Source organism: uncultured Winogradskyella sp. (assembly GCF_947495255.1).
In the GTDB taxonomy this organism is placed as follows: domain Bacteria; phylum Bacteroidota; class Bacteroidia; order Flavobacteriales; family Flavobacteriaceae; genus Winogradskyella.
This window is the reverse complement of the sequence record NZ_CANLYI010000007.1, coordinates 1-230,686: the sequence shown is the minus strand read 5'-3', so window position 1 is coordinate 230,686 and position 230,686 is coordinate 1. Positions and strand designations below refer to the sequence as shown.

Here is a 230,686-nt window from a genome sequence, read left to right as displayed (position 1 = left end):
TTTAAAACTTCCGCTTTAAAATCATCGAATGTAATTTCTGTTTTTGTGTTAGGTTTTGTCTTCATGTAGGCTTAGATTATATCTAACAAAAGTACAAAATTTAAAGGTGCTATGCAATAGCTTAATCTGTTATAATGATGCGTAATTATTTGTAAAAACGTATTTTTCTTAGGGATTATGTAATTATGAGCAATATTTTAACATTTCAATAAGAATTTGTTAATACCACTTCCTTCTAAAAAGACCCAGAAGTACTTGTGGATCTACCGTAAACATAAAGCGAATGCTTTGATCGTAATTAGGTTGTGCTATTTCCCATCCTAAATTTGAATAAATAGGTAGATATATTTCAAAATAGTCTTCTACAAGATTCAATCTAATACCAGAGTCATAAACAAATTTAGCATTACTAAACTTATTTTTTACTAACCCTAAATCACCATAGGCTTGTATGTAACGCCAAATTGATGTACTGAAATTAGCAGTGGTCATCCATTGATTGGCAAATGCGGGTTCTAATTGCGATTTAAAACCACCTTCTGCAATTATAAGTTGTTGACTAAATAGACCTGCGGCTTCCGAGCGTCCTAAATAATTAAGGTCAAACAAATAATCTGTAGGTCTGTCTAATGCAAAGCTAAAATAATCGTCAGTTGGATCAGAGTGGTTATCTATGAAAAAACCAGCGTAAAACCTGAAGTTTATATTTCTGTTGCTTTTGGTTAGTTTTCTAAATTCGTAATTAACTGCCAGTTTACTGAATTTATCAGCGATTTGAAAATCCGTATTAAATTTAGAGAAATTTATAATGCCTGGATTAGAGTGGGTGTATCTCAAATTAAAAACACCATAATCTGGTTCATCAACAATAACCGTTGCATTTTCACCAAGTTCTCTTTTTATACTTACATATCTTGCAGTAATATTATCTACAGTATTTGATCTAAAATCATTGTCATTTCTAAAACTAAAGGATACTAAAGGTCGTATTCTAGTAAAAAAAGCATCTTGCGCAAAAGATTGGTAACCTGCTGTAATGCCATAACTAATATCATATAGGTTTTTGTTCTCAATATTGTGCGTATAAAAAATAGAGGTAGAGCCTGTTATTGCTTTTGATTTTGTAGCATATTGCGGAGAGAAACGATAATTTAAACGTTTTCTCAGTATTGTTTTATTATAAACCTTAGTACCTAATGTTAAACCATCATATATATTGTTAAACTCAACCAATGGCATAAAAAAGATCTGGTTGTAATTAGGGTCTTCGATATCTTTAAATAATCTTACTTGTAATGGTTTATTGTTTAAGAAGGAACCATTGGCAGCTTTGTAATTATCACGTTGGTTATATTCTGGTATAACGTTATCATAATCTAAAGCAAATTTTTCAGTACTGTCTTTTGGGATGGTTATTGTTTTTTTGCCCTGTATGTTTTCAATCCATAATTGATCTATAACCGAATCGTTTTTCAATTTAAAAAGAGAAATAGGCATGGAGTTTTTACGCTTATTCTTTATGGTCAGTCTTAGGGAGTCTTTTGTGGATTCAATTGAAGAGATTTTAAAATCAATTTTCTTTCGCGTCTTAATGTAATCTGTAAAAAACCAATCGATATTCTTATCTGTTTTTGATTTTATAAAGTCTTCAAAATCATCAATTTTAACTGACTTTAATTGATAGGCTTTTAAAAATTCGGTAATGTTTTTAGCTAAACTAATATCGTCTGTAAAATGATCCAAATAATTAAGACCAACACCTGCTTTGTATTTTCCTGCAATGTTAGCATTGAATTTTGTCAATGAATCTTTTGAGGTCGAAATAGGTTGATCTCTATTCTTTCTAGCGATTTCCATAGAATAAAGAAAATACTGAAAGTTGAAATCTAAATCTGAAGCATGAAAAGCTCTTATGCCCCAAACATCTGCTAAAGTTCCTAGTAGTTTTTTATCAGGATAGTTTTCTTCAACATATTTAATTAAATAATAGATTTGAAGCCCTTCACTTAACCAATGCTCTTTTCTTGGGTTGAGCAGCAGAACATTATCTGTATACTTTGTTAAGGCCGTTTTAAGGAGTTTTAATTCGTATTGAAAATCGTTAGGAAAAGGTCTAAAAAAATCGGGTAATTGATTTAATCCATAAAGCGGATCCTTTTGGTAATCAATTCGAGACACTAACAAGAGCTGATGTGGATACTCGCCTAAGTTTTCAGTTAAGAACCTTGTAATTTTATCTGTTATTATAGCCTTTTCTGGAGCAGGAATGTCTCGTTCATAGATGTTAGAGACAAGCGTAAAATTATCTGTACGCACATAGCCAAAGGATGGAAATTTTTCTATAGCGACATAAGTGTCTATTCGGTCTTTGCCAAATAGCGTAATGGTTTGTGTTAGGTTTTTAAGATCAGACTCTAAGTTATTAAAATCTAACTCAGACGTGACTTTGTAATTTCTTGGATAAGTGATTCTAAGTGTAATGTCCGACTTCGGAATAAATAAATCATCCAAGTTTTTGTTGCTGTAATAATGCCATTTACCATCAAACACAACTGGTGTGATGTACCAGTATTTTAATTGAAAATCTTGATTTTTTGTAACGCCATAATCTGTAAAAGTTGCATCTGGTATTAAGAGACTGTAGTTTAAGTTAATATGATATGAGGCACCTGCTTTTAATGGCTTAGATAAAGTAACTTTAATAACATCTGGATGTTCTTTTAACCTAGTGTGTTCTAAAGATGTACTGTCCTCATCTTTTATAGATGTAACAAGTGTATAACCACGTTGTTCACTTTTTGCTAAGTGAAACTTGGTGCTAAATTCTTCTTCAAATCGTTTGGCTAAAGGTGTGGTTTTAGTTGAGTAACTATTGTTCCAGTCGCTTAAATAGATTTCTTTAAGCTCTAAATTAGTTTCGTTTTTGTAAACTATAGTCTGATCAACACTAATGGTTTTAGTATCCACATCTACATTTGCCGAAATGTCCAGAGCGTTTTGAGCAACACTAGTGAAGCTAAAAACAAAGATTAAGATGAGTATAGTTAGTGAAGTCTTCAATTAGAAATTATGAATTTTATAGGATTTAAATGGCTATTAGAAAGCGTTAAGTAATAAAGGCCATCTTGTAAATCAGAAACATCAAAATACTGCTTAGCATCTATATTGGTTTGAAACGTTTTAACTTTTTGACCTAAATTATTGTAAATGTATAACGATACATTGCCATAATTAAGATGATAATTTATGGCTAGTGTTTCTCGTATGATGTTGCTGTCTAAACTGAAATTAGCAATAGTTTCATATTGGTTGATACTTAAAAAATTAGCATCAGTTTCTAATGATAAGGTCACAGGAAGGTGATCGCTAAAATTATGAAGATGATTTCTTAAGGTATACGAAAATTGTGAACCTGTGGTTTCGCATTCGGAAGAATTTATAGCTTTATTCCAACAAGATACTAATCCGTTATTACCATAGACTTGATAAGAGTCTGGTACATACGTCACATTCGCGGTATTTAACATATTCTCAGAGGTTAGGATAAAATCGAAACGATCATCAAAACCACCTGTGGTGCCTCCAAAGCCTGTTTGTGTGCGTGTAGATTGCGAAAATACATCGACATAACTTGAGTTGTTATGCCAACTACCAACACGGTTAGGTGGATCTACAAACGTTATGTTATTAGTGTCACTTAATAAAGTCTGAAAAGCAGCTTCACTCGATGTATATAGATTTAAATCGCCTCCTAATAATACATTAGTATCGCTAGGTAAAGTCTCTAAGTAAATTTCTAAATTTTCTACCATTTCAAATCGTTTTTGAGCGTTTAAAGTTCCGCTAGAAGCTTTTAAATGGCAAACAATAACATATAATTCTATAGGGTCTGTATCTTGATTTTCAGTATTTAATCTTAGCCGATAAACATTAAAATCTCTTAATATAGTTTGTACAATAATTTCTTCTATTAAGCTGAATTTAGTACTGTCAAATAGAAGCAGGTTTTGTAAATCATTTTGATCGCCATAATAATCATCTGATGTATTGGAGACGTAAGTAGCCATTTCAAAATCGTTACTAATCGCTGATTTTGCAGTATTTAAAACGTCAACAGCTCCAGAGATATTATTAAGCTCGCAAACTAAAAACAAATCGGGTTGGTAATCATTGAGAATATATGCCAAATCATTGATTCTATTTGGCACAGCATCCTCTAATGGGTAATTTAATAAATTATAAAACATCACCTTAAAGCTTTCTTGTGCAGAGACACTAGAAAGTGAGATGAGCAATAGCGTTAAAACACTTAGAATTTTCTTTTTCATAGCATTGAAATGAAATTAGTGTTTATTTAGTTGGTCTTAGCTAATTTCATATTAGAAATTAGGACTAAGACCAGATTCTTTATAAAAGTTGTTTAGGATTTCTATAACTTCATCGCCTGAATCCACAAGGTGAATAAGGTCTAAATCTTTTTCGCTAATGTTACCAGCGTCAAGCAATGTAGATTTTACCCAATCCATGAGTCCACCCCAAAATTCTTTCCCAACTAAAATAATAGGGAAGGTTTCAATTTTGTGCGTTTGTATTAATGTAATCGCTTCAAATAATTCATCTAATGTTCCAAAACCGCCTGGCATAACAACAAAACCTTGAGAGTATTTTACAAACATTACTTTTCTAACAAAGAAGTAATCAAAATCTAAGCTCTTGTCATTATCAATATAAGGATTGTCATGTTGCTCAAAAGGAAGTTCTATATTTAAACCTACAGAAGTTCCGCCTGCAATATGTGCCCCTTTATTTCCGGCTTCCATAATACCTGGTCCACCACCTGTAATCACACCATAACCTTGGTCTACAATTTTTCTTGCAACTTCTTCGGCTAATTTATAATATTTATGATCTGGTTTGGTTCTTGCTGATCCAAAAATAGAAACACAAGGACCAATTTTACTAAGCTTTTCATAACCATTTACAAATTCGCCCATGATTTTAAAAATCGCCCATGAGTCGTTTGTTTTTATTTCGTTCCAGCCTTTATTTTTTATTTCGTTTATCATTTGTTATATACTTATTATTCGTAATCTTAAATTGTGTAAGGTTTAATTATTTTTTTGCAACTCGCTAAAGTAATTATAAATTAATAACTTCTTTATACTGAAATTGTCAATATATTGTTAATTCAACTCTTTCTTCAAAAATTTAGCTGTATAACTCTTTTTATCCTTTATAATTTGTTCTGGTGTGCCTTTGGCAACTACATTTCCACCACCTTTTCCGCCTTCGTATCCAATATCAATAATATAGTCAACGGTCTTAATAACATCTAAATTATGTTCAATAATTAAAACGGTATTGCCTTTGTCTGCTAACTTATTAAGGACTTTCATCAAGACTCTAATGTCTTCAAAATGTAAACCTGTGGTTGGTTCATCTAAGATGTAAAATGTATTACCAGTATCGCGTTTGCTTAATTCTGAAGCTAACTTAATACGTTGTGCTTCACCACCAGAAAGCGTGGTACTTTGCTGGCCTAGAGTTATGTAGCCTAAGCCAACATCTTTAATCGTTTTTAATTTTCTATGAATTTTAGGAATATTCTCAAAGAAACTAACAGCTTCTTCAATCGTCATATTCAACACATCACTAATGGATTTGCCTTTGTATCTAATTTCTAAAGTTTCTCTATTAAAACGTTTGCCTTGGCACGTTTCACATTCCACATAAACATCCGGAAGGAAATTCATCTCTATAACACGTAATCCTCCTCCTTGGCATGTTTCACATCGGCCTCCTTTTACATTAAAACTAAAACGACCTGGTTTGTAACCTCGTATCATCGCTTCAGGAATCTTAGAAAATAAGCTTCTTATTTCGTCAAAAGTTTTGGTGTATGTTGCCGGATTACTTCTTGGTGTTCTCCCAATTGGTGATTGATTAATGTCAATAACCTTATCTAAATGTTCTAATCCTTTGATGCTTTTGTAAGGCATTGGTTTTTTTACACCATTAAAATAGTGCGCATTTAAAATAGGGTAGAGGGTTTCGTTAATTAAGGTCGATTTCCCGCTTCCTGAAACACCTGTAATACCAATCATTTTTCCTAAAGGAAATTCAACATCTACATTTTTTAAATTATTACCTGTACAGCCTTTTAAAACCAATTTTTTACCATTGCCTTTTCGTCGTGTTTTAGGGATCTCAATAGCCCTTTCACCATTAAGATAAGCTGCAGTTAGAGTATGTTGTTTTAAAAGTTCTTCAGGTGTGCCTTCACTTATAATTTCGCCACCATGTTTGCCTGCAAAAGGACCAATGTCTATAACATGGTCTGCACGTTCTATCATATCCTTGTCGTGCTCTACAACAATCACTGAATTCCCAACATCTCTCAACGATATTAAGGAATTAATAAGTTTTTCATTATCACGTTGGTGTAAACCAATACTGGGTTCATCTAAAATATAAAGTACACCAACCAATTGCGAACCAATTTGGGTCGCTAAACGAATACGTTGGGCTTCGCCTCCAGATAGTGATTTAGAACTGCGGTTAAGCGATAAATAGGTAAGACCTACATCTAAAAGAAACTGCACTCTATTTCTAATTTCCTTAATGATTTCTGCTGAAATTTGTTGTTGTTTATTGCTAAGACGTTCGGTTAGGTTTTCTAACCAAAGTCCTAATTCTACAACATCCATGTTTACCAAATCGGCAATACTTTTGCCATCAACTTTAAAATAAAGGGATTCTTTACGTAAACGCGACCCTTTACAAACCGGACATTCAATTTTATCCATATATTCCTTAGCCCAGCGCACTAAAGATGTGGAGTTAGAGTTGTATTGACTGTCTATAAAATTAGCAACACCTTCAAAATCTATTTTGTAATCTCTGGTAACACCAAGTAATTTGCTTTCTACCGTAAATCTATCTTTTCCACCATGTAAAATAACTTGTTTAGCTTCTTCTGGGATGTCTTTCCAGGCATCGTTTAATGAGAAGTCAAAACGCTGTGCTATGGTTTCAAACTGTTTAAAAATCCAGCTTTTCTTTTGTGGTCCATGTGGTGCAAGGGCGCCGTTTTTTATAGATAGTGAATCGTCTGGAACTAATTTTTGGTCGTTAACCACATACAATTCGCCAATACCATTACAATTAGAACAAGCCCCTTTTGGTGAATTAAAAGAGAAGTTATTCGGTTCTGGATTTGGATAAGAGATACCAGAGGAAGGACACATTAAATTACGGCTAAAAAAACGAGGTTCATTAGTGTCTTGGTCAATCACCATTAATACATCATCACCATGATACATGGCTGTATTTATGGATTCCATTAAACGTTTCTCGTTGTCTTTGTTATCGTCAATTTTTAAGCGGTCAATAACAATTTCAATATCGTGGGTTTTGTAACGATCTAGTTTCATCCCTTTTTCAAGGTCTACAATAGCACCATCGGTTCTCACTTTTACAAAACCTTGTTTAGCAATTTGCTCAAATAATTCACGATAATGCCCTTTACGAGAACGAATAACAGGCGATAAAATGTTAATGCGTTTGCCTTTATACGATTCTAAAATCAAGTCTTTTATTTGCGCATCGTTATAACTCACCATCTGCTCACCAGTTTCATAACTGTAAGCATCTGCTGCTCTGGCATAGAGTAAACGCAGAAAGTCATAAATCTCAGTAATGGTACCAACAGTAGAACGCGGCGATTTACTGGTTGTTTTTTGCTCAATAGCAATAACAGGCGAAAGCCCATCAATTTTATCAACATCTGGTCGTTCTAAACTCCCTAAAAATTGACGTGCATAAGCCGAGAATGTTTCAATATAACGACGTTGGCCTTCAGCATAAATAGTATCGAAAGCCAATGAAGATTTTCCACTACCAGATAAACCAGTAATAACCACTAGTTTCTCTCTCGGTATGGTAACGTCTATGTTTTTAAGGTTGTGAACGCGTGCTCCTTTTACTTCAATGGAATCGTTGAATTGGCTCATATATGTTGTAAGTCCTTCTATTGTTTTTGGAAAGATGCAAAGGTACAATTTTAGTTGTTAAATTGTTGTGAAGGTTTCTTTACAGTTTTCAGTCTGAGTCTCAGTATGAAGCTTGGGCAACAGTAACTTGATTTTATTTATATGCGTTACACTTGGCAATTCCCCAAAATCATTATTAATAAAATTGTTATCTAATGAAAAATACTATTTAAAACCCTAAGCTACTATCGTACTTGAAATTCCGACACAGTCGGAACCAACGATTTTCAGAAGTAATGAGCTACAAATCTTATTAATTTCTATATCAAGGATTGGAATATTTTATAAATTAAAAACCAAACTCATTAATATATCAGCGAATGGTGCTTTAGCAACTTCCTAACAAATCGTTTTGATTTTTTGGTTCGTTTTGCATCAAGGCAAAATGAATAAAGAAGTTTTAATCATATTTGTTCTAAAGTAAACAATAGTATTCGGTAAATTATTAGCGGGTTTGACTTATGAACTAGTTTTTGATAAGTTTATGAATCACTTTATCACCTTCAGCATTTTGTATAGAGATCAAATAAAATCCTGAGGGAAACGATTCAAGATTCAATACCGTAGATTTTGAATCGATAGACCTCGTCATTAAAATGGTTCCAAAAGTATTTAAAACCTGTATCGTATAGGTGTTAGAGGTTTTTAAATCTATATGCACTACGCCCTTTGAAGGATTGGGATACATGGTGCTTTCAGCAAGTGTAAATGGTACGGTACTTAAATTGGTATTGATTGAAAAGTCAGCTACAACAGGAAAGTGGTCAGAGGCACTCCCAGTGTCAAAGGCATTAAGATTGTATAAACTTAGACGTTCATCTGGCATTACTTCGGTTTGTAAAACAAAAGATTTTTGAGCCGTTAATGTGTAGTCCGAAAAAATAATGAAATCTAGTTTACCAGGAGGGAAACCTTCATTGTCGGATCTCCAAGTATAGGCCATACGCAATTCGGTTTGTAAACAATTTTCTTCCTTAAGAGCCGTATCATCCCAGTCTAATAGAGCACCAGTACCATAAGTAGCGGTGTTTTGTATGTCTCCAGTTTTTAATGTGGTTAATTGTTGCGAATAGCCAACTAAGTTTAAGTCTCCTGAATACATAAACGGTGTGTTTTCTGCTAAGGTGATAATACCGCCTGGAGATTTAGCATCTAGAATAAAAGCGGCATATTGATCGCCTTGGTCTTGTCTTAAGTCATCAGCATCACAACAATTTAAATGGGCATTGGTAAATAATAAATCGGTAGGGTAAGTGCTTGGTAAATCTATTAAAACCGGAAATTGCCTTGTAAGACTGGTCCATTGTTGTATAATTTCCCATCGCGACACCGTAATGAGTCCGCCAAGCTTTTCAGCATACCAGCCATGTGCTGTGCTTAACGGAAACCATGTGTCAAAAAGTGACTTTACATGGGCAGCAGAGGTATCCCAACATTCCGTTAATCCTACCACATCTGGTGAAATAGCTTTAATGATGTGTTCAAAATTATCCACTCTGTCCGTATCATCTAAGCCATTAAATAACGTATTGTAAGCGAGCAATCTAATATCAGAAGCATTAGATTTAATAATGTCAATAGGTGTGTAAGGCGTAACAGGTGTGTCGTCAAAAGTATAAGAAAAGGTTAGCCCTTCATTAGGGATTTTATCAGAGTTCTCGTCGTTTTTCAATAAGATTTTTAGAGTGGGTGATGTAAATAATGGATTAATACCATCTGGTATTTGGTGTCGTCCTATGGCAATTTCAAATTCGTTAGAGGTGACGGTTGGTGCAGCTCTTAATTTTAAGCTTGAAAAGTCTATTTCAGAATATGGACTCACATTATAATGGGCAAATAATTCTTTAAAAATAATACCAACTTCAGAGCCATAACCCGTTTGTATGCTATAGCCTGTATTTGCATTATTGTCGGTGTCTAAAAAGAGGCGTACTTGCTGAGCAATTAAATTGTCTGTTAAATCAAATTCTATATTGGCTTTGATTTTTATAAACAGAAACTCGTCATCATTGGTGACTTGTAGCTCTATAAAATCAATACCACTTATAGCTGTATTGGTGTCTGTGTAAGTGGTTAAGCTCGCATCCCAATCATCAAAAAGACCATCAATAGTAATCGCAGAAGATTGCGACTGTAAGGTCAGTGTAAAAAGAAGGAGTAGCGGTAAATAAAATATTTTGGTTTTTAAATTCATTGTATATAATTTCTTCACCTCTAAGTTGTTGGTAATGAATGATTTGTAAACGGCATAAAATAAATATGTTATGGACTAAAAATAAGTTTTAAAAAGATAAACAGATTATTTCTTTAACGAATCTGACTTTATACTTTTAATATCTTTCTGTATTTTATCAATCTCATGCGTTGATTTCTCAGTTCTAATAGCGTCTTTCTGATGAGATAAACGCTCTAGCTCTTCTTGTGTAGCAGTCGCTTCATTGGTCGTTTCTGTTTCTAGGTCTTTGGATTTTTTTCCGAGTTTTACATCAAAGTTTTCACTGTTACCTGATATCACAACCGGAATACCTAGAAGCCCTAAAGGCGGCAACCCAATGCGCATTTTTAAACTCAATTCGCCATCTAAGGTGGTTTGCCCTTCTACACGTAGTTTAAACGGACGTACTTTAAACTTAAAGCGTTCTAATTCTAATACATTATTACTGACCGTAGAGTTAATCGTAATCTCGGAAATCTTAGGGTCATTTAAGGCTTCAAAGCCTGATTTTTCAGAGACTTTACCCAAAAGTTTGTAACCGTCAAATTTTACATCATGCACTTTTAAGGTGCCTTTACCAGCAAGGGTTGGGAGTATAGGTAGCATATGAGCGTCTAGCGTGCCAGATAATTTATAATCTACAGATACAATACCAGAGGCTTGCGCAGCAGCTGGTGCCAATTCTTTAAATAAAGCGATACTGTTGTACCCTTTTTCTATATTGAGTTTCTGGGCGTTAATAGCCATAGAGAATAGGGCAGAAGTCATACTTTTAGGTTGGTAAAAGCCGTCTAATTTAGCGGTGCCATCAACCATGTTTAAGGTACTATTTTTTAAGAATAAGCCTTGGTTTTTTATACCTAAGTGACCTTTAAGCGCAGAGATTGTTAAACTATTGTACAGTAAAGAATCAATAGCAATGTTTAACACTAAATCTAAATCTTTTGGGACTTGCATAACACCACTAACCACATTAGCAATTTCTGATGTATTGTTAATACTGTCTGTTTGTTGCGTTAATTGATCTTCTTTTGGGAAAAACTCGGTAATATCAATTTTAGGAGACTTCAGTTTTAAATCACCTCGTAATACGCCTGTGTCATATAGCGCATAATTAAGATAATTCTGAAAATAGCCATCTAATTCAACGGCAGAAGTTTGGTGTCTTACGGCTAAGTTAGAAAATGCCATTTTATCATTTAAGAAAGTAAACGTGCCTTGTTTAATAAATACAGGCTGTTGTAATAGGTTGGTTTCAATTTCAATACCATTAAGCGCTAACGTACCACTATTAGTGTTTTGGGTTTGTGGTTGATTAATATTTCCTTTTAAATTAACATCTGCACGCAGTTGTCCGCTTTTAATTAAAAATGGCAATTCTACCACTTGGTTTAGTGTTGTAAAGTCAATATCACCTTTGCCAATAATACTATAATCTAAATTGTCGAAATTCTTAAAATAACCAGAACTCGTAAATGGATTATCAAGAAAACTAAAGTTAAAAGCGTTAATGACTAAAGAAGAGGTTTCATAGGTGTCACCAGGGTTTTCAGCAACCGCGTCTAAAGTTATGTTCTTTATGGGTTCTGGATGTCCGGAGGTTTGTAAACTACCGTCGGTTAATTTAAAAAAGCCTTGGGTCTTTGGTAATTTTGAATCGTGTGGTTGGTAAATACCATCTACATTTACATTTGTGGTCAATACGCCATTAAAATTAAGGTCTGGTAATTGTAAGGTTTCGTTTAAAATATCGAGATTAATTTTAGACACAATAGTCGACTTTACATACAACGAATCTATAAATCCTTCAGCATGCAGTTGTCCTGTTGTTTTTTCGTTATTTAGTGAAAAGTTAAGGTCATCTAATTGCAAATCTATCCAGTCGTTTTTTAAACGTCCTTTAAATTTTAAATTAAGGGCTTCAATAGCTTGTGCAGCATCTTTATGTTTTATTGTTCCATCACTAACAGCAACATCTAAATCCGTTTGATTAATACGTGATGCTTCTGGCACAGTGCCTGAAAAACCTGCGAGGTGCAATTGCGCATCCAAATCACCATTAAGGCTCACACTTTTAGACCATTCTGCATATTTTGGTGGTAACGCACTCACTAAAGCTTCCATAGTACCGTTTTCTGTATTAAAGAGGATGTCATAAGCCACACCATCATCAAATACATCGAGTTTACCTTCAAAATTAACATCAAGGTCGTTAAGCGAAATGGTGTTTTTATCGAGTTCTATAGATAGGTTTTCGGTATCATATATGGTGAATGATCGCGCTTTAAGTTGCTTTCCGCTGAGGTAATCAATATGGTCAAAAACCACATCGACATTATCAATATTTAATTTAGAACCTAGTTTTAATTTCCCATTATCTAATCCGCCTTTACCATTATAATTTAAGCCTTCTGAAACGATGGTAATACCTAAATCATCATCTTGGTAGTGTACAGAAGCATTTTCAATTTTAAGACGTCTTAGTTTTAAATGAAGTCCAGAAGCACTTGTGTCTTGGGCAACGGTTGTGGTGTCTGCATTTTTGTAAACATCGTAATTGTAACGTCCAAACTTATCTTTTATAAGCGTAATGTTACAATCAGAGATGTAGGTTTCTTTGATTTCTACTTTGTCCGAAAAAATGAGCTTAAACACATTAATACCAAAACCGATTTCTCCAGCTTTAATTAATGAGGTACTTTTAAAAGGTTCGGAACTTGCCAAATTAACATCTTGAAACGAAAACGTTAAGGACGGAAAATGATTAAAGAATGAGATTTCAGAATCCTTAAATTCTAGTTCTGTATCTAAATTAGCATTAATACCTTTCTTTATTTCATTCGAAATAAAATCGTTAAATAACGAAGGTATAGCAAACATACTTGCCAATAAAAATACGAGAATTGCTAAAATCCACTTCAAGATTTTGCCTATTAGAGTTTTCTTTTTAGAGTCTTTTTCCATAAAAGCTAGGGTCACTTTTCAGCGTTAACGGTCAAAAGTACTCTATTTTTCAACACAAAAAACAGTCGGACTAGCCTATATACTTATAAAACTGTTAAAGTATTGTGAAGTTTTAACGCTTACCACGTAGAAAAAGAAACGCCTAAACCAATAGTGTTTTGGTAATGGTTATAATCAATTAAGGTTTCGCCATAACCTGTAAAGAATTGGGCGTGTAAATTAAGATTATCGTTAATGGGATAGAGGTAGTTAAATTGAAGGCTTCCGCGATTATCTTTAAACGAAAAAGAATTGGTAGCAATAGCATAAAACGTATGCTTTCTCAATTTATAAATAGCCGTAACACTACCATTACCTACATAACTTGTTATTAATGGGTTTTCGTCTTCAGCGTCTGGTAGCCTAATCCATGGTTTTACAAATACGGTGAGGTTTTTTCGTTCCATAGCAATATTAAACATCACACGGTTCCAACTGCGCGATCGTGGTAAATCTCTACCGTTAGACTGGTGATTAAAACTCACACTAGCCATTTTAATCGTAAACCCTGCAAAGCTGAGGTTTAAGGGATAGGTTAATATTAATTCGGGTTCATAGTTAAGCTCTCTAAACGCACGCGAAATATCCGTATTATAAATCTGCCAGTGTGCTATTTGGGTGTAACCAACCCATAAATCACCTTCGCCAAATAAAATAGATTCCGCAAGTTTGGTTTTAAAGCTTAGCTGAAATTTCATCTCAAAACTGTTGTAGTCAATTTCATCTGTTACGGTATAATCAGCATTTTCACTGTACGGAAGTCGGTTAGGACTATCAGACCATCTTGAAGCCGCAAAATATATAGGTTTATAGGCTGTAATTTTAAACGTCCCCTGTTTGTTGGCCTTATCTAAATCCCAAACCGTGGTTATGGATTTTAAGGGGGCGTGTTTCTTAATAAGTTCTTGTGCATTTAGTTTAAAACATAATAACAATAGAATGATTGCGCTTAGTATCGTTTTTATCATGTTTTGTGTTTTTTTATTGAACGCACAAAGCTATTTATATATTTTAATTATTTTGCTGTAAGCGTGTTTTTTATCCTCTAAAATAATGAGATTGTGGTTTTCCGTCTCATCTGCATTCGTTATCTTTACGGTCTTTAAAACTAAACAATTATAACAGATGAAAATTATAGGAATTGGTAAAAACTACATTAACGATATATCAGAACTTAGTGCAGCAAAAACCGGAAGTCAAACAATATTTACTAAGCCAGAGTCTAGTTTAGTAACCGATAATAAAGATGTGGTATTTCCTAACGTAACCGATCAACTAGCTTACGAAGTGGAGTTAGTTGCTAAAATCGGAAAACAAGGTAAAGATATAACACTAGAAGATGCCAACTCGTATATCTCAGCAATTGCCGTGGGTATTGATTATACAGCAACAGATGTATTAGCAGCAAGCAGAGAAAATAAAGGACCTTGGGCTTTAGCTAAAGGGTTTGATGGTGCGTCACCAATGTCTAACTTTAAACCGGTTTCAGACTTTCAAGATTTAGCAGCAATTAATTTCGATTTAAAAATTAATGGTGAACAAAAACAAGTCGGTCATACTAGTCTTATGATCTATAGTTTTGCTGAAATCATTGCTTACGTATCGTCATTTATGACATTAGAGGAAGGCGACCTTATTTTTACAGGGACACCTGCAACTGGTAAAGGTTTAAATGTAAAAGGTGATCATTTACAAGCGTCTATTGAAGGCGAGTTGTTATTAGATTTTAAATTGGTGTAAGACCAATCTTATTTATAATTAAAGAGCTCTTGTTTATGCAAGGGCTTTTTTTTTGTTATTAACGCACCTAAGATTTTATTCAGGCCAATTCTTTTAATCTAATAATTCTTTATGAAGTGTTAATGCTTTAAATAACTTAAAACAAGCACTTTGTAGTGTAAAATGGTGGTTTCGTCTAATTTATAATTAATGTTTCATAATATTTTGTAATTTTTTCGTAATCCTCTTTGTACTAAATCCTTAACAGTACAGAACTAACATAATTCGTTGTTAATACACAATTGTGAAATTTACCCAATTACGGGGCGAATTTTCATTTGAGCTTGTTCTTAATTTAAATTATTAACAAATAAACCAACCTAATTATGAAGAGTATAATTAAGTATTATTTATTACTTGCGATAACACTATTATTTTTGAACCGAATTTACTCTCAAGATATAGTAAAGCCTAATCAAACTGAAGAAATTATATACGACTATAGCACTAAGAAGATTGATGGAAACCTTCCTTTCGATTTACAATTAAATTTTATTGTTAAGAATCTTTCAGTTGATAAGATTATAACCGGACAAATTTATGAGGTTGGATATAAAAAAGGGAAGAGGTTTATTAAATACACTATAAAGGATACTTTAGGTGCAAAAACAGCTAAAACTAAAGAGTTGAGTTTTTATCCTTCTCCATCATTAAAAAACTCGAGTACAACAGCGGTTAATCCTCTAGGTCCAGGAAGACTCTATGAAATTATTTTATTTGTAAAAAATTCTAGAGAAAACAATTTGGTTTACAATGAATTTTTAAATCTATATAGTATTGATTCAAAAAATAAAGATGTCTTAAAAACTTTTTACATCAATAAAATATTGAAGCTTCGTGGAAATGTTGCTCAAAGAAAACATGAAATTGTTTCCTTTCCATCTGATTACTCTAAGTTTTTAGAGAGAATTAGTAATGTACTAGGTTTTGTAGATAATAATTCGGTTCCAAAAGCTCAAATTTTCAATAGAGATTCCACTCTGGTTACAAATAATATTATCAGAAATATTGGAAATAAGATGATTAAAAACAAACTCAATTTTAAATTGTATTCTAAAGTATTAGATAAATTTTTAAACAATGAAGATGACGAAATAGCAGCATTTTCTAGTGGTAAAACATATGATACCAAAGCTTTTGATTATTCTAAACAAATATTGAATATTAAACAGAGCATTAAGGATATTGAGGATTTATTTAATGAAATAGCAATACTTCGAACTTCTCAAAATCATAGTGACTTAGATAAATTTAGAACTCATTTTCTAATGGAGGCAAAAAAGGTGTTAAGTAATAATATAGTTGCCTTAAAGACATATAATATGAATCTTATTAAGGGGTTAAACGATAGTTTACCAGAATTGGTTGTTATTAGTGCTGGTACTGAGCATGATAATTTAAAAACAGCTAATGCAAGTTCTATTATTATAGATTTAGGACTAATGAATGCTTTTGCAAATACTAATGAGGGAGATATTAAATTTATTGCTAGACCATATATAGGACTCAATTTTCATTTTTCAGGAATAAATCGAAAACAGAAATTAAACCAAATTATTGATAAAAAATTTAGACACAGGTTTTCATTGGCATTAGGGATTACAGTTGGCGAGATAGATACTGACGATTTTGAAGATTTATATAACAAAATCAGCCCAACTTTAGGATTAAACTTTAGAGTTGATAGGCAAATTCGCTTAGGTGTGGGATCTTTATTTCTTCGAAAGAAAAATCCCAATCCCATTCTAAACAGTACAAAATTAACTTTAGCACCATATGCTTCTATTTCTTTTGACTTAGGAATTTTTGGTGATAGTAATGCGGGAAGTTTCATTAAAAAAATAGGATTTTAGTTATGAAAAAATTAAGTATAATTATTGTAGCAATATTGTGCACAAATGCCTGTACAAAAAATGAAGTAAGTTTTAACGATTTAGTTGAAATTAGAGAGAGTAGAGATTTCATAATAGCAAATGCTCAAGATACAATTACATATGTTTTGAAATTTAACAATGAAGCTACTATTAGTTTAATAAAAGCAAAGGCTGAAGTGACTAATGGAATATTTATAGATAACGATGAAAACGAATTAGTTATAGAGCCTATTCGTAACGTAGAAGACGAAATTGAGGTTATAGTTCAAGTTAGAAGTACAACTAGAGCTAGCCCAATGGAAGTAGAATTTAATATAAATGAATATAAAACACGTTATATTGTTACTTCCCAAAAATCCATTCCTAGTAATATCAATATTGAGGCATCGGCTTTTAGTGTAGGTAATAGTTATGAAAGCGAGGTTACTTTAACTGGTTCTTTGTCTAGTGAAATAGGAAGAAAAGTTTCTGATGGATATCAAGTTGTTATTAAAGATACTTTCGAGGATGGCACTCCTGTTAATGGTGTCTATAGAGCTTCTGCGCTAATTACAAATAATGGATTAATATCGGTTGTATATAGTCCAGGTAACATTTCACCTAATCAATTTATAACAATAGAAGCTATTGTAATAGATGAGAATGGTCTAGAAACAGATATTGTAAATCAATTACAATTATATATAACTGCAACAGATTAAATTATGGAACAAGAAACAGAACAAATCAATCAGGCAATTCAAGCTTTTTTAGAATCAATTGGAGAAACGAATATGGAAGCTACAGAAATTATTTTTAAAGAAAGGAAAGAAATACAAAAATCCAAACCAAATCCTATACATTGTGAATGGGTTTGGGATCCAGTGAGGAGAAGATTAGTTTGGACATGCTATTAATTTCTTTAGATATTTACTTGACTCAAGAATTAAACTCGTGTAAGACATATCTTATTTTAATTTAAAAAGCCCTTGTTTATGCAAGGGCTTTTTTTATCTTTAAGCTCCCTTAGTTTTATTCTTAATTATCCCAATTGTTTTGTTGTTTACACAAAACTACAAGGGTGTTATTAGCTAATAATTAAACAAATCTTAACTAAAAAAACCTACAAAATGGCAGAATGTATTAATTGCGGCGATTACACCAAATTTAATGGTGGTCTCTGTTTTAAATGTTACAAAAAAGAAAATAACGGTAAAGAAGTTGCTGTTGCAGAAAAACCAAAAGCTAAAACCAAAACTAAAACGAGTACATCGAAGGTTGATAAAACAAAAGATATTGCAGCCGAAAAAACTAAAGAGGTTGTCTCAAATAATTTCAATTATAATCTTACAAAAGGTAGAATTGCTGAAACTTTAATAGAGCGATTATTTGTAGACTTAGGTTTTCAGGTATTTCAATATGGTATGGAAAATACCATTCCAGGTATTAAAGATCTATTAAGAGGTGTGAAAGATGAAGTTGCAATGAACATCAGAAGAATGCCAGATTTGGTTGTTTTTAAAGATAACCAAGCACATTTTATTGAAGTTAAATTTAGAGCAAGTGGCTGTTTTAAATTAAGTGATATTGATAAAAATGGCGATTATCCTTATCAAAATGCATTAATTGTTTTAATGTCAAAAAAGCATATAAAATGTATATCTTTCGAAGAACTCCAAGATGGTAAAGAAATAACGGAATCTAGTCGAAACTATTTAGGAAACAGAAAGGAATTTGATACGGACAAAGAAAAAATTATAGAATACTGCCAATACGCAGTAAAATTCTTTGAACACGTTTAAATTATTTAACGTTAAATAGTTTTTGTAGAGATATATAAACTTTTAAAGGTTATAAAAAGACAATTAGAGATAATTGTCTTTTTAAGTTTAATGCAAGTACGGTTTTCCGTAATTAAGTTATAAGAAAATACTGTAATTTTCCTTTTGATACAAGTAGTGTTTTTCTATCTTTATAATCCCTTAGAATTAACGTTTTGTTGACTGATAGTTTTGCTTTTAAGCAAGGCCAAACAACTAATGCCTATATATGACAACACAGACTTTAAAATCTAATTTCAGTTTTCTAACAGATAACTATATTGAGTTACTGCAATTAGCGCTGTTTGCAGAGCGAAACGCTTATATAGATCCAAGTACCACCTTATCTAAATTACGTATTCTAGCTGAGAAATTATCGAGTTACTTAATCGATTTTGAACAACTTGAAGAACCTTATGATAAGAGACAGGTCACTCGATTAAGTGTATTAGGAAACAGTGCTAATATTCCTCCAGAAATGATTTCTATTCTACATACGATTAGAAAATCGGGAAACAAAGCATCGCATTCTGGTGAAGGCACGCAAGCCGAAGCAAGATATATGCTTAGACAAGCGTTTTATTTAACTAAGTGGTTTGTTGAAGTTTATGAAAATGAAGAGGTATGCGTAGATTATGAAACACCACAAGAATCTTGGTTTGTAAAGGAGGATTCTAAGACCGCAGAACTGGAGCAAGAATTGGAACTCTTAAAAAAAGAAGTTGCCAACTATAAAGAAAAAGTAAAAGAGCATACCCAAATATCAGCGGAAGCCAAACAGCAACGAAAAGAACGTGCTTATGCAAAGGCTAGGAAAACAGAAGAATCTGAAATAGAAACAAGAGACCGTATTGATAAGCAGTTAAGAGATGCGGGTTGGGAATGTGACACACCAAGTTTAAATTATAAATCGAAGAAAACGCTTCCGCAAAAAGGAAGACAAATGGCTATTGCCGAATGGAGATGCGGAACGAAATGGGCAGATTATGCCTTATTTAATGGTTTAGAACTTATTGGAATTGTCGAAGCTAAGAAGCACATTAAAAATGTAATGAGCGATTTAGGACAAGCTAAAACCTATAGCGAACTGGTAACTAATGACCACAATATTACGTTCCCTATTCATCCCAATAGTACAACTTATAAAGTGCCATTTATGTTTTCTACTAATGGAAGGCCCTATTTAGAGCAGTTTAAAACCGCTTCTGGTATTTGGTTTTGGGATGGAAGAGATCAGAAGAATTTAGCCAGACCGTTACCTGATTGGTTTTCACCAAGAGATTTGGTCGAAAAGTTAAACTACGACGAAAACGAAGGGGTAGAAAAACTTAAAAAAACAGATTACGATTTACTATCTGACCCAAGTGGTTTAGGTTTAAGAGCATATCAAGTTGACGCGATTAAAGCGGTAGAACAAAAAATACTTAATAATGTAGAAGACAGACGTGCTTTACTAGCCATGGCTACAGGTACAGGTAAAACCCGAACTATGATTGGGATGTGTTACCGATTAATTAAGTCTGGTCGCTTTAGACGTATTTTATTCTTGGTGGATAGACGTATGTTGGGGAAACAAGCGTCTGATGCTTTTAAGGAAGTGCATATTGAAGGTTTACAAACCTTTGCGCAAATATATGATCTACAAGATTTAGAAGATAAAGCATCAGAATTAGACACAAAAATACATTTTGCAACCGTACAAGGTATGGTGCAGCGTATAGCGTATTCAGACGATTCGCCTAGTGTTGGAGATTATGATTGTATAGTTGTAGACGAAGCGCATAGAGGTTATACTTTAGATAAAGAAATGGACGAAGAAGAGTTTATCCTTCGTGACCAAATCGATTTTCAGAGTAAATATCGTATGGTATTAGATTACTTTGATGCCTACCGTATTGGTTTAACCGCAACACCAGCATTACATACCAAAGATATTTTTGGAGATCCTGTATTTATGTATTCGTATCGTCAAGCCGTTATAGAAGGGTATCTTATAGATTTTGAACCACCATATGTATTTCAAACCACGTTATCTAAAGGTGGTATTGTTTGGGAGAAAGGTGATGAAGTCAAAGTGTACGATCCAGAGGAGAATGAAATTAAAGACTTAGGCGTTACAGACGATGAAATTAAAGTAGAAATCACAGGCTTTAATCGTAAAGTGATTACCGAAAACTTCAATCGTGTTATTTTAAACGAATTGATTTCTACATACGGTATTTTACCAGACAATAAAGGAAAGACTTTAATCTTTGCAGCAACCAATGCCCATGCAGATACTATAGTAAGATTACTTTATGAAGAATTCACGGAGCTTGGAGAAGATGCAGATGCTGGAGCCATAGTTAAAATAACAGGCGAGGTGTATGATCGCGAAGATTTACTACGTAAATTTAAAAATGACCAATATCCAAGCATTGTGGTTACTGTAGATTTATTAACTACAGGTATCGATGTGCCAAGTATTTCTAATTTGGTGTTTTTACGTCGTGTGAACTCACGTATTTTATATGATCAAATGATTGGTCGCGCCACAAGACGTTGTGATGAGATTGGTAAAGACGTTTTTAAGATATACGATTGTGTAGGTGTTACTGAAATTATGTCTAAAGAACAGGTGATGAAACCTGTAGCACCTTTGGTTACCAAAAGCTTTGCTAATTTAGTAGAAGAATTGGCTATTATTGAAGATGACTATGCAAAGGAAGTGAAGCTAGACCGTATCATTGCAAAAATTCAACGTAAAGTTTCTAGTTTTAGTGAGCAACAGAAAGCGCAATTCGAAATTCTTTCTGGAGAACCAACGGTTAGAGATTTTGCTAAAAAGTTAAAGGCTATAGATATTGACCATGTAAACCAATCTATTGAAGATTATGGGCATTTATGGGAATTTTTAGATAGCGAAAAAGGGAGAACTTTAGGTTATGGCACCTTATATAGTGACCATGAAGATCAAGTAGAAGAGGTGTCACGTGCTTACGAGAAAAACCTAAAGCCTAAAGATTATCTTGAATCTTTTGCTGAATTTATAAATAATAATAGAAACGAAATTGCGGCTTTAAAGATTGTGTGCACAAAGCCAAGTAGTTTAACACGTACCGAATTAAAAGAATTACGATTAATACTAGATACTCAGGGTTTTAATAAAAACAATCTGAATACAGCGTATAAAGAAGTGACTAATACTAATATAGTAGCAGATATTATTGCACACATTCGTACGTCTGCTTTAGGAGAGAATTTAGTAAGTCATCAAGAGCGCATTGCAAATGCAGTAGCCAAATTAAAAACAAGTCACGATTGGAACCAAATCCAAATAAAGTGGTTAGATAAAATTGAAGCACAATTGCAAAAAGAATCCATTATTACTTTAGAAGATTTAAATAAACCACCGTTTAGTGTCGATGGAGGATTAAAGCGTTTAGACAAAGTGTTTAAAAATGAAACAGCTCAAATTATTAAGGAGTTAAACGAGTATTTGTACGCTTAATAATAAACAATTTAAAATTATTTAATGGCAGAGGCTATAATTGAAAATATAGAACAAATTGAGGTTTTAAAACATACATTAAAACCTAAAGTCAAGACTGTAAAAGAAATTTTATATAATCAAGATTTAAAAATACCAGAATACCAAAGACCTTACAAATGGCAACCAAAAAATGTAAAACAATTATTGGAAGATATTGTTTTACATCAAAAAAAATCAGCTTACAGAATTGGTACAGCTGTTATGCATAAAGACAAGAAGGAGTTAAATATTGTAGATGGACAACAACGTATAATTACTCTTACTTTAATCGCGCATGCTTTACATAGTAATGAATCAACAAAATATTTTGCTGAAAAATATGGAGGAGAAAGTAAGTTAAAACTACTTTCAGAATCTATGGATAATGATATATCAAAAGCAAATGTTATTATTAACTATAAAGAAATAGAAAGAGAGATAAAAAATTTTACTGAAGATGAAGTTCGTTTCTTTTTTGCAAAATGTGAATTGGTATGCATCACATTGTCTAGTATTTCTGAAGCCTTTCAGTTTTTCGATTCTCAAAACGCAAGAGGTAAAGATTTAGATCCTCACGATTTATTAAAAGCTTTTCATTTGCGTGAAATGTCCGGTTTTTCAGAAAAAGAAAGACAGCAATGTATCGAAGAATGGGAAAGTAAAAATGACGATGAATTGCACGATGTTTTTTCACAATATTTATTTAGGATTCGTAGATGGTCTAAACGTAAAAATGGACGCTATCTAAACAAAACCAATGCTAATACATTTAAAGGGGTTAGTTTAGATACAACACAAGATTTTCCGTACATCTATCCTTTAAAAATAAAGAATGTTTTTACAGATGAGTTTAATCAACATCTACATAGAAAGGTCGATAATAATATAAAACTATATCCTTTTCAAATTGATCAAGTAGTTCTTAATGGACAGCGTTTTTTCGAAATGATTAGTTTTTATCAAGATAAAATACAGCAGTTAAAGGGAACTCACAGCGCAAAATACTTTAATAAAGAAGAAAAAAAATGGGTGTATGATGAAGATTATTTTCTTGGTAAGCTTCAATTTTTATCCATTAATTCAAAAGACAGTATATCTTTTAAGGTATTTAAAACCTTAGCTTTTTATGAAGGACGCAATAGATCTGGGGATCAATATGTAAGAACACTTTTTGATTGTGCACTACTTTATTATACAGATAAGTTTGGCAATAAAGATTTAGATAGAGTAATTACAAAACTATTTATTTGGGCTTATAGTTTGCGTTTAAAATTGCAAGCAGTCCAATTAGCTTCTGTAGATAATCATGCTAGAGAATGGAATAGTGTGTTTTCTATTATTAGAGAGGCAACACAACCAAAAGAGGTGTATCAAATGTATTTAGAAAGCATCGATGCTATAAAATCGAAGAAAACTAAAGATATATTAGACATGTTTAAATCTTTAAACTATTGCAATGAAAAATAATTTAGTAGAATTAAACATAGAGGAAGTGTTTTCAAACAACACCTATGCAATTCCAATATATCAACGAAATTATGCTTGGAAAGAAGCACAAATAAAACAACTTATCCAAGATATTTACGATTATGCTAAAAACGATACAGCGACTACACAACAGTATTATATTGGTAGCTTAGTGGTTTTTGAACGTAAAACGGAGGGAGGAATTGTTTATGAAACTATTGATGGACAACAACGCTTAACAACTTTGAACATTTTGTTTTCGGTTTTAAAAAATGAATTTGACATTCATATTAATAACTATAAAACAAATCTTCATTTTGATAGTAGACCAATGTCTTCTTATACTTTAGAGCATATTTATAATAAGACTAAAAAAGAAGATGTAAATAAGTCTGAAAAAAAGTTAAATGTTAGAATTACAGATGCGTATACCATCGCTAAAAATGAATTAAATAAAATTAAAAAGGCCAATCATTTAGAACAGTTTGTTAATTATTTAAAGGCAAATGTTATTATTCTAAGAGTTCCTGTGCCTAAGGATACTGATTTAAATCATTATTTCGAGATAATGAATAATCGTGGCGAGCAGCTAGAAAAACATGAAGTATTAAAAGCTAAAATGCTAAAGGTCTTTAGCAAAGAAAAAAAGGCAAGCCACGTTTTTAATACCATTTGGGAAGCTTCAGCTAATATGGAGAAATATGTACAACATGGTTTTAATACAGAGGTTCGTACTGCTCTTTTTGGAAAACATTGGAATCATTTTGAAGCAGAAATTTTTGAAGATGTTATTACTGGTTTTAATTCTAAAGTTGAAGTAGATAGTACTGCATTAACTATTGAGGCTTTATTAAAGGATAAACAACAAATAGAAATAAAAAAGGAAGAGGACGATGATTCTCCAGAACGCTTTAATTCTGTAATTAACTTTTCTAATTTCTTATTGCATATTTTAAGAGTATTGGTTAATAATAATCCTAATTATGAATCGCTTTCTAATGATGAGAAAAACATTCCTTTAGATGATAAAAGACTAATTGAAACCTTTGATTTTTTCTTAAATGTAGAAGATAAAACCAGGAAAAAAACATTTGTTGAAGACTTTGCTTTTCTGTTATTAAAAGGAAAACACTTTTACGATAAGTATATCATTAAACGTAATTTAAAAGACGAAAAATGGAGTTTAAAATATCTTAAAGTTGAGTATTATAATAAAAAAGCATCACATCAATATATAAACAGTTTAGACACTAATAATAAATCAATTTTAATGTTATTGTCAATGTTTCATGTGTCTGCACCTACATTAATTTATAAACATTGGTTAAATGCTGCATTAAATTATTTGCTGGATGATAGTAAAGAAGAAATTGATGGAGAAGATTACATCCATTATTTAGAAGACTTAAGTGATACATATTTATATGATCGTTTTCTAGCTAAAGAAGAAAAAGATTACTTTAATATTATTTATAAAAATGACGCTTATCCTAGTACTAATAAAAATGACTTAGATACATCTAAACTTAACGAAGGTACAAGCGTAGAGAATTTTATATTTAACAGATTAGACTATTTATTATGGAAACAAGATCAAGAAAAAGACAATAAACAATTTTCAGATTTTAGTTTTTCTTTCCGTACTTCTGTAGAGCATTACTATCCGCAAAATCCGATGGAAGGACAAGACCGATTAGATACCAGTATTTTAGATAATTTTGGAAATCTATGCCTAATAAGTAGAAATAAAAACTCTAAATTAAGCAACTACATGCCAACCGCCAAAAAGGAGCATTATGCAAAAAGAGGTAGTATAGAAAGCATAAAACAGCAAATTATGATGCAAGAAAAGCATTGGCAGGAGAATGAAATTAAGGAGCACGCAGAAAAAATGGTAAAAACACTTTTAACAACAAACATATAAATGGCATTAACAACCCAAGAAATAGTAAACAAACTCTGGAACCTTTGTAACGTATTACGCGACGATGGTATCACATATCACCAATACCTAAACGAGCTCACCTTTATTCTGTTCTTAAAAATGGCAGAAGAAACCGACTATAACGATAAATTACCAGAAGGCTACCGTTGGGAAGACTTAAAACATAAAGAGGGTATAGAACTATCTACATTTTACAGAGAGTTGTTATTGCATTTAGGCACCAAAACAACAGGTAAAATCCAGAAAATATACAACAACGCACAAACCAGTATTCAAGAACCAGCCAACCTACGTAAAATTATAAAACATATCGACGAGCTCGATTGGTTTGAAGCCAAAGACGAAGGTTTAGGAGAAATGTACGAAGGCTTGTTAGAAAAAAATGCGAGCGAGAAAAAATCTGGAGCAGGACAATACTTTACACCAAGACCATTAATTAATGTGATGGTGCGTTTAATGGATCCTAAAGTGGGCGAACGCCTTAACGATCCTGCATGTGGAACCTATGGATTTATGATTGCTGCACACCATTATATTTTAAAGCACAACGATCTTTATAATCTTACAGAAGCACAAAACAACCATTTGCAAAACGAGCAATATTCGGGTTGTGAGTTGGTAGGCGATACACACCGTTTGGCCATGATGAATTCCTTTTTACATGGCATGGGAGGAAACATTGCACTAGGCGATTCTTTAAGTAGCTATGGCGAAAGCATAAAAAATAAAGACCTCGTTTTAGCTAACCCACCATTTGGAACTAAAAAAGGAGGAGACAGACCAACCCGAACAGATTTAGTCTATCCAACCTCTAACAAACAATTAAACTTTTTACAAGGTATTTACCGCAGTTTACATACAAGAGGTGGCGCAAGAGCAGCCGTAGTATTACCAGATAATGTGTTGTTTGAAGATGGTGACGGACAAAACGTACGTAAAGACCTGATGGAAAAATGCAACTTACATACCATTTTACGTTTGCCAACAGGTATTTTTTACGCCGCAGGTGTAAAAACCAATGTACTATTTTTTGAGCGTGGTACCACAGATAAAGCAAATACCAAAGACGTATGGTTTTACGATATGCGTACCAATATGCCCAACTTTGGGAAACGCACACCGTTTACCGAAAGCTACTTTGTAGATTTTGAGAAAGCCTACACAGCCAAAGACCGAAACAAAATTAAAGACGAACGCTTTAGCTGTATTACCAGAGAAGTTATTGCTAAAAAGAACGATTCTTTAGATTTAGGACTAATTGCAGACGACAGCATTACCAAAGCCGAAGATATTGGCGAACCTATAGATATTGCCAAAGAAGCGTTAACTGAGTTAACTAGCATTACCACAGCGTTGAATGCCATAATTAAAGCATTAAACTAGATGGACAAGAAATTACCTAAAAATTGGGAAAGGGTTGGTTTTACTGAAATATTTGGTATTAATGGAGGAACTCAGCCACCAAAAAGTCAATTTATTCATGAGCCAAAAGAAGGATACATAAGATTATTGCAAATAAGAGATTTCGGGAAAAAGCCTGTTCCAACATATATTCCAAATACTGGAAAATTAAGAACTTGTGAAAAGGATGATATTTTAATTGCTAGATATGGAGCTTCTATTGGAAGAATAGTAACAGGAGAAGAAGGTGCTTATAATGTAGCTTTAGCTAAAGTTAATATTCCTGAAGTTATGAATAAGAACTTTGTTAAGTGGCTTTTAAAATCTCATATATTTCAAAATAAAATAGTTTCTTTTCAAAGAACAGCTCAAAGTGGATTTAATAAAGATGATTTGTCAGGTATCAAAGTACCACTTCCACCACTAGCAGAACAACAACGTATTGTTGCCAAGTTAGACGAATTATTTGGTCATCTAGACACGCTTAAAACCCGTTTAAACAACATACCACAAATCCTTAAAAATTTTAGACAAGCGGTGTTAACCCAAGCGGTAACAGGTAAGCTTACTGAGGAATGGCGTGTTGGGAAGGAGTTGGAGGAGTGGGAAGAAACTAATTTAGAACATCTAGTTTTATTTGCAGGGAATGGACTTTCTAAAAGAAGTGGAGAAGGAGAAGACTTAACCGTTTTAAGATTAGCCGATTTTAAAAATGGGATACGAGTTTTTGGTAATGAAAGAAAGATTCAGCTAACAGAAAAAGAACAAATTAAATATACATTAAACAATAATGACTTATTAATTATTAGGGTAAATGGTAGTGTAGATTTAGCAGGTCTTTTTATTCTATATAATAATGAGGGAAATAAGGAAGCTTTCTGTGACCATTTCATAAGGTTAACTGTTGATTCAGAAAGGATAATCCCTTTATATCTTACTTATATTTCAAATAATGGAGATGGTAGATTATACCTTAAGAACTCATTGTCAACTAGTGCTGGACAAAATACTATAAATCAAAAATCGGTTAAAGGGTTGTCTATAAATTTACCTTCTGTGGAAGAGCAAACCGAAATCGTAAAACGTGTAGAACATTTATTTGCCAAAGCAGATGCAATAGAAGCCCAATACCAAATTCTTAAAACAAAAATAGATAGTTTACCGCAAGCTATTTTAGCTAAAGCTTTTAAAGGTGACTTGGTGGAGCAGTTGGATACGGACGGTAGTGCTGAGGTTTTGTTGGAGGAGATACAGAAGTTAAAAGAAGCGTCATTGCGAGGTGCGAAGCAATCTGTTAAAAATATGTCAAAAAATAACACTAAGGAGGTTTTGGGAAGAGTTGCTGAGGGAACTACTAAATATAGCAAAAGATGATAGCAGCCATTTATGTTTATCCTAATAGTTTGCCACATCTTTTTGGTGAAGATCACGAGGCTATAACCTTAAATCTTGGAGGTAAGTACTTTTATAGAGTTGGAGAGGTCAGAGGGCATTCAAGAATCTTAGATAAAGAACGTAACAGTTTATATGTTGATAGGTTTTGGCCAGAAGGAGTTTCATTAATATCTGCTATTGTTGGCGCAAATGGAACGGGTAAATCAACAATTTTGCAGGCGATTAAATTAAGTTGCCAGTTGGTACTTGAAGAGGATGATGCGGCTGTTGTGATTTGGGCGAAAGATGCTGGTCAATTGTTTTATTATACACCTTATCTCACAGAAAACAGATCAGACGAGGATGGGTCTAATGTGCATAATCTTTCAAAACTTAGTCAAATGTCTAATGATTCTAAATATGAAAATTTAGATTTTAGTGGACATTGGGAATATCATAAATCAGAAAGACTTAAAAGAATTATTTTATTAGTAGAAAATGAGAAGTATAAAAAATCACTGCAAGAATTAGAAATTACAACATTTGAACGAGTTCAAATTAAGTTTTTAAAAATCACAAAGGATCATTGGAATGTATCAAGAAATTTTGTGCCGTTTTTTGAGTCATTCGAGAAGCTAAAAGAAAAAGAATGGACTAAAAATGAAGAAGATTTAATTGATAAACTAGGCTTGAAAAGTGCTGCCGATATTAAAGAAAGTAGAGAATATCAGGTAAATAGCAGGAAATCGAGACTTAGACTAACTATCCTAGAGAGTATCATTAAAAAGGTTCATTCCATTTTAGAGAATACAGGGAATAAATTTTTAGAAGAAGGTTATATAAATGATGATTTAGGAACTTCAAGTCAGAAATTTAAAGAAATCACATCTACTAAAGAGGCGTTTTTTTGGTTCATCGAAAATGCTTACTTCGAAATTAGAAAGCAAAAATATTATTTACCAATCGATGAAATTAGAAAATTCACAAATCTACTTTTAGAATTTGTAGAATTCAATAATCAAATTGATAATTGGACGATATTAACCGTGAATTTTGCTGAAACTAAAACTATAATTGATGCTTATCAAAGTTTTCTTTTATCTTTTAAAGAGGTCTTTACTTATGATGAGAAGATTTTTATGACATTTTCACCAGATAAAACTTTAAGCACGGGTGAGATGTCTTTTTATGAGTTATTCTCAGCTTTAAATTATAGTAACTATAGAATTGAAAAGAAGTTAGATTTAACAGCTTATCAAGAACAGGAACTTGTAAATTATGAAGATTTTATAGTCCTTTTAGATGAAGCTGATTTGGGGTTTCATCCCTTTTGGAAAAGAAAGTATATACAATTTTTGTCGCTTATGCTTCCAGATATATTTGTTGATAAAAAAATACAATTGATTATAAGTACTCATGATCCATTGACGCTTTCAGATATTCCAAATAATAATATCATATACCTTAAAAAAGAAAATTCTATTGTTCGGGAGTTAGGAATATATGATTCAGAACGTCCACAGAAATCTTTTGCAGCAAATATTACAGATTTATTAGCGGATTCATTTTTTGTAGATGATGGCCTAATAGGAGATTTTGCAAAAGATAAAATTAAAGAGGTAATAAATAATTTAAATTTCTTGATTTTAGAAGGTGAAATAAGAGATTTAAGAAAACAAAATGAATCTAATTATAAGGATTTATTAAGAGACAAAGAGGAACAATATAGAGATTTAGAAGGGAAGTTTTCTCGTAGAGAAAAACAGTATTTAAAATCTGTAATCGAAATTATAGATGAGCCTATTTTAAAACATAAGATGGATGAAATGTATTATCAAGCTTTCCCTAGTGAAATAGATAAGGATGAGGCCATAAAAAGAGCAAAGCGAATTCTTGGTAATGCAGGTTTAAATATTAAAGATTTAAAATAATATAGCTAATGATTTATTTAGGTGATCAAACAGATGGTTTAAATGCTTATAGTAAGGAGGCTGTATGCTGGTTAGGTGTTAAGCTTAAAGGAAGGAGAGGTTTTAATTGCGGAGATTCTACTTGTTACCCTTGTAATCATAGTAATATTAGAAGTAACATCGATCAAGAGTTTAGAGACCTATTTGATGACGCTTTAATTAAAGAAATAATAGAAGCAAAACCCAGACGTTTATTAGAATTAAATGGAGAATTATTAACTGCCTTTACAATACAACATGGTAAAACAACTGATGACTTTAGGAGGAACGCAAAAAATCTATTTTTAAATTCTGGCTACAAGGTTTGGTTTTTGACAGACGAAAATTCTGGTGAAAAGTGGAATTATCGTTTAGCTAGATTATTAGATAAACATACTTGTACATATTGCAATAGAGAGTACACTTTTGTTTTAAGAAACCCATCTGGTATTGGTAAAGGCATGGTGCCACAGATTGATCACTGGTTTGCAAAAACAGATTATCCACTTTTGGCTATTTCATTTTACAATCTAATTCCTTCATGTGGCACTTGCAATACCATTAAATCCTCAACGAATTTAAATTTAATAGATCATTTACATCCATACGTAGATTCTAATATTTCTAGCACCTATGAATTTAGCTATTTGCCTATTACAAACATAGACAATAGAATAATACTTAAAAACAGCTCTTTGTTTAATAGTAAAGGATTAGATACAGTGAATGCGCTCAATTTACCTTTAATATATAAAGGGCATTCAGGCAAAGAGTTACAAGATTTAATTGATTTGAGGTATAAATATTCTGATAATTATCTCAATATACTTTTGGAAGATACTTTTGGAGATTTACATATATCAAAAGAAGAACGTTATAGGCTAATTTTTGGAATTGAGTTAGATGAAGAAAATCATCACAAACGCATATTTAGCAAGTTTAAAGGAGATATTATTAGTGAACTTTTATCAATAAAATAGAATACTATATGTCTTATGAATATTAGAAGAAAACAATTATGCCTTAACTATCTAAAAGCAAGACAGGAATTTTTAGAGGTTGCTAATAATGATGAGGTCTTACACGGAAACGACAATATCATAGGTCGAATAGGTGAGGCTATTGCACACTCTTTTTTAGAGCAAATGGAGAGACGACCCAAAGTAGTAAAACACCAATCTAATGAAGGTTATGATATTATCTGCGAAAACAATGATTCTAGAGTATCAGTTAAAATGATTACTTCAGAAAATAAAAGAGGTAGTACATCTAAAATTAACCATAAATGGGATGAGTTAATTGGTATAGAGTTAGGCGAAGATTTAAAAGTGAAAAATTTTGGACTAATAACCAAAGAAGCTTTTCTAGAAGAACAAAAAAGAAAAAACCAAAGTTTAGAACCCAACTTTAGTAGAAACATGTTTAAAGAAAATGGAGTGTTTGCTTTAGCTGGGATACTGTTCTCAATAGAGCAAATAGAAGAGTATAATTTATTATAGTTTATTGGTTGATAAAGAATAGGTATTGTAAGCTATTGCCTTAAAATAGGTTTATATGGATATATAAAAAACATTTGAATGATAGAATCTATAAAATATGCAACGATTTCAAGCATATACGTTAAAAATTTAATCTTTTATGAGGAAGGAAAAGAGAAAAGCTTGATTAAGTTTTGCCAAAAAAATGGGATATCTCATTTACCAGATGCTGACAGAAAAACTATTTATAAACTAAAGCAAGATAAATTTGTTGAGGTTCCTCTAACAGCAGATCTTATATGCCATCCGTTTGATAGGCTATTTGATCAAAATACTTTAAATAAATTTGAAAATGGTGACCATGATGAAGTCATGTTTGTGGTTGAAGATGATATTATTAAAGGTGTTGTTCATATTGTTGATTATAATAATGATTTTTTAAATATAGAATTTTATAAAGCTAGTTATAATCTAGAGCGTATGTTACGTGACTATTTAGTAGCATGTGGTGAAACTAATGTATCTATAATCGATTGGATGCAAGACAAAGCAAGTACTAATAAATTTTGGGAAAATAGATTTTATCAATGTATGCCAATTAATACAGAGAAACGTAATCGACTAATTAAAAAACGAAGAGATTTAAAAGAATTTCAAACCTTTTATCTAAATGACTTACTTCTTTTTGCTGCATCAAAAAAGTTGGTATCGGACAAATTTAAAAAAAACATAGAATCGGTAAAGCAAGTAAGAAATTGGGTAGCACACAATAAAGACTTGGCGTATCGTACAGGAGACATAGATAAGCCCTTATATAACATAAAAGAACTTAAAGAATTTGTAGCAAATGCGAATCATTTTTTTGAATGTTATGAAGAATTAGAATTTAAAAACCTTAATAACTAGTTTGTTAGGTGGTCGTGAAGTGAATTAAAATGAAATAACAGATCAATATTAAATAACAATCAAATTATATTATTAACCTATTATGAGTCATCGTCCACAAACCATACAAATATTCCTCCCAGACGGTTCACCAACCAGTATTAGAGAAGCAGAACTTACCAATAGATTAGTAAAGGCGATTCTGTTTCCAAGAAATAAACTACAACAAGTAGCCAAACGCGACATGGTACATTTTACTGGTGTTTATTTTTTGTTTGGTAATACAGAAGATGGCGCAAAACCCATAGTGTATATTGGAGAAGGTGAGGATTGTTTTACACGGATACAATCTCATAACCGTAAAAAAGACTTTTGGACACATTGTGTCATCATCACAACTAAAACCGACGAGTACACCAAAACTGATGGAAAGTATTTAGAGCATTATTGTTTAGCTAAAGCCAAAGAAATTGGTAGATATGCTACAGATAACGATACGGGTTCTAAAAAGCCATCTATTAGCGAAAGTAGAGAGTATGATTTATTAGATAATTTTGATACCGCTAAAATACTGTTAGCAACTTTGGGTTATCCCATTTTTGAAGAGAAACGAAAAGCAAAAAGCCCTAAAGAATTGTTTTACTGTCAAGGAAAAGAAGCATCTGCTGTAGGTGAATTAACAGATGATGGTTTTCTTATTTATAAAGATGGTAAAGCTAATATAGAAACGACCCAAGGCATGAATAAATGGATTGGTGTTTTGCGTAAGCGATTATTAGAAGAAGACATCTTAAAGAAAGAGAATAATGTTTACGTGTTTCAGCAAGATTATATATTTAATTCTCCAAGTGCTGCTGCCGCAACTGTTTTAGGGCGTTCTGCAAATGGTTGGACCTCTTGGAAAGATAAAAATGGTAAAACATTAGATGAGTTGAAGCGGAAATAATATAATTTATTAAGATAAGTATAGAAATTTATAAACTGTAATTGGAAACTAAAACTATACCACATATAGAATTATTTACAGATGGAGGAGCAGAACCAAATCCTGGTAAAGGCGGTTGTGGTGCGATATTAAAATATATTTACATTAAAAAAGAGTTTTAATAGCTAGGGGAGTTTTCCGCCAATAAGAAATGCTTCGTATAGACCTACGGTTTGTATACTTTTACTAAATTAGTGTAAATCAGAGCGTCTAAAATAGATACATAAACACGGTATATTATGCAAATAGACCATTATTAAACCAATAACAAAAATATAAGTAATTAATATGTTATGGAACCTAATTATCTTTTCTGTTGTAACAATTAGTTCTTTAGTCGTTTTCCGAAAAGTAATAGAAAAGAAAAAATATAAGAATACAACTTACCTTGCTAATTTAGAAGTTATTAATTCTTTTTTAGATACCATTGAAACATTAGACGACTATGTAACTTGGGTACATCGCAACAACATAAAAACGGAGTATGCTGCGCTTGGCAAATACTTTAAGGGAAAATCTAACTATTATAAAAAAGAAGAAAAGGTTAAAACATTTAATGTTGTTTTTCAAAATTTTGATACCTATATAGTTAACTACAATAAAAACTACGTTAATACTCAAAAAGAAAAACTCAGTCAGTATTTTAATGATGTTGAGGGTAAAAAATTAGACGACCAACAGCGCACAGCTGTGATTACTGACGACTATTCAAACTTAATTATTGCAGGTGCAGGGTCAGGAAAAACCTTAACCATCCTCGGTAAAGTGAAATATTTAATAGAACAAAAAAATGTACAACCTGAAAATATATTACTCTTATCTTTTACCAGAAAAACGGTTGAGGAATTAAATGTTCGTCTAAAAAACTTAAGTCTTGGCGCAAGAGCTACAACGTTTCATAAACTTGGGTACAACACCATAAAAAAATACCTAACAACTATTCCTGCTATAACCAATGAAAATACATTGTATAATGTTATCAAAGACTATTTAAAGACAGATATCTTTAATAATGCAGAAGCATTAGAGGCGTATATCATCTATGTGGCCTGTTACATGAATATTCCAGAAGCACATGATAGCTATGATTCATTGGGAGAAAAATTAGATACCGAAAAAGGAATTGATTTTCAAACTTTAAAATCTAAATGCGAACCTGAACCACTAAATAAAGTGGCAATAGCATCACTAGACACTATTCAAGGTGAAAAAGTAAAAAGCGTTGAAGAGTTGACTATCGCTAACTTTTTGTACTTAAATGGCATTGAGTACGACTATGAAAAACCGTACCCATTTGGTGATGTAATGTATCAACCAGATTTTTATTTATCAGAATACGACATTTATTTAGAGCATTTTGGAGTTGACGAAAACAATAGAGCTAAACACCTTACACCTTTCAATGAGCAGAAATATGTGGAAGAAATGGAGCTAAAAAGAGATAAACACCAATTATATGGCACTAAACTTCTAGAAACCTATTCATATTACAACCGAAATCGTGTTTTACTTGAAAAACTAGAAGAGATGTTGAGAAACGAAAATGTAGTTTTTAAGCCACGTGATACACAAATTATTTATTCAAAAGTCAGTGAAAAGGACAAAAACTTTGGTAAAGAAATAACAAATCTATTAGGGACATTTATCAATCTTTGTAAATCAAGACAATTAGATAACAACGCAATAGAATCTTTGTTTTTAGATAGGCGCAGGGTATCAAACAAGTATATGCGCGAAAGACAACAAATATTCTTAAAATTTGCCCTTCCAATTCTAATCAAGTACGATGATACATTAAAAGAGAAAAGTGAAATTGATTTTAATGACATGATAAATCAAGCCACTGATCTTTTTAAAGCAAATAAGCCTAAATGCAAATATCAGTATATTATCATTGACGAATATCAAGACATATCATACTCACGTTTCAATCTTATTAAGGAAATTAGAGAATTATCTGGTGCAAGACTTATTTGTGTTGGCGATGATTGGCAATCAATATATCGTTTTGCAGGTAGCGACATTTCTTTGTTTAGCAATTTCGGAAAATATGTGGGTAAATATGAACAGTTATTTATTGAGCAGACCTATCGTAACTCACAAGAAATCGTTGATATAACTTCAAAGTATATTCTAAAGAATAAGAAACAAATAAAAAAGAAGCCTCAATCTAAAAAAGAATCTTGTAAAGACCCCATTCAGTTTGTGTATTATTCTCAAGATAATGCAGATGCTGTTTTTATAAATGAAATTCAGGCAATTATAGACAAATATGGAAACAAACCAATTTTGGTTTTAGGTCGTCATAGCTTTGATATTAATGAGTTTATAAAACTTACACCAAACAGTAAAATAAAATATTACGAACGCAGTAATAAATTAGAGATAAAAGGTTTTGAAGCTATAGATATTAAATACATAACGGTTCACAAATCAAAAGGATTAGAAGCAGATAATGTTATCGTATTAAACTTAAAAAATCACTTACTTGGTTTCCCAAATAAAATGACTGACGACCCTATGGTGTCGTTATTACTTAGTGATGATGAAGCCTTTCGTTTTGCAGAAGAACGTAGGTTGTTTTACGTAGCGCTAACAAGAACTAAAAACGAAGTGGTATTACTTATTCCAACAGATGTATCTTTATTTGCTGAGGAATTAATGACAGACAACAACGACATTTTATTTACTTCAAACAACAAAATACTAAGCAAAACAAATTGTCCATATTGTCAAACAGGGCATCTTGTAATTAGGCAGAATTCATTTAAAAACAATAAATTTTTAGGCTGTTCGCATTATCCAAGTTGCAACCAAACATTTAATAACATAGAAATTTTAGAGAATACATTATTATGTTCAAGTTGTAAAAGCGGTTTTATGACCAAAAGAAGCGGGAAGTATGGAAACTTTTTAGGGTGTACAAATTATCCGAAATGTAAAAACACAATAAAACTACAATGATAAAGCAATCGCATCAAAAGTAACTTTTTCCCAAAGAAGATTGTGAAATTTACGGTCTTGTAATATTATTGCTTTATTAAAACATAGTAAATAAAAATCCCGTACAGCAAAGCCATACGGGATATTTTTAGCTAACAGCTAACAGCTAACAGCTAACAGCTAACCATTAACCAGCAACAGCAATTTTCATGCTATGCCCTTGCGCCAGTTCATACAACTCGCCATTCACCATTTGGTAAAACACAATCGCAGTACAACCAAACAAAGCAGTCGTAGCAGGAATAGGTGCATATGCCGTTAAATCTACAGTTAAATCCGTAGCAGCACCAACCATACCACCTATAGCAACAGCATTACTATAAGTAACACTACCTACACCATTAGGCTCATCCTCAACAGGCTCATAAGATTTTAGAGCAGGCACCCACTCATAGTTACTAGTATACCCAGCAGCCAAAGCCAATTTAAAATGCGTAGCACCTTCTGGCGCAAGCACAAAGGTATCTGTACTAAAATCTGGTAAAGACCACGTCACGGTATCTCTACCTGCATTAATCGTTGGGCCAACAGATGGTGCATTAAACTGACTGTCAAAAGGTTTGCTGACATTAAAGTTAAGGCCTAAAAACGGCTCTAAATTATCAACCAAATTAATAGTACGTTGCCCTCTTAAGCCTACACCATTAGGAATAATGCTGCGCATCTTTCCTGTAAGTCTAGAGCTTAAATAACTGTCACCAACCAAGCGCGCTATGGAAGCAAAACTTTCTCTAAAAGCTTTACTACAACGCGCAGCAGCACCAAATTCTTGCATGTTTTCTCGGGTACGTTTGTACGCAGGATCATTTAAAATACGGTTACGACTGACACGGCTTTTTGTTTTTACAAAATTCTCACCGTTTTTTCTAAAGAAGGTCAACCCATCTAGAGTGCCTTCTAATCTAATAAATGAATTATTCTTTGCCATAATAAATAAGATTTAAGACGTGCTTAGCAATTGGCATTATATAGCTAATGCACATCTGGTTAAGAGATGCCCAAACTCGTTCTGGGCAAATAGGTATTTGGGGATAAGCTATTCGTTCTTATAATTCCGGTTATTATAAACAGCGAAAAATTAAATTCGCTAAATAGCTGTGGGTCAAACATATAAAAAATAAATTAATATGTAAGTTGTTTAAAATGAGTGATTTATAATAAAACCATAATTTTTATAATAATCTTCTAAAAACCATAAAGAAATAAACGGTGTTTTTGAAGAATTATAAGCCACACCCGAGAGGCGATTGAAGATATCATAAAAATGACTACTTAGTGAAATTTATTTTGTAATATACTGAACTATAAGGTTTTACAAGGGTCTGTAAAAAGGGTTTTTAACAACTGAATTCCGTTAGAATCGATATAGAGCTCCTTCGGGTATGTGTCGGGTATGCGTCGGGTGTGCGTCGGGTATGCTTCGGGTAGGGTAAATTAGATAAGTGAATGAAATAAAGTCAATTTAAAAGTGAATTCCAACGAAGTCAACTAATCCTCGCGACCTATCTTATTATAAGCACGGATTACCAAAACAGCCCATAAAATCACACAGGCAGATACAAAAACCGAAAATGTGATGATGATATCATTGACTTCCATTCAAAATCTGTTTTATAAAGATGACAAGACCGAGTAGTGTTGGTGCCCAAAGCCCAATAAAAATAGCATGTAGTTGGTCACCTCTTAAAAATAGATATTCAGAAACACCTATAATTAAAGCGCAAATCACTAACATAAAGAGGTTTAAAGGCCCTAGTTTTTTTATGAAATTCATTATAGTTTCAAAATTTATTCCTCTAAGTTACTAAAAAAATACGTTCGATTCATTTTTAAGAAACAGCAATGCGCTTTATCTTTGTTAAAAGCCTACTCTCTATGTCTAAAGCTAAAAAGCCCGATCAAATTGTATTTAACGAAGAAACGCAACGTTACGATGCGTCGTTAAAACCTTATGCTACTAATGTTGGTGCACCTGCCATACAAGTCACAGATAATTCGACCTGGAAAACCAGAAATATCAATAAAGCTAACAAGCAAATCAAAGCCAAATATTTAGAGCTTAAAGCCGAATATGATAAGATGATGCAAGAGCTAGAGTATAATACCTTGGTTTACAATTCGCGTTATACGTTCGAACCTTTAATTGGTGAGACGTATCATTTGTATCGCGATAAAAAGAGTGAACCGTTTTTATCTATCATAGATCCTGCAAGTTGCAATTTTGATTATATCGGTAGCTTTATGCTAAATAGTGAGCTTATTTGGAAAAAGGTAGACGACTAAATTGCACTTATAAAACTTAGAGACTTCGGTATTTATAAAGAGAAGGGTATGCTATAAAAAGCACCATAGCGGCTTAATGAGTAGTTTAAAAATGTAAATAGCTGAAAACAAAAGTAATAAATGCGCAGTCTTATTCTCCTTTTTACTACATTTAGAACGTAATTATACGGAGAAATTTTAAAACTGAAGCGCTATGGCAAAATCAAAAGATGCAAAGAAAAACGTAAAAAAAGAAGCAGCATTATCACCAAAAGAAAAAAAGGCTGCAAAATTGGCTAAAAAAGCAACACGCACATAATTGTTTAAATAACACCTCATAAAACCACTCTAATAAGCGTGGTTTTTTGCTATAAAGCCATTACCTTTAACAGTGTAAAAACAAGACATTAAAAACTTATGGATATTAAACTAGCAGTACTTATAGATGGTGATAATATACCATCAGCTTATGTAAAAGAAATGATGGAGGAGATTGCTAAATACGGCAACCCAACCATTAAGCGTATTTATGGCGATTGGACCAAACCCAATTTAAATAAATGGAAAAGTTTGTTATTAGAAAATGCTATAACACCAATACAACAGTATGGCTATACTACAGGTAAAAACGCCACAGATTCTGCCATGATTATTGATGCTATGGATATTTTATATTCAGAGAAGGTTGACGGCTTTTGTTTAGTGTCTAGCGATAGTGACTTTACAAGGTTAGCCACCCGATTGCGAGAAGCAGGTATGGCAGTCTATGGTATTGGAGAAAAGAAAACACCAAACCCCTTTATTGTGGCTTGCGATAAGTTTATATACATTGAGATTTTAAAACACCAAGCCTCTGAAAACGAATCGGAATCTGAAACTACGGCTACCAGTACTAAAAACGATTACGATAAAATAACACAAAAAGAAATCCGCTTTATAGCAGCAACCATAGATGATGTTGCTGATGATGATGGTTGGGCTTTTTTAGGTGATGTTGGGAGTTTACTGCAAAAGAAACAACCTAATTTTGATTCGCGTAATTATGGTTTTCAGAAATTGACCCCTTTAATTAAGTCGATCTCTAACTTTGAGATTGAAAGACGTGAGGATTCTAGAGGCCATAAGAAACTTATTTATGTAAAGATTAAAGAAGGGAAACCTAAGAGTAAAAAACGATAGGTTTTCTATACCTATTATCGGTTTCGTTTTTATAGCGATACCTATTTTAAACAAAAAAAGGATGCTGTGTATATAGCATCCTTTTTTTTGTTGCGGACATCGCGTTATTATTTAATGATTTTAATTTCTTCAGCTTCAAGTGCTTTTGTGTAATTCGCTTTTACATGAGATAAATAACCAAAGAATTTTGTACCATCTTTTTTCGCCAATACCACAAAATGGTCACCATTATCTTTAGTCATAACTTCTTTTATTACCACCAGGTTTTTAGAAACACTTTTATAACCTGTTACCGTTCCTCGTTTTATTAGAATGTTGGGTTTTGGGAATTTAATATGATGATAAGTTTGGGCAATAGGCTCATTTATAACAAGCTCATCGCCAACCTTTGGTTGATTGTTAGCGTTAGATAAAAAGCAGATTCCCGAAAATAACAGCGTAAATAATAGTTTTTTCATAATTATGTTGTTTTATATTGAGATTGTATCAAAAATAAATAGATTTTAAAGATTGAAAAACACTTTAAATAATTCTTAACAATTGTAAGGTGATTCTATTATTAAGTTTTAATTTTTCTTTATTTTAGTTCTATTAAAATACGGCTTCTCGATACTGTTTTTTCTCATTTTAATTGAAAAAATCACTCGAAGTGACGTAGGGTATAAACACGTATAACAGATTTAAAGACTATAAAAACAGATGAAATTATTAGGTATAGGATCAAGAATTAATCACGCCGAATTTGGAAAAGGTGTTGTCACTAATGTCACCTCAAAACACTATTGGGTCACCTTTATAGAAAACGGCTTAGAAACCATTGCTATAGACTCAGAATTTGAAGTGATTGAAGCGGCAGAAGACGAGGTAGACAGTATTAGTTTTTTTGAGGTAGAACAAAGTTTAAAGTCCATATTAAAAAAATGGTCTGATGTTTCTGAAGTCATTACCATTGCAGACAAATGGAAAGGCGGAAAATTGATTATGGAACCAGGTGATACTAATCTACAAGGTAAGGAATTGCCTATTGATACCTTTTTTCATAAAATAACAATGGTTAGAGATCGCTTGCGTGTTATGGAACAAAAAATTAATTCTAGCAATTTAGAAGCACAAGAGAAGATAGATTTGCAACAGTATATAACCAGAAGCTACGGCAGTTTAACGAGCTTTAATGTATTGTTTAAGTTGAAGAGTCAGCAGTTTATAGGACAGCGAAAGTAAATAGACGTGTTCTAGTCCTTTTTTTGAATTAAGGTATTTATTGTTTTGATGAATTCATGTTTTTGATCGACATGGAAGGCTATGGTTTTATATGTTTTTTTAAATCCATAAAGTCCTAGTAATGTCTGTTCTTCTTTTAGTTTTATAACGATGTTATGACTGTCTAAATTTCCTAAAAAAGAGAGTTTACGAGTTTCGTTATTTAACTCAATATCTGAAGTCGATAACACTATAGATTCAATTTGTTTAGTATCTATGATAGATTCATTCATAATGCCAAACCTTAGGTATAGTAGGTCTCCTTCAATAATTATGGGTCTTTTTAATATTGATTTAGAAAAGCCAATAATTTGGATTGCTGTATAGATACTTAAACCTGTAATTATCCAAGCTATAACACTATTCCATTTTGCTAAAAGAAAATGAATGGCAATTGTTTCTACAACAATTAATAACATGATGCCAATTAACAAACCTATGGTACCACTTTCTTTATGATATGAAAACTCGTTGGTGTTTAGCTGTCGTTTTTTCCAACTCATAAAACCATAATAGAAAACAGCGATTTCGGTTACAAAAGGAACAACGGCTGCTTTGGGTAAAATATCGTAGCACGTTACTTTTAAAATGCTAAAAAAGTCTGAAGAGGATTGGGTTTTATTTACTTTATATAAACGGAAGGCTTTAATAACATTATATGTAATATAGGTGAGAACCGATATTTCAATAAGCGGAAGTAGCCATATTTTAAATAGGTTTAAATATAATTGGTTTTCCGATGGAATAATAAATGAACCCACCACTAATCCTAGAATAATAAAAGGGACTATGGTTGTTTTTGGAATTGTGGTTTTTCTAATGAGTAAAAAATAAATAAAAGGACCTGTTATTAGCAAGTCGAAAGTTATGGCTAATGCCAATTTGTTAGGAGCAACAGTAAAAATTGACGAGCTAGAAACGATGACCATTGCAATAATAATGAGCAATGGAACACTAACAATTAAAAGATGTTTTTGGATTCTAGTGGTTTTTATCATAGCAAGGTGTATTACACTTCTAGCTTCTTTAATTCGTTATAATTACGAGTAAGTCGTTTAATTAAGATACCATAGATGAGTTTGTAGAATAACCAGATTAATAATAAAAATACAGCTGTAATTCCTATAGATATTAAAGACATTACTATAAGCTGAGACGAAGTTGCATTAGTTAATTTTTCTGAGATTTCAGGATGTTCGTTTATTGTAAAATAAAGACTCACCGGAATACTAATTAATGCTATAAATAAATTATAAAGTACATAGTATTTAATTATTTTACGTGTTTTAAGAATACTTTTCATAAGTTTTCTCGCATTATCAGTCACTGAAATGGCATTGTGAGCTTTCCAAAGAAGATATACAAAGGCGACAATAACGGCATAACTCAGTATATTTAGCCCTATATATATCCAGCTATGACTAATCTCTTCCAGTTGGGCCTTCATTCGGTCTGAAAGTACAAACGGCAGAAAATTTATCAATACCCAAAACACCAACTCAGCCATGCTGATGTAAAATAGTGTTTTAACTATGGTTGATGATTTTTTATGGCTCATCTTATATATGTCGCTATCCGAAAATGATTCAAATTGATTTTCGTTTTGCTTCCAGTCTTTCTTTAATAATTCTAATTCATCCATAATTTTACGGATTTAGTATGGTTCTTAATTTCTTTTTAACACGATTCATTTTTACTCGTGCATTGACTTCAGTAATACCTAAGGTTTCACTGATTTCTCTATAGTCTTTATCCTCTAAGTACAATAGAACCAAAGCTTTTTCAATATCATTTAATTGATGTACCGCTTGGTATAAGAGTTTTAATTGCTGCTCTTCAGTATCATCATATTCTTCTGCTTTTATCCTAAATTGTACTGTGTCAAAAGCCTGAGTATTTATACTCCTTTTCGATTTTCTGTATAAGGTAATTGCCGTATTTAATCCCACTCTATACATCCAAGTACTAAATTTAGCATCACCTCTAAATTTAGGGTAGGCACGCCATAGCTGTATAGTGATTTCTTGAAACAAATCGTTATGAGCATCAGCATTGTTAGTGTATAAACGACACACCTTATGTACAATGTTTTGATGTTTTTGCAATTGTTCTACAAAACTCTTTTCTAGTTCTTTATTCAATTGATGAAATTGGTTGGTTACTTAATTAGTAGTAAGTGTTTCTGTTTTGTTACAAATTTATTTAACTAAAGTTAAAAACAGATAATTTTGACGCGTTAATTCGTAAATTTACGGCTACAAATCCGACTGTTATTTTATGAATATTCCAGATACCAATTTACCAAGAGTCGTTATCATAGGAGGTGGCTTCGCTGGTGTAAATTTAGTTAAAGCATTAGCCAATAAAAATGTTCAGGTTGTACTTATTGATAAGCATAATTACCATACGTTTCAGCCTTTATTATATCAAGTTTCTAGTTCTGGTTTAGAACCAGATTCTATAGCATATCCACTTCGTAAAATAATAAAAAAACACAAAAGCACATTCTTTCGTTTAGCTGAGGTTGAACAAATTATTCCAGAATCTAACGAGCTTATCACCACTATAGGTAACTTGTCCTTTGATTATTTGGTTATTGCTACAGGTACTAAAACCAATTATTTTGGAAACAAAGCTATTGAGACTAATAGTATGCCAATGAAATCTGTGCCACAAGCATTAGATATTAGAAGTCTTATTTTAGAGAATTTTGAAAATGCTGCTATTGCAGATACAGAAGAAGAACGTGAAGCTTATCTTAATTTTGTGATTGTTGGAGCCGGACCAACAGGCGTGGAGCTTGCAGGTGCCATTGCAGAACTTAAGAATAATATATTACCGAGAGATTATCACGACTTAAATCCTGATGATATGCACATTCATTTATTAGAAGGTGCCAATCGGGTTTTACCACCAATGAGTGAGCATGCTTCTGAAAAGGCATTAACTTTTTTAAATCGATTGGGCGTTAAGGTTAGTTGTAATACCATTGTGAAACATTACGACGGTAAAACGGTAACGACCAATTCTGGTGACACCATGGAATCTGAAACCCTAATTTGGGCAGCAGGTGTTACAGGTGCTCCCATTCAAGGTTTAAAACCTGAAGCCATAATGGAAAGAGCGAACCGTTATAACGTTAACCACTTTAATCAAGTTGAAGATTATCCAAATATTTTTGCCGTAGGCGATATTGCTTTAATGGCTACGGAAGCGTATCCTAAAGGTCATCCTCAAGTTGCACAGCCAGCTATTCAGCAAGGACATTTATTAGGAAAGAATCTATTACGTTTAATAGATAAGAAGCCTTTAAAACCATTTGTTTATAAGGATAAAGGTTCAATGGCAACTATAGGACGAAATAAAGCCGTTGTAGATTTAAAACATTACAAATTTGGTGGCTTTTTTGCTTGGTTTGTCTGGATGTTTGTGCACCTAATGTCTTTAGTAGGTTTTAGAAATCGTGTGATTGTGCTTTTCAACTGGACCTATAATTATATCAATTTTGATAAAGCGGCACGGTTAATTATTCGCCCTTTTAAGAAGTAGTTTTTTTTAGATGTTGGCTTTTAACTGTTCGCTTTGAGCTCTTGTTTTTCTTTTTTATTATTCAGAATATTCAATTCGTCATTGAAAAATTACAGTTGGGTAACTTAGAATTCTTTTCGCATGTAAAATTGTAGAAGTTTGTCCTATCAATTAAAGAACGAACTTTTAATCAATCAAAACATGAACAAGCTCATCACTATTCTCATTTTATTTATCTTCGCTATCAGCAATGCACAAACCACCATTTCTGGTAAAGTTATAGACCACAGAAGCGAACCCATAAATGGCGCTAATGTGTATTTAGAGGGCACTTATGATGGTGCAACTACAGATGAAGAAGGTAACTTCACCTTTACAACAGAAGAAAAGGAAACCCAAACGTTAGTCATCTCATTCTTATCTTTTGAATCGAAATCCATAGTTAAGAATGTTTCAGAAATGCACCAACTCATCATTAAATTAAGAGAAGATGTAGAATCTTTAGATGCTGTTATTTTAAACGCAGGTACGTTTGAAGCGAATGATAACAGTAAAGTATCTGCATTAAAACCTTTAGATGTGGTAACCACGGCAAGTGCGTTAGGTGATTTTGTTGGAGCATTACAAACCTTACCAGGTACGTCTAATGTGGCTGAAGATGGACGTTTATTTGTAAGAGGTGGTAATGCCGATGAAACGCAAATATTTATTGATGGTATCCGCGTATTTACGCCTTACACACCGTCACCAAACAATTCTCCAACTAGAGGTCGTTATTCGCCATTTTTGTTTGATGGTATTACGTTCTCTACAGGAGGATATTCGTCTGAGTTTGGACAAGCCTTATCTAGTGTGTTGCTTTTAAATACTATAGATGAGCCAACGCAAGAAAAAACAGATATTGGTATTATGAGTGTTGGTGCTACGTTAGGGAATACTCAGAAATGGGAAAAATCTTCTCTAAGTTTTAATGTGTCTTATATTAATTTAGGACCCTATTTAGAAGTGTTTAAAGATAGAAATGAATGGAAAACGCCCTACAGTAGTGCGCAAGGCGAAACCGTATTTAGACAAAAATTAGATAATGGCATGTTAAAATTCTATGCTGCTTTTGACACCTCTAAATTTGAACTCAACCAAGACGATATTAATTATGATGATGGTATAGATTTTAAGTTGAATAATAGCAACTTCTATCTCAACACCTCTTACAAAGGCGTTTTAGGTGCTAACTGGACGATGACCACAGGCGTAAGTTATACCTATGCCAAGAATAAATTAGGAATTGAAACCAGTAACATTGATGGTACGGAGAATTCAGCACATGTAAAGTTGAAATTGAAAAAACGATTTAATAGCAGATTCAAACTTAGTTTTGGTACTGAGCAATTTATCACTGATTATAAGGAGAATTTTAAAGATGATTCATTAGATGAAACCTATGGTTACGACAATAATATAACTGCAGGTTTTGCAGAAGCAGATTTTATTTTCTCTAAAGATTTAGCATTAAAAGTAGGTGTACGTGCAGACTATAGCTCGGTATTTAAATCTACAGAAGTTGCACCTAGAGCAGCATTAGCTTATAAAAGCTCTAAAAACGGACAGTTTTCATTAGCATACGGTAACTTCTTTCAAAACCCAAATAGTAATGTTTTAAAGTTTGAACAAAATTTAAAGGCCTTAAAAACGTCACATTATATTCTGAATTATCAATACGTTAATAACGGAAAAATCTTCAGGGCAGAAGCCTATCGAAAAGATTATGATAACTTAATTAAGTATGATACCGACTTTGCACAGTTTGATAGTGCTTATAATACCTCTGGCGATGGCTATGCACAAGGTTTAGATTTCTTCTGGAGAGATAACACAAGTATTAAAAATGTAGATTATTGGGTGAGCTATTCTTATTTAGATACGGAACGTAACTATCAAAATTTTGAAACAGCTGCACAACCTAATTATGCCACCAATCATAACTTATCTGTTGTTGGTAAATATTGGATTGATAGCTGGAAAAGTCAGGTTGGTTTATCTTATGGTTTTTCATCAGGTCGTCCATACACAAATCCAAATACCAACCAACTGTTAGACGAACGCACAAAACCTTATCATAGTTTAAGTTTAAATTGGGCTTATTTACTAGATCAACAGAAAATTCTGTATTTCTCAGTTAATAATGTTTTAGGATTTAGAAACATTAATGGCTATCAATATGCTAATACGCCAGATGTTAATGGTCAATTTAATAGAAGAGCAATAACACCTGCAGCAGATCAGTTCTTTTTTGTTGGATTCTTTTGGACAATTAGTGAAGATAAAAACGACAATCAATTAGATAACTTATAATTTATTAGAATGTCTATTTCAAATTCTAAACATGACGAATATCATTAATTATTATGATTAACGTAAGTAACTTTATACCATAAAATTAAACGTCATGGAACTCAAAAAAAACCCAAAAGCCAATGTAGGTCGAAACAGCAGTTTATACTTTGCTGTTGGCTTAAACGTAATGTTACTCCTTACATATATAGGACTAGAACATAAGACTTACAATACAGATACTATTAAGGCAGATGTCTTAATGTTAGATGATCAATTTGACGAGGATATTCCAATTACAACCATAAATATTCCACCACCACCGCCTCCTGCACAAAAGCCAATTATTACAGAAATGATTACCATTGTAGAAGATGTTGATGATGTTGAAGAAACTGTGGTAAAAAGTACTGAAATAGGACAAGATGATATTATTGACGATAGAGAAGTAGGTGTAGAAGATGTTGAAGTTGTTGAGGTCGAAGAAGATATTGAAGTACCATTCTCTGTTATTGAGAAAGTACCAACATTCCCAGGCTGTAAAGGATCAAATGCGGAGTTAAGAACTTGTTTTGAAAAGAAAATGCAAGCTCACTTATTGAAAAACTTTAAATATCCTGAAGCAGCAGCAGAGCTTAATATTCATGGTAAAGTATTTGTCTTCTTTGTCATAGACAGAACAGGGAAAATCACTAAAATAAAAAGTAGAGGACCAAACCATTTATTAGAAGCTGAAGCAGAACGTATAATGGGTCTGTTACCAAAAATGGAACCAGGAAGACAGAGAGACAGAAATGTGAGTGTACCTTATAGTATTCCTATTAACTTTAAATTACAAATATAAATAAACTGATTAATTAAGCTGACACAGTCAAAATCATTGAAGCTAAAACATTCATTGTATTTTGACTGTGTTTTTTTATGCTCATTCTCTGCAGTATTTCTATTTTACAAATCCGGATTTTGTAAAAGGTACCAGTTACATAACGTATCTTCATAGGTAAATGTACCAGAATGTTGTAAACCTATCTTTTTTAGAATTGTGTTAGATGCTATATGATTAATGTCAGCTGCGGCACCAATTTCTTTTAGTTTTAAATCTTTAAATCCATATTCTAAAGAAGCAAAAGCAGCTTCTGTAGCAAAACCCTTTCCCCAAAACTGTTCTTTAAGTCGGTAACCTAAATCGTAATAATTGAATTCTTTTCTTAAAGTTTCTTCGTATTTAAGTCCTGCCCAACCTATAAATTTATTTGTTGATTTTTCAATTATGGCCAATCTTCCTAAACCATTGGTTTTATATTGTTCTAAAATATTAGCAATCATAGCTTCAGACTCTTCAATTGTTTTTACAGGTTTGTTACCTAAAAACAAATGCACTTTAGGGTTAGAATCTAACTCAAAAAAATCTTGAGCATCGTCTTCTGTGATACGCCTAAGGAAGAGGCGTTTTGTTTCTATTATATTGAAATTCATACCCAGTTTTTTAAGATGTTATTAATTGTTTAGACTTTGTTTGCTATAAACTTATTCAATTAAATTTAAGTCCGTATCTTTTATCTTTAAAAAGTAAATTTTAGATATCTAAATAGGCTAACATGAAACAAATTATAACATTCGGAGAGGTTTTAATGCGTATTTCACCACGAGGAAATAAAAAATTTATGCAATCTAATATTGTAGAATTTTATTTTGGTGGCACCGAATTAAATGTTGGTATTTCTATTGCCAATTTTGGAGGTAATGTAAAACATATTAGTGCTGTTTCGGAAGATTTTATTGGAGACACAGCGATTTCATATATTAGAAAGTTTGGCGTGAGTACATCTTCCGTTGTGCGCTCTAAACGACCCTTAGGTGTTTATTTTTTAGAGGTTGGTGCTGTTATGCGTCCTAGTCAGATTTCTTACAACAGATCACACTCGTCATTTTCAGAGATTGTACCTTCAATGGTTGATTGGGAAAAAGCTCTAAAAAAAGGTAATTGGATGCACTGGACAGGTATTACGCCTGCTTTAACACAAGGTGCTTACGATACCTTAAAAGAAGGTTTAAAATTAGCGAATGAAAAAGGGATTACGGTTTCTGCTGATCCAACCTATAGAAGTGGTTTATGGAAATACGGACAAGACCCAAAAGAAGCGCTAACAGAATTATTAGATTATTCTAATGTATTTATTGGTGGCATCAATGAAATCAATGAGGTGTTAGGTACGGATTATAGTTATTCTAATGAAGACTTCCAGAAAGCAAGTCAGCAATTGATGGAAACGTTTCCTTCTATTAACAAAGTCTTTGATAAAATCAGAACGGCTTTAAATGCGTCTTGGCATAAGATTAGAGCCCGAATGTGGAATGGTAAAGAGTTTAGAGAAACCGAAGATTTAGATATTACCCACATTGTAGACCGTATTGGTACAGGAGATGCTTTTGCAGCTGGTTTAATTTACGGATTGCAACATTACGATGATTATAAAGCCATGTTATTTGCGTGCGCAGCTTGTGCCTTAAAACACACTTATGAAGGTGATGTAAATTACAGCAACGTTGATGATGTTGTAAAAATTATAGAAGGTAATATTTCTGGTCGTTTTGTGCGTTAAGATTAATCTTCATTAACTTAGAAGGTGGTGCTTTTGTTTACTTTAGGTGCAAATTGCTCCATTCCATTATTTTAGTCAAATTTTCTTTCAAAGATTTTCCTTTTTCTGTTAATCTGTATTCAACCTTAGGCGGAATTACTGGATAAGATTTTCTGTTTATTATTTTTAACTTTTCTAAATCCTTTAATTGCTGAGATAACATCTTTTGACTAATACCATCAATGGCTTTATCTAATTCATTAAAACGCATTACTTCATTAATAAGCAAAAGCCAAATTATAACAGGTTTCCATTTTCCTCCAATTTGTTCCATAAATAGAGTAATAGGGCATTCTTTTGCTTTATGATATTTTTTTTCGATTTTTTTTTCTTCAGGTTTCATACGAAAACAGACTTTTAAAACTTTAAAGTTAGTTACTTACCTAAAAGTAAGTACTTGTCAAATGTATAGTTATTTCTCAAATTTGTAAAAAGAAATTAAAGATGAATAATAAAACAGTCGTAATTACAGGAGGGACAACAGGTATTGGATTTGCCTGTGCAGCCTATCTTTTAGATTTAAATTATAAGGTCATAATAACAGGACGAACAAAAGAAAACTTAGAAAAAGCAGTTTCTAAATTAGGAGAAAATTCAACAGGTTTTTTGTCTGATACATCTTCATTAAGCGCTATTGATGACTTAGTGTTTAAAATTAAAAATGAATTTGGAAAGATTGATGGTTTATTTGTAAACGCAGGTATTTTTAAAGCCTCTAATTTTGAAGGAACCACTGAAGATCTATTTGATGATACCATGAATGTAAATTTTAAAGGTGCTTTTTTTACTGTTCAAAAATTTATTCCAATTCTAAAAAATCCTTCAAGTATAGTTTTAAACACTTCAATTGTTGTCTTTAAAGCTTTCACTAATACAAGTGTCTATACGGCGAGCAAAGCAGCCTTAGAGAGCTTATCAAAAGTGTTAAATATTGAACTTGCTGATAAAGGAATTAGAACTAATATTGTTAGTCCAGGAGTTACGGAAAGTCCAATTCAAAAAAAATCAGGAATGACTGATACAGCAATTAATGAGTTGCTAAATCATTTTTCGTCAACGTCTCCAATTGGTCGCATTGTTCAACCTACAGACATTGCTCCAATAGTTGAGTTTTTACTTTCGGATAAATCGTTAGTATTAAGAAATGAAAAAATTATAGTCGATGGTGGAACAACACTTTAGTTTGGCTGTTTTGATTCGGTTTTTAATCTGGCACATAATAACAGATTAACCCTTTTTTGTTTTTTACAGCAACTAAACCTACTCCTTTTTGATAATACCTTTTATCCGTTGCACCATTTGAATAGGTCATTTCTATTACAAGTAAGTCGGTTAGTTTGCCTTTGGGTGTTTTTAGTTTAGCGTCTATTTTTTTAATTGTTCCGATGCCAATAGTTTCACCAACCTTTGGGTTAACGCCAAAAAAGACTTGATGCTTTTTCTTCACCTCATTCCAATGATACACCGTATCGTTACTTATTCTTATTTGTAATGCTATAGTATTATTTTTAAATTTTTGAACATAAGAATAGTATGTTTCACCACCTAATTCAGTAGAATCCGTAAAAGACTCTATATAAGAATCGTTATACCAAGTGAGTTTTTTTTCTTTGCCGATTTCAACAGGAAAATAGCTTTCTGAATTTTGAGAAATTAAGATAAGTGGTAATATTACCATTGTAAGGCATAATATATGTTTCATATTTATTGTATTAGAAGAGGTGTTTTTTTATATTAAAAATGTCTATTCTTGAGGCACAGGAAACCCACGATCTCGCATTAAAGCTTCAATCTTAGCATCACGTCCTCTAAACTTTCTGTAGGCTTCTGCCGGATCCATAGCGTTACGAGGAGCAAAAAGATACTTCACTAATTTATCTGCGACTTCTTTATCATAAAAACCACCTTCGGCCTCTTTAAAAGCTTCAGAAGCATCACTAGTTAAAACATCTGCCCACATATAACCATAGTAAGCTGTTGCGTAGCCTTCACCAGAAAATACATGTCCAAATTGTGGTGTTCTGTGACGCATTGGTAATTCTTTAGGCATGCCTAATTCGTCTAACGTTTCACGTTCAAATTTATCAATGTCAATATCTGTAGGGTCTGCTAAATGTAATTTCATATCCATTAAAGCAGAAGCTAAATATTCTGTAGTACCAAAACCTTGATTAAAGGTTGAAGCTTTCTTAATTTTCTCAACTAAACTCGCCGGAATCGGTTCGCCTGTTTTATAATGCACTAAATATTTATTAATCACATTATCTGTAGATAACCAACGCTCTAATAATTGCGACTGAAACTCTGTATAATCTCTAACACCACCATTTAATGTTGGGTATTTTACATCAGCAGAAAAGAAGTGAAGCGCATGCCCAAACTCATGAAAAAACGTGGTTGCATCATCCCAAGAGATTAAAACGGCTTCTCCAGGTGCTGGTTTTACAAAGTTAGAATTGTTAGAGGCTAAAACATTCATGTCACCTTCAAAAGACGCAGAACTTCTATAGGTCGTTGCCCAAGCACCAGAACGTTTTCCTTCACGAGCATAAGGATCTAAATACCACAAGCCAATGTTTTTGCCAGAATCTTTATCGGTAACTTCCCAAACCTTCACATCTTCATGAAAAACAGGGACTGAACCTTCTTTAACTGGTGTAAAATTATAGTTAAACAATTCACCAGCAACATAAAACATAGCCTCAGTCAGTTTATCTAATTGTAGATATTGTTTTACTTCATCGCTATCTAAATCGTATTTCTTTTTACGTACTTTTTCGGCATAATATCTGTAATCCCAAGGTTCAATTGTAATTTTATCGCCAAGCTCATTCGCTACGGTTTGCATGTCTGCAACTTCTTCTTTTACTCTTGCCGTTGCTGCTGGCCAAACTTTAAGCATTAAGTCCATGGCATTTTCTGGTGTTTTTGCCATTCGGTCTTGTAAACGCCATTCCGCATAATTTTTATAACCCATCAAACCAACGCGCTCTTTACGTAGTTTTAAAATTTCAGCTATAATTTTATTGTTATCATAGTCATCACCATTATCACCTCTAGAGTAGTAATTCTCCCAAACGAGTTTACGTAACTCACGTTCGGTAGAGTAGGTCAAAAAAGGATCCATTGAAGAACGTGTATTTGTAATGGCATATTTCCCTTCTTGCCCTTTATCTGTTGCGATTTTTGCCGCAGATTTTTTATAACCATCAGCCAAACCACCTAATTGGTTTTCATTTAAATAGGTAATATAGTTTTCTTCATCATGCAATACGTTATTTGCAAAATCGGTGTATAACGATGATAATTCTTTGTTGATGGCAGCATAACGCTTTTTCTTTTCGGCATCAAGGTTAGCACCATTCATTTCAAACTGTTTATAGGTTAAATCTACAACACGTTGTTCTTGAGATTCCAAAGGCGTTTTTTGAGACGCATCATAAACAGTTTTTATTCGTTGGAATAGTTTTTCGTTTTGAGAAATCTGAGATCTAAAATCTGAAAGTTTTGGTGCTAATTCTGCCTGTAGTTCTCTAAACTCTGGTGATGACACATTGCTTCCCATTATCCCATAATAAGCAAACACACGACTTAAAGGTTTACCAGCGCTTTCCATAGCAGTTATTGTATTTTCAAAAGTTGCTGGTTCTGTGTTATTGGCTATGGCATCAATTTCTTCAAGATTTAATTTCATGGCTTCTTCCATTGCTGGCTTTATAGCTTCTACAGAAATTTTATCGAAAGCCGGAACACCTTCAAAAGGCCCTGTCCATTCTTGTATTAATACATTATCACTCATTGCTGTTTCTGGAGTTTTGGTAGTTTCTTCTTTACAGCTCGCAAATAAAACGATGCTGCAAATTATAGTAGTTTTAATGGACTTAGAAATCATATATGTTGGTTTTTAATGGTAGAAAAAATATTGAAATTCAATAAGCAAACAAGATACTGAAATTAGAGTAGACGTCTACTTAAAAATTTTATAATTCTTGTTGAAAAATTAATTGTATTTTTATTTGAAACTGTAAAGTTTTGAAGCTCTGTAACTTTGAAGCTCCACTTCTTTTCAGGATTTAATCAATGAGTTCTATTTTTCTTATATAAACGTTATGTAAAGGCCAATCACCTTCATCCGTTTTTACACTATTTATTTTATCTACCACATCCATACCTGAGGTTACTTCTCCAAATACGGTATAATCGCCATCTAAATATTTGGCTCCTCCAGGACGTTGAATAATAAAAAACTGAAAAGGCGATGCCAGTTTATATGCATTGTCTATTTCACTGCTTGGCATAGAAATAGCACCTCTTTTGTGTGTGTAACCTCGTTTTGTGTCTGGAGGCAATAAATATCTGCCTATTTTTTGTCGTCTTTTAGCAATGTTATAATCATCACTACTTCCGCCTTGTATTACAAAATTTTTAACCACTCTGTAAAACTGTGTACCGTCAAAATAGTTGCGTTTGGTGAGATAGACAAAGTTGGCTCTATGGAATTTAGTCTTATCATATAATTTAATTTCTATGATTCCAAAATCAGTCGTTATTCGTGCTTTATTTTCTTTATGTTCTTTTTCGTATTTTAAAAAGAACTCCATAGCATTAGCATCCGTAAGTTTTGGGTAAATAGAATCAGTTTGTTTTTTAGGGATTATTATCGTTTCGGAAACAACTGAATCTTTTACAACTGAAGCATTATTTTTTTTTGAAGTTTGTTTATCTTCACAATTCAGAAGTAATAATCCAATTCCGATGATCATCGGAAACACAAATCGAAATCTCATAAATGCTATTTAGTACGTTTTTAGAATCTGTAGTAAAAATAAAACATCTTGCGCTCTTGGGCGAGGACTCACATGCAAAAATGTCACCACCTTATCGTTTAGATTTAGCTGAGAAAATGAATAAGAAGTCTAAAACAGCAAGAAAGGCTGGTGTTATGGCATTGTTTTACCCAAAGCCAGATAACGAAACTTATCTCGTTCTAATATTGCGTAAAACGTACAAAGGAGTACATTCTGCACAGGTTGGTTTTCCTGGAGGAAAGTATGAAGATGCAGATGAAAACGATTTGCAAGAAACAGCTATTAGAGAAACTGAAGAAGAAATTGGCGTGTCTAGAACACAATTTGAAGTATTAAAAACGATGTCACCTATATATATTCCGCCTAGTAATTTTATAGTGCATCCTTATATTGGGATTTCGGAAGAAAATTTAATTTTTTCAAAACAAGATGAAGAAGTGGAGGCCATAATAGAAGTGAAGCTTACTGATTTTTTAAGTGATGCTAATTCCGTAACTGCAACAGTGCCAACCTCTTTTAATGTTGAAGTTGACGTGCCTGCTTTTAAATTAAACGATCATATTGTTTGGGGAGCAACAGCAATGATGCTTGGTGAAGTAAAAGACTTGTTAAAACAAGTTTTATAACTTAACTTAATGTTTACATTTGTAATAGACTTAAAATTTGAAAATTAACTATGGGATTATTCAAAAGAAATCCTTTCGGACATATACTTTGGGTTAAAAAATGGCTTATTAGAATCTTAGGTGTGGCTACACACAGACGTTTTAGAGGTTTTAATGACTTACAGATTGAAGGTTCTGAAATAATTAAGAATCTTCCAGATACCAATGTTTTATTTATTTCTAACCACCAGACTTATTTTGCAGATGTTATTGCCATGTTTCATGTCTTTAATGCAAGTTTAAGTGGACGATTAGATAATATAAAGAATGTTGGTTATTTATGGAATCCGAAATTAAACATGTATTACGTTGCAGCAAAGGAAACTATGAAGTCTGGTTTGTTGCCTAAAATATTTGCTTATACAGGTTCTATTAGTATTGAGCGAACTTGGCGTTCACAAGGAAAAGATATTAATAGACAAGTGAAAATGAGTGATATAACTATGATTAAAACCGCTTTAGATGACGGTTGGGTAGTAACATTTCCGCAAGGCACAACAACGCCTTTTAAACCTATTAGAAAAGGAACAGCACACATAATAAAGAAATATCAACCAATTGTTGTACCTATTGTAATTGACGGCTTTAGACGTTCGTTTGATAAAAAAGGATTACGAATTAAAAAGAAGAATATTTTTCAATCTTTTGAAATTAAAGAGCCTTTAAAAATTGATTACGAAAACGAATCTATTGCAGAGATTGTTGAAAAAATTGAATATGCTATTGAGCAACATCCTTCATTCTTAAAAGTGATTCCACAAAAAGAACTTGAGGAAAATGAACGTATGAATAGAGAATTACGTGATATGTAAACTTAGAATTTAATTTCTATTCTTAATCTACATTATATACTTAACCCTTTGACATCAGTCATTTCAATACCTAATATAAGAAGTTTGTGAAAGGAAGGTAATTGTGCGCCACTTTCTGTAATTGTCCAGTTTTCCCAAGTCGCTTCTAAACCTTCAATTGGTAAAATATCTACCCACATCTGAAAACTTTTAGGTTTTCCGTCAGCATCAAGATGCCATAGATAGGAATCTCCAGGTGTTGTTCCTCCAGATTTATATGTGACTAAAAGGGCTTCCTTATTATCTTCAGTTTTTACGAGTCGTCTTTCAACACCAGTATCAAATACTTTATAAGGCGCAACTAACCAAAAGGAATCGTTATTAAAATAATTTTCGGCTTTTTTTATATAATCTTGTTTTTCAATACCATTATAGTCTTGTTCTAAAACAAATACTTTTGATTTGTTTGGATTTTCAAAATCTAAAATTACACTGAAATCATCCCAATAAACTTCACATATTTTATCAGTTTTGTACCATTTATAATGGTGCATGCCTTTAAAAGTCCACTCTAAGTAATCCGTGTTTAAATAAGCTTCTTCATCTAAAACTTTCAACATTTTTGTAGCAAGTTGGTCAGCTTCAGTTCCTAATTTGCCTTTTGGTAAGTCTTCGTTGTATTTTAAATACATAAAACCAAAGAGCAGGAGTGTAGGTAACGTGAAGAATACTATAATTCCTCCAATTATTTTTAATATTCTTTTTGCTGTGATTGGTTTTGCCATGACTTCAAGTTAATTTAGAAGCCAAAGTTAAGAAGGAATTTGTTATTGAATGGAAATGTTTAGAAATTAAATTCGGCCTCAATTTCTACACGCTTTTTAACGCTAAATGTCATTAATTCTTCAAAAAACGATGTAAAATCAGTTTCAAAGGCATCATAATATTCTCTAAGTTCTTTTGTAGCTTCGTCCATTTTAGAACGTCCTTCGGTTCTGTGGTTCATTCCATTTAAAACCGTTTGAATACCTTCAATTGTAGCGTAGCTTAATAACCAATTCCCTTCAATCATTGCTGGTGTAATTCTTTTGAAACGAGGTGGAAGTATTTCAATATTCTTGCTTAGACTTTTATAAAAATCATCAATATATTCAGCTAAAGGAACATCGGAATAGGTTGCCCAGTTCTTGGCTAAAAAATGGTCGAAAAATATATCTACAATAACACCACTATAATGTCCATAACCTTTATGTAAGCGCTTAGTACATTGCCTAAAAATAGGATGCGCATCTGTAAATGTATCTATATGGCGATGTAGTTGAATGCCAATCTGAATTTCGGTAGGATATAATTTGTATTTATTACCTCTAACACCATCACCAACTAAGTTGCCAATAGTAATAAGTTCGTTGTCTCCAGATAAATATATGTGTGCAAGAAAATTCATGTTTCGAAATTACAAATTCAGATTGAACTCAACTTGGTTTTTAAACATTACTTTAATTTTTAGACTGCTATAATTAACCTTTATAGTTTAATAATTAATTATGAGTATCTAAAATTGATATGATTTTGACTGAAATCTCGTTTTTTTCGGTTAAAAGGCAAAAGTCAAGTTGAGTTAAAGTCCTAAGTAAGATTAAGATATTATATTTGCTAAAAATAGAAAAACACATGACTTTAATAAAATCAATTTCAGGAATACGCGGAACTATTGGAGGAGCAGTAGACGAAAACTTAACACCTATAGATGCTGTTAAATTTGCAGCAGCTTACGGTACATGGTTAAAAACTCAACGTCAAAAAGATAACTATATAGTTGTCGTTGGACGTGATGCACGTATTTCTGGAGAAATGATTCAGAACTTAGTAATGAATACTTTAGTTGGTTTAGGAATCCATGTTATTGATTTGGGTTTATCTACAACACCAACCGTTGAAATCGCTGTGCCATTAGAACATGCAGATGGTGGTATTATTTTAACAGCGAGTCATAATCCAAAACAGTGGAATGCTTTAAAATTATTAAACGCTAAAGGTGAATTTTTAAACGGAGCTGAAGGTCAAAAGATATTAGAGATTGCAGATTCTAATGATATGTTTTTTGCTGAGGTAGATGACTTAGGAAAAATCACAGTTAATGATGCTTACATTGATATTCATATCGATGAGGTTTTAGACTTAGAATTAGTTAATGTAAAGGCTATAAAAGATGCTAAATTTAAAGTAGTCGTTGATGGTGTAAATTCTACAGGAGGAATCGCGATTCCTTTATTATTAGAACGTTTAGGTGTAGAACCTGTAAAATTATACTGCGACCCAACAGGTCATTTTCCTCATAATCCAGAACCACTTAAAGAACATTTAGGTGATTTAGCAAAAGAAGTTGTAAAAGAGCATGCTGATTTTGGAATCGTAGTAGATCCAGACGTCGATCGTTTGGCTTTTATGGACGAAAAAGGTGAAATGTTTGGAGAAGAATACACTTTAGTTGCTTGTGCAGATTACGTATTAAGTAAAACACCAGGAAATACTGTAAGTAACATGAGTTCTACAAGGGCTTTACGCGATGTAACAGAAAAACATGGCGGAACTTACGAAGCAAGTGCAGTAGGTGAAGTAAACGTTGTAACTTTAATGAAGAAAAACAATGTTGTGATAGGTGGTGAAGGTAATGGAGGAATTATTTATCCGGAGTCTCATTATGGACGTGATGCTTTAGTTGGTGTTGCTTTATTTCTAAGTCTATTAGCAGAAAAGCAAATAAAAGTTAGTGAATTGAGAGCCTCTTACCCAAATTACTTTATGAGTAAGAAGAAAATTCAATTGACACCAGGATTAGACGTTGATGGTATTTTATCTACTATAGAAGCTAATTATAGTCACGAAAAATTAACAACAATAGATGGTGTAAAAATAGATTTTGCAGATAGTTGGGTACATTTACGTAAGAGTAATACAGAGCCAATTATTAGAATTTATACAGAAGCGCCTTCGCAAGACGCTGCAGATACTTTAGCAGATCGTTTTATTTCTGAAATAAAAGCTATTGCTAATATTTAGTATTTTTATAAAATAATATACTTATTAATTATGCCCATGATGTCTGATAACATTACAATTGAAACTTCCGAATTAGAATCTTATTTTAATCAATTCAGACATCATATTATTGGGTATGACCAAACTTTTGTGTCGCCTTATGGTAGGCAAAAAATCATCTATACAGATTGGACCGCTTCAGGACGCTTATACAGACCAATAGAGGAAAAAATCTGTAATGATTTTGGTCCCTTTGTTGCTAATACACATACAGAAACTACGGTTTCTGGGACTGCAATGACTAAGGCTTATCATAAAGCCAGACATATTATAAAAGACCATGTTAACGCCAATGAAGACGATATCCTTATCGTTTCTGGTAATGGAATGACTGGCGTTGTCAATAAATTTCAACGGATTTTAGGTTTAAAAATTCCTGAGAATTTAAAAGAGTTTACTAAGGTTCCGGATGAGATGAGACCTGTTGTTTTTGTTTCGCACATGGAACACCATTCTAACCAAACAACATGGTTAGAAACTATGGCTAAAGTTGAAGTGGTACCACCAAATGAAGATGGCTTATTTTGTCTTGAAAATTTAGAAAAATTACTAGTTCTATATAAAGATTGTACCATTAAAATAGCTTCAATAGTCGGTGGTTCTAATGTTACAGGTATTCAAACTCCACATCATGATGTTGCTAAATTAATGCACAAACATGGAGGCGTTTGCTTTGTAGATTTTGCGTGTTCTGCACCTTATGTAGAAATGGATATGCATCCAGCAGATAAGGATGCGCAACTCGATGCTATTTTCTTTTCACCTCATAAATTTTTAGGCGGACCAGGTACTTCTGGTGTATTGGTCTTTAATAAGAAATTGTATAAAAACATGGTGCCAGATTGTCCAGGAGGCGGAACTGTAAGTTGGACGAATCCTTGGGGAGAACATAAATACATTGATAATATTGAAGATAGAGAAGACGGTGGCACACCAGGATTTCTTCAAACTATAAAAACAGCACTTTCTATTCGTTTAAAAGAAAAAATGGGAGTGCAAAACATGCTTAAACGCGAGCATGAATTGGTGGCAATTATATTTGATAAATTAGGAGTGGTTTCTAATGTAAATATTCTTGCTGGTCAACATCAAGATAGATTAGGTGTTATTTCATTTTATATTGATGATTTGCATTTTAATTTAGCCGTAAAATTATTGAATGATAAATTTGGAATTCAGACCAGAGGTGGTTGTAGTTGCGCAGGTACATATGGTCATTTTTTATTACATGTAGATCAGAAAATGTCGCACGAGTTAACTCACGAAATTTCAATAGGAGATTTAGTACGTAAACCAGGTTGGATACGTATGTCTATTCACCCAACAACCACAAATGCAGAAATTGAATTTGTTTGTGATAGTATAATTGACTTAGCAAAAAATCATAAAACTTGTGCTAAAGACTATGAGTATTCAAAAAGTAACAATGAATTTATACATAAGTCATTGGTAGGGAAAAAAGCTTCAGGACCAGATGTTGAGGCTTGGTTTGAGATGTAGAACGTTAGTGTAGAAGTAAAATCCTTTAAATTAATATTTTTAAGATTTCTTTTTTTTAAGGAATTCAGCAGGAACCTTATCTCTATGTTTCCAACGTTTGTGCGTCCATAGATAATATTGAGGTGCTTCCTTAATTTGTTCTTCAACAAGTTTAAAAAATAAATCCGTAATCTCGTAATCTTTGTAGTCTTTTGGGTGTTCTGTAATGGTTGTAAAGGTTGTTTCGTAATAACCACGTTTAATACGTTTTACGCTAAAGAACACAACAGCCATATCCAACCTTTTTGCTAACATTTCTGCACCTGTATACATGGGTACTTTTATGCCCATAAATTCATTCCAATGAAATGCTTTGTGAGCTTTAGGTGATTGGTCTGAGACAAAACCGTTAATCGTTAGTTCACCTTTGTTCTTACTATTTAATAGAACTCCAAAGGTTTCTTTAGTTGTAATGAGGTGCGAATTGTATTTAGCTCTTATTCGTTTAACCAATTTATCAAAATGTTTGTTAGCTAAGCGCTTATAAACAGCATAACCTTTATGTTTTACATGTTTTTGTAAAACAAAAATCCATTCCCAACTTCCGTAATGCGCACACATTAAAATAATACTGCGTTGCTTCTGTTCTAAGTCATTTATTAAATCAACGTTAGTAAACTTAAAGCGTTTATTCATTTGCGCTTCTGTAATGGTCAAAGATTTTATGGCCTCAACCATCATATCACAAAAATGATGATAAAACTGGCTTGTGATTTTAGAGATTTCTTTGTCTGATTTTTCAGGAAAAACCAATCGTAAATTCTCTTTTACTGTAGATTTTCTATAGCCGAAAATACGATATATAAAAAGGTAAATCACGTCAGAAAACGCGTAAAGTAACCTAAACGGTAACATTGAAATTAACCAAAGAATAGGATAAACTAAGATGTAAGCAATAAGTTGCATTAAAGTATGATTGCAATTAAACACAAATATATATATTTGATTAATAAGAATAGAGTTTATGAACAATTTAGGTATTAGTATAGTTACCATAGTTATAATTGCAGCTAACGTCATTATGTCGCTTAAAGGTTTTGATGATCGTGGCTTTTTTGAAAAATTTAAGTTTAACGTTGGTAGTATAAAACGAGGCGAACAAATAAGAATGTTGAGTTCTGGGTTTTTACATGCAGATATGTCTCATTTGTTTTTTAATATGTTTACACTTTATTTCTTTGCAGATTTTGTTGTAGAGAAACTAGGTTCAGTACACTTTTTAATTATTTATTTTGGGAGTTTAATATTTGGTAATCTGTTGTCTTTATATTTCCATAAAGATGAGTATTGGTATAGCGCTATTGGAGCAAGTGGCGCAGTAACAGGTATTTTGTATGCTGCTATATTATTAGAACCAGGTATGAGTTTGTATATGTATTTTATTCCAATTCCAATTCCTGGTTATGTTTTCGGTATCGGTTATTTGATGTATTCTATTTATGGTATGAAAAAAAGCATAGGTAATATCGGTCACGATGCGCATTTTGGTGGAGCTATTGGTGGTTATGTGATAACTTTAATCTTGTATCCAAGTTTGTTTCAAACCAATTTAGGGTATATAGGTTTGTTAGCAATACCAATTATTATTCTTTTTGTATTACACAAAACAGGAAAGTTGAAATAACTTTAACTTCATCAGATAATCTATTATAAGCGAATAGATTATGACATTTGTCATCTTTTTATGGATTTTCCGAAGTCATCTTTGTGGCTTATTTAATCCTAAAAAAAAAACAAAAGATGGCTACATCTAAAACACTACATAATTTTCATATTCCTGTAATGGGATTAGCATACACTATAGACAGTCCAATAAGAGTTGCTCAGTATGGTATGTCTTCTGTAATCTCTATTATAGATGATGAGTTAGTTGAAAAAATGAATGCTTTTTATAGCGAAAAATTCAACAAACCATATAAAGAAATAACAAAGAAAGCGCATGATTATCGTGCAGAACGTATTACATCATATCTCAATTTAGTAGATGATGTTGTAAAAGAGAAATTTTCAAAATTTAAAACTGAATTATCAGAAAGTAAGGTCGCTTTAGAAAATTTTATGGCTACGTTACCTAAAACTTCAGATTTTAAAGAAGGGCTTTCTCATTTACTGCATGAAGGAGTTGCGTTTAAAGACAACGTAAAAAATTATTTAGAAACACATTTAAAAGCTGGTGATATTGATGTTAATATTATGACTAAAGTGGATAAAGATAATTTTGAAAAATCAGAACAACTACCAACGGAGTTTAACGATGCACATGCGTCGCTAAGAGGTTTTGCGAATAGTAATTTGAGTTCTTCTGTGGTACTTTCTGCAGGTATGAATCCTAGATTATATAGTTATTTTGAAAAATTTAAAGACTTCTTTCCCGATGAAAACGGTCAGTTAAAAAAGAAAATTATTTTAAAAGTAAGTGATTATCGTTCTGCAATTATTCAAGGGAAGTTTTTAGCTAAAAAAGGACTTTGGGTTTCAGAATATAGAATAGAATCTGGTTTAAATTGTGGTGGACACGCCTTTGCTACGGAAGGCTTTTTGTTAGGTCCAATTTTAGAAGAATTTAAAACTAAGAAAAACGAATTAATAGAAGATACACACGCTGTTTTTGTAAAAGGTTTAAATCTTAAAGAAATTGCAATTCCTGTTGAACCTTTAGAATTAAAAATTACGGTTCAAGGTGGTGTTGGGACTTCAAATGAACAAGCTTTTTTATTAGATAATTACAAAGTAGATTCAGTAGGTTGGGGAACACCGTTTTTATTGGTGCCAGAAGCAACTTCAGTCGATAAAGAAACCAGAGATTTGTTAGCCAATGCAAAAGAAAAGGATTTATATCTCAGCGGAATTTCGCCTTTAGGCGTTCCATTTAATACCATAAAGGGAACCACTAATGAGTTTCATAAACAACAGCGAATAAATAATGATAAAGCAGGTAGCTCTTGTCCTAAAAAGTTATTAGCGTTAAGTAAAGAATTTGGTGCAGAAGGCATTTGTACAGCATCAAAGAAGTATCAAGATGTAAAATTGCAAGAGTTAGAAGCCAAAAAAGAATCTTTGGCAACAACGATTTATAACAATGCAAAAGCTAAAATAACCGAAAAAGCTTGTCTTTGTGTTGGTTTGGCAAATGCCTCTTATTTAGAAAATGATATCGACATCAAAGGTCAGGAGCAAGGTGTTGTTATTTGTCCTGGACCAAATTTAGCTTATTTTGATAAGGAAGTTTCACTTTTTGAAATGATGAAACACATTAACGGAAATGCTTCGGTGTTGTCTTATCCTAATCGTCCTAATATGTTTGTAAAAGAGCTAAAAATGTATGTGAATTATTTAAAAAATGAAATCAATTCAATGTCAGAAGACCTAACAGCAAAGCAAGTTAAAAAGTGGAATGCCTTTAAAAGTAATCTGTTTAATGGGATTTCTTATTATCAAGATTTATTTGTGTCGTTGACTTCGGAAGAGTATAAAAATATTCAAGCTGAATTTCAGTTTTACAAAATAGAATTGGAAGGTGTTGCTATTCCGGAATTAGTAAAAGTTTAATTTTTGTTTTTCAATGCTTCCTGTTTTAATAAGCTCGTAAAATCTTAAAATAGGAAGCATTTACCACTTGGCAATCATATATTTTACAATACTTTTGCAACAAAGAATTGTAAAATGCATAACGATACTATTGTAGCTTTAGCAACACCATCTGGCAGTGGTGCTATTGCTGTTATACGCTTGTCAGGTAAAGAGGCTATCACTATTGCTTCAAAATGTTTTAAGTCTGTTTCAAACAAGGACTTAAACAAGCAAGCTACGCATACCATTCATTTAGGTCATATTGTTGATGCTAAACGAACTGTAGATGAGGTTTTGTTATCTATTTTTAAAGATCCAAATTCTTATACAGGCGAAAATGTTGTGGAAATATCTTGCCATGGGTCATCTTATATACAACAAGAAATCATTCAACTCTTTTTAAGAAACGGTTGCAGAATGGCAACTGCTGGTGAATTTACGTTACGTGCATTTTTAAATGGGAAATTAGATTTAAGTCAGGCAGAAGCTGTGGCCGATTTAATTTCTAGTGATAATGAAGCATCACACCAAATAGCGATGCAACAAATGCGTGGTGGATTCTCTTCTGAGATAGCTAAGCTTCGTGAAGAACTTTTAAATTTTGCTTCGTTAATTGAGCTCGAATTAGACTTCGCAGAAGAAGACGTAGAGTTTGCAGATAGATCTCAGTTTAAAGCTCTTGTAGAGCGTATCACTTTTGTCTTAAAACGTTTAATTGATTCTTTTGCTGTTGGTAATGTGATAAAAAACGGAATTCCTGTAGCTATTGTAGGAGAACCAAATGTTGGGAAATCTACATTGCTTAATGCTTTATTAAATGAAGATCGTGCAATTGTATCTGAAATTGCAGGAACGACAAGAGATACCATTGAAGACGAAATTTCAATAGGAGGTATTGGTTTTAGATTTATTGATACAGCTGGAATTAGGGAAACTGAAGATATTGTAGAAAGCATAGGCATTAAAAAGACCTTTGAAAAAATAGAGCAAGCACAAGTGGTGATTTTTCTATTTGATGCTTTACAATTTAAAATTCATAGTGAAGACTTTAAAGTTGAAATTGAAAAAATAAAGAATAAATATCCCCAAAAACCGTTACTAGTTATAGCTAATAAAATAGATAAATTAGAGGATACTGAATTGGCTAAAATGCAAACTGAAATTCCTGAGATTAAATTATTATCGGCAAAAACGGGTTTTGGTGTAGAGCAATTAACCAATTCACTTCTTAATTTAATAAATACAGGGGCATTGAGAAATAACGAAACTATAGTGACTAATTCTCGTCATTATGATGCGTTATTAAAAGCTTTTGAAGAAATACAGAAAGTGCAACATGGTTTAGAAACAGAGCTTTCAGGAGATTTGTTAGCAATAGATATTAGACAAGCCTTGTATCATTTTGGAGAAATAACAGGTGAAATTACCAATGATGATTTGTTAGGTAATATATTTGCTAACTTTTGTATCGGGAAGTAACTTACTTTCTTTTATTTGTTAATCCCTTGTTATTATTGACTTTATAGTAATTTATCTTCTTTTATTTGTTGCTTATTTACTCTTTTTTGATTAAATTTGTTGTGTATCTGTTGCCTAAAATACGGATTTGTTGCCCAAATCTGTTGGCGAAGATACTGGCGAAATGATGCACCATAACGCACCACGTTGCACCATTACGCTACATAAAGCACCATTTATGAGCAGTAATTTATTCATTCCTAAAACTTGTAAGCATTGCGGTAATGCTTTTACAGCACGTACAACAGTTACTAAATACTGTGGTGATACTTGTGCAAAAAGAGCCTATAAAGCACGCAAGCGCAAAGAAAAAATTCAAGCTACTCTTACTGAAGATATACAACAACAAAAAGAAATTGTTGAGGTTCACAATTCTAATGCTGTAAATAACAAAGATTTTTTAAGTGTTACAGAAGCCTCACAACTTATTGGCGTGAGTAGATGGACCATTCAAAGAATGATACAACAAGGACGTTTAAAAGCAGTTCCTTTTGGTAGAAAGCGTATTGTGGCCAGATGGCAAATAGAAAACCTCTTTAATTAATTCCATTATGAAAGTAACATTAAGACAACGCAAAAAGAATAATAAGATTAGCCTGTATTTAGATTACTATCATAAAGGCAAACGTAAAACTGAATACTTGCGTTTATACCTTACACCAAATCCTAAAACCAAAACGGAAAGAGAGGTCAACAAGAAAACCAAGCAATTGGCTGAAACTATTTGTGCTCAAAGACAGATTGAAATTCAAAACGGTATTTATGGCTTTCAAGATATTGAAAAGCTAAAAGGCAGTTTTATTACTTACATCACAGCTTTAGCAGAAAAGAAGAATACAAGCTCTGGCAATTATGGGAATTGGAATAGTATGCTAAAACATTTAAAAAAGTTTTGTCCAACAGATGTTAGTTTTCAAGATATAGACAAATCGTTTGTTGAACGTTTCAAAGAGTATTTAGATAAAGATGCAATAGGTAGAGCAGGTAAGCAACTGTCTCAAAATTCTAAATATTCGTATTACGGTAAATTTTCAGCTGCATTAAAACAAGCGGTCAAGGATGGCATATTAAAAGTAAATCCTGCAAATGGTGTAGAGTATTTTAAACAAGGTGAACCTCAACGAGAATTTTTAACGCTTGATGAATTACAAAAGGCAGTTAATACAGAATGTGAACTGCCTATTTTAAAGAATGCTTTTATTTTTTCAGCTTTAACCGGATTACGTTGGTCAGATATTGAAAAACTAATATGGTCAGAAATCCAGCACTCAAAAGAAATGGGATATTATATCCGATTTAGGCAAAAGAAAACTAAAGGAGTTGAAACCTTACCAATATCAGACCAAGCAAGAAATCTATTAGGAGAAAAAGGTAATCCAGACGATAAAGTATTTGATGGCTTACATTATAGTGCCTGGTCTAATTTAAAATTACAACAATGGATGATGAAGGCAGGTATTACTAAAACTATTACGTTTCATTGTGCGCGTCATACCTACGCTACCTTACAATTAACTTTGGGTACAGACATATATACTGTATCAAAATTATTAGGTCATAAAGAGTTACGCACTACACAGATATATGCCAAAGTAATTGACGATAAAAAGAAAGAAGCTGCTAACCGTATTCAACTGGATTTATAATGAAAGGAAGTATATTTTCAAGTTTGGTTTCTATAACCAATGGCTTACATAGAGATAATAGACAGGAAAAGGATTTTAAATACCTACTGTCTGATTTTAAATTGAATCCAAAAGCCAATAATGCAGTTTTTAAAGTAAACTTTAAAAAGCCTTTAAATGCGAAAAAAGAATACTATCAAAAGCTAATATTTAATGAAACAGAAAATACAGTAGCATCATTTGCGAAGGAATTTCCTAAAAATGCAACTACACCAGAAAATAAATACACCTATACCATTCTACTTAATAAATTTGATAAGTACTTAAATGACATTTCAACTTATATCAATAAAAGAGGAATAACAGCAGATTTCAACAATGATGACAATTATATCATAAACTACTTAAAAGTATCTGTAATAAGGTTGTATGCTGAACTACAAGAGCAATACGGTCAGTTTTCCGTAAACACAAAATTCTCAATTGCTGAAATTGGAGAAAAATACTTTAATGATGAAACTTTTGATATTAGCCTAATAGAAAAGAGCACTACTAAAAAAGTTGCTACCAAAAAAACATCAATATCTAAAGCAAAACCAAAGACCTCTTTTGGATATAAAAGCAACGACACTTCAACTTTGCTAACTGTGCTCAAACAAATAAATCTAAAAATAGATTTGTTAGATAACCGTACAACTGTTGAACAGTTGCACGAACTCTTATTAGCAAAAGATTTTACCAATACAGAATCGCAAATTTATCTTCAATGCGAGACCACACAATTTAGTTACCTTGTAACGAAACTAAAGCCATTTTTTAATGGTTTTAATCCTACATCAATAGAACGTTCTGAAAAATTTGTTACTAAAACAGATACACCACTAAAGGCGAATAATCTTCACAAAAACAAAGTTCATAATCCTAAAGAAAAGGAAGAAATAGATAAAATCATCCAACAACTGCAATAAAAAACAGTAAGAATAGTAAGAAATCTTACTGTTGTCTTACCCTTGTTTTACACTCTTACTAAAATCGGGAAGCCAATTTTCAACCTTTGTCCTGTTCTTGAAAACCAAGAATGACATTTGGCCAGATGTCCTCATTTATTTAAAACAAAATAAACGATGGACACAAATATCATCGAAAAGTTAGACCGCATTGAAAAACTCTTATTAGAGCAACAAACAATGCAAAAGCAAGTATTAAACTTTAATGAAACTTGCAAGTATTTAGAATTATCACAATCTCACTTGTATAAACTTACAAGTACGGGAACCATTCCACATTATAAACCGAATGGTAAAAAGATTTATTTCCAACGAGAAGAGTTAGACCATTGGTTACTGCGTAACCGTATGGACTCAAGAGACGAAATCGAACAGCAAGCTGCCGATTACCTAATTAAGAAAGGAGCGGTGAAGTTATGACTGAAATAATCGATTTACTCTTAACGCTCTCGCAAGAAATAAAGGACATTAAAGCACGTATCGAATTGTTACGACAATCGAGAGCAGAAGTATTAAAAGATACGTGGATAGACAATCAAGATGTATTACAGACCTTACATATAAGTAAGCGAACACTACAAACTTTAAGAACCAATGGCACTTTGCCTTACAGCAAAGTAAAAGGTAAATTTTACTATAGAGTTGCTGACATTGAGCAGTTGCTTCAAGACAACTACTACAACCATAATTTCAAGCGAGATGGAAATAAGTAGAGAAGCAATTTTAGACAAAACACATTATGGTTTAAAAATCTATGCCTATGTGTTGAGACAGTATTATCCTAATCAAACAGTCCTTTCTGTAAAAGGAAGGGACTGTGGGATAACTCGCAATCCATTTAATGGTGGTAAAGAAACCTTACGGATTCATATTGATGGTGTAATAGCAACACATCGAGATACAGAATTAGAAGCCTTTAAAGGTGATGTATTTGATTTTGCACAATACCATTTTAGAATAACCGATGAAGAAGATTTGTACCGGAAGATAAATCAAGAGTTACATCTAAATTTAGAAGTCAAGGAAAAAGACGAATTGGAATGGTTGAATGAACCAGACGATACCTGGTATGCCAACTGTAGCTTTTTTAAAGCGCCTGTTCGCAATGTGTTTCCCTCGGAAACCTTGCGATTGCATCAAGTGTTTGCATTAATCACAAGTGATAAATACAAAAGCATTACTGAAGAATTAAGAGCAATTACCAATGTAAAAGAAGCACGTAAATTCAAAGCGAATCGCTTTGATTACGTAACACTTTCAGGAACATTTGAAAAACGAAGCGATAACAACTTGATAAAGCATTCTAATTTATTAACCATTGATTTTGACCATTTAGAGAATCTACAAGAGTTAAGAACACAGCTCTTAAATGATGAATATTTTGAAACCGAAATGCTATTCATATCACCATCTGGTGATGGTTTAAAATGGATTATTAGAATAGATATTTCAGAAGTAACACATTCAGAATATTTCACAGCAGTTGCAAATTACATTAAACACAATTATAACATTGAGGTTGACCAGTCAGGTAAAGACGTTTCCAGAGCGTGTTTTTTACCATACGACCCAACAGCCTTTCTACATAAAAGACATCAAGCATTATGACTAAAATATTTAACCCAAAAGATTGGTTGGAAGTTCCTAAAGAGCAACCTCAACCAAAAAGCAACACCGCAACAACTAATGTTGTTGCAGTTGCTGATAACGACATTGAATCCTACATTTCAGCAATCGAGCAATCAGGTACAGACATAACAGGAAGTTATGCCACTTGGCGAGATTTAGGCTTTGCTTTAGCCGAAGAATATGGAGAAATAGGTAGAGATTATTTCCACCGTATGAGTAAAAATTATGCAGGTTACGATGCTAAAGAGTGTGATGCACAATTCGATAAATGCTCAAACGCAAAAGGACACGGAATTACAATTGCTACCTTTTATCACTATGCACATCAGTCAGGTATCAAACCGACTAAACAACAGTATAACAACGAAGTTGCAACAAACGTTGCAACTGTTGTCGATACAGCCAACCAATCAATGCCTACAATACCAGAAACGGTATATGAGAATTTGCCACAGTTTTTACAACAAGTTGTAAATCCTGCTAATGGACAAGAAGAAAAGGACATTTTATTGTTAGGTGCATTAACAGCATTTAGTGCGTGTTTTCCTAAACTCTTTGGTATCTATGACCAACGTAGAGTATTCAGCAACTTATATTTATTTGTAACCGCACCTGCATCTGCAGGTAAAGGAAGACTTAACCAAATTAAAAATTTGGTAGAGCCTGTTCATAAATTAAAACGAGAACAAGCCAAAGTATTAAAGCAGCAATTTCAAACAGAAACTGCTACTTATAATATGAATAAAGGCAAAGATGAAAACTTGGAAAAACCGAGTAAACCGCCAGAGCGAATGCTGTTCATTCCTGCTAACAATAGTGTAACAGGCGTATATCAATTAATTTCTGATAATAAAGGCAGAGGTTTAATTTTTGAAACCGAAGGCGATACATTAGCACAAGCCTTTAAAAGTGATTATGGCAATTATTCCGATGGATTTCGTAAAGCATTTCATCACGAAACCATAAGCTATTATCGTAGAACAGATAGAGAATATGTAGATATTGAGAAACCGTGCTTGTCAACAGTATTATCAGGTACACCTAAACAAGTGGCAACCTTAATACCCAATGCAGAAAATGGGCTATTTAGTCGCTTTATGTTTTACTATATGAATATAAAACCAACTTGGAAAAATGTATTTCAAAATAGTAATAAGTTAGGTTTAGATGATTACTATAACCAATTAGGTAGTGAGTTTTTAGAATTGTACAAAACGCTAAAAAACAACCCAGAGATTGAAATACGATTAACCACAACCCAACAACAGCAATTCAATACGTTCTTTGAATCCTTACAGACCAAATACATCAACCTACAACCCGAAGAGTACATCGCAACAATAAGGCGATTAGGCTTAATTGCGTTTAGGATAATGATGCTATTCACAGCATTCCGAATTATGGAGGATGGTGATGTAAACGCAACTAAAGAATGTGAGGATATAGATTTTGAAAATGCACTAACCATAATTTCAATTTTAGTAAAACACAGTAGTAAAGTATTTAATGATTTACCAATAGAGCAAAAAGCAACAAAACGCTTAAATAGAAAAGAACGCTTTTTAGAAAGTTTGCCAAAGCAATTTAGCAGACAAGAGTATTTAGATTTAGCCACAAAACAAAGCATCCCACACAAAACCGCAGAAGGCTATATTACCAAATTTGTTGATGCAGGTTTAATATACAGAGAAGCACACAACAACTATTCAAATCCTGCAAAGACATAGTTAAGGATTTTAAGGATTTAAGGATATGATTAAATTGACTTCCTCAAATCCTTAATATCCTCATTACCTGTTAATAACTGTTTATATCTTTTTACTTTCCTTTGGTTTCCTTTTGTTAAATTAGACAAAATTTGACAAGTCTAAATAATTCTATTATGGAGTTTGGAGAGTACATACGTTCATTGCGTGAAAAACGCAATTTGCTATTAAGGGAAATGGCTGCAAACCTAAATATGGATGTTGCCTATTTAAGTAAAATAGAACGAGGAAATCGGATGGCAAGACGCGAACAAGTAGTTGCTTTTGCCAAAACATTAAAAGAAGACGAAAACGAATTAATTAAGCTATGGATGTCCGAACAAATTGTATTAATGCTCAAAAATGAAAAAGAGCGTACGGAAATCCTCAAAATAGCTGAAGAAAAAATTAGTAAGATTGTAAAAAAGGGTTAGGATTTAAAGTAATTTATGTTTAAAGAGAATAAATATTATGGCGAGGTATGGTTTAAATCTGCAGAGGATAATAAGTGCTTTTGTGTATTAGAGTTAATTAATGATGAAGTACACATAACGACCAATTTGTCAGAAAGATTACCTGCCTATCAAATAGAGTTAATTTATGGGGTTTTTACAGGTTTAGGCTATTTAACTTTTGTAAACTGCAAGATTAAAAACAGTAGCAATGGAATAGTAGAGACTAAAACTTATAAGCCTAAATATACGTTTGCTTGTGCATATCATTTAATTGAACCTATAGGTTTGAAAATTAATGAATTTCAAATTGACAATTTAGCAATAGTGAGTTGGGTTAGAAAAATGCATAGGTATAATTCTTTAGAAGACAAACTTGAAAAAGAGGATGACGTAGTCCACAATACGAATATTACTGAAGACTTATCTATTAAAATCACAAAATCAACATCATATACTTCTAACCACAACTTTTTTAGAATGGACAATGTTGGATATGTCGATTTTAAATCAGAAAAAAAATTGAGTATTCTTGAGAGTATAGATTTATATAATTCATTTCAAAAATTATTTCATTTTTTATACGGTAAGTCTGTACAATTTAAAGCTTTTAATTTTAAATGTTTAAGCTGTGGTAATTGGGCTTCGTTATATTACAAGGATGATTTCAACAAAGAAAACATATCTGGTTTTATAGCGCTTGACTATGATACTATTAAAGATGATTTGTCCAATATAATTAAGCATTGGTATAACAATGAAGGCATAGGTTATTGTGCTGATATTATTATCGAAAATTTACTCTCGGTTAAAACGAGTCATAGTAGGCGATTTACAAATTCCTATACAGCTTTCGAAGCTTATAGTTTGAAATTTGGTAATAAGATTAAGAACTCATCTTTTGCCAAAGATTTATTAGAACAAAAGCAATTATTAGTCGATATAACTAATATTCCAGAAGATGATATTAAAACATATGTATCAAAGATTGTTCGTCATCGAGATTATTTAATACATCGCACTAAAACAAAAAACAATATTTTTTCACAGTTTGAACTATTGTATATATCCTTTTTATTAGATTATTTGGTTGGTTTAGGCTTGGTGAAACAAATGGAAGTTTCTGATAAAATTATTGAAAAAATAATAGAGCGTGCTAAATCTACATACCAAGATATGCAGTCTGTAAATAGACTACTAAACAAAGATTTATTAGTTGATAACAATAATAAAGTTCAACCTTCTATGTAAAATTACAATATAATTTCATTTATGCAAGAACACCTCAAAACCAACATACTAAACTTTAAATGGCCTAATAGTGCGCCTACTATTTATTTAACTTTAGAGGATATTGAAGGTAGTCATCCAATCCATAAATCTAAATTTTCAAGGCAGATAAAAGAGGTGTTTCCAGATGCAGACTTATCTAACAAAGACCAAATATTTACAACATTTACAACAGAAATACCAGATGCACCAAGCATTAAGCTAAATTTAGTAGATGGTAGAGAATTAAGAATTTATAAGCAATTCCTTAAACATAAATTAAGAAGCTATTTTAAATCGAAAGACTATATAGTAGTAAAAAACTTCGTTGGTGATGTAAAAGTGTGGATGCCTTCAAAAAAAGGGAATACAGCAGACTATAACCTCTACTATAAATTTTCATTTAAGATACAGTTTGCAAAACTCACAGACTTACCAGAGTTAATTGTATCATACGATGGTACTTCAAAAGTCCTTACAACATCGGTTAAGGATATAGAGGATTCAGAGTTAATAAAACGTTGTGTATATGGTCAAAAAACGTTCAATTACCAAATGGACCTCGATACAGAGGAAAAAGAAGAATTTTACAATGCTATTCAGTTTGAGCAAGCATACCCAATTTTTAATTTGTCATTAGCACGAGCATTAGATATACCTATTGAGGAACCTATAAGACCAATTAATAAATATCAAAAGTACGTAGCACTTATTAATAATTTTGCAACCAACTATCTGTTTGCAGAAGATTTTAAAGCCATATTTCCATTTAAGACTGATGCCTTTATAGATGTGCCACTTAATCGTATTAATCACATCGACCCACAAGTAGGATTATTGGAATTTGGTAAAGACCAATACGGTAATAAAAAAACACATTTAGTGCCTAAATTGGCAATGAATAACCTCGACCCTTACAAAAGACCCAACAACCAAAACATTAAGTTTTTCTTTGTGTACCATACGTCACATAAAGAAGCAATTAAAACCTTTTACAACAACCTTAAAACTGGTGTTACTGCGGATAAAAAGTATTTTAAAGGGATTGAGGCTTATGTAAATATTAAGGCTTCAACGTCTAAAGAACATTTTATTGAGTTTGCCAACGAAAACAACCCAATACCAGAAATCACAGAGCAGTTGGAGAACCTTTCGTTCGACCAAGAAAATGTAAGTTATGCAGCTTTTTATTTAAGCCCATTCGATAAGTTTACACCAAATCCCGAAGACCGAGACATCTATATTCAAATAAAAGAACTCTTTTTAAACGAAGGTATTGTTACACAGGTTGTAGATTATGAGAAAATGGTAGTCAATATCGAGAACCAATATAACTTCCAATTCTCATTACAGAATATGGCATTAGCAATTCACGCCAAATTAGGTGGCGCACCTTGGAAACTTGCAGTAACCGATAAAAAAGAATTAGTAATAGGTGTTGGTGCATTTACCAATCAAGGCGAAAACAGACGTTATATAGCAAGTGCCTTTAGTTTTCAAAACAATGGCTTATTTAGAAAGTTCGAATATTTTGACCAAAGCGAAACAGACCTATTGGCAGGAAGTATATGTAAAGCCATTAGAGATTTTACATCGGTTGCAGAAGCAGATAAAGTAGTCATTCACTTCTATAAGGAAATGAGTTACGAGGAACTAAAACCAATTATTAGAGGAATGCATACATTAGGGTTAAAAATTCCGCTCTACATTCTAAATATCAATAAAACAGAAGCAGAAGATATTATTGCTTACGACCTTAATTGGAACAAAAAGTTAATGCCTGTAAGTGGTACATACATACGTATTAGCGAAAATCAATTTTTGTTGTTTAATAATGCACGTTACCCTAATTCACAGCGGTATTCAGATACAGATGGTTATCCGTTCCCAATAAAAATTAAGGTAAGCAGTCCAGATGAAGATGCTTTTGAAGATGCAGATGTAGTGTTAGAATTATTAACACAAGTGTATCAGTTTAGCAGATTATATTGGAAATCGCTTCGACAACAAAATGTACCAATCACAATAAAATATCCAGAAATGGTAGCACAAATAGCACCACGTTTTAATAATGGCGTTCCAGACGATGCTAAAGATGCTCTATGGTTTTTGTAATTTACCAATCAATTTATTTGCAACACCATTGCATTCAATAATTTGTATATTTGTATAAATTATATGAAAATATTTGTTTCCATATCGATGTCTATTTTATTCTTTTTTCAAGGGATAAGCATAGATATGGACTTTTGTGGTCCAATTAAAGAAATTTCAAATGTAATTACCCATTATCAAGACCATAAAGTTTATGGAGACTCTTTCTTTGAATATGTAGTTGAAGATTACATTGACAGCGATGCTAAAAATGAAGAGCAACATCATAACCCTGACAAGGAGAATACACCAGTCCATTCCCATAATCAATGTTGTCACCCTTTAGTGTTAATTATTGCGAAAAATAATTTGGCATTAAACAATCGACTAAAGTTTGAAGAGAAAAAACAATATAATTTACATAAAGCAAACTTCACTTCCAGATATTTGGAATCACTTTTTCAACCACCTAAAGTATAATTCAGTTTTTAATGGATAATTATATCCAATTTTGAGCCTAAAGGGTTCTTTTCATTTCGTGTAATTCTATTTCTTATATCAGAATTATTTCGAATAGTTTAACTGAATTAATACATTTTCTATGATTAATAAAATCATTGATTTTTCAATCAATAACAAATTCATTATTGGTTTGCTTACGCTTACCATAATCGGAACAGGTATTTGGAGTATGACCAAAGTGCCAATAGATGCTGTTCCAGATATTACCAATAACCAAGTACAGGTTATAACACAATCCCCCAATTTAGGTACTGAAGATATTGAGCAAATTGTTACTTATCCAATTGAAGTGGCAATGAGCAATCTTCCTGATGTTCAGGAAATAAGGTCAATTTCTCGTTTTGGCTTATCTGTGGTTACTATTGTATTTGATGATGATATGGGAACATATCTACCTCGCCAATTAGTAGCCGAAAAACTAAACAAAGTCAAAGAGCAAATACCTGCTGGATTTGGCGAACCTACAATGGGGCCTATTTCAACAGGTTTAGGAGAGATTTACCAATACACACTAAAAGTTGCACCAGAGTTTAAAGACAAATACAACATTGCAGATTTACGCTCAATGCAAGACTGGATTGTACAGCGTCAAATGGCAATGGTTCCTGGTGTGGTAGAAGTAAACGCTATTGGTGGAAAAATAAAACAATACGAAGTAGCGGTTGACCCAAACGATTTAAATGCTATTGGCCTTACCATTACAGATGTGTTTAATGCACTTGAAGCCAATAATCAAAATACAGGAGGTGCATATATTGAAAAGAACCATCAAGCCAATTTTATTCGTGGTGAAGGCTTGGTGAGAAGTTTAGAGGACATTAAAAAAATCACTGTCAAGAATATTAATAATATACCTGTCACTATTGGCGATATTGCTACGGTACAATTTGGCTCTGCAATTCGTTACGGTGCATTAACCCAAGATGGTGAAGGAGAAGTTGTAGGTGGATTGGTAATGATGCTAAAAGGAGCTAATTCCAATGATGTTATTGCCAATGTAAAAGAGCGAATGACTCAAATTGAAAAGTCGTTACCAGAAGGCGTAATTATTGAACCATTATTAGACCGAAGTAAATTAATTGGCGAAACAACTTCTACAGTAACAACTAATCTTATTGAAGGTGCATTAATCGTCATTTTTGTGTTGGTCTTTTTATTAGGTAATTGGCGAGGAGGTTTAATAGTTGCCTCTACTATTCCATTATCCTTATTATTTGCTTTTATTTTAATGAATGTTTTTGATGTTTGGGTAAACCTAATGAGTTTAGGAGCAATTGATTTCGGAATCATTGTAGATGGTGCTGTAATTATTGTTGAAAGCACTGTTTTTCTTATAGCATCACAAGTTTTGAAAAAGAAACAACTTACATCTAAAGAAAGAGATAAAGTTGCTTCTAATGCTTCAAAAAAGATGATGAATGCTGCCTTCTTCGGTCAGTTGATTATCCTTATCGTTTTTCTACCCATTTTAGCCTTACAAGGTATTGAAGGAAAGATGTTTAAACCAATGGCTTTGACCTTTATTTTTGCTATGATTGGTGCAATGGTACTTTGTTTAACCTATGTGCCAATGATGTCAGCTTTAATATTAAGAGCACCTAAAAACGATAAAAAATCTTATGGAGATAGATTTGTGCATTGGGTTGAAGATAAATACCAACCTTTATTGGTTAGAGCCTTGCGAAAAGGGAAATGGGTAATTGGTATTGCAGTTGTGTTGTTCGGAATAACCGTTTTTATGTTTTCAAGAATGGGTGGCGAGTTCATTCCGCAACTCGATGAAGGTGATATTGCATTTCACGCTATTTTAAAACCAGGTAGTTCACTTACAGAAACTATTGAAACTACTACCAAAATAGAACAAATAGTAAAAGCAAAATTTCCAGAAGTTGATAAAATTGTGAGTCGTATTGGTGTTGCCGAAATTCCAACCGACCCGATGCCTATGGATATTGCCGATGTTTTTGTAATTCTGAAACCTAAAAGTGAATGGACTACTATAGAATCAAAAGATGAATTGATTGAAGCAATGAAAGAAGCAGTTGAAATGGTTCCTGGTGTTAATTATGAGTTTACACAACCTATTGAAATGCGTTTTAACGAGTTATTAGAAGGTGTTCGTGAAGATATTGCTATAAAACTTTATGGTGAAGACATTGATATTCTATCTCAAAAAGCCGAAGAAATATCTAAAATTATTGCAGGTACTGAAGGCATTGGTGATATGAAAGCCGAAGCAACAACAGGTTTGCCACAAATGACCATTAATTACAACAGAAACAAATTAGCACAATACGGACTTCAAATAAATACCCTAAATCAAACCGTACAATCTGCATTTGCAGGTGGTACAGCAGGTGTAATTTTTGAAGGTGAAAAACGCTTCGATTTAGTAGTACGATTAAGCGATCAAAACCGTAAGGATATTTCAGATGTTCAAAACCTGTATATCAATTTACCTTCGGGTGCTCAAATTCCTTTACGTGAAATTGCAGATGTAAGCTATAAAGCAGGACCAATGCAAATCAGTAGAGATAACACCAATAGAAGAACCTATGTAGGTGTTAATGTTAGAGGACGTGATGTAAAATCGTTAGTAACTGAAATTAAATCAAAATTAGATGCACAATTAGAATTACCATCAGGTTATTTTATTCGTTATGGTGGTGCATTTGAAAATTTAGAACGTGCCAGCAACCGATTACAAACCGTTGTGCCTATTGCATTGTTACTCATATTTATACTAATATATTTTGCATTAAAATCTTTACCACAGACCTTAATGATTTACATAGCTATTCCAATGGCAACTATTGGTGGTGTTGTGGCGTTGTGGTTACGTGATATGCCATTTAGTATTTCGGCAGGTGTTGGTTTTATTGTGCTGTTTGGTGTTGCAGTTTTAAATGGTTTGGTAATGATAAGCGGACTCAACGAATTAAAAGAAGAAGGTGTAACCAATCTAAAGGATAGAATAGTTGAAGGTACTAAACGAAGAATCAGACCTATTATGCTAACTGCTTTTACAGATGTATTAGGCTTTCTACCAATGGCTATTTCATCATCAGCTGGTGCAGAAGTACAACGTCCATTGGCAACGGTTGTTATTGGTGGATTATTAACTTCAACTTTGCTTACCTTATTTGTTTTACCAATTTTATATCATTGGGTAGAAAACAAATCTTTTACGTTTAAGCCAAATAAAAAGTTAGTAACAGCAACAGCAGTTGTATTATTACTATTTGGCTTTTCACCACAAAGTAATGCACAAGAGTTGAATGATACAATTCCCGAAATTTCATTACAGGAAGCTGTTAAACTCGCAAAAAGTAATTATCCATTATTGAAGCAAAAGCAGTTGGAAATTACAAAACAAGAACAATTAAAATCGACTGCCTATGATTTCGGAACGACTCAAATTTTTACAGGTGGAGAAGAAATTGATAATGGAAATGGCATCTATACAACCATTGGTATTGGTCAATCAAATATCGATGTATTTGGCATTGGTTCTAAAAAGAAGCTACAAGAACAACGCATTCAATTGGAACAAAAAGCCTTTCAACTTTCCGAGTTGGAATTAGAATTGGAAGTTAAAAAAGCTTGGTCTAATTGCTATCAAATGAAACAAAACTATGATTTGTATAAGGAATTGGATTCCATTTATTCCAAATTCGAGCAAGCAGTAGCTTTAAATTATGAAGTCGAAGCTATTTCTAAATTAGAATATTCGGCAGCAAAAAATCAAGCGTTTCAAATTCAGAATAAAAAAGCGCAAGCCTATAGTAATTATCTTATTGCCTTACAGCAATTCAATTTGTGGTTGGTATCAGAAGAAATTTTTACAGTTTCAGATGAATTTGAGGTAGCGATAGATAGTGATATGGAAACATTCAGTATTGAAAGTCATCCATTGTACAGTATGTCGCAGAGCATTGTAGATGAAGCGGAAGCTAAATATAAAGCTGCAAAAGCAGATAATTTGCCAAAGTTCAATCTTCAAGGTGGTTTACAAAAAGTAAATGGCAATTCAGGATTTTACACCTATCAAGCAGGAATTTCAATTCCGTTTTTATCAGGTTCTAGCAAAGCACAAGTTAGAAGTGCCAGAATTGATAAAGAAATAGCGGAAACCAATGTAGCGTTCAAAAAACAGGAAGTACAATCAAGGTTTGTTCAGGCTAAAGAAAATTATATGAAATGGAAAACATCTTGGGAGTTTTACAAAGACCAAGTTTTACCATTAACAAAAGAGCAAAAAACAGGTGCATTACTGGCATATAGAGAAGGCGAAATTGATTATACTGCATTTACGCAGTTGATAAAAGAAGCAATTCAATCGGAACTGGAAGCACAGACTGCATTAGTAAACTATTTAGAAAGCACATTTCAATTACAATATTTTAATAAATAAGACAATGAAAAACAAAATATATAAAATCCTTACCGTAATGGTGTTAGCCATATTTGTTTCAGCTTGCGGAAATAAAGAAAATCATAACGAGAATGATGGTCATTCCCACGATGAGGAAGAAAAAACAGAAGTTAACGAAGAGCATCACGATGAAGACGAAGTAATGCTTTCACAACAGCAATTCGATGCATTGAAAATGAAAATAGATACGTTAGCATTACGTAATATGAGCGGCTATGTAGAAGCAAACGGAACGTTAGAAGTACCACCACAAAACGAAGCAGCTATTACTACTGTTGTTGGTGCAAATGTCGTTTCAATTGAAGTGATTGAAGGTGATAAGGTTAATAAAGGTCAAGTTGTGGCTTATCTATCGCACCCAAATATCATACAAGCGCAAACGGATTATTTAAACGCTTATAGCAATAGCGAGCTTGCAAAGAAAAATTATGAACGTCAACAAAAATTATACGATGCTGGTGTTGGTTCTGGTGCTAATTTCCAGAAAGCAGAAGCAGAATATCAAGCATCAAAAGCAATGGTTAATGGTTTAGAAGCGCAATTAAGAATACTCAACGTTAACACTACATCAGTTCGCAATGGAACAATTGCACAGCGCATAGCATTGCGAAGTCCAATAGAAGGCTTTGTGCAAAAAGTTGAAGTAAAAACAGGTCAATATGTAGAGCCACAAACCGAATTATTTGAAATTGTAAATACGCATCACGTTCACGCCGATTTAATGGTTTTTGAAAAAGATGTTTATAAAGTACAGAAAGGTCAGAAAGTTAACTTTACGGTACAATCCATACCAGATGCAGAGCTTATCGCAGAAATCTATTCCGTAAGCAAAACCTTTGAGGACAACCCAAAAGCAGTCCACGTTCACGCAGAAATAGAAAACAAAAAAGGTAACTTAATTCCTGGTATGTATATTCAAGGTAAAATTCAAGTAGATAATACCCAAACAAAAGCTTTACCAGAAAGTGCAATTATAAAAGAAGGCGAAAGATATTATGTGTTTTCAGTAGAAAAAGAAAATGACGATTGGAGCTTTAAACCTATCGAAGTTGTGTTAGGCACTAAAGATGGTGATTGGGTATCGGTTCAATTTACTGAAAACATAGAAAGTAATACAAAATTTGCTTATAACAATGCTTATTATCTTAACGCAGAAATGAAAAAAGGAGAAGCAGAACACGCACATTAATTATGGAAACAATAGAACAAGTATTAGAGTCAAAAAATATTCGTGTTACAGCAATGCGTTTGCTTATATATAAGTTTCTTGCAGAAAAAGAGGTCGCTGTTACTTTAAGTGATATTGAAAATGCTTTCTCAAAAGCAGACAGAACCACTTTATACAGAACTATTAAAACCTTTGAAGAAAAGGCTATTGTGCATCAAATAGACGATGGTACAGGGATTACAAAATATGCATTATGTGAAAAGGGATGTAATTGTGAAATTGAAACCGATTTGCACTTACATTTCCATTGTAATAATTGCAATGAAACCATTTGCTTAACAGAACATAAAATACCTCAAATAAAAGTGCCAGATGGTTTTGTGTCAGAGAATGTAAATTTGGTGGTAAAAGGTATTTGCGATAAGTGTAGTGTCTAATTATTGCACTTCCATTGCACTTACTATTAAAGTACATTTATCCAAAATTAGAGGATATGAAGTTTAATACTAAAATACCTAAACATCTAAAACAGGCGTATAACCAAGAATTAAAACAATACAGTTTCTGTTTAGAAAATAAGCAGTTTGGTAATGCTTGGTATCATTTAGAACGTAGTCATATAATAGGACAATCTTATCCTATAGAACATACCTATTCACATTGGCTTATGCTAAAGTTTGGATTTAGACAAAAAGATACTAAAGAAGTATTCGGTCAAATTATTAGATTGCTTGTTGGTGGCTGGAAATCATTTATAAATCACGTTCCTCTTGGTAACACAGGTGGCGCAAACGTACCACCATTAAAACGTATGCCTATTCCAAATGACATTGAAAAATTATTATATATAGAATGAAAAATAAATTAGCGGTTACAAGTATCCTAACAGCAATCACAGCTTCATTGTGTTGCATCACACCTGTTTTGGCATTAATTGCAGGTACAAGTGGTGTAGCTTCAACTTTTTCTTGGATAGAACCATTTAGACCTTACTTAATAGGGCTAACTATATTAGTTCTTCTCTTTGCTTGGTATCAAAAATTAAAACCAGAAAAAGAAATCGACTGTGAATGTGAAACGGATAAAAAACCAAAATTTATTCAGTCAAAAACCTTTTTAGGAGTTGTAACAGTATTCGCAATAGTGATGTTGGCATTACCATACTACTCAAGTATGTTTTATCCAAATTCAGAGAAACAAATTGTTATCGTTGATAAATCAAATATCAAAACAACAGTGTATAAAATAAGTGGAATGACTTGTGCCAGTTGTGAAGCTCACGTAAACCACGAAGTAAATAAACTTAACGGAATTGTAAACTCAAAAACATCATACAAGAATGGTAACGCAATCATTGAGTATGACCAAACTAAAACTAATGAATTAGAAATTGAGAAAGCAATTAATTCTACGGGTTATAAAGTAACTGATAAAAATTAAAATTGATGCAAACTATATTAAAATCGGAAATCACTTGCCCAACCTGTGGTCATAAAAAGAAAGAAGATATGCCAACTAACGCTTGTCAATTCTTTTACGAGTGTGAGCATTGTAAAACGGTTTTGAAACCAATCGAAGGAGATTGTTGTGTGTATTGTTCTTATGGTACAGTTCCTTGTCCACCAATTCAACAAAACAAAAGTTGTTGCTAAAACAAAACTAAATGAAAAAAAAGAAAGTCAATTTAAGAGATTTAAAACCAAATTCAGAAGAGCAACATTCTCACGATGATGGTCACGACCACGGAGATGGAAGTGCATTCAAGACATACATTCCTGCTATTATAAGTTTTGTTATGTTAATGGTAGGTATCGCTGTAGATTATTTTGATGCGATTCCTCAATTTGAAGGATTGATTCGAGTAGTTTGGTACACTTTAGCATATATTCCAGTTGGATTTCCTGTAATTAAAGAAGGATGGAAAAGTCTTATAAAAGGCGATGTTTTTACCGAGTTCTTTTTAATGTCTATTGCCACCATTGGTGCGTTTATCATTGGTGAATATCCTGAAGGTGTGGCAGTAATGCTATTTTATGCAGTAGGAGAATTATTTCAAAACGCAGCAGTTAATAGAGCAAAAGGAAATATTAAAGCCTTATTAGATGTTCGACCAAAAGAAGCCAATGTATTTCGTGATGGTGATTATGTTAGTGTGTCGCCAGAAGCTGTAAATATTGGTGAAAAAATACAAATTCGAGTAGGTGAGAAAATACCGTTAGATGGGATTTTATTATCCGAAAAAGCATCTCTAAACACCGCAGCATTAACAGGCGAAAGCAAACCAGATTCTATTCAGAAAGATGCAAAGGTTTACGCAGGTAGTATCAATTTAGAAAGTGTTGTTGAAGTTGAGGTAACCAACACCTTTGAAGATAGTTCTATTGCGAGAATATTAGACTTGGTTCAAAATGCTACAGCTCGTAAGTCTAAAACAGAATTATTCATTAGACAGTTTGCTCGTATCTACACACCAATTGTTGTGTTTTTAGCTATTGGTGTTACTTTTATACCTTACTTTTTTGTAGATGATTATGTGTTTAGAGATTGGTTATACAGAGCATTAATTTTCTTGGTAATATCTTGTCCTTGTGCCTTAGTGATTTCAATTCCATTAGGATATTTCGGTGGATTGGGAGCAGCTTCAAAAAATGGAATATTATTTAAAGGTGCTTCATTTTTAGATGCTATGACCAAAATAAATACTTTGGTAATGGACAAAACAGGAACCGTTACCAAAGGTGTTTTTAAAATCAAAGAAGTAAAAGCAATTGGTTGGAATGAAACCGAATTTATGCAATACTTAATGGCGTTGGAAGAACAATCCACGCATCCAATTGCTAAAGCCATTTTAGAGTACAAAGCTGAAGGAGAAGATTTTGAAGCACAAGACGTTTCTGAAATTGCAGGTAAAGGTTTAAAAGGCGTTGTTAATGGTAAAACAGTTTTAGTAGGAAATAAAGCCTTAATGACTGCGAATAATATAAATGTTCCATCTGAAACGGAATCTATTGTAGAATCGATAGTATTAGTTGCAATCGATAATCAATTTGCAGGTTATGTAGTCATAGCAGATGAATTAAAGGAAGATGCAAAAGAAACTATTACAGCATTACATAAAGTAGGTATCAAAAATATTATGATGCTTTCCGGTGATAAAGATTCGATTACCCAACAAGTTGCAAAAGAATTAAATATTGAAAATGCTAAAGGTGGCTTATTACCAGAAGATAAATTAAACGAAGTTGAAATTTTAAAGAAAAATCCTGAAAATAAAGTAGCTTTTATAGGTGATGGTATTAACGATGCACCTGTTTTAGCAGCAAGTAATGTTGGTATTGCAATGGGTGGTTTAGGTAGTGATGTTGCTATTGAAACAGCAGATGTTATCATTCAAACAGACCAACCTTCAAAAGTAGTGAGAGCCATTAAAATAAGTCATTCCACACGTAAAATTGTTTGGCAGAATATCATTTTAGCATTTGGTATTAAAGTTATTGTCTTGATTTTAGGAGCAGGTGGTTTAGCCACAATGTGGGAAGCAGTTTTTGCAGATGTAGGAGTAGCATTATTAGCAATTTTAAATGCAGTTAGATTGCAGAAAATGAAATGGGATTAAGCAGATTAATCAATTAAACTTCTGTTAAACAAAATCAATAGTTGTTAAAATTTCGTAACTTCGCAATCAATATGAAGCAGATTTTCCATAAAATAATGTCTTTAGCAATGGCTTTTGTAGTGTTATTCTCTACAATGTCATTTACTGTGAATATGCATTATTGCGGAGATACGTTAGTAGAAACTGCCATATTTCATAAGGCCAAAGGGTGCGGAATGGAAATGGAAAAGCCTTCAACCGAAGGATGTTCTATTACCAAGAAAAATTGTTGTGATGATAAACAATTAGCAATTGAAGGTCAAGACGAACTACAACTGCAAATTGACAAAATCTCATTTGAGCAACAACTATTTATAGCTTCATTTGTTTACACTTACATTAACCTTTTTGAAGGTTTAGAAAATAACGTTTCTACTTACGAAGAATATAAACCGCCACTCGTCATAAGGCAACTCTACAAGATTGACGAAACATACTTAATTTGATTTTTAAACAATAGACTTTTTTATCCTATGACTGCAATGTCGTAAGGATAATTTACTGTATTCGGTGTTTTTACAACACTATTGTCTAATTGTTTAAAATCAATCATATGCTAAATAAAAGCATCAAATTTTTAATAGAAAACAAACTCGTTGCAGTTCTGCTACTCGTCCTTTTTATTGGATGGGGAACTGTTAATGCACCTTTTAATTGGGATACAGGATTTTTGCCAAGTAACCCTGTAGCAGTAGATGCTATTCCCGATATAGGTGAAAATCAACAAATCGTATTTACCAAGTGGGATGGTCGTTCCCCACAAGATATAGAAGACCAAATAACCTATCCATTAACCACATCATTATTGGGTATTCCTGGAGTGAAAACCATTCGTAGTTCCTCTATGTTTGGGTTTTCAAGCATCTATATCATTTTTGAAGAGGATATAGAATTTTACTGGAGCAGAAGTCGTATTCTCGAAAAACTTAATTCCTTACCAAGTGGTTTATTACCCGAAGGTGTTAATCCTGCTTTGGGTCCAGATGCTACAGGATTAGGACAAATATTTTGGTACACGCTTGAAGGTCGTGACGAAAACGGAAATGTAACTGGTGGTTGGGATTTGCAAGAGTTACGCAGTATTCAGGATTACTATGTAAAGTATGCGTTGTCCTCTGCAAGTGGTGTTTCAGAAGTAGCTTCAATTGGTGGTTATGTTCAAGAATACCAAGTGGATGTTAATCCAGAACTGATGCGTCAATATAATATTGGATTGCAACACGTTGTAAAAGCGGTTAAAGAAAGCAACAAAGATATTGGTGCACAAACTTTGGAAATTAACCAAGCCGAATATTTAGTGCGTGGTTTGGGGTATGTAAAATCCATTTCAGACATCGAAAATGCAGTAGTCACTTCAGAAGATTATACTTCAATTAGGATAAAGGATATTGGTAAAGTTTCATTAGGTCCTGCAACAAGACGTGGTTTATTAGATAAAGAAGGTGCAGAGGTTGTTGGTGCTGTTGTGGTGGCTCGTTATGGCGCAAACCCAATGGAAGTTATCAATAATGTGAAAGAGAAGATTAATGAATTAAGTGCAGGATTACCTTCAAAAGTATTGGCGGATGGTAGAACTTCCCAAGTAACAATAGTCCCATTTTATGACAGAACAGAACTGATACAAGAAACTTTAGGTACACTCAATGAAGCATTGACTTTAGAAATCTTAATTACCATCCTGGTAATTATCATTATGGTATTTAATCTTCGAGCTTCCATACTAATTTCTGGACTTTTACCAGTAGCGGTTTTAATGGTGTTTATTGCGATGAAACTCTTTGGTGTTGATGCTAATATTGTGGCATTATCAGGTATTGCTATTGCTATTGGTACAATGGTCGACGTAGGTGTCATACTATCAGAAAACATTATAAGGCATTTGGATGAAAACGAAAATGTCATTCCGACAGAGCAAGGAACGAGCGACGAGGAATCTCATAAAAAGTTACCCATAAACACAGTAGTCTATAACGCAACAGCTGAAGTGTCTGGTGCAATCGTAACCGCAGTTATGACAACTATTATCAGTTTCATTCCTGTATTTACAATGATTGGAGCGGAAGGAAAACTATTCAGACCATTAGCCTTCACAAAGACTTTTGCATTAACAGCTTCTATAATAGTAGCGTTGTTTTTAATTCCACCGTTTGCTGCATTTTTATTCAGAAAGAAAAACATCAAAAACTCTTTTAAATATGTTTTAAATGGTGTTTTAATAGCATTGGGAATCGTAGCCATAGTCTATGGATATTGGTTAGGATTAATTTTAATTGCGTTTGGGATTACAGCATTTCTCAATCTTCAAAGTAAGATAACAGACAAGCAAGCTAATCTTATCAATATCATTATTTCGGTATCAGCTATTGTATTCTTGTTAGCCGAATATTGGAGACCATTAGGCGTTGATAAAAGCATTTTTTGGAATCTCATTTTTGTGAGTGTTATTTGCTTTGGTTTATTAGGTGTTTTCTCATTATTTATAAAATACTACACACGTATTTTAAGGTGGTGTTTAGATAATAAGTTATTGTTTTTATCTGTACCAACGGCTATTGTAATTGCAGGTTTTTTCATTATGAAAAATACAGGCAAAGAGTTTATGCCCTCATTAAATGAAGGCTCATTTCTACTAATGCCAACCTCGATGCCTCATTCTGGCGTGGAAGAAAATAAACGTGTTTTACAGCAATTGGATATGGCAGTAGCCAGTATTCCAGAGATTGAAACCGTAGTTGGTAAAGCAGGTAGAACAGAATCAGCGTTAGACCCAGCACCTTTGTCGATGTATGAAAATATCATTCAGTATAAACCAGAATATATGCTGAATGAAAACGGAGTACGCCAACGCTATAAAGTCAATGATGATGGTGAATATGTGTTAAAAAACGGAATGTCATTGCGAGCGGAACAGCGTGAAGCGTGGCAATCTCTTAAAGCAAAAGAACAACTCATTCCAGACGATGATGGCGAGTTCTACCGTAATTGGCGACCAGAAATACAGTCACCGGACGATATTTGGAATGAAATTGTAAAAGTTACCAAATTGCCAGGCGTAACCTCTGCACCAAAGCTACAACCTATTGAAACCCGATTGGTAATGCTTCAAACAGGAATGAGAGCACCTATGGGAATTAAAGTAAAAGGTCAAGACTTAAAGCAGATTGAAGCGTTTGGTGTGCAATTAGAAAACATCATCAAGGAAGCTGAAGGTGTTAAAAAAGAAGCTGTTTTTGCAGACCGTATTGTTGGTAAACCCTATTTGTTAATTGATATTGATAGAGAGAAAATTGCACGTTATGGCATTTCGATACAAGATGTTCAAGATGTATTAAAAGTAGCAGTTGGTGGTATGGTCTTAACCCAAACGGTAGAAGGTCGAGAGCGATATGGTGTACGAGTACGATACCCAAGAGAATTACGAGCAAACCCAACAGACTTACAACAGATTTATGTGCCAGTTGAAAAAGGAAGTCCTGTGCCTTTAAGCGAATTGGCAACTATAAGTTACGAACAAGGTCCACAGGTCATTAAAAGTGAAGATACCTTTTTAGTTGGCTATGTATTGTTCGATAAACTAGATGGTTTTGCCGAAGTCAATGTAGTTGAAAGCGCACAAGCTCTAATTCAGCAAAAGATAGATAGTGGCGAATTAGTAGTTCCAAAAGGTATTAACTACCAATTTACAGGAACATACGAAAATCAGTTGCGAGCCGAAAAAACCTTGTCGGTTGTTGTGCCTTTAGCATTAGCAATTATTTTCTTAATTCTGTATTTCCAATTCCGTTCTGTAGGTACGTCATTAATGGTATTTACAGGTATTGCAGTAGCATTTGCAGGTGGTTTTATTATGATTTGGTTGTATGGTCAAGGATGGTTTTTAAACTTTAATTTCTTTGGTGAAAACCTACGCGATTTATTCCAGATGCACCCAATCAATTTAAGTGTAGCAGTTTGGGTTGGATTTATTGCGCTCTTCGGTATTGCAACAGATGATGGTGTAGTAATGGCAACTTATTTAACCCAAACATTCGATAGAAATACACCAGATAATAAAAAGGAAATTAGAGCATCCGTTGTTGAAGCAGGTGAAAAACGAATCAGACCGTGTTTAATGACTACAGCTACGACCATTTTAGCATTATTACCAGTATTAACCTCTACAGGTCGAGGAAGCGATATAATGATACCTATGGCAATACCAAGTTTTGGTGGAATGCTTATAGCCTTAATCACTTTGTTTGTTGTACCAGTATTGTATAGCTGGAAAGCAGAAGTTCAACTTAAAAGAACATCAAAATGAAATATAAATCAATACAAATAAAAATCGTCTTGGCTCTTGGCTCTTGTTTCTTGAGTCTTTTTGCGAACGCTCAACAATTAGAAATACTTATCGATGAAGCCTTAACAAACAATCCAGAAATTCAAAAGTTTGAGTTACAATACAAAAGAGCTTCCGAAAAGGTAAACGAGGTCAACACCATTCCTAATACCGAATTTGGTGTTGGTTATTTTGTGAGTGAGCCAGAAACACGAACAGGTGCACAACGCTTTAAAGTATCTGCTAAACAAATGTTACCGTGGTTTGGGACTATTACTTCGAGAGAAAATTACGTGAGTTCATTGGCAGATGCTAAATACGAAGACATTGTCATCGCAAAGCGAAAACTAATGGCTTCGGTATCACAATCCTATTATAATCTATACGCTAACAAAGCAAAGCAAGAGGTTTTAACTGAAAACATCAAACTATTAGAAACTTATGAAACGTTGGCATTAACTTCTGTAGAGGTTGGTAAAGCATCCGCAGTAGATGTGTTGCGATTGCAAATGCGTCAGAACGAAATACAACAATTAAAAGATGTATTGCAACAACAGTTTTTAGCAGAACAAACTAACTTCAATAATCTATTGAATAGAGATAATGATGTTACCGTGAATGTGGTAGATAGTTTAATGATACCTTCAGAAGACTTTGATATTACTTTTGAAAAATTAGTATTACATCCTGAATTACTGAAATTTGATAAACTCTATCAATCCATAGAGCAATCAGAATTATTGAATCAAAAAGAAAGCAGTCCAATGATTGGTTTTGGATTAGATTATATCAATGTTGCTGAAAGACCAAATATGGATTTCAGCGATAACGGTAAGGATATTGTAATGCCAATGGTTTCGGTATCTATCCCAATTTTCAATAAGAAATATAAATCCCAAACCAAACAAAATGAGTTGCAACAGCAGGAAATTACTGCTCAAAAACAGGAACGTTTAAATTCTTTGGAAACACTTTTAGACAAAGCGATTAACGAACGCATTTCTGCAAGAATAAGTTATGCAACCCAAACGAAAAACTTAAAGCAAGCTAAAGATGCAGAAGACATTTTAATCAAAAACTATGAAACAGGAACGATTGATTTTAATGATGTTTTGGATATTCAAGAGTTGCAGCTAAAGTTTCAAATGAACCAAATAGAATCTGTGAAGACCTATTATGTGCAAAGTACAATCATTAATTATTTAATTCAGTAAAACAATGACACACACATATCACATACACGGAATGACCTGCAACGGTTGTCGCAGTCACGTTGAGGAAACGCTCTCTAAAGTAGGAGGTGTTTCAAAAGCAACAGTCGATTTAGATAAGGCAGAAGCTAACATAGAAATGGAATCACATATTCCCATAGAAACATTTCAAGAAGCCTTAAAAAAGGATGGTGGTACATATAGCATTTATAAACAAGGTGAACACCATCAGCATTCAGAAGCTAAAAAGGAAAAGCAACCTAAAGGTACAGGCACATTTTATTGTCCTATGCATTGCGAAGGCGATAAAATCTATAACAAACCAGGTGATTGTCCTGTTTGCGGAATGGATTTGGTGGAAGAACAAAATCTATCAGCAACTTCAAAGGAACAATGGACGTGTCCGATGCATCCAGAAATTGTAAAAGAAGAAGCAGGTTCGTGTCCTATTTGTGGGATGGATTTAGTGCCAATGGAAGCAGATAGTTCAGCAGAAGAAAAAACGTATAAAAAGCTATTAAAGAAATTTTGGATTGCCACAGCATTTACCTTGCCCATTTTCTTAATGGCTATGAGCGAAATGCTCAATAACAATCCGTTGTACGATATAATGGAACAGAAATATTGGAACTGGATACAGTTTGCATTATCTATTCCAGTTGTATTTTATGCGACTTGGATGTTTTTTGAACGTGCTTATAGAAGTTTAAAAACGTGGAATCTCAATATGTTTACACTCATTGGAATCGGTGCAGGTGTAGCTTGGTTATTTAGCGTTTTTGGTATGTTATTTCCAGATGTGTTTCCGGCACAGTTTAAAACTGAATCAGGTGCAGTCCACGTCTATTTTGAGGCAGCAACGGTTATTCTAACCTTGGTGCTTTTAGGGCAGTTGTTAGAAGCGCGTGCACATAGTAAAACTAATTCGGCAGTAAAAGAATTATTAAAGTTAGCACCTAATAAAGCCATTAAAATAGTAGATGGAGAAGAAGTTGAAGTCAGTATAGATAAGATAGAATTAAATGATATTCTAAAAGTAAAACCAGGTGACAAAATTCCTGTAGATGGAATGATAACTGAAGGTGAAACAACCATTGACGAATCTATGATTACAGGAGAACCTATTCCTGTAAACAAATCTCAAGAAGATAAAGTAAGTAGCGGAACAATTAATGGGAATCAAGCCTTTTTAATGAAAGCTGAAAAAGTCGGAAGCGACACGCTTTTATCACAAATCATTCATATGGTTAATGATGCCAGTAGAAGTCGTGCACCTATTCAAAATTTAGCAGATAAAGTTTCAGGCTATTTTGTGCCAGTTGTAGTTCTTATTTCTATTATCACATTTATTGTATGGTCTATTTGGGGACCAGAACCAGTTTATGTGTATGCGTTTGTCAATGCAATTGCAGTACTAATCATTGCTTGTCCTTGTGCTTTAGGTTTAGCAACACCAATGTCTGTAATGGTTGGTGTGGGTAAAGGTGCTCAAAATGGTGTATTGATTAAAAATGCTGAAGCTCTTGAAAAAATGGATAAGGTAAATACGCTTATCGTTGACAAGACAGGAACAATTACCGAAGGAAAACCAACAGTTGAAACCGTTGGTGCTTTTAATGATGCTTTAAGCGAAAAAGAAGTGTTACAGTACATCGTGTCATTAAATACCAATAGCGAACATCCTTTAGCAGAAGCGACAGTTAAATATGGCAAAGAACACAACGCAGAAATTTTAAAGTCCGAAGATTTTAGTGCTGTTACAGGAAAAGGTGTTGAAGCTAAAATTGATGGAAAAAATGTAGCATTAGGTAATCCTAAAATGATGGAATATGCCAAAGCAGATATTACCTCTAAAATGAAAGACGAAGCTAAATCTTACCAAAAACAAGGCAAAACAGTTTCTTATTTGTCAATAGATGAAACCGTAGTTGGATATGTAGTTATAGGCGATAAGATAAAAGAAACAAGTGCTAAAGCCATTAAATCACTTCAAGATAAAGGGATAGATGTAATAATGCTAACAGGTGATAATCACGATACAGCACAAGCAGTAGCATCAGAACTAAATCTTGCAGATTTTAAAGCCAGTATGCTACCAGAAGACAAACTCAAAGAAGTAGAGAAACTACAAAAAAATGGAAAAGTAGTTGCTATGGCAGGTGATGGAATTAATGATGCACCAGCATTGGCAAAAAGTGATGTAGGTATTGCAATGGGAACAGGAACAGATGTAGCGATAGAAAGTGCTATGATAACTTTAGTAAAAGGCGATTTACACGGTATTGTAAAAGCAAAAAATTTGAGTAATGCTGTAATGAAGAACATTAAGCAAAACCTATTTTTTGCACTTATCTACAACACTTTAGGTGTACCTATTGCAGCAGGTGTGTTGTTTCCATTCTTCGGAATACTACTCTCGCCAATGATAGCAGCTTTAGCAATGAGTTTTAGCTCTGTTTCGGTAATAGGTAACGCATTACGATTAAGAACAAAAAACATTTAATTATATGCAGAAAACAGTTTTCAAAATATCAAAAATGGATTGTCCTTCTGAAGAAAATCTAATCAAAATGAAACTTTCTGATATAGATGGTATCAAACAACTTGATTTTAATTTAGAAGAAAGAATCTTAACACTATATCATAATTCAAATGTAAATGAAATTGGTAATGCCTTAAAAGAATTAAAATTAAATGAAAGTTTAATCAGTTCAGAAGATACCGACACAATTATTACTGAATCTACAAGGAGTCAATCCAAACTGTTGTGGACAGTTCTAATCATCAATTTTGCATTTTTTATTATTGAAATGAGTACAGGACTTATTTCAAAATCAATGGGATTAGTTGCTGATAGTTTAGATATGTTGGCAGATTCATTTGTTTATGGATTGAGTTTAATAGCGGTTGGTGGTACAGTTTTAAAAAAGAAACGTATTGCAAAATATGCAGGCTATTTTCAGATAACACTTGCAATTATCGGAATCGTTGAGGTAATACGTCGGTTTTTAGGCTATGAATCGCTACCTGTATTTTCAACAATGATTATCGTTTCAGTATTTGCTTTGATTGCAAATGGCATTTGCTTGTACCTCTTACAAAAATCTAAAAGTCAAGAAGCACATATGCGTGCCAGTATGATTTTTACCTCTAATGATATTATAATAAATCTTGGCGTAATTACAGCAGGCGTTTTAGTCAATTGGCTGCATTCTGGTATTCCAGATTTAATTATAGGAATCATTGTATTTGGATTGGTGATACAAGGTGCATTCAGGATATTAAAATTAAGTAAGTAAAAAGTTTAACTATAAAATCAAAAAATATGGAAAATTCAAAAGAACACTCAAACAAAGGAAATTACAAAACCTTCTTTATAATGTTGGCTTGCTCATTTGTAGCAATGTACATCACAATGTACTTAAACACCTATTCCATAGACCACGTATGGTTTAGTTTAACACGATTCTATATGACGTGTTTAGGAATTTCAACAATGGCAGTAATAATGTGGTTTTTTATGCGAAAAATGTATAATGATAAAAAGAAGAATATCGCCATACTTGCAGGTAGTTTTATTCTGTTTGTAGGTGCATTAGGGTTGGTAAGAACACAAGCACCAATTATTGGTGATGTCCTTTGGATGAAAGCAATGATACCGCATCATTCTATCGCTATTTTAACAAGTGAAAGAGCAGATATTCAAGACCCAGAAGTTAAGAAATTAGCAGAAGACATTATAAAAGCACAACGTAAAGAAATAGAAGAAATGAAAGCAATGATAAAACGATTAGAGAATGAAAAATAATAAAATAGTCATATATATTGGCATACTCGTAGTAGGTGTGTTATTGGGTTGGTTGCTTTTTGGTGGCTCATCAAATGAAGAAATAGACCATAATCACGATGCGGTTGCAGCAACCAATCAAATGTGGACGTGTTCTATGCATCCACAGATTATGCAACCAGAGCCAGGCGACTGCCCCATTTGTGGTATGGATTTAATTCCTGCGGAAAGCGGAAGTGATGGCTTAATGGCAGACCAATTTAAACTAACAGAAAATGCGATGGCATTAGCCAATATTCAAACAACTGTTGTAGGCAAGGGAAATGTTGAAGGCAACACCATAAAGTTATCTGGTAAAATTGCTGAAAACGAAGAAGCCAATGCAGTACAGGTAAGTTATTTCGCTGGAAGAATTGAACGTTTGAATGTGAGTTTTACAGGTGAAGAAGTTCGTAAAGGTCAATTATTGGCAACCATTTATTCGCCAGAACTCTATGCAGCACAACAAGAATTAATTACAGCAGCATCTTTAAAAGAATCACAACCTGCTTTATACAAAGCAGTCCGTAATAAATTGAAATTATGGAAGCTCTCTGAAAATCAAATCAATCAGATTGAAGAAACAGGAAAAGTGAAAGAAAACTTTCCTGTTTATGCAACCTTTTCGGGTACTGTTACTGAAAAATTAGTAGAGCAAGGCGATTACATTAAACAAGGTCAACCCTTATTAAAAATTGCCAATCTCAACACAGTTTGGGGAAATTTTGATGTGTATGAAAATCAGATTGACCGCTTTAAAAAAGGACAGGAAGTGATGATAACAACCAATGCTTATCCTAATAAAGAGTTTAAAGGTAAAGTAGATTTCATTGACCCAGTTTTAAACACGAAAACAAGAACTGTAACCTTACGTGTTGTTTTAAGCAATAAGGACGATGTATTTAAACCAGGAATGTTTGTAACCGCAAATATTGAAGGCAGTACAGCTAAAAATGATGAAGTATTATCAATTCCTGCATCTTCTGTATTATGGACAGGTGAACGTTCTGTGGTGTACCTTAAAACAAATCCAGACCAACCTATTTTTGAAATGCGTGAAATTAAATTAGGCAATCAAATTGGTAATGAATATGAAGTTGTAGAAGGTTTATTTGTTGGAAATGAAATAGTGACTAACGGAACATTTACGGTTGATGCAGCAGCACAATTACAAGGCAAAAAGTCTATGATGAATAAAGATGGTGGTAAAGTAATGACTGGACACGAAGGTCATTTAGGTATGGATAACAATGCATCTAACAAAGAAAGTGACCACACTAATATGAATGAGCGTTTGGAAGTATCAGAGAAATTTCAACAACAGTTAAATAGTGTTTACAATGCGTATATCAATTTAAAAGATGCTTTAGTAAAAGAAGATTCAATAAGTACTTCAGCAAACGCAACAACTTTATTAAATAAATTGAACAAAGTAGATATGAAATTGTTGTCAGATAATAAGGCGCATAACCATTGGATGTCATTAGAAGGCGAAATAAAATCTTCTGCAACTTCAATTTCTGAAACGTCCGATATAAAATCACAAAGAGACCATTTTAAACATTTATCATCACATCTAATCAATGCTGTACAACTATTTGGTATCAATGAAAAGGTCTATGTAGAATTTTGTCCAATGGCAGATAACAATAATGGTGCTTATTGGTTAAGCAAAGAAGAAAAAGTAATCAATCCATACTTTGGCGAAGCAATGCTAACCTGTGGTGAAGTAAAACAAGTAATAGAATAATAAATCAAGTAATAACAATTAAATTTTAAACAATGAATTTTTCAAAGAAAAATCACGAACACAAAAACAAAAATGTAATCGACGTGAGTAAAAAAGTAATTTTAAGTGTAGCTGTAATAGCAGCATTAGGTTTAACAAGTTGTAAAAACGAAACCAAAAAAGAAACAGAAACCACAACTACTGAAATGTCTAAAGATATGGCAATGACAGACCTGTCTTTTGGTGTAAGAGGAAATTGCGGTATGTGTAAAAACACTATCGAAAAAGCAGCTAACGGTGTTGAAGGTGTAGCAAGTGCTAATTGGGATGTCGATAAGAAGAAGATTGATGTGTCTTTTGATGATACAAAAACCGATGCAATGGCAATCCATAAAGCAATCGCAGCTTCAGGATATGATACCGAAAAAGTAGCAGGTGATGAAGAAGCATATGATGGTTTACCAGGTTGTTGTAAATACGACCACGAAATGATGATGAATCAATCTGGTGAAGAAAAAAGTGATGACCATTCAAATCACGACCATTAAACAAAAATGAAAGAGTCTTTTTCGGAAGGCTCTTTTTTATTCCCCACAACCCAAAACCCAGTTTTTTCGTACCTCAAAATCCTCTGTCTTTTGTGTTGTTCCGCGCGCCAATGCATAATTGGTTTTATGTCATAATACTTGTAGCCAACCCTATAATAGCACATTGCTTGTTTTATTTAAACGTCGTTATTTTATAAAATTGGTACAATAAAAAAGCAAAGAGCCATTGCCAACGCTCAAAACAACTATTACGCCACAAAACCAATCCCAAGCTATGTTACATAATAGAAGTTATAGGAGCAAAAATCCTTTCAGAGGTTGCCTACGGCGTGTTATTATATTTTCGTCGCTATAACTGCTATTATGTAAAATATCCGCTATTCCAACGCTCACATCCGAACTTCTAACTACATTTTGAACAAACATTAAACAGTCGAACATTCAAAGGGTAACGTTAATTTATTATAATATTCGTTATCTCATTCAACTGCACAAAACCATCGTTAAGTCCAAGTATTCCTTACCTCAAGTCTTTGTTTGTTTCATTTCACTAACAAATATTAAAGTCCACTTTTCCCCACCACCCAAGAAATAGGATATAAAAAAATAGGTTTACAATATTTTGTAGTACGCCATAGCACATTACTTTTTATCGTGCCTCAAAAAAGCAATAAGCTATTGTCTAAAAGTCCTGTATAAGTAGCTTGTTTAAATGCTGTTTTATCAAACAACTATTTAAAACGCTACATATACAAACGCTTCATCCAACGCTCAAATACGAACTGAAACCTATTTTTTTAAGTGTTAATTCCCCAGAAAAGTTAAAAGTAAATTGAATCAAGTTTAAACCGATTTGAAATATTAAAATAAAAAAAGATGGCAAATATATGTGGCTACCTCTGCCAACCGCACAAGGCTATAAAGGTCAAGCCCTACGGGTTTTGAATAAAACTTTTTTCAATACCCTTTTTCTTTTGATTTAGACATTCAACTCAAAAAACTTTTATCCAAAAACCTTGACAGCCTTACCCACGCCACAACAACTATAGCTATCTTTTTTCTTTTCAAAAAAAATAATGGCGCGAAGCGTAGCGAAGCAATTTTAAATTGGATAGCTATGTCAACTTTTGAACTAAAAACACACCAAATCGGAAGAACCTACTCGAACCCTCATTTTTTCATTCTAAATAAAGGTCTAAACAGCGGAAAACCACTCTTAAAATCCTGTGCTAACTGTTTCGTTGTCACTACTACAACAGAAGAGGTAAAACACACACTTTTTCACTTATCTATGATGTTGCAAATAGGCGGTTTTTACGCTTACTATTTAAAAGGAAGTGTTATTCCGTTTATTTCAATAGATGATTGCAGAAATACTCTAAAAAATAGTTTTATATCATTAATAAATAATGAATTTCAATTGCAAAAGCATATTAATATAGTGTCAGCAATTTGTGAAAAAGAAGCCGAACTTCAAAAAGTCATTTCGAAAATGGCAGATTTGAAAGTATCATATATCCAAAGTTTATTTTCTAAAATGCAAAAAGAAGCAATCTAAAGCAACAAAATCCATATCAAAAGAATAGCATAAAACTTGCCATATATTTCAGCGGAAGGTACAACTTCGTGTTAAGTCCGTACCAAGTCCGAAGAAAATTATGTTTCATTTAAATTATTTATGTTATGGGTAAAATTGCTCAAGGTATTTTAGGAGGTCTTTCAGGTAAGGTTGGTAACGTTATCGGTGGAAGCTGGAAAGGAATTGATTACATTAGAATTAAACCTTCAAGTGTAGCCAATCCAAGAACTGTTGGTCAAGTAAACCAAAGAACCAAGTTTACTGCCACTTTAGAATTTTTACAGGCTGTAAAGCCTTTTATTAAGTTAGGATATAAAGGGTTAGCTGTTAAGAAAACAGAATTTAATGCTGCAATGTCGTATGTATTGAATAATGCTATTACAGGTACTGAACCTAACTTTGTTGTTGACTATCCAAACGCTTTAGTAAGTCGAGGAGGTTTATCTGGTGTGCTAAACCCAACGACTGATTTAGCAACTGCTGGAGAAGTAACTTTTGGGTGGGATGATAACTCTGCTGAAGGTAACGCAAATGCTACTGACAAGGCGATGTTATTGGTTTACAATCCATCAAAAAAGGAATCTATTTCTTTACTTGATGGAGCAGACAGAACAGTAGGTTCTCAAATTATTCCAATCCCAACAACTTATGCAGGAGATACAGTAGAGCTATTTATGGCTTTTATTACTGCTGATGGTAGTCAAGTATCAAACAGTATTTATTTAGGCTCTGGTACAGCTAATTAATGCTTGGTGTTTTTATTTGGAAACCGCTCTAATCGAGCGGTTTTTTTTATACTATATTTGTTGCTCTATTTATTAATAGTTGTTGTCAATCTTCTCTTATTATCCATTTTTTGTATGCTATTTGTTGCCCAAATACAATAGCACTAATGAATACAAGGGTAGTTAAATATTGTATCGGTAAATAAATTTAATTTTCTTGTTTCAATATAGATTCAGAATAAGAAAATAATATAAATAGAATCTTTTAATGCGTATTCGTTTCTCTTTATTTAATGGGAGTTGAGACATCGTTTTTTAATTATAACATCAACTCATATTAGATATTTAAATACATGGATATTACAAACCCCTTAGTTTATGGAGTGCCTTGCTTTTTAGGTTTTATAGCTCTTGAACTTTCTTACAGTAAAACTTTTGATAATAAAAAGTTATATAAACGAAAAGATTTAATTTCTAGTTTATCACTTGGTGTAGGTTCTGCTATTTTAGGAGCATTGTTAAAAACAGTATCTGTGATGCTTATTTTTAATTTTGCTTACGACCTTTTTAATCCACTAGTAGATGGTGTGCGCACAAATATTATGGGATGGGAATCTTTTGGATACGCTTGGTATATTTGGGTTATTTGCATGCTGTTAGATGATTTCTCCTATTATTGGTTTCATAGACAAAACCATATGGTAAGGATTTTTTGGGCGGCACATATTGTGCATCATTCTTCAGATAATTTTAATTTAGGAACTGCAGTTAGAAACGGTTGGTTTACCTTGTTTTATAAACCATTTTTTTATGTTTGGGTTGTGATAATCGGTTTTCCGCCAGAAATGCTTGTTGTATGTTTAGGTATTGAATCTTTGTGGCAGTTTCAATTACATACGCAGTATGTAAAAAAGCTTGGGTTTATTGATAAAATTCTAAATACTCATACAATGCACCAGGTGCATCATGCTCAAAATATTGAGTATATGGATAAAAATCATGGTGGAATTCTTAATGTTTTTGATAGAATTTTTGGTACTTGGAAAGAATTAGATGAGTCTATTTCTATAAAATACGGCGTTTCTACACCGCCTAATTCATATAATATTTTTGTAATTCTTACTCACGAATACAAGAATATTTGGGATGATATGAAAAAATCTAAAAAGTGGAGTGATAAATTTATGTATGTATTTGGTCCTCCAGGTTGGAGTCATGATAATAGTACAAAGACCATAAAACAAATACGATTAGAACTTATAGAAGCGTCAGAAAAGAAGGCCTAAACATTTTAGTTTCTATTTTCATTGTTAAACAATAAGACTTCAAAATTATAAACCCTAGAAATTAGTTTTTTTTATTTTTTTATTAGTAAGTTATTATTGTTCAGTGTATTGAGTTGTCTTGTTTTTTCTCTTAGCTCTGTCCTATATTAACTATTTCTTTTGTTCTCTTTTCTTAATTCGTTTACTCTGAGCAAAGTCTCTTAGTCTGTATGATATTTGTTTATTAATTAAAAGTAATTAGTTATTCCATTTTAAAAAAAATGGATCAATAGCTTTCAACTTATTATTTGTTATTCACATTTAATGTGATAGTCAGAATATTTATGTAAATTATGCCTAATAGTTTTTTATGCGAATAAGCCCTTAACTTCTTTTGCTCCAATAACTAAACCGCTTTATGACTATTTATATTTCTATTTTTTTAGGATTTCTTTTGATGTCCTTTAGTTTCCTTTTCCTTTATAAGCTCAGGTCTAAAATTGGCTTGGCTCCACTTTTTATTCTTTTGGGTGCAGTACAGTATTTTCAGTCCAATCTAGGACAAATATTTAGTGTCAAAATTTTAGATGATACTATACTTTACCCAGTATCAACAATTCTGTTTAGTGGATTGTTATTTGCCATTTTATTAATTTACATAAAAGAGGGGCTCGCCAATGCAAGAGGCGTTATTATTGGTGTTGTAGTATCTAATGTTGTAATGTCCTTAATGTTGCAGATTGCTAATGCATATCAATTTACTGGTAATCAATTGGGTGATGTTATTACTTCTAATGGCTTAATTAGTACCAGTATTAAACATTTGTTAATAAGCACAGCATTACTAATCATTGAGCTTTTAATGTTGGTAGTTATTTATCAATTTTTAATTAAAAAAATTAAAAAGGTTCCGTTTTTATTTTCAGTGTTTATAGCACTTACCATTGTTTTAGTTTTTGATGCCGTGATTTATAATTTAATTTCTTTCGATAATTCTGCAGTATTAGAGTCATCATTAATGATTGAAATTGTAAGTAAATCTATAATTGCATTAGTATACACATCGATACTTTATTTTTATTTAAAATATTTTGATGACGAGAAATCACACTTGAAGGATAGTACCAACCTAAAAAGAGGCATATTTTCTAGAATAGAAAATAATAAAACAAAGGGCGCAGCTCATATTAATGAAAAAGGTGTAAAACAAAATTTAACATTTGATGTTGAATCTACTTTAAATAATGTTACTGATGGTTTAATTTCTTTAGACTCTGATTGGTATTATACTTATATAAATAAAAAAGCAGCTGATCTATTAGGTAAAACACCTGAAGAATTAATAGGTAAACATATTTGGACAGTTTTTCCGGAAGGAAAGGGGCTTTCCTTTTATCAAATTTACCATAAAGCCGTTGAAACCCAAGAAACAATATATTTCGAAGATTATTATAAGCCTTTAGATCAATGGTTTGAAAACAGAGTTTATCCATCAAAAGATGGTCTTACAATATATTTTAGAGATATCACCGAAAAGAAACAAATAGACAGCTCTAATCAAATGTTAGGTTCTTTAATAAATACGAGTGATGAATTTATTGGCCTAGCCTCCTTAGAAGGGAAACCATTTTATCTAAATTCTAATGGTAGAGCATTAGTAGGATTAGACGATGACGAAAACTTACCAGATTCTATAACAAACTTCTTTCCCGATTATTATAAAAAAGTAATTCAGGACGAGCAAGTGCCTAGTATTCTATCTGACGAAAAATGGAGTGGTGAAGCACATTTACAAAATTTTAAAACCAATAAGTTAATCCCAATAGAAATGTCTGGTTTTTTAATTAGAGATGAAGTTTCAAACAATCCAATTGCTTTAGGGATAGTAGCAACTAATATTTCAAAACGTAAAGAAGCCGAAAACGAAATATTAGATGCGCAGCAGAAAATGCGAGCTGCCATCAGAATTGGTAAAATTGGCCATTGGTCTTGGGATATAACTACGGATGAAATTTATTGGTCAGATTTTATGTATGAAATTTACGATGTAAATAGAGATACAAAAATTGAGATTAATACCGTATTAAATAAAGTGCATCCTGATGATAAAAGTTCTTACAATGAATTTAGTACGCACAGAATAAATAATAAAAGTAGCAAGCCTTTTGAATATAGAATTTTAGGTAAAGACAAAACCTTAAAATATGTAAGAGTACAGATGGAGGTTATAGAGAATGCATCTGGTGTACCCATAAAATTTCATGGTACTGTAAGAGATATTACAGAACAAAAACAAGCGGAAGAGGATTTAATAAATAATGAATTACTGTTTAGAGAGTTAACGTCTACAGTGCCTGCCGGAATATTTAAAATGGCTCTAGACGGAACTTGTAACTATGTAAACAAGCAATGGATAGAATACGCAGCAATGTCATTTGAAGACGCTATGGGTTTTGGTTGGACCAATGCTATACATCCTGAAGATAGAGATAGAGTACTAAAAGAATGGATGCAAGTGGTGCCAACTGGTGATGAGTTTAATGAGAATTTTAGGTTCCGTAATGCCGATGGAAAGGTTCTGTTTATTTCTGTTAAGGCTGTAGGAAATTACAATTCAAATAATGAATTATATGGTTATATAGGAATTTGCTTAGATGTTACACAAGCCAAAGAGGATAAAGAAAAATTAATAAATAGCGAGAGACTCTTTAAACGAATGACATCTGAAGCACCATCTGGTATATTTCAAACTGAGATAGATGGTTCTTGTAGTTATGTAAATGAGAAGTGGATGCAATATGCAGGTTTAACTTATGAGGAGTCAATGGGGTATGGTTGGGCAGAAGCAATACATCCAGATGATAGAGAAAGAATTTCAGTAGAATGGCAAGACTATATAGCTTCTGGAAGACTTGAATTAGAAACAGAATTTAGATTCTTACATAAAAACCAAAAAGTCGTTAGTGTATCTGTAAAAACCGTTGGTATTTTTGATGCTGACTATAACTTAAATGGTTATACTGGTATGGCTATAGACATTACAGAAAGAAAGAAAGCCGAAGAAGAATTAATTAATAGTGAGTTGCTTTTTAGAGGTGTAACAGCTAATGCTCCTGTAGGTATTTTTAAAACAGATAAAGAAGGTGCGTGTAATTTTGTTAATGAAGAATGGCTAAAATATTCCGGACTAACGTTTAAGGAGTCAATGGGTTTTGGTTGGGCAAAAGCTATACATGATGATGATTATGATAGGGTTTTAATAGAATGGGAGAAATTCGTGATGTCTAAAACCAAGTTTAATGTAGATTTTAGATTTGTAACTAAAGAAAATGTGGTAACATGGATGTCTGTTAGAGCTGTGGGATTGTATGATGCCAGCAAGGAATTGTATGGTTACATTGGTATGAATTTAGACATCACTGAAAGAAAAAAAGCAGAAGATCAACTTATAGAAAGCGAAAAGTATCTAGAAAATATTTTAAATAATATTGGTGATCCTGTCTTTGTAAAAGATGATCAAAGCAGAATGATACTAGTTAACGATGCACTTTGTTCAATTTTTAATACAACCAAGGAAAATATTATAGGAAAAACATTAGCAGAAAATGTGCCTTCAGAGGAACGTGATCGCTTTTTAAGTAATGATAGACATGTATTAAATACAGGTATAGAAAATGTAAATGAGGAAACTGTAAATTTAAACAGTATTGAAACGAGGTCAATTTCTACGAAAAAAACAAGATTTATTGATGCTAATGGCAACAAATTTATAATAGGCGTTATAAGAGATGTGACAGAACGCAAAAAAGAAGAGCAAAAAATTGCAGAAATGCAAAGAAAAATTGAATCTGCTATAAGAATTGGTAAAATTGGGTATTGGAGTTGGGATATGGTAACTGATAAAATATTTTGGTCTGATTTAATGTATGAATTATACGATGTTGATAGAGATACAGAATTGAAATATAATACTGTTGCAGATGCCATACATCCAGAAGATCGCGATTTTCATAAAACTATAACCGAAGATAAAATTAAAAGTAAAAGTTCAGAGCCTTATGAGTATCGTATTCTTTTGAAAAATGGTAATATTAGATATGTAATGGTGCAAACAGAAGTTGTAGATGATGACTTAGGGAATTCAATTAAATATCAAGGTACGGTAATCGATATTACAGAAAGGAAAAAAGTAGAAATAAAACTTATAAATAACGAGAAACTATTTAAACGTTTAATTTCTAAAGCACCTGTAGCTATTTTTCAGGCAGATAAAAATGGCTCATGCAATTATGTTAATCAAGAATGGATGAATTATACAGGTCAATCCTTTGATGATGCTATGGGTTTTGGTTGGTCAAATGCCATACATCCAGAGGATAAAGAAATGTCAATTAGAGAATGGGAAAAGTCAGTTTCAACAGGAAAAGGATTTAATTTAGTATTTAGACATCTTCATGAAGATGGAAGTGTTTCTTGGTTGTCTAATAAAGCCATTAGAACTTATGATGAAAATAATAACTTTAATGGTTATATCGGTATAACATTAGACATTACAGACAGTAAAAATGCAGAAGAATTAGTTGTTAAAAATAAGCAATACCTTAATAATATAATTAATAATATAGGTGACCCTATTTTTGTAAAAGACGATCTAAGTAGGTTAATACTTGTAAATGATGCATTTTGCTCAATCTTTGGAATGCCTAGAGAAGCCATTTTAGGTAAAACTCTAACTGATAAAATTTCATCTATAGAGTCTAAAACCGTTCTAGATATGGATAGAAAAGTTATTGAAACAGGAGAGGAAATTGTTACCGAAGAATCGGTTAGCATAAATAATAAAGAAGCTCGTACTTTTTCTATTAAAAAAACAAGGTTTGTTAATTACAATGATAATAGACAAATAATTGGTGTTCTTAGAGATATTACCGAGAGCAAAAAAGTAGATGAACAAATTAGAAGATCACACCAACGTCTCACAACTCATATAAATAACTCACCTTTAGCCATTATAGAATGGGATAAAGATTTTAAAATTACTAATTGGTCTATACAAGCTTACAACATATTTGGTTGGGAAGAAGCTGATGTAATAGGTAAACACTTTGAGGAATTAGGGTTAGTTTATGAACAAGATAAAGGTATAACAAGCATTATTTATAAAGAACTAATTAGTGGAGATGTAAAAATTAACAGATGTATTAATCGTAACAATACTAAAGAAAATAACACAATTTATTGCGAATGGTATAATTCCGTTTTATTCTCACCAGATGGTGAGGTAGAATCGTTTTTGTCTATGGTTCAAGATGTAACAGAGCGTATAGAAATTGAAAAAAGTATTACGGAAAGTGAAGAAAAATTCTCTAAGGTATTTCATTCAAGTTTAATAGGATACTCTATTGTAAATACAGATCAGGTTAGAGTTGATGTTAATAAAACAATGGCAAAAATGTTAGAGTCTACACGAGAGCATTTAATTGGTAAAACAATGGAAGAGGCCAAAGTAGATGTATTAGATGATTTTTATTTTGATCAAAAAAATAGACTATTTGAAAAATTAATGAAAAATGGCTTTTTACATAATGAACAAATAGATAGGACATTAGTTAGTGGTAAAAGAATAAGTTTATTATGTTCTGTTGAAGCCATAGAAATAGCAGGAGAAACACATGCGCTTTTTGCTGTTATAAACAATACAGAAAATAAAATAACAGAGTTAGAATTAGAAAGCTATAGAAATAACTTAGAAGAATTGGTAGAATTAAGAACTGAAGAGGTGCATTCTAAAAACTTAGAATTAGAACGCATGAATAAACTTTTTGTTGGAAGGGAATTAAGAATGAGGGAGTTAAAAAATATGATAAAAGAACTAAATAATAAAAATGAATAATTGGACTAATATTAATATATGGGAATCAGCTAAATTAGTCTAGAGATGAAACGTAGTGCTTTTTTTCAATATTTAAAAAAACCTTTAGTAGCTGGTTTATTAACTTTTGCTTTACTTCTATTCATTACTCAATATATTGCGTATCAGAAATATTTGATAAGCAAAAATGAGCAAAGACGAGAGTTAAATAGCGAAATAAGTTTTATTAAAGACAAATTGCAGGCCTTAATTATGTACAATTATTCTGCAACAAAATCACTTGCTTACATCGTAGAACGAAATGGAATTCCCGAAGATTTTGAGGATATAGCTAAGAATCTATTAGAGCATCAAGATTATTTCGATGCTGTAGAGTTAGTTGATAGTACTGGTGTTATAACTCATGTTTATCCTTTAAAAGATAATGAAGTCATTGGTTTTAATATTTTAACGAGTAAAGCGGCTAGCACAGGCGCTCTTGCTACTATAAAAAGCAAAGATTTTTATATAGCAGGCCCTGTTAATTTAAAGCAAGGTGGTGTTGGTATTGTAAGTAGACAGCCAATTTTTATAAATGATAAATTTTTGGGATTTTCTGCCGTTGTTACAAGGCTTTCTACTTTTTTTGAAGATTTAAAAATAGACCATATCAATGATAATAATTTTGATTATCAATTATCTAGGGTCAATAGATCAACAGGAGAAGAAGATTTTTTTTTAGAAAATGATTTGTCGTCTATTGAGGAGTTTGCTGTGCCTATAGAGTTATCTTTTGGAGAATGGAAACTATATGTAGTACCAAGGCATAATAAAACAAACACGATGATTTGGTTTGTGATTATTGGTTTAATTATTTCACTAATAGGAGGTTGGGTTGCATGGTATTTAAACGGACAGTCAGAACGATTTAAAAGGTTGGTTACCAAAAAGCTAGAAAAACAAGAGTTACAGTTAAAATATATTCATGAAACTACAGAAAATCAAATAAAAAAGAGTGAATCAAATTTAAATAGAGCACAACAGATTGCAAAACTTGGCAGTTGGGAGCTTAATTTAAAAACAAATGATTTAACCTGGTCAGAAGAAGTTTATAGAATAATAGAAAAAGACTCTAAAAATTTTAAGGTAACTCTTAATGGGTTTTATGATATCATTCATCCAGAAGATAGAGATTCTGTAATTAAAACGATTAAGGAGTCAATACAGAATAGAAAACCATATCATTTAACATATCGCTTGTTATTTGGTAATAATCGAATAAAACATATTGATGAACAATGCGAAATTCTTTATGATGAAAATCAAAATCCAGTAAAAACCTTTGGTACGTTACAAGATATTACAGAACGAGTAATCAGCAAAAACGAACTTTTAAATTTTAAAAATAATCTAGAAAAGTTAGTTAATCAGCGTACAGAAGAACTTAATGATAGTAAAGAAGCCTTATTAAATCTTTTAGAAGATATAAATTCTCAATCTATTGAGTTAGAAAAAGAAAAAGAAAAAGCACAATCAGCCGATTTAATGAAGTCTGCATTCTTAGCAACTATGTCGCATGAGTTAAGAACACCAATGAATTCTATCATTGGTTTTACTGGTATTCTGTTAAAAGAGTTAGCGGGTCCATTAAATGACGAGCAAAAGAAACAACTCGCAATGGTTAAGGGTAGTGGGCAAAATTTATTGGGCTTAATAAATGATGTTTTAGATATTTCTAAAATAGAAGCTGGTAAATTAAATGTGTCATTTTCGCCTTTTAATTATCTCGCTTCATTACAAAAAACTATTGAGTTTTTAGAGCCACAAGTTGCCAAAAAAGGTCTTAAGTTAATGACGGAAATCTCTAATTTAGATATTACTTTAGTCAGTGATGAAAGGCGAATAGAACAAGTACTTTTAAACTTAATTTCTAATGCGATTAAATTTTCTGATCAAGGGACTATTTTAATAAAAGTAGGTGTGGAAGGTGAATTTGCTGTGACGCAGGTAATAGATGAAGGTTTAGGAATTGCTAAAGAAGATATCGTTAAGTTATTTCAGCCATTTGTTCAGTTAGAAGGAGGTTTAAATAGAAAACATGAAGGAACAGGTTTAGGCTTAACAATTAGTAAGAGCTTAATAGAAAAATTAGGAGGTACAATTATGGTGGAGAGCGAAACGGGTAGAGGAAGCAATTTTACATTTACGATACCTTTAAAGTTTTAAATTAATTAAATTTAAAAAGTGCTGTATTTTTTGTAACTTACTGTTAATGAAATTTTTAATTAGGAAGCAATGAGTTTATCTATTTTAATAATAGAAGATAACGAGCAAAATATGTATATGTTATCGTATTTACTAACCAACAATAATTATAAAGTGATTAAAGCTTTTAATGGAAGAGATGGACTAAATTTAGCTCATAATAATCATCCTGAAATAATTTTACTAGATATTCAGTTACCAGACATGGACGGTTATGAGATTTGTCTAAAATTAAGGCATAATGGCTTGCCAAAAAATACAACAATAATAGCAGTTACATCTTATGCCATGGGAGGAGATAGGGAAAAAGCAATTGAGGCAGGTGCAGATGGTTATTTAGAAAAACCAATTAATCCAGATACTTTTGTGTCGGAAATGGAAAAAATTTATAATGCAAAACAATAGTTATAGTGGTATGAATACTATTTTAATAGTAGACGATATTTTTGAAAATCTGTATTTGCTTAGAGTCATATTTGAGAAGTCAGGATTTAAAGTTCTCGAAGCAGGTGACGGAAAAGAAGGATTAGAAGTATTATCTAAAAATGAGGTAGACCTTATTGTTTCAGATATTTTAATGCCAGTTATGGATGGTTATATGTTTTGTCAAGCTTGTAAAAAACAAGAAGCCTATAAAGACATTCCATTTGTATTTTACACCTCTACTTACACCGAAAAATTAGACGAGGACCTAGCGTTAAAGTTAGGTGCTGCAAGATTTTTAAGAAAGCCAACGGACTATGATAGTATGGTGTCAATAGTTGAGGATATTCTAAAAGAAAAAGCGGTAAAATCAAAAGCGTTTATTCAAGATGATTTCACTGAAAAAGAAGTTTTAAAGTTTTATAGCAAACGACTCATTAGTAAACTAGAGCAGAAAAATTTAGACCTAGAAAAAGAAATTATAGAGCGTGAAAAAATAGAACAATTATTAATTCATGAAAACGAAATATTAGACTTATTAGCCGTAAACACGCCTTTAAATGAAGTTTTTAATAGAATGTTACTCAATTTCGAATCTATTCATCCAGAAAGTTTAAGCTCTATTAGCCTTCTTGACGCTGATGGTATACATCTTCATACTGAAGCTGCGCCATCTTTACCTAAAAAGTATATTGAAGCTTTAAAAACAATAGTAATTGGTGAAAATGTAGGTTCTTGTGGTACAGCGGCTTATAGAAAGGAACCTGTAATTGTATCTAATATAAGTGAAGATAGATTATGGAAAGATTATAAAGATATTGCATTAAGTTATAATTTAAAGTCGTGCTGGTCGCTCCCTATATTATCTAAAAGTGATGAGGTTTTAGGTACTTTTGCTATTTACAGCAATACTATATCAGCGCCTTCATTAGAGGATATTAATGAGTTTAACTCCGTGTTAAATTTAGCGAAAATAGCAATTGAAAAGTCGAGGATTGTCAATGAAATAAAAAAGAAAGACGAGTCTTATAAATCGTTAATTAATCAGGCTATTGATGCCATTATTACGTATGATTTTGATGGTACTATTTTCGATTTTAATAAAGCTTCGTACTTAACGTTAGGATATACTAGAGAAGAATTTCTAAAATTAAGACTTCAAGATTTTTTAGTAGATGACATCATAAGAGATAAAAATATTTATCAAAATATTTTAGACGGTAAAGCTGTCGTTTTTCAAAGACAATTAATTTGCAAAAACGGAACTATTATTGAAGGCGAAATTTCTGCAAAAAGAGATATAGATGGTAAGGTTGTAAGTATTGTTAGAGATATTACAGAGCGCCAGAAAATACTAAAAGCTATTAAAAAAGAAAAAGAATTTTCTTCTGGACTTTTAGAGTCAATGCAAGAAGGTTTATATACTATTAACCTAGAGTCAGAAATCATAAGTGTCAACCCTTCTTTTTGTAAAATGACAGGTTTTTCAGAAAAAGAATTATTAGGAGTTAAACGACCTTATCCATTTTCAGCTCCAGAATTGGCAGAAAGCAATAATGAGCACTACCGGTTGTTAACAGAGAATAAAAATTTAACAAGTTACGAAAACATCTATGTACGTAAAAATGGAGAGCGATTTCCTGTACAAATTATTGTCTCTAGAATTAACGATGAAAATGGGAATAAAATAGCAAATTTTGCAACCATACAAGATATTACAGAACGTAGAAAAGCAGAGGTAGAATTAAGGTTGTCTATAGAATTTAACGAAAAGTTAATTATGTCTATGCAAGAAGGTTTGCTAATTGCAGGTCTAGACACAAAACTTATATTGGTCAATGATTCTTTATGTAAAATAACAGGATATTCTAAAGGAGAATTACTAAGTCATGCACATCCTTATCCATTTTGGCAAAAAGAAGACTATGATAAGGTATTAAATAGTTATACAGATGTTGCACAAGGAAAATCTAAAGAGATTTATTTTGATATAATTAAAAAAAGTGGAGAAAAAATTAAGGCTTCATTTTTTACTGGTACCATTAAAAACAAAAAAGAAGAAGTTATAGCTGTATATGCTACAATCAAAGATATTTCAGAAGAAGAGAAATCTAAGCAACTTTTAATTAATAAAGAAAAAAAATCTACCCAAAAGAAAAAGGTGATATTAGAGTTGGCTAAATTAGTAGGTCAAGATTTAAGTATATCATTAAAAAGAATAACAAAATTAGCGTCACAAACTTTAAATGTAGAGCGCGTAAGTATATGGAGTTTCAATGAAGATAAAAGTGCAATAGTTTGTGAAAATCAATATACGTTAGATAAGGAATACTCTGAAGACAATTATGGCTTGAATTATTCTGATAATCCAAGTTATTTTAATGCATTACAAAGCAATCAATCTATACTTATTAAAGATGCCATTAATGATGAGCTTACTAAACCATTCGCGGAATCTTATTTATTACCTAATAACATTAGTTCTTTAATGGATGTACTAATTAATAGTGCAAATGGAAGTTATGGTATAATATGTTTTGCGCATGAAGGAGATGATTTAAGAGATTGGACAGCAGAAGAGCAAGAGTTTGCGACTTCTATAGCAAGTATAGTTTCGTTAATGGTAGAAAGTAATGAACGCAAATTAGCAGAAAAGAATCTTGTATTAGCAAATTCAGAACTGTCTGAGGCAAATAGTGAGTTAAATGTTTTACGTGAGAAGTTAGAGCAAGAAAACGTTTACCTTAGAAATGAGTTAGACCTTGTTTTTAATTATGAAGAAATGGTTTATGGAAGTGCAGCATTTGGTAATGTATTATCCGAAATAGAAAAGGTGGCACCAACTGATGCAACCGTTCTTTTACTTGGTGAATCTGGCACTGGTAAAGAATTATTAGCAAGAGCAACACATAATATTAGTCACCGAAATAATCATCCTTTAATTAAGGTTAATTGTTCCGCAATACCAAGAGAACTCTTTGAGAGTGAGTTATTTGGGCATAAAAAAGGGTCATTTACTGGTGCTTTTAATGATAAAATAGGGAAATTTGAATTAGCAGATAATGGCACATTGTTTTTAGATGAAATAGGTGAGTTGCCATTAGATATGCAGCCAAAAATATTAAGATTTTTGCAAGAAGGAGAAATTGAAGTTGTTGGTGGTGCTGGTGTTAAAAAATTAAATGTTAGGGTTATTGCAGCAACTAATCGTAATCTTAAAGAGGAGATAGAAAAAAAATTATTTAGAGAAGATTTATATTTTAGACTTAATGTGTTTCCTATAGATATTCCACCATTAAAAATGCGAAAAGATGATATCCCTTTATTAGTAGAGCATTTTGTAGATAAATTTAATAAGGCTTACGGTAAAAACATAAAGTATATTACTGATGAAGCTATGGATAAACTTAAAAGTTATAATTGGCCTGGTAATATTAGAGAATTAGAGAATCTAATAGAGCGTGCATCGATATTATCTTCAGATGAAACATTGTTAATACCAGGATTTGAATCGTCTAATCAAAAGGCAAAATCAATTAATACTAAAGATCTATCATTAGATACTGCTCAGCGTAATCACATTCTTCATGTATTAGAGCAGTGCAATTGGAAAATAACAGGTGCACAAGGCGCTGCTGAATTGTTAAAATTAAAGCCAAGTACGTTACGAGATAGAATGTCTAAATTAGACGTAAAAAAGCCGATAGAATAATCACGGTATTCCGTTAGTTCCTATAAATTTAAAAAACAAAGTCACGGTATTCCGTGATTTTTGTTTTTTGTACTTTCCTTACTTTTTATTTTAAGTTTCTGATTAACAATACTTTATAATTTTATTTTGCATTAAAAATAAATTTTGGCACACCAATTGGTATTTAGTTTTCCAAATGAAACAATTATGAGAAGCGTAATTCAATTTGATGGAATTAAATTTTGGGTAGACCAAGATATAATTCATTGTAATCTTGATTCTGTTTTCTTTAGTAAATATGAGAAGGCTAATATTGAAGAGATCTTTTATAATGCAATTCCTATTTTATCTAAAGGAACATATATGCCTTTTTTGATTAATATAGAAAATTTAGAAAGACCATGTGCTTTAAAAATATTCAATATTATATCTAAGAGTGCTCAAATAAAAAGATTAGTTCTTTCTAGAATATTTTTAGTTAACTCTATAGAATTAAAGGTAATACTCTCTCTGAATAATATAATTGTTAAACAGGTTGTACCAAACAAAATTTTTCGAGGCTATGATGCTGCGGTTAATTTTTGTAAAAATGACTATATGATTTTTAATGAAGTAAGCGAACACAGATTCTCATGAGCAAAGTAATAGGATTTAACAACGCCATTTTTTGGACAGACGATACAGAAATTCTTTATTGTGAATTTAGTAATACTGACCCAAATATTAAATTAGACGAAAAAAGTGTAGAGTCATATATTAAGGCAATTATTACATTATGTGATGGTAAACCAATGCCGTTTCTTATAGATTTAAGAGATACTTGCGGCACTTTTACTATTGCATCGGCAAAATTACTAGCTAAAAACCCAGAGCTAGTAGAGTTAAGAATTTCAGAGTCTTATCTTATTAATACCATGGGAATAAAATTATTAATTGGTTTATATAAAAGATTGTATGATCGTGTTACACCATTTGGAATATTTAAAGATTTAAATTTATCTATAGACTTTTGTCTAGACGCAAAATATAACTATGCTGCTAATAGCAACATGTTGAGACTTGCAGAATAAACGCCTTAATTTTAATTAAGGATACGTTCAGAATAAAATAGCAAACACTTAATTCATTGAGGCCCTATTAACAACCCTCTCGATGAAAGTGTTTATTAAAAGTTAAGTAAATTCTTATCCCCTAACTGAGAATTTTAACTGATACTTTTAAATAAATACTACAAGTGTCTTATAATGATGTTATTTCATTTAAGGCGTTTAAGCAAGTTCCACTTTTACACTAAAAGACCACTAAAACGATAGTTTTAGTGGTCTTTTTATTTAATAACTATTAACTACATTAAAAACCCCTTTCGTTAAATGAGTGATTAATTTAGTATTAGTTTGATACTTTTGTAGTGACTAGTAATTTTAAAGATATTATTACGTCTAAATAATTTAAAAAAAGAGCTATGTTAACTTGGAAAGATATTATCAATTTTTCGGTAAATGGAAACCCTAAACCAGATAGAAGAATTGAAAAAACGGAAGATGAATGGAGAGCTATTTTAACTCCTGAACAATTTAGAATAACACGTAAAGCTGGCACAGAAGCGCCAAACTCAGGAAGTTTATGTACAAGTTATGATGCTGGTAAATATAATTGCATTTGTTGTAATACACCCTTATTCGACTCTACTATTAAATTTAACTCAGGTACAGGTTGGCCAAGTTTTTCTCAACCAATAAAAGAAAATGCTATAAAATATATTAGAGATACAGCCTTTGGTATGGTTAGAGTAGAAGTACAATGCAATACTTGCGATGCGCATCAAGGACATGTTTTTCCTGATGGACCAGAACCAAGTGGATTGCGTTATTGTATCAATTCAGAATCAATGGTGCTTCAAACTGAAGGAGAAACTACAGAATAATTATACCAATTAATTATGGCTATAAATTTTAAGATAAACGATAGGTTTAATAAGAGTCTTCCTGCTGATAAAATTGAAGAGAACTCAAGAAGGCAGGTTAAAGAAGCATGCTTTTCTTATGTCACTCCTAAAATACCAGGAAATCCTTCATTAATTCATGTATCACCAGAAATGCTTGATAATTTAGGATTATCTGAAGCGGATGCTAAAACAGAGTCATTTTTAAACGTAGTAACAGGTGCTGAGGTAATACGAAATACAAAGCCCTATGCTATGTGTTATGCAGGTCATCAATTTGGTAATTGGGCAGGTCAATTAGGTGATGGTCGTGCTATTAATTTAACAGAAATAGAACATAATAATAAGCGTTGGGCATTACAATTAAAAGGTGCAGGTGAAACACCATATTCGCGTTCTGCAGATGGATTGGCGGTTTTACGTTCTTCTATTAGAGAATACCTTTGTAGCGAAGCTATGTATCATTTAGGTGTGCCAACAACAAGAGCATTATCCTTGAGTTTGTCTGGTGATCAGGTCTTAAGAGATGTTATGTATAATGGCAATGCAGATTATGAAAAAGGCGCCATTGTTAGTAGGGTGGCAGAATCATTTTTGAGGTTTGGGAGTTATGAGGTTTTTGCATCAAAAGGCGATGATAAAACGCTTAAAACTCTAGTAGATTATACCATTAAAAATCATTATTCAGATTTAGGCGAGCCTTCAAAATCTGTTTATATTGCTTTTATGAAAGAAGTGACCAAACGCACTATGGATATGGTAATTCATTGGCAACGTGTTGGTTTTGTTCATGGTGTAATGAATACAGATAATATGTCTATACTTGGTTTAACTATAGATTATGGACCTTACGGTTGGTTAGAAGATTATGATCAAGGTTGGACGCCGAATACAACAGATAGCACACACAAAAGGTATCGTTTTGGAACACAACCTCATATTGTACTCTGGAATTTAATTCAATTAGCAAACGCAATTTATCCCTTAGTAGGTGAGGCAGAACCATTAGAAGAAATTCTGAATAATTACCAAATAGAGGTACAATTAGAACTTCAAAACATGATGCGTTCTAAATTAGGTTTAAAACTAGAAGATAGAAATGATATTCAGCTCATTGAAGAATTAGAAAATGTTTTACAATTATCTGAAACAGACATGACCATTTTCTTTAGAAACCTCGCCAATTTAGAGAAGGATAATACACACGAATGGCAATCTGTAATAGAAAAAGCATTTTACAAACCAGAAGAAATATCAAAGACCATAAAAGAGTGTTGGTCAGCTTGGTTTAAAACGTATGAAGAACGATTAAAACTTGAATCATTATCAGATTCTGAAAGAAAATCGGAAATGAATAAAGGAAACCCTAAGTATGTGCTTCGTAATTACATGGCGCAATTAGCTATTGATGATGCAGATAAGGGCGATTATAAATTAATAGACGAATTGTTTAACCTATTAAAAAAACCTTACGATGAACAACCCAATTCTGAAAAATGGTTTGCAAAACGACCAGAATGGGCAAGACATAAAGTAGGTTGCTCTATGTTGTCTTGTAGTTCATAATAGAATAAAAATTTTATTAATTTCAGTGTAATTTATTTTAAAAAAATAGACTAATCACAAACATTACATTTAACTATAATTATATTAAAAAATGACTAATTATAAAAAAGCATATATAGCAGGAGGCTGTTTTTGGGGAATGGAAGATTTATTTAGATCACGCCCAGGAATTATAGATACCGAAGTTGGTTACCAAGGTGGTGAAAATGACAATCCTAGTTATAAATATCATCCTGGTCACGCTGAAGGTATTGAATTAACTTATGATCCAAATGTAACCTCTTTTAGAGAGATTTTAGATTACTTTTTTAGAATGCATAATCCTACAACGGTAGACCAACAAGGTAACGATAAAGGTTCTAGTTACCGTTCAGCTATTTTTTATCAGAATGAAGAGGAGAAAGAAATTGCTCAAGACATGATTAATATAGTTAATGCTTCTGGTAAATGGGATAGTAAAGTGGTGACTACTTTAGAGCCTTTTGCACCGTTTTGGCAAGCAGAAGAAAATCATCAAGACTATTTGGTGAAAAATCCAAATGGTTACACATGCCATTACTTAAGATTTGAAGAAAGTTATATTTAAAGAAAACCATCAGTCATAGAGGTATTGGAAGATTCATTAAAAGCTAAAAATATAGGACTAGGAACAGCTGCAATAGGCAGACCCGTTTATATAAATATTAAGCAAAATGCAGATAAGAAACCATTTAACTTGTCTGCATTTAAGGCAAAAGGGTTAAGGGTTCTTGAGGATGCTTATAATAAAGGTGTTAGATATTTTGATACGTCTCCAGGTTACGGATTGGCAGAACAATTATTGGTAGAATGGTTAGATAAAAAGAACGACCCAAGTATTAAGGTTTCAACAAAATGGGGTTATACTTATGTCGCAAATTTTAAGCCTGATGCCAAAGAGCACGAAATAAAAGAACATTCCTTAATTAAGCTAAATGAGCAATGGGAATATTCAAAATTATTACTACCGCATCTTAAACTCTATCAAATTCATTCGGCGACTTTAGATACAGGCGTTTTAGATAATCTTGAAGTTTTAAAACGTCTACACGAGTTAAAAAAAGAAAATAATATAACAATTGGCTTAACTACAACTGGTAATAACCAAACTGAAGTATTAGAAAAAGCGTTATCTATTGAGGTTGAAAACGAAGTGCTATTTCAATCGTATCAAAGTACGTTCAATATTCTAGATCAAAGTTTAGTAAAATATAAAGACATATTACAAAATTTATCGGGACCTTTTATTATAAAAGAAGCGTTGGCAAATGGACGGTTAATTCCAAATTCAAATTATTTTGAATATAAGAATCTCTATAATTTTATGGATCAATTAGCTAATAAATATAACGTAGGAGCAGATGCCATTGCATTAGGTTATTGTATGGCTGTTTTTCCTGAAGCATTAGTTTTAAGTGGTGCCAATAATGAAATTCATTTAGACGCAAATTTAAAAGCCATTGAGATTTCATTAACAAATTCTGAAATAGAACAATTAAGTGCTTTCGGAATTTCTAGTACTAAATATTGGCAAGAAAGAAAGCAACTTCAGTGGCAGTAATATAGAAATACGTTTTATTTTTAAGTTGAATTTAATTTCCTTTAATTCGTTCCCATAAACTACGCATCAATTGTTTGCCATCAGTTTGGGTTTTCTCTTGTTCAATAAAATTTACATTACTTGAAGCTTCTACATCTATTAAGTATTTAAATACAAAATCTTGAGAATTGGGTTCTAAACTCATTAAACCAAAACGTAAGTCATTATAATATAATTTGTCTTCAACTTGGTTAATAGTATACCAGCCTTCAGAAATGGCAATCATGCGTTTTACTTTTTCATTATTTATGAGTTTCCCTAATAATTGATGATTTTTAGGATAGGTTTCAAATGAGATATTTTTAGTATCAAAAAAGGAATAAGTACCTAATAAATAGCTGTCTTTAGTTTCTACATTAGCATTCCATAATATGGTGTTAAGAGGCGAAGGTCTGGTATCTAATTGTTGGTAGGTAATACTTTCAAATTGTAACGCATTTTCAAATTTAGAAAAGGCTATACTTTTTAGAAGAAAGGTTAAAGCTAAATAAGTGGTGCTTACTGTAAGACCTATGTTATTATAAAGTCGTCTTTTTTTAGATGTTCTTTTCTGAAACATTACTAAAATCACACATATTAAAAAAGGCAGTGTGTAAAGTGGATCTAAAACAAATATGGTTTTAAAGGCTAATCTAATATCTAAAGGCCAAAATAATTGAGTTCCCCAAGTTGTGTGTGCATCTAAAATAGGATGAGTAATCATTGCCCAGAAAAATAGCCAAGACCAACCTTTAAAGTCTTTGTATTTTTCATAGCGAGAAACAAACCAACCAAAAATAGGAGCAAAGAGTACCGAAAATATAATAGAGTGCGTAAAGCCACGATGCATGGCTAAAGCAGAAACAGTATCTGTAAAATAAGAGGCAAAAACGTCTAAGTCTGGTATTGTACCAGCAATTGCACCATATAAAATAGCTTTATTACCAACTTTTTTTCCTAAAACAGCTTCGCCTACTGCTGCACCTAAAACAATTTGAGTGAGTGAATCCATATAAGTTGTAAAAATACGTTTTCTAGAGAAGAAATGAGTTTTCAAAATTTAGGACTTCAAGCAGTTCATTGTAACAAAAGTTACGCTCAGCAATTTTATTTGTTAGTATCTTTATTTAAATACATTTAAGAATGAAAAATTTTATAGGATTACTTATGTTAGTTGCATTTTTAGTGAGTTGTAATTCAGGTAAAAAGGATAAAGACCCATACAGTAATGCAATAGATAAGACGGCTTCTGCTAAACATCCTGGTAAAAAGCTTATGGAAACCAATTGTTATATCTGTCATAGTCCAACAGCTACACAATCTAACAGAATTGGTCCTCCTATGATTGCTATTAAAAAGCATTATATGGATAGTGAAACGACTAAAGAGGAATTTGTTTCCGCTATGCAAACATGGATAAAAAATCCAAATAAAGAAGATGCTAAAATGTTTGGTGCAGTGAAACGATTTGGAGTGATGCCAAAACAAGCTTTCCCAGAGAAAACTATAGAGCAGATTGCAGATTATATGTATGATTTTGAGATTGAACAACCAGAATGGTTTGAAGACCATTTTAATGAAGAAAGAGAAAATGGTAATGGAAGAGGAATGGGTAAAGGGAATGGTAATGGCATGCGCAATGGACAAAATAAACAACAAGCTCAAACTAATTTTGAAGATTTACCATATGGTGAGCGTGGCTTAAAATATGCTTTAACGACTAAAGCGGTATTAGGCAAAAACTTAATGGGAACTATTCAGCAAAAAGGTGTTTTAGAAGCTTTAGCGTTTTGTAACGAGCAAGCATATCCTTTAACAGATAGTATGTCTGTTGTGCACCATGCAAAAATAAAACGTGTTTCTGATAAACCTAGAAACCCAAAAAATATTGCAAATTTAGAGGAGTTAAAATATATTGAAGACTTTAAAAAAACAATTGCAAATAATGAAGAACCAAAACCTCTTGTAAAAGAGTTTAATAATAATGTAAAGGTATATTACCCAATTACGACTAACACAATGTGTTTACAGTGTCACGGAAAACCAAGTGAAACACTTAACGAATTAACATTAACTAAAATTAGAAGTTTATATCCAATGGACCAAGCTATTGGTTATGATGTAAATGAAGTTAGAGGTATATGGAGTATAACTTTTGATAAATAAATATAAGTCAGGTATGAGCAAATTTTCAGAAATAATAAATCAAGAACAACCCGTTTTAGTAGACTTTTTTGCGGATTGGTGTGGACCATGTAAAATGCTGGGTCCAATTTTAAAACAAGTAAAGGATCAACTAGGCGATGATGTTGCTATTATTAAAATAGATGTTGATAAAAATCAACCGTTAGCGGCAAAATATCAAGTAAGAGGAGTCCCAACAATGTTATTATTTAAAAACGGCAAGCAAGTTTGGAGACAGTCTGGCGTTTTACAAAAAGATGACATAATTAATGTTATAAAGAATTCTTAGTCATCAGTTTTATAAAGATTAAGAAAACTAATTGTATTATGTTTTTTTTGAAATAATGATAAATATCATATTTCATTATAAGTTAAGTTGTTAATTTTACACCAAGAAATAATAAAATATAATATGATTAAATCTTCAATAGCTTTATATAGCTGGACTGGTGGAGTTGTAATGATTGCAATCTTCGCGCTAGTTTGTATTACCTTAGTTGGTATATTAATTAACTTTTTGGCTAAAGGAAAGCCTAAAGAAATGTCTGATAATATAAATGAAGAAGATAATAAAGAGAACTAAATAAGCTAATTATATATTAAGAGAGGGTGGTTCATAATTAACTACCCTCTTTTTTTTGTTGTATTATTTACTCTTTAATGTTTAATTGATTTTTAATGTTTGCAACATCAAGATTTTCTAGTAAACTAATAAGGTTTGGATATCTTTTTTCGTGATATCCAAATTCATCAATTTTAAATTCTTTTATAGCCTCTTCTTTTGTCCAATTCTCAACAATTATTCTGTAGGCTGCAATCATTACGCCTGTTCTGTCAGAGCCATGCCAACAATGAATTAAAAGTGGTTTTTCTACACTTTGTATAAGCTGTAAAATCTCAATAATATCATCTTCTATGATATACTTGGTTGCCAGAGGAATATGCTCTAATTGCAATTCTGTGTCTTCTGCTTTTTTTATATCATTACGCAACCGTCTTAGGTTAATAATTGTTTTTATTCCTGAAGTTTCTAATTCTTTAAAGCCAGATTTACTCGGCTGCTCAGAACGGTAAATAGAGTCATTAATACTATACAAGTTGCTGAAGTATTTAGATTCAATTTCAACATAACTATTTTCTTGTTCAGTATTGTTTTTATTCTGGCCATAGCCAAATGAGACAAAAAACATACTTATTAATACTAGTCTGATCATCATTTTATAATTAGGTGGTATAGCTTAAAAACTATACCACCAAGTTTTTAATTTTAAAAAGCATATTGTAAAAAAGCAGAAAAATTTCTACCTGGTTCCGTAATTGGAGTTCTTCCAAACTCTGATTGATTGGTAAACGAAAAGTTTAAATGATTATTATAACTCTTATCAAAGGCATTAATAACAGCCACACCTAAAGTTAGATTATGTATCGGTTTTAATCCTAATCTCACATCCATAGTTTGATAGCCATCGGTTTTTGTCTCTCCAAAGCTTTGTGAGATTCTATTTTGCTTGGCTACAATATTGTACTGAATGTTCGCCCAAAATTTAGTTTTTTCAAATCCCAAAACAAATCGTGTTGTAAAAGGAGGTGTTAATGGTAACGATTCGTTTAAATCTTGATTTCTAGAATAGACATAAGAAAATTCTGATTTCAGAAAATAATCATCCATAAAATCTAATTGTCCCATAACTTCAACGCCAGTTTTATAAGCATCATTAAGATTTCTAAATACTTTTGGGTTTGTTGGGTCTAAGGAAGGATTGAATTTTCGAGTTAAGTTTTCATCTACAATCCCAACAATATAATTTTCTAGGAATGAATAATATAAGGAAGTTTCATATTTAAAATAATTGAAACCATTATTCAATTTTGTATTCCCTTTAAATCCTATTTCAAATTGATTGTTAACTTCAGCTTTTAAATCCGGATTCCCTATATATTCATAAGGGTCTTGGCCTACAGTAAAGTGATTTATAAAACGTTCTATCATATTAGCAGAACGTACACCACGGCCATAAGCTGCTTCTAAAGTAAAATTATCTGAAACTCTATGTTTTACAGAAACTGTTCCGCTAACGTTGTGTTCTGTTCGTTTTTCTAAATTATACATTTCAGCAAAATCTTCTTCCGGATCTTGTATGTCTGCAGTAACATTATCATAACGCATACCGGCAGTTAGTATCGTTTTAGGATTAATATTATATTTTAGTTCTGTAAACACACCAATATCTGTAATATAAGAATCTTGCCAAACCTTATCATTGAACTCTATTGGGCTAGATAAAGGATTACCATTCATTATTTTTACTAATCGTGTTCTGTCACCATCTCTTGCAATATGCATGGCATCTAATCCCGAAAAGATATTTAGTTTTTCAAAAGGTTTCCAATTGAGTTCTATTTTTCCTCCAGTTGTCACAGCATCAACGGCAGAAGCAGCTTCCATCATCATAAAAGAAGTTCTTTTGTCATTGGTCATTAAATGGTCTACGTAACTGTAATACGCTTTTGCTGTTAATGATTTTAAGGTTTTACTGATATGGTCTAATGAATAATCTAGCGAAATAATACTGCTGTTATCATATTCGGTATCCATTGGTAATGCGGCATGCAAGACATCGCGACCAAAAGATTGTCGCCAATGCGCTTGCAAGCGTTGATCTTTAGAAAAATTATAACCTATTTTAAGTCCGTAATCAGTGCTTCTAAATGACGAAGGGATTTCAGTACCATCACCATCTTCATAATTACCAAAGTCTCTGTATCCAGCATTTGCAACAATATCGTATTTGTCCTTTATATATTGAAGTTGTACTAAATTAACCAAAGAGTTACCATTGCTTTCATAGCCACCAGAAACTTTACCATGTAAACCATAATCCTCAAAATCTGGCTTTTGAGTAACGAGATTTACAATACCTCCAAAAGTAGCACCATATCTTACTGTGTATGGTCCTTTAATGATTTCAATTTTAGAAATTTCTTCAGGAATTATATGTGTGGTAATGGGATCCATTCGGTTAGGACAAGCATGCATGGCTTTTGTGCCACCATCGTATTGAATATTAAGTTGTTCGTATTGTGCACCTCTAAAAGAAGGATCTATGGCATAATTTCCTCTTTTAATTACCGAAAACCCGTTGATGTTATTAAATAAATCGGCAACGTTTTTAGGTTGTACAATTTTCTCTTCATATTTATTAGCAACAACAGTTAGTACTGGATCCGTTTTTAAATTACCAGTAACTATAACTGAATTGAGTTTTGTTATTTTTTGTTTGGTGGTATCTTTTTTTGTCTCTTTTTTTTCTTGACCATAAGATACAGTCGTAATTAGGGCACATAGAAGTGCTCTATAAATTGTTTTCATATTATAAGTGTAATTTATTTATCTTAAAAGAATTTGGTAGTGATGACTACTTTATAATTAAGAATAAATCACTTTTGGAGGATGAAAACAGCTATTAATGTTTTTAAATGAATAGTGATTAATATAAAAAGAAACGTCATTTTTTTTGAGCTTAACTGTCTTAATACATACAAAGTTGATTATAGGATTTGGATAGTAAATGAGTTCTTTAAAATCAATAATGCTTTCTGGAGTATTTTGATCACTATTTTGAGATTCAGCAACTTTCATTAATTGGCATTTTCCATTACAATGCATTTCGGGTTTGTCTTTGTTCTCACATAGATTTTCTACAAATCCTATTGGATCTAATTCGTAATATGCATAAGTCAATGAAGCTTTTGTACTATTGAAAATAATCAATAATAAAAAGAATAGTACAAAAACGTGTTGACAAATCTTCATATATAAATATAGAATAGCCCTTTAATTTACAGACTGACCTTAGTCATTGACTTTAATTTGAATAAAAACTAATTTTAGTGTCAAATATCAAAGTTCACTATAAAAAAGTCTTGAGAAGGTAACTTTAGTTACATAGTTAAAAACTATTGAAATGTATATTTGTTATAAATTAATTAAATACTTTTAAAATTATGAATACAACAGAATCAATAAAAGAAGATCAATCATTTTCAATGCCAAGAATTGGAGATAAAGCACCAGAATTTGCAGCGGTAACAACGCAAGGAAATATTAATTACCCTTCTGACTATAAAGGGAAATGGTCAATATTGTTTAGTCATCCAGCAGATTTTACACCAGTTTGTACATCTGAGTTTATGACATTTGCACATTTGGAAGAAAAATTTGAAAAGGCCAATTGTAGCCTTATTGGTTTATCTATTGATGGTCTTTACAGTCATATTGCATGGTTAAGAACTATTAAGGACAAGATTGAGTTTAATGGTATGAAAAACATAGAAGTTAAGTTTCCTTTAATTGAGGATATTTCTATGGAAGTTGCCAAAAAGTATGGTATGATTCAACCAGGAGAAAGCAAAACACAAGCCGTAAGAGCTGTCTTTTTTGTTGATCCGAATGAAGTAGTTAGAGCTATTATTTATTACCCATTAAGTTTAGGACGTAATTTCGATGAGCTATACAGAGCATTAATTGCAATGCAGACTTCAGATAAATTTAATGTAGCTACACCTGCAGATTGGAATCCTGGAGATGATGTTATTGTATCGCCTGCAGGTTCTTGTGGTGTAGCAGAGGAACGCATGAGTTCTACTGAAGGTTTAGATTGTAAAGATTGGTTTTTCTGTACTAAAAAGTTAGATAAAAATTTAGTTTTAAACGAAATCCTTGAAAAGTAAAATACAGATTAGGTTAAGGAAAAAGCCTCAATTTGAGGCTTTTTCTAAATCAAAGCATTTAGGATTTTTAGATACTTTAAGTTATATTTATATGAAACTATATTTTATAGAAATAGAACAATCATAATTAAAGAAAACGATTTAAAGTTGAAATTCTAAAGCATAAAAAAATAGAATTATTATGAAAGTTATACAATTTGAAGATAAACCATTAGCACATTATTCATACGCTATTATTAGTGGTAAAGAAATGGCTTTGGTAGATCCAGCCAGAGACCCTAAACCTTATTATCAATTAGCAGAAAAGCATGATGTAAAAATTATAGCGGTTTTTGAGACGCATCCGCATGCCGATTTTGTGAGCAGTCATTTACAGATACATAAAGAAACTGGTGCAAAAATTTATGTGAGTAAATTAGTAGGCGCCAACTATCCTCACCAAGCCTTTGATGACGGTAATTCCATTACTATAGGAAAGTCTAAGTTTTCTGCTATTAATTCACCTGGTCACTCACCAGATAGTATAACCATAATTGCAGTAGATGAAAATAATCATCATGCTATGTTTTCTGGAGACACCTTATTTATTGGTGATGTAGGACGACCAGATTTAAGAGAAAAAGCGGGCAACATGAAAGCTAAAAGAGAGGAATTAGCAGAAAGTATGTACCATACAATGCAACATAAATTTAATCATTTACCAGACGCAACAATAGTTTATCCAGCGCATGGAGCAGGTTCATTGTGTGGTAAAAATATGAGTACAGATTCTCAAAGTACTTTAGGTAGAGAAAGAAAAGAAAATTGGGCATTTAAAAAGCTATCAGAAGCACAATTTATTAGTCATATTTTAAAAGACCAACCATTTATTCCATCGTATTTTGGTTTTAATGTAGATATAAATAAAAATGGTGCCGAAAACGTTCAAATGAGTATTGCGAAACCAACATTTCAATTTAAAGTAGATAGCTCTGATTTTGGAAATACTGTGGTTGTTGATGTAAGAAATAAAGACGATTTTAATAACAATCATTTGCCTAATAGTATCAATATAATTGCAGAAACGGACGATGATAAATTTGAAACTTGGTTAGGTTCCATAGTAAAGCCAGAAGAATCTTTTTACTTGGTAATACAATCTATAGATAATCGCGAAACAACGTTAAATCGTGTTGCTAAAATAGGTTACGAAAAGCAACTAAAAGGTGTAATAACGTTAGATGCACTTAATTTTGAAAAATCGAAAGAACTTAATATAGGTGAATTCAAAAACCATTTAGATAAATATACCATAGTTGATATTAGAAATAGAAGTGAAGTAGAAGCAGGTCAGGTTTTTGATTCCGCGATTTCTATTCCTTTAAATGAATTACGAGATAGTAAAAATGAAATCCCAACAGATAAACCAATAGTAGTACATTGTGCAGGTGGTTACAGAAGTGCAGCAGGCCGAAGTATAATTTCTAATCTTATAGAAAAAGTACCTGTTTATGATTTAGGCGATGATGTCGCAAGATTTAAAAAACAATAAGAAGAACTTATAATTTGAATATATCAGGAAAACCAACTATAAAGGACTATACATTTGTAAGTATTCAGCTTGTACTATTTTTAGTATATGTTTTACCAGTTGAATTGCTCGCTTTAAATGTTGCCGAATGGTTGAGGTATTCTGGTTTAGTGGTGGCAATTTCAGGTCTCGTTATAGGGATTATTGCGTTGTTGCAAATAAACACTAAGATTTCACCATTCCCAACACCAGTATTAAAAAGTGAACTTATAACAAATGGTGCTTTTTCAATTTCAAGACATCCTATTTATATGAGTATTTTAGCAATAACATTGGGATATGCTGTATTTGAAGCCTCTCTATTTAAATTTATAATATTCTTATTGTTGTGGCTTCTTTTTTATTTTAAATCTAAATATGAAGAACAATTATTAGTAGATAAATTTCCGCAATATTCAAACTATCAACAAAAAACAAGACGATTTATTTAAGACTAAACTATGAAGAACAATCCAGCAGATTTTTGGAACGAGCGTTTTGGTAAAGAAGAATTTATTTATGGCACAGAGCCAAATCAATTTTTTAAAGAGCAATTGCAAAATTTAGAAATAGGAACGTTGCTTTTACCTGCGGAAGGTGAAGGTCGTAATGCTGTATATGCAGCCACTCAAGGTTGGGAAGTCTCGGCTTTTGATATCAGTGAGCAAGGAAGAGTAAAAGCAATGCTTTTGGCTAAGCAGCACAATGTTAATATCAACTATGAAATTGCAAGTGTGTTAGATTATACAAGTGATAAACAATTTGATGTCATTGCATTTTGCTACACTCATTTTCCAATAGATATCCGTAAAACAGCGCATAAACAAATGTTACAACTATTAAAAAAAGGCGGAACAATTATTTTTGAAGCGTTTGCAAAAGCCCAATTGAATAACGATTCTGGTGGACCTAAAAATGAGGCTATGCTATTTTCGATAGATGAAGTGAAGGAAGAATTTACCGGATTAGATTTTAAAATATTAGAAGAAAAAACAATAGAACTCTCAGAAGGCGAATTTCATAAAGGAAAGGCAGAAGTTATTAGATTTGTAGGTGTTAAATATGAATAAATTGTAACTATTGTAACACAATAAACCTTTCAAAATCGATAACTTTGAATTATCCAAAATAAGATATATGGAAGACATGATTTTCTACGATAGGTTGCAGTTCGCATTTACTATCACTTTCCACTACATATTTCCACAATTAACCATGGGATTATCTTTATTGATTGTCTTTTTTAAGTGGAAATACCTCAGAAATAACATCGAAAAATATAATAATGCAGCAAAATTTTTAATGAAAATTTTTGCTATTAACTTTACCATGGGAGTTGTTACAGGGATTCCAATGGAATTTCAATTCGGTACCAATTGGGCAAAGTTTTCAGAACTCACAGGCGGCATTATTGGTCAGACTCTAGCTATGGAAGGCATGTTCTCTTTCTTCTTGGAATCCTCGTTTTTAGCATTGTTCATTTTTGGTGAAAAATTAATGGGACAAAAGCTTCATTTCTTAACTGGGTTCCTGGTGTTTTTAGGTTCTTGGGCAAGTGGTTGGTTTATTTTAGCAACAAATGCTTGGATGCAACACCCTGTTGGTTATGAAATTTTAGACAATGGTAAATTTGTTTTAGAAAACTTCTCAGCACTGTTTAGTAACCCTTGGTTATTACCAGCATTTTTGCATAATCAATTAGCTTCTGTAGTAACATCTTCTTTCGTTGTAGCAAGTATTGGTGCTTTTTATATTTTAAGAAATAAGCATAGTGAATATGGAAAACTGTTTCTAAAAACAGGTGTTATTTTCGGATTAGTTTCTAGTGTTTTAGTTGCTTTTCCAACAGGAGATTGGAATGCTAAAAATGTAGCAAAACATCAACCAGGTGCATTTGCTGCAATGGAAGGTATTTTTGAAACGGAACATGCAGGAGCAGAAATTGTGCTTATCGGTCAACCTAATATGGTCGATAAAAAATTAGATAACAAAATTGCAGTTCCTAATATATTGAGCTTTCTAACGTATCAAGAATGGGATAAACAAATTCCTGGTATGGATCAGTTTGAAGAAGATGAATTACCAGATAACATTCCTGCATTATACTATTCTTATCATATAATGGTTGGTTTGGGCACCATTTTTATAGGTGTTATGGCTTTAGCGCTTTTCTTTTTATGGCGAAAAAAACTATATACTATAAAACCATTACTTTGGACCATTATGTTTTTGGTGCCATTTCCATATATAGCAAATCTTACAGGTTGGTACACAGCAGAATTAGGCAGACAACCGTATTTAGTTTACGGTTTACTGAGAACAAGCGATGGTATTTCGCCAACAGTGTCTTCTGGTAATACCTTATTTACTTTACTTGGTTTTGTTGCTTTATATATGCTATTAGGCCTTTTATTTTTAGTCTTAGTTGGTAAAACTATTAACCAAGGTCCAACACCTCAAAAACATTAATTATGGAATTATTTTGGTACATAGCAATAGGCATTGTTTTAGCAGTATTTTTTGTTTTAGATGGTTATGATTTTGGTGCAGGAATCATTCATTTATTCTTTGCAAAGGAAGAAAAAGATAAAGAAGTCATTACAAAATCAGCTGGTCTATTTTGGGATTCTAATGAGGTTTGGTTAGTGGCAGCAGGAGGAATGCTTTTTATGGCGTTCCCTACATTTTATGCGTCTGTTTTTAGTGGATTTTATTTGCCATTAATAATCGTTTTATGGCTTATTGTTTTTAGAGCAATTGGTTTAGAGTTTAGAGGACAGTTTAAATACCAAATGTGGAAAGATATTTGGGATAAATCCTTTGGTGTTTCTAGTTTATTATTAGCCTTGTTTTTCGGCATCGCGTTAGGTAATATCGTGAGAGGTGTAAACTTAGGAAGTGTTGAAAATGGAGTTTCTGCTCACGAAGGTCATTATTTCTTCTTACCATTATGGGATGGTAGTTTTAGTCCATTAACAGAACATCCTGGTGTTATAGATTGGTTTACAATTATTATAGGCTTAATAGCTGTGGTAACGCTTGCAATTCATGGTGCCAATTGGATAATTCTAAAAACAAACTCATCTATAAACAATAAGCTTAAAGGTGTTATTTTTAAATTAAATATAGCACTCGCAGTTCTTACTGTTTTTTCCTTAATTGTTTGGCTATACGTGAATCCTAATTCTTTAGATAATTTTAGTCAAAAACCTTATTTATTGGTGTTTCCTGTGATTTATTTAACAGGATTGATTGGGCTCTTTTTTATTAAAAAAATCAAAAAAGATAGTCATGCTTTTGCATTGTCATCGCTATTAATTATTGGTGGAATTGCATCATCACTAGCGTCTTTATTTCCTGTAATATTACCATCAGTTAATGATGTGCACGAGCATCTAACTATTTATAATACGTCTGCGTCAGAATATGGTTTATCTGTGGCTTTAACTTGGGGAATTATTGGGTTTGCCTTAATTGTAGTTTACTTTATTATACAAAAAAGATTGATGAGCGGAAAAATTGATAACATGGACTATGGCCATTAGAATATTCATACTATAATGACAGGTACATTAATTTCATTAATCAGTATTGTAATTGGAATAATTTCTGCTATTATATTTGGTAAGTTTTATGAAAAGTACACTTTCGGTTTTAAGGGGAATACTTTGATTGGTGTCTTTGGAAGTGTCTTATTAATTAAAACTTTCGGAAGATTAGGCTTTGACCCTTGGTCTATTATGAATGATGGTGATTTTGATGCTTTTCGTTTAGCAATCAACTTTTTAGTGTCTGCATTAGGTGGCGTTTTAGGACTGATGCTCGCAAAAAAGATATATTTGAAGTTGAATAAATAATTAAAAATAATCGAACAGATTGATGTTCGATTATTTTTTGTAAATTTGTTAACCAGTTGGTTAAACCGTTTAGTTGATGTGAAGAAAACAAAAGACGAAAATACAGAAGTTCAAATATTAGAGGCCGCAAAAAATGTATTTCAATCTAAGGGAATGGATGGCGCACGCATGCAAGAAATTGCGGATATAGCAGGTATTAACAAAGCCATGCTTCATTATTACTACAGAAATAAACAGTTGTTGTTTGAAGCCGTTTTCAATAATGCGTTTTCATTATTGGCACCGCAATTAAATACCATCTTAAATGACGATTCATCTATTGAAAAGAAGATAAGAAACTTCACCTCTAACTATATATCTTTTATGGATAAGCATCCTTATTTACCAGCATTTGTAATACAAGAATTGAATAGAAATCCGGAGTTTATTTTAAAAATGAAAAACAATCTAGGGTTTCCAAATATTGAAAAGTTTAAAATACAAGTTAACCAAGAAGTTAAAGACGGTATTCTAAAACCAATTAGTGCAGAGCAATTATTCATGAATATTATGGCATTAAATGTATTTCCATTTGTAGCCAAACCTTTGCTTATGGCATTTACTAATACAGGTGATGAAGACTACAATAAACTCATAGAAAAACGAAAAACTGAAGTTGCAGACTTTATTATAAATTCTATAAAGAACTTTTAAGATGAAACAGTTATCAATAGTTTTAGCAATGGTATTTACACTAGTAAGTTCAGCTCAGCAAAGCTTAACTTTAGAGGAGTGTTATAATTTGGTAACAGAAAATTATCCGTTAGCAAAGCAATCTGTACTTTTTGAATCGCAAAACAAGCTAGATAAAGAAGCGATTTCAACATTAAAATTACCACAATTAAATTTTGATGCTCAAGCCACATATCAATCGGATGTTATTGAGTTTCCATTGGCAATGGCTGGAATTGAACCTTTAAATAAAGACCAATATAGAGCGACATTGTCGGTGAATCAATTGATTTATAACGGAGGAATAACAGATGCGACATTAAATCTAAAATCGGCTCAGTTAAAAACGAAACAGAAACAAGTTGAAGTCAGTTTATATCAATTAAAACAACAAATCAATCAACTCTATTTTTCTATTTTACTTGCTCAAGAATCTGAATTATTATTAAATGTAAAAAAAGAACAATTAGAAGCCAAACTAAAAGAAGTACAATCAGGTATTAAATATGGCGTGGTTTTACCAACGTCAGATAAAGTTTTGGAGGCCGAATTATTAAAAATAAATCAACAATTTAAAGAGCTTCAAAGTAATAAAAGAACACTCATTCATTCCCTTTCTAGTTTAATTAGTCAGCCTATAAACATTTCGATAGTATTAAAAAAGCCTTTAATAGAAACTGAAATTGAAACTGAATTAAAAAGACCAGAACTAGACTTATTTCAACTTAAAAAAGAAGAAATCGAAAATTCAGAAAGTCTTTTATCTAAGCAAAATACACCAAAACTATTAGGCTTTGCAACAGGTGGTTATGGTAATCCAGGTTTAAATATGCTCGATAATTCGTTTCAAGCATTTTATACTACTGGTATCAAATTAAACTGGAATGTTTTCGATTGGAATGCCAACAAAAAGCAACGTCAATCTTTAGTTATCAATAAAGAAATTGTAGATAATGAAACTGAGATTTTTAAACTTAATACAAACATCGAATTAAATGAACAACAAAACCAAATAGAGAAAATTGAAAGTTTTATCACTTCAGACTTAGAGATTATAAACCTTAGAAAAGAGGTTTTGAAATCGGCAGATTCTCAGCTTAAAAATGGCGTTATAACATCATCCGCTTACATTACAGAACTCACCAATTTATACGAAGACGAAAATATATTGATAAAACATAGAATTCAATTACAACTAGCAAAAGCAAATTACAACATCATTAAAGGACAATAAAATCTGCGAACATCTGTGGAATCTGCGGGAACATAATAATAAAGATTAGCCATGAAAAATTACAAATACATATTAGGATTAGCTATAGTTGCAGTAAACCTATTTTCCTGTAACAGCGACAACGGAAAAGCAGATGGCTACGGTAACTTCGAAGCCACAGAAATTACCATTTCAGCGGAAAACAACGGAAAATTGATGCAGTTTAATCTTGAAGAAGGTGATATACTTCAAAAAGAACAATTTATTGGTTACATTGATACCATTCAATTCGCCTTAAAACGTGAACAATTACAAGTTTCTAAAGCTGTAATTAGTTCAAAGTCAAAAGGAGTTCTATCTCAAATAAGCGTATTGAATTCAAGATTAAAAACAGCAAACACCAACAAAAAAAGAGCTAAAAACCTGATAAAGGACAACGCAGGAACACAAAAACAATTAGATGATGTTTCCGGCGAAATCGATGTGATTAGAAATCAAATTAGAAGTGTTGAAATTCAAAACGCACCAGTTGTAAATGAATTGAAATCTATAGATGTACAATTAAAACAAATTGACGACCAAATTGAAAAAAGTAAAATCATTAACCCAATAAAGGGTACCGTTTTAACCAAATACGCGGAACCAAACGAAATTAAAGCTTTTGGAAAACCTCTTTATAAAATTGCCGATTTAACAACGATGCAATTACGTGTTTATATAAGTGAAACGCAATTAGCAAATATTAAAATAGGGCAAGAAGTAACTGTTAAAATTGATGATGCCGATACAATGAAATCCTATAAAGGAACGATTAGCTGGATAGCTTCAGAAGCAGAATTCACTCCAAAAATTATTCAAACAAAAGAAGAGCGTGTTGCATTAGTTTATGCTGTAAAAGTAGACGTTCAAAATGATGGAAGTTTAAAAATTGGAATGCCTGCAGAACTATGGCTAAATACAGCAGAATGAGTATCACAGTTTCTAACATATCAAAATCTTACAAAAGTGTAAAAGCTTTAGAGAACATTTCTTTTAATGTAAAGGAAGGTGAACTCTTTGGACTTATTGGTCCTGATGGTTCAGGAAAAACAACGTTGTTTAGAATTCTAACAACCCTCTTAATTGCTAATGAAGGTTCTGCTACTGTTGCTGATTTTGATGTAGTTGCAGACTATAAAAAGATTCGGAATAATGTGGGCTATATGCCAGGAAAATTTTCTCTCTATCAAGATTTAACGATTGAAGAAAATTTAGAGTTTTTTGCCACAATCTTCGGAACAACCATTGAAGAAAACTACGATTTAATTAAAGATATTTATGTTCAAATAGAACCTTTTAAAGACCGTAGAGCAGGAAAACTGTCTGGTGGAATGAAGCAGAAATTAGCGTTGTGTTGTGCATTAATACACAAACCAAAAGTGCTGTTTTTAGATGAGCCTACCACAGGTGTTGATCCCGTTTCTAGAAAAGAGTTTTGGGAGATGCTAAAACGTTTGCAACAAAAAGGTATAACCATTCTAGTTTCTACGCCTTACATGGATGAAGCTGCTTTGTGTGACAGAATTGCATTGATTCAAGACGGTAAAATTTTACAGATAGATACACCTCAAGCCATTGTAAAGCATTATCCAAAACAGATTTTTAACGTTCGTGCAAATAATACGTACCAACTCATTAATAGTTTAAAGGCTTACGAACACAATCATAGTGTGTATCCTTTTGGTGAGTTTGTGCATTATACTGATAAGAGAGCAGATTTTGAACGAGAAGATTTAATTCAATATTTAGAATCAGAAAATTTATCCGATATAGAAATCGAAAAAACATTACCAACCATTGAAGATACTTTTATGGAATTAGCTAAATAATGAAAAAAGAAAACGTCATAGAGGCCCAAAACTTAACCAAAATGTTTGGTGATTTTACAGCAGTAAACGCCATTTCTTTTGAAGTTAAAAAAGGCGAAATTTTCGGATTCTTAGGTGCAAATGGCGCAGGAAAAACAACTGCTATGAAAATGCTTATTGGGATTTCGAAACCAACATCAGGAAAAGCCAATGTTGCAGGTTTTGATGTGTTTACTAATGCAGAAGACATCAAGAAAAATATTGGTTACATGAGTCAGAAGTTTGCGCTGTATGACGATTTAACTGTTAAAGAAAATATTACATTTTTTGGTGGTATTTATGGGTTATCTAGAAAACAAATCAAAGAAAAATCTAATAATTTAATTGAAGCGTTAGGCTTAGAAGAAGTCGCAAATAAACTCGTAGGTGCTTTACCATTAGGCTGGAAACAAAAACTATCCTTTTCAGTGGCTTTGCTTCATGATCCTAAAATTGTTTTTTTAGATGAACCAACAGGAGGTGTTGACTCGATTACGAGACGCCAATTTTGGGAAATGATTTACAAAGCTGCAAACCAAGGAACAACCGTTTTTGTTACCACACATTACATGGATGAAGCCGAATATTGCGACCGGGTTTCTATAATGGTAAATGGTAAGATTGAAGCATTAGATACACCTAAAAAACTTAAGCAACAATTTAAAGTTGCTAATATGAATGATGTGTTTTTAAAACTAGCTAGAGGATGAAAAGATTCATAGGTTTCATAAAAAAAGAATTCTATCACATTTTTAGAGATAGACGCTCATTGTTTATTCTCTTTGGTATGCCAATAGCTCAGATAATGCTATTTGGTTTCGCTATTACTAATGAAATAAACAATGTAGATATTGCTGTTTTAGACCATTCAAAAGACGCAACAACAAAAGAAATTATTAATAAAATTTCAGTTTCAAAATACTTTAGTATCAATCAATTTATTGATAGAGAATCAGATATTGAAACTATTTTCAAAAAAGGAAAAGTAAAAGCAGTTTTAAATTTCGAAACAGGTTTCAGTAAAAAGCTAATCACAAATCATAAAGCAACTATACAGATTATTACTGATGCTACAGACCCAAATACAGCAAATACAATAAGTAATTATGTCAATGCGATTCTTCAGAAATATCAAAAAGGATTGAATGAAGACATCACAATCGCCTATCAAATTGTACCACAAACCAGAATGGTTTATAATCCAGAATTAAAAAGTGTGTACATGTTTGTTCCTGGTGTAATGACTATCATTTTAATGCTCGTTTCCGCAATGATGACTTCTATTTCTATTACAAGAGAAAAGGAATTAGGAACCATGGAAATCCTTTTAGTGTCACCTATAAAACCAATTCAAGTTATTGTTGGTAAAGTGTTTCCATATATTTTTCTGTCTATTATAAACGCCATCGTCATTGTAGTTTTAAGCATATTTATATTTAAAATGCCAGTGCAAGGAAGCTTGTTTTTATTAGCTTTTGAAAGTGTTTTATTCATAATCACAGCATTAGCTTTAGGGATTTTAATCTCAACAATTTCTGCAACACAGCAAACAGCAATGATGATTTCTTTAATGGGATTAATGCTACCTGTAATTCTATTATCAGGTTTTATTTTTCCAATATCAAGCATGCCTTTACCATTACAAGTGATTAGTAACATCATTCCTGCAAAATGGTTTATCATCATCATAAAAGGGATTATGCTAAAAGGAGTAGGGGTACAATATCTATGGAAAGAAACCTTGATTTTAGTAGGAATGACTATCTTTTTTATTGGATTAAGTGTGAAGAAATATAAAATACGATTAGAGTAAATAGAAATAAGTTGTCTCGTCGAGCGCAGTCGAGACGTTTATTAAAAAATGAAATTTAAAAAAGATTCCTGCCTACGTAGGAAGAGATATGAAAACAATTTTATACATCATACAAAAGGAGTTCAAGCAAATCTTTAGAAATAAAGGCATGCTTCCTATCATTTTTGTACTACCAATATTACAACTCGTTATACTATCTAATGCAGCTACATTTGAAGTCAAAAATATCAAATTTGGTTATATTGATAACGACCACACATCAACGTCTAGAGCCTTAGTTGAAAAATTTAATGCATCTACTTACTTTAATGTATTAACTGATTTTCCTTCGGAAGCATTAGCAAGTGCTTCGATGTTGAAAGGTGAGGTAGATGTACTTTTGCAAATTCCACACTATTTTGAACGCGATTTACAAAAAGAAAAACAGAACAAATTAGGCGTAACTATAAACGCAATTGATGGCGCAGCAGCAGGAGTAGAAAATGTATATGTCAAACAAATTGTACAGCGCTTTAATCAAAACATAAAAGTAAATTTGTTACAAGTTTCAGACAAACAAATACAACCAATTACTATAGAGACTATTCCATTATTTTGGTATAATAAAACTTTAAATTATAAAACCTTTATGGTTCCTGGTATATTGGTTTTACTAGTTACTATGATTACGCTCTTCCTTTCAGGAATGAATATTGTTCGTGAAAAAGAAATTGGAACTCTAGAACAAATCAACGTCACACCAATAAAAAAGAGTCAGTTTATTATTGGGAAACTTTTTCCGTTTTGGGTCATAGGAATGGGCTTACTAACTGTTGGATTAATTTTAGCAAAAGTTATCTTTAATGTTCCAATGCTAGGGAGTTTACCGCTTATGTATTTATATACATCAATTTATATTCTAGTCATTTTAGGTATTGGTTTGTTCATTTCTAATTTTACAGATACGCAACAACAAGCCATGTTTATTGCTTGGTTTTTTACCGTTATTTTTATTTTAATGAGTGGTTTATTTACACCAATAGAGAGTATGCCAAAATGGGCACAAACACTTACCGAATTTAACCCAATAAGATATTTTGTAGAAGTCATGCGTATGGTGATGCTTAAAGGTTCTGGTTTTAACGATATTCTTCCACAGTTATTAAAAACAGCCCTTTATGCTTTTATAATGAATGGATTAGCAGTTTGGAGTTATAAGAAGACGAATTAAGCTAATGTAACATTAGATACAGTATTTGTTTTTTGTTAGTTCTACCTTTAATGCTCAATCCTCTAATTATGAAGCATAAGGTTTTAGTATTCGCGCTCTCTTTATTGACAAGTGTCAACTTATTTGCACAAGACCAATTTACGGTTCAAATAGAACCATTAATTATTACAGATGCACCAAACGTGCATTCATTTTCATGGGGAAAAACTTCCGATGGAAAATGGATAATCTTAGGAGGAAGAATTGATGGTTTGCATCAAAGACAACCATTTGCTGCTTTTCAGGAAAATGATAATAACAAAAGTGTGTATGTTATAGATCTTGTTGCGAACCAAACTTGGAGCACGTCTATTGATGCACTATCTACAGTGCTTTTTGAACAACTACAATCCACAAATCAAGAGTTTTATCAAAGAGGAAATACATTATATATTATGGGTGGTTACGGTTATAGTGCCACACAAAATGACCATATTACCTATGATAAATTAACGGCTATTGATGTCGATGGATTAGCAAATGCTGTTATTAATAACACAAACATCGTTTCTTTTTTTAGACAAATTTCAAATTCTAATTTGGCAGTTACAGGTGGACATTTGGGTTTCTTAAATGATGTGTTTTATTTGTGTGGAGGACAATATTTTGAAGGAAGATATAATCCACAAGGACCAAATCATGGTCCAGGATTCATTCAAAATTATACCGATGAAATAAGAACTTTTGAAATCAGTGATGATGGTACAAATCTTTCAATAATAAACTATTCTGCACAAAACGATACTAATAATTTACACCGAAGAGATTATAATTTAGCACCTCAAATTTTTCCTGATGGAACATCTGGCTTTACTATGTTTAGTGGTGTTTTTCAACATACAGCAAATTTACCTTGGTTAAATAGTGTAGATGTAACGGCTTCAGGATATACAGTTAATAATACATTCAATCAATATTTAAGTCAATATCATAGCGCTAAAGTGCCTATTTACGATACGTCAAATAATGTAATGCACACCTTGTTTTTTGGTGGTATGAGCCAATACAAATTAGATGCAAATAACAATCTTATTCAAGATGATAATGTGCCATTTGTAAAAGCCATAAGTAAAGTTTCTAGATTTAGTGATGGCTCAATGACAGAAAGTAGTTTAGGTATAGAAATGCCTACTTTTTTAGGTTCTGGTTCCGAATTTATTCCATTGGAATTTGGAGCAAACTTTTCTGAAAATGGTATTTTGGATTTAAATAATTTGCAAGAAGGAGTTACTCATATAGGCTATATTTTTGGTGGAATTGAAAGCACTCAAGAAAACATTTTCTTTATAAATGATGGTACACAAAGTAGCGCAAGTAATTTGGCGTTTAAAGTCTTTATTAATAAATCGACTTTAAGTATAGATGAAGTAGCTCTTAACCCGAATAATATTTACAATTTAAAAATTTATCCAAACCCTTCTAATGGTATTTTTTCTATTGAAATATTCATTCCTAACACTCAGCAGAACACTTTAGAAGTTTATAATCTTTTAGGTAAAAAGGTAAAATCAATAGTGATTGAAAAATCTATTGGTTTAAAAGAAATAGCTCTAGATTTAGCTAGTATGGCGTCTGGAGAATACATTTTAGTCTTCAAGAATAAGCAGCATACAATAGAGAAAAAAATTATAAAGCTGTAATTAATTGCGTCATAGTGTAACAATAGTTACGGTTGGTTTTATTTGAAAATATGACCTTTATAATCTAATCAAAGCTATTATTAGTATAAAGGTCAAAATGACCTAAATCATTTCATAAGCTTAATTATTAAACTAATTTCATAGTATTAAATCATAAGAAAATGTCTAAAATTGTTATTCTTGGAGCCGGAATTTCTGGTCACGTCGCAGCAACGCATTTACGCAGAAAACTACCGAAAAAACACGAAGTTGTTGTGGTATCACCTAACAGTAATTACCAATGGGTTCCGTCTAACATTTGGGTGGGAATTGGTAGAATGAAATCAGAAAAAATCTATTTTCCGTTAGCGCCTTTATATAAAAAGAAAGGTATTGGTTATAAGCAAGCCAAAGCGATTTCCTTTTTTCCTGAAGGGGATAAAACCGAAGAGAAACCTTATGTTTTATCCGAATATGTGGTTGGAGATAAGAAAGGACAACAAGAAAAAATAACTTATGATTATTTGATTAATGCCACAGGACCAAAATTAAATTTTGAAGCTACTGAAGGCTTAATTCCTGGCGAAAATAAAGCCTATTCTGTTTGTGCATATTCACATGCGGACCATGCTTGGGAAGGTTTAAAAGCGTTAATTGAAGAAATGAAAGTTGGTAAAAAAGCTAAAATTTTAATTGGTACAGGTCATGCAAAATCAACCTGTCAAGGTGCTGCATTTGAGTACATTTTAAATGTAGAACAAGAATTACGCAAGCATAATGTACGTGATATGGCTGAAGTAACATGGATTTCTAACGAATATCAATTAGGTGATTTCGGGATGGATGGTATGTTGTTAAGCTACGGAAGCATGACTATGAAATCTCATGAAATGGTAGAAATGGTTTTTGAAGACAGAGACATTAAATGGATACTTGGAGCAGGAGTAAATAAAGTGGAAGATGGCGTTGCACATTACGAAAATTTAGAAGGAGAACAGAAATCTGAATCTTATGATTTTGCCATGTTAATTCCTTCGTTTTCTGGTCATGGTTTTAAAGCCTATGACAAAAATGAAAACGACATTACAGAAAAACTCTTTAAAGGGTTCATGATTGTTGATGCAGATTACACACCAAAACCTTATGAAGAATGGTCTGTAAAGGATTGGCCGGAAACGTATCAAAATCCAAGTTATAGAAACATTTTCGCACCTGGTATTGCGTTTGCACCACCACACGCTATTTCTAAACCAAGAACGAGTAAAAACGGAACGGTTATTTCACCAGCACCACCTAGAACAGGAATGCCATCTGGTATCACGGCGAAGTTAGTAGCAGATAATATTATTGATTCTATAAAGAGTGGAAAAGAATCCTTAAGTCACAAAGGTTCTATGGGAAATATGGGAGCAGCATGTATTGCTTCTGCTGGTTTTGGATTACTTAATGGAAGTGGAGTTAGTATTACAACCTATCCCATTGTTCCAGATTATGAAAAATATCCTAAAACACAAGGACGTCAACTCGGTAAAACTTTTGGGGAAATTGGTTTAGCTGGTCACTGGTTAAAATTAGCCTTACACTATGCTTTTATCTATAAAGCTAAAATGCGACCATTTTGGTGGTTGATTCCTGAATAGGTTTTTTTAAAATTAGTGTGAGCTAATGAATTTTGAGTAAACACATAAAAGTAATGTCCCCTCGAGGGGACTTTAGGGGTGTTTTATTAATAGAGTAATCAAATTTTTCAAGTCACAGAAATATAACCGTGAAAATTAAAATACTATGACACAAAGAATTTCAAGATATCAAAGATTTAAAATGATGAATCCTATCATTCAGTTTTTCAAATTCATTTATTTAAGTATCAAAATAATGATAGTCGTCGCAGGAGGTCATGGTGGCACAAGAAACGTGAACTAAAATAATGATTAGAAATTAGTATGGGATTAATATCTAGAACTCATCTATTTAATGGTATAATAACTATTAAATAGATGTGGATGTTACCATCTGAATACCCATAGCAATCATTTCCTTTTTTAGTTTTTCAAATACGTCCTTATCCAATGCTTTAGAAGCATCTTCAATAAAAAAGCAATCAAATCCTTCTTTAACAGCATCGCGTGCTGAAAAATAAACGCAAATATCAGCAGCTAAACCACATAGAAAAAGCTGTGTGGTTCCTTTTTCTTTTAAATAACCAGCCAATCCCGTTGATTTTAAATGGCCATTGTCATAAAAAGCACTGTAACTATCAATAGTTTTATCTGTTCCTTTTCTAAAAATAGCTTCAAATTTTTCAGTTTTTAAATCGGGATGAAATGCTGCACCTGCAGTACCTTGTACACAGTGATTTGGCCATAAAGTTTGTGGTTGCCCATGAATTTCAATTTCATCAAAGACAGATTTTCCGTTATGATTATTAGCAAAACTGATATGGTCTTTAGGATGCCAATCTTGTGTGCCAACTACTAAATCAAATTTATCTTGAATCTTATTAATTACATGAATAATTTGATTGCCGTTGGCAACAGGAAGAGAGCCGTTTGGTATAAAATCGTTCTGAACATCAATGATTAATAGCGTTTTCATGAGTAGAATTTAATTTTGAATCTAATTTTTAGTATAGCTTAGTTTAGAATTTATGCTTATTAATTAAAGTGTCACGTTCTTTCTTAAGTGCAGAACTCAGTCCAATTTTATAGATATGTGGATTCTGAAAACGTTTGTATTCATTGGGAAGTTGTTTTAAACGTGATTGCGAATATTTTGAAATTTCAGTAACCGAACGAGAAGGAAGTACTCTTTTTCCATTTTTCATCACTAGTTCAAGTAAAGGCTCATGCTTAAATGAAGTGAGCTCTAAACTTTTAGTGGTATCAAAAGGATGTTCCATAAGTGTAACGTTGTCTTCAGAAGAAAGCGTTACGGCATCTGCACCGTAAAACATACCATTATCGTCTGTCATTCGGTAAACTTGCTTTTTAAATGGAAGCGATATTTTAATAATATTTTCAGAAAGCTTGATTCTTGGTGTATCGTTATATTCTGCTAATTTATAAACACCATCCAACGCGGCATCCGGTTTCCCTGTGACTAGGTTTGTACCAACACCAAAAATGTCAATGGACGCACCTTGTTCTTTCAAACTTTTTATAACATACTCGTCCAATTGGTTAGATGCTACAATTTTTACATAACTCAAATTGGCATCGTCAAGTATAGCGCGCGTTTTATCAGATAAATAGGCTAAATCACCACTGTCTAAACGCACACCTAACAGACGGTCGCCTCGTTTTTCCATTTCTTTGGCTACAGTAATAGCATTTGGTAGTCCACTTTTAAGGGTATTGTATGTGTCTATTAAGAAGACGCAATTCTCTGGTCGCATTTTAGCAAAATCTCTAAAAGCTTGTAATTCTTCATCATAACTTTGAATAAAAGAATGTGCCATAGTACCTGTAGAAGGAATATCGTAATCTTCGGCAGCTTTAACATTACTCGTGCTGTCAAAACCACCAATGGCTGCAGCTCTAGAGGCATAATAGCCACCTGTAGCATGTGCACGACGTAAGCCCATGTCTAAGAGAATACCATCTTTAGCACTAAATCTTATTCGGCTAGCCTTTGTAGCAATCAAGGTTTGAAAATTAAGAATGTTTAGTAAAAGCGTCTCAATAATCTGAGCTTCTATAATATTGGCTTCTACTTGCAGTATTGGTCGGTTAGGAAATACAATGTCGCCTTCCTTACTCGAATAAATGTTTCCTTTAAATCGGAAATTCTTTAAATAGTCTAAAAAATCACTTTCAAACCCTTTTTGTTTCAAATAGGAAATATCTGATGAAGAGAACTCGAGGGTTTCAAGAATATCTAAGACATCTTCTAGTCCTGCAAAAATGGAATACCCACTCTTAAAAGGATTGTGTCTAAAATAATAATCGAAGACCGCTCGTCCATCTGGTTTTGTACCAAAATAAACTTGAGCCATTGTGATTTGATAGAGGTCGGTATATGCAGCTGTAATATTCATTAGAATTTGGATTATATCTCTAGAAGATATCCAAAAATAAAAAGATGTCTTGTTGAGAATTTTAAAAAAAATAAAGCCAATAAATTTAAGCATATTTTGCCACTCAGAGAACGAAGACGCAAGAAAGATTGCGTTTGTTTATTAAAAAAAAATCAGATTTAATTGTAATTCACTTTTGTTGAGTAACATTAGTTACTGAGTGTTATTATATGATGATTTATTTTTGTTGTAGCTGGTGTTTTTTTGTTCGACTTTAATGAGAATTTTAGAGTTGATTTCAATAATTACGAGAGCATCAATATGACGGAAAGAATTTCAAAATATCAAAGATTTAAAATGATGAATCCTATCATTCAGTTCTTCAAGTTTATTTATTTAAGTATAAAAATAATGCTTGTTGTTGCTGGAGGGCATGGAGGCACAAGAAAAGTTAACTGATGTGGTTGTCAGTTTTTTTGGTTGGTTAGTAAAAAGCATTCATTTTTTTAAATGAATGCTTTTTTTATTTTAAACTAAATCCATATTATAAAAACCACCACAGTTTTTCTTACGTTTTTTAGAAAATTTTGTAATTAAATAAGCTGTAATAATTAAGTTTCTTAATTCGCATAATTCAGAAGATATTTCTGAGTGGTCATAAAGGCGTTTATTATCTTTATATAACACACGTAATCGTTTTTCGGCACGTAATAATCGTTCGTTAGACCTTACAATGCCAACATAATTACTCATAATGGTTTTAACTTCATTTTTATCGTGAGTAATTAAAATATTTTCCATGTTTTTAATCACGGCAACATCATTCCATTGAGGTATATTTTTTGGAATCGTTACATTTTTAAACTTTTTAAGTACATGTAAATAAGCACGATGTGCATACACCAAACCTTCCAATAAAGAATTTGAGGCTAATCGGTTTCCGCCATGTAATCCTGTTCTAGTAACTTCACCACAAGCGTATAAATTTTTAATAGAGGTTTTTGCGTTTTTACTCACTTTTACACCACCACAAATGTAGTGTGATGCTGGTAACACGGGAATGAAATCTTTTCTGATATCGATACCAAGTGAAGCACATTTTTCTGTGATATTAGGAAAATGTGATTTAAATTTTTCGTACTCTAAATGGGTGCAATCTAAAAAAAACATGTGGCGAACCACTTTTCTTTAATTCATTATCAATGGCTCTTGCTACAATATCTCTCGAAGCTAATTCTTCGCGATTATCATAGTTGTGCATAAATGCTTTACCATCAATAGTTCTTAATTTAGCACCAAAACCTCTAACGGCTTCAGAAATTAAAAAAGCAGGATATTCACCAGGATTATACAAAGCTGTTGGGTGAAATTGTATGAATTCTACGTCTGCGATTTCTGCTTTTGCTCTATAAGACATTGCTAAACCATCACCTGTTGCCACTTTGGGATTGGTAGTAGTTTGGTAAACTTGTCCGCTACCACCAGAAGCTAACATTGTAAATTTGCTCAAAAGAGTTTTTACAACCGATTTCTTTTCGTCTAAAACGTAAGCACCAAAACAAGATATTTTAGAGTTTCGCTTTGTTTTAGATTTTTTTGCTTGGTGTTCAGTAATAAAATCTATAACATAATGATGCTCTAAAAACTCAATATTTGATTGTGCATTAACTTGTGCAATTAATGCCCTTTCAATTTCTGCACCAGTAACATCTGTGTGATGCAGAATACGGTTTTGAGAATGACCGCCTTCGCGACCTAAATCGTATTCACCTTTATCATTTTTATCAAATTTTGTTCCCCAATCAATTAACTCTTGTAAGCGTTCTGGTGCGTGTTTCACCACCATTCTTACCACTTTTTCATTGCATAAACCATCACCTGCAGATATAGTATCTTGTATATGTTGTTCAAAACTATCTACAGTTTTGTCATAAACAGTTGCTATACCACCTTGAGCATATTTAGTATTAGATTCTGTTTTTTCGTCTTTAGTAACAATAATAATTTTTGAATCTTTATATTGAATAGCAATTTTTAAAGCAAAAGTTAAGCCCGAAACACCTGAGCCAATAACTAAGAAATCGGATTCTATTATTTTTTTATCATTTACCATCTAGAAATATTTATTTTGACAGTTCTAGCATTCTTTCAATAGGAACAATTGCTTTCTTTGCTAATTCAGTATCAACTTCAATATTTGGTAATTCGTGTTTAATACACAAGTAAAGCTTTTTTAAAGTATTCAATTTCATATAAGCACATTCGCTACAAGCACAAGTATTGTCTTCTTTAGCGGGAGCAGGAATGATTTCTTTATCTGGATTTTCTCTCGTCATTTGATATAGAATTCCGGCTTCCGTAGCGACTATGAATTTCGTTCTATTACTGTTTTTAACATAATCTAATAACCCTGCTGTAGAGCCAATATAACTAGCCACTTGAAGTAAATGGTCTTCAGATTCTGGGTGTGCAATAATTTCTGCATCAAGATTTTCTTTATGTAGTTTAATTAATTTTTCCATAGAAAAAGCTTTATGTACAAGACAAGAACCTTCCCATAAAACCATATTGCGACCTGTTTCTTTATTTAAATAAGCCCCTAAATTTTTATCGGGTGCAAAAATAATAGGTTGTTCTTTCGGAATGGAGTTAACTATCTTTTTAGCATTAGAAGACGTACAAACATAATCACTTAGAGCTTTTATCTCTGCCGAACAATTAATATAAGTGATTACAACATGATTTGGATGTTGTTTTTTAAATTGTGAAAATTTATCTGGTGGACAAGAATCTGCTAAGGAACAGCCTGCTAATAAATCAGGTAGCAATACTTTTTTAGTAGGATTTAATATTTTGGCAGTTTCTGCCATAAAATGAACACCAGCAAAAATTATTATATCGGCATCCGTTTTCGCTGCTTTTTGCGCTAATGCTAGACTGTCCCCAACAAAGTCAGCAATTTTTTGTATCTCATCAATTTGATAATAATGAGCAAGAAGAATGGCATTTTTTTCTTTTTTTAGCTTTTGTATTTCGGTAATGTAATCTATTCCTGATGTTTCTATATCTAAATAACCTTTGGTTTGGATATTTTGCTTTGCAAGTTCTATTAATTTCATTTCAGAGTACTTCGATTAATACTTTTTTGAATTAGTAATTCCTCATTTTGGTAAAATTAATTAGATAGTTTCTATGAAAACATGATAAATAGCATGTTAAGAAATGAAATTATTTTTACAACCAGAAGTCAATAACTATATATAAATACTGTTGGATGCATTCATTGTAATTTTTCTTCATCTGACCAAAGTCATTGTGGCATTTCTTTCTAATCTATACTTTTAATTACAATTCAAAAAAGTATCAGTACAATGAAAAAGTCTGTCAAAGCCATGCGAAAATCCACTTGGAACTTTATACTAAATGCAACTATGACATTATGTATGTCTGCAATTATTGGTATTGGTTTTCTAATTAAGTACACCCTTTTATCTGGTCAAGACCGAAAGGAAGTTTATGGACAGAATGTAGAACTGTATTTCCTTAATATGGACAGACATCAATGGGGAACAATTCACCTTTACTTAAGTTTTGTGCTCATTGGCTTATTAATAATACATGTTTTTCTGCATTGGAAAGTCGTCACAGCCGTTTACCAAAAAATTATTAAAGTGCAATTTACTAAGAGAATTGTTGCTTTTAGTTTCGCAATACTATGCACTATACTAGTTATTGTTCCCTTTTTTATAAATCCAAAAGTAGAAGTTATAAAAAAGGGAAACGGACGCCAAGTAACATTGGTTACAGACTTCGATAATACATTAAACTATTTTTGCACTGTAAATTAATGATTGATGAAAAAACATATTTATATACCACTATTACTTTTAGCTTTTACTCTGTCCGTGACGGCTCAAGATGCTGTGTCTATTACAAAAACGGAAGTCTTAACTAAAGTTTCAGAAAATAATACAAGTATTAAGATTTCTGAGGAAGAGTTTAAACAAGCTAAAGCCGATTTTAGACAAACCAATGCAGTGTTTTTACCAAACATCACGGCAAGTCATACAGCTATAGCAACGACGAATCCGTTAATGGCTTTTGGTTCTAAGTTGAATCAAGAAATATTAACGCAAAATGATTTTAATCCAGCGTTATTAAACGACCCATCTCAGATTGAAAATTATGCTACAAAATTCGAAATTCAGCAACCATTAATTAATATGGATGGCATGTTTCAACGCAAAGCTGCCAAATCTAAAATGGAAGCAATGTCTTTAAAAACAGAACGTACACAAGAGTATTTGGCTTTCGAAGTTGAAAAAGCATACATGCAATTACAATTGGCCTATAAAGCTGTTGATGTTTTAGATAAAGCATTAGAAGCGGCAAATGCCAATAAAAAATTAGCAGATAACAGTTTTAAACAAGGCTATTTGCAACGTTCGGATGTGTTGAATGTTGAAGTACGAGTAACTGAAGTTCAAAATCAATTACAATCCGCAAAAAGTAATGTACAAAATGCCTCTAATTACTTATCGTTTTTAATGAACGATGAGACGTATGTGGTTTACACACCAACAGACGAATTTAATGTTTCAACTTTTGAAATGGAAGATAAATCTATATCTGAAAATCGTTCGGATATTAAAGCCATGCAACTCGCTTCAAATGCTTATGAAGCCATGAATAAGGCTGATAAAATGGCATTCTTACCAAGATTAAATGCTTTTGGAAGTTACGAGTTATATGATGACCAAATTTTTCAAGCAGATGCTAATGGGTATTTATTTGGTGCGCAATTAAGTTGGGATATTTTTCAAGGCTCTAAACGCTTTGGGAAAGCACAGAAAAGTAAATCTGAATTCGAAAAATCAAAATTGGAATACAAACAATATGTGTCTCAAAGTAATTTGGAATTAAACAAGGCAAAACGTGCCTTATTGGATGCAGAAAATAAGTTAAAATTAACAGCTTTAGCTTTAGAACAATCAGAAGAATCTTTAAGAATAAGAACCAATAGATTTAAAGAAGGACTAGAAAAAACGTCTGATTTATTAATGGCAGATACACAATTTGCTCAAAAGCAATTAGAATATTACCAAACCATTTTCGAATATAATTACGCACAAGCATACTTACAATTTTTAACTAAAGAATAATTTTTCCTGCAAGGTTTCTAAAACCTTATAGGTATCAACATAAAACAATAAACATGAAAAAATATATTTACATACTAACGCTTACAGCAATAGCATTTTTTGTAACAAGTTGCGGAAGCGAAGACAAAAAAGCAATTGAGGATAATTCACCTGCAATTAGTGTAAAAACCAGTCAGGTAGAAGCTAATACTAATAGTCCATTTTTGGCGGTCAGTGGAAAAATTCAAGCTGTAAATAGTGCTGATTTAAGTACTAGAATGATGGGTTACGTTAATAAAGTTCATGTTAATGTTGGCGATAAGGTACGTAAAGGACAATTATTAGTATCTATTAATAATGCCGATTTACAAGCCAAACGTGCGCAAGTAAATGCAGGCATATCAGAAGCAACAGCTGCCTTCAATAATGCACAAAAAGATTATAATCGTTTTAAAAACTTGTTTGCAGATAATAGTGCTTCTCAAAAAGAAATGGATGATATGACGGCTAATTTTGAAATGGCTAAAGCGCGTTTAGAATCGGCCAATCAAATGAAAAACGAAATTAATGCACAATTTACGTATAGTAATATTACGGCACCTTTTAGTGGAACCATTACAAGTAAAAATGTAGAAGCTGGTAATATGGCAAATCCAGGAGCACCATTAATTAGTATTGAAACGCCAGGACATTTTGAAGTAATGGCCATGGTACCAGAATCTGAAATTTCTGCGATTAAAAAAGGAACTACTGTTGATGTATTGGTGAAATCAATTAATCAAACCTTAAAAGGAAAAGTAGCCGAAGTAAGTACATCTGCCAAAAACACAGGTGGACAATATTTAGTAAAAATAGATTTAGACAAAACAGAAGCTAATATTTTATCTGGCATGTTTACAACAGTGCAATTTCCTGTAGAAAGAAAAGCAGCGACAGCAATGGTTTTAATTCCAACCGATGCTATTATAACAAACGGACAATTATCTGGTGTTTATACGGTAAGTCAAAGTAATACAGCATTATTAAGATGGTTACGTTTAGGAAGAACCTTTGGAGACCAAGTAGAAGTATTATCAGGTTTAAATGCAGATGAAGCGTATATCGTATCAGCAGAAGGAAAGCTATACAATGGTGCAAAAATTTCAATTCAATAATTAGATTATTATGAAAGAAGGAATCGCAGGTAAAATCGCCAAAGTATTTATGCAATCGAAGCTTACAGTGCTTTTGATGATTGTATTTATGGTGGTTGGTGTATATAGTTCGTTTTTAATTCCGCGTGAAGAAGAACCACAAATCGACGTGCCTATGGCAGACATTTTTGTGGGTTATCCTGGCGCAAGTCCTACGGAAGTAGAATCGCGTGTCATTAAACCTTTAGAGCAATTAATATCGAATATTAAAGGTGTAGAATATGTGTATTCAACGTCCATGAAGGAACAAGGAATGGTGATTGTTCAGTTTTATGTAGGTGAAGATATTGAGCGTTCGTTTGTAAAAATGTACAACGAAATCAATAAGCACATGGACCAAATGCCAGCTGGTGTGACGTTTCCATTGGTGAAAACACGTGCTATTGATGATGTACCTATGTTGGGTTTAACCTTGTGGAGTGAGAATTATGACGATTACCAGTTAAACCAAATGGCTCAAGAATTAGAGGCTGAAATTAAAAAGGTAAATGACGTAGCTATTACACACAAAATTGGAGGAAGAGACCGTCAGTTACGTGTGGTATTAGATAAGGATAAATTGGCAGCGAGCGGATTAGATTTCTTGTCAGTTTCCGAAATGATTAAGGCCAACAACAGTCAATTAAGTGCTGGAAGTTTTGATAAAAGTGACACTGAATTTTTGGTAAATACAGGTAAATTCTTAGCATCTGTAACAGATGTCGAAAACTTAGTAGTTGGTGTGCAACAGAATCAACCGATTTATTTAAAGCAAGTCGCTAAGATTATTGATGGTCCAGAAGTACCTCAAAATTATGTGAGTTTAGGTTTTGGAAAAGGAAGTGAAGCATCTGCTGATTATAAGTCAGAATATCCTGCAGTTACCATTTCTGTTGCCAAACGAAAAGGTGCAGATGCCATGAAAATCGCGGAAGTGATTATAGACAAGGTAGACCATTTACGTAGCACGTTAATTCCAGATGATGTTTATGTAGAAATTACAAGAAACTACGGAGAAACAGCGTCTCATAAAGTGTCAGAATTACTATTACACCTTATCGGTTCTATCTTTGCAGTAACCATTGTTGTAATGTTAGCCATGGGTTGGCGAGGTGGATTGGTTGTATTTTTATCAGTACCAATTACGTTTGCGTTAACGTTGTTGAGTTATTATATGATGGATTACACGCTAAACCGAATCACGTTATTCGCATTAGTATTTGTAACAGGAATTGTCGTCGATGATTCCATTATTATTGCCGAAAACATGCACAGGCATTTTAAAATGAAACGCTTGCCATTTAAACAAGCTGCTTTATATGCTATTAACGAAGTTGGTAACCCAACGATTTTAGCAACCTTTACTGTAATAGCTTCAGTTTTACCAATGGCTTTTGTGTCTGGATTAATGGGACCATACATGGCACCAATGCCAATTGGAGCATCTATTGCTATGATTTTATCCTTATTTGTTGCTTTAACAATTACACCATATTTAGGGTATATTTTCTTGAGAGAAAAAGACAAGAAAGGAGCAGAAGAGAAGCCTGAAAAAGCGGTTGAAGACACACTTATTTATAGAATTTACAACAAGTTTGAAAGACCACTTTTAGAAAGTAAAGGCAAGCGTTGGTTGTTTTTATTAGGAACTTTTGCAGTATTAATGGGAACCATGGTTCTGTTTTTTACCAATTCGGTAGCAGTAAAAATGTTGCCTTTTGATAACAAGAATGAGTTTCAAGTCGTAATTGATATGCCAGAAGGCACCACCCTAGAACGTACTGGTGTTGTCGCTCAAGAGATTTCACAATACTTGTCAAACAGACCAGAAGTCGTTAATTATCAAAACTATGTTGGGACGTCTGCGCCAATTACATTTAATGGTTTAGTGCGTCACTATGATTTGCGTGGTGGAAGTAATATGGCAGATATTCAAGTGAATTTATTAGCCAAAGAAGACCGTTCAGCACAGAGTCATGATATCGCCAAATTAATGCGTCCAGATATTCAGAAAATTGCAGCGAAATATAATGCCAATGTGAAGTTGGTTGAAGTGCCACCAGGACCACCAGTTTTATCTACTATTGTTGCTGAAATTTATGGACCTGATTATGAAGAACAAATTAAAGTTGCAAACCACGTTCAAGATATCTTAAAGAACACAGCCGATGTGGTTGATATTGATTGGATGGTTGAAGACGACCAAATTGAATATCAATTTGACATCAACAAAGAGAAAGCCATGTTGTATGGAGTGGCACCACAGCAAATTGCATACACTATGAATATGGCTTTATCTAATAGAGCGATTACTAATTTGTACGATGAAGATGCTGTTAACCAAATTGGTTTGGTGTTAGCTTTAGATGAAAAAGAGAAATCTACTATTTCCGATATTTCACAATTGAAGGTAAAATCGAAACAAGGTAACATGGTACCAATTTCGGATTTGGTTGATATATCTCAAAATACTGCTGCAAAAAGCATTTACCACAAAAATCAAAAACGTGTGGTTTATGTGATGGCAGATATGGCTGGAGACTTAGAAAGTCCTGCTTATGCTATTCTTGGAATGGAAGAAAAATTGAAAGAAATTCCATTGCCACAAGGCTTTGAGATTAATGAAATGTATTTAGGTCAACCAGAGTTTGAAGATAACTATACTGTGAAATGGGATGGTGAATGGCAAATTACTTTAGAAGTTTTTAGAGATTTAGGTATTGCCTTTTTAGGAGCTATTATTTTGATTTATATATTAATAGTAGGATGGTTTCAAAACTTTAAAGCACCAATTGTTATGATGGTTGCAATTCCATTATCCTTAATCGGAATTATTCTGGGACATTGGCTCATGGGAGCATTCTTTACAGCAACTTCTTTTATTGGAATGATTGCTTTAGCAGGAATCATGGTAAGAAACTCAGTATTACTGATTGACTTTATCAACTTAAGAACAGCAGAAGGTATACCACTAAAACAAGCTGCTATTGAAGCTGGAGCTGTGAGAACCACACCAATTTTATTAACAGCAGGAACAGTTGTCATTGGAGCCTTTGTGATTTTATTTGACCCAATTTTCCAAGGATTAGCAATCTCATTAATGGGCGGAACTATTGTGTCAACAGTATTAACATTGTTGGTTGTACCATTAGTGTATTATATGATAGAGAAGAAGAATTATAAGTAAGTCGAGTTTTTCCTGCAAGGTTTCTAAAACCTTATAGGTATGAAAGATTGAAAACTAAACCTACAAGGTTGGTAAAACCTTGCAGGTTGTATAAAAATAGAAACAAATGAAATTAGTCATAGTTACAGCAGTAGAACAGTATCAAAAAGAAGTTTTGAAACTTTTTAAAAAGGCAGATATAGAAAACTTTAGTAGTTCTGAAATTGATGGACATAAAAATAGTTCGTCTTTATTAATGGCTTCTAATTGGTTTCCTGCAGAAAAAGGAGGAAACGAATCTAGCATGTTCTTTTCGTTTACAGATGAGGAACATATAGATTCTTTATTCAAAGCCATAAAAGAATTTAATGAAAATTTAGAAACTAACAATCCTATAAAAGCGATTGTAGTTCCTATTGAAAAATTTATATAAACTTAAAAATTAATTAAAATGTTAAATACATATTTTAGAGTCATCGTTGGTGTTATGGTCTTATTAAGCGTAGTGCTTTCGGTTTACGTAAGTCCTAATTGGATGTGGTTTACCGTATTTATTGGTGTTAACTTAATTCAGTCTGCTTTTACGAAATGGTGCTTGTTAGAAACTATTTTAGTGAAGCTAGGTGTTAAGAAAGAGGGTGGAAGTTGTTCTTCTTGTTAATTTTATGTTATAGAATGTAACAAATTAAATCTGTTTGCGTCCTATTAGTGTAAAATCATCAATTATGGAATCAAATTATCACACGCTTAAACGCACAGACAATCAATTATTAGTAATCACACATTTATCTCAATTACTAACATACGCCACTGTTTTTGGTGGAATAATAGCACCATTAATTCTATGGGCAACACAGAAAGAACAAGTTGAAGGTATGGATGCGCATGGAAAAGCTATTTTAAACTTTCAAATAAGTCTTGTTGTTTATTCATTAGTAAGTATTCCTTTAATATTTGCTCTTGGATTGGGTATTTTAATTTTAATATTAGTTGCAATTTTAGCATTTGTAATGCCAATTGTAAACGCTATAAAAGCTAGTAATGGAGAATTACCTAGCTATCCATTGTCTATTAATTTTGTTAGTTAGTTATTAAAAGAAGTGGAATTGAAAAGGCTCACCAATTGGTGAGCTTTTTTTTATTACTGCGAAGACAGGAATCTTATAAGTTATATTATTTATAAAACAAAAAAACACACTCATGTGAAATAAGTGTGTTTAATATTATTAGTATTTTATCGATGATGAGATTCCTACCTTCGAAGGAATTAGTTTATGAATTCAACATCACTGGCATAACAAGCATTGTTACATGCTCACCTTCATCTAAACCATCAATAGGTGTTAAGATACCTGCTCTGTTTGGTAAGCTCATTTCTAACTGTACGTTGTCTGAACCTAAATTATTAATCATTTCCGTTAAGAAACGTGAGTTAAAACCAATTTGCATATCGTCACCTTGGTAATCACACGTTAAACGTTCTTCAGCTTTGTTAGAGTAATCTATATCTTCAGCAGAGATATTTAATTCTGCACCAGCGATTTTTAAACGAATTTGGTGAGTCGTTTTGTTAGAGAAAATACTAACACGACGCACAGAGTTTAAAAATTGTGTTCTGTCAATTACTAATTTATTTGGATTCTCTTTAGGAATTACCGCTTCGTAATTAGGATATTTTCCATCAATTAAACGACAAATTAATACTGAGTTTTCAAAAGTAAACTTTGCATTAGATTCGTTGTATTCTACTAGAACATCATCATCACTTCCAGATAAAATTCCTTTTAAAAGATTTAAGGGTTTTTTAGGCATAATGAATTCTGCCGTTTCAGTTGCACTCACATCGTTTCTTGTATATTTTACCAATTTGTGAGCGTCGGTAGCTACAAAGGTTAAATTATCTTGAGAAAACTGAAAGAATACACCACTCATTACAGGTCTTAAATCATCGTTACCAGCAGCAAATATAGTTTTACTAATGGCGGTAGCTAAGATATCTCCCATGATAGTAGTTGTGCTAGCGTCTTCAATAGAAACTGCATTTGGAAATTCTGCACCATCAGCATAAGCTAAAGCATATTTACCATGATTAGAGCTAATTTCTACCGTGTTATTTTCTTCAACAACAAACGTTAAGGGCTGCTCAGGGAATGTCTTTAGAGTGTCTAAAAGTAAACGTGCCGGTAAAGCAATGCTACCTTCAGAATCACTTTCAACATCAATAGTCGCTGACATTGTAGTTTCTAAATCACTAGCCGAAATGGTTAGTTTTGATTGGCTAAGTTCAAATAAGAAATTATCTAAAATCGGAAGTGTATTACTGTTATTAATAACGCCTCCTAATACTTGAAGTTGTTTTAATAAATACGTGCTTGAAACAATGAATTTCATACTAAATATATGTGTTTAATACTTTTGGTTCGTCTTACAAATATATCTTAATAGAAGGGTTTTATAAAACAAACTTATTAACAAAATAGGCCTAAGAATACACAATTCGTAACTAATCTATGTCAGAATTTTAAGATGCGTATTTACGTTTTCTAAAATAGTTAAAAATAAAACCAAACAAACCTAAAAGTATGAGTGGCAACGCAATATTAATAAACTGCCAAGTACCTTTGCTTTCCTTTACTCTATCTGCATCTAAAAATGCTACTGTAATTTCTTTGGCTCTTATGTTTATAAGTCCCGTGTCGTCCAATAAGTAATTCACCGTATTAAGAAGAAATTCCTTGTTGCCAAAAGATTTTCCTGTGAGTTGATCAAAACCTAATTCAAGAGGTCTATTTTTTATGACTTCGTTTTTAACTACGTTACCATCAGAAATGACAACCATTTTAGTCGCAGTACTTTTAGACTTAAAATTTTTTACTTTAAAAGGCAATACACGTTTGTCGTAAACCGATGAGAATTCACCTTCTAATAAAACAGCTAAATTTTGAGAACCTAAATTATAACTTTCTTCATCTGGTGCTTGTGTTACATTATCTAAAGAAATAGTTTTTGGTGCACCTTCGGTTTTAGATTTAGGTGAACTCTGTAATAAAATAGATTTTTTAATACTGTTTTTTAATGTATCAATAGGACTCGCAAAATCAAATTTTACCAAGTTTAAATTCTTTGTAATAGGATGATTTGGATTTGAAGCTGCTAATGGTGAATATTGCCATTGAATAGGTTGCATTTGCGCCTGACTGCCTTCGCCAATAGATAGCATAATAGGAGCAGAGTAGAGGTCTTTTACTAACGTAGGATTTACGCGAACACCATACTTAAAGAAAAAATCGTTTAACTTTAAATCGCGCATAATTGAAACGCCAGTTCCTGTGGAATTATACAAACTGTCTTTATCCATGATTACAGACTCTGTAAGCCAAAGGCTTTTTCCTCCATTCATAGTGTATTGATCCAGAACCAATTTTTCATTTTCAGTAAAAGCAATACTTGGTTTTGCAGAAACTATTAAATCATATTGTTTTAAGTTATCTAAAGTCCCTTGCGGATTTGTAGCCACACTATCTAAAGTGAATTGTGCTAAATTATAATAAGGCTTTATGGTTTTTAGAAAATCGGCAATGTAAATATCATCTAACTGACCATTACCTTTTAAAATTGCGATCTTTTTTTCTTTTGCCTTAACGAGTTTACTAAATCCATCAGCAAATGCATATTCTAAAGATTGAACCGAATTATTTATTTGTTCTGGCAGCTCAAGAGTAATGCTTCGTTTTAAAAGCGGAATTTTTAAGGTTTGGTCTTTGTAACTCGCAAAAGCCCAAGGAAAAATAATGTCTTGTGTTACTTTACCAGTACTATTATCTGTGTTTATATAAGGTTCTAAACCAGCACTCGTTAACTCTTCAATATACTGTTGGCGTGTAGCTTCATCTTTTACTGGGTCAATATAATTAACGAATATTTGATTAGATTCTAATTGAAATTCATCTACAATTTGTTTTACCTCTGTTTGAAGTAATCTAAATTCTGAAGGAAAATCACCTTCTAAAAACACATCAATAACTAAAGGTGAATCTAAATCGCTAATCAATGATTTTGAAACATCAGAAAGTGTATAACGATGGTCTTTTGTTAAATCGAATCGTTGATAGACTGAACTTGATATTGCATTTACAATAACAAGTCCAACAATAATTGTGATAATATATAGTAAAGATTTATTTTTTTTCATTCTCGAAGGTTATTTCTTCCTGATAAGGTTTTATGGCAATTACTTTATCATCTTTAAACGTAATTTCAACACATTCTTTTTGGTCATTAAAAGCACCAGGCTCTATTCCTGTAGCATAATTCCATTTATCATTATCATGTGCTTTTCTTTCATCATCCCAAGTAAGCCATTCAGCAGCTCCTAAAAGTGTTGTGATCTTTTCTTTTGAAGCTCCAATTAACGTGTCAGACTTAATAGTATAGTCAATCATTTCGTAGCGAAAAGCTGGTTTTTCTATCCAAGCTTCACTATCAAAGTACTTTTGATGATGGTAATTACTTATGATGTTTAAAAACGGATAAAACATGAAGAAAAACACAAAAGGCGTCAGAACTAAGCTTATTAATGCAGTTAGCCATTTACGTTTGTCTACTGTATTTAAAAATAAAAATAACAGTACAAAAACAACAATCAAGAATATGATTAATAAAGGTGTAACTATCATTTTATTGTTTTTGAATTCTAAGTTTTGTGAATAATAAGAATGCTAACGCAATACTAATAAAATAGACTAAATCTCTAGTGTCAATAACGCCACGACTCATACTGTTGTAATGTGCAGACATTCCAAGATTTTCCATATAAACAAGGTTGTTAAAAAGGTTGTAGTTAGATAACCCTTCAAACCCAAAATAGAAAAAGAAGCAGATAAAAACAGCAATTATAAAGGCTACAATTTGATTATCTGATAGTGTTGAAGCGAAAACACCTATTGCAGTGTATGCACCAACTAAAAATAATAAGCCAAAATAAGAACCAATGGTACTTCCCATATCTAGATTACCTTCCGGATTTCCTAATTGAGAAACGGTATAGACATATAATAAGGTTGGAATCAAAGCCATTAAAATCAATACAAAAGCACCAAAGTATTTGCCTAAAACTATCTGAAAATGTGATATAGGTTTGGTAACTAACAACTCTAACGTTCCTTGTTTTTTCTCATCGCTAAAACTACGCATAGTTACAGCTGGTACAAGGAAAATAAGAATCCAAGGTGCTAATAAGAAGAAGGATGATAAGCTGGCTAAACCATTATCTAAAATATTGAATTCGCCTTTAAAAACCCACAGAAATAAGCCGTTGAGTAATAAAAATACACCAATAACCAAATAGCCAATTGGTGAGGCGAAGAAGGTGTTTATTTCTTTTTTAAGTATTGCTAACATTGATTAAATCACTAATTAATAAGAACAAATATAGTAGCTATTATGTGCATTACGAATAACCACTTCATATATTTTGGTTTATTGTAATAAATGATACCGTAAATTGGTATTTGAATTAAAGCTAAAATGTAAACGAAAATGTTTAAATCTTTCAAATTACTTAAAGCGAGATAAGCATAAGGAAAAATTATTTTGGAAGGAATCGTAGTTCCATGTCCAGCTCCAATTGTAATAATACTAATGAGACTAAAACCGACTGTAAGTATAGTTATCGTAGCTGATTTAATGAAATTTTTATTACGTTTTGATAAGCTCTTGTCCATAAAAACAATCATTCCAAACTCGCCAATTTCTCTACACTCCAGGCTTCAGGTTTTCCGTTAAATAACGGTTTTGTTTTTGCCCAAACAGCTTTAAATAACTCAGAATGTCTATAATTATTTAAATCGTCTTCAGAATTCCAGTAACTATAAGTGAAAAAAATATTAGTGTTATTCTGATCTCTATATAATTCTAAAAACTGGCAACCATCAAAATTGCGAATTTTTTCTTTAACCGTTTCAAAATTAGTTAAGAATTCTTCAATTTTAGCAGGTTCAAAACTCAGTTTTACAATTCTTACTAACATAGTTTTAAGTTCTTACTGATATCTTTAAAATTATTAAATCTGTTTTATTCTATTAAAATCGAGCCTAATTAGGATACGTAGACTTTGTATTTATAAAATTAATAGTTACCGTATCCATGTTTTTTAATCCCATTAAAGTAGAAGCTCCTCCTACAGTTGTGCAATTACTTTTATAAACTGAAATTTCAATAAAACCAGAAGAATTAAAAACAACTAAACCAGTACCTTCAATATTTCGTTTAGATTCCTCAATTTCAAAATTTACGATATCACTATATTTATTATGAATTTTTTCAAATTTATGATTTCTAGCAAAAACTTGAAAAGCTCTACCTTTTTGAAAATTCTCAAAAAATCGTCGCTTAATATTTGTCACCACATTTCCGTAATTATCAATATAAATTACGCTACCGATAATTTGGTTTTGCTCATCGTTAACAAAAGGCACTAAATTTTTAATAGGCTTAATTGTGTTAATAACTTTTCCGATGACATCTAACGTACCACCTCTTGCAATATGGCAAGCCACTTTTACAAAAATATCTAGAACAGGGAAACTCGTCTCAACTCTATCATGTATATTAATCTCCACAATTTTTTCTGGTGCAATTTCAGAGCAAATCATACTCATAATACCATTGTTGGCACATATAAAGTAATGGTCGTCTAGTTTAACTGCAATATGCTTGTTTTCAGGGCTTAACTCAGAGTCAATACCAATTAAATGAATCGTTCCTTTGGGGAAACTACTATACGCATTCTGAATAATATATGCCGCCTCACAAATATTAAAAGGCGAAATAGAATGCGATATATCTACAATATTTATCTCCTCAAGTTCGCTGAAAATAGCGCCTTTTGTAGCACCAACAAAGTGGTCTTTTTCTCCAAAATCAGTCGTTAAAGTGATTATAGCCATGGATTGATTGTTGATATTTTTTTAAGAATTATGATTGTAAAATTATTAGCTTTGTGTGTATACACATGTTGCACAAAATTAAGAAAAGAAAACAGATTAACAGACCAAATGAATTTTAATGTTTACTTGGTGTAATTAAAAAAAATCACGCTTTTGAACGAACTTATCCTAGAACTCGAAGAAATTACTCCAAAAGAATTCTTCGGTGCGCAAAATGCAAATATTGAACTACTTAAAAAGTATTTCCCAAAACTTAAAATTGTAGCCAGAGGCAATAAGATTAAAGCCTATGGTGACGAAGATTTACTCGAAGAGTTTGATCGCAGAATGACCATGCTGATTAAACATTTTGCGAAGTATAATAAGTTAGATGAGAATGTTATAGAGCGTGTATTAACAAGCCATAGCAGCGATGATTATAAAACATCTGCTAAAAGTGGTGAAGTAATAGTACATGGTGTTGGCGGAAAACTCATTAAAGCCCAAACTGCAAATCAGCGAAAGTTAGTAGAGAGCATGCGTAAAAACGATATGGTTTTTGCCATAGGACCAGCAGGTACAGGTAAAACCTATGTTGGTGTTGCATTAGCTGTACAAGCCTTAAAAGCTAAAGAAGTTAAGCGTATTATTTTAACTCGACCTGCAGTTGAAGCCGGAGAAAATCTTGGTTTTTTACCAGGAGATTTAAAAGAGAAGTTAGATCCGTATATGCAACCTTTGTATGATGCCTTACGAGATATGATTCCGGCTGAAAAATTAGATAGCTATATCGAAAAAGGGGTTATTCAAATAGCACCTTTGGCCTTTATGCGTGGCCGTACCTTAGATCATGCTTTTGTTATTTTAGACGAAGGGCAGAATACAACGCATGCACAAATGAAGATGTTTTTAACCAGAATGGGTAAAAATGCCAAGTTTATGCTTACAGGCGATCCAGGACAAGTGGATTTACCACGTCGATCTATTTCCGGCTTAAAAGAAGCACTTTTGGTACTTAAAGATGTTGAAGGCATAGGCATGATATACCTAGACGATAAAGATGTAATTCGTCATAAATTAGTAAAGAAAGTCATAGCAGCCTATAAAAATATAGAAAATAGAGATTAATTTTTTTAGGAGCAATTTCCAGCTTTCCGCTATATCTTTTTTTAATTGACTTCTGCTTCGCTCAGTAAATTAAAAAAAGGATGTCGCTTCAATCTGGGCTAGGGCTTAACCATATTGCAATAATTAAAACAAACTAATAGCTAAAACGTAAAAGCTAACAGAGAAATGAATAATACTATAATAGATACCAATTTCAATTTTCCTAATCAAAAAAGTTTATACAAAGGAAAAGTAAGAGCCGTTTATAATATTAATGATGAGCAATTAGTAATGGTAGCAACCGATCGTTTAAGTGCTTTTGATGTGGTGATGCCAAAAGGAATTCCATATAAAGGACAAATCTTAAATCAGATTGCAACCAAAATGATGAAGGAAACTGAAGATATAGTACCAAATTGGTTGGTCGCTACACCAGATCCTAATGTCGCTGTTGGTCATTTATGCGAACCTTTTAAAGTAGAAATGGTAATTAGAGGTTATATGTCTGGCCATGCAGCTCGCGAATATAAAGTAGGCAAACGAATGCTTTGTGGAGTGCCAATGCCAGAAGGAATGAAGGAAAATGATAAATTTCCACATCCTATTATCACACCAGCTACAAAAGCAGAAATGGGTGATCATGATGAAGATATTTCTAGAGAAGATATTATAAAACGTGGTATTGTATCAGAAGAAGATTATTTGGTGTTAGAAGATTACACTAAAAAACTTTTTCAAAGAGGAACAGAAATCGCAGCAGCAAGAGGATTAATTTTAGTAGATACTAAATACGAATTTGGTAAAACTAAAGATGGTAAAATTGTACTTATAGATGAAATTCACACACCAGATTCATCACGTTATTTTTACGCAGACGGTTATCAAGACAGACAAGATAAAGGTGAGTCTCAAAAACAATTATCTAAAGAGTTTGTAAGACAGTGGTTAATTGCCAATGATTTTCAAGGCTTAGAAGGACAGAAAGTTCCTTTTATGAGTGATGAGTATATTGAATCTGTCAGTGAACGTTACATAGAATTATACGAGAATATTACAGGAGATACATTTATAAAAGCTGATGTTAATGATATACAGAGTAGGATAGAAGCTAATGTATTGGAGTATTTGAAGTAATTACATAGTTATCTCGTGCGAAAGAGAGATATTGCATTATTTTGCTAACATTTCTATTGAGTTCCTTTACTATGTGATTTCTCGTCACTCATGCTTCGCTCTGTCGAAATGACGATTTTTAGTTATGTCGAACGCATGTGAGATATCACATTATTTTGCTAACAATACTGTTGAGTTCTTATATTATGAGATTTCTCGTCGCTTGCTTCGCTATGTCGAAATGAAAAGTATTAATAGTTTGCCTTCAAAGTCTCAGTATGATGCTCAACATGATAAGCCGTCCACATAATAATTTCACGTACAGGCATTTTTCCGAGTAATGGATGTGGTAAAACAACTGTATCTAAATTCTTATCACTAATTCTTCTGGTTTTGTATTCTAGTTTCTTTTCTTCGGTTTGCAGTCGGTTTAAAATATATTGTTTGTCTTCAAGAGGTGGGATTTTCATGTTTTGGGATCCTTTAAAGGTTTTACCTTTAACTTCTAATAACCTTTCGTGATAACGTTTTACAATAGCATCATAATCTCTTACTGGTCTATTTGCTTTCCCAAATTTAAATCGCAATAAAAATTTAGGCATACTCAATGCGTTGTTAAGTGGAACGATACTTTGAAGTAAGTGCAATGCTTGTTGACCAGTAGTCCATTTACCTTCAGGACCTAATGTCCAAGAATCATCTGGTTGGTTTTCTAACCAAGTAATTAATTCGGAATGTTTAGTATCAATTAAATCGGCAATAGCATCTTTATCCATATGAAACAATTTGATAAAGAAAAGATAGTTGTTTTTACTGAATAGTTAATGCAATAGATTTTTTTATTTAGCTAGGAGCTACTAATTATTTTTCAACTTCTTTCTCTTGTATGACCACCTTATCCTTTTTGAAAATTGGGACTAAGTAAGATAGGTTAAATCCAAAACCACCACCAAAGGCACTACTATCATAAGTTCTATTATAACCAGGAATATAGAGATTCTCGTAATTATCAATCTCTTTATCAGAAATTAAAATTTTCAATTGAAAATTGATTCCTGCAAAAAAGTTATTGAAAAGTTCTGCTTTTAAGCCTATTTGAAGTTCGGTCCAAAGTGCTGTTAAACCTGTAAATTCTTTACCTTCGGTAACCGAATATGGATCATTCCAATATTGATTGTAAACGTCATAAACCGTATAATTATTCAATGTCTGACTAAATGTACTTGCGCCAATTCTAAAACCTGCATAAATCATGTTTTCCATGTCTAACCAGTTTTTATAGAAATTCATGTCAATGCCGCCTTTAAAATAACTTCCTTTTGTAGTATTATTTATATAATCAGTTTCGAGTGTTTTTTCCTCGTTACCAATTTCTCCAGCAATATAGATGCGTTTGGTAAGTCGGTAATCTCCCATGATTTCAAAACCTGTGTAATCATCGTCAAAATAAGTCCTAGCTAATTTACTTATATCAGCACCAAGTCTAAGGCCATACTTCTGTTTGTAAACTAAGGTGTCGTTTACTGTTTCTTTGTTCTCTTGCGCAAAAGCTATTGTAGAAAACAACAGCAATATTATTACGCTTCTAATGGTAGATGCGTACATGTGTGGTGTTTTCATTTTCTATTGTGCTTTCTATGCTTTCTTCAATAACAATATTAGTAATCCATGGATCATCAATAAGCGATTCCCTTGTTAATCCTAAATCTGTAAAAGTACTTTTATAACCACATGCTCTTGAGACATAAACTAAATCTGTACTATATCTTATTTCTAAGATATCAATGTTTGATCCTCCAGTTTCATCTAATCTCAAATTGGTGTCTTTTTCTAGAATAAAACGTGTTGTAATAAATTCACCAACCGGCACTTCATCTACTTTAAGAGGAAGTGCAATTGTATTGGTATTAATATTAAAAACATAGGAGACGTCGTCATCTATACTATCACTTTCATCATAAACTTCTACAATTCTATCGGATGCTTCTGTTGGCTCTGTAGTAACACCATCTTCGTCAGTGAACATGCCTTCTCCATAAACTGTTAGTCTTGGGACGTTTTTTAAGTCATCTGGCTCATCAGTATCATAGAATTCTATAATTAGACGAGGTGTTGTAGATGTTGTGTAGGAACAAATATCATCACGCTCGCAGTTAATGAGCGCAATTGCAATTAATAGAACTACGAATTTTATGTTTTTCATTTACTTTTTTTCAAATAAAACAACCGTTTCAATATGTGCAGTATGTGGAAATTGGTCAACTAAACTTAGTTTTCTAATTATATAACCAGCTTCCATTAATTGCTCAGTATCTCTAGCTTGTGTTGCCGGATTACAAGATACATAAACCAAACGTTCTGCATTTAGGTTTATTATTTTTTTAAGAGTTTTTGGCGCAATACCAGCTCTTGCAGGATCTAAAATAATGGTTCTTATTTTGTTAGTGTACTCTGGGTGTTCAGTTAAGAATTTACCAACATCTGCGGCATAGAATTTTAGACCTTCAATATTATTACGCTTCGCATTTTCTTTTGCATCTTCAATAGCAGCAGCAACGATATCTACACCAACAATTTTAGTGTTTTCGGCTTTGTTAGCTATGATTTGTCCAATAGTACCTGTTCCACAGAACAAATCTAAAACCACTGTATTATCAACTGCATCTTTATTTTCTAATGCATAATCAACCACTTTTGTGTATAGTTTTTCAGCACACTTAGGGTTGGTTTGAAAAAAGCTTTTCATACTTATTTCAAAATTTAAGCCCAATAATTCTTCAACAATTTTATCATCGCCATATACTAGAGAAATACTTCCTGTTGTAGCAATCGTTCTATCTCCTGTTTCATCGTTAATGGTATGTAGCAAACCAGCAACTCTATCTCCAAATAATTCAACTAAATAATTTGCGAATTTATCTAAGTCAAACTCTGGTAAATCATGAGAGGTTGTTACTAAGTTGAATAGTAATTGATTGGTTTTAAAGGATTTTCTAACTACAAAATATCTAAAGAACCCTTCTCTTTTTGGTGGATGCCAAGGTGCTAATCCGGTTTCTACGCAATAGGCTTTGATATCTTTTAGGCGGTTTTCAAATTCAGCATCAAATAAACCAGAATCTTTTTTAAGATCATCACCACACCACCAAGTACCACGTTTTTTAAATCCTAAAGTGAATTCATCTACATCAGTTTTTAAGTCGTGGTCATAACCAATGGCAGAAAAGCCATATTCCATTTTATTTCTGTAATGAAAGGTGTTAGGAGAGGTTACAAATTCATCAAACTTATCTTCAATATCGGCAACTTTACCAATACGTTTAAATAATTGAAGTGTACTTTCTTTTTTATATTGGTGTTGCTTCTCAATAGGTAAATTAATATAAGGAGCACCAGGAATACTTTGGTAAGGCATGTCAACTTCATCTTCAGATGGTTTTAAAACCTCAAAAAGTTTTCCTTCAGCATATTTTTTGCTACTCTTTTTAATCTGAGTTTTTACCAATTGACCAGGTAGCGTATTTGGAACGAAAACAACAAATTCGCCATGTTCATTTCTTATGCGACCAATACCTTTACCACCAAAAGCATAATCTTCGATTAAAATTTCAATGATTTGTCCGCGTTTTACAAATTTATTCCGTTCTCTTTTTGGCATTTCTTATAATAATTAAGGTGCAAAGATAGGTGCAATTTTGCGAATAGTAAAGTTGAAAATGGAGTGATTAATTCTGAAATTATTATAAATAAAAAACGGCCTAGATTTCTCTAAGCCGCTTTAAATAATTAAGGGTAAAGAAGTTTAGTTCTTATTAAACTTTTCTAAGATTTTTCCCATTTGTTTTCCAGCAGCTTCACGTCCACCTAAACCAAATGATAATACAACTGTAAGGGCAACTGTACCTAATGTTATTCCGAAGGCTAGATTTACAATTTCATCTGCAATTCCCATTGAGCGTAAGCCAATTGCTAAGAATATAGCGATGATGCTAATTTTTACAATAGACACTACAAAAGGATTGTTTTTGCTATTTAAGGCTTTTGTAAATAAGTTAGAAATAATTAAACCAATACCTATAATTACAATACCGAATAAGATTTTACCAGCATAAGCTAAAACAGTATCAATGATTTCTGTTAGTTGTGTGAATTCTAATTTTTCGAAAGCTGTAAGCATTCCAAATACAACTATAAGCGCATAAGCGATATTAGATATTAGTTTAGCTACACTTTTAGTACCAACATATTCACTCATGTTCATTTTAGACACTAAACCATCTATATTAAGACTTTGTAATAATTCTTTTAAAAGTTGCGCTACAAATCTACCAACAAATACAAATATGAGTATGATAAGAGTAGCCACTATGATTCTAGGAATAGCTTCAAAAAACGAGCTCAGCATTGATGTTGCAGGTTCTGATATCGCTTTCATGTCTAAAATATGAAAAGCAGAAATCAGTAATGGTATAAATACGAATATGAAAACTACCTTTTTTAGAATTTTTACTACGTCAAGGTTTTCAGGAAGTTTAAGTTTTGGCGTAAATTTCTTAATGGTGTCACCAGATAATTCTACCAATTCAGAAACTATTGTCGCTAGCATATAACCAATATAGGCTACTAAACCAGCACCTATAATATTAGGAATGTAATTTGTAAATCCATTAAGTAAGTTTTTTATCGGATCGAGGACTTCCGTTAAACCTAGTTTTCCTAGAGCAAGCATAAAAACAAAAATCATGACTAAGAAATATAAAAGCTTACCTACAAAACTAGATAGCTTTAATGAGGAACTTTTTAATTTGTCATCGACACCTGTTTTTTTAATGAGTTTTGTTGTCATTCGTTTAATAAAACCAGCGATAAACCAGCCAATTATAAGAATTAAAATTGCGGCAATAACACCAGAAAGGCTTTCACCAAAGGATGCTGTAAATTTGTCAAATAATTGTGTTAAATAGTTCATGGATAATTTGTTAAAAAGTTAGTTTATATATAATTAAGACACTCACTATTTAAAAAAGACACATAAAAACCTAGAATTCTTTTTAAAAACGATAATCGCAATTAGGTTATCTTTAATTGTTTTTTAAAATAAAATGAACCTTTTCAGAATTCTTTCGTCTTTATAATATGAGAGTAGTAAATATTCATAAACGAAGCATTAATCAACCTAAAGAAAAAGTGGCTCAACTGTTTAAAACATTGGCAACTTCAGAAGATTTAGTTTGGCCGTATGAAAACTGGCCAGCAATAAAATTTAAAGACGGAATACAAGTTGGAAGTAGAGGTGGTCACGGCCAAATTAGGTATACAATTATAGAAATTGTAGAAGATGAATTTATTAAATTTCAATTTTCTAAACCAGATGGTTTTATTGGATTTCATGAGCTTAAAATCCGAGAAATACACAAAAATGAAACCGAAATACGACATGAAATTCATGTCAAAGCCAATTTTAAAGCCTCATTATTATGGGGTTTTGTTATTCGTTGGCTTCATGATGCCTTAATTGAAGATGCTTTTGATAAGGTGGAAAATTATTTCACAACCAATAAAAAAGTGTCAACGTATAATTTGTGGGTAAAGGTATTACGCGAAATTTATAAACGAAAATCAATTCAATCTAAAACGGCTTAATTGAAACCAAACCAAAGTATTGACGAAGCATTAGTTGAAGCTTATAAAAGTGGAGACAAAAAAGCACTGGCAGCTTTGGTTAAACGATGGCACAAATTATTTTGCGATAAAGCCTATTGGTTGGTAAAAGATAAAGACGCAGCAAAGGATATTGCCCAAGATAGCTGGTCGATTATTATTCATAAAATTGAAAGTTTAAAAGACCCAAAACAATTCAAATTTTGGGCATATAGAATAGTGACTAATAAAGCAACGGATTGGTTACGATTACAATCTAAGCATAAGAAACGAAATATTAATTCAGAATTAGAACTAGGCAGTGAAGACCAATTTTATTCAGAAAACACGCTTTTAAAGCAACGTTTATTAAAGGCTATAAACCAATTGCCAGAGGGTCAAAAAATAGTAGTACAACTTTTCTACATTGAATCGTATAGCTTAAAACAGATTAGCGAATTATTACATATATCTATCGGAACAGCTAAATCGCGACTATTCCATGCGAGAGAAAAATTAAAAACAACATTAAAAAATAACGATTATGAAAACTAAAACTGACGACATAGACCAATTAATTAAAGAAACACTAACAGAGGAAGAAGCTAAATTTTACGATGATTTAGAAGAACAAAGCGTATTTGCTATGATTGCTGGTTTATACAAAGGGAAAAATTTGTGGTTTACCATTGTAATGCATATTGTAAATTTAGTGGCACTCGGATTTCTTATATATTGTGTAGTTGAAGCTTTCAAAGCAGAATCAACTAAAGATTTAATACTTTGGGTTTCAGGATTTTTTGTGTGCTTCACAACCATGTGTATGATTAAAATGTACGCTTGGTTACAATTGCATAGAAATGCGCTTCAACGCGAAATGAAACGCTTAGAACTTCAAATTTCTTCATTATCATCAAAAATTTCTGAATGAGACTAAAAACCAAAAGGAATATTTACTAATTTGCAGTTTCTTAGGGATGATTTCTTTCCCACGCTGAATTTTCGGACACTTCGAAAGGATAAAGGTAGATAAGGAATGGATATTTTATTCATTTATTAAATTATTTTTAAAATGGCTGTTTTAGACCAATTAACGTCGCAAGAAGCGATAGATTTAGAAAACAAGTATGGTGCACACAATTACCATCCGCTACCTGTAGTATTGAGTAGAGGAGAAGGTGTCTTTGTTTGGGATGTAGAAGGAAAGAAGTATTACGATTTTCTTTCAGCATATTCTGCAGTAAACCAAGGACATTGTCATCCAAAAATTGTTGGTGCAATGACTGAGCAAGCAAAAACTTTAACCTTAACATCGAGAGCATTTTATAATGACATGTTAGGTAAGTTTGAAAAATATGCTACTGAGACCTTTCATTTCGACAAACTGTTACCAATGAATACAGGAGCTGAAGCTGTAGAAACGGCTTTAAAACTTTGTAGAAAATGGGCTTATGAGGTAAAAGGAATTGATGAGAATGAAGCTGAAATTGTAGTTTGTGAAAATAACTTCCACGGAAGAACAACGACTATTATTTCGTTTAGTAATGACCCTGTTGCTCGTAAAAACTTTGGACCATATACTAATGGTTTTATTAAAATTGAATACGATAATTTAGAAGCTTTAGAGGATACTTTAAAAGCTAATCCTAATGTTGCAGGTTTCTTAGTAGAACCAATTCAAGGTGAAGCAGGCGTTTACGTGCCAAGCGAAGGTTATTTAGCGAAAGCAAAAGCTTTATGTGAAAAATATAATGTTTTATTTATTGCAGACGAAGTACAAACTGGTATTGCAAGAACAGGTCGTTTATTAGCAACTTGTGGTAACTGCAGCTGTGCAGATAAGCATTGTTCTGGTACACCAGAAGTTAAAGCTGATATTTTAATTTTAGGTAAAGCCTTATCTGGAGGAGCATATCCTGTGTCAGCTGTTTTAGCAAATAATGATATTATGGATGTTATTAAACCAGGAAACCACGGAAGTACATTTGGAGGAAATCCTGTTGCTGCTGCAATTGGTATGGCTGCGCTAGAAGTTATAAAAGACGAAGAATTAGCAAATAACGCACAAGAATTAGGGGAATTATTTAGAGCTGAATTATCTAAATTTATTGAAACCAGTTCTATTGTTAATGGTGTAAGAGGAAAAGGCTTATTAAATGCCATTTTAATCAATGACACAGAAGAAAGTGAAACTGCTTGGAATATCTGTATGAAGCTAAGAGATAACGGATTATTAGCAAAACCAACGCATGGTAATATTATCCGTTTTGCACCACCTTTAGTAATGACTAAAGAACAGTTGTTAGATTGTGTGGCTATTATCACAAAAACTTTAAAAGCGTTTGAGAAGTAATATTTATTTAAATTTATAGTATAAAAAAAGCGATTTTCAATTAAGAAAATCGCTTTTTAAGTTTTGTATTTATAACTAATTATTCAGCTGCAGCATCTTGCACACCTTGCTCATAACCTTTCATAAACTCTTCAAATATTAGCATTCTATCTTCAAGACCACCAGTTGATAAGTCGTAAATGTTATATATTAATGTTATTCCACATATAATGGTAACAACCAAAGCCAGTATCTTAGCAGTGCTCATAGCTTTAACACTTGCTGGATCATAATCATCAGGACTTAAACTTGCTTTTTTCAATCCGCTTTGTGCTACAAAAAATGCAGGTGCAGATAGTAATATACCAAGTCCACCAAAGCAGCAGCATAAAAGACCAATAATCGATAAAACGTAAACGATAGCAGGATTTAGTTTTTGTTGTTCCATAGTTAAATTTGTTTTAAATAAAGTTTGATTAGAAAGTTTCCAACGATAATAATAACATTAGATATCGCTAATATAAATATAATTTTATTGCTGTTTTTAAAATTCTTAAAACTGTTTACAATCAGAAATCCAAAAAATCCTATCAAAGTGTAAATGGCAGGATACATAAAAAAGGCATCAATGAGTTTCCCTTCAAAAATTAAAGCAATAGAACGTTGTATGCCACAACCCATACATTCAAAACCTAAAATTTTTTTGTTTAGGCAAGGCAACATGTAATCTTCTATTCCTTTAGCAAATAATAACATGTTGCTAAATTAAGAATTTGCTAAATACTTTAGTAATTGCAGTTAATATTTTTCTAAACCTTATTTTTGCATAGTGAAACACATTATTAATTATGAATATATCTAGATCTATAAACTTTTTCTGTATCGTAGTTGGTGGCCTAATTGCTTTTTATGCAAATGCTCAACAAGAACAAAATGCTTATTTATTAATAGGAGGAATCGCGTTATTGATGTTTGGAATTTATAGAACTTCAAGAAATATTCCTAGTAAATTTGATAAACCCGAAGAGTCTTTCGTAAAAACAGAAAAAGAAGATGAAGTTTAAAGTAGGTGATGCGGTTGAAACAATCGATGATGATATTTCAGGTATTGTTACAAAGATTTCAGAAAATCAAATTACGGTTGAAGATAGTGACGGTTTCGATTTACAGTTTGAAGCACGAGAACTTATGCTAAGGTCTTCTGGGAATTCACTTGAAAATGCTGTTTACAATACAGACTTTGACGCTGTGAAAAAAGAAAAGGAATCAAAAAAGCGTACATCAGCACCAACGGTAAAACCAAAGGAAAGAAATGCACCAAAGTTTGAAGTTGATTTACACATACATCATTTAACAAAATCTTCTAGAGGTATGTCTAATTTTGATATGCTCAATCTTCAATTAGATACAGCTAGAGGTCAATTAGAATTTGCCATACGAAAACGTATACCTAAAATAGTATTTATACATGGCAAAGGTGAAGGTGTGCTTAAGCAGGAGTTAGAGACACTATTTAGTCGTTATAATAATGTAAGATTCTACGATGCTGATTACAAAACTTACGGATTAGGTGCAACAGAGGTTAGTATTCTTCAGAATATTGCGCCTTAATCTGCTTCTTCAACAGGTGCCTCAATTAATACGTCAAAAGAACTTTCAAAAGTCCCAAAATCGATGTAGTCTGAGCTTATGATTGTAAAATTTGCATTTTCTATAACAAAACTTGTGGTTACGGATCTTGTATAAATGTTATCAATAAATCCTGAATCATCGAATTCTTGATTGGCGTTAATGTTATCATCAACATAATTATATAAATAGCGATAAACACTAACACCTTCTGTATTTACGACATAATTATCAAAAGCTCTTGGGTCTTTACCTTCAGCGCTATCATCTTCTCGTCTTGTATCTATACCATCGCCATCATCATCTTCATCTAAATAATCAGGAATAAGATCACCATCTGTATCTAAATAACCTGTTGTAGGGTTGTCATCTCCATCTAAATTGTCAGTATCAATTTCATTTTTAGTTAATACATTGTCGTTATCATCATCTTGATCTAAGTAATCAGGGATTCCGTCAAGGTCAGAATCTAAAGAATCCCAATAAATACCATTTTCATCTGGATCACCTGCCAATCCTTCATATTCTGTTGGTATGCCATCGTTGTCGTCATCTTCTATAGTTGTACTAACTTTAACTGTCCCGCTTGGTGCTGGGTAATTTTCTAGTACTGTGAGGTCGTTAGGAGGTATTACATCACATAATTCGCCACTTTCAATAGCTCTACTATAGGATCTATAAATAAATTGAGTGTCACCACCTTCAGTTATTACTAATTCCGTTGGAGCTCCAATCATGGTTGGTTTTGTGAACAGTAATTCATTGGTGTCATCACGTTCTATAATAAGTAACAACGCTTCGTTTGGGTCGTCGCGTGTGTCATATAGCACATAAGAATCTATGTCGTTTTCACAACGTTCTAATTCACCATCAAAATCGAGGTCTATAGATAAAATATCACCATCATCACAGGTAGTTAAAAACGCTAAAAAAAAGATTATAAAAAAACGACGTATCATAGATTCAATTTTAAACAAAAATAAAAGATTTGTAAAGTTATAACGCTTCATCAACTAAATAATTTTATTTATAATATTTTTGTGATAAACTCAGGTTAAAATTTCCCCTAAACAATGAAGCAGGTATATTTAGATAACGCGGCAACTACAGCAATACGACCAGAAGTAATAGAGCGTATTACAAAAGTTATGCGAGAAAGCTATGGTAATGCATCGTCAACACATAGTTTTGGACGTTCGTCTAAGGCACTTTTAGAACAATGCAGAAAAAATATTGCTTCTTATTTTAATGTGTCTGCATCAGAAATTGTTTTTACCTCTGGAGGTACAGAAGCTGATAATTTGGCATTACGAAGTGCTGTTAGAGATTTAGGTTATGATGAAATAATTACTTCTAAAATAGAGCATCATGCTGTTTTACATACGGCAGAACAATTACAAAAAGAATATAATGTAAAAATCACTTATGTAGATTTAAATGATTGTGGACTTATCGATTATTCGCATTTAGAGCAATTGTTGCAAAAGAGTAATAAAGCTGTAGTAAGTTTAATGCACATTAATAATGAAGTCGGTAATATTTTAGACCTAGAGCGTGTTGCAACTTTATGTAAAGCTAATAATGCTTTATTTCATACTGATACAGTACAGTCTGTAGGTCATTATAAAATAGATTTGCAGAATATCCCCTTAGATTTTTTGGCTGCTAGTGCTCATAAGTTTCATGGACCAAAAGGTGTTGGTTTTTGTTTTATAAGGAAAGAGTCTGGTCTAAAACCCTTAATTTTTGGTGGAGAGCAGGAGCGAGGTTATAGAGCAGGTACAGAATCGATACACAATATTGTTGGTATGGATGAAGCCTTAAAAATCGCATATTCTAACCTTGAAGAAGACAAAACTTATGTGTCTGACTTAAAGGATTACTTTATTCAGCAATTAAAATCAGTTTTACCAGAAGCTAGTTTTAATGGAAGTTGTTCGGATAAAACAAATAGTACTTATACTTTAGTTAATGTTTGTTTGCCAATTGCGCCAGCAAAAGCAGCTATGTTACAATTTCAACTCGATTTAAAAGGAATAGCTTGTTCTAGAGGAAGTGCTTGCCAGAGTGGAAGTAATCAACAATCGCATGTATTAACTGAGATTTTAACTGAAGATAAATTAAAGCGACCGTCAATCCGTTTCTCCTTTAGCATTTATAATACTAAAGAAGAGTTAGATTATGTGATTAAAACTTTAAATGAATTTGTTAATTCTTAACAATAATTTTCTAGTAGAGTTACAATTCAACGATTTTTAAAACCGAGCAGACAATCTTAAGTTAAATACGCGTGGTGTTAAATAATTAGGAATGGCATATTGACTTTTACTATAAACGTCTCTTACCCATGTGTTGGTAATTGAATTTTGATTGTCAAACATGTTATAAATTTCAAACCCAATAGAAAGTTCTTTTACTGATTTTTTCCACTTTGCATCGTAGGTTCTTTCCGGATTTACGATTTGATACGAAATCCCTAAATCAGCACGTCTATAATCTCTTAATCTTATTTGATAGTTATAAGGATCGGCATAACTAGGCGAACCACCAGGAACACCAGTGTTATAAACTAAATTAAGATACATTTTTAAATCTGGCATGTTTGGTACGTAATCTTGAAACAAGGCGCCAAATTTTAAGCGTTGATCGGTTGGTCTTGCAATATAACCTCGATTATCAATATTTTCTTCGGTTTTTAAATAGCCAAAACTAAACCACGATTCTGTACCAGGAACAAACTCACCATTGAGTCTAAAGTCTAATCCATAAGCATATGCTTTTGCATTGTTTTTAGCACTGTAACGAACTCTTACGTTTTCTAATGTATAAGGATTTACATCTGTCATGCCTTTGTAATAAGCTTCTATAACCAATTTAAAAGGTCTGTCCCAAATTTCAAAACTTTGTTCGTTGCCCAAAACCAAGTGATATGATTTTTGAGCTTTTATATCTGGTTGCACGGTACCTGTAGAGTCTCTAAGTTCTCTGTAAAAAGGTGGTTGATAGTACAATCCACCAGCAACTCTAAAGAGTACATCTTTTTCCCAATTTGGTTTAATGGTAAACTGTGCTCTTGGACTAAAAACAGTTTGAGTTTTTCCAGAAACACCTTCGCCACTAACATTCCAACTATGCGATCTTATACCAGCATTGTAAAACACGTCGTGACCATTCCAGTTTGTACTTTTACTGTATTGAGCAAAAGCTTGAAATCTGTTTATTGTAATTCGGTTTAAAGCTCTGATGTTTTCAAAAGCAGTTAATGGACCAGAAAAAGATTCATAAGGTTGGTAATTTGGTTGACTAAAACGAGGTGGTCTAATTGAAAAGCCAGCGGAATCAATTATTTCGTATTCTACTAAACGGTCCCTAATATCTTCATTAGTATATTTTACAGACCACTCGACTGTGCTTTCGTCATCAATTTTGTAATCACCTCTGTGTTCTACATTAACAATAAAGGCATCCAAATCGTTACGAGCATGTGTTAATTGAGATCCAATACCTTCACTAAATTCTACTTCTCCTAAATTTTCATCACCAATACTTGTATTCACTTCGCCCAAACGATATTGTGCTAATATATCAAAATATTCTTGCTCTGTAGTTTGATATGCTGATGTTATAAACTTTAATGTTAAATCGTCATTTACAAAGTAATTAGCTTTTAAAGCACCAAAATAAGTTTGGTATTTGTCTTTTTCTTGTCCTTCGTAAAAAACTAAAAGTGCAACTGGGTCAGAAATAGTTCCGAAATTAGTTTGCCTATTTTCGGGTTGAAAGTTGTATTTGTTTAATGAAATATTTCCTAAAAAGTTTAAATGAAATTTACTCGAAAAGCGATACGTTAAAAACGTTTGCGCATCTGCGAAAATAGGTTCTACATTACCTTCAGTTTCTAAACTATTTAATAACAGGCTATTGTCTCTGTAACGAACACCTGCAATACCAGAAAACTTTCCATCTTTAGAAACTGTTTCTGCAGAAAGACTACCACCTAATAAGCTTAAGTCTGCCCTAATGCCAAAATCTACAGGATTACGATAAGTGATATCTAATACTGATGATAGCTTGTCTCCATATTTAGCTTGAAAACCACCTGCTGAGAAATCTACGTTATGTACTAAATCTGTATTTACAAAACTTAAACCTTCTTGATTACCAGAACGAATTAGAAAAGGTCTATAGACTTCTATCTCATTAACATAAACTAAGTTTTCATCAAAATTACCACCTCTTACAGAGTATTGTGTACTTAATTCGTTAGAAATATTTACACCTGGTAAAGTTTTTAATATGTTTTCTACACCAGGTTGTGCACCTTTTATAGTTCTAAGCATTTGTGGAGAAATAGAAGTGACACCATCTACTTTTAATCTCGTATTTGTATTTATTACAACCGTTGCTATTTGTTCTACATCTAAAAGCATCACAGGATTGTATTCTAACTCTTGCCCATTTTTCAACAAGAATTTCTGCTCCACACGCTCATGAGAAATATGCGAAAAAATAACTGTAATTTCTACACCATAAGGTATTTTAAGTTCGTAAAAACCATTACTATTAGTAGCAGTACCTTCTCCAGTACTAGCTTTTATATTAACGTTTTCGATTGGTGTGTTACCTTCATCTAAAATAACACCTCTCACAATGGCGGTTTGCGAAAAAGAAAGCAGACTTAAGAATAAGCTGGCTAGGATTATAAAATGTAAGCGTTTCAAATAGTTTAGTTTTATTTTCTATAAAATATAGCTTCAAATGTAGAACTATTTCCCACATTATCTGTCACTATTATTTTTAATTCGTTCTTGGTGTCTTTAACAATATTATCATTAAAATCGTGTGTTAAGGTATTGGTTTTATAATCGTATTCCATTAAAATCCAATGTCCGTTTACTGTTGCTCTGTATTTGCTAATACCAGATAAATCATCTGCAATCTTAACTTTTAAATAACGATACTTACTCAGCCACTTTTTATCTTGAAAATTTACAGGTTTTATAGTAGGCGATACTGTATCCATTGCCAAGGCATAAATACCTAATCTTTTACTTCGTGCACTTAAAATATTGCCTTTTCTCGTTGTGGTAACATAGCTCGGTTTTTTATAGTAACCATATAAGTTCGCTATAAAAACCTTGTCTTGATGTTCAGATTTATAGTTGCTTAAGTCGTAATTAATATAGAAATTCTTTTGGAGTGGTATTTTGTCTTCATGAAGAAAAAGTGTGTCTGAGCTCACTTTAAACTCTAAATACGTATCATCGTACACTGTATTTTCATAAAAATTAACGGTAACAAAACCCGACTTTAAGATTGTTGCCTTGTCACTGTAAACTATGGATTTATCTGATAAGTCGACTAAACTATCTTGTTTTACAGTTTGAGGCTTGCCCTTTACTGGTATTGTTACCCAAGTTTCGTTATTGTGATAATCTCTAATTCTAATTTTATAAACACTCGCTGTACTGTCTTCGACTAAAACATAACCATTGTCATGTACATCTTTATACATGCTCAATGGGTTATTAGGCTCAACGAATAATTTTTGAATTCTAGATTTTTTCGTCTTAAAGTAATCGTAGTCAACAAAACGCTTTATATGTTTGGTTTCATCAAAACTGAAGCGTTTAAAATCAATTTCAAAACTTCTATTACCATTAAATATGGTTTGTATATTACTTACACCATTATTATTAGGTGCTAAATCTTGTTTGTCGTAAGATGTAACACCAAATCCAATTTCACCAATTGCTGATATTTCTTCCACAGTAAAGTCACCAGTGCTCTGGGGAATTAAGCGTAATTGTGTACGCTTGTTTTTACCGTTTATTATTGCGTTTTTGTCTTTTGGGTATGCAAATACTGCCGTAACCGAAGGTGCTTTTGTATCTTGTACTTGTAAACCAAACAGAAGCGGATTCATTGGACGTTCTTCGTTGTCTCTAATTTCAAAATGGAGGTGAGGCCCTCCAGAACTTCCTGTATTACCAGAATATGCTATTACTTCGTTGGTGTCAATTAAAAGTTCTTCAGAATGAGGGAAAACTTCTACTTCAAAACTCTCCTTGTCGTATTGGCATTGTTTTATATATGCCTCAAGTCGTTTAGATAATTTTTGAAGATGTCCATATACAGTTGTGTAACCATTAGGGTGTGTAATATAAATTGCTTTTCCGTAGCCAAAATGCGAAATTTTTATTCGACTTATATAGCCTTCAGCAGCTGCATGCACTTTTAGACCTTCTTTTCTTTTTGTTTTAATATCTAAACCACCATGAAAATGTGTAGATCGTAACTCTGCAAAAGTTCCAGCTAGCACTATTGGTATATCTAATGGATTTCTAAAATAATCTTGAGGGTATTCATTTTGCCCATAAATAGAGCAAGAAATTAAAAAAAAAAGGAAAAATTGTTTCATATAATGGACTAGAACAGCTAAAATATTAATTTGATAACGAATTACAAATGATAAAAGTGTATTATTTTTTAGACGTAGTTCTTTAAGTTTAATTTGTGATAGAGATTTTTGAAGTCTTTATGGACAATTCTTTAAGTTATAATTAAAGCTTTTAATTTTAGACTCTTAGTTAACGTGTTAATTCTTTTGACTTTACATGAATAAAAAAATAATCACAAAAGAATTGTGTTTTTACAATTGGTATGTTAACTTTGTTTCAATAGTATTGAATTGCTTTAATGAGTAAAATAGAAGACATTGTTGATGCTTTAGAGAATAAAATCAGTAAGATTTTACATAAGCAAGAGGTTTTAAAACAAACCAACGCTAAACTCTCTAATCAGTTAGAACAGCAGCAGCAAAAGCTTTTGGAGCAGCAAGAAGAGATTGCTGGTTGGGTAGATAAGTATGATACCCTCAAAATGGCAAATTCAATGCTTGGTAGTGACGAAAATAAACGAGAAACAAAGCTCAAAATAAATGCACTAATTAGGGATATTGACCATTGTATAGGGCAATTATCGGAATAAAAAGGTGTGAATTTAGATTATATGTCAGATCAATTAAAAATTAAACTTTCTATAGCTAATAGAGTTTATCCGTTAACGATAAATCCGGTTCAAGAAGAAGGTTTACGTAAGGCCACAAAGAAGATTGAGGCTATGATAGGACAGTTTGAGCAGAATTACTCTGTAAGAGATAAGCAAGATGTTTTGGCAATGTGCGCTTTACAATTTGCGGCTCAAGTAGAGCAAAAATCAATAGATAAAGAGTATGTTAATGAAGAGGTTCAGGAAAAGTTAGAAGCTTTAAATGAACTTTTAAATCAACATATTTAACTCGTACGTTCTTTAAAATAAAATAAGGTTACTGCCTATATTAGTTACATTTTTTGATAAACTCAACGATCAATTCTTTAAAAAGGGTGAGTTTAAGTTGTAAAATCGTGCTGTTAGTGCTGAACTCGTTTCAGTATCTTAGACAGATTTTTGATCAGCTTGTTAGCCCTAAACTTGTTTTTAAGGAGTTTATACAAAACCGCTAACTGATATAGGCTTTTTTTATATACTAAACTAAACAATAAACAATGGACAGCAATACAATTATTTATATAGTTGGAGCCGTAGTATTAGGAGTAATACTAGGATATATTATAGCAAAATCATTAGAAAAAGGTAAAGCATCTAAGCTAATTACGAATGCAGAAAGTGAATCTAAATCAATATTAAAACAAGCAAAATCTGAGGGAGAATCTATTAAGAAGGATAAAATACTTCAGGCTAAAGAAAAATTTATTGAGTTAAAAGCTGAGCACGAAAAAGTAATACTTTCTCGCGATAAGAAAATGGCTGAAGCTGAAAAGCGTATTAGAGATAAAGAATCTCAAATTTCTAATGAGCTAAATAAAACTAAGAAGTCTAACCAATCTTTAGAGGCTAAAATTAAAGATTACGATTATAGAAATGAATTCCTTGAGAAGAAACAAGAGGAAGTAGAAAAGGCACATAAGAGTCAAATAAAGCAGTTAGAAGTAATATCTGCGTTATCTGCAGAAGAGGCTAAATCTCAGTTAGTAGAATCTTTAAAAGAGGAAGCTAAAACAGATGCTATGGCTTTTATACAAGATAGAGTAGAAGAGGCTAAACTTACCGCTCAGCAAGAAGCTAAAAAAATAATTATTAATACTATTCAACGTATTGGTACAGAAGAAGCAGTAGATAACTGTGTATCTGTATTTAATATAGAGTCTGATGACGTTAAAGGTCGTATTATTGGTAGAGAAGGTAGAAATATTAGAGCTATTGAAGCTGCAACAGGTGTAGAGATTATTGTAGATGATACACCAGAAGCAATTATCTTATCTTGTTTTGATTCTGTAAGACGTGAAATTGCACGTTTATCTTTACACAAATTAGTAACAGATGGAAGAATACATCCTGCACGAATTGAAGAAGTTGTAAGAAAGACAGAAAAACAAATTGAACAAGAAATAATAGAAGTTGGTAAGCGTACAGTTATCGATTTAGGAATTCATGGTTTACATCCTGAATTAATTAAGATGGTAGGTCGTATGAAATACCGTTCTTCTTACGGACAGAACTTACTGCAGCACTCTAGAGAAGTTGCTAAGCTTTGTGGTGTAATGGCTGCAGAATTAGGTTTAAATCCTAAACTAGCTAAAAGAGCAGGTTTATTGCATGATATAGGGAAAGTGCCATCGTCTGAAACAGATGTAGAAACACCTCATGCTATTTTAGGTATGCAATGGGCAGAAAAGCATGGTGAAAAACCGGAGGTTTGTAATGCTATTGGTGCTCACCACGATGAAATAGAGATGACAACATTGTTATCACCAATTATACAAGTATGTGATGCTATTTCTGGAGCAAGACCAGGAGCAAGACGTCAGGTATTAGATTCTTACATACAACGTTTAAAAGATTTAGAAGATGTTGCTTTTGGGTTTACAGGTGTAAAGAAAGCTTATGCGATACAAGCAGGTAGAGAGTTACGTGTAATAGTTGAAAGTGAAAAAGTAACCGATGAGAAAGCAGCTAGCTTATCATTTGAGATTTCTCAAAAAATTCAAACAGACATGACGTATCCAGGACAAGTAAAAGTGACTGTGATAAGAGAAACTAGAGCAGTCAATATTGCAAAGTAAACTTATAAACTTATATAAATTAAAAAGTGCCTTTACTAAAAATAAAGGTACTTTTTTTATGATGTATTTTAATTCTGAATAATTTTAAATAGGTACTAAATCGAAACTATTTTTGTTTTGGAAAAGTAAGTGAGAAAGCAGTCCCTTCATCCAACTTACTTTCTATTTGTATCTCACCCTGTAAAGCGTCTACTTGTGTTTTTGTAATATACAAACCAACACCTCTTGAGTCTTGCCTCATTGTACCGTGAAAAGTTTGGTACATTTCAAATATTTGCCCTTTAAATTTATCCATATCTATTCCGATGCCGTTATCAGAAATGAGTATTTTTATATGACTCTTAGTATGAACAGACTGAATAATTATTTGAGATTTTTTGTTTGGGTCAGAATATTTAATTCCGTTAGAAATGATATTATAAAATATACTATCTAGGTAAGATTTGTTAGATAATATAACTTCGTCTTTACGCAGTGCATTATGTATCGTAACTCCTTTATTTTGGCTATCAATACTTAGGCTTTCTATTATTTTATTACAGCAATTATGTAAATAAACGCGCTCATTTATTTGATTAACCTGGGCTTTAGATTTTATACTTATTATATCATCTAAATCTACAATTGTACTGGTTAACGAATCTGAAATAGATTTTAAATGAAGAACTAAATCTTCTTTTTCAATTTCTGTTTTTGCTTCCTCATAAAATTCTAAAATATTTTTAAAATTACCAATGTGTGTCTTTAAATTGTGAGAAACAATATGGGTGAAATTATACAATCTCTTATTCTGACTTGTGATAAGCTGAAGGTTTTTATTGAGCTTATCTTCTGTGTTTTTTAAATTTGTAATATCTGTATGTGTGCCAATTATACGAGTAGGTTTGCCATTTTCATCTCGTTCTATAATTTTACCTTTATCTAAAACCCATTTATAAACACCAGATTTACAAAGAATACGATATTTATTTTCATAAATATCGACATCTCCATTTAGATGAGATTTAAAATCACTAAAGTAACTTTCCTTATCATCAGGATGTACTTTACTATCCCAAAATTTAGAAGTGTTTTTTAAATCGTCTTCGTCGTAACCAATGATTTGCTTTGATTCTTTTGAATAAAAAACTTTATTACTTGTAACATCCCAATCCCAAAGTCCAACATTTGAAATCTCTAATGCAATTTTATGTTTACTATCATCCAAATTTTCATTAGAAAGTTTGTTTTTTTCGTAAAATTTTGACTTGTAGTTTGTTAGGTTAAAATCGGAGAGTTTCATGAAATATTACTTTGTATTAAGACACAGGAGGCAAAAATTTGTCACGGATAAAGTTAAACTTTTTATATTACTTTCTAGGATGAAATTTATTTAACACTTCGCTTAAATGCGAACGGTCAACATGCATGTAGATTTCGGTTGTTGTGATGCTTTCATGTCCTAACATCATCTGTATGGCACGTAAATCTGCACCATTTTCTAATAAATGTGTTGCAAAGGAATGTCTAAATGTGTGAGGAGAAACTGTTTTATTTAATCCAGTGATTTCAACTAACTTCTTTATAATTGTAAAAATCATAGCGCGTGTTAATTTTTTGCCTTTGTAATTTAGAAAAAGTATGTCTTTAGAATCTGTATGTACTTCGATATGATTTCTTATGCTTAACCAAATATTTATAAATTTCTGCGTAGATGCTCCAATTGGTACAAATCGTTGTTTATCACCTTTACCTGTAACCTTAATAAAACCTTCTTCAAAAAATAAGTCGGATATTTTTAAGTTAATTAATTCACTTACTCGTAATCCGCAACTGTATAAAGTCTCAATAATGGCTCTATTTCTTTCGCCAAGATTAACACCGTTATATTGGTGACTTAAATCTATAGCATTAATCAAATTGTCTATGTCTTTTATAGATAATGTATCTGGTAGTTTTCTCCCAATTCTTGGAGACTCTATTAAATCTAAAGGATTTGTTTCTCTATAATTTTCAAAAATTAAATAATCAAAGAAATTGCGAAGACCAGAAATTAACCGTGCTTGTGATCTTGGATTTATAGATTTTGAAATGGAATAAATAAAATCTTTTACAACCGTATTTTCTATTAAAATAGGAGTTTCAGTTATGCTATGTGCTTCTAAATATTTAATTAATTTTTTAATGTCATAACAGTAGTTTTCTATAGAGTTTATTGAAAGACCGCGTTCTATTTTAAGATAGTTCTTGTAATCTGTTATGGCTTGATTCCATTTCATAGTCAAAATTAAGGAAAATAGTACTAGAATCTCAATTCATAAAACTATGAAAAAGTTAGTTGTGAATCGATTAACAGAATTGATTATTTCTATAACAAATCATCTAAAATGAGAATAATTTTCTCAATGTTTTGTTTTGATTTTTTAGTAAGAGAAATTGTTTCAGATTCGTCTTTAGTTGATACAGTAATAGAATGTGTTTGGTTCAATAAATACGTTTTATAATCTGCATAAGTTGTTTTAATACTCAGTCTATGTAGAATCTTTTCATCTTCTTTTTGAGTAAAAAATGTTTGAACAGATTCAGAGACATATTCACTTTCACCATTTTTAATAACAACTTTATTTACTGTATTGTTTTTGTTTAGTAAAACTGAGAAGTTAACAGTAACAGAGTCATTTTTTTTGTCTGCTCTCCTAAATGTAGCATCTAGTGCTGATTCATCTTCCGTTGTACTAACGTATTCTAATGGTTTCACAAAGTATTGCATTTTACCATCGCCTAGAAAAAAATCTTCAACATATTTAGATATTTTTCCTGTTGCAGCCGGTTTTATTCCACCACAATTATAGGTGCTAAACGTAATGAATGCAATGAATATGAGAAAAGGAAGCTTATTTATTTTTAACATCTGTGTCAGTTGAAATTATAAATCGTTGTTGCGATAAGGAATCTTGAGAAAATCTGTTTTCAAATTTATCATTCTTTAAAATCGTTATTCCTGTGATTTCACTTAAAGAATCTACCATATGTTGGTAAAGTACAATTTTACTTGTGTTTATAGACTTAGTTTTGTAAATATTTTCTTTTACAATAGTAGAGTCTAAATCTATAAAAAGATAGGTATTGTAATCCTTATGTTTTATGGCTTTATATAAGACTAAATCACTTTTATTAAAAATAGTCTTTAGTTCACCAGACTCATTAACTTCAACACCTGTTTTGTTAATCTCTGTTTCACCTTCTTTTAGAAGATAAACATGGCCATCGAAAAGCGTAATTTCCTTTTGGGAAACGTTGCTACAGCTAAAAAAGAAATAAAAAAAAATGGGTAAAGAAACTCTACCCACTTTTTTTATGTACTTAAAATTATTCACCAGTGATGATAGTTTCATAAGTAACGATAAGACCTAAAACGTTTTTGATTTTAATGTCTACAGTAGAAATTTTAGAGATACCTCCTTGCTTTGCAGCAGTTTTGATACTTGCATCTTCGTCAAAAGCGAAACCTAATACAACAGTTGCAGAAGATTTACCAACTTTAGAACCTACAGAATTACTAGTTGCAGTAACTGGCATAGTGATTGAACAAGCTGTTAATGATAATGCTGCGAATGCTACGAAAGCACCTTTTAATAAGTTTTTTTTCATAATTATAATTAATTTGATTAGTTTTCAAATATAGAATTTATTTATAAATATGAAGAAGGTTTTTACGCAAAAATATTTTCAAATCTTGCCTTTTTAACGTTATTAATATTAACTCTAAATTAGCTTTTTAAGTTTTAATTGAGCACTATCTTATATTTCTGATATGTAGTGTGTTATTTTTTTTATTGTATGAAAAAACTTATTATTATTAATGGCCCTAATTTGAATCTTTTAGGGAAAAGAGAACCAGAGATTTATGGCAGTCAAACCTTTGCAAATTACTTAGAGGTTTTAAGGAAAAAGTTTCCACAAGTAGAGCTAGAATATTATCAATCTAATATAGAAGGAGAGCTCATTGATAAAATTCAGGAAGTAGGTTTTTCTTATGATGGTATTATTCTTAATGCAGCAGCATATACGCATACATCAATAGGAATTGGAGATGCTATTAAGGCTATTTCTTCAGCTGTGGTAGAAGTTCATATTTCAAATACATTTTCTAGAGAGGAGTTTAGGCATCAATCTTATATTTCGCCTAATGCAAAAGGTGTTATTCTTGGTTTTGGTTTGCTGAGCTACGATTTGGCTATTGTGAGTTTTCTTTAAATTTTAAGATAATTCACATTTAATTAACTCCAAGTTTTATTTTAATTGTGATTTAGTTAGTATTAATTAACATCTGACCAAAGTAGGTTTGTGACTATTAACAACTAACAATCAGTTAATTATGAAAAACTTTATTTTTACTTCATTACTTTTTTTTTTCAATTTCAACTATCTTGGCTCAAGATTCTCTAACTGCAAAATCGAAAACTTTCGATTTTGGTATAAGGCATGGTTACAGTCATTTTAATCTAAGAGCTAGTGAATATCGTTATGATAAGATAAATCTATATGCTGGACTTTTTGTTGAAACCAATATTTCAGATAAACTAGGTATTCGACTAGAAACAAATTACTCTCATCATTCTTTATTAGAAGTCCCTTTACTTTTAAAGTATCAAATTTCAGATAAGTTTGAAATATATGGAGGTGCAGAATTAAGTTACTCTTTTCACAGTAATACTAATTCTTTTAATGCGGACAAAGAATTTGGAGGTGCATTAATTTTAGGTTTACAGTATAATATTAATTCGCATTGGTTTATAGATGCTCGTTACAAACATGGCTTTACAGACCAGTTTGCAATGCCTTTTGATTTTAATCATTATGGAAAGAGTAGAACCGTTAGTGTTGGTGTAGGATTTAAATTTTAAAATCATGAAAATTAATAAAAGAAATTTTACAGTTTTTATGTCGACAATAGGTCTTTATTTTATGACTACTACAATTTGTTTTGGTCAAAAAATATCTCAATTTAAAACTTTGCAAGAAGATTTCGCTTCACAAAACTGGAATTTAGAAGTCAACGGGATTTTTCTCTCCAAAAATGTATTATTAACAGCAAGACAGTTTGAATTTGTAAATTTCGAAATAGGTTTAATAGAAATACCTGTTCTATTGAAAATTAAAGTTACAGACAAACTGAGTATTATGTCTGGAGTTAAGTTTGATTTTTACAGAACTAATGCTGGTTTAGCAAGTGAAGTAGGTGTGTCGCTTTCTACGGGCTTACATTATGATTTAAATAATGATATGTATTTAGAAGGTTTGTTTAATTACCAGATTAACCAAACTAGTAATATTTATGATTATAATTTTGGATCAAGTTCCAGTTTTATGTTAAGGTCTGGATACCGTTTTTAGGTAACAAAAAAATGCGATTCAAAACTGAATCGCATTTTTTATATTTAATATTGTAGAAGTCTAAACTTCTATAAATGAATAACTTCATCATATGCTGCAGCAACAGCTTCCATAACTGCTTCACTCATTGTTGGGTGAGGGTGAACTGTTTTTAATACTTCATGACCAGTAGTTTCTAACTTACGACCTAAAACTGCTTCTGCAATCATATCAGTAACTCCTGCACCAATCATATGACAACCTAACCATTCGCCATATTTGGCATCGAAAATTACTTTTACAAAACCTTCTTTATTACCAGCAGCACTTGCTTTACCAGAAGCAGAGAATGGGAATTTACCAATCTTTACATCTAATCCTTGTGCTTTTGCTTGCTCTTCTGTTAAACCAACAGATGCAATTTCTGGAGTACAATACGTACAACCAGGAATGTTTCCGTAATCTAAAGCTTCTACGTGCTGACCTGCAATTTTCTCAACACAAAGAATAGCTTCTGCTGAAGCAACGTGTGCTAATGCTTGTCCTGGAGTTACATCTCCAATAGCGTAGTAGCCAGGAATATTAGTTTGGTAGAAACTATTTACTAAGATTTTATCTCTATCAACAGCAATACCAACATCTTCTAATCCTATGTTTTCAATATTAGATTTAATACCAACAGCAGATAATAATATGTCAGCTTCTAATATTTCTTCTCCTTTTTTAGTTTTTACTGTAGCTTTAACACCTTTACCAGATGTATCCACAGACGTAACTTCCGCAGAAGTCATTATTTTTATACCATTTTTCTTGAAGCTACGCTCTAATTGCCTAGAAACTTCATTATCTTCAACTGGTACAATTTTATCTAAGTATTCTACAATAGTAACTTCAGTTCCCATTGAATTGTAGAAATATGCAAACTCAACTCCAATAGCTCCAGAACCTACAACAATTAATTTCTTAGGTTGTGTTTCTAAACTCATGGCTTGTCTGTAACCAATTACTTTTTTACCATCTTGTGGTAAACTTGGTAATTCTCTAGAGCGTGCGCCTGTTGCAATGATAATATGGTCAGCAGAATATTCTGTACCATCAACATCAATTTTCTTTCCGGTTTTAAGTGTCCCGAAACCTTCAATAACGTCGATTTTGTTTTTCTTCATTAAAAACTTAACACCATTGCTCATACCATCAGCAACACCACGACTACGTTTTACAACAGCATCAAAATCGTGCTCAGCACCTTGTACTTTTAATCCGTAATCTTCGGCATGTTTTAAGTATTCAAAAACTTGAGCAGACTTTAAAAGTGCTTTTGTTGGTATACAACCCCAATTTAGGCAGATACCACCTAAACTTTCTTTTTCAATAATGGCTGTTTTTAAACCTAATTGCGAAGCTCTTATAGCTGCAACATAACCACCAGGACCACTTCCTAAAACAATAATATCGTATTTACTCATGCGTAAGTTTTTTAATTTAATTCATTGAAGATACAAAAATATGAAATTCAGAATATAAAATGTAATTAGTTAGTTCTAATTTTCGGTTAACAGAATTATTAATTAATTAAATGTCGTCAGTAAAATGCTTGCGGCTTTTATCTTCTTTAAATTTTGATTTATTATATGTTTTAGATTGGCCTTTTGCAATAGATAATGATTGCCAGTTTTTACCTTTTATTAACTTACCTATAAATACAATTTGTCCTATATGATAAGCATAGTGCATCATTTGTCGGTTAATTGCTTCGGTTACAGAGTGGCCTTGGTTTCTAATATAGATAATCTGCTCTAGGTTGTTTTTGGTGAGTGGTTTAATAGCTTTAAACAAGCATTCCCAACCTTGTTGCCAAGCAGCTAATAATTCGTCTTTAGAGTTAAAGTCGTCTATAAATTCTTCATCGCGCTTTCGCCATTTTTTTTCACCATCTTCAGTTAAAAAGTTTAGCCATCTACTCTGCATATTTCCAACAAGATGTTTTACGATAATTGCGATAGAATTAGAGTCTGTTGCAAATTCTTTTTTTAACTCTTCAAACGAAAGTTTGTTTATGGTTTTGTCACCAAGACTTTTGTAATATTCAAATTGTTTAATTGCACTTGATAAGTAAGAAGACTCCATTGTATTAAGTTTTGTCTTATAAAAATAGCGATACATTATCTATTAAACTCATTATTAGAATAATTAGATATTATATCGCTATTCAGCTTTTATATTTATAACACAATTAGTTACTCTTCAGTAGCTACAAATTTTAAGGCATCTCCATTTATACAGTGTCGCTTTCCTGTGGTTTCTTTTGGTCCATCGTTAAATACATGACCTAAGTGTCCACCACAAGTTGCACAATGTTCTTCATCTCTTGTATAGCCAATTTTGGTATCTGTACCAAAGGCGACATTACCTTCAATTTCTCGATCAAAGCTTGGCCATCCAGATCCAGAATCAAATTTATGTTCGCTTTTAAATAATGGTGTATTACAAGCTGCACAATGATAAACTCCCTTTTCGTATTTTTTGTTTAATGGACTAGAGAATGGTCGTTCTGTACCAGCTTCTCTTAAAACAAAGTATTGCTCTTTAGTTAATTGTGCTTTCCATTCAGCTTCAGTTTTAGTGATTTCAAAGGTTTCTTTTTCAGTAGTTTCCTTTTTTTGCGCTGAAGAATTACAATTAAATAGTAAAACAAAAACGAGAAGTGATAGTATGTTTTTCATATTGTAAATTTTGTTTTTTTTTATGCTTGTTAGGTCGAAAAGTAAACTAATTCATTACAAAATCTATGATTTTTTTTAATTTAATATTTTATCAAAATGATGGTGTTCTTTAATAAATTAATTGTTAAATTTAGAAACTAATACTAAATAATAACTAATGAAAATAGTGCATATAAGCGCAGAATGTTATCCAGTAGCTAAAGTTGGAGGACTTGCAGATGTAGTTGGTGCTTTGCCAAAATATCAGAACCAATTAGGTGCAGATAGCAGCGTTATTATGCCTTTTTATGATAATGTATTTACAAGAAAGCATGAGTTTGAATCCATTTTTAGTTCTAAGATTCGTTTAGGTTATGTTGAGCATGATTTTAATGTTCTAAAATTAACATCTGATGTATTAGATTTTGATGTTTTCTTTATTCATATACCATCTTTATTATTTAGAGATTATGTTTACTCTGATGACGATGTTGACCGATTTTTAGCTTTTCAGATTGCTGCATTAGATTGGATTTTAACTTTAAAGAAAAAGCCAGAATATATTCATTGCCATGATCACCATACAGGATTAATTCCTTTTATGGCACAAGAGAGTTATAAGTATAGTTCTTTAAATAAAATACCTGTTATAACGACTATCCATAATGCGCAATATCAAGGTTGGTTTAATTATCACCATTTGTACAAAGTACCAGATTTTGATAATAATAATGTAGGTTTATTAGATTGGAATGGAATTATAAACCCTTTAGCTTCAGCAATAAAATGTGCTTGGCGTGTTACTACGGTTTCTCCAAGTTATATGGAAGAACTTATGGTTAATGCAAATGGATTAGAAAGTCTATTAAGAGCAGAAAGTGCAAAAGCTGTAGGGATTTTAAATGGCGTTGATACAGAAGTTTGGAACCCAGAAACAGATAGTTACCTTATTAAAAATTATAAGTCTACAACAGTAGAAGCAGGTAAATTGGCGAATAAAAAGGGGTTATGTTCAGAATATAAATTTGATGCAGACAAGCCATTATTTGCTTTTATTGGGCGTTTAGTAGGTGAAAAAGGGTCAGATTTATTTCCTGATGCTTTTGATATTGCTTTAAAAAACAATGATATTTCAATATTGCTTCTAGGATCTGGTGATAAACTTACGGAAGGTCGCTTAGAGGTTTTAAAAAGAGAATACCAAGGAAAATATAATGCTTATATAGGTTACGATGAGAGATTATCTCACATAATTTATGCAGGCGCAGATTTTTTATTAATGCCATCTCGAGTAGAGCCTTGTGGATTAAACCAAATGTATTCATTAAGATATGGAACTATTCCTATTGTAAGAAATATAGGCGGATTAAAAGATACTATTATAGATATAGAAAATGATGGGTTCGGGTTTGTGCATCAAGATGCTTCAGTAAAGGATATTTGTTTTTCTATAGAAAGAGCAGTAGAATTTTATTCAAATAAAAAAGAACTTAAAAAGACGAAAAAAAGAATCATGCAGATAGACCATTCTTGGGGTAATTCTGCTGAAAAATATATGCAATTATATAAGTCCATAACTATAACAAAATAACTAAACAACTAAAAATATAAATTATGATTAACGAAAGTGTACTATCAATTATTTTAGGTGGTGGCCAAGGATCTAGGTTATATCCATTAACAGCAGATAGATCCAAGCCAGCAGTACCAATTGCGGGTAAATACAGATTAGTAGATATTCCCATTTCTAACTGTATTAATTCTAACATAAAAAGGATGTACGTGTTAACACAATTTAATTCAGCATCTCTAAATCAGCATATAAAAAACACATATCATTTTAGTTTTTTTAGTAGTGCATTTGTAGATGTTTTAGCTGCAGAACAAACTATGCAAAGTGATAAGTGGTTTCAAGGTACAGCAGATGCGGTTAGGCAAAGTATGCAACACTTTCTTAAAAATGATTTTGAATATGCATTAATTCTTTCTGGAGATCAATTATACAATATGGATTTAGAGGATATGATTCAAAAACACAAAGAAAGTAATGCAGAAATCACAATTGCAACTTATCCTGTAAATGCTAAAGATGCTACAGGCTTTGGACTTTTAAAAACCAACGAAGAAAATATTATTACATCTTTTATTGAAAAACCTGCAGCAGATTTATTACCAGATTGGACATCTGAGGTAAGTGATGAAATGAAAAATGAAGGAAGAAACTACCTTGCTTCAATGGGTATTTATATTTTTAACAGAGATTTGTTAATTGATTTGATGAGTAATCCAGATACCATAGATTTTGGTAAAGAGATTATTCCTCAGGCTATACATGATCATAAGACACTTAGTTACCAATATGAAGGCTACTGGACAGATATTGGAACAATTGAATCTTTTTTTGAAGCCAATCTTGGTTTAACAGACGATATTCCTAAATTTAATTTATACGATAAAAATAGAGTTTATACAAGAGCAAGAATTCTGCCAACATCTAAGATATCTAATACTGTTGTAAATAAATCTGTTATATCTGATGGTTGTATTATACAAGCAGAAAGAATTGAAAGAAGTGTTATTGGTATTAGATCTAGGATAGGTAAAGGTTCTGTTATACAAAATACCTATATGATGGGTAATGATTCATATGAATCGTTACGTGATATAGAAGCTAAAAAAATTGAAAATATTCTCGGTATTGGTGATAGGTGTTTCATAAACAATTGTATCATTGATATGAACTGTAGAATTGGAGATGATGTAAGGATAGAAGGAGGGAAGCATTTAAAAGATATAGAAACTGATAATTATCTTATTAAAGACGGAATTGTAGTAGTGAAAAAAGGCGCTACTATACCAAAAGGAACAATAATCAGTTAAATAATTTTTATACAATAGATGGCAGAAGTTATCAATTATAGTTTGTTCACTGATTTTGATATTGATTTATTTAAATCTGGAAAACATTATCGTTTATACGAAAAATTTGGTTCTCATATTACAACAGTCAACGGAGTTGAAGGTGTTTATTTTGCAGTTTGGGCACCAAGTGCACAAATGGTTTCAGTCATCGGAGATTTTAATTTTTGGACAGAAGGAGAGCATAAGTTAAGTGTACGTTGGGATTCTAGCGGAATCTGGGAAGGGTTTATACCAGGAGTAGGAAAAGGTAGTAAATACAAATACAAAATAGAGAGTAATCATAATGGTATAAAAACGGAAAAAGCGGATCCTTATGCAAGACGATATGAGCATAATCCTAAGACAGCATCAATTGTTTGGGAAGAGCCATATACATGGAAAGATACTAAATGGATGAAAAAGCGTAAAGCTAATAATGCTCTAGACGCTCCATTTTCTGTTTACGAAGTACATTTAGGATCTTGGAAAAAGAAAGTTGAAGAAGGTCGTTTTATGTCTTATTTAGAAATGGCAGATGAATTGGTTTCTTATGTAAAAGATATGAATTTTACACATGTAGAACTAATGCCTGTTATGGAGTTTCCTTATGATCCATCTTGGGGTTATCAGGTTACTGGATATTTTGCACCAACATCGCGATTTGGTTATCCTGAAGAATTTAAATTATTAGTTGATAAATTTCACCAAAATGATATTGGTATTATTTTAGATTGGGTACCATCGCATTTTCCAGAAGATGCCCATGGACTTGGTTTGTTTGATGGTTCAGCGCTTTATGAGCATCCAGATCCAAAAAAGGGATATCACAACGATTGGAAAAGTTTAATCTTTAATTACGGTCGTAATGAAGTGAAATCGTTCTTAATTAGTAATGCAATTTTTTGGTTAGACCAATACCATGCAGATGGATTGCGCGTAGATGCAGTAGCTTCTATGCTATTTTTAGATTACAGTAGAGAAGATGGCGAATGGGAACCAAATATGTTTGGAGGAAGAGAGAATCTTGAAGCGATGTCGTTTTTGAGAGAAATGAATGAAGCTGTATATTCTGCTTTTCCAAATGTACAAACAATAGCAGAGGAGTCAACTGCGTTTCCTATGGTTTCTAAACCGACATTTATGGGAGGTTTAGGCTTTGGTATGAAATGGATGATGGGTTGGATGCATGATACGCTTCAGTATTTTACAAAAGAACCAGTTTATAGACAATTTCATCAAAACGACTTAACGTTTTCAATGACTTATGCGTTTACCGAAAATTTTATGTTGCCTTTAAGTCATGATGAAGTCGTTTACGGAAAAAAATCAATCTTAGGAAGAATGCCAGGTGATGAGTGGCAACGTTTTGCTAACTTAAGATTATTGTATAGTTACATGTTTACACATCCTGGAACGAAATTATTATTTCAAGGTTCAGAATTTGGGCAAAGTAGCGAATGGAATTTTGAAGGCAGTTTGGATTGGCATTTATTACAATATGCTCCTCATAAAGGTGTTCAAGAATTAGTAAAAGATTTAAATATACTTTACAAGAACGAACCTGCTCTGTACGAAAAACAATTTTCTGAGGAAGGTTTTGAGTGGATAGATTATGGCGATTCTAAGAATTCAGTTTTTACCTATATTAGAAAAGGTAATAATGAGAATGATAATTTAGTCATTGCTTGTAATATGACACCAGTTCCTAAAGAAAAATACAAATTAGGTGTTCCTAGGAAAGGGAAGTTGAAAGAAGTATTTAATAGTGATTTAAAGACGTATTTTGGAAGCGGTCAATACAGTAATAAGGTAAAAACGACTAAAGCAGACCCTTGGCATTTTAGAGATCAATCAATTGAAATTGATATTCCACCATTAGGCATGATTGTTTTTAAGTATGAAAACAAGGTAACACCTAAATCTAAAAAAATAGTAAAATCTAAGTCAATAGTTAAGACGAAGCCTAAGGCGAAGTCAACTAAAAAAACAAAACCGAAGACAAAATAAAACAAGTAGTTTTATGTATTAAGACCTTTCTCGTTTATAACCAGAAAGGTCTTTTTTATGAAATTTAGTTTAGCAGATAAGGTATATTAATTTATAAGTTTCCTTGTAAAAAGATGTTTTGTTAAGTTTACAAAACTTTCATTTTCATCACGCTTGTGAATCATTTTTAAAAATGACTAAGACAACAAAAGAATTTTTATTAAAATATGGCATTCCTAGCCTTGCAATTATTGTTGTGGTTATTCAATTATTTTTGGTCAATACAAAGGAGCTTAGTAGATGGAAAGGTGGAGGATATGGTATGTACACAGAGATTCATTATTTCTATAATCAAATTTATATTCCTGGTATGTCTGTTGATTCTTTAGTGAAGGATAACTCCGAAATGAAGTTTACTTTAGGGCATTTAATGGTAATGCCAAATGAAACAAATCTTAAAAAAGCTGCTGAATTAGTGCTGAAAACTTCAAAAAAAGATAGTATAGATGTGCAAATATGGAAGCCTATAGTTAATTCAGAAAATGGAATTTATACAAGAGTTTTAGCAGGTGAGATTCATTTAAATAAATCAGGTTTGTGAAATATTGGTCAGACATACAAATTAAGTTAAAAGACCAAGTCTATTTAGGAAAGCTAATGCTGCTGTTAATGCTCTTAGCTTATCTTTTTATCTTAGGAGAAAATCAAATATTTTGGAAAATACCTGTAATTTCTGTTGGGTTAATAACATGGTTATTATTTAGAAATAAAACAAAACATCCTATTGTTTGGATTATGGTTTTTCTTCTTCTTTTAATTGATCTTTTTTATTCTTATTACTGGGTAGCCAATCATCATTTTATGTTGATTTTTATGGTGCTTTCAGTAATTCTTTATTCTTATCATAACCAACAACGTATTTTTATAAAAAATATTCAAATACTGGCTGTTATTGTTGTACTAGCGTCAGTTGTTCACAAGGTATCATCAAGTCAATTTATTAATGGTGATTTTTATTATCACGCTTTAAATCTTGGTGCATTGTTTAAGTATTTCTTTAGATTTTTTCCAGACAGTGTAGAGCTAGCAAACAGTAATACAGAAAGTTTAAAACTTTTACATGGAACTGACCCTAATTTAGGTGAGAGTATCATTTTAAAAAATGTTTTTCCAAAGCTTAGAGTTATAAGCGTTATGCTTGTTTGGCTTACAATTATAGTAGAATTTATAGTTGCCATGGCAATATTACTGAAGCCGAAAAATAAATGGACACATCTTATTTTTATAGCTATGATTATTGGAGTTCTTTGTACAAGGCTCGAAACCGGCTTTATGTCATTACTTGCTATATCTGGTCTTATTCTATGTAGCAATAGGAAGTTAAGTATGCTTTATATTTTAATTATTTTAGGTTGTATTGCCTTAATTATAACTAAAATAGGGTACCATTAATTCTAAAATAATCATCGTTATTACTTTTTGTCAAAAGCGTTTAGCATCAGCGTATTACTATTTTAGTCTATTGTGTGCTTAGATTTTACGAATACAACCAAAAAAAGCTTGTAAATTAGTAGAATCGTAAAAAGTAAACCCGAAAACGTTATTGTTAGCAACAATTCTCATTATCCTTTGAGAACCCTTTCAATTGTTGGATTTTTTCCGTTTTTTTGTGTTTGATTTTGACAAAAGATTGACCTATGATTGTAAATACAGAATTAGAGAATAAAGGAAATTTATTTCCTTCAAATATAATAGACTTTAAAAAAGATGTTGATAAGCTTTATTTTACAGCTGCAAACGATGTTATTTTAGAGTTAACGGTTGTTAGAGATAGCTTATTACGTTTTAGATATACTACAGTTGGAAATTTTGATAATGATTTTTCATACGCAATAACTAAATATGCAAGTATTGGTTATAACAAATTAGAGATTGAAGATAAGAAAGAATATTTCGAGATTACAACTTCAAAATTACGTTGCGAGATTTCTAAAGATGATATGAGAGTTTCTATTTACGATGCTAAAGACGGCACATTAATTAACCAAGATGAAAGCGGATTTCATTGGGAGGAAAGTTATGAGTTTGGTGGTAATATTGTAAAAATGAGTAAAGCCTCTAATGATGGCGAAAGTTATTATGGTCTTGGTGATAAGCCAAATCATTTAAACTTAAAAGGTAAGCGTTATAGTAATTGGGCAACTGATTCTTACGCCTATGGTAAGGATACTGATCCATTATATAAAGCTATTCCTTTTTACACAGGTTTACATCATGGAAAAGCTTATGGTATTTTCTTTGATAACACGTTTATGTCATCATTCGATTTTGCACAAGAACGCAGAAATGTTACAAGTTTTTGGGCACAAGGTGGTGAAATGAATTATTATTTTTTCTACGGTCCAAAAATGAACGATGTTGTAGAGAGCTATACAGATTTAACAGGAAAACCACACCATTTGCCACCACTTTGGGCATTAGGTTTTCACCAATGTAAATGGAGTTATTATCCAGAAGCTAAGGTGAAAGAAATCACTTCAACATTTAGAAAACTTCAAATTCCTTGTGATGCTATTTATTTAGATATCGATTATATGGAAGGTTTCCGTTGTTTCACTTGGAATAAAGAATATTTTCCGGATCCAAAACGAATGGTAAAGGAATTATTAGATGATGGTTTTAAAACTGTTGCTATTATTGATCCAGGAATTAAAATTGATAAAGAGTATTCTGTTTTTAAAGAAGCCTTAGAGAAAGATTACTTCTGTAAACGTGCAGATGGTGATTACATGAAAGGAAAAGTTTGGCCTGGAGAATGTTATTTTCCAGATTATACAAATCCTGAAGTTAGAGATTGGTGGTCAGGTTTATTTAAAGAACTGATTGAAGATATTGGAGTAAAAGGGGTGTGGAATGACATGAATGAGCCTGCCGTAATGGAAGTGCCAAATAAAACATTCCCAGATGATGTTCGTCATGATTATGACGGAAACCCATGTAGTCATAGAAAAGCGCATAATATTTATGGGATGCAAATGGCTAGAGCAACCTATCAAGGTTTAAAGAAATATTCATATCCAAAGCGTCCATTTGTAATTACACGTTCGGCTTATTCAGGTACGCAACGTTATACGTCTACTTGGACAGGAGATAATGTAGCAACTTGGGAGCATTTATGGATTGCTAACATGCAAGCACAGCGTATGGCAATGTCTGGTTTCTCTTTTGCTGGTAGTGATATTGGAGGATTTGCAGAGCAGCCACAAGGCGAATTATTTACACGTTGGATTCAATTAGGAATTTTTCATCCGTTTTTTAGAGTGCACTCTTCTGGTGATCATGGTGATCAAGAGCCTTGGGCTTTCGATGAAGATGTGACTGATATTGTTAGAAAATTTATTGAAATACGTTACCAGTTGTTACCGTATTTATACACTGCATTCTGGAATTATGTTGATCACGGAACACCAATATTGAAATCTTTAGTGTTGTTTGATCAAGATGATGTACAAACGCATTATAGAACTGATGAGTTTATATTTGGAGAGCAAATTTTAGCTTGTCCTGTGTTAGAACCAAATGCTAAAGGAAGACGTATGTACGTTCCTAAAGGAAAGTGGTATAATTACTGGACTGATAAAGTTGTAAAAGGAGGAAAAGAAATGTGGGTTGATGCAGATATAGATAGCATGCCTATCTTCGTTAAAGAAGGTGCAATTATTCCAAAATATCCTATTCAACAATATGTTGGTGAAAAGGAAATTACAGAAATTACTTTAGATGTTTATTATAAAGAAGGTAAGGAAGCAAGTGAATTATTTAGCGATGCTAACGATGGTTTCGATTATACAAAAGGACGCTATAGTTTAAGGAATTTTTCACTTAGAGGAAAGGCTAATGAGTTGATCATTAATCAATACAAGGAAGGAAAATTTGTAACGCCTTATGAGACGTTCAATATTAAATTTCATGGCTTACCATTTGATGTTGTAGAAGTTCAATTAGATAATGAAAAATTAGATTTAGAAAGTCTAAAAGTGAATGGTGTAACTTCAATTGTGGTACATAAGAATTTTTCTGAATTGCATATAAAAGGAATTGATGCATAGTTGTCATTGGTTTTAGTGACCAATGAACTAATTTTGTGTCTTACAAGTACAAATTCATTTTTGTATTTTAGTAATTCTAAATAAAACTATTTAATATGAAATATAGTAAAGTAATATTAGGCCTTTTAATTGTGGCAGTTGTTTATGCATGTGCAACAAATCCTTTTACAGGTAAAAAGACTATGGCTTTTGTAGGAAACGATCAATTGTTTCCATCTGCTTTTGCACAATATAATCAAGTAAAATCTGAGAGTAAAATAATAACTGGTACATCTGATGCCGAAATGATTACGAGAGTAGGTCAGCGAATTGCTGCAGCTGCAGAACGTTGGTTAGTAGCCAATGGAAACCATGGTTATTTAGATGATTATAAATGGGAGTATACACTAATAGAGTCTGATCAAGTAAATGCTTGGTGTATGCCAGGAGGGAAAATTGCTTTTTATACAGGTATTTTACCAATTGCAGCAAATGAGACAGGTGTTGCAGCTATTATGGGTCACGAAGTAGTGCATGCATTAGCAAATCACGGTCAGCAACGTATGAGTGCTGCATATTTACAACAAGGTTTAGCTGTGGCAGGTAATGTTGCATTAGCTAACGACCAACAAGCGTTAGGTATTTTTAATCAATCTTTTGGTGTTGTATCTAATGTTGCAGGTATGCTGCCTTTTAGTAGAGGTCATGAGACTGAAGCAGATAAAGTTGGTTTAATTATTATGGCAATAGCTGGTTATAATCCAGATGAAGCTGCAGAACTTTGGAAACGTATGAAAGCTAATAGTGGAGGAGAAGCACCACCTGAGTTTTTAAGTACACACCCAAGTAATGATACAAGAATTAAAAATTTACAAGATTTAGCGCCTAAAGCGAAAGAAGAAGCTAAAAAGTTTGGGGTAACATCATTTAGACCAATAAACTAATAGATTCATAATATTTGATTATTTTAGAAGCTGCTCAATTTGAGCAGCTTTTTTTATGCTATATTGCATAAAATGATGTAGTTTTTAAATTTAAAAACTACATCATTTGACGTATTAACAAGACCTAACTGACTATAATATATGAATCAATTAAAAAAAGGAAGTAAAAAACTCCTTAACGCATGGGCCTTTTATGATTGGGCAAATTCTGTTTATACTTTAACCATAGCGTCATCAATATTTCCTATATTTTATTCTGCATTGTTTTTAGGTCAAATTGAAAAAACAGTTCCTGCATTCGGAATGGTTTTTAAGAGCACTGCTTTAATTACTTATGTTACAGCCTTTACGTTTTTAATCGTTGCCTTTACGTCACCCATTTTATCGGGTATTGCCGATTATGTTGGTAATAAAAAGAATTTTATGAAATTCTTTTGTTACGTTGGTAGTGCAGGTTGTATTGGTCTTTATTGGTTCAATATAGACAGTATACATATTAGTCTATTGTTTTATTTTATGGGTTTAATAGGATATTGGGGAAGTTTGGTATTTTATAATTCCTACTTACCAGATATCGCTTATCCTGAACAACAAGATAGCATAAGTGCAAAGGGTTTTAGCATGGGATATTTTGGAAGCGTAATATTGCTATTATTAAACTTAGGCATGGTGATGATGCCGGAATTGTTTGGTTTTGATATTAGTATTTCACAAACAATATTAGAAAATGGAACAAAAAAAGAAATAGCAGAAGCACTACGAGAGGCAAAGAATACTGCGTCTTTTGAAGCTATGAGGATTTCATTTATAACTGTTGGTTTATGGTGGATTCTGTTTAGTCAATATACATTTTATGTTCTTCCAGCAGGTGTTTCTAAAGGCCATAAAGTAACCAAAGATGTTGTATTTAATGGTTTGAGAGAATTAAAACAAGTTTGGTTTCAGCTAAAACAAAATTTACGTTTAAAACGATACTTAGTTGCGTTTTTTGTATTTAGCATGGCAGTACAAACTATAATGTTGGTGGCTGTTTATTTTGGAGAAGAGGAGATTGCTTGGGGAAGTTCTGATGCTAAAACCCAAGGTTTAATTGTTAGTATTCTTGTTATTCAATTAGTTGCTATTCTTGGTGCTTTTTTAACCTCTCGTGCATCTTCCAAATTTGGAAATATAAAAACATTAATTGCTATTAATTTCTTTTGGATGCTACTTTGCTTTTACGCTTTTTTTATGAAAACTCCAGAGCAATTTTACATTGCCGCAGGTTTTGTTGGCTTAGTTATGGGAGGTGTTCAGTCTTTAGCGCGTTCTACCTATTCTAAATTTTTGCCTGAGACTGAAGATACAACTTCATATTTCAGTTTCTATGATGTAGCGGAAAAAATAGGCATCGTTATAGGAATGGTCATTTTTGCCACAATTGATCAAGTTACAGGTAGTATGAGAAACGCTATTTTGTTTTTAGTTATCTTTTTTATAGCGGGAATTGTGCTATTGTTTAGAGTACCCAAATCCAATGTGCAAAATAAAGTATAGATTAACTTTTTAAGAAAAATTAATGCCCAAATTTAACATGCTTCCTGATATATTAGAACGAACAACTTATGTTTATCTAAAAATGTAAATTTTTAAATTACCAATACAATCAAACTTAATAACTCACAATTATTCTTATATTGCGTTTAACTAATATTATTTTTCGATGAAAAAGCTTTTTATACTTTCCATTTTATCTGCAGTTTTCTTTACGTCTTGTAGCAATAATGTAGACTTAGCAATTGACAATCCTACTGATTTTTCTCTAGAAGTTGTTGTAGATACGCTTAGAGTTGTTGTACCGCCTAAAGAAGTTGTTTGGGTAGAAATGGGTAAAGGAGAGCATCAACTAACATTAGAGAATGATAGCATTATAAAATTTAATTTTACTTCTGATGTATATATGGTTAATCCTTCGCTATCAGAATATTTATTAGCAGATGAATATTATGGACCAGAATTATACCAAGATAGTTATGCAGCCGCATTAACGAATAAAGAGGTTACATTTTTAGGAATTCCTATGGAAGGTAATTATGATGTTGTTAGAGATGTAATTAATGAAGTTACCTGGGATTATGGACCTCGAGAATCTTTGCCAGAAATGGTAGAAGTAGATTCTGATGAGTCTTATACTAGTTTAGTAAAAGCATATGATCCTCAAGAATTCATGGCTTTAATGATGAGCTCATACTCTGGTGAAGAGTAATAATTAGTTCCAATAATCTATCTATATTGAAAACTTCGTTAGGCACACACATCACTTGGGATGTATACAACTGTAATGCAGAATCACTTTCTTTTATTCCAAAAGTAAAAGAGGTTTTAAATACTATAGTAGAAGAGTTACAACTTTCTAAAGTAAACGAATCATTTAAACAATTTGAGCCAATTGGTGTTACCGGTTTTATCTTATTAGAAGAGAGCCATGTAAGCATTCACTCTTGGCCAGAACATCAATTTGCGGCCGTAGATATTTTTTCATGTAAACCTTTTGATGCAGAAAAAATTCAGAAATTATTAATGTCTTCTTTTAGTTCAGATAAGGTTATAATTAAGCAAATTGAAAGGGGAGAAGCTATAAATGTTATCTCTCCAGATTTAATTTAAAATAGATTTTACTCCTCAACAGATTTCCAGTTTTCTCCAGATTTTATTCTGTAAAGTTGCATTGTAGAAATACCAAATTGTTTCGCTATCATTTTCATTCTTGTTCTACGATTTGGGTCGTTTATTTTTCTTTTAATAAGCTTAACCTTAGTTTCCGTAAGTTTTGTGTTAGATGGTTTTTTACGAACTATTTTCTTAAATTCAGGATTACTAAACTGATGGGTTTCCTTTTCTTTTTTTGTAGCCCATTTTAAGTTATCTACATGATTATCTGTTTTATCATAATTAAGATGAATTACACAAACACCATCATTTTTTTCTAGAAAATGCTCTGCAACAAGCTTATGGACATATCTGCTTGTCATATTTCCATTCTTTTTTTGTTTAACAGGTAGGTTTTGATAACCGTTTATATAGTATTTTTTAACGAGAGTTTCTTCGCCTGTTTTACAATTTATTAAACGTCCGAAATTTGAAACCTTAAACTTCTCGTCCTCAGAAATATTGTCATCAAATACAATAGTTTTCCATTCTTCATTCCAGTAATCTCTTATCATTATTCGCTTCAGTTAGTTATATGCAAAGTTACAATAATTATTTTTCGACGAAATTTGGAGGTATTTCTATTAAAAAAATAAGGTGAAAATTCGTAAAGTATTAAATAATGAAATGGGACATAAATTCACAATCATCGGTAAGAATCATGGAGTCTTGTGCTCTTAAATTTATAGCTGAAGCTCTGGTAGTAAAGAACATACCAATTTGGTAATAATACTTTTCCATATCTTGATTTAAAGGGTAGTATTTCTGAAAAATCATGTCCTGATTTCCAAAATCACCTTTAGATTCTTGCCTCGCTTTTGTATTAGTTTGTACGGCAATGTTTTCGCCTAATCTGCCATAGACAGGTTTTTTAACGTATTCACCTAAACGTGCTTCTTGTTGCAGATAGGTTTCCGCTAAAATGTTATTAGGGAAATTTTGAGTTATATAGGCTAAGAATTTTTTATTTTGCCAAATAGCTGTGTATGGCGGATTTAAAACCACCACTTTGTCATTACATATTAAGTCAGATAGTGTTCTTGCGAGTTCTGGTTCGTCATTAAACATCCAATCCCAAGGCACCATTTTAAATAGTACATCAATTTCTTCAAACTCACCTCCAATTTCATAAAAAACACCTTCATCAGAAAATGTAACATGTTCTAAATCTGAATACATAGGTTTAAAACCAGCTTGGTAAGCGATATCTATAATACAATTAACATTTTCTACATCTTCTATATAACCAAAAGACGTTCCTAAAAACGTAGGATTAGGTTTATTTAGTGTACTTTTTAATAAAGATAGTGATGATTTAATATCATCATTAAGTAAATTGAAACTTTGCGGATTACCTTTTAATTCTGTCAACTGAAGTGGTTGCCATAAAAGGGTTTCTGGAATTGTACTACAGGTATCTGCGTTGAATTCTATTATTTTTCCATAATCTGATTTCAGTCCACCATTAATATCAAACCTTCCATAAAGAAAGGGGTGTTTGGTTTTATTTTTCCAGCTATGAATAATACATTTTTGAAAAGAAAGAGGAATACCTAATTCACTTAATTTATCATCAGCAATGATTTTATCTGTAGCTCTCTGAAACAAATAGAAAGCTTCATCAGAAATACGACGTAATTGTTCAATTTCAGAACGATAAATACCAAGTAATTCTTCAGAAAAATAATCTTCTCCTAAAAACCAATGTAAACGATTGGGTACGTGTTTCTTTTTAAGGCGTTTAATTTCCTTAAAACGACTATCCTCCAAAAGATCTGAACGACTTTCCACTCCCATATCCTTTAGATGATGAACCAGGTACACTCACACGACGCGATGTAGCCGAACTTTTTAAATCACTTTTTAGTCCTGTTGACTTATTGTAAGCAGAAGCATTTTTGTAGTTACTCTGTTTTGGAGAAACATTATTCATGTTTCTATTAAAATAAGAGCTTGCTAAAGAGTAATATAAAATTCCTCTTAAACCAGAGTGACGGTAAGATGAAGATTTATCTTCTTTCAACTTTCTTAAAGATAAAGTATCAACTGTACCTTCTAACGTATGTACAATTGCAATAGATTTTTCTTTATCATCAATAATACGCTCATCAATAATTTTGTAATCTTCTCCTGGCTCAATTTCTTCAACTTCAGTAATTACACCTTTAGTAGATTCGTAAACCGTTTCTTCTTGTGCATCTTTAATTCTTGGGCTTCCGTCTTCTTCACCACAACTCTGTAAAGTTAAGGCAGCAGCAACGGCAGCTATTAAAGTTATTTTTTTAGTTAAAGCAAGACCTGTTATAAAATTTTTCTTCATCTTTGAGCAGTTATATATACTTCAAACATAGTTAAATTTTTATGAAAAAAAAAGCCATAATACCTTTTGCTGTATTTATTGCAGGATTATGTTCTATTATCTATGAATTACTGATTAGTACTACTGCGACTTATTTTCTGGGCGATGGAGTAAGACAGTTTTCTATAATTATTGGTGTTTACCTGTTTTCAATGGGTATTGGAGCGTTTTTAACAAAGTTTCTTAAACACAAGCCTCTTGTCTTTTTCATTAATGTGGAATACCTTTTAGGTTTTATTGGTGGGATTTCTGTGCCGCTTTTATACATGCTTTTTGTGTATGTTTCTCCTACAGTTTTACAGATTAGTTGTTTGGGTATAATATTCGTAATTGGTTTGCTTACAGGTATGGAAGTACCTTTATTAACTTTTGCTTTAGAGGACAGTAATATAAAGAATAATTTGTCTAATATTTTGTCTCTAGATTACATTGGTGGATTGATAGCTACACTGATTTTTCCTTTTATTATTCTACCTTTTGTTGGTTTGTATTACTCCTCTCTAATTTTTGGGATTGTTAATATTTTATTAGGAATTGCATTAAATTATACGATTTTAAAAGACAAAAAACGAAACAGTATTTACGGTTTTCTTGTGATTGCAGTTTTATTAGTTTTAGTTGTTTTTGGAGGAAGATTCCTAGAGGTTTGGGATCAGAAGATTTACAAACGTCCTATTGTGTTGAATGAGCAAACACCATATCAAAAAATTGTAATGACTAAGAATAGTGATGATGTAAGGTTGTATCTTAATCGTGTGATTCAATTTTCGTCTTCTGATGAATATCGTTATCACGAATCTTTAGTGCATATTCCTTTAGCGATGCATCCAAACCCTAAACGTGTTTTGATTCTTGGAGGTGGAGAAAATTTAGCGAGTAGAGAAGTCCTTAAAAACAAAAAAGTACAACATATTGATGTGGTAGATATTGATAGCACAATGTTTCATCTCGCTAAAGAAAATCGTTATTTAAAAGAGATAAACCAAGATGCAGCTTTAAATAATAAAGTAAATTTAATACCAGAAGATGCTTTTACCTTTCTGTTTAATAATGATGATCAGTATGATATTATTATTGCAGATTTACCAGACCCAACCAACCAAGCTATTGCGAGGCTATATAGCAAACAATTTTTTTTAATGGCCAAACGAAACTTAAAAAAGGATGGAGTTTTTGTAACACAGTCTGGAGAGATATACTTTTCTAATACCGTTTTTAGCTGTATCAATAATACCTTAGAATCTGTTTTTGAAACCGTAGAACCATACCATACTTACATTCCTTCTTTTGGAGATTGGGGATTTATTATAGCCAAACACGGAAGTAATAATACAGTTATAAACCCTGAAGCTTTACCTAAGGATTTAAAGTATTTAAATCCAAACCAAGTAGAGCAATCCTTTGTGTTTCCTTTAGATATAACAATTGCAGAAACAAAGTTAAATACCTTAGATAATCCTATTATACTAAATTACTTTTTGGATGATTGGGGAAAATGGAAGGCTGATTTTGAATCTGGAACTAAATAAATATATTTTTTAAAGTCAATTTTTAGTAAAAAAAAAGGACAAGCAAAGCTCATCCTTTTTAACATTCAATAGATTATCAGTCTTAATTATTAACACTTCCAGAACCTGTAATCTTAGTATCCTTATTAGTTGGTTTACCTGAATAATTTACATCACCAGAACCCACAATTCTTACCGTTAGTTCGCCATCACAAACTACATTTGCACCTCCAGAACCAGTTATTTTCACGGTTACATTAGTACTTTCTAAAGCATTGCCTTCAAAATCTCCAGAACCTGCAATTTTCACAGTTAAATTTTTAGTAGAACCGTCTAACTTAATATCACCTGAACCAGCAATATTACTTTCTGTAGTGTCTGCATCTATATTTAACTCTATGTCTCCAGAACCTGCTAATGAAGCTTTAAACGTGTCAGATTTTATAGTGCCACTGTTTTCAATATCTCCTGAGCCAGACAATGAAACAGAACTAATAGATTCATAAGGCACAGTGATTACAATAGTTCCACTTGGTTTTAAATTGTACCCTTCTTTTACTTTAACAACCAGTTTATTGTTTTTTACTTCTGTTATAATGTATTCCATTAGGTTAGCATCACTTTTTATTGAGATGTTTCCTTCTTTACCACTTACGAGCTTAAAGTCGATTGGTCCAGCAGCTTTTAGGCCATCATAGTCTCCTGTGGTTCTTTTTGTCGTAATAACATCGCCATCACCTTTAATTTTTTTCCATTTTCCCCATTGCGCATGAGATAAACTGGCACTTAAAAGAATAGCGATAACTGTAATTGATTTTAATAGTTTCATGATTGTTTGATTTTTAATTGATGATTCATTCTTTTTTTAATTCTTCTTAAATGATACACTTCCATATTCAGAGTCTATCTTAACTAAGTTCCCTGAATCCTTTACGCCATAATAACCGTTGTACTTTTTGTCAGTGATGTCAACTTCTTTATTTGTGAAATTAAAACCGTCTGACTCTCTTAAGGATGCGAATTCTAAATCAATATCAAAATTGAAATTATAATTAGCATCATGTCCTATTGTAATTCCTGTAAAATCTGCAACGATATTAATGTTTCCAGCTTTTGAAGCCATATGGTCAATTTTTACAGAGCCGTAGTTGGCATTTAATTTTACGTTTTTAAATACATTACCTAATCTTAAGGTGAGATAATCTCCTTTACCTTCAAAATTATTTATATTATCTACTTTTAGTGAGCCATAATCACAATTGTATTCTACATGTTCTGCAACTTCTACAATAGATTTTGTGTAATCTGCTTTTATAAATAAATTCTTGGTTTTCGCTACTGTAAATCCGCTGTAATCCGCTGTTATTTTTCCACCTTTTATGTATTCAAAATAACAATTAGAGCTATAGTCAAATCTTATGTCATTATTGTCAGCCATGAGTTCTTTTGTGGTTATTTTGCCATAATCACAGCTAAGTTTAGCAACACCATTTAAACGGTCTAAATTTATAGAACCATAATCTTGACTTAAGTCTACATTGCCAGAAATAGGCATTTTTATGACATAATTGACTTCTATTTGAAGGCTCATGTTTTTTCCCCAATTCCACCAACTACTTTTATTTTTACTGATATGTGTAATAGCAGATACCAAATCGTTACTAGATGAGAATTCTATATTGATGCCATCAATTTTCTCCTGAACTTTCTCAGCATTGTTACCCGTTACTTTAATAAGTATATCAAAGTCAATTCGGTTTTCTTCCCAAGTAATAACATCAACATTCCCGAAGCTGTTATCTACTTTTAATGTCGCATTAGATGATACATTAAATGTTTTTTTTATGCTTCGCTCTTTAGAAGATTTTATAAGGTCTTCACCTGTATTTGCTAATACAATACTCGGTAGGAGTAAAAGCAAAAAAGCGATTCTATATTGTATTTTTAGGTTCATTTGTATTTGTTTTAAGTTCTTTAATTGTTTCAATTTGTTCTAAAACAGTATTTAAAATGTCAATTCTATTCTGAAAGTTTGAAATCATAGCGTAAATAACACGTTGGTTTTTTCCACTTTCAGTTAAATCTGTTTTTAATTTTTTATAATCTTTTTCTAAAAGTTGAATTTGTACTAAAGCATCTGTGATAATTTGCTCTGTTAATGGTGAACGTTCTTTGTTTAGTTTCTTTAATTCGTTTTCAATAGTAACCGTAAAAAAGTCTTGTGTTTCTGACATTTCTGGTGATACACTTGCTAAATCTAAATCTTCAGGCTCATTTTGTAGCGTTGTAAACAGACCTAAGCAAATGATTATAGAAGCTGCAATCGCTAAAAATGGTTTCCAGTTAAAACGCGATATTTTTTTAACTTCGGTTGAAGCTATTTCGTTCGATTTTAACTTGTCTAAAAATCGTTGTTCATGATTGTTTTGAGGTGTTTCAATATCAAATTGATTTTTCAAATCATCAAATAAACTATTTAAATTATTTTTTTCCATAATTAATATTATGATGCTTTTAATACTAGTTTTTTTCTCAAGCTCTCTTTCGCTCTCGATATTAAAGTTCTGCAATTGGCATAAGAGATATTCATAATCTCGCAGATTTCTTCGTAATCGTAACCTTCTATTAAATGGAGTGTTAAACTCAGGTTGTAATTAGGTTTTAAAGTTTTCATAACGTCTAAAATATGTTTCACCTTTTCATTGTTTTGGTCGGGTTCAACAATGCCGTCGTCGTCTTCAACTTTGTAAATTACAGTGTCTAAAGGCACTTCATTTTGTTTTACTTTTTTATTGTAATAGCCAATACTATTGTTTATTACAATGCGTTTTAACCATGCACCAAACATGTTGGTGTCTTCTAAGGTGTTCAATTTTGTAAAAGCCGTTAAAAAAGACTCTTGCATAATGTCCTCAGCTTTAAAAGAATCTTTTACAATTCTTATGGCTGTGTTGTACATCGCTTTGTTGTATCTGTTGTAAATTTCCAACTGTGCACGTTGGTTACCAGATTTGCAAAGGAGTAATAACTGTTCGATATTTTGATTGGTTGATGTCAAAAAACAATTGCTTTTACTTATAGATGATGCCTTTTTTAAAGTGTTACAGTTTCGTTGAAAAAAAGTTTTAATTTAATTTATATGCTGAAGCTTTTACCATTAGTTAGTGTGTTTTGAGAAGAAGTCGCAAAGTGTATTTAGAATATTTATTTAAATTCTTCTGGATACTAATGTAAACGAATATCATCATATAAATTCACTCAAAGTGACTAAATTCAATTAAATTTCAAAACCTTTTCTGTCAATCTAAGGTAATGGCATAACAATTGAAATTATAATAGTGTGAATAACTTTGAATGTCTTCTAAACGGTTGATGTTCAGTATAAAGTTAATTTTTAATGCATTTAAAATAACGTGGTTCTGTTCTCGAAAGTGACAGAATGGCTAGAAAATATATATGAAAAAATCCAAATTTTTAAATTTAGACAATCTGTCATTTCAGGATTTCGATGAGAATTCAGAATTAATTCCATTAATGACACCTGAAGATGAAGAATTAATAAACAATGAATCTTTACCAGAATCTTTACCGATTTTACCTTTAAGAAATACGGTTTTGTTTCCAGGTGTGGTAATTCCTATCACAGCAGGACGTGACACTTCAATAAAACTAATTAACGATGCCAACAAAGGCGGAAAAGTTATTGGTGTAGTATCTCAAAAAGATGAAACTGTAGAAAATCCAACAGCAAAAGATATCTATAAAACAGGTACAGTTGCAAGAATTTTGAAAGTGTTAAAAATGCCAGATGGTAACACAACAGTGGTTATACAAGGTAAAAAGCGTTTTGCTATTAATGAGGTGATTTCTGAAAAGCCGTATTTAACAGCCACAATTTCTGATATTCCTGAAGCAAAACCTGCTCCAGATAATGAAGAATTTAAAGCGATTATAGATTCTATTAAAGACTTGTCTTTAGATATTATAAAGGAAAGTCCAAACATTCCGTCTGAAGCGAGTTTTGCAATAAAGAATATTGAGAGTAATTCGTTTTTAATCAATTTTGTGTCTTCTAACATGAACCTCAAAGTAGAGGAGAAGCAAGAATTGTTGAAGATTAATGATTTAAAAGAACGTGCGCTTCAAACATTGAAATTCATGAATCTTGAATATCAAAAGCTTGAGCTTAAAAATGATATTCAGAATAAGGTTCAGAGTGATATGAATCAGCAACAACGCGAATATTTCTTGCACCAACAGATGAAAACTATCCAAGAAGAACTGGGTGGAGGCGTTTCTTCTGGTGAAGAGATAGAAGATATGAAGGCGCGTGCTAAGGATAAAAAATGGGACGATAAAGTAAAGGAGCATTTTGAAAAAGAATTATCAAAAATGCAACGTATGAATCCTCAGGTGGCTGAGTATTCTATTCAACGTAATTACTTAGACTTGTTTCTAGATTTACCTTGGAATGAGTTTAGCAAGGATAAATTTGACTTAAAACGTGCTCAAAAAATATTAGATCGCGATCATTTCGGTTTAGAGGATGTTAAGAAAAGAATCATAGAGTATTTAGCAGTTTTAAAACTTAGAAATGACATGAAGTCGCCAATTCTTTGTTTATACGGACCTCCAGGAGTTGGAAAAACATCTTTAGGGAAATCTGTTGCCGAAGCTTTAGGAAGAGAATATGTAAGAATCTCATTAGGTGGTTTACGTGATGAAGCCGAAATTAGAGGACATAGAAAAACGTACATTGGTGCAATGCCAGGACGTATTATTCAGAGTTTAAAGAAAGCAAAAACATCTAATCCTGTATTTGTTTTAGATGAAATAGATAAACTTTCAACAGGTCATCAAGGTGATCCATCTTCTGCAATGTTAGAGGTTTTAGATCCTGAGCAAAACAATGAGTTTTATGATAACTTCTTAGAAATGGGGTATGATTTATCTAAAGTGATGTTTATTGCAACGTCTAATAGTTTAAATACTATTCAGCCTGCATTAAGAGATCGTATGGAAATCATTAATGTTACTGGTTATACTATTGAAGAAAAAGTAGAAATTGCAAAAAGGCACTTATTGCCTAAGCAATTAAAAGAACATGGTTTAGATGATAAAGCGCTTAAAATAGCAAAACCACAACTCGAAAAAATTGTAGAAGGTTATACACGTGAGTCTGGTGTAAGAGGACTAGAAAAGCAAATTGCAAAAATGGTGCGTTACGCTGCCAAGAATATTGCAATGGAAGAGAAATACAATATTAAAATTTCTAACGACGATGTTATTGAGATTTTAGGTAGCCCAAGATTAGAGCGCGATAAATATGAAAATAATGATGTTGCTGGTGTTGTAACAGGTTTAGCTTGGACAAGCGTTGGTGGTGATATTCTCTTTATAGAATCTATTTTATCTAAAGGAAAAGGCACACTTTCTATTACAGGTAACTTAGGTAAAGTAATGAAAGAGTCTGCGACTATTGCTATGGAATACATTAAGGCAAATGCAGATGATTTTGGTATTAACCCAGAAATATTCGATAAGTATAATGTACATATTCACGTACCAGAAGGAGCAACTCCAAAAGATGGCCCAAGTGCAGGTGTAACTATGTTAACATCTTTAGTATCTTTGTTCACCCAACGTAAAGTAAAAAAGAGCTTAGCGATGACTGGCGAAATCACATTACGTGGTAAAGTATTACCTGTTGGTGGAATTAAAGAAAAAATCTTAGCAGCCAAACGTGCTCGTATAAAAGAGATTTTACTTTGTGAAGACAACAGAAGAGATATTGAAGAAATTAAACCTGAATATTTAAAAGGGTTAACGTTTCATTACGTAACAGATATGAGCGATGTTTTAAAGCTTGCTCTAACAAAGCAAAAAGTGAAAAATGCAAAAAAATTATAGATTAATTATTTCCATTATTGCCCTCGGATTATCAAGTTTAACTGCTTTTGCACAAGATTCGGTAGAATTTAAAGATGTTTTTTTAGATGGAAAACCCGCTAAATTAAATGTCGCTACTGGTGAAGTTAAATTAGTAATGCCTAAAGTTGAAGTTGTAAATACGGTTGAAGAAACAGTGCATGCAACAGATGCTTCTCGTAATCATAATCAAGGCAATAATGGAAATATTAATTATATTTCTGAATCAGATTTTTATATAGTTGAAGAAGATGAAACGTTATTAGATGTGTCTAAAAAATATAATGTTTCGTTAACGAAGTTAAAAGAAGTTAATAATTTAGAAACGACTTTAATTAATAAAGGGCAAAGGCTCAGAATCAGTAATTTTGATGCTATAGCTAAACCAGTTGCTGTAAGTGATACCTTTTCTGAAACAGCAGACTTAGAATCAATAACTTCCGATTATTATTTTGTAGAAAGTGGTAATACTTTATTTAGTTTAGCGAGACAGTTTAACTTAAGCGTTAATGAATTAAAGCAGATTAATAATCTAAATTCTAATGTTATTACTGTTGGTCAAAAGCTTCGTGTTGTTGATTCTGTGAATTCGAGCACTACGTCTTATAACGATAATAATCTTTCAGTATATGTTGTTAAAGATGGTGATAATTTATATCGTATAGCTTTGAATAATGGAACAACAGTGGATGAAATAAAACGTTTAAACGGATTAACAGATAACTTAATAACTGTAGGTCAGAAATTACAGTTACGATAGAAAATATTTCGACTCAAAAAATAAAAAAATCATATCATCGTTTTAAGATAGATTTAGTTATTTTGCAAAATCTATGATTAAGAGGATTTCCACCTTATGTATTATGCTATTAGCATTACCTGTGTTTGCACAATTGGGTGGTGAATCTACATATCAATTTCTTAATTTAGTATCATCACCAAGACAAGCGGCTTTAGGAGGTAAAATTATTACCAATTTTGACCATGATGTTACAGAGGCATTATACAATCCGGCTTCAATAAATTACCAAATGAATAATCAGTTGGCTGTAAATTACTCTAGTTATTTAGGAGGAATAAGTTACGGAACTGCTGCTTATGCTTATACTTGGGATAGACATGTGCAAACTTTTCACTTTGGCGTTACCTATGTTAATTATGGCTCTTTTGATGGTTATGATGTTAACGGAAACTCTACAGGTACTTTTAACGGAAATGAAACAGCTATATCTTTAGGTTATAATTATCAAATTCCATATTCAGATTTTTACGTTGGTGCAAATGTTAAGTTTATTACCTCGTTATTAGAACAATATAATTCCGTTGGTGGTGCTGTAGATATTGGTGTAATGTATATTAATGAAAAATTAGATTTTCATGCTGCATTAACCATAAGAAATTTAGGAACTCAATTTTCAACATATGCAGGTCAATATGAGCCATTACCTTTTGAGATAAATTTTGGAATGTCTCAAACTCTAGAAAATATGCCTTTACGTTGGCATTTAACTTTAGAGAATTTACAGAAATGGCCAATCTCTGTTGCAAATCCGGCGAGAACAACAACCGATTTAGACGGTAACCAAACTGAAGAGAAATTAAGTTTCTTTAATAAGGGTTTACGTCATTTAATACTGGGAGCAGAGTTGTTTCCTGAAGGTGGCTTTAATTTGCGTTTTGGATATAACTTTAGACGTGCAGAAGAATTAAGAATTGTTGACCAACGTAATTTTTCGGGATTGTCATTCGGTTTAGGTTTAAAACTAAATAAAATGAAATTTAGTTATACGCACGCAAGATATTCAGGAGCTTCAAACACTAGTTTTTTAGGACTTCAAATAGATTTGGAATAAAATATTACTGAAATAAATTCAGCATAAAAATGAAAAAGATTGTAATTGCCATAGACGGATTTTCTTCAACAGGAAAAAGTACAATAGCTAAACAGCTAGCCAAAAAACTGAACTACATTTATGTAGATACAGGTGCAATGTATAGAGCTGTGACTTATTTTGCATTAGAGAATAAACTAATTGGAGATGGCTTTTTTAAGGAAACCGAATTAATAAATAGGTTAGGAGAAATCACTATTACATTCAAGTTTAATGAGGCAGTTGGTTTTGCAGAAGTTTATTTAAACGGAAAAAATATTGAATCAGATATTAGAACACTTAAAGTTTCAAAATACGTGAGTCCTGTTGCTACTTTATCTGCAGTAAGACGAAAGTTAGTTGAGCAACAACAACTTATGGGTAAGGATAAAGGTATTGTAATGGACGGAAGAGATATAGCAACAGTTGTTTTTCCTGATGCGGAATTAAAAATATTTATGACAGCTTCTGCAGAAACGAGAGCTAAACGTCGTTATAAAGAATTATTAGACCGTGGACATAATCTAAGTTACGATGATGTATTAGAGAATGTAACAACTAGAGACCATATAGATTCAACAAGAGAAGATTCACCTTTAGTGAAAGCGGACAATGCTATAGAAATTAATAACTCAGACATGACGATTGATGAGCAATTACAACGATTAATTGTGTTAGCTGAGGAGATGATTTCAAAATAGAATTTTACTATTTATACAAAAAAAAGCGACCCAATAGGTCGCTTTTTTTATAAGTTATCTTTCCTATTATAAGTTAGGAATGATTAATTCTTGATCAGGATGAATAACATCTGGATTTTTAAGTAAATCAGAGTTAGCAGCAAAAATTTCTTTATACTTCATTGCGTCACCATAGTAGTGCTTTGCAATTTTTCCTAAAGTTTCACCAGAAGCTACAGTATGTCTTGCATACACAGATTCGTCAGCAACTTTAATGTCAGCCATAATATCAGTTGGCTCAACACCACCTACTTCTTTAATTTTATCCCAAATTAAGTTTTTCTCATACTGAGTAGCTGCAGTTCCTAATACTTTAAGTACACCGTTTTCTTCAGTAACTTCTCCATTTTGGATATTTAATTTTTCTCCTAAGTCTAATACGCCTTGGTATTTTGCTTTAACCATTGTTATAATATTTTAATTGTTAATAGTATTGTAAATATACCAAAATATGTGCCAAGTTTTATGCTTTAAAGCATCATTTTGATATTCTAATTATTATGAAACAAATTATAGACTTAAGTCACTTTATTTAATAATATAATTTCAAATACCTCTTCAATTAAGTACCTAAATATAATTTTAACTAGAGATTAACTCATTGGTTATTAGTATTTAATCTTGAAATAAATGTGGGTTAATTATTCAATTGAAAGAGAATCTTTATTTTGAGATTAATTGAATTTTAATGGTCAAGGCTACAATTATGTTGTTATCACTAGTAATTTGAAATCACAATATATGAAGCGCTTAAAATTGATGTATTATTTTTAAATAAATAGGCTTTGTAAAACCCTATAAATGTTGTACTTTTGCACTCCTTTTTAGCGGATTAAAGAAAGTGAAAAGGAAATAAAAAATAATTTAATTAATATCTTCTGTAGATTTTCCGCATTTTTTCTAAAGTTACAGAATACAAATATTTAATTCAGCACATGTCTGAAAAAGAAACAAATCAAGCTGAGGTTGAAGCAACTGAAGCAGTACAAGCTCCAGTAATCTCTGAAGCTCAGTCAAATCCAGAAAAATTCTTAAAAGAGTTCGATTGGCACAATTACGAAGAAGGAATTGAGCAAGTTGCGGACACTAAATTAGAAGAGTTTGAAAAATTAGTATCAGAAAATTTCGTTGACACTTTAGATGACGAAGTAGTAGAAGGTACTGTAATTACAATCACAGATCGTGATGCAATTATTGACATTAACGCAAAGTCTGAAGGTGTAATTTCTCTTAATGAGTTCCGTTACAACCCAAACTTAGCTGTAGGTGACAAAGTTGAAGTATTAATTGATGTGCGTGAAGATGCAACTGGTCAATTAGTATTATCTCACAGAAAAGCGAGAGTAATAAAAGCATGGGATCGTGTAAACAATGCACACGATACTGGCGAAATCGTTAACGGTTTTGTAAAATGTAGAACTAAAGGTGGTATGATCGTTGATGTATTTGGTATAGAAGCTTTCTTACCAGGTTCTCAAATCGATGTGAAACCTATTAGAGATTACGATCAGTATGTAAATAAAACTATGGAATTTAAAGTTGTGAAAATCAACCACGAATTCAAAAACATAGTAGTTTCTCATAAAGCTCTTATTGAAGCAGATATTGAAGAACAAAAGAAAGAAATCATTGGTCAACTAGAAAAAGGACAAGTCTTAGAAGGTATTGTAAAAAATATTACTTCTTATGGTGTGTTTATCGATTTAGGTGGTGTAGATGGTTTAGTTCATATTACAGATTTATCATGGTCTCGTATCAACCATCCAAATGAGATTGTTGAGTTAGATCAGAAATTAAATGTTGTAATCCTTGATTTTGATGAAAACAAATCAAGAATCCAATTAGGTCTTAAGCAGTTATCTAAGCATCCTTGGGAAGCTTTAGGTGAAACTGTAAAAGTTGGAGATAAAGTAAAAGGTAAAGTAGTAGTTATCGCTGATTACGGTGCTTTTGTTGAAGTAGAAGAAGGTGTAGAAGGATTAGTTCACGTAAGTGAAATGTCTTGGTCAACTCATTTACGTTCAGCTCAAGATTTCGTATCTGTAGGTGATGAAATCGATGCTGTTATCTTAACTTTAGATAGAGAAGATCGTAAAATGTCTCTTGGTATTAAGCAATTAACTCCAGATCCATGGACTGATATTACTACTAAATATCCTGTAGGTTCTAAGCACACAGGTATTGTACGTAACTTTACAAACTTTGGTGTTTTTGTTGAATTAGAAGAAGGTATCGACGGATTAATTTACATCTCTGATTTATCTTGGACTAAGAAAATTAAGCATCCATCTGAGTTCTGTAACGTAGGTGATAACTTAGACGTAGTGGTATTAGAGTTAGATGTAGATGGACGTAAATTATCTTTAGGTCATAAACAAACTACTGAAAACCCTTGGGATAAGTACGAAACTGAATTTGCTTTAGGTACTACACATACTGCAGCAATTACAGAAATGGTAGATAAAGGCGCAACTATTGACTTTAACGAAGATATCGTTGCATTTGTACCAGCACGTCACTTAGAGAAAGAAGATGGTTCTAAACTTGGTAAAGGTGAAGAAGCAGAATTCAAAATCATTGAATTTAATAAAGAATTCAAACGTGTTGTAGCATCTCATACAGCAGTATTTAGAGAAGAAGAAGCTAAAATCGTTAAGCAAGCTGTTAGAAAACAGGAAGCTCAAGCGGCAGAAGCTAAACCAACTTTAGGTGATGCAAATGATGCTTTACAAGCTCTTAAAGATAAAATGGACGGGAAGAAATAATTTCCTCGAATTTTAAATAAACTAAAGCCTCTCGATTTTTCGAGAGGTTTTTTTATTTGTTATTTTTAATCTAATGAGAGAGATATTTTTATTTATTACAACCATAGCATTTATATTAATTGGTCTTTTTATCTACCGACCCTTTTTAGAAATATCGTTATCGTTGATTACAAATGAAAATGTCCAATTAAATACGTATCGAATTTCTGACGGATTCTATTCTAAATTCTATTTTTCAGTTTTATTAGGTTATATACCTGTAACTTATTATATAATTCAAAAAAAAACAAAGTTTCATTTCTTTATTGATGGAGCGCATACAATATTATATATAATTGGATTTGGTTTTTTGTCTTGGGTTTTTCGATGTCTATATTTATACGAGAAGTTTGAGAATTTATCATTATACGATTTGAGTTCAGAAATAAATCCATTGTTTTCAATAGATAAGTTTTATTTAGAACATTATCTCCTTTTAGGTTTTCTTATTGGTGCTATTATTAGTTTTATAATTTTTAACCGAAAAAAGAAAAAGCAATCATAGAATTTAACTTTATTGATTCCGTCTTTCGTTTCTTGTTTGGTAGAAAAACCATTGTAAACAAATATTTTTATCCTAACTTTGTAAACCAACAACGTTTGGAAACCATATGAGTCACAAAGTATTACTTAACTCTAAAGAAGTCAATATTACCCTTCACAGATTGGCTTGTCAACTCATTGAAAATCATGATGATTTTTCAGAAACTGTATTAATAGGTATACAACCAAGAGGAAAATTTTTAGCCGATCGTTTAGCAAAAATTCTAACCGAAGATTACAAGATTAAAAATATTCAACTCGGTCATTTAGATATTACATTTTTTAGAGATGATTTTAGAAGAGGAGAAAAACCATTAGAAGCCAATACTACAATTATAGATTTTATAGTAGAAGATAAAAATGTCGTTTTTATTGATGATGTCCTTTATACAGGTAGAAGTATAAGGTCTGCACTAACTGCAATTCAATCTTTTGGAAGACCAAAGGATATTGAGTTATTGACCTTGATTGATAGACGCTTTAGTAGACATTTGCCAATTCAGCCTAATTATAGAGGACGACAAGTAGATGCTATTGATAACCAAAAGGTAATTGTAAAGTGGCTAGAGAATGAAGATGAAGATGCAGTCTATCTGGTTAACAAATAAGTAAGTTAAAGAATATAACATAAAGTGAATTGCTAAAGGCGAATAGCTAATAGTTAAAAGCAAATAAGAATGAGCGAATTAAGTGTCAATCACTTATTAGGAATTAAATATCTTACTAAAGAAGATATCGACCTTATTTTTGAAACAGCCGATCAGTTTAAAGAGGTTATTAATAGACCAATAAAAAAAGTACCATCACTTAGAGATATTACTATTGCTAATTTGTTTTTTGAAAATTCAACAAGAACAAAGTTATCGTTTGAGTTAGCAGAGAAACGTTTGTCTGCGGATGTTATTAATTTTTCGGCATCACAATCTTCAGTAAAAAAAGGGGAAACACTTATTGATACAGTTAACAATATACTTTCAATGAAAGTAGATATGGTGGTTATGCGTCATCCCAATCCTGGAGCTGGTGTATTTCTTTCAAAGCATGTTAATGCAAGTATTATAAATGCTGGTGATGGAGCACATGAGCATCCTACACAAGCCTTATTAGATTCTTATTCAATTAGAGAGAAATTAGGAAGCGTTAAAGGAAAGAATGTTGTTATTGTCGGTGATATTTTACACAGTAGAGTGGCACTTTCAAATATTTATGCTTTGCAATTACAAGGCGCTAATGTAATGGTTTGTGGGCCAAAAACATTATTGCCTAAATATATTAAGGACTTAGGCGTAAAAGTAGAAACAAACCTTAAAAAAGCCTTAGAATGGTGCGATGTTGCTAATATGTTACGTGTACAGAATGAACGTATGGATATTAGTTATTTCCCTTCTACCAGAGAATATACACAACAATTTGGAGTTAATAGAGAATTATTAGATAGCTTAGATAAAGAAATTGTGATTATGCATCCAGGACCCATTAATAGAGGTGTTGAGATTACAAGTGATGTAGCAGATTCTAAACAAGCCATTATTTTAAACCAAGTAGAAAATGGTGTGGCAGTTAGGATGGCAGTTATTTATCTGTTAGCGTCTAAAATAAAACAGTAAGATATGATTATAGATAGAGACGGTAATATTACCATAATAGCCCAAGAGAAAGCTTCAGTAAAAACTTTAGTTAATAATATTGAGCAGGCTTATGATAAGTATAAGAACTATCATCTCATTGTGAGATTGTCTAGTTTAGACAAACTATCCTTAGAGGATATTATAGAATTTCTTCGATTAAGCAATAACCATAGAGCTGATAAAAAAAGTTTTGTGGTAGTATCTGAAAAAGTAGACTTAGATCAAATGCCAGATGAGATTATTGTGGTGCCTACCATCCAAGAAGCTTATGATATTATTGAAATGGAGGATATGGAACGCGACTTAGGATTTTAAAAGTCGTTTAGTTGATTGTTATTAAATACATTGGCTTTATACTTAACAAAAACAATTAATGAAATTAACAATTCTTGGCTGTCACAGCGCAACACCACGCATTAATACTAATCCTACGTCTCAGGTTTTAGAGATAAAAAACCATATGTTTTTAATTGATTGTGGAGAAGGTACACAGGTAGAATTAAGACGTAATAAAGTTAAGTTTTCAAGGATTAAGCATATTTTTATTTCGCATCTTCATGGCGATCATTATTTTGGTTTAATAGGTTTGATTAACACCTTTAGTTTATTAACAAGAGAAACCGAACTTCATATTTATGCACCAAAAGGATTGAAGGAAGTTATAATTCTTCAAATGAAATTGTCGGGTGGTTGGACACAGTATCAACTTATTTTTCATGAATTAAATTCAAAACAATCCAAATTAATTTACGAAGATGATAAAGTTGAAGTCTATACAATTCCTCTAAAACATCGTATTTACACTAACGGATTTCTATTTAAAGAGAAAGAGAATGAACGTAAATTAGATATTAATCTGGTAAATGAAGCCAATATTGATATGGCATACTTCAGAAAACTAAAACAAGGTTTTGATGTTGTAAATGAAGACGGTGTTCTCATTAGTAACGAAAAAGTAACTAAAGACCCAATACCAGCAAAAAGTTATGCTTATTGCAGTGATACGGTTTATAATGAAGACATGGTTCCAATTATAGAAGATGCTACAGTGCTTTATCACGAATCTACCTTTTTAGAAAAAGATGAAGCACGCTGTAAGCCTACCAAACACAGTACAGCAAAACAAGCGGCTACAATAGCTAAAAAAGCCAATGTAGACACATTAATACTAGGACATTACTCTACGCGTTATAACGACTATAACTTGTTTAAAAACGAAGCGAAAGCTGTTTTTGAAAATACGGTTTTATCTAAAGACGGCAAATCTTTTGAGTTTTAATATTTAACTCAATTCCGATAATTGTTGTACCCAACCAATAGCTTCTTCTAAACTAGAGGAGCGTTTTAAACTTATTGAAGCTAATTTTTTCTCAATACTAGCATTCATAAACGATGAGTTTGAATACGTAACAATAGAAGCTGCAACTAGCATATTATCATCTTTATCAAAATAAGACCATAAAATGGGGTCAATAGAATAAGAATTAACGCGGTTAGCTATGTAGGCAAGTTTTTTATCAAAACCATAATGAGCTGTTATTTCCATTAGTAATTCATTTAACTTATCAAAATTAAAGTGAACACCTTCATTAACTTCCATAATAATGAAGTTTTCAAAAAGATAATTGGTTCCAAAATCTAAAGTTAATTTTTCATAAGTTAATGATTGTGATAGGAGGGAATTTTCAAAGTGCATTTAAGGGAATTATTTTTTAAGGGTGGTTAGATGTTAAAGCTACACTTTTTTTGATAGAAACAAAATATTGAATTAACTTCGTATAACTATGGAAAAAGACTTAAGCGATTACAGAAAATCTTACGAAAAAGGGGAATTATTGTTAAATAACGTCCCTGAAAATCCATTGGAATTATTCCGAGATTGGTTTGTAGAAGTGGATACACATTTTAATATTGATGAAACTAATGCCATGACTATTTCAACCTTAGGATTAGATGGTTATCCTAAAAATAGAGTAGTGCTACTTAAAAAATATACCCACGAAGGCTTTATCTTTTACACCAATTATAATAGTGAAAAAGGAAAAGCAATTGCTAATAATCCTAATGTATGTTTATCATTCTTTTGGCATGCTGCAGAGCGCCAAATTATAATAAAAGGGAAGGCAGAAAAAATTTCAGAAAATCTTAGTGATGGATATTTTGAGTCTAGACCAAGAGGGAGTCAATTAGGTGCTATTGTTTCTAATCAAAGTGAAACTGTAAAGGGTAGAGCAGAGTTAGAAACTAAACTTAAAGATCTAGAGGTTAAGTTTGAAGGTAAAGAAATAGAACGACCAAAAAATTGGGGAGGCTATATTATTAAACCTATAGAATTAGAATTTTGGCAAGGCAGACCAAACCGACTACACGATAGAATCCGTTATCAACTCCAAGAAGATTACAATTGGAAGCTCGAGCGCTTAGCACCTTAATTTAGTTATAGTTTCTCATACTATGAAATAGATTATTCATATACTTCTTATTTAATAAATAGGTTTTTATGCGAAATATATTCTCCTGTTCAAAATCATTTTTTAGTGATTCTCAAAAAAACAGAAACAACGATTAAGTGCATTTTATTTCGGTTGTTCTACGTTAAATATGATGTTGATATTGTATTTCAACGATGTTTTGCAAAATAATCCGATTAAAAACATGTAGTTTATCGGTTTTAACATTTATTTAACATTTAAAGAGTTATGTGAGGTTAATTTAGTGACACCAAACTTAATTATCCTACTTATGAAAACCCTAAAACATCTACCTTTTCTTGCAATAATTGTTCTTTTTAGTTTTACATCTTGTTCTACAGAATCAATAGAAGATGATATTAGTGCAATCGAAGTGCCTTCAACTCCACAAGCTAAAGTTATTGAGATAGAGATTATGGAGCTAATAAATGCGCATAGAATCAGTTTAGGTTTAAACGTATTACAAAACCATGACACAGTTAAGGCAGTTGCTTTAACACATACTAACTACATGATTGAAGAAGCTAATGTTTCTCACGATTACTTTTTTTTAAGAAAAGAAAGTTTAGAGACAAATGCTAATGCAAATGATGTAACCGAAAACGTAGGGTATGGTTTTTATACAGCAGAAGGTGTTGTTAATGCATGGTTAAATAGTCCAAGTCATAGAGCTAACATAGAAGGCGATCACACAGATTTTGATGTGTCTGCAGAACAGAATGCTGAAGGCAAGTGGTATTTTACTAATATGTTTATTAAACGTTAAATAGAGTATGGTCTCTAAATCCTTAATACGAGGTCATAAAAATTTCGAAACTAAAATATTCCCTAATATCTAACAATTATAACTTATTAAACCCTTATTTATGAAGCAAAATTTACTCTACAGTTTGATCATCTCAATGATTACTCTTACCTCTTTTTCTCAAAGTGTAAAAATTACCACAATGGTAGAAGGCGATTGCCCAACAGGTTCAGTTGCACCAAGATTTATTGAATTATACGTTGAAGGGACTGTTGATGTGACAGATTTAAAAATTCAGTTTCAGTTTGCATCTGCAACAAATTGGGTAACTAATAATAACATTGGAGTAGGTGAGTATACCGATACTTATCTTTACTTAGTTAATGATGTTGATGCTTTTGATGTTAATTTCCCTGGAACTAGAACTGCTCAAAATGCAACATTGGGTACCGTTTTATCTAGTGTAGAAGGTGGTGATAAAATAAGACTTGTAGATTCTTCTAATAGTGATGAAGTTATTGACATATTTGGTGTTGATGGTCAAAATGGAGAAACTTCAACTTGGAACTTTTCAAACTCATATGTTACAAGAAATAGTGGAAGTGGACCCAATACTTCATTCGTAGAATCTGAATGGACTATAACTCCAAAAAATACGCTATTGTTTGAGGGTGTTTGTTGGGGAGAAGATCCTTTAGATACTATAATAAATTTACAAAGCTATGCATTGTCTACAGCTGAAGTAGATTTCTCAAACAGCCGTATCTCGTATTATCCAAATCCGGCTAAAAATTTTATTAAGATTTCGGGTTTAAGTAATAATACAAGTTTTGTAATGTATGATATATTAGGAACTCAAGTACTTAAAGGCATATTAGAAAATAATAAAAGTATAGATATTAACGAATTATCGACAGGTATCTATTTATTAAAAACGGAAACTGGTCACACGTTAAAAGTTATTAAAGATTAAGCTAAATTAATTCAAGTTGATTTTAGAATCTCTGTTCATTTTATGATCAGGGATTTTTTTTGTTTAGGAGTAAGGCGATTTATTACTCAGCTTCATAAGCTACCTTTACCTTTATAAAAGGTACAGTAAATAATTTCTTTTTTAAAATAGACTTTCTTTTTTGTTTGTGCCAAACATTGGAGTGAAAACGATAGTATTTTAAACTTGTTTTAGTATGTGTATATAGAAGGTTGGGTGTAGTGAGATACATTGAATTTGTTTGTTTAACAAAATCTGGTTTTATAGTTTCAATACCAACAAAAATACCATCTTCTGAAAACGGTATTTCTTTATCTTCTAAATCTATTTTAAAACTTTTTGTTTTGATTTTAGGTTTAATAATTACGTTCTCAAAATGAACTAAATCTCCAGGGAACCCCAAGGTGTCAAGGTTGTAAAAAGCTAATCTGTAATACGTTGGGTGAGTTTTAAATTTGTCATCCTTTATACTTTTAAATTTTAAGTGCAGTTGAGAAAGTTTACCTTTTTTATGTTTAGAATTTTCTATAAATACGGCTACTTCAGAGCCATATGGTACTGAAGATGGAAATGTTTGATTTCTATTACCTGTGGAAATTTGAATTTTATTTGTGCTGTACTTTTTAGGCTTACTCAGAATAAATATTTCGTTTAATGATTCAATTTTAGGAATTAACTGAAAGTTGAATTGATATTCCTTTTTCTCAAAAAAACGAGACAATGCTATTTTTTGTTTTCTATAACCTATAAGAGAAACAATTAAAGTGTCTTCTTGTGACGTTTTAGACAAATCAAAATTATACTTGCCATTTTCGTTACTATAAACACCAATTCTTTTACCTTTTAATCCCAAATTAACATATGGTAATTCTTGCCTTGTTAGACTATCTAATACTTCACCTTTCAAAGTTTGGGAGTTAACAGAAAGATAAATTAAAACAAATGCTATAATAGAATAATACTTCATAGAGTAGTGTTACGTCAAACTTACTTATTCTAAAATGAATTATTTAAATATTGTGGTTTTACATTTATTAAATAAAAAAGCAAGCTCATTACAAGCTTGCTTTTAATCTTAGTAAATGTTTAGTTTGGGATTTTTATTCTTTGTCTTTATTACCATCTACTATATAGAAGTATGAACGTCTATTGACTTGGTGTTCTTCCTCTGAACATTTAGAGCCATTGCTACATTCGTTTAGAAGTCTTGTTTCACCAAATCCTCTAGCACTTGCTATTCTACTTGGCTCAATACCTCTAGATATGATGTACTCTGCGGTTGATTTTGCCCGTCTGTCTGATAATTTTAAATTGTATTTATCACGACCTCTACTGTCGGTATGAGATTCAATTTTAATAACCATATCCTTATGTTTACGTAAAACGTTGATAATATTTTCTAATTCATATTGAGCGTCAACTCTTATGGTTGCTTTAGCATAATCAAAGAAAATTGGGTTTATAATAATCTGACTTTCTAGTAATAATGGTTTTAATACTAAATCAATAGTGGTTTCTTCTTCGTCTTTTCTCGAGGTTAAGATGGTTTGTTTATCATCTTGATAATCTTCTTTTGTTCCAAGAATAGTATACGTTTTATTACATTCTACTTCAAAGGCATAAGCACCGTCTTCTTTTGTTACAGTTTCTGCAATTATTTTGCCGGTTTCGTCAATAAGCTGAACTGTTACTCCTTTTAAAATAATTTCAGTTCTATCTTCTGTAGCAGTACCAGTAATTAGTTGTATACATTTTGAAATCGTAAAACCATAAATGTCATCACTACCTTTTCCTTCTGGTCTATTACTAGAGATGTAACCTTTTTTAGTTTCGCTATCTACATAAAAAGCAAAATCATCGTAACCACTATTAAAAGGTGCACCCATATTTTCTGGTGCAGTTACTTCTTCTGTTTTTGTTAAGATATTGGATTTAAAAATGTCCAATAATCCTAAGTTTAAATGCCCATCTGAGGAAAAATAAAATGTACTGTCTTTACCTATAAAAGGAAACATTTCTCGTCCTTCGGTATTAATTTTATCCCCTAGATTTACTGGGTCTCCAAAAGAGCCATCGTCATTAATTTCAACAGAATAGATATCGGTTTGCCCAATACCACCATCGCGATCAGACACAAAGAAAAGTGTTTTGTTATCTACACTTAATGCAGGATGTCCGGTAGAATAAACTTCGTCATTAAATGGAAGTTCTTCAGGTTTTGACCACTGTTTACCAACTAATGTCGATTTGTATATTTTTAGGTGTGTTGTACCCTCTTTATCATATTGTAAACGTTGTCTGTGATTAATGTTATCTCTCGTAAAATACATGGTTTTACCATCATTGGTAATAGCAATTGATGCCTCATGATATATTGTATTTACGCCTTCGCCTAACAATTCTGAAGGTGATCCGTAAGTCTCAACTATTTGGCCTTCTGCATTTTCTTCTTGTTGAAAATTAATTTGATAAATATCTAAAAACGGTTCTTTATTCCAATTATATACTTTTTTGTTATCACCTCTTGCTGTAGCAAAATATAGTGTACTATCTTTTACAAAAGATCCAAAGTCTGATAATTCAGAATTAAATGGCAAATTTTCTAGGGTTACAACAAGGTCAATGTTTTTAGACGTAAGTTGATCAAATATCCCAACGTTATCTGGATCATAACCCTTAAGACGGCTATCACCTTGCTGTGCATCACTTAATTTTTTAAACCACACATTAGCTTCTTCGTAGTTACCTATACTTCTAAGCGATTGGATGTATTTGTAGATGTATTCGGCTTCAATATTTTTGTATTCACTTAGTGCTTTTTTGTACCAGTAAACTGCTTTTTCTGAATTTGAATTATTATAATAAGCATCACCTAAACGTGTTAAGACATGAGCATCTGCCTTTCCCTTTTCTACTACTTTTTCATATAATTCAATAGCTTTTACATAGCCGTAATTTTCAAAGAATTTATCAGCTAGTTTCGTTTGAGAATAGGATAACGAACAACTTAAAACTAAGAATAGTATTAATAATTTGATTTTCATATTACTGTAGTGTTTAGAAATATCTTGGCGATTTAATTCGTTTACTTTTAAAGACTTCAAACATAAGCAATACCTCATGTGTACCACTTGTATAAGCGGCTATATCTGAAATAGGGTACTCATATGCATAGCCAATTCGCATTTGTTTTGATATTTGAAAATCTGCAATTCCGCCTATGGCAGCTGCATGTTCGTTAATTCTGTACGCACCACCAAGCCATAGCTTTTCGTTAAATAAAAAGTTTGCTGATATATCAAATGATAAAGGCGCTCCATTTGTTGCTTTTAACAATGCGGAAGGTTTAAGTTTTGTTGTTTCGCTTAGATTAAAAACATAGCCACCAGTAAAATAATAACTGATACGTTCAAAAGCGACAAAATTTCTAAGACCATCACTACCTTTGTTATAATCTGTGTTTAGTATTCTTGGAGCCGATAAACCTAAATACCAACGTGAAGAATGTAAAAATAAACCAGCACCTACATTAGGACTCCAACGGTTAGAAATATCATTAAAGAACGGGTCTTCCGTTACTGAAGGGTCATTTAATAATTCTTCATCTAAACTATAATGTGTTAAGCCACCTTTCATCCCAAATGCTAATTTAGTATTAGCACTTGTATTAATTGTATATGAATAATCAGCATATAAATATGAGAAATTTTCATACCCTAATTTATCATTGATAAAGGATATTCCTAACCCCATTTTTTCGTTTCTTAAAGGTGTATGTATAGATAATGTTTGTGTTTCTGGACCACCTTCTAATCCAACCCATTGACTTCTGTGTAAACCAACAACACTAAGTGTTTCTCTACTACCAGCATAAGCCGGATTAATAGAAATGGTATTAAACATATACTGCGTAAACTGAGGTAACTGTTGCGCGAAGGCTGCAGATACACTAAAGAAGAGTATAGCAATGCTTATATATTTTGATAACTTCATTGGTTAAGTTTTATTTTAATTTGTTGCTACGTAAATAGGGCCAGTAAAAGGGGCTAAACCACTATCTTTTAAATGAACAATGTAATAATATGTACCTGTTGGTACTTTTCCTGAATTTCCTACTGATGAATTATGAGAAAATCCACTCCAATCATTTTGATAGTTATTAGATTTATAAATTTCTGCTCCCCATCTATTAAAAATTTGAACCTCTATTTCAAAGTCACAATCTTCTACACCAGTAATTGTAAAGAAGTCATTATAGCCATCACCATTATCAGTAACAGTTTTAGAAATTACAACATCTTCTTCACCACATCTTAATACAACACAATCATCATCGATTGCAATATTTATTTCTATTTCTGTTTGGCAAGGCCCTTCCGAAATAGCATACATAAATGTATAATTGCCAACGTCATGTAGGCCAGGATCAAAATAACTATCGTTAAGTGTTGCATCACCAGCGATAACACTCCAAGTACCATCTGTGTCAAAATCACCAGACAATAATTCAAAGAGATCAAACTCTGGATCTAAAGTACAACGTGCAGTATCTGCAGCCTCAATTAACGTTCCAATTTCAACAGCAATATTTTGTGTGTAATCTGCTACGTTGCCACAATCATCTGTTACAGTCCATATTCTTGTAATGTCATAGAATTCAGAATCGATACCTATTGTAGATTCTTCGTTGAATTCAACTTCGATATTGTTTGAACATGAATCCTCAAATACTAGATTCGGAACTAAAGGAATTTCGCTACATAGAACTGAAATTGAAGATTCTAAAGGTGTTAATAGAGTAGGTGCGTTATTATCTTGAACCGTTATTATTTGTGTATGTACTGCTTCGTTATCACAACTATCAGTAGCTGTCCAAGTACGCACAATTAAATATTCTCCAATACAAGAGCCTAAAATAATCTCTTCTTCAAAATTCACTTCTGCAGAACTACAGCTATCAGTTGCAGTTAATGTTTCTGAACCTGGTACAGCATCACATTCTGTGGTTAAGTCAGCAGGTAAATTTTCGTTAAACACAGGAGCGGTAGTATCTTGTATTGTTATTGTTTGAACATGAGTAGTTGTGTTATTACACTCGTCACTTAATGTCCATGTTCTAGTTATAACAGCTTCTCCAGGGCAATCACCATCTACAATATTATCTGTAAATGTGGCTTCTAAGCCAACAGTACAGTTATCTACCTCATCAGTGACATCACCAGTTAAGGAAACATCTGTTGCATTGACATCACATTCTATAGTAACATCTTCTGGAGCAGTAAAAGTTGGTGCTGTCGTATCTTCTATTGTTAAAGTTGCACTTAAAGTTGATATATTACCACAATCATCAGCAGCAGAATATATTACTGTAATTGTACCGCCTGAACCACATGTAGAAACAAGATTAGTAAAGTCAAAATTAGAAGTTACTACATTTGTAGGGGTAACGTCACAGGTATCGGTACCACAAGTTTCTAGTACAGCAATATTTGCAGCATTCCATGCTAAGGCTGAGTTTTCAGTTTCAGAACCACTACATTCTATTGTTTCATCTATTACAGTACATGCAGATAAATCAGGACCAGTTGTATCTTCAAGAGTAAGTATAGCAGTAAAAGTGCTTGCATTATCCGTTGAATCTGTTAGCGTATAAGTTACAGTGATTGTACCACCAGCTCCACACGTAGAAACTAAGTTTCCAAATACATAGTCTGAAGTTACATTGAAATTATTATCACAACCGTCCGTTGCACAATTTTCTAAAGCTAATATATTATCAGCATTCCAATCATTAGCAATGGTTTCATTATCCATACCGCTACATTCAATAGTGCTATCTAATACAGCACAATTAGAAATATCTGGAGGTGTAGTGTCTTCAATTAATTCGGTCACAGTTTGTGAAGTTGAATTAACATTTGTTCCATTTATAACCTCTTCAGCATTAACAGTGGCAGTATTTGTTACTTCTGTAGCATCTATATCTAACTGAGTTACTAAATAAGTAGCGGAATAATACCATATTTCAGAAGGGTCTAATAGATTGTCGCCATCAGCATCTCCAGAAACATAATTAATACTTACTACTGGTATTGCATTGTCTAATAATGGATCCGTAATAATTACATTGCCTAAGGCAATATCACCAGTATTTGTTACCGTAAATGTATATGTTATTGTTTCATCAATTTCTGTACAAGCATTTCCATTATCATTATTAAAATTACCTGTTTTAACAAGTTCAATACCATATTCGCTACAAAGCATCACATCAGGATTGTTAGCATCAATAATATAAGTGTCATTAGCTGTAACTGTTGTAGTTCCATCAGGTTGTAAACCAGTAGCTGTTACATTGTTTGTAATATTACCAGCATCTACATTAGCTTGGGTAATAGTATAATCAAGCGCAGTGAATACCCAAGTTTCAGTTGGGTCTAGTAAGTCATTTCCATTAGTATCACCAGCAAGAGTTAGTGTTGTAGTAATATCACCACCTAATAAATCATCAGTAATAGAAACATTACTAATTGACACATCACCAGTATTGGTAATAGTAAATGTATAAGTAATATCATCACCTTCACCAACACAACCTACTGTTGTAGTAGAGGCTGTTTTTACAATATTGATTCCGCCATCATTACAAAGCGTCACATCAGGATTGTTAGCATCAATAATATAAGTATCATTAGCTGTAACTATTGTAGTTCCATCAGGCTCTAAACCAGTAGCTGTTACATTGTTTGTAATATTACCAGCATCTACATTAGCTTGGGTAATAGTATAATTTGGTGCTGTAAACACCCATGTTTCAGAAGAATCAAGGATACCATCAATATTAATATCTCCAACAAGTGTTAGAGAAGCTGTGATATTACCACCTAATAAATCATCAATAATTGTAATAGAATTTATAAGTACATCACCAGAATTAGTGACTGTAAATTTATAAGTTACTTCATCACCAACCGAAACACAATCTACAGATGTACTAGATGCTGATTTAACAATACTAAGACCAGCAACACCATCAATAGTGATGTAAACCGTAGCTTGGTCGCAAGCAACAGGACTTCCATTATCGCAAATTGTGTAAACAAAAGAATCTGTTCCAGAGTATCCAGCATTTGGAGTATAAGTAAATTCACCAGTATTAGGGTTAATATTTACCGTAACACCTTCAGCTGTTGTAACAGTTGTTGAGGTTACTGTTTGTGTATTACCTTCAATATCACTATCATTCAATAGGACATTTCCAATTAAAATACTAGTCGGAGTTACATAATATGCATCATCATTAGCATTAGTTGTATTAGGCATTCCTGAATCTTGAACAGTAACTGTAACCGTTGCGGTATCACAAAGTTGAGGGCTACCGTCATCACAGATTGTGTATGTAAATGTATCTTCACCTGTAAATCCAGGGTTAGGAATATATGTAATAGTTCCGTTAGGATTAACTGTTACTGCACCATTTGTTGGGTTAGTTGTTCCAGTAATTGAAATTGGGTCAGCATCTGGGTCAAAATCATTAACAAGTACAGCAATATCAATAGGAGTGGCTACAGGAGTTGTTGCAGTATCTGCATTAGCAATAGGTGCTTCATTTTCAGGACCACTTTCAGGCAATACTTCAATATAAACAGTAGCAGTATCACAAGTAACAGGGTTTCCGTCATCACAAATTGTATACTCAAAAGTATCTTCTCCAATGAATCCAGGATTAGGGATGTAAGTGTATGTTCCATTAGAATTTAGACTAACAGAACCATTTGCAGGATTTGTATTTGTAGTTACTATTTGGTTGTCTCCTTCAAAATCTTCATCGTTAGTTAAAACATTACCAGAAACAGATTGGTCAACAAAAGTATTATTGATATCTGCAATAGCATCAGTACAGTTTATAAGAATTTCAGTAGTTACAGTAGAAGAACAATTATTTGCATCCAAAACAGTGAAAGTATAATTACCAGGAACTAAATCTGTAAATGCTTCACTATTTTGATAGTTAGTACCTCCATCTTTAGAGTAAGTGTATGGAGCAGTTCCACCAGAACCAATAACTGTAATAGCTCCTAAACCAGAACAAACAATATCTGATTGAGAATTTATCGAAGCTGATAACGCTTGAGAAGGTTGTGTAATTTGAATATTATGAACAACAGGATCACAAGACGAGCCATCCATAGAGACACTTACTGA

The 230,686-nt window shown here is 32.2% G+C and carries 202 protein-coding genes and 1 other RNA gene (1 of these 203 cut by a window edge); 135 read left to right on the top strand and 68 right to left on the bottom strand.

All coding sequences use genetic code 11. The features are described 5' to 3' along the window. The 8 genes from Q0807_RS13025 to Q0807_RS12990 form a co-directional block, all read right to left on the bottom strand. A protein-coding gene (locus Q0807_RS13025; RefSeq protein WP_299110468.1) for a thiamine pyrophosphate-dependent enzyme crosses the window boundary here: on the bottom strand, positions 1-65 show its 5' end (the start). Its footprint begins 2,347 nt before the window's first position; only the first 65 of its 2,412 coding nucleotides appear in the window; it begins with the start codon at positions 63-65; its stop codon lies off the left edge, out of view. A gap of 154 nt (positions 66-219) precedes the next feature. Then, positions 220-3,060, bottom strand: a complete 2,841-nt coding sequence (locus Q0807_RS13020) for a metalloprotease (RefSeq protein ID WP_299110467.1) — start codon at positions 3,058-3,060, stop codon at positions 220-222. Next, a complete protein-coding gene (locus Q0807_RS13015) occupies positions 3,057-4,328 on the bottom strand; it encodes an endonuclease/exonuclease/phosphatase family protein (RefSeq protein WP_299110466.1) in 1,272 nt (423 codons plus the stop codon). Before Q0807_RS13015 ends, Q0807_RS13020 begins: the two co-directional genes overlap by 4 nt. Positions 4,329-4,379: 51 nt before the next feature. Further along, entirely contained in the window at positions 4,380-5,066 is a 687-nt protein-coding gene (locus Q0807_RS13010) for a TIGR00730 family Rossman fold protein (RefSeq protein WP_299110465.1), read from the bottom strand. A gap of 117 nt (positions 5,067-5,183) precedes the next feature. After that, positions 5,184-8,012, bottom strand: coding sequence for an excinuclease ABC subunit UvrA (gene uvrA, locus Q0807_RS13005; RefSeq protein WP_299110464.1), 2,829 nt, complete (start codon positions 8,010-8,012; stop codon positions 5,184-5,186). 505 nt (positions 8,013-8,517) lie between these two features. Further along, positions 8,518-10,245 carry a T9SS type A sorting domain-containing protein gene (locus Q0807_RS13000; protein ID WP_299110463.1) on the bottom strand — a complete coding sequence of 576 codons (1,728 nt, stop codon included), beginning with the start codon at positions 10,243-10,245 and terminating at the stop codon, positions 8,518-8,520. A 105-nt stretch (positions 10,246-10,350) separates the two neighbouring features. Further along, positions 10,351-13,230, bottom strand: a complete 2,880-nt coding sequence (locus Q0807_RS12995) for an AsmA-like C-terminal region-containing protein (RefSeq protein ID WP_299110462.1) — start codon at positions 13,228-13,230, stop codon at positions 10,351-10,353. Positions 13,231-13,349: 119 nt separating this feature from the next. Continuing rightward, positions 13,350-14,237, bottom strand: coding sequence for a phospholipase A (locus Q0807_RS12990; RefSeq protein ID WP_299110461.1), 888 nt, complete (start codon positions 14,235-14,237; stop codon positions 13,350-13,352). Between the two features lie 157 nt (positions 14,238-14,394). On the opposite strand from Q0807_RS12990, the gene Q0807_RS12985 reads away from it, so the two are divergent. The 16 genes from Q0807_RS12985 to Q0807_RS12910 all read left to right on the top strand — a co-directional run bounded on the left by Q0807_RS12985 (position 14,395) and on the right by Q0807_RS12910 (position 36,680). Then, positions 14,395-15,009, top strand: coding sequence for a fumarylacetoacetate hydrolase family protein (locus tag Q0807_RS12985; RefSeq protein WP_299110460.1), 615 nt, complete (start codon positions 14,395-14,397; stop codon positions 15,007-15,009). A gap of 365 nt (positions 15,010-15,374) precedes the next feature. Beyond that, complete coding sequence (locus Q0807_RS12980) at positions 15,375-16,901, top strand: hypothetical protein (protein ID WP_299110459.1); 1,527 nt, start codon at positions 15,375-15,377, stop codon at positions 16,899-16,901. Between the two features lie 2 nt (positions 16,902-16,903). Continuing rightward, positions 16,904-17,623 (top strand): hypothetical protein, encoded by a 720-nt coding sequence (locus Q0807_RS12975; RefSeq protein WP_299110458.1) that lies wholly within the window; start codon positions 16,904-16,906, stop codon positions 17,621-17,623. A gap of 3 nt (positions 17,624-17,626) precedes the next feature. After that, entirely contained in the window at positions 17,627-17,818 is a 192-nt protein-coding gene (locus Q0807_RS12970; RefSeq protein WP_299110457.1) for a hypothetical protein, read from the top strand. A 213-nt stretch (positions 17,819-18,031) separates the two neighbouring features. Continuing rightward, positions 18,032-18,703: a hypothetical protein gene (locus Q0807_RS12965; protein WP_299110456.1), complete on the top strand. Its 672-nt coding sequence runs from the start codon at positions 18,032-18,034 to the stop codon at positions 18,701-18,703. Positions 18,704-18,950: 247 nt separating this feature from the next. After that, entirely contained in the window at positions 18,951-22,211 is a 3,261-nt protein-coding gene (gene hsdR, locus Q0807_RS12960) for a type I restriction-modification system endonuclease (RefSeq protein ID WP_299110455.1), read from the top strand. Between the two features lie 24 nt (positions 22,212-22,235). Continuing rightward, positions 22,236-23,699, top strand: a complete 1,464-nt coding sequence (locus tag Q0807_RS12955) for a DUF262 domain-containing protein (protein ID WP_299110454.1) — start codon at positions 22,236-22,238, stop codon at positions 23,697-23,699. Next, positions 23,689-25,623, top strand: coding sequence for a DUF262 domain-containing protein (locus Q0807_RS12950; protein WP_299110453.1), 1,935 nt, complete (start codon positions 23,689-23,691; stop codon positions 25,621-25,623). Before Q0807_RS12955 ends, Q0807_RS12950 begins: the two co-directional genes overlap by 11 nt. Beyond that, entirely contained in the window at positions 25,624-27,027 is a 1,404-nt protein-coding gene (locus tag Q0807_RS12945) for an N-6 DNA methylase (RefSeq protein ID WP_299110451.1), read from the top strand. It begins immediately after the preceding gene. Beyond that, positions 27,028-28,419, top strand: coding sequence for a restriction endonuclease subunit S (locus Q0807_RS12940; RefSeq protein WP_299110449.1), 1,392 nt, complete (start codon positions 27,028-27,030; stop codon positions 28,417-28,419). Beyond that, positions 28,416-30,350: a hypothetical protein gene (locus Q0807_RS12935; protein ID WP_299110448.1), complete on the top strand. Its 1,935-nt coding sequence runs from the start codon at positions 28,416-28,418 to the stop codon at positions 30,348-30,350. The genes Q0807_RS12940 and Q0807_RS12935 overlap by 4 nt, the downstream gene beginning before the upstream one ends. Before the next feature lie 8 nt (positions 30,351-30,358). Next, entirely contained in the window at positions 30,359-31,348 is a 990-nt protein-coding gene (locus tag Q0807_RS12930; protein ID WP_299110447.1) for a hypothetical protein, read from the top strand. 15 nt (positions 31,349-31,363) lie between these two features. Continuing rightward, positions 31,364-31,867, top strand: a complete 504-nt coding sequence (locus Q0807_RS12925) for a hypothetical protein (protein WP_299110446.1) — start codon at positions 31,364-31,366, stop codon at positions 31,865-31,867. Positions 31,868-31,945: 78 nt separating this feature from the next. Beyond that, on the top strand, positions 31,946-32,752 hold the full coding sequence (locus Q0807_RS12920; RefSeq protein ID WP_299110445.1) for a hypothetical protein: 807 nt from the start codon (positions 31,946-31,948) through the stop codon (positions 32,750-32,752). Positions 32,753-32,834: 82 nt separating this feature from the next. After that, positions 32,835-33,677 carry a GIY-YIG nuclease family protein gene (locus Q0807_RS12915; RefSeq protein ID WP_299110444.1) on the top strand — a complete coding sequence of 281 codons (843 nt, stop codon included), beginning with the start codon at positions 32,835-32,837 and terminating at the stop codon, positions 33,675-33,677. Positions 33,678-34,004: 327 nt separating this feature from the next. After that, positions 34,005-36,680 carry a UvrD-helicase domain-containing protein gene (locus Q0807_RS12910; RefSeq protein ID WP_299110443.1) on the top strand — a complete coding sequence of 892 codons (2,676 nt, stop codon included), beginning with the start codon at positions 34,005-34,007 and terminating at the stop codon, positions 36,678-36,680. Positions 36,681-36,846: 166 nt separating this feature from the next. On the opposite strand, the gene Q0807_RS12905 is transcribed toward Q0807_RS12910, so the two are convergent. After that, entirely contained in the window at positions 36,847-37,647 is an 801-nt protein-coding gene (locus tag Q0807_RS12905) for a hypothetical protein (RefSeq protein ID WP_299110442.1), read from the bottom strand. A 657-nt stretch (positions 37,648-38,304) separates the two neighbouring features. Further along, a complete protein-coding gene (locus Q0807_RS12900; protein ID WP_299110441.1) occupies positions 38,305-38,493 on the bottom strand; it encodes a hypothetical protein in 189 nt (62 codons plus the stop codon). A 101-nt stretch (positions 38,494-38,594) separates the two neighbouring features. Here Q0807_RS12900 and Q0807_RS12895 point away from each other — a divergent pair, with 101 nt between their 5' ends. Both Q0807_RS12895 and Q0807_RS12890 read left to right on the top strand, forming a co-directional pair. After that, on the top strand, positions 38,595-39,002 hold the full coding sequence (locus Q0807_RS12895; RefSeq protein ID WP_299110439.1) for a DUF2452 domain-containing protein: 408 nt from the start codon (positions 38,595-38,597) through the stop codon (positions 39,000-39,002). 396 nt (positions 39,003-39,398) lie between these two features. After that, positions 39,399-40,160, top strand: a complete 762-nt coding sequence (locus Q0807_RS12890; RefSeq protein ID WP_299110438.1) for an NYN domain-containing protein — start codon at positions 39,399-39,401, stop codon at positions 40,158-40,160. 107 nt (positions 40,161-40,267) lie between these two features. On the opposite strand, the gene Q0807_RS12885 is transcribed toward Q0807_RS12890, so the two are convergent. Then, entirely contained in the window at positions 40,268-40,618 is a 351-nt protein-coding gene (locus Q0807_RS12885; RefSeq protein ID WP_299110437.1) for a hypothetical protein, read from the bottom strand. A gap of 241 nt (positions 40,619-40,859) precedes the next feature. Here Q0807_RS12885 and Q0807_RS12880 point away from each other — a divergent pair, with 241 nt between their 5' ends. After that, positions 40,860-41,381 (top strand): hypothetical protein, encoded by a 522-nt coding sequence (locus tag Q0807_RS12880; RefSeq protein ID WP_299110436.1) that lies wholly within the window; start codon positions 40,860-40,862, stop codon positions 41,379-41,381. 11 nt (positions 41,382-41,392) lie between these two features. Here the strand turns inward: Q0807_RS12880 and Q0807_RS12875 are convergent, their stop codons facing one another. From Q0807_RS12875 to Q0807_RS12865, 3 genes are read right to left on the bottom strand one after another with little or no spacing between them, the layout of a single operon-like run. Beyond that, on the bottom strand, positions 41,393-42,418 hold the full coding sequence (locus Q0807_RS12875) for a hypothetical protein (RefSeq protein WP_299110435.1): 1,026 nt from the start codon (positions 42,416-42,418) through the stop codon (positions 41,393-41,395). Positions 42,419-42,429: 11 nt separating this feature from the next. Then, the gene (locus Q0807_RS12870) at positions 42,430-43,062 is read right to left on the bottom strand and encodes a hypothetical protein (protein ID WP_299110434.1); all 633 of its coding nucleotides are present in this window, start codon (positions 43,060-43,062) and stop codon (positions 42,430-42,432) included. A gap of 4 nt (positions 43,063-43,066) precedes the next feature. Next, the gene (locus Q0807_RS12865) at positions 43,067-43,561 is read right to left on the bottom strand and encodes a sigma-70 family RNA polymerase sigma factor (RefSeq protein ID WP_299110433.1); all 495 of its coding nucleotides are present in this window, start codon (positions 43,559-43,561) and stop codon (positions 43,067-43,069) included. Positions 43,562-43,697: 136 nt separating this feature from the next. On the opposite strand from Q0807_RS12865, the gene Q0807_RS12860 reads away from it, so the two are divergent. The 3 genes from Q0807_RS12860 (at position 43,698) to Q0807_RS12850 (ending at position 48,123) form a co-directional block, all read left to right on the top strand. Then, complete coding sequence (locus tag Q0807_RS12860; RefSeq protein ID WP_299110432.1) at positions 43,698-44,969, top strand: NAD(P)/FAD-dependent oxidoreductase; 1,272 nt, start codon at positions 43,698-43,700, stop codon at positions 44,967-44,969. 180 nt (positions 44,970-45,149) lie between these two features. Further along, complete coding sequence (locus Q0807_RS12855; RefSeq protein ID WP_299110431.1) at positions 45,150-47,300, top strand: TonB-dependent receptor; 2,151 nt, start codon at positions 45,150-45,152, stop codon at positions 47,298-47,300. A gap of 94 nt (positions 47,301-47,394) precedes the next feature. Continuing rightward, on the top strand, positions 47,395-48,123 hold the full coding sequence (locus Q0807_RS12850; protein ID WP_299110429.1) for an energy transducer TonB: 729 nt from the start codon (positions 47,395-47,397) through the stop codon (positions 48,121-48,123). Positions 48,124-48,227: 104 nt separating this feature from the next. Here the strand turns inward: Q0807_RS12850 and Q0807_RS12845 are convergent, their stop codons facing one another. Further along, on the bottom strand, positions 48,228-48,755 hold the full coding sequence (locus Q0807_RS12845) for a GNAT family N-acetyltransferase (protein WP_299110428.1): 528 nt from the start codon (positions 48,753-48,755) through the stop codon (positions 48,228-48,230). 122 nt (positions 48,756-48,877) lie between these two features. Here Q0807_RS12845 and Q0807_RS12840 point away from each other — a divergent pair, with 122 nt between their 5' ends. Beyond that, positions 48,878-49,882, top strand: a complete 1,005-nt coding sequence (locus Q0807_RS12840) for a sugar kinase (protein WP_299110427.1) — start codon at positions 48,878-48,880, stop codon at positions 49,880-49,882. A 37-nt stretch (positions 49,883-49,919) separates the two neighbouring features. Here the strand turns inward: Q0807_RS12840 and Q0807_RS12835 are convergent, their stop codons facing one another. Continuing rightward, positions 49,920-50,264, bottom strand: a complete 345-nt coding sequence (locus tag Q0807_RS12835; protein WP_299110425.1) for a helix-turn-helix domain-containing protein — start codon at positions 50,262-50,264, stop codon at positions 49,920-49,922. 101 nt (positions 50,265-50,365) lie between these two features. Between Q0807_RS12835 and Q0807_RS12830 the strand changes: the two genes are divergently transcribed. Then, complete coding sequence (locus Q0807_RS12830) at positions 50,366-51,103, top strand: SDR family oxidoreductase (protein WP_299110423.1); 738 nt, start codon at positions 50,366-50,368, stop codon at positions 51,101-51,103. A gap of 22 nt (positions 51,104-51,125) precedes the next feature. Here the strand turns inward: Q0807_RS12830 and Q0807_RS12825 are convergent, their stop codons facing one another. From Q0807_RS12825 to Q0807_RS12815, 3 genes are all read right to left on the bottom strand, one after another. Continuing rightward, entirely contained in the window at positions 51,126-51,623 is a 498-nt protein-coding gene (locus Q0807_RS12825) for a hypothetical protein (protein ID WP_299110421.1), read from the bottom strand. Between the two features lie 42 nt (positions 51,624-51,665). Next, positions 51,666-53,813 carry a M3 family metallopeptidase gene (locus Q0807_RS12820; protein ID WP_299110420.1) on the bottom strand — a complete coding sequence of 716 codons (2,148 nt, stop codon included), beginning with the start codon at positions 53,811-53,813 and terminating at the stop codon, positions 51,666-51,668. A 181-nt stretch (positions 53,814-53,994) separates the two neighbouring features. Then, positions 53,995-54,708, bottom strand: coding sequence for a peptidylprolyl isomerase (locus Q0807_RS12815; protein ID WP_299110418.1), 714 nt, complete (start codon positions 54,706-54,708; stop codon positions 53,995-53,997). A gap of 2 nt (positions 54,709-54,710) precedes the next feature. On the opposite strand from Q0807_RS12815, the gene Q0807_RS12810 reads away from it, so the two are divergent. Together Q0807_RS12810 and Q0807_RS12805 are read left to right on the top strand one after the other, a co-directional pair. Continuing rightward, positions 54,711-55,355 carry a CoA pyrophosphatase gene (locus Q0807_RS12810; protein WP_299110417.1) on the top strand — a complete coding sequence of 215 codons (645 nt, stop codon included), beginning with the start codon at positions 54,711-54,713 and terminating at the stop codon, positions 55,353-55,355. A 50-nt stretch (positions 55,356-55,405) separates the two neighbouring features. Continuing rightward, on the top strand, positions 55,406-56,206 hold the full coding sequence (locus tag Q0807_RS12805; RefSeq protein WP_299110416.1) for a 1-acyl-sn-glycerol-3-phosphate acyltransferase: 801 nt from the start codon (positions 55,406-55,408) through the stop codon (positions 56,204-56,206). Positions 56,207-56,238: 32 nt separating this feature from the next. Here the strand turns inward: Q0807_RS12805 and Q0807_RS12800 are convergent, their stop codons facing one another. Both Q0807_RS12800 and Q0807_RS12795 read right to left on the bottom strand, forming a co-directional pair. Then, positions 56,239-56,970, bottom strand: a complete 732-nt coding sequence (locus tag Q0807_RS12800; RefSeq protein WP_299110415.1) for a hypothetical protein — start codon at positions 56,968-56,970, stop codon at positions 56,239-56,241. Positions 56,971-57,029: 59 nt separating this feature from the next. Beyond that, positions 57,030-57,632, bottom strand: coding sequence for an ACP phosphodiesterase (locus tag Q0807_RS12795; protein WP_299110414.1), 603 nt, complete (start codon positions 57,630-57,632; stop codon positions 57,030-57,032). A gap of 227 nt (positions 57,633-57,859) precedes the next feature. Here Q0807_RS12795 and glmM point away from each other — a divergent pair, with 227 nt between their 5' ends. Beyond that, on the top strand, positions 57,860-59,248 hold the full coding sequence (glmM, locus tag Q0807_RS12790; protein ID WP_299110413.1) for a phosphoglucosamine mutase: 1,389 nt from the start codon (positions 57,860-57,862) through the stop codon (positions 59,246-59,248). Between the two features lie 36 nt (positions 59,249-59,284). Next, a complete protein-coding gene (locus Q0807_RS12785; protein WP_299110632.1) occupies positions 59,285-60,787 on the top strand; it encodes an aminotransferase class V-fold PLP-dependent enzyme in 1,503 nt (500 codons plus the stop codon). A gap of 39 nt (positions 60,788-60,826) precedes the next feature. Here the strand turns inward: Q0807_RS12785 and Q0807_RS12780 are convergent, their stop codons facing one another. After that, entirely contained in the window at positions 60,827-61,732 is a 906-nt protein-coding gene (locus tag Q0807_RS12780) for a lysophospholipid acyltransferase family protein (RefSeq protein ID WP_299110412.1), read from the bottom strand. Between the two features lie 58 nt (positions 61,733-61,790). Between Q0807_RS12780 and Q0807_RS12775 the strand changes: the two genes are divergently transcribed. From Q0807_RS12775 to Q0807_RS12570, 42 genes are all read left to right on the top strand, one after another. Continuing rightward, positions 61,791-62,450, top strand: a complete 660-nt coding sequence (locus tag Q0807_RS12775) for a rhomboid family intramembrane serine protease (protein ID WP_299110411.1) — start codon at positions 61,791-61,793, stop codon at positions 62,448-62,450. A 116-nt stretch (positions 62,451-62,566) separates the two neighbouring features. Then, the gene (locus tag Q0807_RS12770; RefSeq protein WP_299110410.1) at positions 62,567-64,375 is read left to right on the top strand and encodes a hypothetical protein; all 1,809 of its coding nucleotides are present in this window, start codon (positions 62,567-62,569) and stop codon (positions 64,373-64,375) included. 114 nt (positions 64,376-64,489) lie between these two features. After that, positions 64,490-65,875 (top strand): tRNA uridine-5-carboxymethylaminomethyl(34) synthesis GTPase MnmE, encoded by a 1,386-nt coding sequence (gene mnmE, locus Q0807_RS12765; RefSeq protein ID WP_299110408.1) that lies wholly within the window; start codon positions 64,490-64,492, stop codon positions 65,873-65,875. A 130-nt stretch (positions 65,876-66,005) separates the two neighbouring features. After that, complete coding sequence (locus tag Q0807_RS12760; RefSeq protein WP_224740648.1) at positions 66,006-66,458, top strand: helix-turn-helix domain-containing protein; 453 nt, start codon at positions 66,006-66,008, stop codon at positions 66,456-66,458. A gap of 7 nt (positions 66,459-66,465) precedes the next feature. Beyond that, positions 66,466-67,560: a site-specific integrase gene (locus tag Q0807_RS12755; RefSeq protein WP_105045964.1), complete on the top strand. Its 1,095-nt coding sequence runs from the start codon at positions 66,466-66,468 to the stop codon at positions 67,558-67,560. Then, a complete protein-coding gene (locus Q0807_RS12750; protein ID WP_191099758.1) occupies positions 67,560-68,507 on the top strand; it encodes a DUF6617 family protein in 948 nt (315 codons plus the stop codon). Before Q0807_RS12755 ends, Q0807_RS12750 begins: the two co-directional genes overlap by 1 nt. 156 nt (positions 68,508-68,663) lie before the next feature. Beyond that, positions 68,664-68,966, top strand: a complete 303-nt coding sequence (locus Q0807_RS12745; protein ID WP_027879783.1) for a helix-turn-helix domain-containing protein — start codon at positions 68,664-68,666, stop codon at positions 68,964-68,966. Continuing rightward, positions 68,963-69,259 (top strand): helix-turn-helix domain-containing protein, encoded by a 297-nt coding sequence (locus tag Q0807_RS12740; protein WP_092447182.1) that lies wholly within the window; start codon positions 68,963-68,965, stop codon positions 69,257-69,259. The genes Q0807_RS12745 and Q0807_RS12740 overlap by 4 nt, the downstream gene beginning before the upstream one ends. After that, the gene (locus tag Q0807_RS12735) at positions 69,246-70,154 is read left to right on the top strand and encodes a BT4734/BF3469 family protein (RefSeq protein WP_092580650.1); all 909 of its coding nucleotides are present in this window, start codon (positions 69,246-69,248) and stop codon (positions 70,152-70,154) included. The genes Q0807_RS12740 and Q0807_RS12735 overlap by 14 nt, the downstream gene beginning before the upstream one ends. Further along, positions 70,151-71,902, top strand: coding sequence for a DUF3987 domain-containing protein (locus tag Q0807_RS12730; RefSeq protein WP_092580648.1), 1,752 nt, complete (start codon positions 70,151-70,153; stop codon positions 71,900-71,902). Before Q0807_RS12735 ends, Q0807_RS12730 begins: the two co-directional genes overlap by 4 nt. 131 nt (positions 71,903-72,033) lie before the next feature. After that, positions 72,034-72,354, top strand: coding sequence for a helix-turn-helix domain-containing protein (locus Q0807_RS12725; RefSeq protein WP_191099760.1), 321 nt, complete (start codon positions 72,034-72,036; stop codon positions 72,352-72,354). 15 nt (positions 72,355-72,369) lie between these two features. Next, positions 72,370-73,623, top strand: coding sequence for a hypothetical protein (locus Q0807_RS12720; RefSeq protein ID WP_299110406.1), 1,254 nt, complete (start codon positions 72,370-72,372; stop codon positions 73,621-73,623). A gap of 21 nt (positions 73,624-73,644) precedes the next feature. Next, positions 73,645-75,756 carry a Piwi domain-containing protein gene (locus Q0807_RS12715; protein WP_299110405.1) on the top strand — a complete coding sequence of 704 codons (2,112 nt, stop codon included), beginning with the start codon at positions 73,645-73,647 and terminating at the stop codon, positions 75,754-75,756. Positions 75,757-75,819: 63 nt separating this feature from the next. Then, positions 75,820-76,215: a hypothetical protein gene (locus Q0807_RS12710; protein WP_224740649.1), complete on the top strand. Its 396-nt coding sequence runs from the start codon at positions 75,820-75,822 to the stop codon at positions 76,213-76,215. A 121-nt stretch (positions 76,216-76,336) separates the two neighbouring features. Then, complete coding sequence (locus Q0807_RS12705; RefSeq protein WP_054851362.1) at positions 76,337-80,671, top strand: CusA/CzcA family heavy metal efflux RND transporter; 4,335 nt, start codon at positions 76,337-76,339, stop codon at positions 80,669-80,671. 4 nt (positions 80,672-80,675) lie between these two features. Beyond that, on the top strand, positions 80,676-81,881 hold the full coding sequence (locus tag Q0807_RS12700; RefSeq protein WP_013622779.1) for an efflux RND transporter periplasmic adaptor subunit: 1,206 nt from the start codon (positions 80,676-80,678) through the stop codon (positions 81,879-81,881). A gap of 2 nt (positions 81,882-81,883) precedes the next feature. Then, the gene (locus Q0807_RS12695; protein WP_013622780.1) at positions 81,884-82,297 is read left to right on the top strand and encodes a Fur family transcriptional regulator; all 414 of its coding nucleotides are present in this window, start codon (positions 81,884-81,886) and stop codon (positions 82,295-82,297) included. A 56-nt stretch (positions 82,298-82,353) separates the two neighbouring features. After that, positions 82,354-82,716 carry a DUF3703 domain-containing protein gene (locus Q0807_RS12690; protein ID WP_191099761.1) on the top strand — a complete coding sequence of 121 codons (363 nt, stop codon included), beginning with the start codon at positions 82,354-82,356 and terminating at the stop codon, positions 82,714-82,716. Further along, positions 82,713-83,300, top strand: a complete 588-nt coding sequence (gene merTP / locus Q0807_RS12685; protein WP_054851360.1) for a mercuric transport protein MerTP — start codon at positions 82,713-82,715, stop codon at positions 83,298-83,300. The genes Q0807_RS12690 and merTP overlap by 4 nt, the downstream gene beginning before the upstream one ends. Positions 83,301-83,305: 5 nt before the next feature. Continuing rightward, complete coding sequence (locus tag Q0807_RS12680; protein WP_076692386.1) at positions 83,306-83,512, top strand: GDCCVxC domain-containing (seleno)protein; 207 nt, start codon at positions 83,306-83,308, stop codon at positions 83,510-83,512. A gap of 11 nt (positions 83,513-83,523) precedes the next feature. Further along, the gene (locus Q0807_RS12675; RefSeq protein ID WP_299110403.1) at positions 83,524-85,476 is read left to right on the top strand and encodes a heavy metal translocating P-type ATPase; all 1,953 of its coding nucleotides are present in this window, start codon (positions 83,524-83,526) and stop codon (positions 85,474-85,476) included. A 71-nt stretch (positions 85,477-85,547) separates the two neighbouring features. Beyond that, positions 85,548-85,961 (top strand): hypothetical protein, encoded by a 414-nt coding sequence (locus Q0807_RS12670; RefSeq protein WP_299110402.1) that lies wholly within the window; start codon positions 85,548-85,550, stop codon positions 85,959-85,961. A 107-nt stretch (positions 85,962-86,068) separates the two neighbouring features. Continuing rightward, positions 86,069-89,815 carry an efflux RND transporter permease subunit gene (locus tag Q0807_RS12665; RefSeq protein ID WP_299110401.1) on the top strand — a complete coding sequence of 1,249 codons (3,747 nt, stop codon included), beginning with the start codon at positions 86,069-86,071 and terminating at the stop codon, positions 89,813-89,815. Next, on the top strand, positions 89,812-91,047 hold the full coding sequence (locus Q0807_RS12660; RefSeq protein WP_299110399.1) for a TolC family protein: 1,236 nt from the start codon (positions 89,812-89,814) through the stop codon (positions 91,045-91,047). Before Q0807_RS12665 ends, Q0807_RS12660 begins: the two co-directional genes overlap by 4 nt. A gap of 4 nt (positions 91,048-91,051) precedes the next feature. After that, positions 91,052-93,547, top strand: coding sequence for a heavy metal translocating P-type ATPase (locus Q0807_RS12655; protein WP_299110397.1), 2,496 nt, complete (start codon positions 91,052-91,054; stop codon positions 93,545-93,547). Positions 93,548-93,551: 4 nt separating this feature from the next. Continuing rightward, positions 93,552-94,343 carry a cation transporter gene (locus Q0807_RS12650; RefSeq protein ID WP_105045948.1) on the top strand — a complete coding sequence of 264 codons (792 nt, stop codon included), beginning with the start codon at positions 93,552-93,554 and terminating at the stop codon, positions 94,341-94,343. A 26-nt stretch (positions 94,344-94,369) separates the two neighbouring features. Then, positions 94,370-94,852: a DUF305 domain-containing protein gene (locus Q0807_RS12645; RefSeq protein WP_178984908.1), complete on the top strand. Its 483-nt coding sequence runs from the start codon at positions 94,370-94,372 to the stop codon at positions 94,850-94,852. Next, positions 94,842-96,620 carry an efflux RND transporter periplasmic adaptor subunit gene (locus Q0807_RS12640; RefSeq protein WP_191099765.1) on the top strand — a complete coding sequence of 593 codons (1,779 nt, stop codon included), beginning with the start codon at positions 94,842-94,844 and terminating at the stop codon, positions 96,618-96,620. Before Q0807_RS12645 ends, Q0807_RS12640 begins: the two co-directional genes overlap by 11 nt. A 32-nt stretch (positions 96,621-96,652) precedes the next feature. Further along, entirely contained in the window at positions 96,653-97,147 is a 495-nt protein-coding gene (locus tag Q0807_RS12635) for a heavy-metal-associated domain-containing protein (RefSeq protein ID WP_115839041.1), read from the top strand. A gap of 1,117 nt (positions 97,148-98,264) precedes the next feature. Continuing rightward, positions 98,265-98,705, top strand: a complete 441-nt coding sequence (locus Q0807_RS12630; protein WP_191099766.1) for a hypothetical protein — start codon at positions 98,265-98,267, stop codon at positions 98,703-98,705. A gap of 125 nt (positions 98,706-98,830) precedes the next feature. Further along, on the top strand, positions 98,831-99,472 hold the full coding sequence (locus Q0807_RS12625; RefSeq protein WP_191099767.1) for a DUF6266 family protein: 642 nt from the start codon (positions 98,831-98,833) through the stop codon (positions 99,470-99,472). Positions 99,473-99,804: 332 nt separating this feature from the next. Next, the gene (locus Q0807_RS12620) at positions 99,805-100,737 is read left to right on the top strand and encodes a sterol desaturase family protein (protein WP_299110395.1); all 933 of its coding nucleotides are present in this window, start codon (positions 99,805-99,807) and stop codon (positions 100,735-100,737) included. A 397-nt stretch (positions 100,738-101,134) separates the two neighbouring features. After that, entirely contained in the window at positions 101,135-106,609 is a 5,475-nt protein-coding gene (locus Q0807_RS12615; RefSeq protein WP_367180256.1) for a PAS domain S-box protein, read from the top strand. Between the two features lie 45 nt (positions 106,610-106,654). Further along, entirely contained in the window at positions 106,655-108,793 is a 2,139-nt protein-coding gene (locus Q0807_RS12610) for an ATP-binding protein (RefSeq protein ID WP_299110393.1), read from the top strand. Between the two features lie 69 nt (positions 108,794-108,862). Continuing rightward, positions 108,863-109,237 carry a response regulator gene (locus tag Q0807_RS12605; RefSeq protein ID WP_299110392.1) on the top strand — a complete coding sequence of 125 codons (375 nt, stop codon included), beginning with the start codon at positions 108,863-108,865 and terminating at the stop codon, positions 109,235-109,237. Then, positions 109,224-112,967, top strand: a complete 3,744-nt coding sequence (locus Q0807_RS12600) for a sigma 54-interacting transcriptional regulator (protein ID WP_299110391.1) — start codon at positions 109,224-109,226, stop codon at positions 112,965-112,967. The genes Q0807_RS12605 and Q0807_RS12600 overlap by 14 nt, the downstream gene beginning before the upstream one ends. 186 nt (positions 112,968-113,153) lie before the next feature. Continuing rightward, on the top strand, positions 113,154-113,582 hold the full coding sequence (locus tag Q0807_RS12595; protein ID WP_299110389.1) for a hypothetical protein: 429 nt from the start codon (positions 113,154-113,156) through the stop codon (positions 113,580-113,582). After that, the gene (locus tag Q0807_RS12590; RefSeq protein ID WP_299110388.1) at positions 113,579-114,016 is read left to right on the top strand and encodes a hypothetical protein; all 438 of its coding nucleotides are present in this window, start codon (positions 113,579-113,581) and stop codon (positions 114,014-114,016) included. Before Q0807_RS12595 ends, Q0807_RS12590 begins: the two co-directional genes overlap by 4 nt. A gap of 392 nt (positions 114,017-114,408) precedes the next feature. Continuing rightward, entirely contained in the window at positions 114,409-114,870 is a 462-nt protein-coding gene (gene msrB, locus Q0807_RS12585) for a peptide-methionine (R)-S-oxide reductase MsrB (RefSeq protein WP_299110387.1), read from the top strand. Between the two features lie 15 nt (positions 114,871-114,885). After that, positions 114,886-116,454: a YdiU family protein gene (locus Q0807_RS12580; RefSeq protein ID WP_299110386.1), complete on the top strand. Its 1,569-nt coding sequence runs from the start codon at positions 114,886-114,888 to the stop codon at positions 116,452-116,454. A 91-nt stretch (positions 116,455-116,545) separates the two neighbouring features. Next, positions 116,546-117,040 (top strand): peptide-methionine (S)-S-oxide reductase MsrA, encoded by a 495-nt coding sequence (gene msrA / locus Q0807_RS12575; protein WP_299110385.1) that lies wholly within the window; start codon positions 116,546-116,548, stop codon positions 117,038-117,040. Positions 117,041-117,064: 24 nt separating this feature from the next. Then, positions 117,065-118,033 carry an aldo/keto reductase gene (locus Q0807_RS12570; RefSeq protein ID WP_299110384.1) on the top strand — a complete coding sequence of 323 codons (969 nt, stop codon included), beginning with the start codon at positions 117,065-117,067 and terminating at the stop codon, positions 118,031-118,033. A 31-nt stretch (positions 118,034-118,064) separates the two neighbouring features. Here Q0807_RS12570 and Q0807_RS12565 read toward each other — a convergent pair whose 3' ends face one another. Next, on the bottom strand, positions 118,065-119,063 hold the full coding sequence (locus Q0807_RS12565) for a metal-dependent hydrolase (RefSeq protein WP_299110630.1): 999 nt from the start codon (positions 119,061-119,063) through the stop codon (positions 118,065-118,067). 131 nt (positions 119,064-119,194) lie between these two features. On the opposite strand from Q0807_RS12565, the gene Q0807_RS12560 reads away from it, so the two are divergent. From Q0807_RS12560 to Q0807_RS12550, 3 genes are all read left to right on the top strand, one after another. Beyond that, complete coding sequence (locus Q0807_RS12560; RefSeq protein ID WP_299110383.1) at positions 119,195-120,217, top strand: DUF3365 domain-containing protein; 1,023 nt, start codon at positions 119,195-119,197, stop codon at positions 120,215-120,217. Positions 120,218-120,230: 13 nt separating this feature from the next. Continuing rightward, positions 120,231-120,524: a thioredoxin gene (trxA, locus tag Q0807_RS12555; RefSeq protein WP_299110382.1), complete on the top strand. Its 294-nt coding sequence runs from the start codon at positions 120,231-120,233 to the stop codon at positions 120,522-120,524. 123 nt (positions 120,525-120,647) lie between these two features. Beyond that, positions 120,648-120,818, top strand: a complete 171-nt coding sequence (locus tag Q0807_RS12550) for a hypothetical protein (protein WP_299110381.1) — start codon at positions 120,648-120,650, stop codon at positions 120,816-120,818. 67 nt (positions 120,819-120,885) lie between these two features. Here Q0807_RS12550 and Q0807_RS12545 read toward each other — a convergent pair whose 3' ends face one another. The 3 genes from Q0807_RS12545 to Q0807_RS12535 are packed head-to-tail and all read right to left on the bottom strand — an operon-like array spanning position 120,886 to position 124,049. Continuing rightward, positions 120,886-121,452, bottom strand: a complete 567-nt coding sequence (locus Q0807_RS12545; RefSeq protein WP_299110380.1) for a dual specificity protein phosphatase family protein — start codon at positions 121,450-121,452, stop codon at positions 120,886-120,888. Positions 121,453-121,502: 50 nt separating this feature from the next. Next, complete coding sequence (locus Q0807_RS12540) at positions 121,503-123,605, bottom strand: TonB-dependent receptor (RefSeq protein ID WP_299110379.1); 2,103 nt, start codon at positions 123,603-123,605, stop codon at positions 121,503-121,505. A 57-nt stretch (positions 123,606-123,662) separates the two neighbouring features. Next, entirely contained in the window at positions 123,663-124,049 is a 387-nt protein-coding gene (locus tag Q0807_RS12535; RefSeq protein WP_299110378.1) for a hypothetical protein, read from the bottom strand. Positions 124,050-124,240: 191 nt separating this feature from the next. On the opposite strand from Q0807_RS12535, the gene Q0807_RS12530 reads away from it, so the two are divergent. The 16 genes from Q0807_RS12530 (at position 124,241) to Q0807_RS12455 (ending at position 140,503) form a co-directional block, all read left to right on the top strand. Next, positions 124,241-124,966 (top strand): peroxiredoxin, encoded by a 726-nt coding sequence (locus tag Q0807_RS12530; protein WP_299110377.1) that lies wholly within the window; start codon positions 124,241-124,243, stop codon positions 124,964-124,966. 181 nt (positions 124,967-125,147) lie between these two features. Further along, the gene (locus tag Q0807_RS12525) at positions 125,148-126,497 is read left to right on the top strand and encodes a rhodanese-like domain-containing protein (protein ID WP_299110376.1); all 1,350 of its coding nucleotides are present in this window, start codon (positions 125,148-125,150) and stop codon (positions 126,495-126,497) included. 14 nt (positions 126,498-126,511) lie between these two features. Further along, positions 126,512-126,967: an isoprenylcysteine carboxylmethyltransferase family protein gene (locus Q0807_RS12520; protein ID WP_299110375.1), complete on the top strand. Its 456-nt coding sequence runs from the start codon at positions 126,512-126,514 to the stop codon at positions 126,965-126,967. A gap of 9 nt (positions 126,968-126,976) precedes the next feature. Next, positions 126,977-127,585, top strand: coding sequence for a bifunctional 2-polyprenyl-6-hydroxyphenol methylase/3-demethylubiquinol 3-O-methyltransferase UbiG (locus tag Q0807_RS12515; RefSeq protein WP_299110374.1), 609 nt, complete (start codon positions 126,977-126,979; stop codon positions 127,583-127,585). Positions 127,586-127,652: 67 nt separating this feature from the next. Beyond that, complete coding sequence (locus tag Q0807_RS12510) at positions 127,653-128,984, top strand: cytochrome ubiquinol oxidase subunit I (protein WP_299110373.1); 1,332 nt, start codon at positions 127,653-127,655, stop codon at positions 128,982-128,984. Between the two features lie 2 nt (positions 128,985-128,986). Next, a complete protein-coding gene (gene cydB / locus Q0807_RS12505) occupies positions 128,987-130,060 on the top strand; it encodes a cytochrome d ubiquinol oxidase subunit II (protein WP_299110372.1) in 1,074 nt (357 codons plus the stop codon). Between the two features lie 15 nt (positions 130,061-130,075). Then, the gene (locus Q0807_RS12500; RefSeq protein ID WP_299110371.1) at positions 130,076-130,372 is read left to right on the top strand and encodes a hypothetical protein; all 297 of its coding nucleotides are present in this window, start codon (positions 130,076-130,078) and stop codon (positions 130,370-130,372) included. A 78-nt stretch (positions 130,373-130,450) separates the two neighbouring features. Next, positions 130,451-131,065, top strand: a complete 615-nt coding sequence (locus tag Q0807_RS12495; RefSeq protein ID WP_299110370.1) for a TetR/AcrR family transcriptional regulator — start codon at positions 130,451-130,453, stop codon at positions 131,063-131,065. A gap of 1 nt (position 131,066) precedes the next feature. Then, positions 131,067-132,317, top strand: coding sequence for a TolC family protein (locus Q0807_RS12490; RefSeq protein WP_299110369.1), 1,251 nt, complete (start codon positions 131,067-131,069; stop codon positions 132,315-132,317). Between the two features lie 51 nt (positions 132,318-132,368). After that, on the top strand, positions 132,369-133,265 hold the full coding sequence (locus Q0807_RS12485) for an HlyD family efflux transporter periplasmic adaptor subunit (RefSeq protein WP_299110368.1): 897 nt from the start codon (positions 132,369-132,371) through the stop codon (positions 133,263-133,265). Then, positions 133,262-134,164 (top strand): ABC transporter ATP-binding protein, encoded by a 903-nt coding sequence (locus tag Q0807_RS12480; RefSeq protein ID WP_299110367.1) that lies wholly within the window; start codon positions 133,262-133,264, stop codon positions 134,162-134,164. Before Q0807_RS12485 ends, Q0807_RS12480 begins: the two co-directional genes overlap by 4 nt. After that, positions 134,164-134,892, top strand: coding sequence for an ABC transporter ATP-binding protein (locus Q0807_RS12475; RefSeq protein WP_299110366.1), 729 nt, complete (start codon positions 134,164-134,166; stop codon positions 134,890-134,892). Before Q0807_RS12480 ends, Q0807_RS12475 begins: the two co-directional genes overlap by 1 nt. Beyond that, positions 134,889-135,995: an ABC transporter permease gene (locus Q0807_RS12470; RefSeq protein ID WP_299110365.1), complete on the top strand. Its 1,107-nt coding sequence runs from the start codon at positions 134,889-134,891 to the stop codon at positions 135,993-135,995. Before Q0807_RS12475 ends, Q0807_RS12470 begins: the two co-directional genes overlap by 4 nt. 88 nt (positions 135,996-136,083) lie before the next feature. Beyond that, complete coding sequence (locus Q0807_RS12465; protein WP_299110363.1) at positions 136,084-137,205, top strand: ABC transporter permease; 1,122 nt, start codon at positions 136,084-136,086, stop codon at positions 137,203-137,205. A 68-nt stretch (positions 137,206-137,273) separates the two neighbouring features. Further along, a complete protein-coding gene (locus Q0807_RS12460; protein WP_299110362.1) occupies positions 137,274-138,884 on the top strand; it encodes a T9SS type A sorting domain-containing protein in 1,611 nt (536 codons plus the stop codon). A gap of 161 nt (positions 138,885-139,045) precedes the next feature. Further along, positions 139,046-140,503 carry an NAD(P)/FAD-dependent oxidoreductase gene (locus Q0807_RS12455; RefSeq protein ID WP_299110360.1) on the top strand — a complete coding sequence of 486 codons (1,458 nt, stop codon included), beginning with the start codon at positions 139,046-139,048 and terminating at the stop codon, positions 140,501-140,503. 349 nt (positions 140,504-140,852) lie between these two features. Here the strand turns inward: Q0807_RS12455 and pncA are convergent, their stop codons facing one another. The 5 genes from pncA to nadA form a co-directional block, all read right to left on the bottom strand. Beyond that, positions 140,853-141,458, bottom strand: a complete 606-nt coding sequence (gene pncA / locus Q0807_RS12450; RefSeq protein WP_299110358.1) for a bifunctional nicotinamidase/pyrazinamidase — start codon at positions 141,456-141,458, stop codon at positions 140,853-140,855. A 43-nt stretch (positions 141,459-141,501) separates the two neighbouring features. Further along, entirely contained in the window at positions 141,502-142,899 is a 1,398-nt protein-coding gene (locus Q0807_RS12445; RefSeq protein ID WP_299110356.1) for a nicotinate phosphoribosyltransferase, read from the bottom strand. 507 nt (positions 142,900-143,406) lie between these two features. Further along, complete coding sequence (locus tag Q0807_RS18945) at positions 143,407-144,048, bottom strand: FAD-binding protein (protein WP_367180253.1); 642 nt, start codon at positions 144,046-144,048, stop codon at positions 143,407-143,409. Then, a complete protein-coding gene (locus Q0807_RS18940) occupies positions 144,005-144,991 on the bottom strand; it encodes an L-aspartate oxidase (RefSeq protein WP_367180252.1) in 987 nt (328 codons plus the stop codon). The genes Q0807_RS18945 and Q0807_RS18940 overlap by 44 nt, the downstream gene beginning before the upstream one ends. Positions 144,992-145,001: 10 nt before the next feature. Continuing rightward, on the bottom strand, positions 145,002-145,997 hold the full coding sequence (gene nadA / locus Q0807_RS12435; protein ID WP_299110354.1) for a quinolinate synthase NadA: 996 nt from the start codon (positions 145,995-145,997) through the stop codon (positions 145,002-145,004). Between the two features lie 252 nt (positions 145,998-146,249). Here nadA and Q0807_RS12430 point away from each other — a divergent pair, with 252 nt between their 5' ends. The 7 genes from Q0807_RS12430 to Q0807_RS12400 all read left to right on the top strand — a co-directional run bounded on the left by Q0807_RS12430 (position 146,250) and on the right by Q0807_RS12400 (position 153,445). After that, the gene (locus Q0807_RS12430; protein ID WP_299110352.1) at positions 146,250-146,726 is read left to right on the top strand and encodes a DUF4405 domain-containing protein; all 477 of its coding nucleotides are present in this window, start codon (positions 146,250-146,252) and stop codon (positions 146,724-146,726) included. A gap of 6 nt (positions 146,727-146,732) precedes the next feature. Further along, a complete protein-coding gene (locus Q0807_RS12425) occupies positions 146,733-148,040 on the top strand; it encodes a TolC family protein (protein WP_299110350.1) in 1,308 nt (435 codons plus the stop codon). A 53-nt stretch (positions 148,041-148,093) separates the two neighbouring features. Beyond that, entirely contained in the window at positions 148,094-149,173 is a 1,080-nt protein-coding gene (locus Q0807_RS12420; protein WP_299110349.1) for an efflux RND transporter periplasmic adaptor subunit, read from the top strand. A gap of 10 nt (positions 149,174-149,183) precedes the next feature. Further along, positions 149,184-152,378: an efflux RND transporter permease subunit gene (locus Q0807_RS12415; protein WP_299110348.1), complete on the top strand. Its 3,195-nt coding sequence runs from the start codon at positions 149,184-149,186 to the stop codon at positions 152,376-152,378. Positions 152,379-152,484: 106 nt separating this feature from the next. Continuing rightward, positions 152,485-152,790, top strand: coding sequence for a hypothetical protein (locus Q0807_RS12410; RefSeq protein ID WP_115817682.1), 306 nt, complete (start codon positions 152,485-152,487; stop codon positions 152,788-152,790). A gap of 18 nt (positions 152,791-152,808) precedes the next feature. Further along, a complete protein-coding gene (locus tag Q0807_RS12405) occupies positions 152,809-153,018 on the top strand; it encodes a DUF2892 domain-containing protein (RefSeq protein ID WP_299110345.1) in 210 nt (69 codons plus the stop codon). Between the two features lie 64 nt (positions 153,019-153,082). Next, positions 153,083-153,445: a DUF4870 domain-containing protein gene (locus Q0807_RS12400; RefSeq protein ID WP_299110344.1), complete on the top strand. Its 363-nt coding sequence runs from the start codon at positions 153,083-153,085 to the stop codon at positions 153,443-153,445. Positions 153,446-153,629: 184 nt separating this feature from the next. Here Q0807_RS12400 and dnaN read toward each other — a convergent pair whose 3' ends face one another. The 6 genes from dnaN to Q0807_RS12370 form a co-directional block, all read right to left on the bottom strand. Continuing rightward, positions 153,630-154,748: a DNA polymerase III subunit beta gene (gene dnaN / locus Q0807_RS12395; protein WP_299110343.1), complete on the bottom strand. Its 1,119-nt coding sequence runs from the start codon at positions 154,746-154,748 to the stop codon at positions 153,630-153,632. A 130-nt stretch (positions 154,749-154,878) separates the two neighbouring features. Further along, on the bottom strand, positions 154,879-156,549 hold the full coding sequence (gene gldG / locus Q0807_RS12390) for a gliding motility-associated ABC transporter substrate-binding protein GldG (protein WP_299110341.1): 1,671 nt from the start codon (positions 156,547-156,549) through the stop codon (positions 154,879-154,881). Then, complete coding sequence (locus Q0807_RS12385) at positions 156,536-157,033, bottom strand: hypothetical protein (protein ID WP_299110339.1); 498 nt, start codon at positions 157,031-157,033, stop codon at positions 156,536-156,538. Before Q0807_RS12385 ends, gldG begins: the two co-directional genes overlap by 14 nt. Before the next feature lies 1 nt (position 157,034). Then, entirely contained in the window at positions 157,035-157,757 is a 723-nt protein-coding gene (gldF, locus tag Q0807_RS12380; protein WP_299110337.1) for a gliding motility-associated ABC transporter permease subunit GldF, read from the bottom strand. Positions 157,758-158,088: 331 nt separating this feature from the next. After that, entirely contained in the window at positions 158,089-158,385 is a 297-nt protein-coding gene (locus Q0807_RS12375) for a putative quinol monooxygenase (protein WP_299110335.1), read from the bottom strand. A gap of 64 nt (positions 158,386-158,449) precedes the next feature. Continuing rightward, on the bottom strand, positions 158,450-159,304 hold the full coding sequence (locus Q0807_RS12370) for an S-adenosyl-l-methionine hydroxide adenosyltransferase family protein (RefSeq protein ID WP_299110333.1): 855 nt from the start codon (positions 159,302-159,304) through the stop codon (positions 158,450-158,452). 153 nt (positions 159,305-159,457) lie between these two features. Here Q0807_RS12370 and Q0807_RS12365 point away from each other — a divergent pair, with 153 nt between their 5' ends. Next, positions 159,458-160,411 carry a PhoH family protein gene (locus Q0807_RS12365; protein WP_299110331.1) on the top strand — a complete coding sequence of 318 codons (954 nt, stop codon included), beginning with the start codon at positions 159,458-159,460 and terminating at the stop codon, positions 160,409-160,411. A 165-nt stretch (positions 160,412-160,576) separates the two neighbouring features. After that, positions 160,577-161,524 (top strand): phosphoribosylaminoimidazolesuccinocarboxamide synthase, encoded by a 948-nt coding sequence (locus Q0807_RS12360; RefSeq protein WP_299110329.1) that lies wholly within the window; start codon positions 160,577-160,579, stop codon positions 161,522-161,524. A 230-nt stretch (positions 161,525-161,754) separates the two neighbouring features. Here the strand turns inward: Q0807_RS12360 and Q0807_RS12355 are convergent, their stop codons facing one another. From Q0807_RS12355 to Q0807_RS12335, 5 genes are all read right to left on the bottom strand, one after another. After that, a complete protein-coding gene (locus Q0807_RS12355; RefSeq protein ID WP_299110327.1) occupies positions 161,755-162,279 on the bottom strand; it encodes a DinB family protein in 525 nt (174 codons plus the stop codon). Between the two features lie 85 nt (positions 162,280-162,364). Further along, the gene (locus tag Q0807_RS12350; RefSeq protein WP_299110325.1) at positions 162,365-163,123 is read right to left on the bottom strand and encodes a DUF6048 family protein; all 759 of its coding nucleotides are present in this window, start codon (positions 163,121-163,123) and stop codon (positions 162,365-162,367) included. Then, on the bottom strand, positions 163,089-163,706 hold the full coding sequence (locus Q0807_RS12345; RefSeq protein WP_299110323.1) for a DUF6452 family protein: 618 nt from the start codon (positions 163,704-163,706) through the stop codon (positions 163,089-163,091). Before Q0807_RS12345 ends, Q0807_RS12350 begins: the two co-directional genes overlap by 35 nt. Continuing rightward, positions 163,707-165,161 (bottom strand): 23S rRNA (uracil(1939)-C(5))-methyltransferase RlmD, encoded by a 1,455-nt coding sequence (gene rlmD / locus Q0807_RS12340; protein WP_299110321.1) that lies wholly within the window; start codon positions 165,159-165,161, stop codon positions 163,707-163,709. Between the two features lie 144 nt (positions 165,162-165,305). Next, on the bottom strand, positions 165,306-166,472 hold the full coding sequence (locus tag Q0807_RS12335) for a mechanosensitive ion channel (protein WP_299110319.1): 1,167 nt from the start codon (positions 166,470-166,472) through the stop codon (positions 165,306-165,308). A 167-nt stretch (positions 166,473-166,639) separates the two neighbouring features. On the opposite strand from Q0807_RS12335, the gene Q0807_RS12330 reads away from it, so the two are divergent. The 4 genes from Q0807_RS12330 to rocD all read left to right on the top strand — a co-directional run bounded on the left by Q0807_RS12330 (position 166,640) and on the right by rocD (position 169,496). Next, a complete protein-coding gene (locus Q0807_RS12330; protein WP_299110317.1) occupies positions 166,640-167,146 on the top strand; it encodes a hypothetical protein in 507 nt (168 codons plus the stop codon). Beyond that, entirely contained in the window at positions 167,147-167,698 is a 552-nt protein-coding gene (locus Q0807_RS12325) for an RNA polymerase sigma factor (protein ID WP_299110315.1), read from the top strand. It begins immediately after the preceding gene. After that, on the top strand, positions 167,688-168,074 hold the full coding sequence (locus tag Q0807_RS12320) for a DUF6768 family protein (RefSeq protein WP_299110312.1): 387 nt from the start codon (positions 167,688-167,690) through the stop codon (positions 168,072-168,074). The genes Q0807_RS12325 and Q0807_RS12320 overlap by 11 nt, the downstream gene beginning before the upstream one ends. Positions 168,075-168,215: 141 nt before the next feature. Beyond that, positions 168,216-169,496: an ornithine--oxo-acid transaminase gene (gene rocD / locus Q0807_RS12315; protein WP_115817663.1), complete on the top strand. Its 1,281-nt coding sequence runs from the start codon at positions 168,216-168,218 to the stop codon at positions 169,494-169,496. Between the two features lie 79 nt (positions 169,497-169,575). Here the strand turns inward: rocD and Q0807_RS12310 are convergent, their stop codons facing one another. Both Q0807_RS12310 and Q0807_RS12305 read right to left on the bottom strand, forming a co-directional pair. After that, complete coding sequence (locus Q0807_RS12310) at positions 169,576-169,923, bottom strand: CCC motif membrane protein (protein ID WP_299110311.1); 348 nt, start codon at positions 169,921-169,923, stop codon at positions 169,576-169,578. Positions 169,924-169,925: 2 nt separating this feature from the next. Next, positions 169,926-170,231 carry a DUF2752 domain-containing protein gene (locus Q0807_RS12305; protein ID WP_299110310.1) on the bottom strand — a complete coding sequence of 102 codons (306 nt, stop codon included), beginning with the start codon at positions 170,229-170,231 and terminating at the stop codon, positions 169,926-169,928. Positions 170,232-170,323: 92 nt separating this feature from the next. Between Q0807_RS12305 and Q0807_RS12300 the strand changes: the two genes are divergently transcribed. Continuing rightward, positions 170,324-170,539 carry a hypothetical protein gene (locus tag Q0807_RS12300; RefSeq protein ID WP_299110309.1) on the top strand — a complete coding sequence of 72 codons (216 nt, stop codon included), beginning with the start codon at positions 170,324-170,326 and terminating at the stop codon, positions 170,537-170,539. Continuing rightward, entirely contained in the window at positions 170,529-171,086 is a 558-nt protein-coding gene (locus Q0807_RS12295; protein ID WP_299110308.1) for a Smr/MutS family protein, read from the top strand. Before Q0807_RS12300 ends, Q0807_RS12295 begins: the two co-directional genes overlap by 11 nt. On the opposite strand, the gene Q0807_RS12290 is transcribed toward Q0807_RS12295, so the two are convergent. Further along, complete coding sequence (locus Q0807_RS12290) at positions 171,083-172,063, bottom strand: hypothetical protein (protein WP_299110307.1); 981 nt, start codon at positions 172,061-172,063, stop codon at positions 171,083-171,085. The genes Q0807_RS12295 and Q0807_RS12290 overlap by 4 nt on opposite strands. Before the next feature lie 114 nt (positions 172,064-172,177). On the opposite strand from Q0807_RS12290, the gene Q0807_RS12285 reads away from it, so the two are divergent. Beyond that, positions 172,178-173,323 (top strand): cysteine desulfurase family protein, encoded by a 1,146-nt coding sequence (locus Q0807_RS12285; protein WP_299110306.1) that lies wholly within the window; start codon positions 172,178-172,180, stop codon positions 173,321-173,323. Between the two features lie 36 nt (positions 173,324-173,359). Here Q0807_RS12285 and Q0807_RS12280 read toward each other — a convergent pair whose 3' ends face one another. Both Q0807_RS12280 and Q0807_RS12275 read right to left on the bottom strand, forming a co-directional pair. Beyond that, positions 173,360-175,825: a carboxypeptidase-like regulatory domain-containing protein gene (locus tag Q0807_RS12280; protein WP_299110305.1), complete on the bottom strand. Its 2,466-nt coding sequence runs from the start codon at positions 175,823-175,825 to the stop codon at positions 173,360-173,362. 11 nt (positions 175,826-175,836) lie between these two features. Then, on the bottom strand, positions 175,837-177,525 hold the full coding sequence (locus Q0807_RS12275) for a M23 family metallopeptidase (RefSeq protein ID WP_299110304.1): 1,689 nt from the start codon (positions 177,523-177,525) through the stop codon (positions 175,837-175,839). A gap of 278 nt (positions 177,526-177,803) precedes the next feature. On the opposite strand from Q0807_RS12275, the gene Q0807_RS12270 reads away from it, so the two are divergent. The 4 genes from Q0807_RS12270 to rny all read left to right on the top strand — a co-directional run bounded on the left by Q0807_RS12270 (position 177,804) and on the right by rny (position 180,229). Continuing rightward, entirely contained in the window at positions 177,804-178,094 is a 291-nt protein-coding gene (locus Q0807_RS12270; protein ID WP_299110303.1) for a hypothetical protein, read from the top strand. Positions 178,095-178,115: 21 nt separating this feature from the next. Then, the gene (locus Q0807_RS12265; protein ID WP_299110302.1) at positions 178,116-178,403 is read left to right on the top strand and encodes a cell division protein ZapA; all 288 of its coding nucleotides are present in this window, start codon (positions 178,116-178,118) and stop codon (positions 178,401-178,403) included. 60 nt (positions 178,404-178,463) lie between these two features. Beyond that, positions 178,464-178,594: non-coding RNA, 6S RNA (gene ssrS / locus Q0807_RS12260), on the top strand. A 57-nt stretch (positions 178,595-178,651) separates the two neighbouring features. Then, complete coding sequence (gene rny, locus Q0807_RS12255; protein ID WP_299110301.1) at positions 178,652-180,229, top strand: ribonuclease Y; 1,578 nt, start codon at positions 178,652-178,654, stop codon at positions 180,227-180,229. Positions 180,230-180,335: 106 nt separating this feature from the next. On the opposite strand, the gene Q0807_RS12250 is transcribed toward rny, so the two are convergent. From Q0807_RS12250 to Q0807_RS12230, 5 genes are all read right to left on the bottom strand, one after another. Further along, the gene (locus Q0807_RS12250; protein ID WP_299110300.1) at positions 180,336-181,511 is read right to left on the bottom strand and encodes a PAS domain-containing sensor histidine kinase; all 1,176 of its coding nucleotides are present in this window, start codon (positions 181,509-181,511) and stop codon (positions 180,336-180,338) included. A 67-nt stretch (positions 181,512-181,578) separates the two neighbouring features. After that, positions 181,579-182,487 carry a site-specific tyrosine recombinase/integron integrase gene (gene xerA / locus Q0807_RS12245; RefSeq protein WP_299110299.1) on the bottom strand — a complete coding sequence of 303 codons (909 nt, stop codon included), beginning with the start codon at positions 182,485-182,487 and terminating at the stop codon, positions 181,579-181,581. A gap of 89 nt (positions 182,488-182,576) precedes the next feature. Beyond that, positions 182,577-183,119 carry a hypothetical protein gene (locus Q0807_RS12240; protein ID WP_299110298.1) on the bottom strand — a complete coding sequence of 181 codons (543 nt, stop codon included), beginning with the start codon at positions 183,117-183,119 and terminating at the stop codon, positions 182,577-182,579. Then, positions 183,103-183,603, bottom strand: a complete 501-nt coding sequence (locus Q0807_RS12235) for a hypothetical protein (RefSeq protein ID WP_299110297.1) — start codon at positions 183,601-183,603, stop codon at positions 183,103-183,105. Before Q0807_RS12235 ends, Q0807_RS12240 begins: the two co-directional genes overlap by 17 nt. Further along, positions 183,578-183,859: a TRL-like family protein gene (locus tag Q0807_RS12230; RefSeq protein WP_299101680.1), complete on the bottom strand. Its 282-nt coding sequence runs from the start codon at positions 183,857-183,859 to the stop codon at positions 183,578-183,580. The genes Q0807_RS12235 and Q0807_RS12230 overlap by 26 nt, the downstream gene beginning before the upstream one ends. A 189-nt stretch (positions 183,860-184,048) precedes the next feature. Here Q0807_RS12230 and aroQ point away from each other — a divergent pair, with 189 nt between their 5' ends. The 3 genes from aroQ to Q0807_RS12215 all read left to right on the top strand — a co-directional run bounded on the left by aroQ (position 184,049) and on the right by Q0807_RS12215 (position 185,605). Next, a complete protein-coding gene (gene aroQ, locus Q0807_RS12225) occupies positions 184,049-184,465 on the top strand; it encodes a type II 3-dehydroquinate dehydratase (protein ID WP_299110296.1) in 417 nt (138 codons plus the stop codon). A gap of 173 nt (positions 184,466-184,638) precedes the next feature. Beyond that, entirely contained in the window at positions 184,639-185,115 is a 477-nt protein-coding gene (locus Q0807_RS12220) for an outer membrane beta-barrel protein (protein WP_299110295.1), read from the top strand. A gap of 4 nt (positions 185,116-185,119) precedes the next feature. Continuing rightward, positions 185,120-185,605 carry a hypothetical protein gene (locus Q0807_RS12215; RefSeq protein WP_299110294.1) on the top strand — a complete coding sequence of 162 codons (486 nt, stop codon included), beginning with the start codon at positions 185,120-185,122 and terminating at the stop codon, positions 185,603-185,605. 68 nt (positions 185,606-185,673) lie between these two features. On the opposite strand, the gene lpdA is transcribed toward Q0807_RS12215, so the two are convergent. The 3 genes from lpdA to msrB (Q0807_RS12200) all read right to left on the bottom strand — a co-directional run bounded on the left by lpdA (position 185,674) and on the right by msrB (Q0807_RS12200) (position 188,307). After that, positions 185,674-187,050 carry a dihydrolipoyl dehydrogenase gene (gene lpdA, locus Q0807_RS12210; protein WP_299110293.1) on the bottom strand — a complete coding sequence of 459 codons (1,377 nt, stop codon included), beginning with the start codon at positions 187,048-187,050 and terminating at the stop codon, positions 185,674-185,676. Positions 187,051-187,156: 106 nt separating this feature from the next. Continuing rightward, positions 187,157-187,711: a DinB family protein gene (locus tag Q0807_RS12205; RefSeq protein WP_299110292.1), complete on the bottom strand. Its 555-nt coding sequence runs from the start codon at positions 187,709-187,711 to the stop codon at positions 187,157-187,159. 110 nt (positions 187,712-187,821) lie between these two features. Next, positions 187,822-188,307, bottom strand: a complete 486-nt coding sequence (gene msrB, locus Q0807_RS12200) for a peptide-methionine (R)-S-oxide reductase MsrB (protein ID WP_299110291.1) — start codon at positions 188,305-188,307, stop codon at positions 187,822-187,824. Positions 188,308-188,464: 157 nt separating this feature from the next. On the opposite strand from msrB (Q0807_RS12200), the gene Q0807_RS12195 reads away from it, so the two are divergent. The 10 genes from Q0807_RS12195 (at position 188,465) to speD (ending at position 200,851) form a co-directional block, all read left to right on the top strand. Continuing rightward, positions 188,465-189,877, top strand: a complete 1,413-nt coding sequence (locus Q0807_RS12195) for a glycogen synthase (RefSeq protein ID WP_299110289.1) — start codon at positions 188,465-188,467, stop codon at positions 189,875-189,877. Between the two features lie 23 nt (positions 189,878-189,900). Further along, positions 189,901-191,166, top strand: a complete 1,266-nt coding sequence (locus tag Q0807_RS12190) for a glucose-1-phosphate adenylyltransferase (RefSeq protein WP_299110287.1) — start codon at positions 189,901-189,903, stop codon at positions 191,164-191,166. A gap of 18 nt (positions 191,167-191,184) precedes the next feature. Beyond that, positions 191,185-193,194: a 1,4-alpha-glucan branching protein GlgB gene (glgB, locus tag Q0807_RS12185; protein ID WP_299110285.1), complete on the top strand. Its 2,010-nt coding sequence runs from the start codon at positions 191,185-191,187 to the stop codon at positions 193,192-193,194. A gap of 172 nt (positions 193,195-193,366) precedes the next feature. Then, positions 193,367-193,774: a hypothetical protein gene (locus Q0807_RS12180; RefSeq protein ID WP_299110283.1), complete on the top strand. Its 408-nt coding sequence runs from the start codon at positions 193,367-193,369 to the stop codon at positions 193,772-193,774. Next, the gene (locus tag Q0807_RS12175) at positions 193,771-194,625 is read left to right on the top strand and encodes a hypothetical protein (RefSeq protein ID WP_299110281.1); all 855 of its coding nucleotides are present in this window, start codon (positions 193,771-193,773) and stop codon (positions 194,623-194,625) included. The genes Q0807_RS12180 and Q0807_RS12175 overlap by 4 nt, the downstream gene beginning before the upstream one ends. 245 nt (positions 194,626-194,870) lie before the next feature. Beyond that, a complete protein-coding gene (locus Q0807_RS12170; protein WP_299110279.1) occupies positions 194,871-197,282 on the top strand; it encodes a glycoside hydrolase family 31 protein in 2,412 nt (803 codons plus the stop codon). Positions 197,283-197,377: 95 nt separating this feature from the next. Next, positions 197,378-198,205 carry a M48 family metallopeptidase gene (locus Q0807_RS12165; protein WP_299110277.1) on the top strand — a complete coding sequence of 276 codons (828 nt, stop codon included), beginning with the start codon at positions 197,378-197,380 and terminating at the stop codon, positions 198,203-198,205. A gap of 141 nt (positions 198,206-198,346) precedes the next feature. After that, a complete protein-coding gene (locus Q0807_RS12160; protein ID WP_299110276.1) occupies positions 198,347-199,741 on the top strand; it encodes an MFS transporter in 1,395 nt (464 codons plus the stop codon). A gap of 166 nt (positions 199,742-199,907) precedes the next feature. After that, positions 199,908-200,450 (top strand): hypothetical protein, encoded by a 543-nt coding sequence (locus tag Q0807_RS12155; protein WP_299110275.1) that lies wholly within the window; start codon positions 199,908-199,910, stop codon positions 200,448-200,450. A 26-nt stretch (positions 200,451-200,476) separates the two neighbouring features. Then, positions 200,477-200,851, top strand: coding sequence for an adenosylmethionine decarboxylase (gene speD / locus Q0807_RS12150; protein WP_299110273.1), 375 nt, complete (start codon positions 200,477-200,479; stop codon positions 200,849-200,851). Between the two features lie 8 nt (positions 200,852-200,859). Here speD and Q0807_RS12145 read toward each other — a convergent pair whose 3' ends face one another. The 3 genes from Q0807_RS12145 to Q0807_RS12135 all read right to left on the bottom strand — a co-directional run bounded on the left by Q0807_RS12145 (position 200,860) and on the right by Q0807_RS12135 (position 203,213). Beyond that, on the bottom strand, positions 200,860-201,408 hold the full coding sequence (locus Q0807_RS12145; RefSeq protein WP_299110271.1) for an HNH endonuclease: 549 nt from the start codon (positions 201,406-201,408) through the stop codon (positions 200,860-200,862). A 100-nt stretch (positions 201,409-201,508) separates the two neighbouring features. Continuing rightward, entirely contained in the window at positions 201,509-202,690 is a 1,182-nt protein-coding gene (locus Q0807_RS12140) for a glutathionylspermidine synthase family protein (protein WP_299110269.1), read from the bottom strand. Further along, positions 202,653-203,213 (bottom strand): hypothetical protein, encoded by a 561-nt coding sequence (locus Q0807_RS12135; protein WP_299110268.1) that lies wholly within the window; start codon positions 203,211-203,213, stop codon positions 202,653-202,655. Before Q0807_RS12135 ends, Q0807_RS12140 begins: the two co-directional genes overlap by 38 nt. A gap of 41 nt (positions 203,214-203,254) precedes the next feature. Here Q0807_RS12135 and Q0807_RS12130 point away from each other — a divergent pair, with 41 nt between their 5' ends. Next, positions 203,255-204,781: a polyamine aminopropyltransferase gene (locus Q0807_RS12130; RefSeq protein WP_299110266.1), complete on the top strand. Its 1,527-nt coding sequence runs from the start codon at positions 203,255-203,257 to the stop codon at positions 204,779-204,781. 82 nt (positions 204,782-204,863) lie between these two features. Here Q0807_RS12130 and Q0807_RS12125 read toward each other — a convergent pair whose 3' ends face one another. From Q0807_RS12125 to Q0807_RS12110, 4 genes are read right to left on the bottom strand one after another with little or no spacing between them, the layout of a single operon-like run. Continuing rightward, positions 204,864-205,589, bottom strand: coding sequence for a head GIN domain-containing protein (locus Q0807_RS12125; protein WP_299110263.1), 726 nt, complete (start codon positions 205,587-205,589; stop codon positions 204,864-204,866). A 36-nt stretch (positions 205,590-205,625) separates the two neighbouring features. Beyond that, positions 205,626-206,714: a hypothetical protein gene (locus Q0807_RS12120; RefSeq protein WP_299110261.1), complete on the bottom strand. Its 1,089-nt coding sequence runs from the start codon at positions 206,712-206,714 to the stop codon at positions 205,626-205,628. Beyond that, the gene (locus Q0807_RS12115) at positions 206,692-207,255 is read right to left on the bottom strand and encodes a hypothetical protein (protein ID WP_299110259.1); all 564 of its coding nucleotides are present in this window, start codon (positions 207,253-207,255) and stop codon (positions 206,692-206,694) included. Before Q0807_RS12115 ends, Q0807_RS12120 begins: the two co-directional genes overlap by 23 nt. 8 nt (positions 207,256-207,263) lie before the next feature. Next, positions 207,264-207,818, bottom strand: coding sequence for an RNA polymerase sigma factor (locus tag Q0807_RS12110; protein ID WP_299110257.1), 555 nt, complete (start codon positions 207,816-207,818; stop codon positions 207,264-207,266). A gap of 398 nt (positions 207,819-208,216) precedes the next feature. Between Q0807_RS12110 and lon the strand changes: the two genes are divergently transcribed. From lon to cmk, 4 genes are all read left to right on the top strand, one after another. Continuing rightward, on the top strand, positions 208,217-210,670 hold the full coding sequence (gene lon, locus Q0807_RS12105; protein ID WP_299110255.1) for an endopeptidase La: 2,454 nt from the start codon (positions 208,217-208,219) through the stop codon (positions 210,668-210,670). Beyond that, on the top strand, positions 210,654-211,448 hold the full coding sequence (locus Q0807_RS12100) for a LysM peptidoglycan-binding domain-containing protein (RefSeq protein WP_299110253.1): 795 nt from the start codon (positions 210,654-210,656) through the stop codon (positions 211,446-211,448). Before lon ends, Q0807_RS12100 begins: the two co-directional genes overlap by 17 nt. 73 nt (positions 211,449-211,521) lie before the next feature. Continuing rightward, entirely contained in the window at positions 211,522-212,541 is a 1,020-nt protein-coding gene (gene porQ, locus Q0807_RS12095; protein ID WP_299110252.1) for a type IX secretion system protein PorQ, read from the top strand. 29 nt (positions 212,542-212,570) lie between these two features. Continuing rightward, entirely contained in the window at positions 212,571-213,260 is a 690-nt protein-coding gene (gene cmk / locus Q0807_RS12090) for a (d)CMP kinase (RefSeq protein ID WP_299110251.1), read from the top strand. Positions 213,261-213,326: 66 nt separating this feature from the next. Here cmk and Q0807_RS12085 read toward each other — a convergent pair whose 3' ends face one another. Continuing rightward, positions 213,327-213,704, bottom strand: coding sequence for a LysM peptidoglycan-binding domain-containing protein (locus Q0807_RS12085; protein ID WP_299110250.1), 378 nt, complete (start codon positions 213,702-213,704; stop codon positions 213,327-213,329). A 530-nt stretch (positions 213,705-214,234) separates the two neighbouring features. On the opposite strand from Q0807_RS12085, the gene rpsA reads away from it, so the two are divergent. From rpsA to Q0807_RS12060, 5 genes are all read left to right on the top strand, one after another. Next, positions 214,235-216,064, top strand: coding sequence for a 30S ribosomal protein S1 (gene rpsA, locus Q0807_RS12080; RefSeq protein WP_299110249.1), 1,830 nt, complete (start codon positions 214,235-214,237; stop codon positions 216,062-216,064). Between the two features lie 650 nt (positions 216,065-216,714). After that, positions 216,715-217,254, top strand: a complete 540-nt coding sequence (gene pyrR / locus Q0807_RS12075; protein ID WP_299110247.1) for a bifunctional pyr operon transcriptional regulator/uracil phosphoribosyltransferase PyrR — start codon at positions 216,715-216,717, stop codon at positions 217,252-217,254. Positions 217,255-217,323: 69 nt separating this feature from the next. Beyond that, the gene (locus Q0807_RS12070) at positions 217,324-218,253 is read left to right on the top strand and encodes an aspartate carbamoyltransferase catalytic subunit (protein WP_299110246.1); all 930 of its coding nucleotides are present in this window, start codon (positions 217,324-217,326) and stop codon (positions 218,251-218,253) included. 3 nt (positions 218,254-218,256) lie between these two features. Beyond that, positions 218,257-218,589, top strand: a complete 333-nt coding sequence (locus Q0807_RS12065; RefSeq protein ID WP_299110245.1) for a ribonuclease Z — start codon at positions 218,257-218,259, stop codon at positions 218,587-218,589. 58 nt (positions 218,590-218,647) lie between these two features. Then, positions 218,648-219,553 carry a ribonuclease Z gene (locus Q0807_RS12060; protein ID WP_299110244.1) on the top strand — a complete coding sequence of 302 codons (906 nt, stop codon included), beginning with the start codon at positions 218,648-218,650 and terminating at the stop codon, positions 219,551-219,553. Between the two features lie 3 nt (positions 219,554-219,556). Here Q0807_RS12060 and Q0807_RS12055 read toward each other — a convergent pair whose 3' ends face one another. Further along, positions 219,557-219,970 (bottom strand): hypothetical protein, encoded by a 414-nt coding sequence (locus Q0807_RS12055; protein WP_299110243.1) that lies wholly within the window; start codon positions 219,968-219,970, stop codon positions 219,557-219,559. 88 nt (positions 219,971-220,058) lie between these two features. On the opposite strand from Q0807_RS12055, the gene pdxH reads away from it, so the two are divergent. The 3 genes from pdxH (at position 220,059) to Q0807_RS12040 (ending at position 222,463) form a co-directional block, all read left to right on the top strand. Further along, positions 220,059-220,706 (top strand): pyridoxamine 5'-phosphate oxidase, encoded by a 648-nt coding sequence (gene pdxH, locus Q0807_RS12050; protein WP_299110242.1) that lies wholly within the window; start codon positions 220,059-220,061, stop codon positions 220,704-220,706. Positions 220,707-221,016: 310 nt separating this feature from the next. Then, positions 221,017-221,511: a CAP domain-containing protein gene (locus tag Q0807_RS12045; protein ID WP_299110241.1), complete on the top strand. Its 495-nt coding sequence runs from the start codon at positions 221,017-221,019 to the stop codon at positions 221,509-221,511. 100 nt (positions 221,512-221,611) lie between these two features. After that, entirely contained in the window at positions 221,612-222,463 is an 852-nt protein-coding gene (locus tag Q0807_RS12040) for a T9SS type A sorting domain-containing protein (protein WP_299110240.1), read from the top strand. Positions 222,464-222,545: 82 nt separating this feature from the next. Here the strand turns inward: Q0807_RS12040 and Q0807_RS12035 are convergent, their stop codons facing one another. The 4 genes from Q0807_RS12035 to Q0807_RS12020 all read right to left on the bottom strand — a co-directional run. Then, positions 222,546-223,448 (bottom strand): carboxypeptidase-like regulatory domain-containing protein, encoded by a 903-nt coding sequence (locus Q0807_RS12035; protein WP_299110239.1) that lies wholly within the window; start codon positions 223,446-223,448, stop codon positions 222,546-222,548. Positions 223,449-223,581: 133 nt separating this feature from the next. Further along, positions 223,582-225,525 carry an OmpA family protein gene (locus Q0807_RS12030; protein WP_299110238.1) on the bottom strand — a complete coding sequence of 648 codons (1,944 nt, stop codon included), beginning with the start codon at positions 225,523-225,525 and terminating at the stop codon, positions 223,582-223,584. 13 nt (positions 225,526-225,538) lie between these two features. Continuing rightward, entirely contained in the window at positions 225,539-226,474 is a 936-nt protein-coding gene (locus Q0807_RS12025; RefSeq protein WP_299110237.1) for a type IX secretion system membrane protein PorP/SprF, read from the bottom strand. 15 nt (positions 226,475-226,489) lie between these two features. Then, positions 226,490-230,686: Ig-like domain-containing protein (locus Q0807_RS12020; protein WP_299110236.1), on the bottom strand; the 4,197-nt coding region annotated here is incomplete at its 5' end.

Coding starts and splice junctions, on each gene's coding strand:
- Q0807_RS13015 (WP_299110466.1), bottom strand. CDS start 4,328: ATGAAAAAGAAAATTCTAAGTGTTTTAACGCTATTGCTCATCTCACTT.
- Q0807_RS13010 (WP_299110465.1), bottom strand. CDS start 5,066: ATGATAAACGAAATAAAAAATAAAGGCTGGAACGAAATAAAAACAAAC.
- uvrA (WP_299110464.1), bottom strand. CDS start 8,012: ATGAGCCAATTCAACGATTCCATTGAAGTAAAAGGAGCACGCGTTCAC.
- Q0807_RS13000 (WP_299110463.1), bottom strand. CDS start 10,245: ATGAATTTAAAAACCAAAATATTTTATTTACCGCTACTCCTTCTTTTT.
- Q0807_RS12995 (WP_299110462.1), bottom strand. CDS start 13,230: ATGGAAAAAGACTCTAAAAAGAAAACTCTAATAGGCAAAATCTTGAAG.
- Q0807_RS12990 (WP_299110461.1), bottom strand. CDS start 14,237: ATGATAAAAACGATACTAAGCGCAATCATTCTATTGTTATTATGTTTT.
- Q0807_RS12985 (WP_299110460.1), top strand. CDS start 14,395: ATGAAAATTATAGGAATTGGTAAAAACTACATTAACGATATATCAGAA.
- Q0807_RS12980 (WP_299110459.1), top strand. CDS start 15,375: ATGAAGAGTATAATTAAGTATTATTTATTACTTGCGATAACACTATTA.
- Q0807_RS12975 (WP_299110458.1), top strand. CDS start 16,904: ATGAAAAAATTAAGTATAATTATTGTAGCAATATTGTGCACAAATGCC.
- Q0807_RS12970 (WP_299110457.1), top strand. CDS start 17,627: ATGGAACAAGAAACAGAACAAATCAATCAGGCAATTCAAGCTTTTTTA.
- Q0807_RS12965 (WP_299110456.1), top strand. CDS start 18,032: ATGGCAGAATGTATTAATTGCGGCGATTACACCAAATTTAATGGTGGT.
- hsdR (WP_299110455.1), top strand. CDS start 18,951: ATGACAACACAGACTTTAAAATCTAATTTCAGTTTTCTAACAGATAAC.
- Q0807_RS12955 (WP_299110454.1), top strand. CDS start 22,236: ATGGCAGAGGCTATAATTGAAAATATAGAACAAATTGAGGTTTTAAAA.
- Q0807_RS12950 (WP_299110453.1), top strand. CDS start 23,689: ATGAAAAATAATTTAGTAGAATTAAACATAGAGGAAGTGTTTTCAAAC.
- Q0807_RS12945 (WP_299110451.1), top strand. CDS start 25,624: ATGGCATTAACAACCCAAGAAATAGTAAACAAACTCTGGAACCTTTGT.
- Q0807_RS12940 (WP_299110449.1), top strand. CDS start 27,028: ATGGACAAGAAATTACCTAAAAATTGGGAAAGGGTTGGTTTTACTGAA.
- Q0807_RS12935 (WP_299110448.1), top strand. CDS start 28,416: ATGATAGCAGCCATTTATGTTTATCCTAATAGTTTGCCACATCTTTTT.
- Q0807_RS12930 (WP_299110447.1), top strand. CDS start 30,359: ATGATTTATTTAGGTGATCAAACAGATGGTTTAAATGCTTATAGTAAG.
- Q0807_RS12925 (WP_299110446.1), top strand. CDS start 31,364: ATGAATATTAGAAGAAAACAATTATGCCTTAACTATCTAAAAGCAAGA.
- Q0807_RS12920 (WP_299110445.1), top strand. CDS start 31,946: ATGATAGAATCTATAAAATATGCAACGATTTCAAGCATATACGTTAAA.
- Q0807_RS12915 (WP_299110444.1), top strand. CDS start 32,835: ATGAGTCATCGTCCACAAACCATACAAATATTCCTCCCAGACGGTTCA.
- Q0807_RS12910 (WP_299110443.1), top strand. CDS start 34,005: ATGTTATGGAACCTAATTATCTTTTCTGTTGTAACAATTAGTTCTTTA.
- Q0807_RS12905 (WP_299110442.1), bottom strand. CDS start 37,647: ATGGCAAAGAATAATTCATTTATTAGATTAGAAGGCACTCTAGATGGG.
- Q0807_RS12900 (WP_299110441.1), bottom strand. CDS start 38,493: ATGAATTTCATAAAAAAACTAGGGCCTTTAAACCTCTTTATGTTAGTG.
- Q0807_RS12895 (WP_299110439.1), top strand. CDS start 38,595: ATGTCTAAAGCTAAAAAGCCCGATCAAATTGTATTTAACGAAGAAACG.
- Q0807_RS12890 (WP_299110438.1), top strand. CDS start 39,399: ATGGATATTAAACTAGCAGTACTTATAGATGGTGATAATATACCATCA.
- Q0807_RS12885 (WP_299110437.1), bottom strand. CDS start 40,618: ATGAAAAAACTATTATTTACGCTGTTATTTTCGGGAATCTGCTTTTTA.
- Q0807_RS12880 (WP_299110436.1), top strand. CDS start 40,860: ATGAAATTATTAGGTATAGGATCAAGAATTAATCACGCCGAATTTGGA.
- Q0807_RS12875 (WP_299110435.1), bottom strand. CDS start 42,418: ATGATAAAAACCACTAGAATCCAAAAACATCTTTTAATTGTTAGTGTT.
- Q0807_RS12870 (WP_299110434.1), bottom strand. CDS start 43,062: ATGGATGAATTAGAATTATTAAAGAAAGACTGGAAGCAAAACGAAAAT.
- Q0807_RS12860 (WP_299110432.1), top strand. CDS start 43,698: ATGAATATTCCAGATACCAATTTACCAAGAGTCGTTATCATAGGAGGT.
- Q0807_RS12855 (WP_299110431.1), top strand. CDS start 45,150: ATGAACAAGCTCATCACTATTCTCATTTTATTTATCTTCGCTATCAGC.
- Q0807_RS12850 (WP_299110429.1), top strand. CDS start 47,395: ATGGAACTCAAAAAAAACCCAAAAGCCAATGTAGGTCGAAACAGCAGT.
- Q0807_RS12845 (WP_299110428.1), bottom strand. CDS start 48,755: ATGAATTTCAATATAATAGAAACAAAACGCCTCTTCCTTAGGCGTATC.
- Q0807_RS12840 (WP_299110427.1), top strand. CDS start 48,878: ATGAAACAAATTATAACATTCGGAGAGGTTTTAATGCGTATTTCACCA.
- Q0807_RS12835 (WP_299110425.1), bottom strand. CDS start 50,264: ATGAAACCTGAAGAAAAAAAAATCGAAAAAAAATATCATAAAGCAAAA.
- Q0807_RS12830 (WP_299110423.1), top strand. CDS start 50,366: ATGAATAATAAAACAGTCGTAATTACAGGAGGGACAACAGGTATTGGA.
- Q0807_RS12825 (WP_299110421.1), bottom strand. CDS start 51,623: ATGAAACATATATTATGCCTTACAATGGTAATATTACCACTTATCTTA.
- Q0807_RS12820 (WP_299110420.1), bottom strand. CDS start 53,813: ATGATTTCTAAGTCCATTAAAACTACTATAATTTGCAGCATCGTTTTA.
- Q0807_RS12815 (WP_299110418.1), bottom strand. CDS start 54,708: ATGAGATTTCGATTTGTGTTTCCGATGATCATCGGAATTGGATTATTA.
- Q0807_RS12810 (WP_299110417.1), top strand. CDS start 54,711: ATGCTATTTAGTACGTTTTTAGAATCTGTAGTAAAAATAAAACATCTT.
- Q0807_RS12805 (WP_299110416.1), top strand. CDS start 55,406: ATGGGATTATTCAAAAGAAATCCTTTCGGACATATACTTTGGGTTAAA.
- Q0807_RS12800 (WP_299110415.1), bottom strand. CDS start 56,970: ATGGCAAAACCAATCACAGCAAAAAGAATATTAAAAATAATTGGAGGA.
- Q0807_RS12795 (WP_299110414.1), bottom strand. CDS start 57,632: ATGAATTTTCTTGCACACATATATTTATCTGGAGACAACGAACTTATT.
- glmM (WP_299110413.1), top strand. CDS start 57,860: ATGACTTTAATAAAATCAATTTCAGGAATACGCGGAACTATTGGAGGA.
- Q0807_RS12785 (WP_299110632.1), top strand. CDS start 59,285: ATGATGTCTGATAACATTACAATTGAAACTTCCGAATTAGAATCTTAT.
- Q0807_RS12780 (WP_299110412.1), bottom strand. CDS start 61,732: ATGCAACTTATTGCTTACATCTTAGTTTATCCTATTCTTTGGTTAATT.
- Q0807_RS12775 (WP_299110411.1), top strand. CDS start 61,791: ATGAACAATTTAGGTATTAGTATAGTTACCATAGTTATAATTGCAGCT.
- Q0807_RS12770 (WP_299110410.1), top strand. CDS start 62,567: ATGGCTACATCTAAAACACTACATAATTTTCATATTCCTGTAATGGGA.
- mnmE (WP_299110408.1), top strand. CDS start 64,490: ATGCATAACGATACTATTGTAGCTTTAGCAACACCATCTGGCAGTGGT.
- Q0807_RS12755 (WP_105045964.1), top strand. CDS start 66,466: ATGAAAGTAACATTAAGACAACGCAAAAAGAATAATAAGATTAGCCTG.
- Q0807_RS12750 (WP_191099758.1), top strand. CDS start 67,560: ATGAAAGGAAGTATATTTTCAAGTTTGGTTTCTATAACCAATGGCTTA.
- Q0807_RS12745 (WP_027879783.1), top strand. CDS start 68,664: ATGGACACAAATATCATCGAAAAGTTAGACCGCATTGAAAAACTCTTA.
- Q0807_RS12740 (WP_092447182.1), top strand. CDS start 68,963: ATGACTGAAATAATCGATTTACTCTTAACGCTCTCGCAAGAAATAAAG.
- Q0807_RS12735 (WP_092580650.1), top strand. CDS start 69,246: ATGGAAATAAGTAGAGAAGCAATTTTAGACAAAACACATTATGGTTTA.
- Q0807_RS12730 (WP_092580648.1), top strand. CDS start 70,151: ATGACTAAAATATTTAACCCAAAAGATTGGTTGGAAGTTCCTAAAGAG.
- Q0807_RS12720 (WP_299110406.1), top strand. CDS start 72,370: ATGTTTAAAGAGAATAAATATTATGGCGAGGTATGGTTTAAATCTGCA.
- Q0807_RS12715 (WP_299110405.1), top strand. CDS start 73,645: ATGCAAGAACACCTCAAAACCAACATACTAAACTTTAAATGGCCTAAT.
- Q0807_RS12710 (WP_224740649.1), top strand. CDS start 75,820: ATGAAAATATTTGTTTCCATATCGATGTCTATTTTATTCTTTTTTCAA.
- Q0807_RS12705 (WP_054851362.1), top strand. CDS start 76,337: ATGATTAATAAAATCATTGATTTTTCAATCAATAACAAATTCATTATT.
- Q0807_RS12700 (WP_013622779.1), top strand. CDS start 80,676: ATGAAAAACAAAATATATAAAATCCTTACCGTAATGGTGTTAGCCATA.
- Q0807_RS12695 (WP_013622780.1), top strand. CDS start 81,884: ATGGAAACAATAGAACAAGTATTAGAGTCAAAAAATATTCGTGTTACA.
- Q0807_RS12690 (WP_191099761.1), top strand. CDS start 82,354: ATGAAGTTTAATACTAAAATACCTAAACATCTAAAACAGGCGTATAAC.
- merTP (WP_054851360.1), top strand. CDS start 82,713: ATGAAAAATAAATTAGCGGTTACAAGTATCCTAACAGCAATCACAGCT.
- Q0807_RS12680 (WP_076692386.1), top strand. CDS start 83,306: ATGCAAACTATATTAAAATCGGAAATCACTTGCCCAACCTGTGGTCAT.
- Q0807_RS12675 (WP_299110403.1), top strand. CDS start 83,524: ATGAAAAAAAAGAAAGTCAATTTAAGAGATTTAAAACCAAATTCAGAA.
- Q0807_RS12670 (WP_299110402.1), top strand. CDS start 85,548: ATGAAGCAGATTTTCCATAAAATAATGTCTTTAGCAATGGCTTTTGTA.
- Q0807_RS12665 (WP_299110401.1), top strand. CDS start 86,069: ATGCTAAATAAAAGCATCAAATTTTTAATAGAAAACAAACTCGTTGCA.
- Q0807_RS12660 (WP_299110399.1), top strand. CDS start 89,812: ATGAAATATAAATCAATACAAATAAAAATCGTCTTGGCTCTTGGCTCT.
- Q0807_RS12655 (WP_299110397.1), top strand. CDS start 91,052: ATGACACACACATATCACATACACGGAATGACCTGCAACGGTTGTCGC.
- Q0807_RS12650 (WP_105045948.1), top strand. CDS start 93,552: ATGCAGAAAACAGTTTTCAAAATATCAAAAATGGATTGTCCTTCTGAA.
- Q0807_RS12645 (WP_178984908.1), top strand. CDS start 94,370: ATGGAAAATTCAAAAGAACACTCAAACAAAGGAAATTACAAAACCTTC.
- Q0807_RS12640 (WP_191099765.1), top strand. CDS start 94,842: ATGAAAAATAATAAAATAGTCATATATATTGGCATACTCGTAGTAGGT.
- Q0807_RS12635 (WP_115839041.1), top strand. CDS start 96,653: ATGAATTTTTCAAAGAAAAATCACGAACACAAAAACAAAAATGTAATC.
- Q0807_RS12630 (WP_191099766.1), top strand. CDS start 98,265: ATGTCAACTTTTGAACTAAAAACACACCAAATCGGAAGAACCTACTCG.
- Q0807_RS12625 (WP_191099767.1), top strand. CDS start 98,831: ATGGGTAAAATTGCTCAAGGTATTTTAGGAGGTCTTTCAGGTAAGGTT.
- Q0807_RS12620 (WP_299110395.1), top strand. CDS start 99,805: ATGGATATTACAAACCCCTTAGTTTATGGAGTGCCTTGCTTTTTAGGT.
- Q0807_RS12615 (WP_367180256.1), top strand. CDS start 101,135: ATGACTATTTATATTTCTATTTTTTTAGGATTTCTTTTGATGTCCTTT.
- Q0807_RS12610 (WP_299110393.1), top strand. CDS start 106,655: ATGAAACGTAGTGCTTTTTTTCAATATTTAAAAAAACCTTTAGTAGCT.
- Q0807_RS12605 (WP_299110392.1), top strand. CDS start 108,863: ATGAGTTTATCTATTTTAATAATAGAAGATAACGAGCAAAATATGTAT.
- Q0807_RS12600 (WP_299110391.1), top strand. CDS start 109,224: ATGCAAAACAATAGTTATAGTGGTATGAATACTATTTTAATAGTAGAC.
- Q0807_RS12595 (WP_299110389.1), top strand. CDS start 113,154: ATGAGAAGCGTAATTCAATTTGATGGAATTAAATTTTGGGTAGACCAA.
- Q0807_RS12590 (WP_299110388.1), top strand. CDS start 113,579: ATGAGCAAAGTAATAGGATTTAACAACGCCATTTTTTGGACAGACGAT.
- msrB (WP_299110387.1), top strand. CDS start 114,409: ATGTTAACTTGGAAAGATATTATCAATTTTTCGGTAAATGGAAACCCT.
- Q0807_RS12580 (WP_299110386.1), top strand. CDS start 114,886: ATGGCTATAAATTTTAAGATAAACGATAGGTTTAATAAGAGTCTTCCT.
- msrA (WP_299110385.1), top strand. CDS start 116,546: ATGACTAATTATAAAAAAGCATATATAGCAGGAGGCTGTTTTTGGGGA.
- Q0807_RS12565 (WP_299110630.1), bottom strand. CDS start 119,063: ATGGATTCACTCACTCAAATTGTTTTAGGTGCAGCAGTAGGCGAAGCT.
- Q0807_RS12560 (WP_299110383.1), top strand. CDS start 119,195: ATGAAAAATTTTATAGGATTACTTATGTTAGTTGCATTTTTAGTGAGT.
- trxA (WP_299110382.1), top strand. CDS start 120,231: ATGAGCAAATTTTCAGAAATAATAAATCAAGAACAACCCGTTTTAGTA.
- Q0807_RS12550 (WP_299110381.1), top strand. CDS start 120,648: ATGATTAAATCTTCAATAGCTTTATATAGCTGGACTGGTGGAGTTGTA.
- Q0807_RS12545 (WP_299110380.1), bottom strand. CDS start 121,452: ATGATGATCAGACTAGTATTAATAAGTATGTTTTTTGTCTCATTTGGC.
- Q0807_RS12540 (WP_299110379.1), bottom strand. CDS start 123,605: ATGAAAACAATTTATAGAGCACTTCTATGTGCCCTAATTACGACTGTA.
- Q0807_RS12535 (WP_299110378.1), bottom strand. CDS start 124,049: ATGAAGATTTGTCAACACGTTTTTGTACTATTCTTTTTATTATTGATT.
- Q0807_RS12530 (WP_299110377.1), top strand. CDS start 124,241: ATGAATACAACAGAATCAATAAAAGAAGATCAATCATTTTCAATGCCA.
- Q0807_RS12525 (WP_299110376.1), top strand. CDS start 125,148: ATGAAAGTTATACAATTTGAAGATAAACCATTAGCACATTATTCATAC.
- Q0807_RS12515 (WP_299110374.1), top strand. CDS start 126,977: ATGAAGAACAATCCAGCAGATTTTTGGAACGAGCGTTTTGGTAAAGAA.
- Q0807_RS12510 (WP_299110373.1), top strand. CDS start 127,653: ATGGAAGACATGATTTTCTACGATAGGTTGCAGTTCGCATTTACTATC.
- cydB (WP_299110372.1), top strand. CDS start 128,987: ATGGAATTATTTTGGTACATAGCAATAGGCATTGTTTTAGCAGTATTT.
- Q0807_RS12500 (WP_299110371.1), top strand. CDS start 130,076: ATGACAGGTACATTAATTTCATTAATCAGTATTGTAATTGGAATAATT.
- Q0807_RS12490 (WP_299110369.1), top strand. CDS start 131,067: ATGAAACAGTTATCAATAGTTTTAGCAATGGTATTTACACTAGTAAGT.
- Q0807_RS12485 (WP_299110368.1), top strand. CDS start 132,369: ATGAAAAATTACAAATACATATTAGGATTAGCTATAGTTGCAGTAAAC.
- Q0807_RS12480 (WP_299110367.1), top strand. CDS start 133,262: ATGAGTATCACAGTTTCTAACATATCAAAATCTTACAAAAGTGTAAAA.
- Q0807_RS12475 (WP_299110366.1), top strand. CDS start 134,164: ATGAAAAAAGAAAACGTCATAGAGGCCCAAAACTTAACCAAAATGTTT.
- Q0807_RS12470 (WP_299110365.1), top strand. CDS start 134,889: ATGAAAAGATTCATAGGTTTCATAAAAAAAGAATTCTATCACATTTTT.
- Q0807_RS12465 (WP_299110363.1), top strand. CDS start 136,084: ATGAAAACAATTTTATACATCATACAAAAGGAGTTCAAGCAAATCTTT.
- Q0807_RS12460 (WP_299110362.1), top strand. CDS start 137,274: ATGAAGCATAAGGTTTTAGTATTCGCGCTCTCTTTATTGACAAGTGTC.
- Q0807_RS12455 (WP_299110360.1), top strand. CDS start 139,046: ATGTCTAAAATTGTTATTCTTGGAGCCGGAATTTCTGGTCACGTCGCA.
- pncA (WP_299110358.1), bottom strand. CDS start 141,458: ATGAAAACGCTATTAATCATTGATGTTCAGAACGATTTTATACCAAAC.
- Q0807_RS12445 (WP_299110356.1), bottom strand. CDS start 142,899: ATGAATATTACAGCTGCATATACCGACCTCTATCAAATCACAATGGCT.
- Q0807_RS18945 (WP_367180253.1), bottom strand. CDS start 144,048: ATGTTTTTTTTAGATTGCACCCATTTAGAGTACGAAAAATTTAAATCA.
- Q0807_RS18940 (WP_367180252.1), bottom strand. CDS start 144,991: ATGGTAAATGATAAAAAAATAATAGAATCCGATTTCTTAGTTATTGGC.
- nadA (WP_299110354.1), bottom strand. CDS start 145,997: ATGAAATTAATAGAACTTGCAAAGCAAAATATCCAAACCAAAGGTTAT.
- Q0807_RS12430 (WP_299110352.1), top strand. CDS start 146,250: ATGAAAAAGTCTGTCAAAGCCATGCGAAAATCCACTTGGAACTTTATA.
- Q0807_RS12425 (WP_299110350.1), top strand. CDS start 146,733: ATGAAAAAACATATTTATATACCACTATTACTTTTAGCTTTTACTCTG.
- Q0807_RS12420 (WP_299110349.1), top strand. CDS start 148,094: ATGAAAAAATATATTTACATACTAACGCTTACAGCAATAGCATTTTTT.
- Q0807_RS12415 (WP_299110348.1), top strand. CDS start 149,184: ATGAAAGAAGGAATCGCAGGTAAAATCGCCAAAGTATTTATGCAATCG.
- Q0807_RS12410 (WP_115817682.1), top strand. CDS start 152,485: ATGAAATTAGTCATAGTTACAGCAGTAGAACAGTATCAAAAAGAAGTT.
- Q0807_RS12405 (WP_299110345.1), top strand. CDS start 152,809: ATGTTAAATACATATTTTAGAGTCATCGTTGGTGTTATGGTCTTATTA.
- Q0807_RS12400 (WP_299110344.1), top strand. CDS start 153,083: ATGGAATCAAATTATCACACGCTTAAACGCACAGACAATCAATTATTA.
- dnaN (WP_299110343.1), bottom strand. CDS start 154,748: ATGAAATTCATTGTTTCAAGCACGTATTTATTAAAACAACTTCAAGTA.
- gldG (WP_299110341.1), bottom strand. CDS start 156,549: ATGAAAAAAAATAAATCTTTACTATATATTATCACAATTATTGTTGGA.
- Q0807_RS12385 (WP_299110339.1), bottom strand. CDS start 157,033: ATGATAGTTACACCTTTATTAATCATATTCTTGATTGTTGTTTTTGTA.
- gldF (WP_299110337.1), bottom strand. CDS start 157,757: ATGTTAGCAATACTTAAAAAAGAAATAAACACCTTCTTCGCCTCACCA.
- Q0807_RS12375 (WP_299110335.1), bottom strand. CDS start 158,385: ATGTTAGTAAGAATTGTAAAACTGAGTTTTGAACCTGCTAAAATTGAA.
- Q0807_RS12370 (WP_299110333.1), bottom strand. CDS start 159,304: ATGGCTATAATCACTTTAACGACTGATTTTGGAGAAAAAGACCACTTT.
- Q0807_RS12360 (WP_299110329.1), top strand. CDS start 160,577: ATGAATAATACTATAATAGATACCAATTTCAATTTTCCTAATCAAAAA.
- Q0807_RS12355 (WP_299110327.1), bottom strand. CDS start 162,279: ATGGATAAAGATGCTATTGCCGATTTAATTGATACTAAACATTCCGAA.
- Q0807_RS12350 (WP_299110325.1), bottom strand. CDS start 163,123: ATGAAAACACCACACATGTACGCATCTACCATTAGAAGCGTAATAATA.
- Q0807_RS12345 (WP_299110323.1), bottom strand. CDS start 163,706: ATGAAAAACATAAAATTCGTAGTTCTATTAATTGCAATTGCGCTCATT.
- rlmD (WP_299110321.1), bottom strand. CDS start 165,161: ATGCCAAAAAGAGAACGGAATAAATTTGTAAAACGCGGACAAATCATT.
- Q0807_RS12335 (WP_299110319.1), bottom strand. CDS start 166,472: ATGAACTATTTAACACAATTATTTGACAAATTTACAGCATCCTTTGGT.
- Q0807_RS12330 (WP_299110317.1), top strand. CDS start 166,640: ATGAGAGTAGTAAATATTCATAAACGAAGCATTAATCAACCTAAAGAA.
- Q0807_RS12320 (WP_299110312.1), top strand. CDS start 167,688: ATGAAAACTAAAACTGACGACATAGACCAATTAATTAAAGAAACACTA.
- rocD (WP_115817663.1), top strand. CDS start 168,216: ATGGCTGTTTTAGACCAATTAACGTCGCAAGAAGCGATAGATTTAGAA.
- Q0807_RS12310 (WP_299110311.1), bottom strand. CDS start 169,923: ATGGAACAACAAAAACTAAATCCTGCTATCGTTTACGTTTTATCGATT.
- Q0807_RS12305 (WP_299110310.1), bottom strand. CDS start 170,231: ATGTTATTATTTGCTAAAGGAATAGAAGATTACATGTTGCCTTGCCTA.
- Q0807_RS12300 (WP_299110309.1), top strand. CDS start 170,324: ATGAATATATCTAGATCTATAAACTTTTTCTGTATCGTAGTTGGTGGC.
- Q0807_RS12295 (WP_299110308.1), top strand. CDS start 170,529: ATGAAGTTTAAAGTAGGTGATGCGGTTGAAACAATCGATGATGATATT.
- Q0807_RS12290 (WP_299110307.1), bottom strand. CDS start 172,063: ATGATACGTCGTTTTTTTATAATCTTTTTTTTAGCGTTTTTAACTACC.
- Q0807_RS12285 (WP_299110306.1), top strand. CDS start 172,178: ATGAAGCAGGTATATTTAGATAACGCGGCAACTACAGCAATACGACCA.
- Q0807_RS12275 (WP_299110304.1), bottom strand. CDS start 177,525: ATGAAACAATTTTTCCTTTTTTTTTTAATTTCTTGCTCTATTTATGGG.
- Q0807_RS12270 (WP_299110303.1), top strand. CDS start 177,804: ATGAGTAAAATAGAAGACATTGTTGATGCTTTAGAGAATAAAATCAGT.
- Q0807_RS12265 (WP_299110302.1), top strand. CDS start 178,116: ATGTCAGATCAATTAAAAATTAAACTTTCTATAGCTAATAGAGTTTAT.
- rny (WP_299110301.1), top strand. CDS start 178,652: ATGGACAGCAATACAATTATTTATATAGTTGGAGCCGTAGTATTAGGA.
- Q0807_RS12250 (WP_299110300.1), bottom strand. CDS start 181,511: ATGAAACTCTCCGATTTTAACCTAACAAACTACAAGTCAAAATTTTAC.
- xerA (WP_299110299.1), bottom strand. CDS start 182,487: ATGAAATGGAATCAAGCCATAACAGATTACAAGAACTATCTTAAAATA.
- Q0807_RS12240 (WP_299110298.1), bottom strand. CDS start 183,119: ATGTTAAAAATAAATAAGCTTCCTTTTCTCATATTCATTGCATTCATT.
- Q0807_RS12235 (WP_299110297.1), bottom strand. CDS start 183,603: ATGAAACTATCATCACTGGTGAATAATTTTAAGTACATAAAAAAAGTG.
- Q0807_RS12230 (WP_299101680.1), bottom strand. CDS start 183,859: ATGAAAAAAAACTTATTAAAAGGTGCTTTCGTAGCATTCGCAGCATTA.
- aroQ (WP_299110296.1), top strand. CDS start 184,049: ATGAAAAAACTTATTATTATTAATGGCCCTAATTTGAATCTTTTAGGG.
- Q0807_RS12215 (WP_299110294.1), top strand. CDS start 185,120: ATGAAAATTAATAAAAGAAATTTTACAGTTTTTATGTCGACAATAGGT.
- lpdA (WP_299110293.1), bottom strand. CDS start 187,050: ATGAGTAAATACGATATTATTGTTTTAGGAAGTGGTCCTGGTGGTTAT.
- Q0807_RS12205 (WP_299110292.1), bottom strand. CDS start 187,711: ATGGAGTCTTCTTACTTATCAAGTGCAATTAAACAATTTGAATATTAC.
- msrB (WP_299110291.1), bottom strand. CDS start 188,307: ATGAAAAACATACTATCACTTCTCGTTTTTGTTTTACTATTTAATTGT.
- Q0807_RS12195 (WP_299110289.1), top strand. CDS start 188,465: ATGAAAATAGTGCATATAAGCGCAGAATGTTATCCAGTAGCTAAAGTT.
- Q0807_RS12190 (WP_299110287.1), top strand. CDS start 189,901: ATGATTAACGAAAGTGTACTATCAATTATTTTAGGTGGTGGCCAAGGA.
- glgB (WP_299110285.1), top strand. CDS start 191,185: ATGGCAGAAGTTATCAATTATAGTTTGTTCACTGATTTTGATATTGAT.
- Q0807_RS12180 (WP_299110283.1), top strand. CDS start 193,367: ATGACTAAGACAACAAAAGAATTTTTATTAAAATATGGCATTCCTAGC.
- Q0807_RS12170 (WP_299110279.1), top strand. CDS start 194,871: ATGATTGTAAATACAGAATTAGAGAATAAAGGAAATTTATTTCCTTCA.
- Q0807_RS12165 (WP_299110277.1), top strand. CDS start 197,378: ATGAAATATAGTAAAGTAATATTAGGCCTTTTAATTGTGGCAGTTGTT.
- Q0807_RS12160 (WP_299110276.1), top strand. CDS start 198,347: ATGAATCAATTAAAAAAAGGAAGTAAAAAACTCCTTAACGCATGGGCC.
- Q0807_RS12155 (WP_299110275.1), top strand. CDS start 199,908: ATGAAAAAGCTTTTTATACTTTCCATTTTATCTGCAGTTTTCTTTACG.
- Q0807_RS12145 (WP_299110271.1), bottom strand. CDS start 201,408: ATGATAAGAGATTACTGGAATGAAGAATGGAAAACTATTGTATTTGAT.
- Q0807_RS12140 (WP_299110269.1), bottom strand. CDS start 202,690: ATGGGAGTGGAAAGTCGTTCAGATCTTTTGGAGGATAGTCGTTTTAAG.
- Q0807_RS12135 (WP_299110268.1), bottom strand. CDS start 203,213: ATGAAGAAAAATTTTATAACAGGTCTTGCTTTAACTAAAAAAATAACT.
- Q0807_RS12130 (WP_299110266.1), top strand. CDS start 203,255: ATGAAAAAAAAAGCCATAATACCTTTTGCTGTATTTATTGCAGGATTA.
- Q0807_RS12125 (WP_299110263.1), bottom strand. CDS start 205,589: ATGAAACTATTAAAATCAATTACAGTTATCGCTATTCTTTTAAGTGCC.
- Q0807_RS12120 (WP_299110261.1), bottom strand. CDS start 206,714: ATGAACCTAAAAATACAATATAGAATCGCTTTTTTGCTTTTACTCCTA.
- Q0807_RS12115 (WP_299110259.1), bottom strand. CDS start 207,255: ATGGAAAAAAATAATTTAAATAGTTTATTTGATGATTTGAAAAATCAA.
- lon (WP_299110255.1), top strand. CDS start 208,217: ATGAAAAAATCCAAATTTTTAAATTTAGACAATCTGTCATTTCAGGAT.
- Q0807_RS12100 (WP_299110253.1), top strand. CDS start 210,654: ATGCAAAAAAATTATAGATTAATTATTTCCATTATTGCCCTCGGATTA.
- porQ (WP_299110252.1), top strand. CDS start 211,522: ATGATTAAGAGGATTTCCACCTTATGTATTATGCTATTAGCATTACCT.
- cmk (WP_299110251.1), top strand. CDS start 212,571: ATGAAAAAGATTGTAATTGCCATAGACGGATTTTCTTCAACAGGAAAA.
- Q0807_RS12085 (WP_299110250.1), bottom strand. CDS start 213,704: ATGGTTAAAGCAAAATACCAAGGCGTATTAGACTTAGGAGAAAAATTA.
- rpsA (WP_299110249.1), top strand. CDS start 214,235: ATGTCTGAAAAAGAAACAAATCAAGCTGAGGTTGAAGCAACTGAAGCA.
- pyrR (WP_299110247.1), top strand. CDS start 216,715: ATGAGTCACAAAGTATTACTTAACTCTAAAGAAGTCAATATTACCCTT.
- Q0807_RS12070 (WP_299110246.1), top strand. CDS start 217,324: ATGAGCGAATTAAGTGTCAATCACTTATTAGGAATTAAATATCTTACT.
- Q0807_RS12065 (WP_299110245.1), top strand. CDS start 218,257: ATGATTATAGATAGAGACGGTAATATTACCATAATAGCCCAAGAGAAA.
- Q0807_RS12060 (WP_299110244.1), top strand. CDS start 218,648: ATGAAATTAACAATTCTTGGCTGTCACAGCGCAACACCACGCATTAAT.
- Q0807_RS12055 (WP_299110243.1), bottom strand. CDS start 219,970: ATGCACTTTGAAAATTCCCTCCTATCACAATCATTAACTTATGAAAAA.
- pdxH (WP_299110242.1), top strand. CDS start 220,059: ATGGAAAAAGACTTAAGCGATTACAGAAAATCTTACGAAAAAGGGGAA.
- Q0807_RS12045 (WP_299110241.1), top strand. CDS start 221,017: ATGAAAACCCTAAAACATCTACCTTTTCTTGCAATAATTGTTCTTTTT.
- Q0807_RS12040 (WP_299110240.1), top strand. CDS start 221,612: ATGAAGCAAAATTTACTCTACAGTTTGATCATCTCAATGATTACTCTT.
- Q0807_RS12035 (WP_299110239.1), bottom strand. CDS start 223,448: ATGAAGTATTATTCTATTATAGCATTTGTTTTAATTTATCTTTCTGTT.
- Q0807_RS12030 (WP_299110238.1), bottom strand. CDS start 225,525: ATGAAAATCAAATTATTAATACTATTCTTAGTTTTAAGTTGTTCGTTA.
- Q0807_RS12025 (WP_299110237.1), bottom strand. CDS start 226,474: ATGAAGTTATCAAAATATATAAGCATTGCTATACTCTTCTTTAGTGTA.